General features: G+C 71.9%; 172 protein-coding genes. 102 read left to right on the top strand and 70 right to left on the bottom strand.

Annotated elements, in window-relative coordinates:
- Positions 1–408 precede the first annotated feature (408 nt).
- From ACIBD9_RS23225 to ACIBD9_RS23205, 5 genes are all read right to left on the bottom strand, one after another.
- Positions 409–852: a peptidase inhibitor family I36 protein gene (locus ACIBD9_RS23225; RefSeq protein ID WP_396720760.1), complete on the bottom strand. Its 444-nt coding sequence runs from the start codon at positions 850–852 to the stop codon at positions 409–411.
- A 246-nt stretch (positions 853–1,098) separates the two neighbouring features.
- Positions 1,099–2,502 (bottom strand): Si-specific NAD(P)(+) transhydrogenase, encoded by a 1,404-nt coding sequence (gene sthA / locus ACIBD9_RS23220; RefSeq protein WP_396720758.1) that lies wholly within the window; start codon positions 2,500–2,502, stop codon positions 1,099–1,101.
- A 53-nt stretch (positions 2,503–2,555) separates the two neighbouring features.
- Complete coding sequence (locus ACIBD9_RS23215) at positions 2,556–3,578, bottom strand: fibronectin type III domain-containing protein (protein WP_396720755.1); 1,023 nt, start codon at positions 3,576–3,578, stop codon at positions 2,556–2,558.
- Between the two features lie 88 nt (positions 3,579–3,666).
- Entirely contained in the window at positions 3,667–4,305 is a 639-nt protein-coding gene (locus ACIBD9_RS23210; protein ID WP_396720752.1) for a response regulator, read from the bottom strand.
- The gene (locus ACIBD9_RS23205; RefSeq protein WP_396720749.1) at positions 4,302–5,504 is read right to left on the bottom strand and encodes a sensor histidine kinase; all 1,203 of its coding nucleotides are present in this window, start codon (positions 5,502–5,504) and stop codon (positions 4,302–4,304) included. Before ACIBD9_RS23205 ends, ACIBD9_RS23210 begins: the two co-directional genes overlap by 4 nt.
- 146 nt (positions 5,505–5,650) lie before the next feature.
- Here ACIBD9_RS23205 and ACIBD9_RS23200 point away from each other — a divergent pair, with 146 nt between their 5' ends.
- Both ACIBD9_RS23200 and ACIBD9_RS23195 read left to right on the top strand, forming a co-directional pair.
- Positions 5,651–6,409 (top strand): ABC transporter ATP-binding protein, encoded by a 759-nt coding sequence (locus ACIBD9_RS23200; protein WP_238682516.1) that lies wholly within the window; start codon positions 5,651–5,653, stop codon positions 6,407–6,409.
- Positions 6,406–8,937 (top strand): ABC transporter permease, encoded by a 2,532-nt coding sequence (locus ACIBD9_RS23195; RefSeq protein ID WP_396720746.1) that lies wholly within the window; start codon positions 6,406–6,408, stop codon positions 8,935–8,937. Before ACIBD9_RS23200 ends, ACIBD9_RS23195 begins: the two co-directional genes overlap by 4 nt.
- Before the next feature lie 98 nt (positions 8,938–9,035).
- Here the strand turns inward: ACIBD9_RS23195 and ACIBD9_RS23190 are convergent, their stop codons facing one another.
- From ACIBD9_RS23190 to ACIBD9_RS23180, 3 genes are all read right to left on the bottom strand, one after another.
- The gene (locus ACIBD9_RS23190; protein WP_396720743.1) at positions 9,036–9,161 is read right to left on the bottom strand and encodes a hypothetical protein; all 126 of its coding nucleotides are present in this window, start codon (positions 9,159–9,161) and stop codon (positions 9,036–9,038) included.
- A 124-nt stretch (positions 9,162–9,285) separates the two neighbouring features.
- Positions 9,286–10,653: a ricin-type beta-trefoil lectin domain protein gene (locus ACIBD9_RS23185; protein ID WP_396720741.1), complete on the bottom strand. Its 1,368-nt coding sequence runs from the start codon at positions 10,651–10,653 to the stop codon at positions 9,286–9,288.
- 95 nt (positions 10,654–10,748) lie between these two features.
- Positions 10,749–11,171: a DUF2000 family protein gene (locus ACIBD9_RS23180; RefSeq protein ID WP_396720739.1), complete on the bottom strand. Its 423-nt coding sequence runs from the start codon at positions 11,169–11,171 to the stop codon at positions 10,749–10,751.
- Between the two features lie 50 nt (positions 11,172–11,221).
- On the opposite strand from ACIBD9_RS23180, the gene ACIBD9_RS23175 reads away from it, so the two are divergent.
- Positions 11,222–12,025, top strand: coding sequence for an AraC family transcriptional regulator (locus ACIBD9_RS23175; RefSeq protein ID WP_396720736.1), 804 nt, complete (start codon positions 11,222–11,224; stop codon positions 12,023–12,025).
- 6 nt (positions 12,026–12,031) lie between these two features.
- On the opposite strand, the gene ACIBD9_RS23170 is transcribed toward ACIBD9_RS23175, so the two are convergent.
- From ACIBD9_RS23170 to ACIBD9_RS23140, 7 genes are all read right to left on the bottom strand, one after another.
- A complete protein-coding gene (locus tag ACIBD9_RS23170) occupies positions 12,032–12,865 on the bottom strand; it encodes a helix-turn-helix transcriptional regulator (protein ID WP_396720734.1) in 834 nt (277 codons plus the stop codon).
- Between the two features lie 182 nt (positions 12,866–13,047).
- The gene (locus ACIBD9_RS23165; RefSeq protein WP_396720731.1) at positions 13,048–14,472 is read right to left on the bottom strand and encodes an aldehyde dehydrogenase family protein; all 1,425 of its coding nucleotides are present in this window, start codon (positions 14,470–14,472) and stop codon (positions 13,048–13,050) included.
- A gap of 84 nt (positions 14,473–14,556) precedes the next feature.
- Positions 14,557–15,522, bottom strand: a complete 966-nt coding sequence (locus ACIBD9_RS23160; RefSeq protein ID WP_396720729.1) for a zinc-binding alcohol dehydrogenase family protein — start codon at positions 15,520–15,522, stop codon at positions 14,557–14,559.
- Positions 15,519–15,881, bottom strand: a complete 363-nt coding sequence (locus ACIBD9_RS23155) for a hypothetical protein (RefSeq protein ID WP_112672887.1) — start codon at positions 15,879–15,881, stop codon at positions 15,519–15,521. The genes ACIBD9_RS23160 and ACIBD9_RS23155 overlap by 4 nt, the downstream gene beginning before the upstream one ends.
- On the bottom strand, positions 15,878–16,744 hold the full coding sequence (locus ACIBD9_RS23150) for an extradiol ring-cleavage dioxygenase (RefSeq protein ID WP_396720726.1): 867 nt from the start codon (positions 16,742–16,744) through the stop codon (positions 15,878–15,880). The genes ACIBD9_RS23155 and ACIBD9_RS23150 overlap by 4 nt, the downstream gene beginning before the upstream one ends.
- A gap of 30 nt (positions 16,745–16,774) precedes the next feature.
- Complete coding sequence (locus tag ACIBD9_RS23145; RefSeq protein ID WP_396720723.1) at positions 16,775–17,545, bottom strand: citryl-CoA lyase; 771 nt, start codon at positions 17,543–17,545, stop codon at positions 16,775–16,777.
- Entirely contained in the window at positions 17,530–18,666 is a 1,137-nt protein-coding gene (locus tag ACIBD9_RS23140; protein ID WP_396720720.1) for a CaiB/BaiF CoA transferase family protein, read from the bottom strand. The genes ACIBD9_RS23145 and ACIBD9_RS23140 overlap by 16 nt, the downstream gene beginning before the upstream one ends.
- Before the next feature lie 198 nt (positions 18,667–18,864).
- Between ACIBD9_RS23140 and ACIBD9_RS23135 the strand changes: the two genes are divergently transcribed.
- The 5 genes from ACIBD9_RS23135 to ACIBD9_RS23115 all read left to right on the top strand — a co-directional run bounded on the left by ACIBD9_RS23135 (position 18,865) and on the right by ACIBD9_RS23115 (position 25,169).
- The gene (locus ACIBD9_RS23135) at positions 18,865–20,301 is read left to right on the top strand and encodes an amidohydrolase family protein (protein WP_396720718.1); all 1,437 of its coding nucleotides are present in this window, start codon (positions 18,865–18,867) and stop codon (positions 20,299–20,301) included.
- Positions 20,302–20,305: 4 nt separating this feature from the next.
- Entirely contained in the window at positions 20,306–21,109 is an 804-nt protein-coding gene (locus ACIBD9_RS23130) for an IclR family transcriptional regulator C-terminal domain-containing protein (protein WP_396720715.1), read from the top strand.
- Positions 21,110–21,185: 76 nt separating this feature from the next.
- The gene (locus ACIBD9_RS23125; RefSeq protein ID WP_396720713.1) at positions 21,186–21,761 is read left to right on the top strand and encodes a DinB family protein; all 576 of its coding nucleotides are present in this window, start codon (positions 21,186–21,188) and stop codon (positions 21,759–21,761) included.
- 127 nt (positions 21,762–21,888) lie between these two features.
- Entirely contained in the window at positions 21,889–23,139 is a 1,251-nt protein-coding gene (locus ACIBD9_RS23120; protein ID WP_396720710.1) for a DUF222 domain-containing protein, read from the top strand.
- Between the two features lie 449 nt (positions 23,140–23,588).
- A complete protein-coding gene (locus ACIBD9_RS23115; protein WP_396720707.1) occupies positions 23,589–25,169 on the top strand; it encodes a DHA2 family efflux MFS transporter permease subunit in 1,581 nt (526 codons plus the stop codon).
- A 54-nt stretch (positions 25,170–25,223) separates the two neighbouring features.
- On the opposite strand, the gene ACIBD9_RS23110 is transcribed toward ACIBD9_RS23115, so the two are convergent.
- From ACIBD9_RS23110 to ACIBD9_RS23095, 4 genes are all read right to left on the bottom strand, one after another.
- On the bottom strand, positions 25,224–25,685 hold the full coding sequence (locus ACIBD9_RS23110; protein ID WP_396720704.1) for a DUF5709 domain-containing protein: 462 nt from the start codon (positions 25,683–25,685) through the stop codon (positions 25,224–25,226).
- Positions 25,686–25,806: 121 nt separating this feature from the next.
- Entirely contained in the window at positions 25,807–26,691 is an 885-nt protein-coding gene (locus ACIBD9_RS23105; protein ID WP_396720702.1) for an alpha/beta fold hydrolase, read from the bottom strand.
- 113 nt (positions 26,692–26,804) lie between these two features.
- Complete coding sequence (locus tag ACIBD9_RS23100; protein ID WP_396720699.1) at positions 26,805–27,728, bottom strand: RNA polymerase sigma factor; 924 nt, start codon at positions 27,726–27,728, stop codon at positions 26,805–26,807.
- Positions 27,729–27,821: 93 nt separating this feature from the next.
- A complete protein-coding gene (locus ACIBD9_RS23095) occupies positions 27,822–28,790 on the bottom strand; it encodes a helix-turn-helix transcriptional regulator (protein WP_396720696.1) in 969 nt (322 codons plus the stop codon).
- Positions 28,791–28,852: 62 nt separating this feature from the next.
- On the opposite strand from ACIBD9_RS23095, the gene ACIBD9_RS23090 reads away from it, so the two are divergent.
- Genes ACIBD9_RS23090 through ACIBD9_RS23080 form a run of 3 tightly spaced genes read left to right on the top strand, consistent with a single transcriptional unit; the run spans position 28,853 to position 31,954 of the window.
- The gene (locus ACIBD9_RS23090; RefSeq protein WP_396720693.1) at positions 28,853–29,986 is read left to right on the top strand and encodes an epoxide hydrolase family protein; all 1,134 of its coding nucleotides are present in this window, start codon (positions 28,853–28,855) and stop codon (positions 29,984–29,986) included.
- Positions 29,983–31,152: a winged helix DNA-binding domain-containing protein gene (locus ACIBD9_RS23085; protein ID WP_396720690.1), complete on the top strand. Its 1,170-nt coding sequence runs from the start codon at positions 29,983–29,985 to the stop codon at positions 31,150–31,152. The genes ACIBD9_RS23090 and ACIBD9_RS23085 overlap by 4 nt, the downstream gene beginning before the upstream one ends.
- Positions 31,153–31,189: 37 nt before the next feature.
- Entirely contained in the window at positions 31,190–31,954 is a 765-nt protein-coding gene (locus ACIBD9_RS23080) for a YqjF family protein (RefSeq protein WP_396720688.1), read from the top strand.
- On the opposite strand, the gene ACIBD9_RS23075 is transcribed toward ACIBD9_RS23080, so the two are convergent.
- Positions 31,948–32,925 (bottom strand): aldo/keto reductase, encoded by a 978-nt coding sequence (locus ACIBD9_RS23075; RefSeq protein ID WP_396720685.1) that lies wholly within the window; start codon positions 32,923–32,925, stop codon positions 31,948–31,950. The two genes, ACIBD9_RS23080 and ACIBD9_RS23075, sit on opposite strands and share 7 nt — an antisense overlap.
- A 169-nt stretch (positions 32,926–33,094) precedes the next feature.
- On the opposite strand from ACIBD9_RS23075, the gene ACIBD9_RS23070 reads away from it, so the two are divergent.
- Genes ACIBD9_RS23070 through ACIBD9_RS23060 form a run of 3 tightly spaced genes read left to right on the top strand, consistent with a single transcriptional unit; the run spans position 33,095 to position 34,618 of the window.
- Entirely contained in the window at positions 33,095–33,454 is a 360-nt protein-coding gene (locus ACIBD9_RS23070; RefSeq protein ID WP_396720683.1) for a hypothetical protein, read from the top strand.
- A gap of 32 nt (positions 33,455–33,486) precedes the next feature.
- Positions 33,487–34,047, top strand: coding sequence for a carboxymuconolactone decarboxylase family protein (locus ACIBD9_RS23065; protein WP_396720680.1), 561 nt, complete (start codon positions 33,487–33,489; stop codon positions 34,045–34,047).
- 4 nt (positions 34,048–34,051) lie between these two features.
- Positions 34,052–34,618 (top strand): TetR/AcrR family transcriptional regulator, encoded by a 567-nt coding sequence (locus ACIBD9_RS23060; protein WP_396720677.1) that lies wholly within the window; start codon positions 34,052–34,054, stop codon positions 34,616–34,618.
- 50 nt (positions 34,619–34,668) lie between these two features.
- Here the strand turns inward: ACIBD9_RS23060 and ACIBD9_RS23055 are convergent, their stop codons facing one another.
- A complete protein-coding gene (locus tag ACIBD9_RS23055; protein ID WP_396720674.1) occupies positions 34,669–37,944 on the bottom strand; it encodes a BTAD domain-containing putative transcriptional regulator in 3,276 nt (1,091 codons plus the stop codon).
- Positions 37,945–38,064: 120 nt separating this feature from the next.
- On the opposite strand from ACIBD9_RS23055, the gene ACIBD9_RS23050 reads away from it, so the two are divergent.
- From ACIBD9_RS23050 to ACIBD9_RS23010, 9 genes are all read left to right on the top strand, one after another.
- Positions 38,065–39,336 carry a GDSL-type esterase/lipase family protein gene (locus tag ACIBD9_RS23050; RefSeq protein WP_396720671.1) on the top strand — a complete coding sequence of 424 codons (1,272 nt, stop codon included), beginning with the start codon at positions 38,065–38,067 and terminating at the stop codon, positions 39,334–39,336.
- Between the two features lie 127 nt (positions 39,337–39,463).
- Positions 39,464–40,066, top strand: coding sequence for a dihydrofolate reductase family protein (locus tag ACIBD9_RS23045; protein WP_396720668.1), 603 nt, complete (start codon positions 39,464–39,466; stop codon positions 40,064–40,066).
- 148 nt (positions 40,067–40,214) lie between these two features.
- Positions 40,215–40,688, top strand: a complete 474-nt coding sequence (locus ACIBD9_RS23040; protein WP_396720665.1) for a hypothetical protein — start codon at positions 40,215–40,217, stop codon at positions 40,686–40,688.
- 66 nt (positions 40,689–40,754) lie between these two features.
- A complete protein-coding gene (locus ACIBD9_RS23035) occupies positions 40,755–42,122 on the top strand; it encodes a cellulase family glycosylhydrolase (RefSeq protein WP_396720662.1) in 1,368 nt (455 codons plus the stop codon).
- 272 nt (positions 42,123–42,394) lie between these two features.
- Positions 42,395–45,064 (top strand): glutamate--cysteine ligase, encoded by a 2,670-nt coding sequence (locus ACIBD9_RS23030; RefSeq protein ID WP_396720659.1) that lies wholly within the window; start codon positions 42,395–42,397, stop codon positions 45,062–45,064.
- A gap of 89 nt (positions 45,065–45,153) precedes the next feature.
- Entirely contained in the window at positions 45,154–46,932 is a 1,779-nt protein-coding gene (locus ACIBD9_RS23025) for an N-acetylglutaminylglutamine amidotransferase (protein ID WP_396720657.1), read from the top strand.
- Positions 46,933–48,780, top strand: coding sequence for a prolyl oligopeptidase family serine peptidase (locus tag ACIBD9_RS23020; RefSeq protein WP_396720654.1), 1,848 nt, complete (start codon positions 46,933–46,935; stop codon positions 48,778–48,780).
- Between the two features lie 17 nt (positions 48,781–48,797).
- Positions 48,798–49,364, top strand: coding sequence for a hypothetical protein (locus ACIBD9_RS23015; RefSeq protein ID WP_396720651.1), 567 nt, complete (start codon positions 48,798–48,800; stop codon positions 49,362–49,364).
- Between the two features lie 73 nt (positions 49,365–49,437).
- Positions 49,438–49,992, top strand: a complete 555-nt coding sequence (locus ACIBD9_RS23010) for a dihydrofolate reductase family protein (protein ID WP_396720648.1) — start codon at positions 49,438–49,440, stop codon at positions 49,990–49,992.
- A gap of 7 nt (positions 49,993–49,999) precedes the next feature.
- Here the strand turns inward: ACIBD9_RS23010 and ACIBD9_RS23005 are convergent, their stop codons facing one another.
- A complete protein-coding gene (locus tag ACIBD9_RS23005; RefSeq protein WP_396720646.1) occupies positions 50,000–53,041 on the bottom strand; it encodes a BTAD domain-containing putative transcriptional regulator in 3,042 nt (1,013 codons plus the stop codon).
- Positions 53,042–53,359: 318 nt separating this feature from the next.
- On the opposite strand from ACIBD9_RS23005, the gene ACIBD9_RS23000 reads away from it, so the two are divergent.
- From ACIBD9_RS23000 to ACIBD9_RS22990, 3 genes are all read left to right on the top strand, one after another.
- Positions 53,360–55,234 carry an adenylyl cyclase gene (locus tag ACIBD9_RS23000; protein ID WP_396720643.1) on the top strand — a complete coding sequence of 625 codons (1,875 nt, stop codon included), beginning with the start codon at positions 53,360–53,362 and terminating at the stop codon, positions 55,232–55,234.
- Between the two features lie 362 nt (positions 55,235–55,596).
- Entirely contained in the window at positions 55,597–55,743 is a 147-nt protein-coding gene (locus ACIBD9_RS22995; protein ID WP_396720640.1) for a hypothetical protein, read from the top strand.
- The gene (locus tag ACIBD9_RS22990; protein WP_396720638.1) at positions 55,743–56,966 is read left to right on the top strand and encodes a YeiH family protein; all 1,224 of its coding nucleotides are present in this window, start codon (positions 55,743–55,745) and stop codon (positions 56,964–56,966) included. Before ACIBD9_RS22995 ends, ACIBD9_RS22990 begins: the two co-directional genes overlap by 1 nt.
- 255 nt (positions 56,967–57,221) lie before the next feature.
- Here ACIBD9_RS22990 and ACIBD9_RS22985 read toward each other — a convergent pair whose 3' ends face one another.
- Positions 57,222–58,619: a glycosyltransferase family 2 protein gene (locus ACIBD9_RS22985; RefSeq protein ID WP_396720636.1), complete on the bottom strand. Its 1,398-nt coding sequence runs from the start codon at positions 58,617–58,619 to the stop codon at positions 57,222–57,224.
- 252 nt (positions 58,620–58,871) lie between these two features.
- Here ACIBD9_RS22985 and ACIBD9_RS22980 point away from each other — a divergent pair, with 252 nt between their 5' ends.
- Entirely contained in the window at positions 58,872–59,921 is a 1,050-nt protein-coding gene (locus ACIBD9_RS22980) for an NAD-dependent epimerase/dehydratase family protein (RefSeq protein WP_396720634.1), read from the top strand.
- A 124-nt stretch (positions 59,922–60,045) separates the two neighbouring features.
- Complete coding sequence (locus ACIBD9_RS22975; RefSeq protein ID WP_396720632.1) at positions 60,046–62,433, top strand: discoidin domain-containing protein; 2,388 nt, start codon at positions 60,046–60,048, stop codon at positions 62,431–62,433.
- Positions 62,434–62,544: 111 nt separating this feature from the next.
- On the opposite strand, the gene ACIBD9_RS22970 is transcribed toward ACIBD9_RS22975, so the two are convergent.
- Both ACIBD9_RS22970 and ACIBD9_RS22965 read right to left on the bottom strand, forming a co-directional pair.
- Positions 62,545–63,126 carry a dihydrofolate reductase family protein gene (locus ACIBD9_RS22970; RefSeq protein ID WP_396720630.1) on the bottom strand — a complete coding sequence of 194 codons (582 nt, stop codon included), beginning with the start codon at positions 63,124–63,126 and terminating at the stop codon, positions 62,545–62,547.
- Between the two features lie 64 nt (positions 63,127–63,190).
- On the bottom strand, positions 63,191–64,030 hold the full coding sequence (locus ACIBD9_RS22965) for a helix-turn-helix domain-containing protein (protein ID WP_396720628.1): 840 nt from the start codon (positions 64,028–64,030) through the stop codon (positions 63,191–63,193).
- Positions 64,031–64,343: 313 nt separating this feature from the next.
- Here ACIBD9_RS22965 and ACIBD9_RS22960 point away from each other — a divergent pair, with 313 nt between their 5' ends.
- The gene (locus tag ACIBD9_RS22960; RefSeq protein WP_396720626.1) at positions 64,344–65,093 is read left to right on the top strand and encodes an alpha/beta fold hydrolase; all 750 of its coding nucleotides are present in this window, start codon (positions 64,344–64,346) and stop codon (positions 65,091–65,093) included.
- A gap of 84 nt (positions 65,094–65,177) precedes the next feature.
- Here ACIBD9_RS22960 and ACIBD9_RS22955 read toward each other — a convergent pair whose 3' ends face one another.
- From ACIBD9_RS22955 to ACIBD9_RS22945, 3 genes are read right to left on the bottom strand one after another with little or no spacing between them, the layout of a single operon-like run.
- Entirely contained in the window at positions 65,178–66,044 is an 867-nt protein-coding gene (locus ACIBD9_RS22955) for a metallophosphoesterase family protein (RefSeq protein WP_396720624.1), read from the bottom strand.
- A gap of 59 nt (positions 66,045–66,103) precedes the next feature.
- The gene (locus ACIBD9_RS22950; protein ID WP_396720622.1) at positions 66,104–66,391 is read right to left on the bottom strand and encodes a hypothetical protein; all 288 of its coding nucleotides are present in this window, start codon (positions 66,389–66,391) and stop codon (positions 66,104–66,106) included.
- The gene (locus ACIBD9_RS22945) at positions 66,385–66,705 is read right to left on the bottom strand and encodes a hypothetical protein (RefSeq protein WP_396720620.1); all 321 of its coding nucleotides are present in this window, start codon (positions 66,703–66,705) and stop codon (positions 66,385–66,387) included. The genes ACIBD9_RS22950 and ACIBD9_RS22945 overlap by 7 nt, the downstream gene beginning before the upstream one ends.
- Positions 66,706–66,883: 178 nt before the next feature.
- Between ACIBD9_RS22945 and ACIBD9_RS22940 the strand changes: the two genes are divergently transcribed.
- Positions 66,884–67,735 (top strand): alpha/beta fold hydrolase, encoded by an 852-nt coding sequence (locus ACIBD9_RS22940; protein ID WP_396720618.1) that lies wholly within the window; start codon positions 66,884–66,886, stop codon positions 67,733–67,735.
- Between the two features lie 89 nt (positions 67,736–67,824).
- Here the strand turns inward: ACIBD9_RS22940 and ACIBD9_RS22935 are convergent, their stop codons facing one another.
- Genes ACIBD9_RS22935 through ACIBD9_RS22910 form a run of 6 tightly spaced genes read right to left on the bottom strand, consistent with a single transcriptional unit; the run spans position 67,825 to position 73,442 of the window.
- A complete protein-coding gene (locus ACIBD9_RS22935; RefSeq protein WP_396720616.1) occupies positions 67,825–68,841 on the bottom strand; it encodes a methyltransferase in 1,017 nt (338 codons plus the stop codon).
- A 42-nt stretch (positions 68,842–68,883) separates the two neighbouring features.
- Positions 68,884–69,513, bottom strand: a complete 630-nt coding sequence (locus ACIBD9_RS22930; protein ID WP_396720614.1) for a hypothetical protein — start codon at positions 69,511–69,513, stop codon at positions 68,884–68,886.
- A complete protein-coding gene (locus tag ACIBD9_RS22925) occupies positions 69,510–70,916 on the bottom strand; it encodes a selenium-binding family protein (RefSeq protein ID WP_396720612.1) in 1,407 nt (468 codons plus the stop codon). The genes ACIBD9_RS22930 and ACIBD9_RS22925 overlap by 4 nt, the downstream gene beginning before the upstream one ends.
- 14 nt (positions 70,917–70,930) lie before the next feature.
- A complete protein-coding gene (locus ACIBD9_RS22920) occupies positions 70,931–71,662 on the bottom strand; it encodes an ABC transporter ATP-binding protein (RefSeq protein WP_396720610.1) in 732 nt (243 codons plus the stop codon).
- Positions 71,635–72,468: an ABC transporter permease gene (locus tag ACIBD9_RS22915; RefSeq protein WP_387166027.1), complete on the bottom strand. Its 834-nt coding sequence runs from the start codon at positions 72,466–72,468 to the stop codon at positions 71,635–71,637. Before ACIBD9_RS22915 ends, ACIBD9_RS22920 begins: the two co-directional genes overlap by 28 nt.
- Complete coding sequence (locus ACIBD9_RS22910) at positions 72,465–73,442, bottom strand: aliphatic sulfonate ABC transporter substrate-binding protein (RefSeq protein WP_396720608.1); 978 nt, start codon at positions 73,440–73,442, stop codon at positions 72,465–72,467. Before ACIBD9_RS22910 ends, ACIBD9_RS22915 begins: the two co-directional genes overlap by 4 nt.
- Before the next feature lie 189 nt (positions 73,443–73,631).
- Here ACIBD9_RS22910 and ACIBD9_RS22905 point away from each other — a divergent pair, with 189 nt between their 5' ends.
- Entirely contained in the window at positions 73,632–74,807 is a 1,176-nt protein-coding gene (locus ACIBD9_RS22905; RefSeq protein WP_396720607.1) for an LLM class flavin-dependent oxidoreductase, read from the top strand.
- A 34-nt stretch (positions 74,808–74,841) separates the two neighbouring features.
- Here ACIBD9_RS22905 and ACIBD9_RS22900 read toward each other — a convergent pair whose 3' ends face one another.
- Together ACIBD9_RS22900 and ACIBD9_RS22895 are read right to left on the bottom strand one after the other, a co-directional pair.
- Positions 74,842–75,387, bottom strand: coding sequence for a GNAT family N-acetyltransferase (locus tag ACIBD9_RS22900; RefSeq protein WP_396720605.1), 546 nt, complete (start codon positions 75,385–75,387; stop codon positions 74,842–74,844).
- A gap of 39 nt (positions 75,388–75,426) precedes the next feature.
- On the bottom strand, positions 75,427–75,837 hold the full coding sequence (locus ACIBD9_RS22895) for a hypothetical protein (RefSeq protein ID WP_396720603.1): 411 nt from the start codon (positions 75,835–75,837) through the stop codon (positions 75,427–75,429).
- 311 nt (positions 75,838–76,148) lie between these two features.
- On the opposite strand from ACIBD9_RS22895, the gene ACIBD9_RS22890 reads away from it, so the two are divergent.
- The 6 genes from ACIBD9_RS22890 to ACIBD9_RS22865 are packed head-to-tail and all read left to right on the top strand — an operon-like array spanning position 76,149 to position 80,732.
- Positions 76,149–76,451, top strand: a complete 303-nt coding sequence (locus tag ACIBD9_RS22890; RefSeq protein WP_091398934.1) for an urease subunit gamma — start codon at positions 76,149–76,151, stop codon at positions 76,449–76,451.
- A complete protein-coding gene (locus tag ACIBD9_RS22885) occupies positions 76,448–76,795 on the top strand; it encodes an urease subunit beta (protein WP_396720601.1) in 348 nt (115 codons plus the stop codon). The genes ACIBD9_RS22890 and ACIBD9_RS22885 overlap by 4 nt, the downstream gene beginning before the upstream one ends.
- Positions 76,792–78,495 (top strand): urease subunit alpha, encoded by a 1,704-nt coding sequence (locus ACIBD9_RS22880; protein ID WP_396720600.1) that lies wholly within the window; start codon positions 76,792–76,794, stop codon positions 78,493–78,495. Before ACIBD9_RS22885 ends, ACIBD9_RS22880 begins: the two co-directional genes overlap by 4 nt.
- Positions 78,495–79,241 carry an urease accessory protein UreF gene (locus ACIBD9_RS22875; protein WP_396720598.1) on the top strand — a complete coding sequence of 249 codons (747 nt, stop codon included), beginning with the start codon at positions 78,495–78,497 and terminating at the stop codon, positions 79,239–79,241. The genes ACIBD9_RS22880 and ACIBD9_RS22875 overlap by 1 nt, the downstream gene beginning before the upstream one ends.
- Positions 79,231–80,016, top strand: coding sequence for an urease accessory protein UreG (ureG, locus tag ACIBD9_RS22870; protein WP_396720596.1), 786 nt, complete (start codon positions 79,231–79,233; stop codon positions 80,014–80,016). Before ACIBD9_RS22875 ends, ureG begins: the two co-directional genes overlap by 11 nt.
- The gene (locus ACIBD9_RS22865; RefSeq protein ID WP_396720594.1) at positions 80,016–80,732 is read left to right on the top strand and encodes an urease accessory protein UreD; all 717 of its coding nucleotides are present in this window, start codon (positions 80,016–80,018) and stop codon (positions 80,730–80,732) included. Before ureG ends, ACIBD9_RS22865 begins: the two co-directional genes overlap by 1 nt.
- A gap of 295 nt (positions 80,733–81,027) precedes the next feature.
- Here the strand turns inward: ACIBD9_RS22865 and ACIBD9_RS22860 are convergent, their stop codons facing one another.
- Positions 81,028–81,531, bottom strand: a complete 504-nt coding sequence (locus ACIBD9_RS22860; RefSeq protein WP_396720592.1) for a MarR family winged helix-turn-helix transcriptional regulator — start codon at positions 81,529–81,531, stop codon at positions 81,028–81,030.
- A gap of 96 nt (positions 81,532–81,627) precedes the next feature.
- Here ACIBD9_RS22860 and ACIBD9_RS22855 point away from each other — a divergent pair, with 96 nt between their 5' ends.
- From ACIBD9_RS22855 to urtE, 6 genes are all read left to right on the top strand, one after another.
- Positions 81,628–82,710 (top strand): substrate-binding domain-containing protein, encoded by a 1,083-nt coding sequence (locus ACIBD9_RS22855; RefSeq protein ID WP_396720591.1) that lies wholly within the window; start codon positions 81,628–81,630, stop codon positions 82,708–82,710.
- 421 nt (positions 82,711–83,131) lie between these two features.
- Complete coding sequence (gene urtA, locus ACIBD9_RS22850) at positions 83,132–84,376, top strand: urea ABC transporter substrate-binding protein (protein WP_387166050.1); 1,245 nt, start codon at positions 83,132–83,134, stop codon at positions 84,374–84,376.
- A 75-nt stretch (positions 84,377–84,451) separates the two neighbouring features.
- Entirely contained in the window at positions 84,452–85,339 is an 888-nt protein-coding gene (gene urtB, locus ACIBD9_RS22845) for an urea ABC transporter permease subunit UrtB (protein WP_238661160.1), read from the top strand.
- Positions 85,336–86,523 carry an urea ABC transporter permease subunit UrtC gene (gene urtC / locus ACIBD9_RS22840; protein WP_396720588.1) on the top strand — a complete coding sequence of 396 codons (1,188 nt, stop codon included), beginning with the start codon at positions 85,336–85,338 and terminating at the stop codon, positions 86,521–86,523. The genes urtB and urtC overlap by 4 nt, the downstream gene beginning before the upstream one ends.
- Positions 86,520–87,353 carry an urea ABC transporter ATP-binding protein UrtD gene (gene urtD / locus ACIBD9_RS22835; protein ID WP_396720586.1) on the top strand — a complete coding sequence of 278 codons (834 nt, stop codon included), beginning with the start codon at positions 86,520–86,522 and terminating at the stop codon, positions 87,351–87,353. Before urtC ends, urtD begins: the two co-directional genes overlap by 4 nt.
- Positions 87,353–88,045, top strand: coding sequence for an urea ABC transporter ATP-binding subunit UrtE (gene urtE / locus ACIBD9_RS22830; RefSeq protein ID WP_396720584.1), 693 nt, complete (start codon positions 87,353–87,355; stop codon positions 88,043–88,045). The genes urtD and urtE overlap by 1 nt, the downstream gene beginning before the upstream one ends.
- A 48-nt stretch (positions 88,046–88,093) precedes the next feature.
- On the opposite strand, the gene ACIBD9_RS22825 is transcribed toward urtE, so the two are convergent.
- Positions 88,094–88,969, bottom strand: coding sequence for an alpha/beta fold hydrolase (locus tag ACIBD9_RS22825; RefSeq protein ID WP_396720582.1), 876 nt, complete (start codon positions 88,967–88,969; stop codon positions 88,094–88,096).
- 91 nt (positions 88,970–89,060) lie between these two features.
- Positions 89,061–90,095: a LacI family DNA-binding transcriptional regulator gene (locus ACIBD9_RS22820; RefSeq protein ID WP_396720580.1), complete on the bottom strand. Its 1,035-nt coding sequence runs from the start codon at positions 90,093–90,095 to the stop codon at positions 89,061–89,063.
- 133 nt (positions 90,096–90,228) lie between these two features.
- Here ACIBD9_RS22820 and ACIBD9_RS22815 point away from each other — a divergent pair, with 133 nt between their 5' ends.
- The 4 genes from ACIBD9_RS22815 to ACIBD9_RS22800 all read left to right on the top strand — a co-directional run bounded on the left by ACIBD9_RS22815 (position 90,229) and on the right by ACIBD9_RS22800 (position 94,551).
- On the top strand, positions 90,229–91,176 hold the full coding sequence (locus ACIBD9_RS22815; RefSeq protein ID WP_396720578.1) for a LamG-like jellyroll fold domain-containing protein: 948 nt from the start codon (positions 90,229–90,231) through the stop codon (positions 91,174–91,176).
- Positions 91,177–91,213: 37 nt separating this feature from the next.
- A complete protein-coding gene (locus tag ACIBD9_RS22810; RefSeq protein ID WP_396720576.1) occupies positions 91,214–93,316 on the top strand; it encodes a PQQ-dependent sugar dehydrogenase in 2,103 nt (700 codons plus the stop codon).
- A gap of 100 nt (positions 93,317–93,416) precedes the next feature.
- Complete coding sequence (locus ACIBD9_RS22805) at positions 93,417–93,887, top strand: molybdenum cofactor biosysynthesis protein (RefSeq protein WP_396720574.1); 471 nt, start codon at positions 93,417–93,419, stop codon at positions 93,885–93,887.
- 136 nt (positions 93,888–94,023) lie between these two features.
- Positions 94,024–94,551, top strand: coding sequence for an SUKH-4 family immunity protein (locus tag ACIBD9_RS22800; protein ID WP_238662472.1), 528 nt, complete (start codon positions 94,024–94,026; stop codon positions 94,549–94,551).
- Between the two features lies 1 nt (position 94,552).
- Here ACIBD9_RS22800 and ACIBD9_RS22795 read toward each other — a convergent pair whose 3' ends face one another.
- The 4 genes from ACIBD9_RS22795 to ACIBD9_RS22780 all read right to left on the bottom strand — a co-directional run bounded on the left by ACIBD9_RS22795 (position 94,553) and on the right by ACIBD9_RS22780 (position 96,886).
- Complete coding sequence (locus ACIBD9_RS22795) at positions 94,553–94,930, bottom strand: nuclear transport factor 2 family protein (protein WP_396720572.1); 378 nt, start codon at positions 94,928–94,930, stop codon at positions 94,553–94,555.
- Between the two features lie 105 nt (positions 94,931–95,035).
- Positions 95,036–95,455, bottom strand: coding sequence for an ATP-binding protein (locus ACIBD9_RS22790; protein ID WP_396720570.1), 420 nt, complete (start codon positions 95,453–95,455; stop codon positions 95,036–95,038).
- 227 nt (positions 95,456–95,682) lie between these two features.
- Positions 95,683–96,519, bottom strand: a complete 837-nt coding sequence (locus ACIBD9_RS22785; protein ID WP_396720568.1) for an oxidoreductase — start codon at positions 96,517–96,519, stop codon at positions 95,683–95,685.
- A gap of 34 nt (positions 96,520–96,553) precedes the next feature.
- Complete coding sequence (locus ACIBD9_RS22780; RefSeq protein WP_396720566.1) at positions 96,554–96,886, bottom strand: nuclear transport factor 2 family protein; 333 nt, start codon at positions 96,884–96,886, stop codon at positions 96,554–96,556.
- Positions 96,887–97,066: 180 nt separating this feature from the next.
- Here ACIBD9_RS22780 and ACIBD9_RS22775 point away from each other — a divergent pair, with 180 nt between their 5' ends.
- The gene (locus ACIBD9_RS22775) at positions 97,067–97,453 is read left to right on the top strand and encodes a DUF2267 domain-containing protein (RefSeq protein ID WP_396720564.1); all 387 of its coding nucleotides are present in this window, start codon (positions 97,067–97,069) and stop codon (positions 97,451–97,453) included.
- 172 nt (positions 97,454–97,625) lie between these two features.
- Positions 97,626–98,591 carry a hypothetical protein gene (locus ACIBD9_RS22770; RefSeq protein WP_396720769.1) on the top strand — a complete coding sequence of 322 codons (966 nt, stop codon included), beginning with the start codon at positions 97,626–97,628 and terminating at the stop codon, positions 98,589–98,591.
- Positions 98,592–98,665: 74 nt separating this feature from the next.
- On the opposite strand, the gene ACIBD9_RS22765 is transcribed toward ACIBD9_RS22770, so the two are convergent.
- Positions 98,666–101,071, bottom strand: coding sequence for an RICIN domain-containing protein (locus ACIBD9_RS22765; protein ID WP_396720562.1), 2,406 nt, complete (start codon positions 101,069–101,071; stop codon positions 98,666–98,668).
- Positions 101,072–101,318: 247 nt separating this feature from the next.
- Positions 101,319–102,185 (bottom strand): copper resistance protein CopC, encoded by an 867-nt coding sequence (locus tag ACIBD9_RS22760; protein ID WP_396720560.1) that lies wholly within the window; start codon positions 102,183–102,185, stop codon positions 101,319–101,321.
- A gap of 103 nt (positions 102,186–102,288) precedes the next feature.
- On the opposite strand from ACIBD9_RS22760, the gene ACIBD9_RS22755 reads away from it, so the two are divergent.
- From ACIBD9_RS22755 to ACIBD9_RS22745, 3 genes are read left to right on the top strand one after another with little or no spacing between them, the layout of a single operon-like run.
- Positions 102,289–102,765, top strand: a complete 477-nt coding sequence (locus ACIBD9_RS22755; protein WP_396720558.1) for a hypothetical protein — start codon at positions 102,289–102,291, stop codon at positions 102,763–102,765.
- Between the two features lie 5 nt (positions 102,766–102,770).
- The gene (locus tag ACIBD9_RS22750) at positions 102,771–104,111 is read left to right on the top strand and encodes a hypothetical protein (RefSeq protein WP_396720556.1); all 1,341 of its coding nucleotides are present in this window, start codon (positions 102,771–102,773) and stop codon (positions 104,109–104,111) included.
- Positions 104,112–104,147: 36 nt separating this feature from the next.
- On the top strand, positions 104,148–104,915 hold the full coding sequence (locus ACIBD9_RS22745; protein ID WP_396720554.1) for a nucleotidyltransferase domain-containing protein: 768 nt from the start codon (positions 104,148–104,150) through the stop codon (positions 104,913–104,915).
- Between the two features lie 62 nt (positions 104,916–104,977).
- Here ACIBD9_RS22745 and ACIBD9_RS22740 read toward each other — a convergent pair whose 3' ends face one another.
- The gene (locus ACIBD9_RS22740) at positions 104,978–106,372 is read right to left on the bottom strand and encodes a dihydrolipoyl dehydrogenase family protein (RefSeq protein WP_396720552.1); all 1,395 of its coding nucleotides are present in this window, start codon (positions 106,370–106,372) and stop codon (positions 104,978–104,980) included.
- 262 nt (positions 106,373–106,634) lie between these two features.
- Here ACIBD9_RS22740 and ACIBD9_RS22735 point away from each other — a divergent pair, with 262 nt between their 5' ends.
- On the top strand, positions 106,635–107,108 hold the full coding sequence (locus ACIBD9_RS22735; protein WP_396720550.1) for a hypothetical protein: 474 nt from the start codon (positions 106,635–106,637) through the stop codon (positions 107,106–107,108).
- An 83-nt stretch (positions 107,109–107,191) separates the two neighbouring features.
- Here the strand turns inward: ACIBD9_RS22735 and ACIBD9_RS22730 are convergent, their stop codons facing one another.
- Both ACIBD9_RS22730 and ACIBD9_RS22725 read right to left on the bottom strand, forming a co-directional pair.
- A complete protein-coding gene (locus ACIBD9_RS22730) occupies positions 107,192–108,958 on the bottom strand; it encodes a hypothetical protein (RefSeq protein WP_396720548.1) in 1,767 nt (588 codons plus the stop codon).
- 269 nt (positions 108,959–109,227) lie between these two features.
- Positions 109,228–110,802, bottom strand: a complete 1,575-nt coding sequence (locus ACIBD9_RS22725) for an FAD-dependent oxidoreductase (protein ID WP_396720546.1) — start codon at positions 110,800–110,802, stop codon at positions 109,228–109,230.
- Positions 110,803–110,878: 76 nt separating this feature from the next.
- On the opposite strand from ACIBD9_RS22725, the gene ACIBD9_RS22720 reads away from it, so the two are divergent.
- The 13 genes from ACIBD9_RS22720 (at position 110,879) to ACIBD9_RS22660 (ending at position 122,945) form a co-directional block, all read left to right on the top strand.
- Positions 110,879–111,475 carry a helix-turn-helix domain-containing protein gene (locus ACIBD9_RS22720; RefSeq protein ID WP_396720544.1) on the top strand — a complete coding sequence of 199 codons (597 nt, stop codon included), beginning with the start codon at positions 110,879–110,881 and terminating at the stop codon, positions 111,473–111,475.
- 55 nt (positions 111,476–111,530) lie between these two features.
- Positions 111,531–112,400, top strand: coding sequence for an alpha/beta hydrolase fold domain-containing protein (locus tag ACIBD9_RS22715; protein WP_396720542.1), 870 nt, complete (start codon positions 111,531–111,533; stop codon positions 112,398–112,400).
- Between the two features lie 242 nt (positions 112,401–112,642).
- Complete coding sequence (locus tag ACIBD9_RS22710; protein ID WP_396720540.1) at positions 112,643–113,626, top strand: dehydrogenase; 984 nt, start codon at positions 112,643–112,645, stop codon at positions 113,624–113,626.
- A gap of 2 nt (positions 113,627–113,628) precedes the next feature.
- Positions 113,629–114,027, top strand: coding sequence for a 6-carboxytetrahydropterin synthase (locus tag ACIBD9_RS22705; RefSeq protein ID WP_196926417.1), 399 nt, complete (start codon positions 113,629–113,631; stop codon positions 114,025–114,027).
- On the top strand, positions 114,024–115,070 hold the full coding sequence (locus ACIBD9_RS22700; protein WP_396720537.1) for a glycosyltransferase family 4 protein: 1,047 nt from the start codon (positions 114,024–114,026) through the stop codon (positions 115,068–115,070). Before ACIBD9_RS22705 ends, ACIBD9_RS22700 begins: the two co-directional genes overlap by 4 nt.
- Positions 115,067–115,885 (top strand): class I SAM-dependent methyltransferase, encoded by an 819-nt coding sequence (locus tag ACIBD9_RS22695; protein WP_396720535.1) that lies wholly within the window; start codon positions 115,067–115,069, stop codon positions 115,883–115,885. Before ACIBD9_RS22700 ends, ACIBD9_RS22695 begins: the two co-directional genes overlap by 4 nt.
- A 66-nt stretch (positions 115,886–115,951) precedes the next feature.
- Positions 115,952–116,890, top strand: coding sequence for a YbhN family protein (locus ACIBD9_RS22690; protein WP_387166104.1), 939 nt, complete (start codon positions 115,952–115,954; stop codon positions 116,888–116,890).
- 58 nt (positions 116,891–116,948) lie between these two features.
- Positions 116,949–117,641: a GTP cyclohydrolase II gene (ribA, locus tag ACIBD9_RS22685; RefSeq protein WP_396720533.1), complete on the top strand. Its 693-nt coding sequence runs from the start codon at positions 116,949–116,951 to the stop codon at positions 117,639–117,641.
- Positions 117,638–118,366, top strand: coding sequence for a RibD family protein (locus ACIBD9_RS22680; protein ID WP_396720531.1), 729 nt, complete (start codon positions 117,638–117,640; stop codon positions 118,364–118,366). The genes ribA and ACIBD9_RS22680 overlap by 4 nt, the downstream gene beginning before the upstream one ends.
- A gap of 124 nt (positions 118,367–118,490) precedes the next feature.
- Positions 118,491–119,042, top strand: a complete 552-nt coding sequence (locus ACIBD9_RS22675; protein WP_396720529.1) for a DinB family protein — start codon at positions 118,491–118,493, stop codon at positions 119,040–119,042.
- A 92-nt stretch (positions 119,043–119,134) separates the two neighbouring features.
- Positions 119,135–119,542 carry a GNAT family N-acetyltransferase gene (locus tag ACIBD9_RS22670; protein ID WP_396720527.1) on the top strand — a complete coding sequence of 136 codons (408 nt, stop codon included), beginning with the start codon at positions 119,135–119,137 and terminating at the stop codon, positions 119,540–119,542.
- A gap of 102 nt (positions 119,543–119,644) precedes the next feature.
- Complete coding sequence (locus tag ACIBD9_RS22665; protein ID WP_396720525.1) at positions 119,645–122,335, top strand: Hsp70 family protein; 2,691 nt, start codon at positions 119,645–119,647, stop codon at positions 122,333–122,335.
- A 37-nt stretch (positions 122,336–122,372) separates the two neighbouring features.
- On the top strand, positions 122,373–122,945 hold the full coding sequence (locus ACIBD9_RS22660) for a nucleosidase (RefSeq protein ID WP_396720523.1): 573 nt from the start codon (positions 122,373–122,375) through the stop codon (positions 122,943–122,945).
- 9 nt (positions 122,946–122,954) lie between these two features.
- On the opposite strand, the gene ACIBD9_RS22655 is transcribed toward ACIBD9_RS22660, so the two are convergent.
- The gene (locus ACIBD9_RS22655; RefSeq protein ID WP_396720522.1) at positions 122,955–124,142 is read right to left on the bottom strand and encodes a low temperature requirement protein A; all 1,188 of its coding nucleotides are present in this window, start codon (positions 124,140–124,142) and stop codon (positions 122,955–122,957) included.
- Positions 124,143–124,312: 170 nt separating this feature from the next.
- Between ACIBD9_RS22655 and ACIBD9_RS22650 the strand changes: the two genes are divergently transcribed.
- The 4 genes from ACIBD9_RS22650 (at position 124,313) to ACIBD9_RS22635 (ending at position 130,789) form a co-directional block, all read left to right on the top strand.
- On the top strand, positions 124,313–125,173 hold the full coding sequence (locus tag ACIBD9_RS22650; protein ID WP_396720520.1) for a S1 family peptidase: 861 nt from the start codon (positions 124,313–124,315) through the stop codon (positions 125,171–125,173).
- An 87-nt stretch (positions 125,174–125,260) separates the two neighbouring features.
- Entirely contained in the window at positions 125,261–126,286 is a 1,026-nt protein-coding gene (locus tag ACIBD9_RS22645) for a sugar kinase (protein ID WP_396720518.1), read from the top strand.
- Between the two features lie 55 nt (positions 126,287–126,341).
- Positions 126,342–126,947, top strand: a complete 606-nt coding sequence (locus ACIBD9_RS22640) for a bifunctional 4-hydroxy-2-oxoglutarate aldolase/2-dehydro-3-deoxy-phosphogluconate aldolase (protein ID WP_396720516.1) — start codon at positions 126,342–126,344, stop codon at positions 126,945–126,947.
- Positions 126,948–127,075: 128 nt separating this feature from the next.
- The gene (locus tag ACIBD9_RS22635) at positions 127,076–130,789 is read left to right on the top strand and encodes a S8 family serine peptidase (protein ID WP_396720514.1); all 3,714 of its coding nucleotides are present in this window, start codon (positions 127,076–127,078) and stop codon (positions 130,787–130,789) included.
- Between the two features lie 60 nt (positions 130,790–130,849).
- Here the strand turns inward: ACIBD9_RS22635 and ACIBD9_RS22630 are convergent, their stop codons facing one another.
- The 4 genes from ACIBD9_RS22630 to ACIBD9_RS22615 all read right to left on the bottom strand — a co-directional run bounded on the left by ACIBD9_RS22630 (position 130,850) and on the right by ACIBD9_RS22615 (position 136,050).
- Positions 130,850–132,991, bottom strand: a complete 2,142-nt coding sequence (locus ACIBD9_RS22630; RefSeq protein WP_396720512.1) for a penicillin acylase family protein — start codon at positions 132,989–132,991, stop codon at positions 130,850–130,852.
- Entirely contained in the window at positions 132,988–133,812 is an 825-nt protein-coding gene (locus ACIBD9_RS22625; protein ID WP_396720510.1) for an ABC transporter ATP-binding protein, read from the bottom strand. The genes ACIBD9_RS22630 and ACIBD9_RS22625 overlap by 4 nt, the downstream gene beginning before the upstream one ends.
- A 29-nt stretch (positions 133,813–133,841) precedes the next feature.
- Positions 133,842–134,870, bottom strand: coding sequence for a FecCD family ABC transporter permease (locus tag ACIBD9_RS22620; RefSeq protein ID WP_396720508.1), 1,029 nt, complete (start codon positions 134,868–134,870; stop codon positions 133,842–133,844).
- Between the two features lie 67 nt (positions 134,871–134,937).
- Positions 134,938–136,050, bottom strand: a complete 1,113-nt coding sequence (locus tag ACIBD9_RS22615) for a FecCD family ABC transporter permease (protein WP_396720506.1) — start codon at positions 136,048–136,050, stop codon at positions 134,938–134,940.
- 73 nt (positions 136,051–136,123) lie between these two features.
- Between ACIBD9_RS22615 and ACIBD9_RS22610 the strand changes: the two genes are divergently transcribed.
- From ACIBD9_RS22610 to ACIBD9_RS22580, 7 genes are all read left to right on the top strand, one after another.
- Positions 136,124–137,155, top strand: a complete 1,032-nt coding sequence (locus tag ACIBD9_RS22610) for an ABC transporter substrate-binding protein (RefSeq protein WP_396720504.1) — start codon at positions 136,124–136,126, stop codon at positions 137,153–137,155.
- A gap of 4 nt (positions 137,156–137,159) precedes the next feature.
- Positions 137,160–138,020 carry a siderophore-interacting protein gene (locus ACIBD9_RS22605; protein WP_396720502.1) on the top strand — a complete coding sequence of 287 codons (861 nt, stop codon included), beginning with the start codon at positions 137,160–137,162 and terminating at the stop codon, positions 138,018–138,020.
- A 99-nt stretch (positions 138,021–138,119) separates the two neighbouring features.
- A complete protein-coding gene (locus tag ACIBD9_RS22600) occupies positions 138,120–139,658 on the top strand; it encodes a pyridoxal phosphate-dependent decarboxylase family protein (protein WP_396720500.1) in 1,539 nt (512 codons plus the stop codon).
- 35 nt (positions 139,659–139,693) lie between these two features.
- On the top strand, positions 139,694–140,971 hold the full coding sequence (locus ACIBD9_RS22595; protein WP_396720766.1) for a lysine N(6)-hydroxylase/L-ornithine N(5)-oxygenase family protein: 1,278 nt from the start codon (positions 139,694–139,696) through the stop codon (positions 140,969–140,971).
- Positions 140,968–141,576, top strand: coding sequence for a GNAT family N-acetyltransferase (locus ACIBD9_RS22590; RefSeq protein WP_396720498.1), 609 nt, complete (start codon positions 140,968–140,970; stop codon positions 141,574–141,576). Before ACIBD9_RS22595 ends, ACIBD9_RS22590 begins: the two co-directional genes overlap by 4 nt.
- A complete protein-coding gene (locus ACIBD9_RS22585; RefSeq protein WP_396720496.1) occupies positions 141,573–143,417 on the top strand; it encodes an IucA/IucC family protein in 1,845 nt (614 codons plus the stop codon). Before ACIBD9_RS22590 ends, ACIBD9_RS22585 begins: the two co-directional genes overlap by 4 nt.
- Positions 143,418–143,465: 48 nt before the next feature.
- A complete protein-coding gene (locus ACIBD9_RS22580) occupies positions 143,466–143,966 on the top strand; it encodes a DUF1772 domain-containing protein (RefSeq protein ID WP_396720494.1) in 501 nt (166 codons plus the stop codon).
- Between the two features lie 34 nt (positions 143,967–144,000).
- On the opposite strand, the gene ACIBD9_RS22575 is transcribed toward ACIBD9_RS22580, so the two are convergent.
- The gene (locus tag ACIBD9_RS22575; RefSeq protein ID WP_396720492.1) at positions 144,001–144,474 is read right to left on the bottom strand and encodes a MarR family winged helix-turn-helix transcriptional regulator; all 474 of its coding nucleotides are present in this window, start codon (positions 144,472–144,474) and stop codon (positions 144,001–144,003) included.
- 138 nt (positions 144,475–144,612) lie between these two features.
- Here ACIBD9_RS22575 and ACIBD9_RS22570 point away from each other — a divergent pair, with 138 nt between their 5' ends.
- Positions 144,613–145,173, top strand: a complete 561-nt coding sequence (locus ACIBD9_RS22570; protein WP_396720490.1) for an NADPH-dependent FMN reductase — start codon at positions 144,613–144,615, stop codon at positions 145,171–145,173.
- Positions 145,174–145,266: 93 nt separating this feature from the next.
- Here ACIBD9_RS22570 and ACIBD9_RS22565 read toward each other — a convergent pair whose 3' ends face one another.
- Complete coding sequence (locus ACIBD9_RS22565) at positions 145,267–146,205, bottom strand: SDR family NAD(P)-dependent oxidoreductase (protein ID WP_396720488.1); 939 nt, start codon at positions 146,203–146,205, stop codon at positions 145,267–145,269.
- Positions 146,206–146,356: 151 nt separating this feature from the next.
- Between ACIBD9_RS22565 and ACIBD9_RS22560 the strand changes: the two genes are divergently transcribed.
- Positions 146,357–147,262 carry a LysR family transcriptional regulator gene (locus tag ACIBD9_RS22560; RefSeq protein WP_396720486.1) on the top strand — a complete coding sequence of 302 codons (906 nt, stop codon included), beginning with the start codon at positions 146,357–146,359 and terminating at the stop codon, positions 147,260–147,262.
- 16 nt (positions 147,263–147,278) lie between these two features.
- On the opposite strand, the gene ACIBD9_RS22555 is transcribed toward ACIBD9_RS22560, so the two are convergent.
- Together ACIBD9_RS22555 and ACIBD9_RS22550 are read right to left on the bottom strand one after the other, a co-directional pair.
- A complete protein-coding gene (locus ACIBD9_RS22555) occupies positions 147,279–148,199 on the bottom strand; it encodes an RNA polymerase sigma-70 factor (RefSeq protein ID WP_396720484.1) in 921 nt (306 codons plus the stop codon).
- On the bottom strand, positions 148,196–149,398 hold the full coding sequence (locus ACIBD9_RS22550) for an NAD(P)/FAD-dependent oxidoreductase (RefSeq protein ID WP_396720482.1): 1,203 nt from the start codon (positions 149,396–149,398) through the stop codon (positions 148,196–148,198). The genes ACIBD9_RS22555 and ACIBD9_RS22550 overlap by 4 nt, the downstream gene beginning before the upstream one ends.
- 125 nt (positions 149,399–149,523) lie before the next feature.
- Between ACIBD9_RS22550 and ACIBD9_RS22545 the strand changes: the two genes are divergently transcribed.
- The gene (locus tag ACIBD9_RS22545) at positions 149,524–150,795 is read left to right on the top strand and encodes an MFS transporter (RefSeq protein WP_396720480.1); all 1,272 of its coding nucleotides are present in this window, start codon (positions 149,524–149,526) and stop codon (positions 150,793–150,795) included.
- 146 nt (positions 150,796–150,941) lie between these two features.
- Here the strand turns inward: ACIBD9_RS22545 and ACIBD9_RS22540 are convergent, their stop codons facing one another.
- Entirely contained in the window at positions 150,942–151,427 is a 486-nt protein-coding gene (locus ACIBD9_RS22540) for a GNAT family N-acetyltransferase (protein ID WP_396720478.1), read from the bottom strand.
- A gap of 134 nt (positions 151,428–151,561) precedes the next feature.
- Here ACIBD9_RS22540 and ACIBD9_RS22535 point away from each other — a divergent pair, with 134 nt between their 5' ends.
- Positions 151,562–152,224, top strand: coding sequence for a fasciclin domain-containing protein (locus ACIBD9_RS22535; RefSeq protein ID WP_396720476.1), 663 nt, complete (start codon positions 151,562–151,564; stop codon positions 152,222–152,224).
- 52 nt (positions 152,225–152,276) lie between these two features.
- Here ACIBD9_RS22535 and ACIBD9_RS22530 read toward each other — a convergent pair whose 3' ends face one another.
- Complete coding sequence (locus ACIBD9_RS22530) at positions 152,277–153,296, bottom strand: phosphotransferase family protein (protein ID WP_396720474.1); 1,020 nt, start codon at positions 153,294–153,296, stop codon at positions 152,277–152,279.
- On the bottom strand, positions 153,293–154,366 hold the full coding sequence (locus ACIBD9_RS22525; protein ID WP_396720472.1) for a LacI family DNA-binding transcriptional regulator: 1,074 nt from the start codon (positions 154,364–154,366) through the stop codon (positions 153,293–153,295). The genes ACIBD9_RS22530 and ACIBD9_RS22525 overlap by 4 nt, the downstream gene beginning before the upstream one ends.
- 93 nt (positions 154,367–154,459) lie before the next feature.
- Here ACIBD9_RS22525 and ACIBD9_RS22520 point away from each other — a divergent pair, with 93 nt between their 5' ends.
- The 9 genes from ACIBD9_RS22520 to ACIBD9_RS22480 all read left to right on the top strand — a co-directional run bounded on the left by ACIBD9_RS22520 (position 154,460) and on the right by ACIBD9_RS22480 (position 162,885).
- Positions 154,460–154,804 carry a cupin domain-containing protein gene (locus ACIBD9_RS22520; RefSeq protein ID WP_387166172.1) on the top strand — a complete coding sequence of 115 codons (345 nt, stop codon included), beginning with the start codon at positions 154,460–154,462 and terminating at the stop codon, positions 154,802–154,804.
- Positions 154,797–155,513 (top strand): cupin domain-containing protein, encoded by a 717-nt coding sequence (locus ACIBD9_RS22515; protein ID WP_396720470.1) that lies wholly within the window; start codon positions 154,797–154,799, stop codon positions 155,511–155,513. The genes ACIBD9_RS22520 and ACIBD9_RS22515 overlap by 8 nt, the downstream gene beginning before the upstream one ends.
- Before the next feature lie 157 nt (positions 155,514–155,670).
- Positions 155,671–156,645 carry an ABC transporter permease gene (locus ACIBD9_RS22510; RefSeq protein ID WP_396720468.1) on the top strand — a complete coding sequence of 325 codons (975 nt, stop codon included), beginning with the start codon at positions 155,671–155,673 and terminating at the stop codon, positions 156,643–156,645.
- A 23-nt stretch (positions 156,646–156,668) separates the two neighbouring features.
- Positions 156,669–157,673 (top strand): ABC transporter substrate-binding protein, encoded by a 1,005-nt coding sequence (locus ACIBD9_RS22505; RefSeq protein WP_396720466.1) that lies wholly within the window; start codon positions 156,669–156,671, stop codon positions 157,671–157,673.
- Positions 157,674–157,716: 43 nt separating this feature from the next.
- Positions 157,717–158,472, top strand: a complete 756-nt coding sequence (locus ACIBD9_RS22500) for an ABC transporter ATP-binding protein (RefSeq protein WP_387166822.1) — start codon at positions 157,717–157,719, stop codon at positions 158,470–158,472.
- 38 nt (positions 158,473–158,510) lie between these two features.
- Positions 158,511–159,662 (top strand): Gfo/Idh/MocA family protein, encoded by a 1,152-nt coding sequence (locus ACIBD9_RS22495; RefSeq protein WP_396720464.1) that lies wholly within the window; start codon positions 158,511–158,513, stop codon positions 159,660–159,662.
- A 55-nt stretch (positions 159,663–159,717) separates the two neighbouring features.
- Positions 159,718–160,869, top strand: coding sequence for a dihydrodipicolinate synthase family protein (locus tag ACIBD9_RS22490; protein WP_396720462.1), 1,152 nt, complete (start codon positions 159,718–159,720; stop codon positions 160,867–160,869).
- A gap of 56 nt (positions 160,870–160,925) precedes the next feature.
- Positions 160,926–161,729 (top strand): sugar phosphate isomerase/epimerase family protein, encoded by an 804-nt coding sequence (locus tag ACIBD9_RS22485; RefSeq protein ID WP_396720460.1) that lies wholly within the window; start codon positions 160,926–160,928, stop codon positions 161,727–161,729.
- Positions 161,722–162,885: a hypothetical protein gene (locus tag ACIBD9_RS22480; RefSeq protein WP_396720459.1), complete on the top strand. Its 1,164-nt coding sequence runs from the start codon at positions 161,722–161,724 to the stop codon at positions 162,883–162,885. The genes ACIBD9_RS22485 and ACIBD9_RS22480 overlap by 8 nt, the downstream gene beginning before the upstream one ends.
- A gap of 24 nt (positions 162,886–162,909) precedes the next feature.
- On the opposite strand, the gene ACIBD9_RS22475 is transcribed toward ACIBD9_RS22480, so the two are convergent.
- Positions 162,910–164,469, bottom strand: a complete 1,560-nt coding sequence (locus ACIBD9_RS22475; protein ID WP_396720457.1) for an acetolactate synthase large subunit — start codon at positions 164,467–164,469, stop codon at positions 162,910–162,912.
- A gap of 111 nt (positions 164,470–164,580) precedes the next feature.
- Here ACIBD9_RS22475 and ACIBD9_RS22470 point away from each other — a divergent pair, with 111 nt between their 5' ends.
- Positions 164,581–165,108, top strand: coding sequence for a hypothetical protein (locus tag ACIBD9_RS22470; protein WP_396720455.1), 528 nt, complete (start codon positions 164,581–164,583; stop codon positions 165,106–165,108).
- Positions 165,109–165,354: 246 nt separating this feature from the next.
- A complete protein-coding gene (locus tag ACIBD9_RS22465; protein ID WP_396720453.1) occupies positions 165,355–168,432 on the top strand; it encodes a S8 family serine peptidase in 3,078 nt (1,025 codons plus the stop codon).
- Between the two features lie 75 nt (positions 168,433–168,507).
- Here ACIBD9_RS22465 and ACIBD9_RS22460 read toward each other — a convergent pair whose 3' ends face one another.
- The 3 genes from ACIBD9_RS22460 to ACIBD9_RS22450 form a co-directional block, all read right to left on the bottom strand.
- The gene (locus ACIBD9_RS22460; RefSeq protein WP_396720451.1) at positions 168,508–168,843 is read right to left on the bottom strand and encodes an SDR family oxidoreductase; all 336 of its coding nucleotides are present in this window, start codon (positions 168,841–168,843) and stop codon (positions 168,508–168,510) included.
- A gap of 91 nt (positions 168,844–168,934) precedes the next feature.
- The gene (pyrE, locus tag ACIBD9_RS22455) at positions 168,935–169,456 is read right to left on the bottom strand and encodes an orotate phosphoribosyltransferase (protein ID WP_396720449.1); all 522 of its coding nucleotides are present in this window, start codon (positions 169,454–169,456) and stop codon (positions 168,935–168,937) included.
- An 81-nt stretch (positions 169,457–169,537) separates the two neighbouring features.
- Positions 169,538–170,182, bottom strand: a complete 645-nt coding sequence (locus ACIBD9_RS22450; RefSeq protein WP_396720447.1) for an alpha/beta fold hydrolase — start codon at positions 170,180–170,182, stop codon at positions 169,538–169,540.
- 196 nt (positions 170,183–170,378) lie between these two features.
- Here ACIBD9_RS22450 and ACIBD9_RS22445 point away from each other — a divergent pair, with 196 nt between their 5' ends.
- Positions 170,379–170,846, top strand: coding sequence for a nuclear transport factor 2 family protein (locus ACIBD9_RS22445; RefSeq protein ID WP_396720445.1), 468 nt, complete (start codon positions 170,379–170,381; stop codon positions 170,844–170,846).
- A 254-nt stretch (positions 170,847–171,100) separates the two neighbouring features.
- On the opposite strand, the gene ACIBD9_RS22440 is transcribed toward ACIBD9_RS22445, so the two are convergent.
- Positions 171,101–174,565: a ThuA domain-containing protein gene (locus ACIBD9_RS22440; RefSeq protein WP_396720443.1), complete on the bottom strand. Its 3,465-nt coding sequence runs from the start codon at positions 174,563–174,565 to the stop codon at positions 171,101–171,103.
- A 232-nt stretch (positions 174,566–174,797) separates the two neighbouring features.
- Between ACIBD9_RS22440 and ACIBD9_RS22435 the strand changes: the two genes are divergently transcribed.
- From ACIBD9_RS22435 to ACIBD9_RS22415, 5 genes are all read left to right on the top strand, one after another.
- The gene (locus tag ACIBD9_RS22435; RefSeq protein WP_396720441.1) at positions 174,798–175,643 is read left to right on the top strand and encodes an SAM-dependent methyltransferase; all 846 of its coding nucleotides are present in this window, start codon (positions 174,798–174,800) and stop codon (positions 175,641–175,643) included.
- Between the two features lie 160 nt (positions 175,644–175,803).
- Positions 175,804–176,427, top strand: a complete 624-nt coding sequence (locus ACIBD9_RS22430; RefSeq protein WP_396720439.1) for a hypothetical protein — start codon at positions 175,804–175,806, stop codon at positions 176,425–176,427.
- A 344-nt stretch (positions 176,428–176,771) separates the two neighbouring features.
- Entirely contained in the window at positions 176,772–177,620 is an 849-nt protein-coding gene (locus ACIBD9_RS22425) for a hypothetical protein (protein ID WP_396720438.1), read from the top strand.
- A gap of 163 nt (positions 177,621–177,783) precedes the next feature.
- Entirely contained in the window at positions 177,784–178,095 is a 312-nt protein-coding gene (locus tag ACIBD9_RS22420) for a CU044_2847 family protein (protein WP_396720436.1), read from the top strand.
- A gap of 1 nt (position 178,096) precedes the next feature.
- Entirely contained in the window at positions 178,097–181,864 is a 3,768-nt protein-coding gene (locus ACIBD9_RS22415; RefSeq protein ID WP_396720435.1) for a trypsin-like peptidase domain-containing protein, read from the top strand.
- Here the strand turns inward: ACIBD9_RS22415 and ACIBD9_RS22410 are convergent.
- Positions 181,803–183,356 carry an NAD(P)/FAD-dependent oxidoreductase gene (locus ACIBD9_RS22410; protein WP_396720433.1) on the bottom strand — a complete coding sequence of 518 codons (1,554 nt, stop codon included), beginning with the start codon at positions 183,354–183,356 and terminating at the stop codon, positions 181,803–181,805. The two genes, ACIBD9_RS22415 and ACIBD9_RS22410, sit on opposite strands and share 62 nt — an antisense overlap.
- 175 nt (positions 183,357–183,531) lie before the next feature.
- On the opposite strand from ACIBD9_RS22410, the gene ACIBD9_RS22405 reads away from it, so the two are divergent.
- The 4 genes from ACIBD9_RS22405 to ACIBD9_RS22390 all read left to right on the top strand — a co-directional run bounded on the left by ACIBD9_RS22405 (position 183,532) and on the right by ACIBD9_RS22390 (position 186,330).
- A complete protein-coding gene (locus ACIBD9_RS22405) occupies positions 183,532–184,758 on the top strand; it encodes a hypothetical protein (protein WP_396720431.1) in 1,227 nt (408 codons plus the stop codon).
- Between the two features lie 34 nt (positions 184,759–184,792).
- A complete protein-coding gene (locus ACIBD9_RS22400) occupies positions 184,793–185,233 on the top strand; it encodes a hypothetical protein (RefSeq protein WP_396720429.1) in 441 nt (146 codons plus the stop codon).
- Between the two features lie 80 nt (positions 185,234–185,313).
- Entirely contained in the window at positions 185,314–185,874 is a 561-nt protein-coding gene (locus ACIBD9_RS22395) for a GNAT family N-acetyltransferase (RefSeq protein ID WP_387166212.1), read from the top strand.
- Between the two features lie 42 nt (positions 185,875–185,916).
- A complete protein-coding gene (locus ACIBD9_RS22390; protein WP_396720426.1) occupies positions 185,917–186,330 on the top strand; it encodes a type II toxin-antitoxin system Phd/YefM family antitoxin in 414 nt (137 codons plus the stop codon).
- A 75-nt stretch (positions 186,331–186,405) separates the two neighbouring features.
- Here the strand turns inward: ACIBD9_RS22390 and ACIBD9_RS22385 are convergent, their stop codons facing one another.
- The 4 genes from ACIBD9_RS22385 to ACIBD9_RS22370 are packed head-to-tail and all read right to left on the bottom strand — an operon-like array spanning position 186,406 to position 189,633.
- Positions 186,406–187,473 (bottom strand): ABC transporter ATP-binding protein, encoded by a 1,068-nt coding sequence (locus ACIBD9_RS22385; RefSeq protein ID WP_396720425.1) that lies wholly within the window; start codon positions 187,471–187,473, stop codon positions 186,406–186,408.
- The gene (locus tag ACIBD9_RS22380; protein ID WP_396720763.1) at positions 187,470–188,285 is read right to left on the bottom strand and encodes an ABC transporter permease; all 816 of its coding nucleotides are present in this window, start codon (positions 188,283–188,285) and stop codon (positions 187,470–187,472) included. Before ACIBD9_RS22380 ends, ACIBD9_RS22385 begins: the two co-directional genes overlap by 4 nt.
- Positions 188,286–188,302: 17 nt before the next feature.
- Entirely contained in the window at positions 188,303–189,214 is a 912-nt protein-coding gene (gene modA, locus ACIBD9_RS22375) for a molybdate ABC transporter substrate-binding protein (protein ID WP_396720423.1), read from the bottom strand.
- The gene (locus tag ACIBD9_RS22370; RefSeq protein ID WP_396720421.1) at positions 189,211–189,633 is read right to left on the bottom strand and encodes a molybdopterin-binding protein; all 423 of its coding nucleotides are present in this window, start codon (positions 189,631–189,633) and stop codon (positions 189,211–189,213) included. The genes modA and ACIBD9_RS22370 overlap by 4 nt, the downstream gene beginning before the upstream one ends.
- Positions 189,634–190,148 lie beyond the last annotated feature (515 nt).

Genomic DNA, 190,148 nt, shown 5'->3' with positions numbered 1-190,148 from the left:
CCGGGGGGGGGCGCCACAACCACCTTATAGGGCCTCCACGCCAACGGGCCCCGCCGCCCGCCCCCCCCCCCCGGCCCCCCCCCCATTCCCCCCGGCGGGGGGGGGGGGGGCCCGGGGCCCCCCCCACCGGCCCATCTCAGTGCTCGTTGATCAAGGGGTTTGCGTCATCCTGCCTGGCGTGTCATGACGCAAACCTCTTGATCACCGGGGTCGCGGGGGGTGGGAGGGGGTGGGGGAGTGGAGGGTAGGCGGGGCTAGTCGCCGGAAGAGCCCCAGAAATAGACTTCCTCTGGCTTGCCCTCGGCGTCGCGCAGGACCGCGCAGCGGCCGGAACGCCAACGACGATGGGGTCAGCCCGCCGTACGAACGGCAGCCTGACCCACACCGTGAACGTTCATGGTCAGAGCGCTAGCAGGGCTTGGCGTACCAGTACGGGTCGAATTCCACCCAGCTTGCGCCGGCTCCGTCGACGAAGCCGTGAGCCTCATTGCCGTTCTGGTCCAGCAGATAGGCCCAGTAGCTCGGAGTCTGGTTGTTGTAGACGGACCCCCAGCCGTTCCAGTTGAACAGCGCGTAGTTGCCACAGGCGTAGATCACGAACATGCGGCCGCGAAAATCGCCCTCGGTGTAGAGGCACAGGGCGGTGTAGGGGCAGGAGCCAGCGGCCTGCGAGGAGATCCCGGAAACGCTTGCGTTGTTGTTGTCGTCGGGGCCGGCCTGGAGGGCCTGCGCGGAGATTCCGGCAACGCTCGCGCGGTTGCTGTCGTCCGGGTTGGCGTGGGCGGCCGAGGGCACCGTGAGGGTGGCGGCGACAGCGGCGAGTGCGGCGATGAGGAAAAGCCGTGGTTTCATGCGACTACAGTGATCGACGTATCACACTGCGTCAATGCATTGGATCTGTGGGGAAAATAACGCATGCGTCCCGTTCTCGTGAATCGGGCTCGTGCCCACCTCGCCCGGGTGCTGACGGGCCCGCCGCCACCGCCCCACCCTCTCGGCAACGAACACAACCGCTACCGAGGGTGGGACCAAAGAACACGGTCTGGACGGATGCCACCCGGCGTGTCACCGACCCGGTGAACGTTCATGGACAACGCACTAGCCGTCGATGCGGGTGATGTTGCGGATCTTGTTGGACGCGTCCAGGGCGGCGACCTTGTACGCCTCGGCCAGCGTCGGGTAGTTGAACACCGCGTCGACCAGATAGTCGATCGTGCCGCCGCAGCCCATCACCGCCTGACCGATGTGGACGATCTCGGTGGCGGCGGTGCCGAACACGTGCACCCCGAGCAGTCGACCGTCGTCGGGGGACACGAGCAGCTTCAGCATGCCGTACGAGTCGCCCACGATCTGACCCCGGGCCAGCTCGCGGTACCGGGCGATGCCCACCTCGAACGGCGTCGAGCTCTCGGTCAGCTGCGCCTCGGTCTGCCCGACGAAGCTGATCTCCGGAATCGTGTAGATGCCGATCGGTTGCAGGCCGTGCATCTCCCGGATCGGTTCGCCGCAGGCGTGTTGCGCGGCCAGCCGGCCCTGCTCCATCGAGGTGGACGCGAGCGCGGGAAAGCCGATCACGTCGCCGACGGCGTAGATGTTGTCCACGGTGGTGCGGTAGTTGGCGTCCACCTTGATCCGGCCGCGTCGGTCCGCCTCCAGCCCGGCCGCCTCCAACGCCAGGTCGTCGGTCTGACCCTGCCGCCCGGCCGAGTACATCACCGTGTCCGCGACGATCTTCTTGCCGCTCTTGAGGATGCACAGCGCGGCCGTCTGGTGCTTCTCCACGGCGGCGACCTCCTCGCCGAAGCGGAACGCCACGGACAGGTCGCGCAGGTGGTACTTGAGTGACTCGACGACCTCGTCGTCGCAGAAATCCAACATCCGCTCGCGGCGTTCCACCACGGTCACCTTGGTGCCGAGTGCGGCGAACATGGAGGCGTACTCCATGCCGATCACGCCGGCGCCGACCACGACCATGCTGCGGGGTACGGCCTGAAGGTTGATGACGCCGTCGGAGTCCACGATCGTCCGGTCGTCGAAGTCGACGCTGTCCGGGCGGGCCGGGCGCGTGCCCGCGGCGATGACGATCTTGTCGAAGGTCACCCTGGACTCGCGGCCGGAGCCACCGTCGACCCAGATCGAGTGCGCGTCGGCGAAACGCCCGGTGCCGGTGATCATGACGACCCGGTTGCGGGCCAGTTGATTGCGGATGACGTCGGTCTGCCGGGTGATGACGTGCTGGGTCCGGGCGGCCAGGTCGCTGACCGTGATCTCCTCCTTGACCCGGTAGCTGCTGCCGTAGAGGTCCCGCTGGCTCAGGCCGGTCAGGTAAAGCACGGCCTCGCGCAGGGTCTTGGAGGGGACGGTGCCGGTGTTGATGCACACCCCACCGATCATGTCGCGGCGGTCCACGATGCCGACCCGCCTGCCGAGCTTGGCGGCGGCGATCGCGGCCTTCTGACCGCCGGGTCCGGAGCCCAGCACCAACAGGTCGTAGTCATACACAACCGCTAGCGTCGCAAGATGTCGTGGCTGGCGCCAGACCCCGGAGTCGAGCGTTATTCGTCTGCCACCGTGCAGAGGCCGCCGTTGAGCGTGATCTCCTCGGGCAGTTGCGTGCCGGTGGCGACGAGCCCCAGCGACACGGTGCCGCCGGGCGGTATCACCGCGTTGCGGCTGGTGTTGCCCACCCGCAGGTAGCTGTTGTTGAGACGGTCGACGACCTTCGCGCCCCAGATGCCCTGGACCTGTTGGCTGGCCCAGAATCGCCACGTCATCGTCCACCCGTCGACCGCCGTCGAGCCGGTGTTCTGGACGACGAGGTGGGCCACGAAGCCGTCCGGCCACTGGCGCACGACGGATCGGACCGCGCAGCTCGGCGGTGGCGGCAGGGTGGTCACGGTGACCGGTGCGGACAGGGGGGACAGGTGTCCGACCTCGTCGCGGGCCTGCACCACGAAGGTGTACGTGGTGTTCGGCGTCAGCCCGCTGATCTGGGCACTGTTCACGGGCGGGTACTGGTACACCTCACGGACCCGGGTGAGAGTGCCGCCGGCGTCGACCCGGAACACCTCGTACCGGTCGAGCACGACGTTCTCCACCGAGTGCGCCCACCGCAGCCGGACCGCCGTTGCGGCGACGTCGTACGCCACCGGTTGACCCGGCGCGCTCGGCGGTTGGTCGTCCCCCGGTGGCATGGTCAGCCGCAGGGTTGGGTTGGACACCGAACTGTTGCCGGCCGCGTCCAGAGCCCACACCGAGAAGGTGTACGTGCGCGAGGGCCGCAGGTCGGTGATCCGGATGCTGTTGGTGTCGGTCGAATACTGGGCGCCGGAATCCTCGAATCGCGCGCCGACCGGGTAGCGGACCACCCCCACGTTGTCGGTCGAGGCCGCCCAGGTCAGCTCGACTGAGGTGGTGTCGATGGCGACGACCGTGATCGGGCCGGGGGCGCTCGGGCGCTCGGTGTCGTCGGCTGCGTACGCCGGGGTCGCGCCGGCGGCGACCAGAGTCACTGCCAGCGCGCCGGCCGCCAGCGCGGCGACCGTGGAACGGATTCTGCGGAACGGATGATTGGGCACGGTGATGACCTCACTTCCGGTTGACCGCAGCGGACCAGTAATTGACTGCCATTGATGTTAGGGCAGTGACGGCCGCACCGTTGTCCCGTCAGCCGACGAGGCGGCGTTCCCAGGCCCAGGCGGCGATCTCGACCCGGTTGCGGGCCTTGAGTTTCATCTGCACGCTGGCCAGGTGGGTCTTGACCGTGCCCACGGCGATGAAGAGCTGGGTGGCGATCTCGGCGTTGGTCAGGCCCCGGGCGACGAGCTTCACCACGTCGAGTTCCCGTGGTGACAGGCCACCCTCGTCGCGCGCCGGGGCCGGTGAGCTGAGGTGCTCCAACAGCCGTACGGTGATCGAGGGGCTGATCAGCGCGTCGCCGGACACGGCCGCGCGGACCGCCTCCACCAGCAGGGCCGGGCCGGAGTCCTTGAGCAGGAAGCCGCACGCGCCGTTGGAGAGCGCCGTGTGCACGTACTCGTCGAGGTCGAAGGTCGTCACGACGACCACCCGGACCGGGTCGGCGACGCCCGGCCCCGCGAGCAGCCGCAGTGCCTCGAGACCATCGAGGCGGGGCATCCGGATGTCCAGCAGCACCACGTCCGGGCGCAGTCGTCGGGCCAGTTCGACGGCCTGGACGCCGTCGGCGGCCTCGCCGACCACCTCCATGTCCGACTGGGCGCCAATGATCATGCCGAAGCCGGTCCGGACCATGGCCTGGTCGTCGGCGATCAGCACCCGGATCACCGCGCCACCGCCACCCGGAGCGGGAACGCCGCGTCGAGCACCCAGCCACCGGCAACACCGGGCCCGGCGGTGATCGTGCCGCCGAGGGCGCGTACCCGCTCGGTGAGACCGATCAGGCCGAAGCCGTGCCCACGGGCCGGCGCGGTGCGTGGCGACGCGCCGTCGTCGGCGACCCGGACCAGCAACCAGTCCGGGGTACGCCGCACGGCCACGTCCACCGACCGCGCGTCGGGCGCGTGCTGGCGGGCGTTGGTCAGCCCTTCCATCACCACCCGGTACGCCGACGTCGAGACCTCCACCGGCAGTCCGTTCAGGTCGCCGTCGACGTGTAGTCGTGCCGGCGCGTTCGCCGCGCCGTTGAACCCGGTCAGCAGCGGCTCCAACTCGGTCACCCCGGCCAGCGGAGCCAGCGGCGCGTCCGGCGGGGCGTCCGGGTTGCGCAGGATCCCAACCATCCGCCGCATCGAGGCCATCGTCTCCGCGCCCGCCCGCTCGATCTGCTTTAGGGCGACGATCACCCGGTGCGGGTCCTGCTCGGCGACGAACCGGGCGCCCTGTGCCTGCACCACGATGCCGGTGACGTGGTGGGCGATGAAGTCGTGCAGATCCCGGGCGAACTCGGCACGCTGCTCGGCCCGGACCAGCGCGATGGCCCGCTCCCGGCCGGCGGCCATGATGCGCAGGTAGAGCCCCACCCCGGCGGCGCCGGCCGCGGCGAGCACCTGGAGCAGGCCGAAGATCACCAGCAGGTTCTCGGTGCCGACGCGCAGCGGCATCGCGGCCACGGCGAGCCCGGCGGCCACCGCCGCCCACGGGGCGAGTCGTGGTGCGCCCCAGCGGCTCACCACGAAGACCACGCCGATCAGCCCGGCCGACTCGGCGAGCCCCCAGGTGCGGGCGAGCAGGATGCCGCCGCCTGCGGAGAGGAGCACCACCCCTGCGGTCACGGCCAGTGAGGCGGTGGCGAGTGCCAGCGCGGCCAGTGGCAGCCGGCGGGAACCCAGCCGGTGCACCGGCAGCCACAGCGGCACCGTCGCCACCGCCAACCCCATCGGCACCAGCAGGAGCAGGAGAGTACCGATGCCGGAGTCATCCGCCGTGCTGGCCGCAAAGTCGAAGAGGGCGAGCAGGCCGAAGGCCACCAGGCCGGCCGCTTGGGCCAGGCGTACCCACAGACGTCGAAGATCCGGCGTGCTCATGGTGACCCAGCGTAGCCAGCGGGGTGGAGGTGGCGGATCGGCCGAAAGGCAGACCCCGCACCGGCGATACCCGGCCCCGGGCCGATGTGCGTGCCCGCCGGTGGCGGCGACGCTTTCCGGGTCACCACGCAGCCACTGGAGGAACAATGACAACCCATGCCCCGCCGGAGACCAGCCACGCCGCGGTCGCCGCGGTCGACCTGGTGAAGGTGTACGGCAGCGGCGACACCGCCGTCCGTGCCCTGGACGGGGTCTCGGTCGGCTTCGGCCGGGCCGAGTTCACCGCGATCATGGGCTCGTCCGGGTCCGGCAAGTCGACCCTGATGCACTGCCTCGCCGGCCTCGACACGGCCACCTCCGGTCGCGTCCTGCTCGGCGGCACGGAGCTGACCGGCCAGTCGGACCGGACGCTGACCCGGGTACGCCGGGAGCGGATCGGGTTCGTCTTCCAGTCCTTCAACCTGCTGCCGCAACTCACCGCCGCGCAGAACATCACCCTGCCGCTGGACCTCGCCGGTCGGCAGCCCGACGCGGAACTCCTCGCGCACCTGGTGCGGGTGCTGGGCCTCGGCGACCGCCTGAACCACCGGCCCAGCGAGCTGTCCGGCGGCCAGCAGCAGCGGGTGGCGCTGGCCCGGGCGCTTGTGGCACGACCCGAGGTGGTCTTCGCCGACGAGCCGACCGGCAATCTCGATTCCCGCTCCGGCGCGGAGGTGCTCACCATCCTGCGCGACTCGGTACGCGACCTCGGCCAGACCGTCGTCATGGTCACCCACGACCCGATCGCCGCGGCGTACGCCGACCGGGTGGTGCTGCTCGCCGACGGGCGGCTGGCCGGCGAGATCGACAAGCCGAACCAGGTGTCGGTCACCGACGCCCTACGTGACCTGGCGGCCCGCCGATGAGGGCGACCGTGCTGCGTACCCAGACGACCGCCGCGGCCCGGCGGCCCGGCCGGCTGATCCTGACCGGCCTGGCGATCCTGGTCGCGTCGTTCGTCGTCTTCGGCACCGTGCTGGTGCAGCAGATCACCGAACGGACCGTGCGGGACAACCTCAGCGGCACCCCGGCCGTCACCGACCTGGTGATCGGCAGCGTCGACGTGCCGCCACCGACCGTCGCGCACGTGCGGCAGATCCGGGCTGTGCCCGGTGTGGCCGAGGCGGTGGCCCGGGTCTCGACCGGGGTCTCGGTCGGCGAGGGGTACCTCAACCTCCAGTCCGATCCGGGCACCGGCCCGCTGACCATGGTCCGGGTGATCGAGGGCAGCTACCCGGACCAGCCCGGCGAGATCGCGATCACGCCGCGTACCGCCGAACGGCTCGGGCTCTCGGTCGGCACCACCACCAGCGGTATGGGCGGTGAACTCACCGCGCCCGCCCCGCTCACCGTGACCGGCGTGGTGGACACCGGTGCCGACGCCGGCTACGACGCGTACGCCCCGGACAGCGCGGTGATCGCCTGGGCGCGCCTGACGACGGTGGAGCGCGTCGACGTGCGGGTGGCCCCCGGCACCTCGACGGAGGTCGTCCGGCAACGGGTGACCGCGGTGGTCGCCGGCCAGCCGATCCGCTCCGGCGCCGAGGTACGCGAGGCCGAGGCCAACGCGGCGGCCCAACAGGTCGGGAAACTCTTCATCCTGGTCGGCATGTTCGTCTCCATCGCGGTCGTCGCGGCGGCGCTGGTGGTCACCTCGACCTTCCGCATCGTCTTCGCCCAGCGGATGCGGCAGCTCGCGCTGCTGCGGGCGGTCGGCGCGGGTCGGGGCACCCTGGTGGCGGCCCTGACCGCCGAGGGAGCCCTGACCGGGCTGGTCGCCGGTGTGGTCGGAGTCGCCAGCGCACTCACCCTCGGGTACGCCCTGCCGGCCATCCTGCGCGCCACCGGCCACGCGGTCTCCTCGCCGGGCCTGCCGCTGGCGGCGGCGGTCACGGTAGTGATCGGTGCCGTCGTGATCACCGTGTTGGCCGTGCTGGCACCGGCGCTCTCGGCGGCCCGGGTTTCCCCGCTGGAGGCACTGCGGGCGGCGAGCACCACCGCCGGCCGGCGCGGCATCGGCGTACTGCGTCTGGTCTTCGGGCTGCTCCTCGTCGTCGGCGCGGTCCTGGCGGCGGTCGCGACGGTCAGCCGGTTGCCGAAGCCGGACCAGTCGAACTACGACCCGTCGATGCCCCTGCTCCTGCTGGTCGGGTCCGGCACGCTGGCGTTCTTCGCGCTGGTGGCCCTCGGTCCACTGCTGGTGCGCCCGGTGCTGGCCGTGGTGGGTTGGCCGCTACGCCAGCTCGGGCCGCTCGGGCGGATGTCGGTCGGCGGCATCGGCGGGGCACCGCGCCGGGCCGCCGCGGTCTCCGTCGTGGTCGCGCTGGGCGTGACCCTGATCTCCGGGGTGGTCATCGGCGGTGCGTCGTTGCAGATCCTCGCCGACCGCGAGATGGCGCTCTCGGCCCCGACCGATTTCGAGGTCACCAGCAACGGTGGGACGCTGCCGCCGGCTGTCGTGACCCGGGCCGAGGCGGCGCACGGCGCGCTGGCGAGGGTGGTGCCGTACCGGATGGTCGACGACGCCCGGCTGCTGCGCGACGCCGACAAGCTCGGCGACGTCGAGTCCGGTTACCCGACCAGCGACCTGAACCTGGCGGCGTTGCCGAGCACCGGTGACCTGGACGTCGCCCAGGGCAGCCTGACCGATCGTGGCCCCGGCCGGATCGTGCTCAACAGCTGGGTCGCGCGGGACGCGGGTCTGCGGGCCGGCGACACCGTCACGCTCGCCGTCGCCACCCGCAGGGTCGACGTGCGGGTGGCCGCCGTCCTGCCCGGTGACGGGCCGCTGCACGCGGGCATCCTCGCCGATCCGACCGACCTGGACCGGCTCGGTGTGCCGGCCGCGTACACCGGTCTGCTGGCCGACGCGGCCGGTGCCGGCGAGGACGGTCGCACCGCCGGCGTGCGGGCGCTGCGGCAGGCGATCGGGGGCAGCGACGGGGTGGGCCTCGCGGTGCTCGCCGACGAACGCGACCGCAACGACGCGTTGGTGCGCACCCTGGTCTGGATCGCGGTCGGTCTGGTCGGCCTGACCGTGCTGATCGCGGTCGTCGGCGTGGGCTCCACGACCGCGCTCTCGGTGGTGGAGCGGGTCCGCGAGTCCGGGTTGCTCCGGGCGATCGGGCTGTCCCGGACCGGCCTGCGCACCATGCTCACCGTCGAGTCCGGCCTGTACGGGGTGATCGGCGCGACCATCGGCCTGGTGCTCGGCATCCCGTACGCCTGGTTGGCGGTCCAGACCCTCGGGATCGAGGCGCCGCTGACCGCGCCGCTTCTGCCGCTGGCCGGGCTCTTCGTGGCCCTGGTCGTGCTGACCGCGCTGGCCGGGGTGCTGCCGGCCCGTCGGGCGTCGCGGGTCAGCCCGGTGGTGGCCCTGGGGGCCGACAACTGAACACCGTCGTGGGGGGGGGGGGGGCCGGGGGGGCCCCCCCCCCGCCCCGGGGGGGGGGGGGCCCGCGGGGGGGCCCCCCCCCCCCCACGGCGGCCTGGTCAGTTGGGGTTGTTGGCGTGGGTAAGCGTCTCCCAGGCGACGAAGAGGTTGTTGGTTCCGGCCGGACGTTGTTGCAGCGTGAGGGTCTGGGTGTTGGTCATGACGCTGCCCAACCGGGTGCTCATCGCGTTGAAGCCGACCTCGGTGATCGGTCCAAGGCCCCGGGTGAGGCTGCCACCACAGAGCCAGGAGGGCGGCGCCTCGCCGAGCTGGTAGCGCGAGTGGAAGCCGAGCGCCTGACGCAGCCGCTCACCGACCTGTGGGTACAGGTCCCGACCCCTGGATCCGGGAGGTCTCCGCGACGTGCGAGATGGCGGAGATCCCGTACCCGGTGTGGACGAAGTCGCGGCACGTCTCCTGGGCGAGGCCGGCGACGAAGGTGGACTGGCCCTGCCAGTAGCCGATGATCTCCGCACTGGTGTCCAGGCCGCTGCCGGGCATCGTGTACGGCAACGCGCCGTCGCTGGGCAGGTAGACGAAGGCCCGGGCGCGGTTGAGGAAGCGGGTGGCCGCCGCGTCGTACACGGCCCGGTCCTCCAGGAAGACCGCGATGCCGACGGTGGCCTCCATCATGGTCAGTTCCCAGTTGCCGTTGCTGTTCGAGCCGTTGCGCACCATCGGCAGGTAGACGTTGCGCAGCATGGTGGCGAAGCGGTTGGCGTTGGGCCAACTCGTGTACGTGTACTTGATGATCTCGGCCGCCCGGGGCCAGACCGAGGCGGCCCAGCCGGTCTGCAGCGGGGCGTTGCTGCCGGTGTGCGCGGTGATGGTGGCCGACCACGCGTCCATGATCTGGATCGACTTCTGCGCGTACCGGGCGTCCCCGGTGAAGTACCAGGCGAGCGCGTCGGTGTACGCCGCGATGGCGTCCTCCCGCTCGTCAGTGCAGCCGTTGTTCGGGTTGGAGTAGGAACCGCACTCGACCACCGAGCGGGGCGCCGGGGTGCGCGACAGGGAGGCGTAGCGGCTGCTCATCATCTGGTTGTAGGCCGCCGCCCACGGCTGCGCGCCGGCCTGCACCCGGCCGCGGACGAAGTCGAGCTGGCCTCGGCTGACCAGCACGCCGGGGTGGGTGAAACCGCCCGACGACGGTGGTGGCGTGGTGCCGCCGCCGGTGGGCAGCGTCCACGCCTGGTTGGCGGTGCCGGTGCAGCTCCAGATCTGTAGCGGGGTGCCGTCGGCCGAGCTGGGGCCGGTCGCGTCGAGGCACTTGCCCGAGGTCGGGTTGACGAGTTGCCCGGCGCTGGGCGACCACTGCTGCGCTCCGGTGCCGTTGCAGTCGTAGATCTGCACCCGGGCGCCGTTGGCGGTGCTGGCGGCGGCGATGTCCAGGCACTTGCCCAGCGCCCGGATCGTGCCGTCGTCCGCCACCGTCCACTGTTGCGCGGCGGAGCCGTTGCAGGCGAAGAGCTGGACCGGGGTGTTGTTGGCCGGGCTCGCGGCGGCCACGTCGGCGCACTTGCCGCCGTACCCGGTGATGGCACCGGTCGCGGCCGCCGTCGCGGGCGACGCGCCGACGACCAGGCCGGTCGGTACGGCGAGCAGGGCCGCGGCGAGCGCGATGGTCAGTCTGGTGCGGGGGCGGCGGGGTACGAACCCGGCCAATCGTCGCGCCATGTGGGGGTCCTTCCGGGCGGCGAAACAACTGTAAAGTGTGTTAATCATTACAGTCGTACACATCGATATCAATGTTTTCGTCGCCACGGATGCCGTTACGGGTGCATGGACGCACCCTTGAGCACCTTGTCCACCACGGTGCGCGGCGCATGCAGCGCCAGGCCCACCAGGTCGAGCTTTACCCGACCGACCGCCTCGACGGCGGCGCGGTTGTCCCGGTCGTTGCCGGTGGCGAACAGCTCGGACGTGAAGATCGCCAGCCGCAGGCCACGGGCGAGTGCGCGCGAGTGCGCGCCGACCAACGTCGCCCGATCCCCGGCGAAGACCAGCACCGGCTGGCCGAACATCGGCAGGTAGCTGGTGCCGTCCGCGTCGCGGTACTCCTCGCCGACCAGCTCCGGCAGCGTGCTCGCGATGCCGCTGACCAGGAAAGCCGTGACGTTCAGCCGTTGCCAGCTCGCCAGGTCGTTGCGGAGCAGTACGGCGATCTTGGTGGGAAAGCGGATCGGTTCGGTCATGCCGTCGAGCCTGCCCGCCCCCACGCCTACCGGTCTTGTACGTTCTTAGCGTGGCCACCCGCCCGGCCGGCTCGCACGTCAGCGCCTGGCGACCCGCGGTAGCCGGGGTCGCCGAGGTCTTCCACGCCCATTTCGTCGACCACGCCTACCCCCGGCACATCCACGAGGTGTGGACGCTGTTGATCGTCGACGACGGCGCGGTCCGCTTCGACCTGGACCGGCACCGGCACGGCGCGCTGCGCACGTCGGTCACCCTGCTGCCGCCGTATGTGCCGCACGACGGCAGCTCCGCCACACCGGACGGCTTTCGCAAGCGGGTCCTGTACCTCGACACCTCCGCGCTCGACGCGGAGCTGGTCGGGCGGGCCGTCGACGAGCCGGACCTGGCCGATCCGCAGCTGCGCGACCGGGTCCACCACCTGCACCACGTGCTCGCCACACCCGGCGACGAGTTCGAGGCCGAGAGCCGGCTCGCGTTCATCCTGGACCGGCTACGCCGCCAGCTCCGCCAGCGCTCCCCGGCCGGTGGCCAGCCCCCTGGGCGCGGCCTCGCGGTGCGACTACGGGAGCTGCTGGACGCCCGGACCGTCGAGGGCGTCACGCTGGGGGAGGCCGCGCAGCTGCTGCACGCCCACCCGACCCACCTGGTCCGGACGTTCACCCAGGTGCACGGCGTGCCACCGCACACGTACCTGACCGGCCGTCGAATCGAGCTGGCGCGTCGCCTGCTCCTCGCCGGGCAGCGGCCCGTCGAGACCGCCGTCGCAGCCGGGTTCTTCGACCAGGCGCACCTGACCCGCCACTTTCGGCGCTACCTGGGCGTCAGTCCGGCCCGCTACCCCCGCCCGAGCTGATCGCGGTCAGACGAGCTGGCCGCCGATGACGGCGAGCAGGCGCAGCTTCTCGTCACTCGGCGACCCGGGCACGGCGGTGAAGACCAACAGTGTCTGGGACTGGTCAGGGTCGACAAGCGTCTGGCAGTGCAGCTCCAACGCCCCGACCTCCGGGTGCACGAAGTGCTTCGGCGGGCAGTAGCCGGCCGGCACCGGGTGCTCCCGCCACAGCTGCGCGAATTCCGGGCTCCTGGCCAGCAGGTCGTCGACGAGCGCGGCGGCCCGCGAGCCGCGCCCGTCGCGGGTGTACGCCGCGTGCAGGTGCGCCACGAGCAGGCGGCTCTGCGTCTGGTGGTCCTCGGCGGGGTGCAGCCGCCGCGCTGTCGGGTCGGTGAACCAGCGGTGGTGCGCGCTGCGCGCCAGCCCGGTGTACCGGGTCTCGTCACCGAGCAGGGCGACGGCCGGCGCGGTCTGCGCCAGGGTCTCGCCGAGGTGGTTCACGACCTGGGCCGGGGTGTCGTGCATCCGGTCGAGGATCCGCATCATGCCCGGGTTCACGTGGTCGGCCCGCACCGCGCGGTGCGGAACGGCGTGCCCGGCGAGCTGGAACAGGTGGTCCCGTTCGGCGAGGGAGAGCCGCAGGCCCCGAGCGAGGGCGGCGAGCATCTGCTCCGAGGGGTGCGGCCCGCGCTGCTGCTCCAACCGGCTGTAGTAGTCGGTGGACATCCCGCTCAGTGTGGCGACTTCCTCGCGCCGTAGCCCACCGGTGCGCCGACGCGCGCCCCGGGGCAACCCGACGTCCTCGGGCTGAAGCGCCTCGCGACGGGTGCGCAGGAAGCTGGCGAGTTGGGCGCGGTCCACGGTGTCTCCGATCACTGCGTGCCGGCAGGGTCCGGCCTGTTCACTGCAACAGGCGAGCGCAGGGTTGGTGTTCCGCCTCCCCAAGATCGCACTGGATGCTGGTTGTAGTGGGGTGCCAAGCGTCCGAGGCCACTCCATCCCGGATCCAGCACGATCTTGAGGAAGGCGGGGGGAAGGTTCGGTCAGCGCTGGATGGACTTGGTCTCCAGGAACTCCTCCAGGCCGAAGCGGCCGAACTCGCGGCCGTTGCCGGAGTGCTTGTAGCCGCCGAACGGGGCGAGCGGGTTCCAGTGGCCGGCGTTCACGTCGACCTGGCCGACCCGCAGGCGCTTGGCGACCGCGAGCGCGTGCTCCGGCTCACCGAAGACGCCGCTGGTCAGGCCGTACAGCGTGCCGTTGGCGATGGCCACGGCCTCCTCCTCGTCGGCGTAGGGGATGATCGTCAGCACCGGGCCGAAGATCTCCTCCTGGGCGATCGCGGAGGCCGGGTCGACGTCGGCGAAGATCGTCGGCTGGACGTAGGCCCCGACGGGCAGCCCCTCGGGCCGCTCCGGGCCGCCGAACACCAGCCGGGCGCCGTCGCCGATGCCCCGCTCGATGTAGCCGAGAACCTTCTGCCGGTGGGCCTCGGACGCCATCGGGCCGATCCGGGTGGCCTCGTCGCCCGGGTCGCCGACGGTGTACTGCTTCGCGGCCTCGACGGCCAGGGCCACGACCTCGTCCTGACGGGAGGCAGGCACCAGCATCCGCGGCCACGCGCCGCAGACCTGACCGCCGTTGCTGAACGCCATCATGAGACCCCGCTCGACCGCAGCGGGCAGGTCGGCGTCGTCGAGGATGATGTTCGCGCCCTTGCCACCCAGCTCCAGCGCGACCCGCTTGACGGTCGCGGCGGCCACCGAGGAGATCCGCTGCCCGGCACGGGTGGAGCCGGTGAACGAGATCATGTCGATGTCCGGGTGGGCAGAGATCGCCTCGCCGACGGTCGCGCCGGTGCCGTAGACGACGTTGAAGACACCCGCCGGTACGCCGGCCTCGGCGGCGACCTCGGCGAGGATTCGCGCGGTCAGCGGGGCGTTCTCGGACGGCTTGAAGACCATCGTGTTGCCGGCGAGCAGGGCCGGCGCCAGCTTGGAGACGATCTGCTGAAGTGGGAAGTTCCACGGCGTGATCGCGCCGACCACGCCGATCGGCTCGCGGACGATCAACGAGTTGCCGACCTCCTCGGTCCAGGCGAAGTCGTCGGCCAGGCCGGCGATGGACTCGACCACCGCGGCCGGGAACGCGACCTGGGCGGTCCGGGACATACCGATCGGGGAGCCCATCTCGGCGGTGATCGCCTGGGCGATCTCCTCGATGCGGGCGGCGAGGCCGGCGCCGAGGCGGCGCAGCACGTCCGCCCGGTGCTGCGGGGTGGTCGCCGACCAGGCCGCAAAGGCGGCTCGGGCGGCGGCGACGGCGCGGTCGACGTCGACGGCGGTGCCGGCCGGGGTCTCGGCGACGACCTCGCCGGTGGCCGGGTTCACGACGGGAAGGGTGCCGGCGGAGCCGGTGACGGTCTCGCCACCGATCCAGTGACCAGCGACGGTGTAGGTGGAAGGTGTCATGGACCGACCGTCGCACCGCTGCCGAACCCCAACCAGGTGCGGTTTATCCACGGTTCCGCGATCCCTGGCTGGGGCCGGGCCAGGTCAGAGTGCGAGGACGATCCGGCCGGCGGTGCTGCCGGCGTCCTGCCGGGCCCAGGCGTCCGCGATGGCGTCGAAGGGCACGATCTCGTGGTCGACGGTGAGCCGGCCGGCCGCCGCGTGCCCGGCCACCAGGGTCAGCGCCGCGGTCCGCTCGGCGGTCGACAACCCGTTGTTGGTGTAGCCGATCATCCGCAGGGCGCCGCTGCGCAGCACGGCGGACTCGATGGGCGCGGTCGCGCCGGCCGCGCTGCCCAGGTTGACCAGTCGCCCGGCCGGGCGTAGCACCCGCAGCGCCGCCGCGGCCGGGACACCGAAGACCGGGTCGAGGACGAGGTCGACCGGCCCGTCGGCGGCGTGGCGCAGCCGGTCGGCCATCGACGCGACATCGTCGTCGGGGAACAGCGGAACGGTGACGGCGGCGCCGAGCTTCTCGGCGCGGGCTCGCGCCGAGGCCGAACGGGCCACGGCGATGACGCGGCGGGCGCCGCCGAGCAGGGCGAGCTGGACGGCGGCCTGACCGACCACACCTCCGGCGCCGAGCACGATGACCTGGTCGCCGGCCGCCAGGCCGCCGGCGTGGGTCAGCGCCGCGTGTGCGGCGACCGCGGAGAGACCGAGGGCCGCGAGAAGGGTCAGCGGTACGCCGGCCGGCAGCGCCACCACGTCGGCGGTGGGCACCGTGACCGTGCTCGCCATGCTGCCGTCGACACCGGAGCGCATCCCGGCCGACGTGCCGAACCAGACAGGTGTACCGTCGGCGAGCCGACCAACCCCCTGCACGCCCGGCACGTACGGGGTCGTCGGCGGGCCGAAGTAGCTGGTGCCGCTGGCGCAGAGCAGGTCCAGCGGGGTGATCGGGACGGCCTCGACGGTGACCGCCACCGTACCGTCGGCCGGCGCGGGCACCGGCCGCTCGGCGATCGTCGGCGGCGTGCCGCAGGTGGTGAGCAGGGCCGCGCGGATCACGTCGCGATGTCCGGGTAGGGCATCGAGAAGTGGGCCAGCCGTGCGCCGTAGGACTTCTGGTATTCCAACGGCTCGGTGTTGTCCCGCTCGAAGAGGGCGATGAAGAGGGTCAGGGTGAGGAACGGGTGCGCGCCCAACTCGAAGAGCTTCACGTGGTCGTGGGTGGCCAACGCCTCGCGCTCCACGTCGTCGAAGCGCAGCCAGGTGCTCGCCTCGCCGGTGTGGCAGTTCAGCACCGTGTTGGCGCACTCGGCCTCCCACCAGGCGACCAGCTCGCGCGGCTCGCTGCGGTAGCGCTCGACCAGCTCCGGGTCCCGGTCGACCATGAAGAGGAACTTGTTCAGCAGATATTTGCTCATGCCGTCGGCGCTCCGTTCGGATACCAGGTGAAGTACGCCTCCATGGTGTGGAACAGGTCGAGGGTGTCGACGTAGTCGGCCTTCACGCCGGCACCGGCCACGCCCATCATGAGCATGAAGTCCATGAAGCCGTGAGTGGCGTTGCCCGGTGAGTGGAGGCTGTCCAGGGTGACCTCGCGCAGGCACTCGTCCAGGTCGCCGTTGGCGATCCACTCGACGGCCCGCTGGTCGAACTCCGGGTCCGGGCCGTGCGGGCCGAACTGCCGAGGGCCGCCCAGCTCCAGTGAGAGGTGGCCGGTGCCGATGACGGCCACCCGCAGGTGCGACGGCCACGACTCGACGATCTCCCGGATGCTCTGGCCAAGCTGGACGAAGCGCTTCGGCTGCGGCAGCGGCGGCGCGAAGATGTTGGTGTAGATCGGCACGATCGGCAGGTCGGCCTCGGGCCGCAGCGTGATGATCGGGCAGGTGATGCTGTGGTCGATGCGCAGCTCGTTGCTGAACGCGAGGTCGAACCCGGCGTCGAGCCCGGCCCGCAGGATGTGCCCGGACAGGTCCTCCTGGCCCTTGAGCAGCATCCGGGGCAGCCCGAACTCGCGCTCCTCGTTGTACCAGTTGGCGTCGTAGTGGGGCGCCTTGCCGACGAGGAACTGCGGCATGTTGTCCAGCCAGAGCTGGTGGAAGTGGTCGGAGCCGACCATCACCAGCACGTCGGGTCGGGCCCGGGTCAACGTCTCCCGGAACGCCAGGATCTTGCGGGTCCACTCGTCGGCGAACGGTGGTCGATCCTCGCCGGTGGCCGTGCTCGCCCGGTAGTAGAAGGGGTGGTGGGTGGAGGCGATGACCGCGACGATGGAGGCCATTCCCGCTCCTTTCGGGGGTGGACGAGGGGGTCAGGGTTCGTAGACGGCGTTGCGGTCGACGGTGCGGTAGATGTCCATGCCGAGCGGCCGGCGTCGCTCCTCGGCGAGGTGCCCGAGCAGCCCCGCCGCACGGGCCAGCAGGGCGAAGCCGCGCAGCATCTCGACGGGAAGCCCGAGGTCGGCGAGGGCCGCCCCGCAGACTCCGGCGCCGTTGAGCGGCAGGGTGCGGCCGAGCACCTGCGGGTGTACGCGGCCGATCGCCTCGAACAGCCGCAGGTGCGGGCCGTGCAGGCCCTCCTCGGTGGCGATCCGGATCAGGACGGGGGTGCGCGGGTCCTGCTCCTTGTGTACGGGGTGCCCGAGCCCGGGGACCAGTCGACGCTCCTGCTTGGCCCGGGTGACCGCGTCGAGCGCCACCGTGTCGTAGTCGGTCATCTCGCCGGCCTGGGCGAGCGTGTCGGCGAGGAAGCGTCCACAGTCCTCGGTGACGCCGAGGAAGCGGGAGCCGCCACCGAGCAGGCCGGCGGCGAGCGCGCCCTGCAACGACTCGGGCGCGGACAGGTACGTCAGCCGGGCGGCGATCGCCGTCGGGGTGAAGCCGTGGTCGGCGAGTGCCACCAGCACCGCCTCGAAGACCCGTACCTCACCCGGAGTGGGGCGGTGGCCGGCGACCAGCCAGTACGCCAGCTCGCCGAAGCCCACAGTGCCCATCAGGTCGGCGGCCAGGTCCTGCCCGAGCAGGGAGATGGTGGTCGGGCCGGAGGTGCCGATCCCGGTGGGGAAGCTCAGTTCTTGAGCCACGCGCGGATCTCCTCGCCGTGTTCGTCGAGCCCTGGCGGCGGCAGCTCGTACCGGGCCGGGGTGTCGGAGAAGGTGATGGGGTTGCGGACACCGGGCACGTCCCCGACGGTGACGACCGGGTCGAGCCCCAACTCCTCGGCGAGCGCCACACCACCGTCGATGGTGTTGATCGGCGCGCACGGGACGCCGGCGGCGAGCAGGTCCCGAAACCACTCGTCCTTGGTCCGCTTGGCGAGGCGTTCGACCAGCAGGGGCCGCAACTGTTCGCGGTTGGCCGTGCGGTCCTGGTTGCGGCCGAAACGCGTGTCGTCCGGCAGGTCGGGCAGGTCGAGCACCTGGCAGAGCTTGCGGAACTGCCCGTCGTTGCCGGCGATGACGATCAGTTCCCCGTCGGCGGTGGGCAGTGGCTCGTACGGGAAGAGGCTGGGGTGCGCGTTGCCCATCCGGAACGGGACGGTGCCGCCGGCCACGTAGCCGCTGGAGTGGTTGACCAACCCGGACAGCGCCGAGCTGAGCAGGTTGACCTCGACGTGCTGGCCTCGTCCGGTCTCGCCACGGCGGTGCAGCGCGGCGAGTATGCCGATGCTCGCGTGCAGCCCGGCCATCACGTCGAAGACCGAGATCCCGGCCCGGTACGGCGAGCCGTCCGGGTCGCCGGTGAGGCTCATCAGGCCCGAGATGGCCTGCACCATGAGGTCGTAGCCGGGGAAGTCCCTACCGGCGCCGGTGCCGAAGCCGCTGATGCTCGCGTACACGATCTTGTCGTTGGTCGCGGTGACGGTGTCGTAGTCGAGGCCGAACCGGGCGAGGCCACCGGGCCGGAAGTTCTCGATCAGCACGTCGGCGCGGCGGGCCAGCTCCTGTGCGGCGGCCAGGTCGTCGGGCTTCTTGAGATCCAGGGCGACCGACCGCTTGTTGCGGTTGATGCCGAGGTAGTACGTCGAGACCCCGTCGCGGGTGGGCGGCATCCAGGTGCGGGTGTCGTCGCCACCGGGGCTCTCCACTTTGATCACCTGGGCGCCCAGGTCGGCCAGGAGCATCGTCGCGTACGGCCCGGCGAGGATCCGGGAGAAGTCCGCGACGAGCAGGCCGGCCAGTGGGCCTGTCGAATGCTGCACCATGTTTCCGCCCGTTCTGCGGACACCTGTCCGCCGAGACGGCTTGCGACACCGAAGGGTGCCTGTCAACGGCTCGTTCGTCGGGCGAAACCACGCCCTTGACACCAATCGTGACCGGGGCCACACTCGTGCCACTCGGGCTGGCCGCACAGCGGACAACGGTCCGGATTTCCCTCGTACCCCCGAAAGGAATGGGTGGCGATGAGCGCAACCGACCGGCCGGTGGTCTTCCGTAACGGCCTGGTTCTCACCATGGACGACGCCCGCGCGGTGCTGCCCGGCGCCGACGTGCTGGTCATCGGCGGCCGGATCGCACAGGTCGGCGTCGGCCTCACCGCACCCGACGACGCCCTGGAGATCGACGCCACCGACGGCATCCTCATGCCCGGCATGGTCGACACCCACCGGCACCTGTGGCAGACCGCGATGCGTGGGTACGGCGCCGACTGGACCCTGACGCAGTACTTCGTCTGGTACTACCTGGAGTCGGGCAAGCTGTTCCGACCCGAGGACGTCTACGCCGGCAACCTGCTCGGCGCGATCGAGGCGATCGACGCCGGCGTCACCACCACTGTCGACTGGTCGCACGGCTTGCAGACACCCGAGCACGCCGACGCCGCCGTGGACGCCCTGGAGGCGGTCGACGGACGATTCGTGCTCGCCTACGGCAACATCCAGCAGGGGCCGTGGGAGTGGGCCACCTCGCCGGAGTTCCGCGACTTCCACCGCCGCCGCCTCGACGGTGGCAAGCTGGCCGGCTTCCAGTTGGCGTTCGACGTCACCGGCGACCCCGCCTTCCCGGAACGGGCCGCGTTCGAGGTGGCCCGGGAGTTGGGCGCCGCGGTGACCACCCACGCGGGCGTGTGGGGCGCCACCAACGACGACGGCATCCGGCTGATGCACGAGAACGGGTTCATGAACCCCTCGACCGTGTACGTGCACGCGGCGACGCTCACCCAGGACTCGTACAACCGGATCGCCGCGACCGGCGGCTCGGTCTCCGTCTCCACCGAGAGTGAGCAGAGCGCCGGCCAGGGCTACCCACCCACCTGGCAGTTGCGCCACCACGACATCCCGGTGTCACTGTCGATGGACACCAGCGTGTGGTGGAGCGGCGACCTCTTCTCCGCGATGCGGAGCACGCTCGGCGCGGACCGCTCCCGGGAGCACCTGGAGGCACACGCCAAGCAGGAGACCATCACCCACTGCCACCTGCGCGCCGAGCAGGTCGTCGAGTGGGCCACCCGAGGCGGCGCCCGCGCCCTCGGGATGGACGCCACGATCGGCGCGCTCACCCCCGGCCGCCAGGCCGACGTCGTCCTGATCAAGAACGACGCCTCGCCGGCGATGTTCCCGATCCTGAACCCGCACGGTCACGTCGTCTTCCAGGCCCAGCGTGCCGACGTGCACACCGTGCTGGTGGGTGGCCGGGTCGTGAAGCGGGACGGCCGACTCGTCGGCGTCGACCTCGCCGCCGCGAGGGCCAGGGTGGCCGCGACGATCGACCACCTGCGCGAGACGATGGGGGAGGAGGCGTGGCAGCGGGGCATGAACCCGGACGTCCCCGAGACCGCGATCCTGGAGAACCCGTACCAGTACACCGAGTGGGACGCCGGGTCGGCGCAATGGAAGCATTAAGGACATGAGTGACAACGGAAGGGGCGCCGGGCCCGACTTCATCGAGGCCCTCGCCCGTGGCCTCGACGTCCTGCGCTCCTTCCGTCCCGCCTGCCCCTCGATGACGCTCAGCGAGCTCGCCGCCGCCACCGGTCTGGCGCGCCCCACCGTCCGGCGCATCCTCATCACACTCGAATCGCTGGGCTACGTCCGCGCGGTCGGCCGCGGCCACACCCTCACCCCGCGCGTCCTGGAGCTCGGGATGGCGTACGTGAACGCGCTGAACATGTGGGACGTGGCCCGGCCGCACATGGAGAAGCTCGTCGCGCAGACCAACGAGTCGACCTCGATGGCCCAGCTCGACGGCAGCGACATTGTCTACGTCGCCCGGGTGGCCGTCCCCAAGATCGTCACCCTGGGCGTCACCATCGGCACCCGCTTCCCGGCCCCCGCGACGTCGATGGGCAAGGTGCTGCTCGCGGCCCTCCCACCGGACACGCTGGCGGCCGTCCTCGCCGAACCCAGCCGCTCCGGCATCACGCCGCGCTGGCAGCCGGCACCGGGCGACCTCGACGCCGTGCTGCGTGAGGTCCGGGCCAAGGGCTGGGCGCTCGCCGACCAGGACTTGGCGCCGGGCATCCGGTCCGTCGCCACCGGCGTACGCGACGGCGACGGGCGGGTCGTCGCCGCCATCAACGTGACAGTGCACGCCGCCGAGACCTCGCTGGAGACCCTGCGCGAGGAGCACCTTCCGAGGCTGCTGCGCGCGGCCGCCGACATCGGGCACGACTGGGCGTTGACCGCCGCCGTGCCGGTGGTCACGGTGTAGGGGGTTTCCTGCCGATCCTGAGCTTCGCGGATTGTTCGGGCAGCGCGGACACCCGACCGGATGCCATAGTGCCGCGATGAAAGCGGACCTGCACAGTTACTTGAAGGGCGGCCGCGAGTCGCTGCTGTGGAAGCTCGACGGGCTCGGCGAATACGACATTCGGCGTCCGCTGACCCCGACCGCTACCAACCTGCTCGGGCTGGTGAAGCACTCGGCCGCCATGGAGATCCTCTACTTCGGCGTCGTGTTCGGCCGACCGTTCGAGCAGGAGCTGCCGTACGTCGGCGACGGGGCGGAGGCCAATGCCGACATGTGGGCGAGCGCGGATGAGACCCGCGACGAGATCGTGGCAACGTACCGCCGCGCGATCGCCCACGCCGACAGCACAATCGAAGCCCTTGCCCTGGATGAGGTGGGCAACGTGCCGTGGTGGGGCGATTCGGCGGTCACCCTGCACCACGTCCTGGTCCACGTCATCGCGGACACCCAACGGCACGCCGGCCACGCTGACATCGTGCGCGAACTCATCGACGGCACGGCCGGGCTGTTGCCCAGGAACGACAACCTGCCCCCCGTGGACGAGTCATGGTGGCCGGACTACCGCCAGCGAGTGGAGCAGGCCGCCCTCGACGCCAGCAAGCGCAGCAACTAGTTCCCTGCCGGTCATGGCAGCCAGATCGACGGCTTGCCGCCTGGGCCCGCTTGCCGCCTGGGCTGGCCATGCTGTGGATCGATCATGATGCCTGAAGCTGTCGTACAGCTGTACTAGATTTCGGGTCGTGGTCGAAGAGTTGACGCAGGCAGAGGGTGCCATCGCGGCCTGCGCCGACACGGCCACGTGGGCACAGTCCGAGGACGAGCTGATCGCCGCGCTCGACACCGCGTACCGCATCGAGCAGCGTCTCGCCGCACTGAAGCTGGCCCTGATCCGTGAGCTCGACGGTCGAGGCAACGCCACCGCGCAGGGCGCCTCCTCCACCGCGGTCTGGCTCCGTGAACGGTTACGCCTCACCATCCCGGCCGCCCGCCGCCTCGTCGACCTCGCCGCCGTCCTGGACGTCGGAAACCCTGGCGTACGCCACGCACTGGCCGATGGCCACATCACCGTCGACCAGGCTCGGGTCATCGCCGACACGGTCGACAGCGTGCAGACCGCCGCCGGTCCCGAGGCCGCCGACAAAGCCCTCGGAGTGCTCGTCGATTGGGCCGGGCAATTCGATCCCACCCTCTTACGCAAACTCAGCACCCGCATCCTCGATCACGTCGCACCCGACATCGCCGACGCCGCCGCCAAAGCCGCCCTGGACGCCGAGGCCCGCCGCGCCACCCGCGACCGTCACCTCACCCTCTCCACCCTCACCGACGGCCGCCTGCGACTCACCGGCATCCTCGACGGCGAGACCGCCGGGCTGCTCCGCGCCGCCATCGACCCGCTCAGCGCACCCTCGGGCCCGGACGACCAGCGCTCTCCCGGGCAACGCCGGCACGACGCTCTCGGCGACGTGTGCCGCCTCGCCCTGCGCACCGGCGAGTTGCCCGAGCACGGCGGTGATCCCGCCCAGATCGTCGTCACCACCAGCTACGACGGGTTGACCCGGCAACTGGGCACCGGCACCCTCGACACCGGCCTGCACCTCACCCCCGAGGCCGTGCGCCGTCTCGCCTGCGACGCCGCCATCCTCCCCGCCGTCCTCAGCGGCGCCGGCCAACCACTCGACCTCGGCCGACAACGTCGTCTCATCACCGGCCCCCTCCGGCGAGCTCTGGTGCTGCGGGACGGGGGCTGCGCCTTCCCGGGCTGCGACCGACCACCGCGCTGGTGCGACGCCCACCACATCCACCACTGGGCCGATGGCGGCGACACCAGCCTCACCAACGCCGTCCTGCTCTGCGGCCACCACCACCGTCACCTGCACCACAGCGACTGGGCGGTGCGACTGGCGGGCGACGGCCACCCCGAATTCGTGCCACCGGCCTGGCTTGACCCCGAACAGGTCCCCCGCCGCAACCACTACCACCGACGAACGTGAGCACCACTAGCCCACAACGATCACCCCGGTCAACAGGCCGATCGAGGGGCCAGCCCAGCACGCCCCCCAATCCGCGCGGCCACCGACGGGAAGAGAGGCGCGCGAACAAGGCCCGGCACGTGCCAGTGGTGGACGCGCCAACCGTCACGACGGTGATCGCTTGGCCGTCGCACAGCCGAACCCGGGGCCTCACCGCGCTGATCCGGACCTCGACCCGTCCCTAGCTCGCGGCTCTGCCGGCTGATTGCCACCCCGACGTCCAGCCAAAATCGCACGGCCGTTCGGATACGCGGCCGGCCGGTCACGAAATCCGGCGGCGAATCGTCACAACTGGCGGTTAGTCTGCCTCGGCGCGTCGCTGCCCCGGCACGTCGCGCCCCGCGCCCGGTAGGCGCGGCATCGACGCCACCGCCCACCATCGGCCGGCTCAATCGACTTCGGGAGAGTTAGTGACACAGCAATCCATCGCGACATCGGACAAACTCGACGCTGCGGTGCTCAAGGTGGCGGGCGTCGTCGTCCTTGGCGCGATCATGTCGATCCTCGACGTGACGGTGGTCAGCGTGGCGCTGCCCAAATTCCAGAGCGAGTTCGACGCGTCCTACGCCCGCGTCGCCTGGACCATGACCGCCTACACCCTCGCCCTCGCCACCGTGATCCCGCTCAGCGGGTGGGCGGCGGACCGGTTCGGCACCAAACGGCTCTACATGGTGGCGCTGACCCTGTTCACCATCGGGTCGGGCCTCTGCGCCATGGCCGACACCATCGGTGAGCTGATCGGCTACCGGGTCCTACAGGGCCTCGGTGGCGGCATGCTCATGCCGCTGGGCATGACCATCATGACCCGGGCAGCCGGCCCGCACCGGATCGGCCGGTTGATGGCCGTCCTCGGCATCCCGATGCTGCTGGGGCCGATCGGCGGCCCGATCCTCGGTGGTTGGCTCATCGACACCGCCAGCTGGCACTGGATCTTCCTGATCAACCTGCCGATCGGCGTGATCGCTCTGATCTACGCGCAGTTCGCGCTGCCGAAGGACGCGCCCGAGCCGTCCGAGTCGTTCGACTTCGTCGGCATGCTGATGCTCTCGCCGGGCCTCGCCCTCTTCCTCTACGGCGTGTCGTCCCTGCCGGAGGCGGGCACCTTCGGCGAGGCCAAGGTCTGGGCCCCGATGCTGGTCGGCGGCGCGTTGGTGGTGGCGTTCGTGCTCTACTCGTTCAAGCCCCGGCACCCGCTGCTCGACCTGCGGCTGTTCCGCAACCGCAGCCTGACCATCGCGTCGGTGACGATGTTCGTGTTCATCATCGCGTTCATGGGCGCCGGCCTGTTGTTCCCGAGCTACTTCCTGCAGGTGCGCGGTGAGTCGACGCTGGCCGCCGGTCTGCTGATGGCCCCGCAGGGCATCGGCGCGATGATCACCATGCCGATCGCCGGCACGCTGGCCGACCGGGTGCCGATCGGGCGTACCGTCCCGTTCGCGCTGGGTCTCATCGTCGTCGGGTTCTTCGGCTTCACCCAGGTCGACCCGCAGACCTCGTACTGGCTGCTCGGCGGTTCGCTGTTCGTGATGGGCCTGGGCATGGGCGGCACGATGATGCCGATCATGACGTCGGCCCTGCGGACATTGTCGGCCAACGACGTGGCTCGCGGCTCGACGCTTGTCAACATCCTCCAGCAGATCGGCGGCTCGGTCGGTGCCGCCGTGATGTCGGTGATCCTCACCAACGAGCTGAACGGCTCCCGGCAGATCCCCGGCCTGGTGGACGAGAGCGGCAAGCCGGTCACCGAGGCCGGGCTGGCCATCGCCGCTCAGCAGCGGCCGGAGCTGCTCCAGCAGATGCCGGTTGACCCGTCGATCATCGAGCGCGGGCTCGACTTCGCCGCCAAGTCGTTCGCCAACACGTTCTGGGTCGCGTTCGCGTTGGTCGTGCTCACGATCATCCCGGCGGCGTTCCTGCCGCGCCGACGTCAGCCGGCGCAGCTCGACGACCCGCAGGGCGAGCAGGTCAAGACGCCGGTCGTCATTCACTGACCGGCCCCGCCGCGCCCGGCACCCCGCGAGGTGCCGGGCGCGGCGGGCACGGCGTCAGCGCAACGGGCCGTCGCCGGTTCCGTCCGGGTCCTCGACCACGTGGATCGCCGCTTCCTCCGCGCTGGCGGCACCCGCGTCGATCCCGGCGTCCCACGCCACCGACTCGGCCTCGTCGTCCTCGCGGACTCCCTCGTCGTAGGCGACGAGCCGGCCGGCGCGCGCCTCCGCCTCGTACCCCCGACGGGTCAGCTCGTCCTCGTCGTCGCCACCCTCGGCGTACGGGTCGACATCCGGCACCTCCTGGGCGAGGTACTGCTCCAGGGACTCGCCCGCCCGCTCCTCGGCGGGCGTGGTGCCGAACCGGTTGGCGGCCGTCCAGTGGTCCTCGGCGACGATGCCGGTGTCCAGGGGGTCACCGACCCGGTCGTCGTCAAGGGTGTCGGAGGCGTCCAGCACCCCGTCGTCCTCGGCCACGTTCCACTCGTCGACGGAATCCATCCGTTCGGTCTGGCTCACGGCGGTCTCCTCTTCGTCACGGTGCAGCAAAGCGCTCAGCCTATGACCGTGCAACGCGCCCGCCCCCCGAGGCCTGCCCGGTGTGACGAACGGACCTCGGGGCGCGTGTTGCCACGGTGGGTCAACGCTTCAGCAGCTCCGCCACGGCGTCGGTGAACTCCACCGGCTGCTCGATGTGCGCGAAGTGTCCGCTTCGCTCCAGCGTCACCAGCTGCGAGTCCGGAAGCCCCGCGTGCAGTTGCTCGGCCCAGCGAGGGCCACAGATGAAGTCGTACGCCCCGACGATCACCACGACCGGCACGGTGATCTCACCGAGGTTCTCCCGTACGTCGAAGGGCGTGGGGTCCTGCGCGCCGGCCGGCGTCGACCAGATCCGGACGGCCGCCCGAAACGGGGCGAACTCGTCCTGTCGGCCCCAGAAGTCCGCGAAGTACACCGGCAGGGCGGCGCGCAGGGCGACCCCCAGCGACTCGTCGTCCGTCGCGCCGCCGATCTGCCCGAAGGCGGCCGGCACCGCGGCCGCCTCCGGCCGGTCCGGGTGCCGCTGCGGGTAGGCGGCGAGGCCAGCCATGGCCTCGGCCCAGAACTCGGCGCCGGTGACGGGCGAGGTGTCGTACAGAGCGAGGCCGGCGACCCGGTCGGCGTGGTCGAGGGCGTACCGCTGGACGACGAAACCGCCGTGCGAGTGCCCGAGGAGGTACACCCGGGGTTCGCCGAGGTGCTCGACGACAGCGTGCAGGAACCGGACGTACGTGTCCAGACGGTAGTCGTCGGAGTTGTCGAGCTGCCCCGACGCGCCCGTACCCACCGGCTCGACGTAGACCATGGTGAAGTGCGTCTCAAGGCTGGGCGTGCGCAGGTACGCCCACTCGATGCCCGGGCCGCCGGAGTGCGCCACGCAGACCGGGCCGGTGCCGGCGACGTGGTAGACCTGCCGAACGCCATCCACGGTGAACGTGTGGGCACCGGGTGCGAGGGCGCTGACGTCGTGGCTGGTGGAACCCATGAACTATCTCCCGATCCGAGAGCCGCGCGGCGTCCGCCGATACGGCAACTGGTGCATGACGCGGACCAGATGCGCGGGTCGAGGGAAAAGTTCGCTCGGTCGGGGAAGTTTCTTCAGACCCGCGCCGGGACGGGGTGGAAGAGGGTGAGTTGGCGGACCCGGCCCTCGCGCAGCACCTGCAACCACAGCGCCGCGGGTGGGCAGTGCTCCGGGTCGTCGGGCGGGCTGATCAGGTCGGTCTCCCAGATCAGCATGTCGCCGCTGGCCACCACGTTGCGCAGCCGCTGACGTACCCCGGCAGCCAGGTCGCGGTTCATGCCGTTGATCGCCAGGTCCCGGCCACCGCGCGGGCCGCCCGGCACGACCATCTCGGCGTCCGGCCACCAGCTCTCGCGGACCACCCGCTCGAAGTCGCCGTCCATCGCCGTGGCGATCATGTCGCGGCCCTCGCGCCAGCGTGAGTCGTTCGAGGCGGTGACGTCCGTGTGCGCGGAGTCCGCCGCCGTCCGGAGGCCGCCGGCGAGCGCTCGGCGGGCGTGGCTGAGGCGGCTACGGACGGTGCCGATCGGCACGCCACACACGGCCGCGATCTGCTCGTACGAGGACGCGTCGCTGAAGTACCGCAGCAGGGTGACGAGGCGGTCAGGTTCGGACAGTTGCCCGACGGAATGCCACACCCAGTCGCGCATCGCGGCGCGGTCCAGTGCCTCCTCCGGTGTGGGTGTGTCGGCGGGGCCGGCGAACCATTCGGGTTCGGCGACCGGGACGGCTCTGGGCCCGCGCAACGCCATCCGGCTGTTGTTGCGGACGATGGCCCGCAACCAGGGGCCGACGGCGTTCGGGTCACGGACCTCGCCGATGCGACGCAGGGCGATGACCATGGTGTCCTGCACCGCGTCCTCGGCGTCCGGCCCGTAACCGAGGACGCTCAGCGCGACGGCCCGCATCCCAGCCTCGTGCCGCGCCAGCAGTGCCCCAAGCGCGCCCGCGTCGCCCGCCTGTGCGAGCACGACCAGCTCCGCGTCGCTCTGCGTCACGTCCAGTTCCTCCCAAAACGCCTATTCTGAACGCTTGTGCTCCATCAAGCCTACGGCGGGCCGGCGCGCCGATGCCCGGGCCGGTCGGTCGTCCTACGCTGCGGATGGGCCGGCGGCGCGGGTGGCCCGGCTGCCGAGCTGCCGCAGGTGCGCTATCAGCTCCGGCGGCTCGTGGACCTCCATGTCGCAACCGAGCGTCAGCAGGCGCCACGCCAGCCACTCCAGCGTGTCGGCGTTGCTGCGCAGCCGGCACGAGGTCGCGTCGATCGGCTCCAGATCGACGTCGGCGCCACCGAGCGGGCCCGCCATCCGCTCGACCGGCGCGTGCAGCGTCACCACCGCCCGGTAGACGGGCGTCAGCTCAAGCAGCTTCTCCGTCATGAACGAGGCGGCGTCGGACGCCGGCAGTTGCCGGGCGGCGACCCGGGTCCGCGTGGGTCGCAGGCCGGTGATCCGATCGACTCGGAAGATCCGCCAGTCGTCGCGGTCGTTGTCGTAGCCCACCAGGTACCAGCGCCGGCCGGCCGACACCAGTTTGTACGGTTCGACGAGCCGTTCGGCGTCCACGCCGTCGCGACGGCGGTAGGTGAACCGCAGCTGCTCCCGGTTGTTGACCGCGGCGGCCAGCGCGCTCAGGTGCTCCGGGTCGACGGTCGGTCGCTCCCAGGTGAGCAGCGGTTCGGTGGCCGCCCCCAGGGCGCTGACGCGGTGACGCAGCCGGGACGGCAGCACCTGTTCGAGCTTCGCCAGCGCCCGTACCGAGGCCTCCTCGATGCCGGCCACCGCGTGACCGGCTGCGGTGCGCAGGCCGACCGCGATCGCCACCGCCTCGTCGTCGTCGAGCAACAGTGGCGGCATCGCCTTGCCGGCGACCAGACGGTATCCGCCGATCGCGCCCATCGTCGCCTGCACCGGGTAGCCGAGGTCGCGTAGTCGCTCCACGTCGCGGCGGATGGTGCGCAGGCTGACGCCGAGCCGGGTGGCCAGTTCGCTGCCGGGCCACTCGCGGGGCGTCTGCAGCAGTGACAGGAGGCCCAGCAGGCGGGCGGGGGTGTCGGACATGGTTCCAGAATGCCAGCGATGTGTGCCAGAACCTGTCCTATATGGGCCGTAGCGTTTCCGGCATGACGCCATTTCGCCTCGACATCCTGCAGTCGGACCTCGACGACCTGCGTGACCGCCTCTCCCGCACCCGGTGGCCCCGCTCGTTGCCCGGCACCGGCTGGAGCCGGGGGGTGCCGGTGGACTACCTCCGTGAGCTGGCCGCGTACTGGGCGAGTGGTTACGACTGGCGGGCGCACGAGGCGCGGTTGAACGACCTCCCCCAACTCGTCACCCAGATCGACGGCTTGGACGTGCACCTGCTGCACGTCCGCTCTCCGGAGCCGGACGCGCTGCCGTTGCTGGTGACGCACGGCTGGCCGAACTCCGTGGTCGAGTTCACCGAGCTGATCGGCCCGCTGACCGACCCGCGCGCCCACGGCGCGGATCCCACGCAGGCGTTCCACCTGGTGGTGCCGTCGGTGCCCGGCTACGGTTTCTCACAGGCACCCCCGGCCGGGTTCACGATCGACCGGCTCGCCCGGATGTGGGCGGAGCTGATGGCCCGCCTCGGCTATCACCGCTACGGCACCCAGGGCGGCGACCTCGGCGCGTACGTCGCGCCGCGGGTGGCGGCGGTGGCGCCGGAGCACGTCGTCGGCGTGCACATCGACGGCGGGTTCGGCTTCCCGACCGCCGCCGACGTGCCGGACATGAGCGCGGCGGAACGCGGCGAGTGGGAGCAGATGCAGCGGTGGATGAGCGGCGGCGTCGACCACCACGCCCTGTTGCGCGCAGCGCCGCAGACCTTCGCGTACGCCTGGAACGACTCGCCGGTCGGGTTGCTGGCCTGGATGATGCAGAAGTTCAAGGAGTTCACCATGACGGTGCCGACGCCGGAGCAGGCCATCGACCGCGACCACCTGCTCACCAACGTGAGCCTCTACTGGTTCACCGGCACGTCCGGAACGTCGTCGTGGCCCATGTACGAGCGACTCACCATCACCGACGACGGCGGATTCGCCTGGCCCACGGGCCAGCGGCGGGTGCCGTCCGGTGTGTACGGCGGCGGGTCCGCGCTGATGCGCCGCCTCGCCGAGCGCGACAACACCATCGTCCACTGGCCGCAGGGCAACCCGGGCAGCCACTTCGTGGCGATGGACGAGCCGCTGGCGCACGCGGCGGACATCCGCGCGTTCTTCGCGGGCCTGCGATGACCGAACTGAGCTGGGCTCAGGTGTCCGCCCGACGGCTTGCCCGGCACCGGCTCTCCCCGTCGGCACCGGACGCGGCACCGGACGCGGCACCGGACGCCGCACGGGTCGCCGACGTGGTGTCGACGATGTGCGGCGCGCACGCCCAGATCGCGTCGGCCGCCGAACTGTCCATCGGGCTGCGGGTGCCGGGCGCGACCCGCGACCTGGTGCGCCGGGCACTGTGGAGGGACCGCACGCTGGTCAAGACCCGTGGGCCGCGCGGGACCGTGCACCTGCTCGCCGCGGCGGACCTACCGATGTGGGTCGGCGCGCTGACCGCGTTGCCGACGCCGTCCTGGGAGCGGAGCGTGGTCCTGCTGACGCCCCGGCAGACCGAGCAGGTCCTCGCGGCCATCGCCGACGCGGTCGCCGAGGCCGACCTGACCACCGCCGAGCTGACCGAGGAGATCGTCGCCCGCACCGGCCCGTGGGCGGGCGACCTGGTCATGGAGGCGTTCCAGGACAAGTGGCCCCGGTGGATGGCCGCGATGACCGCCGCCACCCGGGGCGGGATGATCTGCTTCGGCCCGAACCGCGGTCGGGTCAGCACGTACGCCAGCCCGACCCGATGGCTGCCCGACTTCGCGCCGATGCCCGGCCCCGCCGCCCTGGCCGCCCTCGTCCGCGGCTATCTGCACGCGTACGGGCCGGCCACCCCGGCACAGTTCGCCCGGTGGCTGGCCGTTCCGCCGGGGTGGGGGACGTTGCTGTTCGACTCGCTCGACCTGACCGAGGTGACGGTGGAGGGCACCCGGGCCTGGGTGGCCGCCGACGACACCGAGTTCCCCGACGACCGGCCGTCCGGGTTGCGGCTGCTGCCGTACTTCGACGCGTACGCGGTCGGCTGCCACCCCCGCGAGCGGCTCTTTCCCGGTGCCGCCGCCGAGCGGGCGCTCGCCGGTGGCCAGGCCGGCAACTATCCGGTGCTGCTGGTGGATGGGGTGGTCGCCGGCGTGTGGCATCAACGCCGCTCCGGGCGCTCGATCCGCGTCACTGTCGAGCCGCTGCGGACGCTCGGTGCCGCGCAGCAGCGGGCGTTGGCGGAGGAAGTGGACCGGGTTGGCGAGATCCTGGAGGGCAAGGCGTCGCTGACCATCGGCACCGTCAGTGTCGGTCCGCACGCCTGAGACCACACCGGCCCACCGTTTGGGCCACGATGAGACCGTGCACCCCGAACCGGTCGACCACGCACCCCGGCAGGCGTTCCCCTGGGCGCTCCTGCGCCAGCGCTGGGAGGACCTCACCTTCCTGCACTGGGCCGTCGCTCCAGAGGTGGTCGCGCCGTTGCTGCCCGCCGGCACTCGCCCGGACACGGTGCAGGGGGTCAGCTACGTCGGCCTGATCGGCTTCCGGATGGTCGGGCTGGGCTTCGGCCGTGGCCCGGGAGTGCCGTACTTCGGCACCTTCTGGGAGACCAACGTCCGGCTCTACTCGGTCGACGACGCCGGCCGACGAGCGGTCGTGTTCCGGTCGCTCGACGCGTCCCGCCTGCTGCCGGTGCTGGTGGCGCGGGTGACGCTGCGCCTGCCGTACCTCTGGTCGTCGATGCGGATGGACCGCGACGGCGACCGCCGTACCTACCGCTGCCGGCGGCGCTGGCCCGGGCCGGCGGGTACGACGAGCCGGATGGTGGTGCGAGTGGGGGAGCGGATCGCCGACCCGACCCCGCTCGAACACTTCCTCACCGCCCGTTGGGGGCTGCACACCCGGGCGTACGGGCGCACCCTGCACCTGCCGAACTGGCATCCGAGCTGGCCGCTGCACCGGGCCGAGGTGCTGCACCTGGACGACGAGTTGGTGGCCGCCGCCGGGCTGCCGGCGCCGGTCGGACCGCCGGTCAGCGTGCTCTACTCGCCCGGTGTCGGGGTGAGGTTCGGCCCGCCGGTGGCGGCCCGGCCGCGCGGTGCCGGGCCGCCCGAATCTCAGTAGCGGCCACCCTCGGGGGCGGGCAGCGCGTCCAGGTCGGCCAGGTCCTCGGCACTGAGCCGAACGTCGGCGGCAGCGCAGTTGTCCACCAGGTACCTCGGGGTCTTGGTGCCGGGGATCGGGATGACCTGCTCACCCTGGGCCACCACCCACGCGAGGGCGACCTGCGCGGGGCTGAAGCCCGCCCGGTCGGCGATCTCCCGGACCCGGGCGACGATGGCGAGGTTGGCGCGCAGCGCGTCCTGCTGGAAACGCGGCAGGCCGCGCCGGAAGTCGTCGGCGGGCAGGTCGTCGAACGAGGTGAACCGGCCGGCGAGGAAACCGCGACCCAGCGGGGAGAACGGCAGGAAGGCGATGCCCTGCTCGGCGCAGTACGGCAGCACCTCGGCCAACGGGTCGCGGGTCCACAGTGACAGCTCGGACTGCACCGACGCCACCGGGTGCACCGCCTGGGCCCGCGCGATCTGCGCGACAGTCACCTCGGACAGCCCGAGCTGCCGTGCCTTGCCCGCCGCCACGACCTCGGCCATCGCACCCCAGGACTCCTCGATGGGCACCTCCGGGTCGACCCGGTGCAACTGGTACAGGTCGACGTGGTCGGTGCCGAGCCGGCGCAGGCTCTCGTCGATCGCCGCGCGGATGTGCTCCGGGCGGCCGTTGTTACCGATCTTCGGTGAGTTGCCGGGCCCACCGGAGAGGGAGGTGGCCACCAGGCCGACCTTCGTGGCCAGGACGGCCCGCTGCCGGTGACCTCCGGCCAGCGCCCGCCCGACCAGTTCCTCGTTGGTGTACGGCCCGTACACGTCCGACGTGTCGATCAGCGTCGCGCCCAGGTCCAGTGCCTGTCGGATGACCGAGATCGAGGTGTCGTCGTCGCGAGGGCCGGTGATGTCGTAGCCGTGGCTCATGCCCATGCAGCCGAGGCCGATGACGCCGACCTCGGGCCCGGTGCTGCCCAACGTGGTGGTTCGCATGCGCCCCACGCTACGACCGGAACGGCCGACCCGCACCCGCCGTGCCGGGCAAGGTTGCTCCCGGGTACGTGACGACTGTCACCGGAAACGGACTCGGGAGTCCGGTACGGTGGGCGCTAAGCGGACCCATGAGTCCGGATATGCCCCGCAGTGACCCACGAGGAGCCCCATGACCCCGGTACGGATCAGCCACGCCCTGCGCGCGGTCGTCTTCGAGCCGACCCGCGACCTGACCGAGGCGCTCGACGAGTTCTACGCCCCCGACTACACCCACCGCAGCGACGGCGAGACCCTCGATCGGGCCGGATTCGTCGAGATGGTGACCCGGGTACGCGGTCAGATCGTCAGCGGCACCGTGCGGGTCCTCGACGAACTGCGCGACGGTCTCCGCTACGCCGAACGACACGTCTACGAGATCAGCCTGACCGACGGGTCCACCGCCCGCCGGGAGATCGCCATCTTCGGGACGTACGCCGAGGACGGCCGGTTCCGTCACCTCAGCGAGACGGGTTTCGACCTGCCCGCCTGAACCCTTCTCGACGACCACCGCAGGAGAGAACCATGCCCCGCCTTGCCGACCCCGACCCGAACGCGATCCCGGCCGACGTCCGCGACGTCCTGTCCGCCCTGCCACCCGACCCGATGGTCAAGATGCTGACCCACTCGGTCGGCACGGTGACACTCTTCATCCAGCTCGCGAGGGCGCAGTTCACCTCGCTGGAGCTGCCCGCCCGCTCGCGGGAACTGGTCATCCTCACCGTGGCCGAGTACACCGAGTGCGAGTTCGAGGCGGCCCAGCACCGTCCGATGTCCGAGGCGGCCGGCGTCGACCGGGCCATCCGCGAGATCATTACCAGCCGGGACATCGACAACCCGGCCCTCTCCGGTTATGACCGCACCCTCATCCGTTTCGCCGCCGAGGTGGTGCGGTCACCGCGCGTCTCCGACGACCTCTTCGACCAGGTGCGGCACATCCTCAGCGAGCGCGAGATAGTCGAGGTGCTCCAGGTGATCGGCTACTACTGGTCGTTCGGCAGGGTGGCCACGGTGCTCAACGTCGAACTCACCGCCGTGTACGGCGACGAGCCGCTGCTGACCGACGAGACCGAGCGGGCAGACTGAGGCCATGGCCCCACCGACGTCGAGCGACCCGGATGCTACCCATCGGCGTCTGGACGCCCGTCGTAACCAGGAGCGGGTCATCGCCGCCGCCCGGGAGCTCTTCAGCGAGCAGGGTCTCCAGGTGACGGTGCCGCAGGTGGCGGAGCGGGCCGGGGTCGGTCGCGCGACGGTGTACCGCAGCTACCCCAGCAAGGAAGACCTGATCGTCGCGGTCGTCCAACGGCAGTTCGAGGAGTTGGAGCAGCGCACCCGCGCAGCACTCGACGGCGTCGACGCGTACCGGGAGTGGTGTTCCTTCGTGCCCGACCTGTTCGGACGCCTCGCGCGCGACCGGGTCCTCGCCGACGCGTTCTTCGAGGGCCGGCTGGTGCCCGCCGCGCGCATCCTGGACCTGATCGGGCAGTTGGTGGCGGCGGCCGGATCGTCCGGCGAGATCCGCCCGGACGCCGGGGTGCTGGACATCCGGGTGCTCCTCTGCGGGGTGGTCCGGCAGCTCATCGTGCTCGATGAGCGCGATCCGGCGGTGTGGCGCCGGTACGCCGACCTGGTGCTCAACGCGCTGCGCCCGTGACCGAAGGCACCAGGGCCCGCTGTGGCGGGCGCGGCTGGTCGCCCGTGCAGCTAGCGGGGCATGGCGGCCAGGCCCGAACGGCGAACGAGGTCGCGGATCTCCGCGGGCGACAGCCGCTGTCCCCGCTCGTAGGCCACCGCGAAGTCCTCGGCACCCAACCCCGCCACGGCCAGAGCGGTCGCCCGTTCGACGTCGGGTCTATCGGCCGGGGCCAGCGGAAGCCCCGTCGCCTCCCGGCTCGCCGCCGCCGCGCCGAGCAACCGGGCCGCGTCCTGCGGGCGGTCATCGCTGGCGGCGGCCACGCCGACCAGGACCTGCCACGGGTCCTGGTCGGCGCCGAGTTCCACCGCGACCTCGGCGGCCCGCAGGTGCCAACCGAGCGCCGCCGTCGGGTCGCCACGCAGTTCGGCGACGTACCCCAGCTCGCCGAGAACTCCGGTCAGGTAGAGCGGCTGCCCAGGTCCGTCCTGCTGCCGTGCGGCCGCGTCCAGCAGGTTGCGCAGGTGAGCCTCCGCCGCATCGAGGAGGCCCTCACGGCGCGCGGCGGCGGCGAGGCCCAGCTCCGCGAAGACGACGCCGAGCGGCGAGCCCTGCTCGGTGGCCAGCCGCAGCCCACGAGCGCAGAGCTGCCGGGCCCGCGGGTAGTCACCCCGTTGCAGCGCCACCCAGCCCAGCCAACAGAGCTGGCCGGACATCTCGAACCGCAGCCCCAGGTCCTCCGCGACGCGGAGCCCGTCCTGGTACAGCCGGTCGGCCCGCTCGTAGTCACCGGCCATCCCTGCCTGGGCGCCCAGCCATTCGGTGGCCTGCATCAGCCCCCACCGGTCGCCGAGCCGCTGGAACAGCTCCGCGCTCTCGGCCCCGTCGCGAGCCACCGCCGGCCCGTCGCCCCGGGCGTGCGCGTGCTTGGCACGCAGGCCCAGCGTGGCGGCCAGGACCCACTCGTCGCCCAGCAGACGCGCCTCGGTCAGGATCCGGTCGAGCAGGTCACCGGTCGCCGCCACGTCGCCGAGGTCCACCTCCGCGTAGGCGAGGAACCACTGCGCCCGAATGCGGTCGTGCGGGTCGTCGACGTCCGCGTACCGCTCGACGGCCGCGCGGTGACGCGCCGGCCAGTCCGCGACGTCGCCGCAGAGGAGAGCGAACCCGAGCTGCCAGGCGGCGGCCCGGGCGCGGGGGGCGGCGGCGCCGGACGGGCAGTCCAGCGCCGCCCGGAGCGACCGCCGTGCCTCGGCGAACCGGCCCCGCAGGAACCAGTACCAGCTCAGCGCATTGGCCAGGCGCAGCGCGAGGTCCCCGTCGCCCTGACGCACCGCGGCGTCCAGCGCGCCGCGCAGATTGGCGGACTCGGCGTCGAGCCGCCGCAACCAGCGGCCCTGGCCGGGACCGTGCAGATGGTGGTGCGCCTGCTCGGCCAGGTCAGCGTGGTGGCGGTGAGCCCGCCAGCGGATCTGGTCGAGTTCGCCGGCGCCCTGCATCTGGTCCACGCCGAAGGCGGCGACGGATTCCAGCAGCCGATAGTGCGGGGTGCCGTCGCGGGGCGCGACGACGACCAACGACCGGTCGACGAGGCGGGCCAGCAGATCCGCGATGCTCGCGGCGGGGACACCGTCGGGCGCGCACACGGCCCGCACCGCGTCGATGCCACCCCCGTCGGCGTACGCGGCCAGTCGTCGCAACACCACCCGCTCCGGCTCGGTGAGCAGTTGCCAGCTCCAGTCGAGCATTGCCAGCAGTGTCCGTTGCCGAGGCGGTACGCCCCTGTGTCGAGCACCCAGCAACCGGAATCTGTCGTCGAGCCCGGCGACCAGAACGCGTACGCCCAGCCCGCGGACCTGGGTGGCCGCCAGCTCCAGCGCCAGCGGGATCCCGTCGAGGCGGCGACACAGGGTGGCGACGGACCTGGCGTTCTCGGTGGTGAGCACGAAATCACGATCCGCGGCGGTGCACCGGGCGACGAAGAGCCGCACCGCGCTGGAGCGCTCCAGGATGGCCACGTCGGTCGCGCCGGTCGAGTCGGGTACGGGCAGCGGCGCAACGGCCCGCACGACCTCGCCGGCGAGCCCGAGCGGTTCGCGGCTGGTCGCCAGCACACGCAACCCGGGTGCCGCTCGCAGCAGTGTCGCCGTCATCTCCGCGACCGGTTCGACCAGGTGCTCGCAGTTGTCCAGCACGAGCAGGAGCCGCCGGTCGCCCAGCACCCGGGTGAGCCGGTCGACCGGCGTGCTCGCCGTGCCCGCCTCGGCGGCGTCGCGTACGTCGAGCACTGCCAGCACCAGGCCGGCCAACGCGTCCACCAGGTCCGGCGCGTCGGACCGCTCGATGCTCGCCAACTCCACCAGCGCCGCCCCGTCCGGGAACGCGGACGTCCGGGCGACCTCCAGGGCGAGCCGGGTTTTGCCCACCCCGCCGATGCCGGTGAGGGTGACCAGACGGTTGTGCGCCAACTCCTTCATCAGCTCGGCGGCTTCGGTCTCGCGGCCGATCAGCTCGGTCAACGGCGTCGGCAGCTTCGTCAGCGCGGGGCCGGTCAGCTCGACGGCGCGGCTGGCCGGAATCGCGGCTACCGGTGGCGCGGTCAGCGTCGGATCGTGGGCGAGGATGCGCTGGTGCAGCGCGGCCAGTTCCGGCCCGGGATCAAGGCCCAACTCATCGCGGAGCCGGACCCGCAGCTCGTCGTAGCTGCTCAACGCCTCGGACTGTCGGCCCGCCCGGTACAGGGCGAGCATGTGCAGCCCACGCGCACGCTCCCGCAGCGGCTGCCGGACCAACAGACCGCCGAGCGCACCGACGACCTCGGCGTGTTCGCCAAGCGCCAGTCGGTCGTCGAGATGGTCCTCGCTGACGAGGAGCCATTGCTCCTCCAGCCCGGCGGCTGCGGCGGCGGTGAACGGCTCGTCGCGGAAGTCGGCGAAGGCGGGCCCCCGCCACAACGCGAGGGCGGCCGAGAAGAGCGCGACGCGGGAGCGTCTGTCCTGCTCGCCGCGAGCCTCCGACACCAGCCGATGAAAGCGGCCGGCGTCGACATCGTCGCGATCGACCAGGATCCGGTAGCCGGGAGGCGGGGACCGCACCAGTTCCCTGGCGCCCGGCTCGGCGTCGGCCAGCACCCGGCGCAGCTGCGACACCTTGGCGGACAGCGCGCCGGCGGCGTTCGCCGGCGGCGCGTCGCCCCACAGGTAGTCGATGAGCCGATCCGCCGGCACCGGTTGCCCCTCGTGCAGCAGCAGCGCGGCGAGCAGGGCTCGGACCTTCACCCCCGGAACGGCGACCACCGCGCCACGCGTGGTCCACACCGTCAACGGGCCCAGCACCCCGAACCGCATGGCGGCCAGGATACGGCTCGCGCTGCCGCAGGAGAGAACACCGTAAAGAAACGGTAAGGCGGTCGGAGCAGGGTGAAACACATCGCTTGACCCACCAGCCGTTCCCGAAGGGACACTCCCATGTCGATCTCGACAGGTCGCATCCTCCCCGTACTCACCGCGCTGTGCCTGCTGGCACCGGCCGCTCCGGCGAGCGCCACGCCCACCGCGCGCGACGGCGCCGGCAGCTGGTCGACGGCCTGGTCGGCGGCACACCACCACCCGGTCCCGGGCAATGACTGGGACGGCCCGAACTGGTCCGTTCCGGGCTTCGCCAACCAGTCGGTACGCCAGGTGGTCCGGGTCAGCGCCGCAGGCTCCCTGATCCGGATCCGAGTGTCCAACCGGTACGGCAGTCAACCGCTGCGGCTGACCGGCGCCACCATCGGCCGTCCCACCTCCGGGGCGGAGGTGCGGCCCGGCACCCTGCGTCCGGTCACCTTCGACCTGCGGCGGTCGACCACCGTCCCGGTCGGCGCCGAGACCACCTCCGATCCGGTGCTCCTGCCGGTACGGGCACTCGAGGCGCTGACCGTCACGCTGTACTTCGCCGGTCCCACCGGCCCGGCGACCTTCCACCAGGGCGGACTCACCAGCACGTACCGCGCCACGGGTGATCACCGCTTCGATCACCGCGCGGCCGCGTTCACCGGCGAGACCAGCCAGTCCTGGTACCACCTGGCCGGCGTGGACGTTGCCGGGTCACCCCACACCCGGCGCACGGTCGTGACGTTCGGCGACTCGCAGACCGACGGCTACGGTTCCACGCCCGGCGCCGACAACCGCTACCCGGACCAGTTGGCCGAACGCCTCGTCGCCACCGGCCGCCCGCTGGCCGTCGCCAACGCCGGCATCAGCGGCAACAAACTGCTCGCCGACTCACCCTGTTACGGCGAGCGGGGCGTCACCCGGTTCCGGCGCGACGCGCTCGGCCTCCCGGGCGTACGGGTCGCGGTCGTCCTGATCGGCATCAACGACATCGGCGGCGGTGGCTACCCCGACTTTGGCTGCGGCGCCTCACCCGTGGTGACGGCCGCCCAGCTCATCGACGGTCACCGGGCGCTGATCCGGGCCGCCCGCGCCGACCGGGTCACCGTCGTCGGCGTCACGATGCCGCCGATGAAGAACGCGACCGGCTACGACACCCCGCGAAACGAGATGGTCCGTGACGAGGTGAACCGCTGGATCCGCGACGGTGGCGAGTACGACTCCGTCGTCGACCTCGACCGGATTCTCGCTGATCCGACCGACCCGGACGCCCTGCGGCCCGCGTACGACCACGGCGACCACCTGCACCTCAACGACGCCGGGGCGACCGTCGCGGCCGCCGCCGTCGCCGCGCGGATCCGCTGAGAACCCGCTGTCAGAAAAGATCGGCGAACGTGTCGAGGACGGTCGCGCCGGCTTCGACCATGGGTGAGGGCCGGGGATACCCGGTCCCGCCGACGAGCCGACATGGCACGGACCGAGGAGTGGATCGATGACGAAGGTGACGACCGGGGCGACGATGTCGTTGGACGGCTACATCGCGGATGCGTCCCACGGTGGCTTCGAGTACCTCTTCCAGTGGTACGCCAACGGCGACGTCGAGACGCCGACGGCCAACCCCGAGATGACCTTTCGGACGTCCGCCGCGAGCGCCCGGCATCTGCGGGATCTCAACGAGCGGACCGGCGCCCTCGTCGTCGGCCGGCGGCTCTTCGACATGACCAGCGGTTGGGGCGGTCGGCATCCGATGGACGTGCCCGTCGTGGTGGTCACGCACAGCGTGCCGGAGGGCTGGGCACCCGAGAACGACTCCTTCGTCTTCGTCACCGACGGCATCGAGAGCGCCATCGCCCGGGCGAAGGCGATCGCCGGCGACAAGCAGGTCGGTGTCAACGGCGGCACCATCGCCGCCCAGGTCGTCGAGGCCGGCCTGCTCGACGAGGTGCACGTCGACCTCGTCCCGGTCCTGCTCGGTGCCGGCGTCCCGCTCTTCGCCGACCTGAAGATCGCGCCACTCCAGCTGGACGGCCCGTTCAACGTCGTCGAGGGCAACGGTGTCACCCACCTGGCCTACCGGGTACGCCCAGCGGCCTGAACGCCTCGGGGACCGGCCCGGTCGGGTCGGTCCCCGTTGCGGCCGCCGAAGGTTCGGGCCGCACCGTCCGCCGGAAGCCCGACGCCCCCTAGAGTCGATGACGGTCACTGTCTGCGGCGTCGGTCGCGGGTGACCGGCGTGGAGGGCGGTGCGGCACGTGGGACCGGACGAGCGGGGCAGGCTGTTCGAGCAGGCACGAGAGTGGTCGCGGCGGCCGGACAGTTGGGCGAACGCCGACCGCCTGTGGATACGGGTGATCGACACCTACCGGCAGGCGGCGGGCGGTCCGGATTGCGCCGGCCGTCACGACCAGCAGCAGTTGGCGCGGGCACTGCGGCGGCGCGGGATGCTGCTGTCCGCGCGTGGCCGGGCCGCCGAGGGGATGGCGCCCGGCGGTGAGGCGGTCGCGATCTTCGAGCGGGTGTACGACGCGGTGGCGGCCGAGGGTGGGAACGTGGCGGCCCGGCAGGCGATGGGTGCGGCGTACCACCACCAGGCGAGCGCGTTGCTGCACCGGCACCTCACCCGACCGTCGTCGCTCGACGGTCTCCGGGACGCGGTGCTGGCGGCGGCGCTGACCCCCTGCGGTCAGCGCCCCCCGCCTTGCTCGCATAGGCATTGATCGATACTGTGCGCGCAGGCGCCGCCCCGCCTCAGACCACCACCGTCGATCCGAAGCGGGTTCAGCATGCGCACACTGAGACTTGTCACGACTCTGGCCGTCGCCGGCCTGCTCGCCGGTGGGGTGGCCCTGGTCGCCGCCACACCGGCCAGCGCGGCGACCGCCGTGTTCTCCGTGACGAACAACTGGGGCAACGGCTACCAGGGGCAGGTCACCGTCACCAACGACACCTCCGCACCGATCACCAGCTGGCGGGTCGAGTTCGACCTGCCGTCCTCCTCGACGGTCAGCCAGTCGTGGAACGCGCAGCAGACCACCTCGGGCAGCCACTACACCTTCGCCAACGTGTCCTGGAACGGCACCCTGGCCGCCGGCGCCTCCACCTCGTTCGGCTTCCTCGTCAACGGCACCGGCACCCCGCTCAACTGCACCGTGAACGGCGCGTCCTGCGCCGGCGGTCCGCCGCCGACCACCCCGCCGCCGACCACCCCGCCGCCCACGACCCCGCCGCCGACCACCCCACCGCCGACCACCGGCACCCCGGTCGAGCGGCACGGGCAGCTGCGGGTCTGCGGGACGACGATGTGCGACAGGTCCGGCGCCCGGGTGCAGTTGCGGGGCATCAGCAGCATGTGGCTCAACTGGGAGACCGCCCCGTACGCCGAGAACCTCTCTGCGTTGACCTGGATGCGCGACAACTGGAACCTTCAGGTGATCCGCGCGGCCATGGGTGTGGAGCCGGCGGGGGCGTACCTCAGCGACCCGGCCAAGGCACGCGCGCAGGTGGAGACCATCATCAACAACGCGGTCACCGCCGGGGTGTACGTGATCGTCGACTGGCACGCGCACGAGGCGCAGAACAACCAGTCCCAGGCGGTCGCGTTCTTCGGTGACCTGGCCCGCCGGTACGGCAACCTGCCCAACGTCATCTGGGAGCCCTACAACGAGCCGCTCCAGGTCAGCTGGACCAACGTCATCAAGCCGTACCACCAGGCGGTGGTGTCCGCGATCCGCGCCGCCGACCCGGACAACATCATCGTGCTCGGCACCCCGACCTGGTCACAGGACGTGGACGTCGCGGCGGCCAGCCCGGTCACCGGCACCAACCTGATGTACACCCTGCACTTCTACTCCTGTACGCACGGGGCTTCGCTGCGCGCCAAGGGCGACGCGGCGATCCGCGCGGGTCTGGCGCTGTTCGTCACGGAGTGGGGTGCCAGTAACGCCGATGGCGGCCTCGACGGCCGGGCCTGCCTGCCGGAGGCGCAGTCCTGGATCGACTGGATGAAGACCAACGGCATCTCCTGGACGGCCTGGAAGCTCGACGTCGGCACCGACACCACCAACCTGCTCAGCCCGGGCGCGCCGGTGACCGGCGGGTGGACCAACTACCTGCACGGCCACGCGCCGTTCGTGGTGGCGAACATGAGGTGATCCCGGCCGCTCCTTGACCGCGATTGATCGAATCGGAACTGCTGGTGTCGGGGTGTCCAGGCCGGCGGGACACCCCGACATCACCAACTCCGTGTCGATGACGGTTGCTCGGCCTCGGCCTCGGCGGGGCGCGCGCAGCCGCCGATCACCCGTCGCTGAGCAGCCCGGACAGAACGGGCGCGCCACCTTAACGCGCCGGAAACACCCCCGGTACCAACCCTGGGAACGCTCGTCGGACAGTCGAGACCACCGACACGCGAACCGGGGTGACCATGGCCGACAACACCACGAACGCGCCGACGTACGACGAGCCGGTGGGCCGGTCCGGCAACGGCCGGACACTGCCCACCCCCCGCCCGAACCCGGCCCTGTCGCTGGACGACGACGATCCGGCGGACCTGGCCACGATCGGGGTGGAGGAGGAGTTCCACGTCGTCGACCTGCACACCCGGGAGTTGGTGCCCCGCGCCGGGGAGTTGCTCGACCGGTTGCCGGCGGCCTCGTTCACCGCCGAGCTGCACCGCAGTGTGGTGGAGACCAACACCGCGGTCTGCCGCACCCTGGACGAGATCCGCGCCGAGCTGACCCGGCTGCGGCAGGCGGCCGTCCAGGTCGCCGACCGGGCGGGGCTGGGCATCGTGGCGGCCGGTACGGTGCCGCTGCGCGCCGACGGCGACCCCAGCGTCACCCCCACCTCCCGCTACCGGCGGATGCTCGACGAGTACCAGATGCTCGCCCGGGAGCAGCTGATCTGCGGAGCGCAGGTGCACGTCGGCGTCTCCGACCGGGACCTGGCGGTGGCGGTCACCCGTCGGGTCCAGCCGTGGCTGCCGGTGCTGCTCGCCCTCTCCACCAGCTCGCCGTACTGGATGGGCCAGGACAGCGGCTACGCCAGCGTCCGATCGCTGGTCTGGCAGCGCTGGCCCACCGCGGGGGACCCGGGCGAGGTGACCAGCGCGGCGGACCACGAGGCGCTGGTCGCCGAGCTGATCGCCTCCGAGACCATCAGCGACCCCGCCATGATCTACTTCGACGTCCGGCCGTCGGCGCACGTGCCCACAGTGGAACTGCGGATCACCGACGCCAACGCCGACGTGGAGACCATCGTCCTGCTCACCGGCCTGTTCCGGGCGCTCGTCCGGCGGGAGGTCGCCGCCCTGCGCGCCGGGGTGGAGCGCACGGCCGTGCGACCACCGGTGCTGCGCGCCGCCGTGTGGCGGGCGGCCCGCTCCGGGTTGGAAGGCGACCTGCTCGACCTGCCCCGGTCGGCCCGACCGGTGTCGGCAGCCCAGGCGGTCCGCCGCCTGGTGACCGACCTGCGCCCACAGTTGGTGGCGACCGGAGACTGGGAGCAGGTCAGCGAGCTGACCCGGTACGCGCTGGAACGCGGCAGCTCCGCGGCGCGGCAGCGACGGGCGTACGAGCGACGTGGCCGGTTGGCCGACGTGGTCGACCTGCTGCTCGACGAGACCCGGGGCCGGGTCCGCGGGCCGCTGCCGGGTGCGCCCACACCGCCGGCGCTGCCCACGTACGCCGACGCCGGCGACGAGGTCTTCGGACCGGCCGGGCCGCAGCCGGCGTACGCCCCGATGCTCACGGCCCTGCGCCAGCTCGGCGCCGGCGTCCTACGTCAACGCGAGCACGACCGGGACGAGGAGCAGCGGGCCCGTGGGGTGACGTTCAGCGTGGCCGGCGAGGCGAGCACCCGGCTCTTCCCGGTGGACCTGGTGCCCCGGGTGGTGCCCGCCGCCGACTGGCGGACCCTGCGTACCGGCCTGGTGCAGCGCGCTCGCGCCCTCGACGCGTTCCTGCGGGACGTCTACGCCGACCGGGCCGTGGTGGCCGACGGCGTGGTGCCGGCGTGGGTGGTGGAGTCCTCACCCGGCCTGCGCCCGACCGGGGCGCTGATGGGCCGGCGGGGCACCCGTGCCCAGGTGTCCGGCACCGACCTCGTCCGGGACCCGGACGGCGGCTGGTACGTGCTGGAGGACAACCTGCGGGTGCCCTCCGGGATCGGCTACGCGGTGCAGAACCGTCGGCTGACCCGGGCGGTGCTGCCGGAGCTGCCGGTGCCGGCGGACCTGCTACCCGCCGACGAGACGCCGGCGATGCTGTACCGGGCGTTGGTCGCCGCAGCGCCCGCCGCGGCCGACGACCCCGCCGTGGTGGTGCTCAGCAGCGGCCCGGGTGATCCGGCGTGGTTCGAACACCGGCTGCTCGCCGACGAGATGGGTGTTCCGCTGACCGAGACCAGTGACCTGCTGGTCGAGGAGGGCCGGGTCCGGCTGGTCCGCGAGGGCTGCCGCCGTGAGGTCGACGTGATCTACCTGCGGATGGACGAGGAGGCGTTGCTGCACGCGCCGGGCGCGGACGGGGTGCCGCTGGGGTGGCCGCTGCTCGCCGCGGTGCACGCCGGGCGGCTCACGCTGGCCAACGCGCTGGGCAACGGTGTCGGTGACGACAAGGCGCTGTACGCGTACGTGCCCCGGCTGATCGAGTACTACCTGGGCGAGAAGCCGCTGCTGGGGGATGTGCCGACGTACCTGTGTGGGCTGCCCGAGCAGCGGGCCGAGGTGCTGGGCCGGCTCGACGAGCTGGTGCTCAAGCCGGTCGACGGGTACGGCGGTGACCGGGTGGTGATCGGCCCCCGCGCCGAGGCGGAGGAGTTGGACGCCGTCCGGGAGCAGATCCTCGCGGCCCCGCACCGGTGGATCGCCCAGGAGATGATCGCGCTCACCACGCACCCGGTCTTCGACGGCACGGCGCTCGCTCCCCGCCACGTCGACCTGCGGGCGTTCGTGTTCCTCGGTGACACCGCCGAGGTCGCGCCGGTGGCGCTGACCCGGGTGGCGCCGGCCGGCAGCATGATCGTCAACTCGTCGCGAGGTGGCGGGTCGAAGGACACCTGGCTGCTCGGCGGAGCCGACGAACCGTCGGTGTAACCCACGCTTGACCCATCCGTCATCGGGACGCAACCCGGTCCGCCAAGCCTGGACCGGTCAGCGGCCCCAGCCGATGAGAGGTGCGTGCCATGTGCGGTATCGGAGGCGAGTTCCGCCTCGACGGGGCGCCACCGGACGTGGCCGCCGTCGAGCGGATGCTCCCCGAGCTGGCCTCCCGGGGCCCGGACGGCGAGGGCCGGTGGCAGCAGGGGTCGGTGGCCCTGGTGCACCGCCGGCTGCGCATCATCGACCTGTCCGACGGGGGCGCCCAGCCGATGGTCGACCCCGAGCTGGGTCTGGCCCTGGTCTTCAACGGCTGCATCTACAACTACCGGGAGCTGCGCGACGAGCTGACCGCCGCCGGTTACTCCTTCCGGTCCACCTCGGACACCGAGGTGATCCTCAAGGCGTACCACCGGTGGGGGACGGCCTGCGTCGAGCGGTTCTACGGGATGTTCGCGTTCGCCCTGGTCGAGCTGGCCACGCACACCCTGGTGCTGGCCCGGGACCGGCTCGGCATCAAGCCGCTCTACCTGGCCGAGGGGCCGGGCCGGGTGCGCTTCGCCTCGACGCTGCCGGCGTTGCTCGCCGCCGGTGACGTGGACACCGACCTCGACCCGGTGGCGCTGCACCACTACATGAGCTTCCACTCGGTGGTGCCGCCGCCGCGCACGATCCTCGCCGGGGTCCGCAAGCTTCCGCCGGCCACCGTGCGGGTGATCACCGGGGACGGCCGGAGCACCGACACCACCTACTGGCGGCCGGAGTTCAGCCGGGCCGCCGCCCCCGCCATGTCCGCCGGCGAGTGGCAGGAACGACTCATGGCGGCGCTGCGCACCGCCGTACGACGGCGGATGGTCGCCGACGTGCCGGTCGGCGTGCTGCTCTCCGGCGGTCTCGACTCCAGCCTGATCGTCGCCCTGCTGGCCGAGCAGGGCCAGACCGGCCTGGCCACCTTCAGCATCGGCTTCGAGGCGGCGGCGGGGGAGAGCGGCGACGAGTTCCACTACTCCGACCTGATGGCCCGGCACTTCGGCACCGACCACCAGCAGATCCGCATCGGCGCGCAGCGGTTCGTCCCGGCCGTGCACCAGGCCATCGCGGCGATGAGCGAGCCGATGGTCAGCCACGACTGCGTCGCGTTCCACCTGCTCTCCGAGGAGGTCTCGCAGCGGATCACGGTGGTGCAGTCCGGGCAGGGCGCCGACGAGATCCTGGCCGGCTACGACTGGTACCCGCCGATGGCCAACGTGGCCCGCGCGGACGCCGTCGAGGCGTACGCCCGGGTGTTCTTCGACCGTCGCCACGACGCGCTCGGCGGGCACCTGGCACCCGAGTGGATGCTCGACCACGACGCCAGCCTGGAGTTCGTCGCCGCGCGCTTCGGCGCACCCGGCGCGGACACCGCGCTGGACGCGGCGCTGCGCCTGGACAGCCTGGTGATGCTCGTCGACGACCCGGTCAAGCGGGTCGACAACATGACGATGGCCTGGGGGCTGGAGGCCCGTGTGCCGTTCCTCGACCACGAGGTGGTCGAGCTGGCCGCCGCCTGCCCACCCGCCCTGAAGCTGGCGCAGGGCGGCAAGGGCGTGCTGAAGGCGGCGAGCCGGGGCATCGTCCCGGACGAGGTGATCGACCGGCCGAAGGGCTACTTCCCGGTGCCCGCCATCCGGCACCTCTCCGGCCCCCTGCTCGACGACGTGCGGGACGCGCTGACCGCCCGACCGGCGCGGGAGCGGGGTCTGTTCCGCAAGGACTACCTGGAGGAGTTGCTGGACGCGCCGAACGCCCGGCGGACCACGCTGGGCTCCAACGCGCTCTGGCAGCTCGGGCTGCTGGAGCTCTGGTTGCAGCGGATCGGGGTTTAGATGAGCGTACGGACCGAGGCGCCGCGTACCACCCGGCGGGCCCGACCCGCGAGCCACCGGCCGGCGTCGTCGCCGGTGCCCGCCAGCGAGGACTTCGCTCCCGCGCCGTCCCCCGACGGCCGCCGGGTGGCGTTCCTCTCCGACCGGGCTGGCACGCCCTCGGTCTGGGTCTGCCAGGTCGACGGGGGTGTGCCCGTCGCGCTGCCCGTGGGCGACGAGCCGGTCCTCGCGCTGAGCTGGTCGCCGGACGGCCAGTGGCTGGCCTGCGTCGTCGCCCCCGGCGGGGCACCCCGCACCGAGCTGTGGGTGCTGCGCCCGGACGGCACGCGACGCCACCAGGTCGCCGGGTTCGGTCGCCGCAGCGCCGCGCTGGCCGGCTGGTTGCCCGACGGCGCGGTGCTGGCGGTCACCGAGACCGACGAGCACGGGCAGGCCCTCCTGGTCGACGCGGCCACCGGGCACCGGCGGGTGCTCGCCCAGGATGACCTGCTCACCCTCCTGGACGTGACCCCGGACGCCGGTGTGGCGCTGCTGCGTCGCGGCCCGCGCAACGCCCGCTGGCTGGAGCTGCTCGACGTGGCGACCGGCGTTCGGCGTCGGCTGTTCCCGGACACCGGGCGGGGCAGCACCGACCAGGGTTGGTTCGGCCCGGACGGCACGAGCGTGCTGGCTCGCACCGACGCGTACTCCGAACTCGCCGCGCTGGTGCGGGTCGACCTGACCCGACCGCAGCAGCCGCCGACCCGGCTCGCCGGGCGACCGGACGCAGAGCTGGAACACGTCACGCCCAGCGTGGACGGGCGGCGCGGCGCGCTGCTGTGGAACACCTACGGCGGACGCAGCGAGCTGAGCCTGCTCGACGTCACCACCGGTGTGCAGCGAGCGGTCACCGCCCCCGGCGAGGTGCTCGGCGACGCCGTCTTCGCCGCGGACGGCGGCCTGCTCTGCCTCACCGCACAGGGGCCGGTGCAGCCTCGGGAGGTGTGGCTGGTCGACCCGTCGACGGGGGCGCCGCGCCCGCTGCGGCCGGACACCGCCGCCCCGCGTGCGGACGATGCCGGTGTCGCGCCGCAACTTGTCGACCTGCGCGCCCGCGACGGGCTGCCCCTCTCCGGCTGGCTCTACCGCCCGGCCGGGCCGGGCCCCTGGCCCACCGCGATCAGCCTGCACGGTGGCCCGGAGGCGCAGGAGCGTCCCGGTTACAACCCGCTGTTCCAGGCTCTCGTGGCGCAGGGCGTCGCGGTCTTCGCGCCCAACGTCCGGGGGTCGTCCGGGTTCGGCCGCTCGTTCGTCGCCGCCGACAACCTCGCCGGCCGGTACGGTGCGATCGCCGACGTGGCGGCCTGCGCCGACCACCTCGTCGACGCCGGCGTCGCCCGGCCCGGTCAGCTCGGCTGTCTGGGCCGCTCCTACGGCGGTTACCTGGTCCTCGCGGTGCTGGTGAACTTCCCCGGGCTGTTCGCCGCCGGGGTCGCCGAGTGCGGCATCTCCGACTTCCGGACCTTCTTCGCCGGCACCGAGCCGTGGATCGCCGCCGCCGCCGTCAGCAAGTACGGCGACCCGCAGCGGGACGCCGACCTGCTGCGCGACCTCTCCCCGCTGACCCACATCGACCGGCTGGACGTGCCGGTGCTGCTGATCCACGGCGCCAACGACACGAACGTGCCGGCGGGCGAGTCCGCGCAGGTAGCCCAGGCCCTCGCCGCCCGGGGCGTGCCGCACGGGCACCTGGTGCTAGCCGGGGAGGGGCACGACTTCCTGGCCCGGGCCAACGCTGAGGCGGCCCGGACGGCCACCACCGCCTGGCTGACCCGGCACCTCGCCGCCACCGCGACCGTCGTCGGCTGAGGCGTTATCCTGCGCCGGTGGAGGTCACGGCGCAGGGCGAGCGGTTGGCCGCGGACCTGGGTCGCTGGCTGGCCGAGGTGACCTTCGTCGACCTGGACACCGACGAGGTCACCGCGCGGGTGATCGACGCGGTGGTGCGGTGGGCCGAGGCCCAGGGCTGGCGGGTCTACCGGCGCGCGCCCAGCGTGCTGCCGTTGCCACCGCCACTCCAGGAGCGGCACTCGGTGCTCGACGTGGCGTGCGCCCGTCCCGACGGCCCGCCGGTCGTGGTGGAGGTCGACCACACCGACCGGGCCCGTACGGTGCAGAAGCTGCGCGCGGAGGCGGACGCCGGCCGGATCCCGATCTGGGTGCGGTGGGGTGTCGGGCGCTTCACCGTGCCGCCACCGCCGGTGCGGATTTTGACCGTCGAGGTGACCCGGCGGGCCGGGCCGGCCGGGCGCGGGCGTCTACACAGCCGCGTCGGTGACCGCCCCGCCCCGGCCCACTCGACCGGCGCCGGCACGGTGACCCCGCAGGCGCTGCCGATCCCGTTGACCGACCAGGCGCCAGGCCCGGCCGACGACGCGGGTAAGGCCACCTGAAGCGAATCGTAAGCGGCTGCCGGCAGAGTTCTGGGTGTCACCGGAGAGCACGACAGACACCCAGGAGATCCCGATGCGCAAGCTCGTCAACTCGACCTACATCACCCTCGACGGCGTCATCGACAGCCCGATGTGGACCGCGCCGTACTTCGACGAGGAGGCCGCCGGCCTCGCCGGGGCGCAGACCGAGGAGGCCGACGCGATGCTGATGGGCCGGGCCACCTACGACGGCATGTCCGCCGCCTGGCCGAACATGGACGAGAGTGACCCGACCACCGGCGCCGCGTACTTCAACAACGTCAAGAAGTACGTCGCCTCGACCACCCTGACCAATCCCACCTGGAACAACACGGAGGTGCTCCAGGGCGATCTGGTCGAGGCGGTCACCGCGCTCAAGGCCCAGGAGGGCAAGAACATCATCCAGTACGGCTTCGGCTCGGTCACCGCCCAGCTGATCCGGGCGGGCCTGGTGGACGAGGTCCGGTTCTGGATCCACCCGGTGCTGGAGGGCGGCCCCAGCCTCACCGCCCCGCTGACCGACCTCAAGGCGTCGTTCGACCTGGTCGACACCCGGGTGCACAAGAGCGGCGTGATCATCGCCTCGTACCAGCCGAAGGTGACCTCCTGAGCACCGGTCAGAGCTGGGCCCGGGCCTCGCCCGGGCTCAGCTGCGCGCCCTCCGCGAGCAGCGCGTCGAAGCGTTGCGGCCCGAGTTCGGCCCGCAGTCGTGCTGTCACCCGGTCGGTGTCGTCGCGTTCGGCCGGCGCGGCGGGGGACTGGGTGGCGAGTCGGGCGGCGGCCGCGGCGCCCAGCAGCCGGGCGGCGACCTCGGGGGAGCGCACCGCCGCCGCCATCCCCTCCAGTGGGTTGATCGCGTCCCGCATCGTCGCCATCGCCTCGGCGGTCTCGAACGCCTCGATGTGCAGGGCCAACGCGGCGTCCGGGTCGCCGCCCTGCTCGACCGCGTAGCCCAGCTCCACCAGGACCATCGGCAGGTAGAGCGCGGGTTGACTCTCGCCCCGCCCCAGGTCGGCGAGGCGGCTGAGGTGGGTGACGGCCAGGTCGAGCTTGCCGTCGCGGCGGGCGGCCAGTCCGAGGCTCATCTCCGCGAAGATCAGCGCGCCGGGCGAGCCCTGCTCCACCGCCAGGTCGTACGCGCGTTCGGCCAGCTCCCGACCCTGCGTGTAGTCACGGGTCTGCACGGCGAGCCAGGCCAGCCAGGACAGCTCGGCGCAGACCTGCGGCCACAGCGCCAACTCCTCGGCCCAGCGCAAACCCTCCCGGTGCAGCGCGGCGGCGCGCTCGTGCTCGCCGCGCATGTCGGCCAGCCCACCCACCCACTCGGTGGCCCGGAGCCGACCCCACCGGTCGCCGAGGTCGGCGAAGAGCGCGGCGCTGCGGGTCGCGGTGCGCTCCAGGGCGGTCTGGTCACCGTTGGCGTGTGCGATGTGGGCCAGGGAGGCCAGCACCGCGGCCTCGGTCCACGGGTCGTCGACGGCGGTGGGCAGCAGCTCCGACACCAGGGCCAGGTCGCCGTGCTCGATCAGCGCGTTGGCCGCGAACCAGGCGGCGTGGCCGTTCGGGTCGGCCGCCACCGCGGCGCGTACGTCCTCCGGTGCGATCGCCACACCCTGGGAGAGGGCGAAGCCCATCCGCCAGGGGGCCGCGCGAACCTCCTGCTCCGGGTCACCGGGCAGGGCCAGGGCCCGCCGTGCCTCGGTGAGCCGGCCGCGCAGGAACCAGTACCAGCTCAGCGCGATCGCGAGGCGCAGCCCGCCACCGTGCTCCAGCGCCGATCGCAGGTTCGCCATCTCGGCGTCGAGCAGCGCCAGCCACCGCTGCTGGTCGGCCCCGCGCAGCCCCGGGTCGGCGCGCTCGGCCAACTCCGTGTAGTAGGCGGCGTGCCGACCGCGTACCTCGTCGGCGTCGGTGAGGCGTTCCAGGCAGAACGCGGCCACCGATTCGAGGAGCCGGTAGCGGGGGGCCACACCGGAGTCGTCGAGCACCACCAGCGACCGGTCCACCAGCCGGGCGAGGGTGTCCAGGTCGGTTCGGCAGACCTGTTCGGCGGCCTCCGGGGTGCAGCCGTCCGGGAACACCGCAAGCTGGGCGAGCACCGCCCGGTCGGACTCCTCCAGGAGGTCCCAGCTCCAGCCGATCACCGCGGTCAGCGTCCGCTGCCGGGGTGGCACGTCCCGCTGCGCGGTGGTGAGCAACCGGAACCGGTCGTCGAGCCGATCCACCACCCCGCGTACGCCCAGCGCGCGGACCCGGGTCGCGGCCAACTCCAGCGCCAGCGGCAGACCGTCGAGGCGGCGGCAGAGCTGGGCCACGGCGGTCGCGGTCTGCCGGTCGAGACGGAAACCGCGCTGCTGCGCGGCGGCGCGGGCGACGAACAACCGGGCCGCCGCCGAGCGCCGGACCGCGTCCAGGTCACCGTCGTCGGGCACCGGCAGCGGGGGTACCTCCCAGAGCAGCTCACCGGCCAGCCCGAGTGGCTCCCTGCTGGTGGCCAGCACGCTCACCCCGGGCACGTCGCGCAGCAGCCGGGCGACCAGCTCGGCGACCGGTTCGATGACGTGTTCGCAGTTGTCCAGCACGAGCAGCAGCTGCCGGTGCCGCAGGGCCGTGACCACCCGGTCGGCGGGGGACAGGGTCGTTCCGGCGGCCTCGTGGGCGCCCAGGGCGCCGAGCACCTGTTCGGCGACGCGCGCGTCACCGGCCGAAAGCGGGGCCAGCTCGACCAGCTGCACTCCGTCCGGGTAGGACTGTGCGCGGGCCGTCTCGGTGGCCAGCCGGGTCTTGCCGACGCCACCCGGCCCGAGCAGCGTGACCAGCCGCTGCCGGGGCAGCAGCGCCGCCAACTCGGCCAGCGCCTCGGCCCGCCCGATCAACTCGTCGAGCGGGGCCGGAAGATTGTTCCGGATGATCGCCGCCCTCGGCGGGGCGCTCAGGCCGGCGTCCTGTTCGAGGATCCTGCGGTGCAGGGCGACCAGCTCCGGGCCGGGGTCGAGGCCCAGGTCCTCGGTGAGCCGGGCCCGCAGGTCGGCGTAGCTGTCCAGGGCCTCGGACTGGCGGCCGGCCGCGTACAACGCGCGCAGCTGCACCGCCCGCAGACCCTCACGCAGTGGATGCTTGGCGACCAGCTCGGCCAGGTCCGCGGCCACCAGGTCGTGCTCACCCCGGGCCAGCCGGGCCTGCGCCAGCCGCTCCTGCACGACGAGGCGCTGCTCGGCGAGGCGGGCCGCCTCGGCACGCACGAACTCGGCGTCGGCCACGTCGGCGTACGCCTCGCCGCGCCACAACGCGAGAGCCTCGGTCAGCCGCTCGACGTCGGCGCAGCGGGCCAGCTCGTCGAAGCGGCCGGCGTCGACCGCGTCGACCCGCAGCAGGTAGCCGGGTGGCCGGGACTCGACCAACTCGCGGGCCCCGGGCTCGGCGTCGTTGAGCGCCTTGCGCAGCTGCGACACCCGCACCTGGAGGGCGCCGGCCGGGTTGGCGGGCGCGCCGTCACCCCACAGGTCGTCGATGAGGCGGTCCGCCGAGACCACCTGGTTGCGGTTGGCCAACAGGTCGGCCAGCAACGCCCGGACCTTCGTGCCGGGCACCACCACCGGCTCGCCGGCGTCGGTGGTCACGGCGAGCGGCCCGAGCACCCCGAACTGCACGGCGGTCATCCTAACCGCGTGGCGCCGACCCGAAGTGGACCATAAGCGCGTTGGCCAACTCCACGATCTTGCGCTTTGTGCAGTGCCATAAGACACGAAAGCCGCGTAACGGCCGCAGGAAGTGCAAGATCGCGGGGGAGAGGGCTCGCGTCGCGGCCCGGCGCGAAGGTTCGCCACCCCTGGTCGTGGCGTGCGGCCGAATTAACGGGTAGAAACATGTCAACCCCTTCCGGCCCGGCCCAACCTCCGGCGGCAAGGGTCAGAGAGCGCTCTCACCGCCCCCAGCTGCGCCGGAATCACGCCCGGCCAGCGGAGAGGACGAACCACATGACAGCCCCGTCCCGACGGGTTCGCCGGAGCTCCGGTCGTACCCTCCTTCTCGCTGTGCTGGTGACCACCGCCGTCGCGGTGACCAGCACCGCCGCCAGCGCCGGTCGCCCGACGCACGGCGCACCCGACTTCGGCCCGAACGTGACCATCTTCGACCCGTCCATGCCGGTCGCCGAGATCCAGCAGACCCTCGACGCGGCGCACGCCCGGCAGGTCGACAACGAGATGGGCACCGAGCGGCACGCCTACCTGTTCAAGCCGGGCACGTACGGCACGGCCGCGCAGCCGTTGCAGGCCAAGGTCGGCTACTACACCGAGGTGTCCGGCCTGGGCGCCTCGCCCACCGACGTCAGCGTCAACGGCAAGCTGGAGGTCTACAACCGCTGCCTCGCCGACGGTGGCACCGGCAACTGCCTCGCGCTTGTCAACTTCTGGCGCACCCTGTCCAACCTCTCGCTCACCATCAACGCGGCCGGCCAGGACGGCTGCCGGTCGTCGGCGAACTTCTGGGCGGTCTCCCAGGCGGTGTCGATGCGCCGACTGAACATCGGCGGCGGTGGCCTGTCGCTGATGGACTACTGCACCGCCGGCCCGCAGTACGCCAGCGGCGGGTTCATCGCCGACTCGCGGCTGCCGGCCACGACGAACGGCTCACAGCAGCAGTGGCTGACCCGAAACAGTGAGGTCGCTGGCTGGTCCAACGCGGTGTGGAACCAGGTGTTCGCGGGGGTCGAGGGCGCGCCGGACGACGCCACGTTCCCCGACCCGCCGTACACCACCCTGGAGACCACCCCGATCAGCCGGGAGAAGCCCTACCTCTTCGTCGACGGGAAGGGTCGCTACCAGGTGCGGGTGCCCGCCGCGCAGCGCGACAGCCGGGGTGTCTCCTGGGCCGACGGCATGACGCCGGGGCGGACCATCGGGATCGACGACTTCTTCATCGCCAAGCCGTCCGACTCGGTGCGCGTCATCAACAGCCAGTTGGCGCGCGGCAAGCACCTGCTGCTCACCCCCGGCACGTACGACATCGCACGCAGCATCGAGGTCCGGCGTCCGAACACCGTGGTGCTCGGGATCGGTCACGCCACGCTCACCGCCGTGAACGGCGCGATCCCGCTGGACGTGGCCGGTGTTCCCGGCGTGATCGTCGCCGGTGTCACGATCGACGCCGGCCTCGTCGAGTCGCCGGTCCTGCTGCGGGTCGGACGCCAGCACGGCCACGACGCGAGCAGCCCGCACAACCCGACCACGCTCTCCGACGTGTACTTCCGGGTCGGCGGCCCGCACATCGGACGGACGAACACCGCGCTGGAGGTCAACAGCGACAACGTGCTCATCGACCACACCTGGGTGTGGCGCGGCGACCACGGCGTCGAGGGCTTCACCGAGGGCGTCAACGGTGACACCGACCGCTGGCGTACCAACACCGGTCGCTACGGCGCCGTCATCAACGGCGACCACGTCACCGCGACCGGCCTGTTCGTCGAGCACTTCCAGCGCTACAACACGGTCTGGAACGGCGAGCACGGCACCACGATCCTCTACCAGAACGAGCTGCCGTACGACCCGCCGACGCAGGCCGACTGGATGAACGGCGCGGTCGAGGGCTGGGCCGGGTACAAGGTCGGTGACCGGGTGCGTCACCACACGCTCTACGGCGGCGGGGTGTACGTGTTCAACCAGAACAACCCGTCGATCCACACCGAGAACGGCTTCGAGGTCCCGAACCGTCCGGGGGTGCGGCTGCACCACATCATGACCGTCAACCTCAGCGCCGGCACGATCGACCACGTCGTCAACGGCGCCGGCGACGCGGCCGACATGACCAAGGTCGGCGCTCCCGTCTACCTGACCCAGTACCCGACCCCGTAGCGACATCGGACGAACCGACGGTGCCGGAGCCGGCGTTGGCTCCGGCACCGCCGTCGGTGGTGCCACGCGCGGAGAAACCGCGTCGACGGTCTTGAATTCCTATCGAGTCGGTAGGAAAATGCGTGAATGCCGGTTGGTCCGCTCCTCACCTCGCGTCGGGTCGTCGACCTGATGCGGACCGCCAGCGAGCTCTGTCCGGGCGCACCGGGCACCGACTGAGCACCGCACTCCCTCTCCAGCCGCCTGCCGGCTCGCGCGCTGACCCGTGACCCCCCGCGCATCGATCCGGCTCCGCGCGGTCCGCACCGCACTTCCGACCGATCCGGCGCTGCCGGATCGGTTCACAACCATGGAGGTACGCCATGACATCCGACCCTTCACCGTCCACCCCACCGACGGCCGGTGAGTCCCGGCTCGCGTTCAACGAGGACTGGGTGGCGACCATCCTCGGGCTGGCCCTGCTCGCCCTGGTCCTGCTCGGCGCCATCCCCGCCGGGCTGGTGCCCTGATGACCGCCGACGCGACCCGCACGGGCGGTGAGCCCGGCACGACCGACGCCACAGGCGTCGACGACGCCACTCGCGCCGACGACGTGGGCGAGCCCAGCGGTGCGTCGACCACCGCCGGTCCGGCCGAGCCGACCAGGGTCGCGCGTGACGGGGCCTTCTGGGCCTGGACGGCGCTCGGCCTGCTGATCGTGGTCGGTCTCGCCGCGCTCACCCGCTACCTGGAGCAGAACGTTCCGGCCTGGGCCGAGGGCACCGCCGTCGAGGACGTCGGCGCGGCGATCGAGTACCCGGTCTACGCGATCCTGCTCGGCCTGCTCGGCAACGTCGCCGTCACAGTGCTCGGGTGGCGGGACCGCATCGCCGCCGCGTTCCGGACCGAGTTCTTCATCAAGACCGGCCTGGTGCTGCTCGGGGCGTCGATCAACCTCGCCGTCATCGCCAGCGCCACCGGCCCGGCGATCGCCCAGGCGATCCTGCTGATCAGCGGGGTGTTCTTCTTCACCTGGTGGTTGGCCGGCAGGTTCGGCCTCGACGACAAGCTGCGGGCGCTGCTCGCGTCGGCGGTGTCGATCTGCGGGGTCAGCGCGGCGATCGCCGCCGCCGGCGCGGTGCGGGCGCGCCGTGAGCAGTTGGCCTACACGGCGAGTCTGGTCATCATCTTCGCGCTGCCCTCCATCTTCATCCTGCCCTGGTTGGCCGACGTGTTCGGGCTCTCCGACGCGGTGGCCGGCGCCTGGATCGGTGGCAACATCGACACCACCGCCGCGGTCACCGCGGCGGGAGCGCTCGCCGGTGAGGAGGCGCTCCAGATCGCCAGCATCGTCAAGGTCACCCAGAACGCCCTGATGGGTGTGGTCGCGGTCGCGCTCACCGCGTACTTCACGCTGCGGGTGGAACGACGGCCCGGCGCGGCCCGACCGGGCCTCGGTGAGCTGTGGACGCGGTTCCCGAAGTTCGTCCTCGGCTTCATCGCGGCCTCGGTCATCGCCACCTGGTACCTCGACGGGGCTGGTGCGGACGGCAAGGCCACCATCGCCATCGTCAACGACCTGCGCGTGTGGTTCCTGATCCTGGCCTTCGTCAGCATCGGCCTGGAGGTCCGGGTCGCGTCGCTGCGGGAGGCGGGTTGGCGACCGGTGGCGGTGTTCGCCAGTGCCACCGTGTTCAACCTGGCCTTGGCGCTCGGCCTGGCGTCCCTGCTGTTCCGCAACTTCTCGGCCTAAGACGGCCGCTCCACCCGCCCTGCGGACCGTGCTGGGGCTGGAGCCACGCTGGCTCCGGCCCCATCGCGATCAGCGGGTGCTGTCGTCGAGGTGGTCGGTGCCGGTCTCCGGGGCCGGAGCAGGAACACGCCGGCACACAGCACGCCGATGGCGGCGGCCAGGCCGACCGACCCGGGTAGCAGGGTCACCCCGGTCACCACTCCACCCAGCCCGGTGCCGGCGAGCAGCAAAGCCGCCGGTTGCAGGGTGGTGTGCTCAGCCACGGCCCGACCACTCCATCGGCCGTGGCGCTCCGGCGGGCAGCACCGCGTCCTCGCCGAGGCGGCCGAGCACCGGGCGGGCGCGTTCGTCGTCGAGTCGCAGCAGGCGGGCGCCGGCGTGCCGGTCCAGCCAGCCACGCAGCGCACCGGCCGCGATCCGCCGGTTGATCCAGTTGACCAGCGGTACCGCATCACCCAGCGGCAGCGCGGTCGGTGCGACGGCGTGCCAGGCCGCCGAGCCGATCGGCGTCACCTCGCACCGCCAGCGCGGCCGGCCTCCCGGCGGGTCGACGAAGAGCAACCGTTGCCCGGGCGCCAACTGCCCCAGCACCGCCGGATGCCCGTCGACGGACCAGCGGGTTCGGCCGAACAGCACCACCCAGTCGCGGGTGTCACCGTCGGGCAGCGGGCCGACGTCGCCGCGCAGCGCGGCGAGCAGGTCGCCCAGGCCCAGCTGTACGGATCGACCGAAGAGCCGCTTGATCAGGTGGTCGGCGAGCAGCGCGGCCCGGAACACCGGTAACCGGAATCGGGGCTGGGTCATCCGCAGGTACCCGACCAGGCTGCCCAGCAGGTGTCGAAAGCGGATGGTCGGCCCGAGCAGCCGGCAGGACGCGCCACGGCTGTGCGTGACCATCGCGTCGGGGAGCATCCACAGCTCGTGCCCGGCCTGGTCGAGTTGCCGCGCGAGGAGCGTGTCGTTCCAGTAGACGGGGAACGTCTCGTCGAAGATGGTCTGCTGTCCGAGCACCCTGCGGCGCAGCAGGATGCAGCTGCCCGAGGCGAGCTGCCGGGGACGGCTGAAGTCCTCGCCGCGCATCTGGAACCGGTGCAGTGCCTGGCGGAACCCGGGTAGCCGGCGCAGCGCGGTCACCAGCGCGATGGTGGCGGCGAAGCTGGGCTGTTGGACGTAGTGCTGCTGGAAGGTGCCGTCCGGGTTGAGGTACAGCGGGCTGACCCCTGCGACGTCCGGCCGCCTGCGCAGGTGGTCGACCATCCGGGACAGCGCGCCCGGGTGAAACCGGATGTCGCTGTTGAGTAGCAGGATCAGCTGCCCGTTCGCCCGGCGGTACGCCTGGTTCACGGCGGCGGCGAAACCGTTGTTGTGCTTGTTGCGGATCAGTCGGACCCGGGGTTGGTCGGCGAGCAGGTCGGCTGAGCCGTCGGACGAGCCGTTGTCGACGGCCACCACCTCGTAGTCGAGATCGGGGTCGGCGGTCGACGCCAGCGACTCCAGGCACTGTCGGGTCTGCTCGCGGGTGTTCCAGCTGACCAGCAGCACCGACAGCAGCGGAGCGCCCGTCACGACAGCCGCCCGGTCGTCGCGGCGGGCGTAGGTCCCCAGCAGGTCGCCGAGCTGGGTCCGCGGTGGCGGATCCGGAGTCTCTCTCAACGCGCCGTCCTCCCTCTCGGTCAGGTGCTGCCGGGGCTTGCCGGCGAGCACCGTGCGAGAGCAAATTACTATCGATAAGAACGTGAATGGCATCGAACAGGTGAAAACAGGACTGTAGGGACCGGATCTCACATATGCACCTCGGATGTTGGGCTAAGCGTCCGATTAGCGGCTGTTGAGTGGGTTACGGTCGTTTCCGGCCGTCCGGTTGCCGCAGCGGGCCGACCGTTCCGTCGTGCCAAGGAGTTCCACATGGACCTGCCCGTTACCGCCGTCGGTGTCGACCTGCCGACGGATCTGGTGCCCCGGCGCGTTCTGGTGACCGGAGGCGCCGGCTTCATCGGCGGCCATGTGGTCGCCCGGCTGATGCTGATGGGCAACCAGGTCCGGGTGCTCGACAACTTCTGCACCGGCCGGATCGAGAACCTGGCCGACGCCGCCTACGGCGGGCTGACCGAGGCGGACGTCGTAGCGGGTGACATCCGTACGCCAGAGGGTGTCGAGGTGATCCACCAGTGGCAGCCGGACGTGGTGGTGCACCTCGCCGCACAGCCGAGCGTTCCCGCCGCCCGCCGGTCACACCTGTACGACGCCGACGTGAACGTGTTCGGCACCGTCAACGTGCTGGAGGCCTGCGCCCGCAGCGGCGTACGGCTGGTCATCAACGCGGCCAGCAGCGCCATCTTCGGCAGCGTCGCCGCCGATGAGTTGCCGGTCCGGGAGGACCATCCGATAGCCCCGGTGAGCCCATACGGCATCAGCAAGGCCGCCGGTGTGCACTACCTCGACTGGTACGGGCGTCAGCTCGGCCTGTCGTACACCTCGATGGTGTTGGGCAATGTCTACGGGCCCCGGCAGGAGGGCAGCGACTGCGGCGTGGTGTCCCTGATGGTCGACGCGCTGCTCGGCGGCCGGCAGGTGGTGATCTACGACGACGGCACGCAGACCCGGGATTTCATTCACGTCAGCGACGTCGCCGAGGCGATCGCGGTCGCCTGTCACCAACCCGGGGTGGGTATGGTCAACATCGCCTCGGGTGTACAGACGAGCGTGAACGAGGTGTACGACACGGTCCGGGAGGCGTCCGGCGTCGGCAATGCGGCCCGCTACGAGCCGCTGCCCTGGCCGGAGGTGCGCAACATGGCACTGGACACCAAAAAGGCGCGCGAGCTGCTCGGCTGGTACCCCAAGATCGGCTTCACCGAGGGCGTGCGGATGACGGTGCGCGACGCCCGCCGCCGCCAGGCCGGCAGCCAGATCCTGTCGCCGGTGCGGGCGCTGGAGCGGGCCATCAGCCACTGACGGGCTAGCGCGTAATTCCCGTCATCTGATTGGTAATTTCATCGATCAGTCTAACTCTTGCGGGTCGGCATCCACTGCTGCCACGATGGCCGTCAATGCCTTCCGTCCCGAAGGAGTGGTCGTCATGGCGGTCTCCCGCCGCAAGTTCGTCACATCGGTGCTGGCCGGGTCCGCCCTCGCCACCGCCTCCACCACCGAGCTGCTCACCAGCATGTCCAGCCCCGCGCAGGCCGCCAGTCCCCCCGGGGACGTGGTCGGCAAGGTGACGGTCGGCTACCAGGGCTGGTTCAGCGCACCCGGCGACGGGGCGCCGATCGGCGGATGGTGGCACTGGAGCCGCGACCGGTTCCAGCCGCCGTCACCCGCCAACACCACAATCGTGTCCTGGCCGGACATGCGCGAGTACACCCGCACCTATCCCACCGCGTACCCCAACCTGGGCAACGGCCAGCCGGCCACCCTCTTCTCCTCGTACGACCAGCAGACGGTGGACACCCACTTCCGCTGGATGCAGGAGAATGGGTGCGACACCGCCGCGCTGCAACGGTTCAACCCGATGGGCGGCGAGGGCCCGACCCGCGACGCGATGACCCAGAAGGTCCGCTCCGCCGCCGAGCGGTACAACCGCAAGTTCTACATCATGTACGACGTCACCGACTGGCTGACCTTCCAATCGGAGATCAAGACCGACTGGACGACCAAGATGGCGGCGCACACCGCGTCCTCCGCGTACGCCCGGCAGAACGGCAAGCCGGTCGTCTGCATCTGGGGATTCGGCTTCAGCGAGCCCAGCCGACCCTTCACCCCGGGCCCCTGCCTGGAGGTCATCAACTGGTTCAAGGCCCAGGGCTGCTACGTCATCGGCGGCGTGCCCACCTGGTGGCGGCAGGGCATCGAGGACTCCCGCCCCGGCTTCCTCGACGTCTACCACGCGTTCCACGCGATCTCGCCCTGGATGGTCTACCGGGCCAGGACCGTGGAGGAGCTGGACTCGTACTACAACAACGTCAACGTCGGCGACATGGCCGACTGCGCGGCGCGCGGCATCGACTACCTGCCCTGCGTGATGCCCGGCGACCTCGCCGGGGGGCACCGCAAGCACGGCGACTTCTACTGGCGGCACATCTACAACATGGTCCGGCTCGGCTCTCAGGGCCTGTACGTGTCCATGTTCGACGAGTACAACGAGGGCAACCAGATCGCCAAGACGTCCGAGACCCAGGCCACCACCCCGGCCGGGGCGAACATCCGGGCCCTGGACGAGGACGGCGTGGCCTGCTCCTCCGACTACTACCTGCGGATCACCGCCGACGGCGGCCGGATGCTCAAGGGCCAACTCGCGCTCACCTCGGTACGCCCCACACCGCCGATGGTCGGCACCCCGCCACCGGCCACCGGGAACCTGGCCGCCGGCCGATCCACCTCGGCGAGCAGCCAGGGCGGCGGGTTCCCGGCGTCGAACGCGGTGGACTCGAACGCCAGTAGTTACTGGGAGAGCGGCGGCGGCTCCTTCCCGCACTGGTGGCAGGTCGACCTCGGCGCCAGCCACCAGGTCAACAAGCTCGTGGTGCGGCTGCCCGCCGGCTGGGGAGCGCGGACCCAGACCATCACCGTGCAGGGCAGCGTCGACGGCAGCTCCTTCGGCACCATCGCTGGCGCCTCCGCGTTCGCCTTCGACCCGGCCACCGGCAACACCGTCACCCGCACGCTGACGACCACCACTGCCCGCTACGTCCGTCTCAGCATCAGCGGCAACACCGGCTGGGCGGCCGCCCAACTCGCCCAGGTCGAGGTGTACGCCGGGAGCACCGTCCCGGACAACCCGCCGACCACCCCGAGCGGCCTCACCGTGACCGGCAAGACGTCAACGAGCGTGTCCCTGGCGTGGACGGCCTCCACCGACGACACCGGGGTGACCGGCTACCAGGTGCGTCAGGGCGGCACGGTGGTCGCCACCGTCACGGGCACCACGGCGACGGTGAGCGGGCTCAGCCCGTCCACCGCGTACACCTTCACGGTCACCGCCCGCGACGCCGCCGGCAACACCTCGGCCGCGTCCACCGCGGTCACCGTCACCACGGACGCCGCGGCCAACGCAGACCTCGCCCGGGGTCGATCCACCAGTGAGAGCAGCCACGTCCAGAGCTACGGGTCGGGCAACGTGGTCGACGGTGACGCGAACAGCTACTGGGAGAGCGCCAACAACGCGTTCCCGCAGTGGGTGCAGGTCGACCTGGGTTCCTCGCGCACGGTGGGGCGGGTGGTGCTGAAGCTGCCGCCGTCGTCGGCGTGGGCCAGCCGGACCCAGACCCTGTCCGTGCAGGGCAGCACCGACGGGGGCAGCTTCAACACGCTGGTCGGGTCGGCGGGGCGGACCTTCGACCCGGCCAGCGGCAACCAGGTGACGCTCACCTTCACCGCCGCGCAGACCCGCTACGTGCGGATCACGGTCACCGGCAACACCGGCTGGCCGGCCGGACAACTGTCGACGCTGGAGGTCTACGCCAGCTGATCGGACGTGGGCGGCCGCCGGACGCCGACCGGCGGCCGCCCCGCAACCGAACGCCTGCCCGCCGATGCCGACCGTTCGCAGTGGGCTTCTCCGCGCACCCGCTCACGTCGGTCAACGGCTTACCCGATAGCGCAGGTGAAGCACGCGGTTGCCCTGAATCACCACGTCGGGATCCTCCAACAGGTGCTGCGCGTGGACCGACCCGAAGTAGCGCTTGCCGGACCCGAACACGACGGGTACGACGTCCATGCGCACCTCGTCGACCAGGCCGGCGGCAAGCACCTGGCCACCGACGTCGCCAGCGGCGACCTCGACGAGGCGGTCACCCGCGAGCTCCTGCGCCTTGGCCACCGCTGCCTTCACGCCGTCGACGAAGTGAAAAGGCGCCCCGGGGTCCCAGCCCTCGGGCTTCGGCCGGTGCGTCACGACGACCACGTGGTCGACCCCGCCCGGAGGCTTCCCGTCCCAGCCGTCCGTCATGTCGAAGACGTGGCGGCCGGCGATCGTCGCCCCGATCTGGTCCCAGTACGGCCGGGTGTAGTCGTAGGACGTCTGCGACACCTTCAACGCGCCGCTCTCGTCCAACGGCACGTCACCGCTGAGCAGCCAGTCGAACAGCGGTCCAGGCTGGTCGTTCTCGTCCGCGATGAAGCCGTCCACCGACACCGAGCTGTACATGACCACCTTGCCCATGGCGCTCCTCTGCTTGGGAATGCCCTCAGATTAGGGTTTCGTGGACTGTCGCTCTTGTAAGGAATCAATCGGTCGGCAGCGGCCACCCGTCCAGCACGTGGCCGGGATGTTCGCGCAGGAACCGCCGCCTGACGTCGACATATCGTGTCGGTGTGAGCCCGGTGAAGGCCCGGAACTCGTGGCCGAAGTGGGCCTGGTCGAAGTAGCCCGCGCTACTGGCGAGCTCGGCCCAGTCGATCGGTTCCGCGGGGTTGATCGACAACACGGCGGCGGCGAAGCGGTAGGTGCGGGCCAACCGCTTCGGCGTGACGCCGATGAGCTCCTTGAACCGCTGTGCCAGATGAGTGCTGCTGACCCCGGCTGAAACCCTCAGGTCGTCGATAGCCACCGCCCCGCTGGTCGCCGCGATGACGCGGCTCGTATGGCGGACCAGCCCCAGGCCGGCCGCGTCGCCGAGCCGTCGCATCAGCTCGTGCTCGAGCAGCGTCAGCATCTCGTGCGGCCCCTCGGCCATAGCCAGCCGGTCCCGCAGCTCGGCAATGGCAGGCCGGCCCCAAACCTGCTCCACCGTCACCGGCCGGTCACACAGTTCGGCCGCGGGCATCGGCAGGAACGGCGCCAGCCCCCACGGCTTGAAGTGCACGCCGACGGACCGGGTCCGGAGTGGGTAGCCGAAATCGAACGCGCGGGTGGGCGTGGTGACCACGCAGCCATCGGCATACTCGGCCGTCTCGACGTCGGTGCCGCCACGAATGAGAAACGGCGCCCCGAGGTTGATGATGAGCAGCGCCGCCGGACTTGCCGGCAGCGTCAGCCGGGCGTACGGCGGCGCACCCTGCAGGTAGTAAAGGTCGTCGATCAGCCCGTCCAGCGGCGGTCGCGGCACTCTGGACACGTACTCCACGCCCACAGTATCGCCGACACCTCGCCGACAATCGTGTGCCGAAATGGTCCAGCCGCGCTGGTTTGTGCGCGAGTTCGACGACAAACGGCGCAATCAGCGGCACCGAAGACACTTCACATTGTGAAGAGCCCCCGTCTTCTTGGATTCGCTGACAGGCGTCTCATCCGTGCTGAATGCTTGTGGTGTGCCGCACCGGGTCGGGATTTCGGGCCGCCTCGCGGTCGCCATCCAGGCACCCCATCGAACGTTTCCGCCGCTCACCGTCGTGCTTCCACGCCCAGCGGCAGTGTGACAATTCGGAAGGTGATGCTGAATGAACGCAACTCCTGACGCGTCCGGGCAGAAGGCAGGGCTGCCCACTGTCGTGCTCGTGCACGGGGCCTTTGCCGACTCGTCGAGCTGGAATGGCGTGATCGCTCACCTCAAGCGTCGAGGCTATCCGGTCATGGCAGTCGCCAACCCGCTGCGCGGTGTGCAGGAAGACGCCGCTTACGTCCGTTCCGTTCTGGACACCGTGGACGGTCCGGTCGTGATGGCCGCACACTCGTACGGCGGAGCAGTGATGACCGAGGCTGCGGACGGCGCCGCCAACGTGAAGGCTTTGGTGTACGTCGCCAGCATCAGCCCGGATGTCGGCGAAAGTGTGCTCGACCTGACCATGAAGTATCCCGGAAGCCAACTCGGTACTTCCATCAAGATGGTTCCCTGTCGTCTGCCCGACGGTAGTACCGGCATGGAGCAGTACATCGAGCAAGACAAGTTCCCGGCGGTGTTCGCCGCCGACGTCGCCCCCGACGTCGCCGAGGTGATGGCGGTTACGCAGCGGCCGCCCACCGAGAGCGCCCAGACCGGGTCCGTGACCAAGGTCGCCTGGAAGACCATCCCGTCATGGACCCTGATCTCTACCCGGGACCTGGGCATTCCGCCGGACCTGCAGCGCTTCATGGCCCAACGGGCCGGGTCCACCACGGTCGAGGTCGAGGCGTCTCACGCCGTGGCAGTCTCGCAACCCGGCCCGGTAGCTGATTTCATCGACAGCGCCGCCCGCGCCACGAAGGGCTAGTTCGCCAGCCGCCGTCCGGGACATGGCGGGAGCTCAAGGTTGAGGTGCCGGCCGGCGTGGCGCGACTGGCCACGTTGGTTGGCCTCACCCGGTGACGGACGCGCGCCGGCGCCTGTCGTCCGCCGGGTGGATGGTGCGTACCGGGTTGGGCACCGGCCCTCGGGGCTGCCACTCCCGGGGGTAGCCGAGGGAGACCTCCTCGAAACGGACCCCGTCGTGGAACATGGTGCGGGGGATGTGCAGGTGCCCGTAGACGACGGTGGCGGCGTCGAAGCGCAGGTGCCAGTCGCTGGTGCGGACCGTGCCGCACCACTGGGCGAAGACCGGGTACCGCAGGACGTCGGTGGGTTCCCGCACCAGCGGGTAGTGGTTGACCAGCACCGTCGGCAGCGCCGGGTCGCGTTCGGCCAGCCGGCGTTCGGTCTCGGTGACCCGGGCCGCGCACCACGCCTCCCGGCTCGGGTACGGGTCGGGGTGCAGCAGGGCCTCGTCGGTGCACACCACCCCGGCGGCGTACGCCAGGGCCAGCGACTCCTGCTGGGTGCGCGCCTCCGGCACCCGGAACGTGTAGTCGTAGAGCACGAAGAGCGGGGCGATGGTGGCCGGGCCGCCGTCACCGTCCCACACCGGGTACGGGTCCTCCGGGGTGACCACCCCCAGCCGTCGGCACATCCGCACCAGCTCGCGGTAGCGCTCCTCCCCGCGCAACGTGACCGGGTCTCGCGGTGGCGTCCACAGCTCGTGGTTGCCCGGCGCCCAGACGACGCGCGCGAACCGGCTGCTCAGCAGCCCGAGCGCCCACTCGATGTCGGCGAACCGGTCGGCGACGTCACCGGCGACGAGCAGCCAGTCGCCGTCGTTGTCGGGGCGCAGCTCCTGGACGAACGCGCGGTTCTGCGGGTGCCCGACGTGCAGGTCGCTGACGGCCCGCAGTCGGGGCGGAAGGCTCACACCCCGAGGCTAGGCCGTCACGGCCCGATCAGGACACCCCTGTCCCGCCAGTGCGCACGTCAGCAGAACCAACCGTCCTGCACCCAGCCGCGCCGATTGATGTGCCCGTAGGCGAAGCCGTAGACGTAGCCGCCGCTGCGGGGACCCTCGACCAGGAACGTCTGACCCTGGTAGAGGGTGCCCATCCAGGCGCCGACGGGCTGGGTGCGGACGAACAGGTCGCTCGCGCACACCGTCTCCCGCTCCCCGATGGTGCCGTTGGCGGCCTGTGCGGGGGTCGGCATGGCGAGGGTCGCGGCGACGACCCCGGCGAGCAGGCCGGCGAGGGCGCGACGTCGGATCACCATGAGTCGTACCCGCCGATGCACTCGGCGCGGAGGTAACCCCAGTCGTTCGGGCCGAAGTCGAAGGACGCCGCCCACCCGTTGTAGACCGGGTGCGCCCCCGGCGTGTGGCCGATCTTGTTCCCGTACACGAGCGTGCGCTTGAGGCCGGTGGGCCCGCCTGCGGAGTCGTAGTTGGCGTAGAAGCTGGCGCTCTGGCAGACCACGATGGCGTGCCGTGGCACCACCGGGTCGGCCTGAGCCGGCGTGGCGCCCAGCGCGACAGTGGTCGCTCCGAGGGCCAACACAGCGACAGTCGCACGCTTTCGTCGGGGCATGCCCACCTCCCGTACGCCGAAACTTTCCTACCGGCGAGCGTAGTTGCGGCGTCGATAAATGTCGATGGGGTGAGTGGTTTGCGGGCGAGTGGGCCGGCCTTCGGTCGCCCGCATATCCGGCGACCCGACGGGAAAGCGCGGGGCGTCCGACAGCCCGAGACCGGAGCAGGAGACAAACATGCCTTTCATCACCGTGGGGACGGAAAACTCCGCGCCCATCGACCTGTACTACGAGGATCACGGTTCCGGTAAGCCGGTCGTGCTGATCGCGGGTTTCCCGTTCAACGGGGCGACCTTCGAGAAGGCGACCAACGCGCTACTCAACGCCGGATACCGGACGATCACCTACGATCGACGCGGTTACGGCAACTCGGCCCAGCCGACGTTCGGGTACGACTACAACACGTTCGCGGCGGACCTGGACGTGCTGATGACCGAGTTGGACCTGAATGAGGCGACCCTGGTCGGTCACTCGATGGGCACCGGCGAGGTCGTTCGCTACCTGGCCAACTACGGCTCCCGGCGAGTGAGTCGCGGTGTTCTGCTCAGCCCGCTGCAACCCATGCTTGCGAAGGCGAAGGACAACCCGGAGGGCGTCGACCCGAGCCTCTTCAAGGGCTTCCAGGCCGCCATCATCAAGGACCGCTACGCCTACCTGACCCAGTTCTGCGACGCGTTCTTCAACTACAGCGAGAACAAGGGCAAACTGGTCAGCGAGGATGCGTATCGGGCGCACTGGCAGATCGGCGCGATGGCCTCGGCCAGGGCCACCCACGACAGTGTGTCCGCCTGGCAGGAGGACTTCCGCCCCGACCTGCCGAAGATCGACGTACCGATCTTGATCATGCAGGGCGACAAGGACAACGTGCTGCCCTACCCAGTGACCGGTCAGCGGCTCGGGCCGATGATGCCGACCGCGCAGCTGATCACGATGAAGGGCGCGCCGCACGGCATCCCGTGGACCCACGCCGACGAGGTCAACAAGGCGATCATGGACTTCATGAAGCAGCCGGCCAAGGCCAGCGCCTGATCCGTTCCGGTAGCCGATCGGACGCCAGCGCCGTGAGGCGCCGCGACACCCGGCCCAGGGTTCGCACCGGGGCCGGGTGTCGTCGTCGGTCAGGGCCGGCGGGCCACCACCGCGCCGTTGGCGCCGGGCGCGTCGAACGGCACCGTCCGTACGTCGACGAAGCCGGCGTCGGTGAGCCAGGCCGCGTACTCGGCGCCCGAGTAGTTTCGGCCGCCCTCGGTCTCGACAAGCATGTTCATCCCCATCAGGGCGGCCTCCGGCGGCCCGGTGCGCTCGTCGTTGAGCAGCAGTTCGCAGACGACGATCGCGCCGCCGGGCGGCAACGCCGCGTGGCACCGGGCCAGCAGCGCCCGGTTTGTCGGCTCGTCCCAGTCGTGCAGGATCATGCTGAGCAGGATGACGTCGTGTCCGTCCGGCAGCGCGGGGTCGGCGAGGAAGTCACCGGCCACGGCGTCGATCCGCCCGGTCAGGCCGGCCTCCGCGATCCGCTCCCGGGCCCGGACGCAGACATGCGGCAGATCCAGGACTGTCGCTCGCAGCTCCGGCAGGCGGCGGCAGAACTCGATCGGGAACGCTCCTGCGCCGCCGCCCACGTCGAGCAACCGGCGGTGGGCGGAGAAGTCGTACGCGTCGGCCAGCGCGCTGGCGGTGAAGCTGGACGTGGAGAACATCGCGTCCCAGAACTGCGCCAACATCTCCGGGTCGGCGGTGTCGAACATCGACTGCTGGGCCTCCGGATCCCAGGTCAGCGGCCGATCCGTGCGCAGGGCCTCGCCGATGCGGTGCCAGGGCAGGTAGGTGCGCAGGTCCGAGTAGCGGACCTGCGCGCCGAAGTAGTACGGGCGACCCTCGACCAGGAACTGCTCGGCCAACTCGGAGTTGCGGTAGCCGTCGCCGGCCTTCTCCAACAGACCCAGCGAGGCACTGGCGGCCAGCAACAGGTCCGCGGGCCGTTCGGGCAGCCCGAACTCGGCGGCCGCTTCCTCGACGGTCAGTGTCCGCCCGCCGGCCAACCGGGTGAACAGGCCGAGTTCGACGCCGACCGCGAGGGTCTTGAACCCCCACACACCGGCGACCAGGCGCATGAGGGGAGTCGGAGTGATCATCACGACATGAAATCACAGATCCACCCCCTCCACTATGGGCGGTCACGCCCGCAGCAGCGTCACCAACCCCGCGGCCACCAGCACCCCGGCCCAGAGCCGATCGACGTTGAACCAGGCCCGACGTAGCACACCGACCCCGAGCACGTGGTAGACCAGCAGCGCCACGGCCAGGGCAACGCCGAGCATGGCCACGGTGTGCACCCCGGCCGCCGCGAGGCCGGACAGCGCACCCACCGGCGCGGCGGCCAGGTGCCCGGAGTGACCTTCGGGCACCGGCTCGGCCACCAGCACCGGCAGCAACATCAGCCCCGCGCCGTGCGCCGACGACATGAGGAACGACCAACCGGCGAGCTGCGCCGCGGACAGTCGCATACCCGCCCAGCGGAAGTGCCGCTCGGAGAGCAGTCGCCACATCCCGAAGGCGACCAGCAGCACACCGCCGACCACCGCCAGGGCGGTGCTCGCCGTCACCGAGCGGGTCGCGGCGACCAACGCGGCGACGATCGCCACCGAGGCGAGATGCCCCGCCGCGATCGGCGGCAGGGCGCGCAGCAACGCCAGCCGGCTGCGCTCCTGCAGGCCCCGGGCCACCGCGAACAGCCAACCCATCGCCGGGTTCAGACCATGGAACGCGCCGAGCGCGGCCAGCGTCGCCAGGGTGCCGACGGTCACGGAAAGCAGTACGAGTCGGAAGAGGCGTCCCCGCCCTGCAACCGGGTCTGGTGCACCCGCAGCCCCCGGAACTCCTCCCCGTGCGGAAAGAACCGCTCATCGGGGGTGAGCCCACCGGCGTCCACGTCCACGTCGAGCTTGGCCAGCCAGGCACCCACCCCGTCCGGATAGAACTGGTCGTCCCAGGCGCCGTAGAGCGAGTTGCTGACGTAGACCCGCCGGCCGTCCCGGCTGACCTCCACCATCTGCGGGCCACCGGCCAACGCCTCGTCCGGAGCGGACGGGTGCGCGGTTCGGCGGACGATCCCGCCGAGGTGCACCGAGCCCGTCTGCACCGGGTGCAGCGGGTCGCTGACGTCGTACTGGCGCAGTTCCCCGGTGCCCCAGCAGGAGACATAGAGGAACCGGTCGTCGACCGACAGGTCGATGTCGGTCACCAGCGGCGGCACCGCCCCGAACGGCTTGAGCAGGTCGGGCAGGTCCGCCGGGTCGGCCGGCTCGGCCGGGATGTCGATCACCTTGGTGACCGCCCAGGCGTCCCCGTCGCGGTGCCAGAGCCAGATCGAGGCGGACAGGTCCTCGACGCTGATCACCACCCCGACGAACCCGTACGACTTCGTCGGGTCGTGCGCCGGCCGCAGCTCCAGCGGCATCTGGTACTGGTCGCCGAGGTCCACCCGTTGGACGTGCCGACGTTTCGCGAGGTCCCAGAAGTGGATGGCGTGCCCGTAGCGTCGGCCCAGCAGCAACTCCCCGATGATGCCGTCCTCGATCATCGACGGGGTGCCCCACTCGCTGGTCACCAGCACGTCCTGGGTCAGGTGCCACCACACGTCGTACGCCAGGAACTGCGGCCCCCGGTCGGCCTCCCACGCCCCGCGTACCTCGAACGTGGTGTGGTCGAGGATGGCGATGCCACCCGGGCCCTCGGCGCCGTCGGCGCCGCCCAGGGCGGAGAGGTAGATGCCGTCCGGGCCACAGTGCACGGTGTGCGGCCGCGAGTAGCCGGCCCGCTTCGCCAGCTCCTCCGCCCCGATCACCTTGACGATCTGCGGTTGGCGCGGGTCGGGCTGGGTGTCGAGCACGTGGATGCGCGACGACCGCAGGCCGGGCACGATCAGATAGCGCCGCTCGACGTGCGGGTGCGGGGCGGTCGGGCAGAGCGCACTACTGCACGCGTTCCAGCCGAAGTGGTGCAGCTCGTCACCGACGTAGGGCAGGTCGGTCCAGCCGACCACCCGGCCGTAGTCGGGGGAGTCGGGGTCGGTGTCCAGCACCACGATGGCGTCCGGACGGCTGGCCGTCCGATCGAAGGCCGCCACGTAGGCGAGCTTCTCCGCCGGTGCGGTCACCGCCTCTCGGGGCGAGGGGTAGAACGTGGGGTCGGGGGTCCAGCGGGTCATCACAGCTCCGCTCGTCAGGTGGTGGGAACGCCGAGTCGGTCAAGCAGGTGGCGGCGCAGCGCGCCGAAGGCCGGGTCGTCCGGCGTACGGGTGGGGCCGAGGTCGACGGGCAACTCCGCGGCGATGCGGCCGTCGTCGAGGAGCAGGATCCGGTCGGCGAGCAGCAGCGCCTCCTCCACGTCGTGGGTGACCAGCAGGGCCGCGAAGCCGTGCTCGGCGCGCAGCCGGCGCAGCAGGATCTGCATCCGCAGTCGGGTCAGCGCGTCCAGGGCGCCGAACGGCTCGTCGAGCAGCAGCAGGTCCGGTTCGCGGACCAGCGCCCGCGCCACGGCCACCCGCTGCGCCTGCCCACCGGACAACTCGGCCGGCCAGGCGCGATGCCGCTCGGCCAGACCGACCTCGGCCAGTGCCCGCCGGATCCGCTCCGGGCCGTCCGCGCCGGACAGCCCGAGCCCCACGTTCTCCGCCACGCGCTTCCACGGCAGCAACCGGTGCTCCTGGAAGACCACGGCGGCGGTGCCGTGCACGACGCTCGTCCCGCTGGCCTCGCCGTCCAGCCCGGCGAGAATCCGCAGCAGCGTGCTCTTGCCGGAACCGCTGCCGCCCAGCAGGGCCACCACCTCACCGCGGGCGATGGTCAGGTCGACCCCGGCCAGCACGACCGTCGGCCCGAACGCCCGGCGCACCGCGTGGGCGGTCAGCACCGGCTCGGCGGCGGTCAGGTGGCCCGCAGTCCGCGACGCCATGTCAACATCCTCCTCTCCAGGACACGCAACGCAAGGTCGGATATCAGCCCGAGCAGGGCGTAGACGAGCAGGCCGAGCACCACCACGTCGGTCTGGCTGAACTCCCGCGCCTCCATCATCAGAAAGCCGATCCCGGTCTGGGCGTTGACCTGCTCACCGACGACCAGGCTGAGCCAGGCCGCCCCGATCGCCAGCCGCAGGCCGAGGAAGAGGGACGGCAGCGCGCCGGGCAGCACCACGTGCCGCAGCCGGGCCGCCTGACCCAGACCACAGGTACGTGCCGCCTCCACCAGCCGCTCGTCGATGTCCCGGATGCCGGCGTAGGTGTTGAAGTAGATGGGGAAGAACGCGCCCAGAGCCACCAGGCTGATCTTCAGTGACTCGCCGATACCGACCCAGATGATCAGCAACGGGACCAGCCCGAGGTGCGGCAGCATCCGGGCCATCTGCACCGGCGGGTCGACCAGGTCGTCCCCGAGCCGCAGCAGCCCGGCCACGGTGCCCAGGACCAGGGCCAGGAGACCACCGATCAGCAGGCCCGCCCCGGCCCGGGTGAGGGAGTCCAGCAGGTGGATGCCGAGCGTTCCGTCTCGGCTCAACCGGGCGCCGGTGGCCAGGACGTCGCTGGGCGCGGGTAGCTTCTCGGCCGCCAGCAGCCCGGTCCGGGCGGCCAACTCCCAACCCAGGACCAGCACCACCGGGCTCACCACCCGCCGCCAGCGCCGGGCCGGCCGCTGACGACGGGGTACGACCGGGGCCGCCGCCGTGACCTGGTCGGGCGCCTCGACGAGCGTCGTACGACTCACTGGAACACCGCGCTGAACCGGCCGTCGACCCGGGAGCGGAGGTCGACCGGCCCCGGGATGAGTTCCAGGGCGATGAAGCTGTCGGTGATCGCCTGAAGCTCGTCGCCGATGGCCGGGGTGACCGGGGCGAGGGGCTTGGCGCTGCGGGCCAGGGCGCGGCTGGTGACGTCCTGCGGGATCTTCAGCTCCGGCGCGAGGGTGCTGGCTCGCTCCTCGGGGTGGGCGATGCCCCAGTCGGTCACCTCGCGGTAGCGCTGGAGGAACGCCCGGATCTCGTCTGAGCGCTTGTCGACCGCCTGGGGCGCGGCCAGGACGTACTCGCGGTTGCTGGCCAGGCCGGTCGCGTCGGCGAGCACCTGGACCCCCGGTTGCTCGGCCAGGGCGAAGTACGGGTCCCAGATCACCCAGGCGTCGATCTGGCCGCCGTCGAACGCGGGCCGCCCCTCGGCGGGCTTGAGGTACTTGACCTGGATGTCCTTCAGGGTCATGTTGTTCGCCTCGAGCAGCCGGACCAGCAGCCAGTGCACGTTGGACCCCTTGTTGAGGGCCACCGTCTTGCCCCTGAGGTCGGCGAAGCTGCGGTAGCCCCGGTCGGCCTTGACCAGCACCGCCTCACCCTGCGGAATCGGCGCCGAGGTGCCGATGATGGAGAACGGGATCTTCCCGGCGGCGGCGAAGACGGGCGGCGCCTCGCCGACCTGCCCGATGTCGATGGAGCCGGCCTTGAGTGCCTCGGTGAGCGCCGGCCCGCTCTCGAACAGCGACCACTCCACATCCGGTGCGGCGCCGCGCGCCTTGACCAGGCTCAGCCCGCCGAAGCGTTGGTAGCCGATCCGGAGCTTGCCCTTGGTGCCGCCCGCATCGGCGGACCCGCCGCACGCGCTCACCGCGACCGTGGCGAGCAGCGCCACGGTGGTGAGCACAGCCGTCAGGAGGCGGCGATGCGGGGGACGGCTCGTCGACGGGGTGGGCATGGCGGCTCCTCGGATCGGGGGCATGCGGGCAGCGGCGCATCGACAGGTGTCGGCGCCGGCAGTAGCCTACTAACTCGATAGGTTTTATGGGTAGGCTGTCGGCGGGATCGTCCCACCCCTCAGGAGGTGCCCGCTCGCCCCGCGCGCACCCGCACCCCCACCCGCCGCCCCCGCATGGAAAGAGCCGAGATGACCCTCACCTTCCACTGGTTCCTGCCCACCAACGGCGACAGCCGGGACATCGTCGGCGGCGGACACGGCGTACCAACCGGTGCCGCCGGTGGTGCCCGCCCGGCCAGCGTGGCGTACCTCGGGCAGATCGCCCGCAGCGCCGAGCAGCTCGGCTTCGTCGGCGCGCTCACCCCGACCGGCGCCTGGTGCGAGGACGCCTGGCTCAGCACCGCGATGCTCGCCGAGGTGACCGAGCGACTCAAGTTCCTGGTCGCCTTCCGGCCCGGGCTGCTGGCCCCCACTCTCGCTGCCCAGATGGCCTCGACCTTCCAGCGGCTGTCCCGAGGCCGGCTGCTGCTCAACGTGGTCACCGGCGGCGAGTCGCAGGAGCAGCGGGCCTACGGCGACTTCCTGGACAAGGACGCCCGGTACGCGCGGGCCGACGAGTTCCTGCACGTGGTGCGTGCGCTGTGGCGCGGCGAGACCGTCGACCACGACGGCACCCACGTCCGCGTCGAACAGGCGCGGCTGCACCGGCTGCCCGACCCGGTGCCGCCGGTCTACTTCGGTGGATCCTCCGCCGCCGCCCTCCCGGTGGCGGTACGCCACAGCGACGTCTACCTCACCTGGGGTGAGCCGCCAGCCCTGGTCGCCGCCAAACTGGAGCGGGTCCGGGAACTGGCCGCCCGCGCCGGGCGGGAGCCGCGCTTCGGCATCCGGCTGCACGTCATCGTGCGGGACACCGCCGAGCAGGCCTGGGCGCAGGCACAGCGTCTGCTCGACGGGGTCTCCGAGGCCGACATCCGGGCCGTGCAGGAGGGGCTGCGCCGCAGCGAGTCCGAGGGGCAGCGCCGCATGCTCGACCTGCACGGTGGCTCCCGCGACGGCCTGGAGGTCGCCCCCAACCTGTGGGCGGGCGTCGGGCTGGTCCGTGGCGGGGCCGGCACCGCGCTCGTGGGCAGCCACGCCGAGATCGCCGACCGGATCGCCGAGTACCACGCGCTCGGCATCGACGAGTTCATCCTCTCCGGCTATCCGCACCTGGAGGAGGCGTACTGGTTCGGTGAGGGCGTGCTGCCGATCCTGCGCGACCGGGGGCTGTGGCGGCACCCCGACGGCCCGCGGGGCACGGCGGACCACGTCGACGTCCCGTTCGCCGGTTCACCCGCGCCGGAACCCGCCGGGGCCCGCTGACCGGCCGACCCGCGGCAACCGGCGCCACGGCCGCTCACAGGTCCATCGCGTATACCCGGACCAGGCGTCCGGTGCCCGGCTGCACGGTCTCGCGCTCCAGCGACATGCCCAGCTTGACCATCACCCGCGCGGACGCCTCGTTGCCGACGACGTGGATGCTGACCAGCCGCCGCAGGCCGAGCTCGGCACGAGTGTGGGCGACGACGGCCTGGGCCGCCTCGGTGGCCAGGCCCCGACCCCAGTACGCGCGGCCGAGCCGCCAGCCGATCTCCACGGCCGGCATGATCTCGGGCAGGAAGGTCGGCACCGCCAGTCCGGTGAAACCGGCCAGCTCGCCGGTCTCTCTTATCTCCACCGCGTACAGGCCGAACCCGTGCTCGTCCCAGTGCCGCTGATAGGTGGCCAGACGCTCCGCGGTCGCGGCCCGGTCCAGGGTGCGGCCGTCATGGATGTAGCGCATCACCTCGGGCTGCGCGTTGACCGCAGCGAACCCGTCCAGATCATCGCTTCGCCAGCGGCGCAACAGCAGCCGCGGAGTCTTGAGGGACAGGGCAGCAAGGGAGCTTGTCGGGTCAGACACGTCCCCTTCGTAGCATTTCGGTGCGCACGGTGCGATGGGTTATCTCGAGGCGGGTCGGCCGGCCATCCGTCGGCCGATCCGCCGCCCGGCGAGGCTCACCACCGTGCTGCCGGCCGCCATCCCGACCAGCACCAGAATCCCGCCGACCACCCACAGCCCGCTGTCGTCGGTCGACGCGGCCCGCCACGACCACGCCGCCGTGAACGCCACAGTCATCACCGCCGCCACCAGCCACGGGCTGAGCCGCGTCCCGGCGAGCGCGGCCAACAGCACGAGCGTCACCACACAGCCGACCACCTGCCACGGCTCGTACGGGCCGCTGCTCGCGCCGGTCTGCGCGTCGACCGTGTACTCGTCGTCCCAGCCCAGCCAGAGCAGCCACGCCCCGACCGTGGCCGCCGCCAGGAACAGAACACCGAGCAGTGCGCGCGTACCCCTCGTCGCCGTCATCCGGCGATCATGCCCTGCCTGCCGCTCCACGGGAATACGGACCGGCAGCTGACACCATCCTTGATGGACTGTTGCCTCGGTCGGTGGCGATCCTCTACGGTCTGCTCAGCGGTGGGCGGTGCGGTCCGCATCCGACCCGATACCGCCGGTCGCCCGTCGTGCGGGCCGGGATGGTGGAGTCCCGGGTCGCCCCGTCGGCGGTGACCCGGCGGTCGTGTGACTCCCAGCTCGTCCCCGGGTCCTGTTGCCCGGGGTGGTTCCGCGTGGAGCCGACGGCGAGCCGGGACACGCCGACCCACCGGGAGAGCCCCGTGTTCCTCAGCCCGCACGAGCAGGACCGCCTGCTCGTCCACGTCGCGGCCGATGTCGCCCGCGCCCGCCGCGAACGCGGCCTGCGCCTCAACTATCCCGAAGCCGTCGCGGTGATCACCGCGTTCCTTCTCGAAGGGGCCCGCGACGGGCGGTCGGTGGTGGACCTGATGTCGGCCGGCCGGACGGTGCTCGGCCGCGACGACGTTCAGGACGGCATCCCCGAGCTGCTGAGGGAGGTGCAGGTGGAGGCGACGTTCCCGGACGGCACCAAGCTCGTGACGGTGCACCACCCGATCCCGTGATCCCCGGGGAGATCCTGCCGGCGGCCGACCCGGTCGAGATCAACGTGGGTCGTCCGGTGACCACCCTGCTCGTGGTCAACACCGCCGACCGCCCGGTGCAGGTCGGCTCGCACTACCACTTCGCCGAGGTCAACCCGGCTCTGTCGTTCGACCGGGAAGCGGCGTGGGGGCAGCGGCTCGCCGTTCCGGCGGGTACCTCGGTCCGGTTCGAACCCGGCATCAACCGCAGCGTCGACCTCGTTCCGCTGGGCGGGGCACGGATCGTGCCGGGTCTGCGCGGAGAGTGCGCGGGACCGTTGGACCCGTCGCCCCACGCGGTAACGGCCGACGGGTCGCCGCGGTGAGCGCCGTGCGGCGGGACCACTACATCGACCTGTACGGGCCGACGACCGGTGACCGCATCCGGCTGGCCGACACCAACCTGCTGATCGAGGTGGAGACCGACCACTGCGTGGGCGGCGACGAGGCGGTCTTCGGCGGTGGGAAGGTGATCCGTGAGTCGATGGGGCAGGCCCGTACCACCCGCGCCGAGGGGGCACTGGACACCGTCATCACCGGCGCGGTGGTGCTCGACCACTGGGGTGTGGTGAAGGCCGACGTGGGGCTGCGCGACGGGCGCATCGTCGCGCTCGGCCGGGCCGGCAACCCGGACACCATGCCCGGCGTCCACCCCGACCTGGTCATCGGGCCGTCGACCGAGGTGATCGCGGGCAACGGTCGGATCCTCACCGCCGGCGCGGTCGACACCCACGTGCACTTCATCTGCCCGCAGATCGTCACCGAGGCACTGGCCAGTGGCATCACCACGATGGTCGGCGGTGGCACCGGGCCGGCCGAGGGGACCCGCGCGACGACTGTCACCCCGAACGCCTGGCACCTGGCCCGGATGCACGAGGCGCTGGACACCATGCCGGTGAACGTGCTGCTGCTCGGCAAGGGCAACACCGTCTCCGACGAGGCGCTGTGGGAACAGCTGCGGGCCGGTGCGGGCGGGTTCAAGCTGCACGAGGACTGGGGAACCACGCCGGCGGCGATCGACGCCTGCCTGCGGGTGGCCGACGCGTCCGGGGTCCAGGTGTCGATCCACACCGACACGCTCAACGAGGCCGGGTTCGTCGCCGACACCCTGCGGGCCATCGGTGGGCGCGCGATCCACTCGTACCACACCGAGGGAGCCGGTGGCGGGCACGCACCGGACATCATCACCGTGGCCAGCGAACCGAACGTGTTGCCGTCGTCGACCAACCCGACCCGGCCGTACACCGCCAACACGCTGGCCGAGCACCTGGACATGCTGATGGTCTGCCACCATCTCAACCCGTCCGTGCCGGAGGACCTGGCCTTCGCCGAGAGCCGGATCCGACCGTCCACCATGGCCGCCGAGGACCTGCTGCACGACCTCGGCGCGATCTCGATCATCGGTTCCGACGCGCAGGCGATGGGCCGGGTCGGCGAGGTGATCATGCGGACCTGGCAGAGCGCCCACGTGATGAAGGACCGGGTCGGCGCGCTGCCGGGCGACGGGGCCGCCGACAACCACCGGGCCCGACGGTACGTGGCGAAGTACACCATCTGCGCCGCGATGGCCAACGGGCTGGAACGGGAGATCGGCTCGGTCGAGCCGGGCAAGCTCGCCGACCTGGTGCTCTGGGACCCCGCGTTCTTCGGCGTCCGGCCACACCTGGTCCTCAAGGGCGGCATGATCGCGTACGCCCAGATGGGCGACGCCAACGCCTCGATCCCGACACCGCAGCCGATGCTGCCCAGGCCGATGTTCGGGGCGTACGGCGCGGCGGCGGCGGCCACCAGCCTGGCCTTCGTGGCCCCGGCGGCCCTGGACGCCGGTCTCCGCCTGGACGTGCGACGCCGGGTGGTACCGGTGAGCGACGTGCGGTCGCGGGGCAAGGCCGACCTGCCGGAGAACAACGCGATGCCGCGCATCGAGGTGGACCCGGACACCTTCACGGTGCGGATCGACGGGCAGGTGGTGGAGCCGGACCCGGTGACCCGGCTGCCGATGGCCCAGCGGTACTTCCTGTTCTGATGGCGACGCCGAGCCTGCTGTTGCTGTTGGCCGACGGGCGCTTCCCGGCCGGGGCGCACGCGCACTCCGGTGGTCTGGAGGCGGCCGTCGCCGCCGGCCGGGTCACCGACCTGGCCTCGTTGGAGGCGTTCCTGGCCGGACGGTTGGCCACCGCCGGTCTGGTCGGCGCGGCGTTCGCGGCGGCCGCACACCGGGCGGCGGTGCCCGAGACCGTCGGCTCGGCCCATCCGGCCCGGTCCGCGGCACGGTCGGACGTGCCAGCTCGGTCCGCCGCACGGTCGGGGGTGCTGGCTCGGCTCGACGCGGAGCTGGACGCACGCACCGCAGCTCCGGCCCTGCGGGTGGTCTCGCGCCGACAGGGCCGGGCGCTGCTGCGGGCCGGCCGGACCATCTGGCCGGACGCCCCGTTCGCCGACCTGCCCGCGACGCCCGGTGGCGCACACCAACCGCTGGTGCTCGGGCTGCTCTGCGCCGCGGCGGGGCTGTCCCGAGTCGAGACCGCCACGATCTCCGCGTACGGGACGGTGACCGGGGCGGCCAGCGCCGGCGTACGTCTGCTCGGCCTCGACCCGTACCAGGTCCAGGCTTTGCTGGTCGGCCTGGCCGACGCCTGCGACGGCACCGCCGCCGACGCGGCGCGGGCCGCCGACGACCCACCGGAGCGGCTGCCGGCCGCCGCCGCTCCACTCGCCGACATACATGCCGAAATCCATGCCACCTGGGAGGTGCGTCTCTTTGCGTCCTGACACCGTTGTGCCGAGCGCTGTGCCCGCCATCGAACCGACCACGCCGCCGCCGGCCGCCCCACCCCACGACGAGACCGTTCCGCACACCCATCCGGAGCCGGGGGTGGACCCCCATCCGCCGTTGGCGCGCGCCGGCCGTGCCCTGCGGGTCGGCATCGGCGGCCCGGTCGGCTCCGGGAAGACGGCCCTGGTGGCCGCGCTCTGCCGTGCCTTCGCCGACGAGTTGCGGCTCGGCGTGGTGACCAACGACATCTACACGACCGAGGACGCCGACTTCCTCCGGCGGGCCGGGGTGCTGGACCCGGCCCGGATCCGCGCGGTGGAGACCGGTTGCTGCCCGCACACCGCGATCCGCGACGACATCGGCGCCAACCTGGACGCCGTCGACGAACTGGCCGAGGCGGTCGGCCCGTTGGACCTGGTCCTCGTGGAGAGCGGTGGGGACAACCTGACCGCGACCTTCAGTCGGGGGCTGGTCGACCGGCAGATTTTCGTGGTCGACGTGGCGGGTGGGGACAAGGTGCCCCGCAAGGGCGGGCCGGGCGTCACCGCCGCCGACCTTCTCGTGATCAACAAGACCGACCTGGCGCCGATGGTGGGTGCCGACCTCGCCGTCATGGATCGTGACGCGCGGGCGCGGCGCGGCGACCTGCCGACCCTCTTCCTGTCCATCGTGGGAGACCCCACGGCAACATCGGTGGCGGACTGGATCCGGCACGAGTTGGCCCACCACGCCGCCCTGCACCCGCTCGCCGCGCCGGTCGGCCCGGCCTGATGCGAGCGTTCGCCCGGCTGGTCGCCCGGGCCGACGGTCGGGGCGGCACGGCCCTGGTCGAGCTGCACGGCGAAACGCCGCTGCTGTTGCGCCAGACCCCGGCCGACGGTGGTGTCGCCACGGTGCACCTCGTCGGCGGGGCGGCCGGACCGCTCGCCGGGGACGACCTGCGCCTGGAGATCGAGGTCGGGCCGGGCGCGGCGGTCCGGGTGCACAGCGTCGCCGCGTCGATCGCCCTGCCGGGTCGCGCGGGTGCCGTCTCACGGATGGCGGTGCGGGCGGTGGTGCACGCCGGTGCCACGCTGCACTGGCTTCCGGAACAGTTGGTCGCGGCGGCCGGCTGCGCGCACCTCGCCGAGTCCCGGATCGAGCTGGCCGCCGGCGCGAGCCTGCGGTGGCGCGACGAGCTGATCTGTGGCCGGTACGGCGAGGCACCCGGCGGTGCCGTCGTGCACACCCAGGCCGACTACGCGGGTCGACCACTGCTGCGCCAGTCCCTCGCGGTGGGACCGCACGCGCCGGGCTGGGCCGGCCCGGCGGTGCTCGGCGGTGCCCCGGCCACCGGGTCGCTGCTGGTGGTCGACCCGTCGCAACCCGCCGAGCCTCCGACGGCCGAGGGCAGCGTCGCCCGGCTGCCGTTGGCCGGCGGCCCGGCGACCCTGTGGACCGCCATCGCCCCCGACGCGCACACCCTGCGCGCCCACCTAACGGTCTAAGGAGCCGCTACCAGGCCTCGTGCCGGTCCTGCTGGTCTTGCTGGTCCCGGCGGTCTTGCTGGTCCCGGCGGTCTTGGCGCGATGCCGTCTTGGCCCTGCGCGACGCCGCCATGGCCCACTCGCGGCGGCCAGGTGGGGATTGGCCTCGGCCGCCGAGACCGGGCCGCACTCAAGGCCGTGCCGAACGCCCCGCAAGCCCGAACCTCTCGCAAGCCCGAACGTTCGCATGCCGACCGCCCGGAAGCCCGGAGCCGGAGCCGGGAGCCGGAGCCCGGAGCGGGGAGCGGGGAAGGGGTCAGCGGTGTGGGCCAGCCGCGTCGGCGTGCACTCGTTGCCGGGCCGGGTCGAGGCGGCCGATCAGGTCGTCGAGCTGGTGTACGAGGTTGGCGGCCGGGGGCATGCCCGGCTCGCTGGTCTCCGCGACGCCCATCTCCGTGATGCCCAGTTCGGCGATGCTGGCTCGGACCCGTTCGTCCAGGCGGGCGTGCTCGCGGCGGCCCCGAGCGGTCAGGTACGCCCGGATGCGTCGGCGGTCGACCGGATCGATCCGGCGGAAGACGAGATTGCGGTCGACGAGCTGGTCGACCAGCTTGGTGAGGGTGCCCGGCGGCAGCGACGCCTCGGCGGACACCTCGCTCATCGGGTGACCCTGGCCGTCGGCCAGCAGGCAGAGCACCCGCCACGCCTCGATGCTCAGCGCGTCGTCGGCCAGAACGGCGCCGAGCCGGCGGGAGAGCAGCCGTTCGGCGCGGGTGAGCGAGCGCAGCAGGTCGGCTGGCGCCCCGGGCACGTCTGACATGAAACTCCCTGGTCCGGTGGCCCTGTCATGGTAGCGAGTCGTCCCGGTCAGTGGTGAGCGCTGGTCTTCCGTCGTGGGTCGGACAATCATGTGCTCATGTCCGCGCCGGCACCGCCGTGGCTGACCGTCGACCGCGCCGTGGTCAGCATCGCGCTGGTCTACCCGATGCGCGGGCCGGCCGGCATGTTCGGCCCCACGTGCGAGCTCTGCGCTCAACTCGCGGTGGAGGAGATCAATCGGTGCGGTGGCGTGCTGGGCCGAGAGGTGCGGCTGGTGCCGGTCGACGGTGGCGCACCGCCGGCCGAGGTGGCCGCCGAGGTCGAGGCGTTGGTGTCGGTGGGGGCCGTGCAGGGGGTGACGGGGTGGCACATCTCCTCGGTGCGCCAGGCGTTGGCGCCCCGCGTCGCGCACCGGGTGCCGTACGTCTACACCGCACTCTACGAGGGCGGCGAACGCACCGAAGGGGTCTTCCTGACCAGCGAGACGCCGGATGCCCAACTGTGGCCCGCGATGCGGCTGCTCGCCCGGGAGCAGGGCGTGCGTCGCTGGTTCGTGGTGGGCAACGACTACGTGTGGCCGCGCCGGACGTCGCGGGCGGCCCAGCGGTACGCGCTGCGCGGCGGCGGGCAGGTGGTCGGCCGGCACTTCCTGCCGTTGGACGCACACGACTTCACCGAGGTGTTGCGCCGCATCGAGCACAGTGACGCCGACGCGGTGTTGATGCTGCTGGTCGGTGCCGACGCGGTGCGGTTCAACCGCGCGTTCGCCCGATCCGGCCTGGATCAGCGCTGCCTGCGGCTGAGCACCCTGATGGACGAGAACATGCTGCTGGCCAGCGGTGCCGGCGCGACCCGCAGGCTGTACAGCACGGCGGGCTTCTTCGCCGGGCTGGTGACCCAGGAAAATCTCGACTTCCACGGCGAGTTCGCGCGGCGGTTCGGGGTGGAGGCGCCGCCGCTGGGCAGCCTGGGGGAGTCCTGCTACGAGGGCGTCATGTTGCTCGCCGCGCTGATCGGCCAGGCCCGCACCCTCGACGTACGGGCCATCGAGACGGCCGCCGACACGGTCGCCTACCACGGGCCCCGTGGACGGTTGCGGCTGCGACAGCGGCACGTGCGTCAGCGCATCTACCTGGCCGAGGCCGACGGGCTCGACTTCACCGTGCTCGCCCAGCTCTGAACCGGGCACCGGCACCCGGCCGAGCGGACCCTTGACAGCGCCACCCGATCCCGTCCTAAGATGCTTCCTGCGTGAAGTATCTGGCCACGGGGTCAGCTCTCACCAATGCGTGCCCACCGTCGGCGGATTCGTCTGTCGACCATTGTGGTGGCACTTATTCTTGCGTCTTTCCGAACGGCCGACACCGTTTCCTCCCGACGGCGTCGGCCGTTTTTCGTGCGCGCCGCGACGGCCCTGAGGAAACAGTCAATTAAGGACCGGGAAACACCCGCGCAATCATGTCGGTCGACGCTTTCCCTGCCCATATCCGAACCGGTGCCCTGCGCGGCGTCCACCCGCCGACCCCGGCATCGCTCACGTCAGCTCCATCGGACCGCACCGACCGTCCTTTCGCCACTTGAGTGCACCGCAGGGAGAGTAGATGTCATTATTCCGGGGCCGCCGCATCCTGGCGGGTGCCATGACCCTCGTCGCCGCGGCCGCGTTGACCGCGTGCGGCAGCAAGACCTCCGACGAGGGCGGCGCGGCCGGCGTCACCGCTGACGTCTCCGGCGACACCGTCAAGGTGGGCCTGCTCAACTCGCTCTCCGGGACCATGGCGATCAGCGAGGTCACCGTCCGAGACTCCATCATGCTCGCGGTCGAAGAGATCAACGCGGCCGGCGGTGTCCTCGGCAAGAAGATCCAGCCGGTCGGTGAGGACGGCGCCTCGGACTGGCCCACCTTCGCCGAGAAGGCCGAGAAGCTCATCTCCGAGGACCGGGTGGCCGCCGTCTTCGGTTGTTGGACGTCGGCCAGCCGCAAGGCGGTCAAGCCGGTGTTCGAGAAGAACAAGGCGTTGCTGTTCTACCCGGTGCAGTACGAGGGTCTGGAGCAGTCTCCCTACATCTTCTACACCGGAGCGACGACCAACCAGCAGATCGTTCCCGGGCTCGACTACCTCAAGGCGCAGGGCGCGAAGTCGGTCTATCTCGTCGGTAGCGACTACGTCTTTCCCCGTACCGCCAACAAAATCATCAAGGCGTACGCGACCGCGAACGGGATGACCGTGCTGGGTGAGGATTACGCACCCCTCGGCTCCACTGAGTTCGGCACCATCGTCAACAAGGTCAAGTCGTCCGGCGCGGACGCGGTGTTCAACACCCTCAACGGTGACAGCAACGTGGCCTTCTTCAAGGAGTACAAGTCGGCGGGCCTGACCGCCGCCGCGATGCCTGTGGTGTCGGTGTCGATCGCCGAGGAGGAGGTCAAGGGCATCGGCACCCAGTACCTGGAGGGCCAACTGACGGCCTGGAACTACTACCAGACCACCCCGGGCGCGGCGAACTCGAAGTTCGTGGCCGCGTACAAGGCGAAGTACGGCGCGGACAAGCCGACCAGCGATCCGATGGAGGCAGCCTACGTCGGCGTGCACCTGTGGAAGGCGATGGTCGAGAAGGCCGGCGCCTTCGACGTGGAGAAGGTCCGCGCCGCCTCGGACGGGATCACCTTCGACGCGCCGGAGGGTCTGGTCACCGTCGACGGCAAGACGCAGCACATCGCCAAGACCGCCCGGATCGGCAAGATCGGCGCGGACGGTCTGATCACCGAGGTGTGGAACTCCGGCAAGCCGGTCGCGCCGGACCCGTACCTCAAGACCTACCCGTGGGCGAGCGGCCTGAGCTGACGACGCCGGCCCGGGCGGAACGCGTTGCCGCGCGCTCCGCCCGGGCCACCCGACCAGCAGTTCGGAGTACCCACCGTGACAGTCCTCTTCGGTCAACTCTTCACCGGCATCAGCATCGGCGCGGTGCTGCTGCTGATCGCGCTCGGCCTCGCGCTGACCTTCGGCCAGATGAACGTGATCAACATGGCGCACGGTGAGTTCATCATGGCCGGCGCGTACACCACCTACGTTCTGCAACAGAGCATCACCGGCGCCGGCCTGTCGCTGGTGGTCGCGCTGCCGGTGGCGTTCGTCGTCGCCGGCACCATGGGAGTCCTGCTGGAGGTGCTGCTCATCCGCCGGCTCTACGCCCGGCCACTGGACACCCTGCTGGTCACCTGGGGTGTGTCACTGATGTTGCAACAACTGGCCCGGGACGTCTTCGGCAGCCCGAACGTGCAGACCCGCGCGCCCGAGCTGCTCACCGGCAACGTGGCGCTGCCCGGTGGGCTGACCATCGCCAACAACCGGCTGTTCATCCTGGCCCTGGCGCTGGCCGCCGTCGCGGCGCTCACCCTGGCACTGCGACTCACCCCGCTCGGGCGTCGCATCCGCGCGGTGGTGCAGAACCGCGACCTCGCCGCCGTGTCCGGCATCGCCACCTCGCGGGTCGACCGGACGACCTTCTTCCTCGGTTCCGGGCTGGCCGGGCTCGCCGGGGTGGCCCTCACCCTGCTCGGCCCGATCGGCCCCACCATGGGCACCAACCTGATCATCGACGCCTTCCTGGTCGTCGTGGTCGGCGGGATCGGCCAGCTCAAGGGCAGCGTGATCGTCGCCTTCGCCCTCGGCGTGCTCCAGGCCACCGGGGAGTACCTCACCACCCTCAGCGTCGCCAAGGTGATCGTGTTCGTGGCGATCGTCGCGTTCCTTCAGTGGCGGCCACAGGGCCTGTTCACCCTGCGGACCAGGAGCCTCGCATGACCGCCGTCACCCCCGCGCCACCCAGCACCGCCGTCCGCCCGGCGCCCGCCGGCGCCGCACCACCGGGCCGGCCGGCCGGCCGCTCGCGGCTGCGGACCCTGGCCGGCTTCGCCTTCGGCGCGGCGGTGCTGTTCGCCGTCGCCCCGCTGGTGTTGTCGGACTTCCGGCTGGCGCTGCTCGCCAAGTACCTCTGCGTCGCCATGGTCGCGGTCGGCATCGGGATCGCCTGGGGCCGGGGCGGGATGCTCACCCTGGGCCAGGGCGTCTTCTTCGGCCTCGGCGGCTACGCGATGGCCATGCACCTCAAGCTCGCCGACGCGGGCCCGGGTGGGATGCCCGACTTCATGCAGCTGTACGGGCAACTCGACGAGCTGCCGCTGTGGTGGCGGCCGTTCGCCAGTCCGTGGTTCGCGTTGCCCGCCACGGTGCTGCTGCCGATGGTGGTCGCCTTCGGGCTCGGCTCGCTGGTCTTCCGTCGCCGGGTCCGCGGCGCGTACTTCGCCATCCTCAGTCAGGCGCTCGCCGCCGCGATGGTGATCCTGCTGATCGGCCAGCAGGGCACCACGGGCGGCACCAACGGGCTCACCGACATCAAGGGCTTCTTCGGCTACGACCTGGACGACCCGGTCAACCAGCGGATGGTGTACTTCATCATCGCCGGGACACTGCTGGCGTTGCTCGCGCTGACCCGTCAGCTCATTCAAAGCCGCTACGGCGAGTTGCTGGTGGCGGTCCGCGACGGTGAGGAGCGGGTCCGCTTCCTGGGCTACGACCCGGCGTCGGTCAAACTGGTGGCGTACGTGGTCGCGGCGGGCATGGCCGGGCTGGCCGGTGCGCTGTTCGTGCCGGCGGTGGGCATCATCTCGCCCGCGCTGATCGGCATCGTCCCGTCGATCGAGTTCGTCATCGGCGTCGCGGTGGGCGGCCGGGCCACCCTGCTCGGGCCGGTGCTCGGCGCGGTGGCGGTGGCCTGGGCGCGTACCGCCCTCTCCGAGCGTTTCCCGGGCACCTGGACGTACCTGCAGGGGCTGCTCTTCGTGGTCGTGGTGGCGTTCCTTCCCGGCGGCCTGGCGTCGCTCTGGGCGCTGGCCCGCCGCCGTGACGTCGGCGCGCGGCCGGTGCGGCGCGGGTGGTTGTCGGTGGGCCGACGACGGGCCGAACGGACGGAGGTGCCGGCGGCATGAGGGAACGCACCGAGCGCAGCGAGGGCCGTGAGCGCATGCCCAGCCAGCACAGCACGAGCGGCGAGCGGTTGGACGGGTTGTCCGTCCGTGACGTGCGGGTCAGCTTCGACGGGTTCACGGCCGTCGACGGCGTCTCCCTGGAGGTGCCCGCCGGCGACATCCGGTTCCTGATCGGGCCGAACGGCGCCGGCAAGACCACCCTGGTCGACGCGATCACCGGTCTGGTCCGGGCCACCGGCTCGGTCCGGTTCGGCGACGAGGAACTGCTCGGCCGACCGGTGCACCGGATCAGCCGGCTCGGCATCGGGCGGACCTTCCAGACCTCGACGGTCTTCGAGGAGCTGTCGGTGTTGCAGAACCTCGACATCGCGGCGGGCGCCCGGCGCAGCTGGGCGACCCTGGCCCGCCGCCGCCGGGGTGTCCCCGACGAGATCGCCGCCGCGCTGGAGACCATCGGGCTGGCCGAGCGGGCCGCGCACCTCGCCGGGACGCTCGCGCACGGCCAGAAGCAGTGGCTGGAGATCGGCATGCTGCTGGTGCAGGACGCGCGGCTGCTGCTGCTGGACGAGCCGGTCGCCGGGATGAGCCATGAGGAACGCGACGCCACCGGCACGCTGTTGGAGACGGTCAGCCGGGATCGCACGGTCGTCGTGATCGAGCACGACATGGACTTCCTGCGTCGGTTCGCGCGCAGCGTCACCGTGCTGCACGCCGGCCGGGTGCTCAGCGAGGGCACGGTGGCGCAGGTCCAGGCGGACCCGCGTGTGCAGGAGGTCTACCTTGGCCACCCGGTCGACGCCGGGTCGGCCCGCACTGGCCTGGAGGCATGATGCTGACGCTGCGCGGGATGCACGCCGGGTACGGGCGCTCTCGGGTGCTGCACGGGGTCGATCTGGCGGTCCCGCCCGACGGGGTGGCCGCCGTGCTCGGGCACAACGGGGCCGGCAAGAGCACCCTTCTGCGGGTCGCGGCCGGGCTCCTGCGTCCGAGTGCCGGCACGGTCGAGCTGGACGGTGAGGACGTCACCCGCGCCGGGCCGCACGAGCGGGTGGCGCGGGGAATGGCGTACGTCCCGCAGGGTCAGCAGTGTTTCCCGCACCTCACCGCCGCGGAGAACCTGCGACTGGTCGCCGACGGCCGGCGCGACGGGGCGGTGGCCACGGCGGAGGTGCTGGATCTGTTTCCGGCGCTGCGCCCGCTGCTGCGGCGTCGGGCCGGGCTGCTCTCCGGCGGTCAGCGCCAGCAGTTGGCCATCGCCCGGGCCCTGATCACCCGGCCGCGGCTGCTGATGCTCGACGAGCCGACCGAGGGCATCCAGCCGTCGGTGGTCGCGGAGATCCAGGAGCGGATCGTCGAGCTGACCCGGCAGTCCGGGTTTAGTGTGCTGCTCGTCGAGCAGCACCTGGGCTTCGCACTGCGGGTGGCGGACCGCTACCACGTGCTGGAGTCCGGCCGGGTCACCTCGCACGGCGACGGGGGTGTCACGGCGGAACGGGAGGTCCGGGCGGCCCTGGCGGTCTGATCGGCCGTGGGGATTTGAGCGGCGTGGCGGTCTGGGCCGCGCGGCCGTTCAGGGCTGGACGCGGTCGAGGAAGTCACGGACCAGCCGGACGACCTCGTCGAGGTGCGTCTCGAGCAGCCAGTGCCCGCCGTCGAGCAGGTGCAGCTCGGCGTCGGGCAGGTCCCGCAGGTACGCGCGGGCCGCGCCCTCCGGCATGTAGCCGTCGTGCGGCCCCCACACGATCAGGGTGGGCGGCCGGTGGGTACGCAGGTACTCCTGCTGGCGGGGGAACCAGGCGACGGTGCTGCCCTGGTCGGCGAGGAGGCGCAGCCAGGCGTCCCGCCGCCGGGGGTCCGTGACCAGCGCACCCGAGAGCCGCCACAGGTCGGGGCTGACCCGGTCGGTCAGCCGGTCCGGCAGCTCGCCCAGGAACTCACGGCGGAAGCCCTCCTCGCCGATCGCGGCCGCCAACTGGTCCCGACCCTCGTCGGTCGGGTCACGCCAGAACCGCTTCAGCGGCTCGTACTTGGGCCCGTGCTGGTCGGGGTAGATGTCACCGTTCTGGATGACGAGGCCCGCGACCCGCTGCGGCGCGGCCATCGCCAGTCGCAGCCCGAACTGGCTGCCGTAGTCCTGGAGGTAGACCATGTAACGGGTGAGCCCCAGTGTGTCGACGAAACGGTGGAGCAGGTCGGCGTGGGCGTCGAAGGTGTACGGGAACCGGCTGGGGTCGGGCAGGTCGCTGTAGCCGAAGCCGGGGTAGTCGGGGGCGATGGCGCGCCAGCGATCGGCCAGCGCGGGCAGTAGGTGGCGGAACTGGAACGACGACGACGGGTACCCGTGTGGCAGCAGCACGACCGGCGCGTCGGCGGGACCGGCCTCACGGTAGAAGATCGTGATGCCGTCGACCTCGACCGTCCGGTGCCGTACAGCGATGTCGGCCATGACCTCTCCTGACGCGTCAGGCACGGTGTGGGTGGGCACCCTCGACCGTGCCAGAAGTCGAGCCGTCGTGCCGTGGCATCGCCGTTGCCGGTCAGGTCGTCGGCGCGGGCCCGGTCGAGTCGCGGACGACCAGCAGGTGCCCGGTGGGACGGCGGCGGGGTCGGGTCGTGCGTGGCTTGAGCGCGAGGGTGAGCGCCGCGCGGCCCATCTCGGTCATCGGCAGGCGGATGGTGGTGAGGCTGGGTGCGAGGTCGGCGGCCACGGAGACGTCGTCGAAACCGACCACGGACATCCGCGCGGGCACCGGCACGCGGCGGGACCGCAGCGTGGACAGCACGCCCATGGCCATCACGTCGTTGAGCGCGATGATCGCCGTCGTCTCGGGATGGTCGTTGAGGATCTGCTCGGCGGCGGCGCGCCCACCGCCGCGGGTGAAGTCACTGTGCACGACGACGAGGTCGGCGGGGGACCGCCCGCGCTGCCGCAGGGCCGACGACACCCCGGCCAGCCGGTCGGCGACCGTGGTGAGGCCGGCGCTGCCCGCGGCGACCGCGATCCGCCGGTGACCGAGATCCATCAGGTGCTGGGCGAGGGCGTGGCCGCCGGCCTCGTTGTCCGGCAGGACGGCGTCGACGCCGAGCGCGTGTCGTCCGATGGCGGCGGCCCGTCCGCCGTGGTCCTGGAACGCGGCCAGCTCCGCGCGGGCCGCGTTCTCCATCCGTGGGTCGTCGTAACCGGAACCGCTGATCAGGACGATGCCGACCCGCTGGGCGATCAGGTGGCGCAGCTGTTGCAGCTCGTAGCCGGGGTCGCGGCCGGACTGGCAGATCTGCACCAGCAGCCCCTGCTCGGCGGCGAGTTGGATGACCCCGGCGGCGATCTCGGAGAAGTACGGGTCGTCGACCTGATGGACGATCAACCCCACCGTGGAGGTGGCCCCGCTGGCCAGGGTGCGGGCGTACGGGTTCGCCACATAGCCCAGCTCACGGGCGACCTGCCGGATCCGGTCGGCGACCTCGACGCTGACCCCCTCGCGGCCGGCGAGCGCGCGGGAGGCGGTCGCCAGCGAGACGGCAGCGTGTTGGGCGACGTCCACGAGGCGCGGCCGCTGGCTGGCCCTGGGCATCCGAAACCCTCCGGAAACATTCATGTCACCCGATCTGTTGCGAGCGACATCGATCGAAGCCTAGGGTACGTAAGCGCTTACGTAAGCGCTTACGTGACCGGCATCCGGCATGCCGCGAAACGAGGTGACAGCCATGTCCAGGGCCCGACGAGCGGCCGTCTCCCTGCTGGCGATCGGCGCACTGACCGGCGCCAGCGCGCCAGCGGCGCAGGCGGATCGCAGCATCTCGCACGACGTCCACCCGGCGCTGCGCGCGCACCTGGTCGCCGCGTACGACTTCGACCACCCGGTGCCCGGCGACCCCGCCCTGGAACGCGACCAGGGGCGTTCCGGCACCGAGATCGAGCTGATCAACGGCGGTGCCGCCATGCGGGTGCCGGACCGCGCCTACCGGGGCAGCCGGAACGCGGTGCAGACCCGGCAGGTCGCCCCCGCCGTCGCCGGCAACGATGACTGGAAGGCCGGCACCTGGTCGGCCAGCGGGGTGCGGACGCTACGCGCGTTCAGCGCCACCGCGGGCACCACCGTGATGGGCTGGTTCAAGCTGAACATGGACAGCCCGTTGCCCAACTCCACCACCGCCGACCCGGACGACAGGTACAACGCCATCGGGCTGGCCGGAGTGCTCACCGGCGACTCCGACGGCCACGGCGTCCGCGCCCTGCTCGAGCTGATCGACGTCGACGGGGAGTTGCGTCTCGTCGCGCTCGGCCGGCGGCTCGACGGCGGCAACTCGCAGACCTTCGCCGCCGCCCGGGACTGGCGCGAGCTGCTGCCGGTGGGGGAGTGGGTGCACCTGGCCGCCACCTTCGACTTCGGCACCGGCGCGCTCGCCCTCTACCGCAACGGCGAACCGGTGGACGGCTTCTACACCCGCACCGACGACCCGTGGCTGGTGTCCGGGCCCGGCCCGCACGTGACCACCGCGTCCGACCCCCGGGGCATCAAGATCGGCGGCAGCTTCCCGCAGGACACCCTCGAACGCAACCCGTGCGACTGCCGGATGGACGGCCTGATGTTCCTCGACAGTGTGGTCTCCGCGAACGACGTGCGGAGGCAGTACCGCCACCTTGCCCGCTGACCACCCTCGGCACCGTCCCACCGAGAAGGAGACACGCGTGCGCACCCTGCACCGCCGCGCCGGCACAGTCGGCCGGCCCACAGTGAGGGCCGGCCTCACCGCCCTCGTGCTGATCCTGTCCACACTGGTCGCCACCCCCGCGCGGGCCGCCGACGCGGTCGACGACCCGATCCCCGAGATGCCGGTCCAGTCGCGACTCGGACTGGTCCTCAGCGAGTACGCCAGCTTCCCGCAGTCGTACCCGACGCCGGCACCGACCGATGCGCGGCTCATGCGTACCGCGCGGATCAACACCATCATGGAGGTGCCCGACGGCTCCGGCCGGCGGGCGGTGCCCGACCTCAACGGCAACCTCTACCTGGTCGAGGGCGGCGTGCCGCACGTCTACCTGGACGTGGCGGCGACGTTCGCGCCGCGGTTCTTCTCCGGTCGTGGGCTCGGCCAGGGGTTCGGGTACGTCGCGTTCCACCCGGAGTTCGGGGTGAACGGCCGGTTCTACACCATCCACACCGAGTTGGCGTCGACGACGACGGTCACACCGGACTACGCCCAGCCCAACACGCTCTTCCACGGTGTCATCACCGAGTGGACGGCGACCGATCCGGCCGCCGCCACCTTCGCCGGTTCCCACCGCGAGGTGCTGCGCATCGGCTTCGGCGGCCAGGTGCACGGCATCCAGGAGATCAACTTCAACCCCACCGCCAAGCGTCACGACCGCGACTACGGCCTGCTGTACCTCGCCGTGGGCGACGGTGGCCAGGGCGCGCGCAACACCGACCCGCAGAACCTGGCCCTGCCCCACGGCAAGCTGCTGCGGATCGACCCCCGCGGCACCAACGCCCCGAACGGGCGCTACGGCATCCCACCCGCGAACCCGTTCGTCGGCCGGGCCGGCGCGCTCGGCGAGCTCTACGCCGTGGGGTTCCGGGACCCGCACCGGTTCAGCTGGGACCGGGCGACCGGCCGGATGTACCTCGGGCACATCGGTGAGCACGCCGTCGAGGCGATCTACGAGGTCCGCGCCGGGGACAACTTCGGCTGGAGCGAGCGCGAGGGCTCGTTCGTCTTCGACAAGACGGCCACGAACCCCTGCGACCGGCTGCTCCCGCTGCCGGCCGACGATGACAGGTACGGCTACACCTACCCGGTCGCCGCGTACGACCACGATCCCGCCGCCGGCTGGAACTGCACCGACGACGTCGGTGTCGCGGTGGCCGGCGGCTTCGTCTACCGGGGGCGGGCGGTGCCCGCACTGCGTGGCAAGTACGTCTTCGGCGACCTGGTCGACGGCCGGGTGCTCTACACCGAGGCCAACGAGATGCGCCGGGGCCGAGAGCTGGCCACGATCCACCAGCTCGCGCTCTTCGACGCGGCGGGCACCCCGATCCGGATGCGCGACCTGTCGTCACCGGGCGCGCCCGGTGACCCCAACCGGGTGGACCTGCGCTTCGGCACCGACGCCGCCGGCGAGCTCTACATCCTCGCGAAGGCCAACGGAAAGGTCTGGAAGGTGACCGGCACCAGGGAGTTCGCCAGCGGCGACGTCGGGGACGTCACAGTGCGCCGCACCGCCGGGGCCGCGAACTGGGCGCCGGTGACGCCGGCGAAGTGGCAGTTCACCCACGACCAGGTCATCCTGGCCGAGGCCGGGGAGAGCCGGCCGGGTCCGCGCCGGCCCTTCGAGTACGCCGTGCTGACCAACGGCCCGGCGTGGTCGTCGGTGCGGGTCGACGCCCAGGTACGACTCGACACACCGGTGGAGGTCACCAACCGGGACGTGATCATCGTCTTCGGCTGGCGCTCGGACACCGAGTTCTACTACGCCCACCTCTCCACCGACAACACGATCTATCCGCACAACGGCATCTTCAAGGTGAACAACGCCGACCGGGAGCGCATCGACCACCAGTGGAACGGCCGGTCCCGGGGCGCCAACCCGGCCATCACCGATGCCAGGTGGCACCGGGTCCGGGTGGTGCACCTGCCGGCCACCGGCGAGATCGCCGTCTACGTCGACGGGCACCGGGACCCGCTGCTGACCGCCAAGGACACCACGTTCGGCTCGGGACGGGTCGGCTTCGGCTCGTTCGACAACGTGGGCCGACTACGCAACCTGACCGTCACCGGCACCCCGGCCTGAACCGGGTCGCGGTGGGGACGGCGGCGCGAGCGCCGCCGTCCCCACCGATTCATCCGTCGACCTGCCCCGGAGGGGTCTGTCCGGTTCGTAGACTCCTGCCATGCCGGAGATCGTCGAGTTGCTGGCCTCGCCCGTGCACCGCTTCCTGGGCCGGCCCGCCGACGGCCCGGCCCCGGCCCCGCCCGGTGAGCTGGTCGACACCGTCCGGATCCGAGCCGGTCTCGGCATCGTCGGCGACCGGTACTTCGGCCAACAGGCACACCGCGACGCCAGCGTCACCGTCATCGCCCAGGAATCGCTGCCGGCCGGCAGCGGCCTGGCCGAGGTACGGCGCAACATCCTCACCACGGGGATCGCCGTGGACGAGCTGATCGGCACGGTGCTGGTGCTGGACTCCGGCGACGGCCCGGTCAGCCTGCGGGTCAACCGGGCGGCCCGGCCGTGCGCCTGGATGGACGTCACCGTCGGCCCGGGAGCGTGGAAGGCGCTGCGCACCACCGGCGGCATCCGCTGCACGCCCCTCAACGACGGCACCCTGCGCGTCGGCCCGATCGAGGCCGTCGTGAACTGAGGAGAGGGCGTGGATTCGGCGAGGTGACGCCCCGGCGGGCCGGTGCGTGGTAGAACCAAACCGCGCATCGGCTCGCAGGTCTCCGGGCAGTCGGGCGCATTGTCGGACGGGCCCTCATCCGAACAGAGGTGGTGCAGTGAACCTCGAGCTGCGGCAGCTGATCGAGGAGCTGCGGGCTGAGCTGGCCGATCTTCCGGCGAGCCTGGCGTACGCCGAGTTCGGCGAGGGTGCGGCCCTCGACGCCGTGCCGGCGGGGCTCCCGGCCGATTTGCGGGATCTCCTGCTGGTGGCCGACGGGCTGCGGGCGGGTCGTGTCGAGCTGGCGTCCTCGTCGACCCTCGCGGGAATCCAGTACCACCTGGACTACGCGCCGGACTTCTCGTCCATCCCGCAGGACCGGGCGGGCTGGCTGGTGGTCGGCACCCGCAGCGACGAGCCGATCTTCATGGATCGTGGCACGGGGGCGATCTGGTACTTCCCACCGAACGGCACCGAGTGGTTCATGTCCGACGCGTTCGAGGAGCTCGCCCCCGACGTGGAATCCTTCGTGGACTACTACCTGCTCGGGCCGGGCTACGCCGACCTGACCCCGGCCGACGACCAGTGGTTCGCGTTCCTCGACGAGCAGGGACTGCTCGACGAGGACGACGAGGACGAGCGGTGAGTCAGACTGGGCTGATGTGTGCGGCCAGGATCCGCCAGCCGTTCCGGTCGTCGTGGACCCACGTCCGGGTGTAGCGCAGCCGCGCCGCGAACGGCGCCCCCTCGAAGACGCCGGACACCCGGCCCAGGAAGAACGTCACCCCCGTCTTGCCGACGACGAGCAGGTCCAGCTCCTCCTCCACCAACTCCTCGACGACCGAGCGGCGGTCCCGGTGGGCGGCCAGGTCATCCTGCTTGGTGTGCATACGCCCGTCCGGGCCGATGGCGATCAGCTGGTCGACCAGCAGCTGATCGAGGGCGGCGACGTCACCGGCCCGTTGGGCGGCCTGCAGGGTTCGCTCGGCGTCGAGCAGCTCAGCCTCGCGTGCGCTGTCCGGCATCGTGGCGTCCTTCCGTTCGCGTCCGACCCGGTGTCACCGTCGGCCCGGGCTGTCCGCATTGTGGCAGCCAACGTGGCCTGGGCGGGCGGGGATCGCCGCTGACGTTCACAGAGCCAGGCGAATCCGTACGACGGTCTCCCCGGGGCTGGTGAGCACGGCGACCTCGTCACAGATCTGCTCCACGATCGCCAGCCCGCGACCCCGTACCGACTCGGCGGCCGGCATGCTCCGGCCGAACGCCCGTGTCGGCCCGTGGTCGACCACGTCGCAGAACAGCTGGCCCGGCTCGGCCCAGAGCCGGACCCAGCCGCCGCCGGTGGTGTGCTGCAACGTGTTGCTGGCCAACTCGCTGACCGCCAGCGTCAACAGCTCCACCCGCTCGGCCGACAGGCCGCGGGCCAGCGCCCCGGCGCTGACGAACGCGCGCAGCGCTCGTATGTCGGTCGCGACCTGATAGGCCATGGTGTCCGCGGCGTGGGTGGGGACACTCTGCTCGGCCACGGTCTCCCGTCGCTCGCCCGGCATCAACCCGCCCGCTGCGGCTGCCCGGCCACCGGCACCGCGACCAACGCGGGTGTCGTGGGCGTGCGAGCCTCGAAGTGCGCCATCGGGCAGCGGGAACCCTTCTCGTAGCGACAGCTGTTGTCGCCACATCATGTCACCCACTGACCTCTTGACTGTCTCGTCCGTTCGGCGGTTGATCACCTGCGGGCCGACCCGACCAGCCTCGCCGGTCCGGCAGGGGAGTCAGGTCAGGGAGCCGCGTCGAAGGCGATCGACTCGCTCAACTCCCGCCACCTGGCGTCGGACGCGGCGAGGGCCTCGGCGGCCGCTGCGGCAGCCGCCACGGCGTCGGCGCCGAGCAGCAACCGGAGCGGCGGGTCGTCGACCCGGGTGATCCGGATGATCGCCTGTGCGGCGCGGGCCGGATCGCCCGGCTGGGCGCCGCTGCCCTGGCGCAGCCGCTGCACGGCCGGGTCGATGACCGGCCGGTACGGTTCGCTGATCGGCAGGGCGCTCATCGACGAGCCGGCCCAGTCGGTGCGCAGCCCACCCGGCTCGACCGAGGTGATCCGGATCCCGAACGCCTCGACCTCCCTGGCGAGGACCGCGGAGAAGCCGCTGACCGCCCACTTGGCGGCCTGGTACGCACCCAGGCCCGTGCTCGCGACCCGGCTGCCGACACTGGAGATCTGCACGATATGCCCGCGCCCCTGCTCGCGCATCACCGGCAGGGCGGCCCGGGACAGATTGACCACGCCGAAGAAGTTGGCCTCGATCTGCGCCCGGAAGTCGTCCTCCGACATGTCCTCGATCGCGGCGACGTCGGCGTACCCGGCGTTGTTGACCAGGATGTCCAGCCGTCCGAACGTGTCCACCGCGGTGCGTACGGCGGCACGGGCGGCGGCGGGGTCGTTGACGTCGAGGGCCACCGCGCGGACCTGGTCACCGTGCCGGTCGACCAGGTCGTCGAGCTGGGCCGGGTTGCGGGCGGTGGCCACCAACTGGTCGCCGTCGGCCAGGACGGCCTCGGCGAGGGCGCGGCCGAGACCACGCGAACAGCCGGTGATGAGCCAGACTCGCGGCACGGCGTTCCCTTCGTGTCGGTGGGCCAACTCGCCGTCAGGGACGGATGTCCAGGGCGCCGATCAGCCCGTCGCGCAGCGTGAACCGGTACCGCAGCTCGATCGGGCTGCCGGGGAAGTCTCCGGACACCCGGGTGACAGCCAGGTACGAGTCGCCCGCCTGCGGTGTGACCCGGACCGGCTCGGCGGTGTACGCGTAGGCGTCCATCGTCTTCTGTCGCCAGGCGCGGATCGAGGCCCGCCCGTCGTACAGCCGGTCCTCGTCGGCGACGCTCGCGGTGTCCGCGAAGCAGGCGACGAAGGCGTCCAGGTCCCGGTCGTTGACGGCCCGGAAGTACCGGTCGATCACCTCGGGCAGGTCGAGGGCCATCTGCTCCTCCTGCGGCACGGGCCGCCGTCGGGCAGCCGTCGGGTTCCCGGTCCGACCCCACCGTACGAGAAGCGGACGGCACCGCGTGGAGCAACCAGCAGAACCATCCCGCTCCAGCTGCCGGGTTTGCTGCCGGTGGGCCCGGGTAGCCACGCGTTTCCGAAAGCGAAGGGCGGGGGCATGGCCGAGCTGGCGTTCGTCGACAAGGTTGCGGCACGCGCGGGTGTTTCGCCGGAGCAGGCACGCCCGCTGACCGAGGCGGTCCTGCGGACCCTCACCGAGCGGCTCTCCGGCGGGGAGGCGGGCGCGTTGGCCCCCCACCTGGCCGACGAGCTGAGCCCGCTGCTGGTCAAGGCCGCCGAGCCGCCGGAAACGTTCGACTACGACGAGTTCCTGCGCCGGGTGGCAAACCGGGCCGGGATCGACCGCCCGGCCGCCGAGCGCGGCGCCCGTGCGGTCCTCCAGACGATGCACCGGGTGGTCGGGCACCGGGAGTTCGAGGACGTGCTGGCCCAACTCCCGGCGGACCTGCGCGCACTGGCGCAGCCGCTGCCGCAGGGCCCCTGAACGACGCCCCGCCGCTGAACGCCTCGGACGTCGGTGACCGTTCGGGCCCTGGTGCGCCGCCACGACACCGGATCTACTGTGCGTTACTGATCGAACGCGCAGTGGTGGTGGTCCCGCGCCCGTCCGCCGGGTCGTCGCCGCTCCGATCCGAGGAGCGTCCCCCTTGGCGTCCATGGTGTCCCCGCGTCCCCTGCTGACCGGAGCGACGACCGTCGTCGCGCTGATCACCCTCACTCCCGCTCCCGCCCCCGCCGCCCCGTCCGCGCACAGCTATCGGGTCGTCGACCTGGGCACCCTGAGCGGAGGCGACGGCGCTGCGACGGCGATGAACGACCGCGGCGACATCGTCGGCTGGAGCACCGTCGCCAGCGGCGCCCGGCACGCCGTCCTCTGGCGCCACGGTGTCATCACCGACCTGGGCGTGCTGCCGGGCGACACGGATTCCAGCGCCGTGGACGTCAACGAGTTCGGTGACGTGGCGATCACCTCCTTCGGCTCGGACTTCCTGACCCGCGCGGTGCTGTGGCGCGACGGTCAGCTCCACGACCTGGGCACCCTGGGCGGGGAGAACAGCGTGGCGATCGGCGTCAACGACCGGCGGCAGGTGCTCGGCACCAGTGAACCGGCCGGCGACATGCCGCACCGCTTCCTGTGGCGCAACGGGGTCTTCACCGACCTGGGGCGGGAGTACTTCTACGAGTTCACCACCGACTTCAACAACGCCGGCGACGTGGTGGGCGGGTTCAACGTGTCGCCGCAGGCCTACCCGTGCACCTGCGTCGGTGGCCGGTTGCGCGACGGGGTGCTCACCCAGATCGGCAGCGAGGCCCTCGGGGTCAACAACCGGGGCCAGGTGGTGGGCACGGCGAACGGGCGGGCGTTCCGCTGGCAGAACGGGACACTGACCGACCTTGGCACGCTCGGTGGCGACTGGAGCCGCGCCACCGCGATCAACGACCGGGGTGTGGTGCTGGGCCAGAGCACCACCACCGCCGCGTGGCACCCGTTCCTCTGGCGCAACGGGGTGATGACCGACCTGACCACCCGGGGCGTGTGGGAGACCGACTCGATCGAGGACATCAACATCCGGGGCCAACTCGTCGGTGCCCGGGGCAACCGGCCGGTGCTGTTCCGCTGAGCGGCGGTCCTCGCACGACGGACGGGTGGGGCGCGGCCTGACCCTCCGGTCAGGCCACGCCCCTACGTCCGAGGTCAGCCGTTTACCCCGCTACTGACCACCCACTTCTGGTGTGCGCCGCCCGCGTACGTGCCGAGCTGGATCTGGGTGCCGTCGCCGGTGCCACCGCCGGCGGCCTCCATGATCTTGCCGGACTGCGGGTTGCGGATCGACCCGTCGGCCTGCGGTTGCCAGACCTGCGCGCCGGTGCCGTTGCAGGTCCAGAGCTGGATCTTCGTGCCGTTCGCGGTGCCGGCGTTGTCGATGTCCAGGCACTTGCCGAGCACCCGGTACGTGTCACCGACCCGGGTCCACGACTGCGCGGCGGTGCCGTTGCAGGTCCAGAGCTGGATCTTCGTACCGTCGGCGGTGCCCGAGTTGTCGACGTCCAGGCACTTGCCGCCGACGCCGGTGATGGTGCCGCCGGTCGGTGGCGGGGGACTGCCCGGGATGGAGTTGAGCGTGTACCACGCCTCGGTGCTCCACAGTGACTGGCCGCTGGTGGAGGTGAACGGGCGCGGTGAGCGCAGGTGCACCACCCGGCCCGCCTTGCGGCCGGCCACCGCGAGGCTGACCTTCTTGCCGTCCGCCGAGAGGGTGGCTGAGGTGACGGTCAGCGTCTCCTCGTCGACCTTCGGCCCGCCGTAGTTCGACGTCGCCACGTACCGCCATTGCTTGATCTTGTAACGCGCGGCCAGCTCGGCGGCGGTCGCCGCCGAGACGGGCTGGGTGTACTCCACCTCGAAGCCGGTCGTGGTGGCGCGCATCGCGAGCATCTCGAACGTGGTGGCGGTGTTCGGGGTGAGCTTCTGCAGGCCGTACGACAGCTTGCCGGTCTGGCCCCAGTTGCCGCCCGCGCCGAGCCCGCCGACGTAGATCGCGCCGTCCGGGCCGACGTTGACCTCGGAGACGCCCGCCTCCAGGCCCTGGGTGAGCCGGAACAGGGCGCCCTGGTACTCGCCGTTGACCTTCTCCACATTCGCCCGTTGCAGGCCGCCGTACGTCACGTCGCCGATGACGAACTGGCCGGCGTACCGGCCGCTGGTCAGGTACATCGGCGTGCTGGGCGAGTTGGCGATCTCGTTCTGCGGCATCCAGAGCACCGGCGGGGTGACAGCGGCGGTGTCGAACGGGCCGGCCGGGTTGGTGTAGTGGTTGAAGAACCGGCCCTGCTTGATGTGCACCAGCTTCGAGGAGGGCAGCCAGCCGCCCTGGTTGTCGGTGACGAAGATGCCGCCCTCCGGGCCCCAGCCGATGCCGTGCGGCGTCCGCAGGCCGCCGGCGACGTAGCTGACCGCGCCGGTGTCCTTGTTGACCTTGAGGGTGGTGCCCCGATTGGTGGCGGGCTGCGGGTTGGTGGTGGCTCCGCCGGAGTTGATCGACACCGACAGGTTCAGATAGAAGAACCCGTCCTGGTAGAGCAGGCCGAACGCGAACTCGTGGAAGTTGCCGCCGTACGGCCAGGTGGCGACGGTCTCCAGGCGCTCGGCGACCTCGTCACCGCCGGTGTTCACCAGTCGGGTCAACCGCTGTTTCTCGGTCACGTAGACCACCCCGTCGACGACCTTCAGGCCCATGGGTTCCTTCAGGCCGCCGGCGATCTTCTTGGTGGTCACGTTGCCCGGGCTCGTCGCTCCGCCGGTGTTGCCGAGGATCCAGACCTCGCCGTCCTGGGAGGTGCCGGACTGGTCGCTGCCGCCCCAGGTGCTGATGACCAACCGGCCGTCGGCCAGCCAGTCCATGCCGGTGACCTTCGGCTGGAAGCCGCTGGGCCGCAGGTTGGTCAGCGTGTAGCCGGGGTGCACACCGGTCAGCGGCAGGCCGTCGCCGGGGGAGTCGGAGACCCCCTCGCACTCCTTGCGCCCGGGTGCGGTCACCCGGACCACGCCCGCGTCGGTGCTCAGCGCCGAGTTCGGTACGACCACGAAGGTCGAGGAACCGGGCGTCTTCCACTCCAGGGTGATCTGCTGCCCGCCGCCACGCTCGAAGTGGTCGATGCGCAGCGGGTGCAGGCCGGCGGTGAGGGTGACCGTGCCCTCCTTGGGCGGGGTCGCGCCGTGCAGGCCGTCATGGTTGATGACCACGGCGTTGTCGATCGACAGCTTGGATCCGTCGTCGCTGCTGAGCCGGAACGTGTAGCTGCCGGCCTGGGTGGTGGTGATGTTGCCGAGCACCTGCGAGACGAAGTTGTCCTCGAAGCCGAAGTCGGCCGCCGAGGTCCAGTTGATGGTGGACATCAGTTTGTCCACGTTCGGCGTCTGGGCGGGCTTGAGGGTGCACAGCTCGGACAGCGGCACCTGCACGTCGAAGACGCGCAGCGTGACGCCCGGTTCCTGCGCGGGGGCGGCGCTGGCGGGGACGGCCCAGAGGCCGGCGGCGAGGACGAGTGCCAGTGCACCCAGGACGGGATGGTGGAGTCGGCGTAGCAGGTGTGTGGCCATCGTTCCTCCAGGAGGCTATGGAGTGTCCGACGGCCGGCGTGGATCAGCGGTGAGGATGACCGTCGGCCCGGGTCCGTAACGTCCTCGACGCCGACGAGTGACGTTGCGGAAACACCGGGTGGATGGCTCGGAACATTAAGGCGTTTCGATGGGACTGTCCATGGCTTCGCCTCGATACATCAAAAGTTTCGAATGTCCGTGCGAAAGTTCGGGACGGTACGCGGAGAATGCCGGGTCCTGCGGCGGCCTACCGCCGTCCGCGCCGCGCCGGACCGCCGGCCCGGTTGCCGGTCTTCCGAGTCGGGTTGGCGGCCTTGCGGCTGGCGGCGCCGCCCCGACCCGCCGCGCCGACGGCCCGACGGTCCGACGTGGAGGCGACGCGCGCCGCGGGCCGACGGCGGGCCGCCACCAGCACGATCGCCGAGACCACGACGACGATCAGGGCCGGGACCAGCCAGGCCGGGAACCCGCCGCCACTCTGCTCCTGCCTGGCGCCGGCCGGGTCCTCCGCCGGAGCGCCGGTAGGGGCGACAGCGCTGCCGCTGGCCCCGGGGTTGGTCGAGCCCTCGCCCTCGGCCTGCGCGAGCAGCGCCGGATCCGGCCCCGCCGTGGGCGCCGACCAACCGGCCGGCGCCGCCGTGCCCGGGCCCTGGTAATCGAAGGTCACCTCGCCCCGCACCGCCTCACCGTCGGAGGCGACGGAGAGGTAGCTGGCGGTGTAGCGGCCCTTCGCCGGCCAGTGCGCGACGGTCACCATGGCCGGGAAACCTGTGTGGTAAAGCCGGGGCTCGAACACGCCGTTGACCATGAAGTACTCGGTGACCGGCTTGTCCAGTCGCTTCGGCTCACCGTAGGACCAGCCACTGTCCACTCGCGACCCGTCCGGCCCGCTGACGGCGAAGTGCGCGTTCGACGCCGGCTTCTCGGTGAAGTACAACGCCAGCTGGGTCAGCGGCTCGCGTACGACGGTGCCTTTCAGTGGAGTGGACGTCGCCAGCTGGCCGTGCGCGGACGCCGGGGCGGCCGGCAGCAGCAACGACACCACCAGGGTCGCCGCCAGCGCCGCCACGACACGGGTCAGGACCTTACGCACAGTGACCAGCTTCGATCGCATTCCTTCATCATGGTCATTTCCCCGGCACCGAACAAGACGTAGAGTTCTCCTCCCCGACGATCAACCCGACACCCGCCCCCCTCGCGTCGTTCGGAGTCCGCCCGTGTTCGTCCGTACCCCCGCCGCACGCACCGCCGCCACCCTCGCCGCCGCCACCCTCGCCGCCCTGCTCCTCGCCGGTTGTGGGCAGGACGACGACCCCTCCGTGGCCACCCCCTCGACGGCCCCGACGTCCCCCGCCCCGCCGAGCGCCACCCCCACCGCACCGACCCCGACGGCCACCGGCACGCCCAGCGCCTCGGCCAGCACCGCCGCGGTGGACCGACAGATCACCGTGACGATCGCGAAGAAGCGGGTCGACCCGCCGACCGGACGGGTCACTGTCGGTAAGGGCCAGCTGGTCCGGATCACGGTCACCTCCGACGTGGCCGACGAACTGCACGTGCACGGCTACGACCTCGGCGCCCGGCTGCCGGCCGGTACGCCCGGCTCGGTGGAGTTCCGGGCCGACAAGACCGGGCTGTTCGAGGTGGAGACGCACGAGTCCGAGCTGGTGCTGTTCCAGCTCGTCGTCCGCTGAGCGGCATGACGGCCGCTCCCACGCTGCTGGCACACGGCGTCGGTGGCCGCCAGGACCTGCCGATCACGCTGCCGCAGCTCGTCGTCGCCGCCGCGCTGACCCTCGTCGTCACGTTCGTGGCGCTGGGCCTGCTCTGGCGCGAACCCCGGCTCGATCGGGACGCCACCGGCGGTCGCCCGGTGGCGCGCTGGCTCGCCCGACTCGTCGACGCGCCCGCGTTCCGGTGGGCGCTGCGCGGGCTGGGCCTGCTCGCCGCCGCCTGGTTCTGCCTCGGTCTGCTGGGCGGGCCGGACACCGCGGACAACCCGACCGCCGGCGCGCTCTACGTGCTGCTCTGGGTCGGGCTGGCCCCGCTGTCGCTGCTACTCGGCCCGGTCTGGCGGGCGGTCAACCCACTGCGTACGGTGCACCTGCTGGCGGCGCTGGCAACGCGGCGCGACCCGAACCGTGGGCTCCGTGAGCTGCCCGACAGCGTCGGGTGGTGGCCGGCCGCCGCCACCCTGTTCGGCTTCGTCTGGCTGGAACTGGTCGCCCCCGACCGGGCCACCCTGCCGGTCATCACCGCCTGGCTGGCCGGGTACGCGGTGGTCCTGCTGGCCGGCGCGGTGCTGTTCGGCGCCGGCTGGTTCGACCACGCCGACCCGTTCGAGGTGTACAGCACCCTGATCGGTCAGCTCGCTCCGCTCGGCCGGGCCGCCGACGGCATCCTGGTGTGGCGCAACCCGCTCGACGGGATCGCCGGCCTGCGACCCCGCCCCGGGCTGGTCGCCGTGGTGGTCGTGCTCCTCGGCTCGACCATGTACGACAGCCTCTCCAACGCGCCGGGATGGTTGCGCTTCAGCCAGGAGAACGGCCTGCACCCGGCGGTCACCGGCAGCGCCGGTCTGAGCCTCGTCATCGCCGCCGTCGCGGTGGCGTACCTCGCCGCCACCGGCGCGGCGGCGCGCATCGGTCGCGCCGATGCGGCCGACGCCCGTGCGGTGCCGGGCGAGATCGCCCACTCCATCGTGCCGATCGCGGTGGGGTACGTGGTGGCGCACTACTACTCACTGCTGATCCTGGAGGGCCAGCGCACCGTCGCGTTGCTCTCCGACCCGCTGGGCACCGGCGCCAACTGGCTCGGCACCGCCGGCTGGGAGCCGCAGACCGCGCTGGTCACGCCCTCCGGGGTGGCGTCCGTGCAGATCACCGTCATCGTCCTCGGGCACCTGCTCGGCACACTGCTCGCCCACGACCGCGCCCTGTACCTGTTCCCTCGGGCCCGGGCGGTGGCCGGCCAACTACCCCTGCTGGCCCTGATGGTCGCGTACACCGTCGCCGGTCTGCTGCTGCTCTACGCGGGGTAGTCCCGCCGGGTCCCGAGCCGTGCGTCATGATGGCCCGTGGACTCCGATCTTCAGCGCTACCTCGATGACCTCGTCGGCACCGCCCGCGACGTGCTCGGCGCCGACCTGGTCGGCGCGTACGCGGCCGGTTCGGTGGGGCTCGGGGCGTACCAGGCCGGCCGCAGCGACGTGGACGTGGCGCTGCTCAGCGCCGGGCCGCTCACCGAGGCCGCCAAGCGGACGTTGGTGGCCCGGCTGCGGCACGAGGCGCTGCCCTGCCCCGCGCGCGGACTGGAACTGGTCGTCTACGACCGGGCGGTGGCCACCTCCGGCACCCCCGAGCCGGGCTTCGAGGTCGAACTGAACACCGGGGCGGGCATGCCGTTCCGGCGCACCCTCGACCCCGTCGACCGCCCGGTTGCCGACGGCCGATTCTGGTACGGCCTCGACCGCAGCATCCTGCACCAGAGTGGGCTTCCACTGCTCGGACCGCCAGCCGGGGAGGTCTTCGCCGACCTCGCCCCGGCCGACCTGCGCCGGCTGCTCATCGAGGCGCTGTCCTGGTGGCTGGCCCTGCCCACCCCGCCGGACGACCAACCCGCGCCCGGCACCGAGGACGCTGTACTCGGCGCCTGCCGGTCGCTGGTGCGCCACCGCGACGGTGTCTGGCTCGCGAAGGCGGCCGCCGGTCAACGGCTGATCGACGCCGGCGACCGGGCCGAGGTGATCCGTCAGGCGGTCGCCGCGCGACACGGCGGGCCGCCGCCCACCGGGGCGCAGGCCCGCGCCTTCCAACAACGGGTACGCGACGAGATCGCCGGATAGTCGTCGCGCTGGTGCGGGGGTGGGCCCCGCGGCGCTCAGCGGACCGGGCGGCCTCGCGGCGCTCAGCGGACCGGCTGGGACTCCATTGAGGCGAAGAGCAGGTTGAGGCCCTCGGTCATGGTCGGGTGGGTGATGACCGCGTCCCGCAGGGCGGTCCACGGCATCCCGGCGAGCATGGCCAGCTGCACCGAGGTGATCACCTCACCAGCCTCGGCGCCGAGCAGCGCCGCGCCGAGGATCCGGTCCGTGCTGGTGTCGATGACCGCCTTCCACACGCCCTGGGTCTGACGCAGGGTGCGTGCCCGGGGGATGGCGGCGACCGGCAGGTGGGCGACCTGGACGTCGTACCCGGCGCGGCGCGCCTCGGTCTCGGTCAGCCCGATCCGCGCCAGCTCCGGGGTGGTGAAGACGGTGTACGGGATCAGCCGGTCAGCGGTGCTGCGCTGACCTCCGGCGAGGTTGGCCCGGATGATCCGGTAATCGTCCAGCGAGACGTGGGTGAACTGCGGGCTGCCGGCGACGTCCCCGGCCGCCCAGGTGCGCTCGGCGCTGGTGCGCAGGTGCTCGTCAACCTCCACGAAGCCCCGCTCGCTGAGCCGTACGCCGGCCACGTCCAGGCCGAGCCCGTCGGTGACCGGTTCCCGGCCGGCCGCCACCAGCACGTCGTCCCCGATCACCACACCCCCGTCGTCCAACGTCACCCGGAGCGAGCCGTCGGCCTCCCGGTCGACCCGCGCGACAGCCACACCCACCCGGACGTCGATGCCATCATCGAGGAAGACGCGCATCACCGCGTCGCTCACGTCGGGATCCTCCCGGGTGAGCAGCCGTGGACCACCCTCGACCAGGGTCACCGTGCTGCCGAACGACGCGAACATCTGCGCGAACTCCACCCCGACGGTGCCGCCGCCGAGCACCACCAGCCGGGCCGGCAGCCGATCCAGGCGCAGCAGCTCGTCGCTGGTGAGCACCCCGGCCTCGGCCATCCCGGGCACCGACGGCAGATGGGGGCGGGTGCCCGTGTTGATCACCACGTCGCTGCCGCGCAGCAGTCGCTCGCCGCCGTCGGCGAGTGCCACCCGTACGGTCCGTGGGCCGACGAACCGGGCCTCGCCGATCACCAGGTGCAGGCCGGAGTCGAGGAACTGCTGCCGGTTGGCGGCCACCATGCCCTCGACCACGTCCTGCTTGTGCGCGCGCAACAGGTCCACGTCGACCCGGCCGCCGTCCACAGTCAGGCCGAGCGCCGACGCGTCCCGCAGCTGGCGGGCGGCCCGCGCGCTGGTCACCAGCGCCTTCGTCGGGATGCACGCGACATTGATGCAGCTGCCGCCGATCATGCCGCGCTCGACCATGGCGACCCGCTGACCGGACCGGGCGACGTCCATGCTCAACGTCTTTCCGGCCTTGCCGCCACCGACGACGAGCAGGTCGAACTCCTCCGGTTGGTCGGTCACCGGGCGCTCCTCTCGGTCACCGGACAGGGCCGGCGGCCTCCGCTGGTGCGCGGTGGCCAGCCCAGCCTGCCAGCTCCGACGGGTACGGTGATCCGTTCCGCGCAGAATCCGCCCGGGCCGCCACCTCTCCGCGATCTTGCACTTACTGTCCCGACGTAAGGGGGCATTCCGCGCGTCTCGGCGACCGAAACCGCAAGATCGGCGGGGGTGAGGCGGGGCGTCGACTCACCACGCGGCTAGCCCGGTACGGGATCATTGTTGGATGGCTGACATTCCGCTGCGGTTCCGTGCACGGGTCCGCCATGAGGCGGACCGCTCGTACGCGGTGCTGGTCGCAGGACCCGAGGGGGAGGTGCTGGTCGGCGTCACCGGCAGCCTGAGGGAGGTGCGCACTGTGGCACGCGAGGGTGCCGCTCGTTTGTTCGGCGTGCCGACGGAGCGGATCGCCGAGGATCACCTGGACGTGGTGATCCCTCAACCGCCGTACGGGCGCGACGGGCAGTGGGTGCGAATCGTCTCGGCGGGTGAGTCCGCCGCGCCGGACGACGCCATCGACCTCGGAGCGGCCGGACAGGCGCACTGGTTCGGCCACGAGGGAGCCTGGTTCGTCACGGTGGCCGGCTCCGGCACAGGCGTCCATCCCAGCGAGCACCTCGACTTCGCGCCCGTCCTCACCGACGATGAGGTCGCCGAGTTGCGGAGGTACCTCGATCGGTCAACCCAGCCTCCCTCTTGAGAGGTTGGTCGTTGACCGGCGACCGGGCGCTCGGCCCGGGCCGGTGCGGATCCGCACGGGCCCGGGTGCGACCGCGGCTGAGGTCAGTGTCGGCCGGCGCCGTTCTCGCTGACCGGCTGCCCGAAGGCCAGGAACGGCACGGGCGTCGGCGCCTCCGTGCCGATGTGCCGAGGGAAGGTCGGTTCGGCGTCGTCGGCGCTCACCTCCCGGGCTGCCACACGGTCGGACGTCGCCGACTCGTCCGCCACTTCCGGTCCGCCACCGTGCTCGTCGTTCGCCTGCTCGGCCGGGGCCCGGTCGCCATCCTCGACCGGTGTCCGGTCGGCATAGCCGTTCTCGGCCGGCGTCCGGTCGGCGTAGCCGTTCTCGGCTGAGGTCCGGTCGGTAGGGCCACTGTCGACCGGGGCGCGGTCGGCAGGTGCGGAGTCGAGCGGGGCGCGGTCGGGGGTGGCGCGATCGGCGTCCGCTTCGTCCAGGGTGGCTCGTTCCGCGGGGCGCCGGTCGACGCCGAAGCGGTCGACGTTGAGCCGTTCGACGCCCACCCGCTCGGGGGCGGGCCGGTCGGCGCTGGAGCGGGAACCGACCATCGGGTACTCGGCAGTCTCCGTACCACCGGCGGCTGCGGCCATGACCGCGGCGGCCGCGAGGTCGGCCACCCGCTTCGCCTCCCGCTGTACGCGGGCGCGGACCTCCTTGGCGTGCCGCTCGGCGGAGTCGCCGGCCCGACGGGCCTCGTCCAGCCGGGCGCTCTCGGCGGTCAGGTCCCGGCGGACCTCGTTGAGTCGCTGCTGCATCCGGGACAGCTCGTTCTCCAGCGTCTCGCCCTCCTGGCGGATCTCGGCGAGCTGCTGGCGGCCGGTGTCCAGCTCGGCGTGCAGCTCGGCGGCCTCCTGCCGGCGCTCCTCAAGCTCCTTCTGCAGGGCGGCGAGCTGCTGCTGGTGGCTGGCGGCCTGCTCGTCGGCGCGGTTGCGCAGCTCGGTCACGTGCTGCTGCGCCTCGGCCAGCAGCGCGGCGATCTGCTGCTCGGTCGCGCTGCGCTGCTCGGCCAGCTCCTGCTCGGCGGCGGCCTGCTGTTCGGCGATGTCCTGCTCGGCGGCGGTACGCCGCTCGTTGACCTCTCGCTCCACGCTGGCCTGCCACTGGGCCATCTCCTGCTGGTGCTTGGAGCGGGCCGACTGGAGTTCCTGCTGGATCTGGGTACGGGCCGACTTCATCAGCGCGTCGGCGGCGACCCGGGTCTGGTTGAGCTGCTGCGCGCTCTGCTCGGTGATCCGCTTGGCCTCGTGCTGGGCGCGCTCGTGCGCGGCCTCACCGTCGGCGCGCAACTGCTCGGCGTGCTCGCGGATCGCGGTCAGCTCGGCCTCGGCCAGGGTGCGCCGCTCCTCGTGTGCCTGCTCCTGCTCGGCCCGTCGGGCGGCCAACTCCTCGGCCAGGTCCTGACGTGCCTGCGCGGCCCGCTCACGGGTGTCGGCGAGGATCCGCTCGGACTCGCTGCGCAGCTCGTTCGCCCGATCGGTGGCCGACTCGGTGATGATGCCGGCCTGCTTCTCGGCGAGTGCCATGATCTCGCCGACCATCGGGCCCAGATCGTGGAACGAGGCGCGGTCCACCTGCACGGGTTGCTCCTGAAGCTCGGCCAGTTCGGCACGCAGCCGCTGCACCTCGGCGGTCAGTTCACGGACGCGGACGGCGGAGCGCCCATGCTCTCCACTCAGCATCGCGATCTGACCGTCGAGCTGCTCCAGGTGCCGGTCCACCTGGCGTTTGTCGTATCCGCGCAGGGCGAGCTCGAAGCTCGGCCGGGAGGCCGCATCGTCGCGTGCTGCGTGCGGCTCAGCGCCGATGGACATGCACCATCCTCCGTACGATCGGGGCGTCAGGGTCGGCGGTCGCCTGCCCCACGGGCCGTCAGTGTGGCGCAACGCTACCGCCGAGCGGACCTCATGCGAAGTCCTGCCCCACCACCTCTCATGTTGCCGCCCCGCGTTTCCGCGTTCCCGCGCCGATCATGGAAGCGTGGTGCCGGAAAGGTGGTGCTCCACCACCTTTGTCGTCCAGCACAAGTCCATGATCGACGCAGGTCACCGCGGGAGACGCGGGGCGACGTGGTCGCTGGAGGTCAGCGTCGGCGGGCGACCAGGACCGCGTCGTGCAGGGTGATGTCCTCGCCGTCGGAGTTGGTGGCGGCGCGGGAGCGTTCCTCCGCCGTCAGCACCTCCCAGTGGGCCGGTTCCAGATCGGCGGCGACGTCCTGCGCGGTGTACATCATGTCCGGCATGTGCATCCGGTGCGCCGACCCCCACAGATCCGACGGGTGGTGCCCGACGATCAGCAGGACACCGCCCGGTGCCACCGCTGCGGCCAACCGGCCGAACAACTCCCGCCGCTGCGCCGGGGGCAGGTGCATGAACTGCGCGGACACCAGGTCGTACGCCTCCTCGGCGGGCGGCTTGTCCCGCAGGTCGGCGTGGGTGAACTCGATCCGGTCGCCCACGCCGACGGTCTCGGCGTGCGCGGCGGCCCGGCTCAGCGCCGTGCTGGAGATGTCCACCGCCGTCACATGCCAGCCGCGCTCGGCCAACCACACCGCGTCGGCGCCCTCGCCGCTGCCCACGTCCAGGGCGCGCCCCGGGGTCAGGTCGGCGACCTCGGCGACCAACTGCGGGTTCGGCCGGCCACTCCACACCGAGGGGCGGGACTGGTAGCGCTCCTCCCACGCCGGCTCCTCGAACGCGGTGGCCACCAACTGCCGGTACGCGACCACCGCGTCGCGGGTCTCCTCGGCGATGAGATCGGCGTTGATCGCCGCCGCCGCGGTCAGACCGGCCCCGGCGGACGTGATCACCTGGCCGCGGATGTCGGCCACGTTGCCCGCCACCCAGACACCAGGGACGGTCGTCGCGCCGGTCGCGTCGGTCGGGATCTGGGCACCGATGACGTGCTCACCCATCATCACCTCCTCCGGGGCCAGACCCAGCCCCACCAGAACGTCGGCGCGGGGAGTCAGCCGTGTCGCGACCACGATCGCGTCGAGCGCCACCACCCGGCCGTCGGCGAGCCGTACGCCGGTCAGCGCGTCGTCGGTCACCTCGACCGCGGCGACCGGGCCGGGCACCACCGCGATGCTCCGGGCGGCCAGCCGCTCGGCGGTCTCCGCGTCCGGTGCCGGGGCGTCGTGCAGCAGGAGCAGCACGTTGGGGCTCCACTGTCGCCACATCTCGGCCTGGTGCACGCTCAGCGGACTGGTCGCCAGCACGCCGATCCGCCGGTCCCGCACCTCCCAGCCGTGGCAGTACGGACAGTGCAGCACGTCGCGACCCCACCGCTGAGCCAGGCCGGGTACGTCGGGCAGCTCGTCGGTCAGGCCGGTGGTCACCAGCAGTCGCCGGGCCCGCACCGACTCCCCGCCGTCGAGGTTCAGCCGGAACCCGTCGTCGTCCCGGGTCGCGGCCTCCACCCGCCCGGTGCGGAACTGCCCGCCGTACCCGGCCACCTCGGCCCGTCCGATCGCGAGCAGCTCGCCCGGCGGCGTGCCCTCCCGGCCCACGTAGTTGTGTATCCGGTCGGCCGGCGCGTTGCGCGGCTCACCGGAGTCGATCACCAGCACCGACCGTCGGGCCCGGCTCAACGCCAGGGCCCCGCTGAGCCCTGCGGCGCCGCCGCCCACCACCACCACGTCGTATGTCTCGTCCACCGGAATCTCCCTCTTGCTTCGTCGGCTGCGCCCACCATCCGTCGCCGCCGGCAAGGTGGCAACTATCCTTGCCGTTATGGCAAACGAGGACAGCGCCGCGCTGGCGGCCGTCGGCCCCCGGCTGCGTGCCCTGCGTCACCAACGAGGGACCACGCTGACCCAGCTCGCCGAGCTGACCGGCATCTCGGTGAGCACCCTGTCCCGGCTGGAGTCCGGTAGTCGTCGACCCACGCTGGAGTTGCTGCTCCCGCTGGCGAGGGCCTACCAGGTGGCGCTCGACGAACTGGTCGACGCCCCCGCCACCGGCGACCCCCGGGTACGCCCCAAACCGATCGTCATCCACGGCGTGACGTACCTGCCGCTGACCCGCCGACCGGGCGGCGTCCAGGCGTTCAAGCAGATCTTCCCGCCGGACCCGTCCGCCGGGGGCCGAATCCCGCAGGCCCACGAGGGGTACGAGTGGCTCTACGTGCTCTCCGGTCGGCTACGCCTGCTGCTCGGCGACCGTGACCTGACGCTGACCCCGGGGGAGGTGGCCGAGTTCGACACCCGCGTTCCGCACCTTTTCTTCAACCCCGGCCCCGGCACCGCCGAAGCCCTCAGTCTCTTCGGGCCACAGGGGGAGCGGCTGCACGTCCGCGCCCGCCCGGCCACGCCCGACAAGCAGCAGTGATCAACTCGGCTTCCGTGAGCGGGTACGGCCGGACCGTCGGTGCGAAGATGGCCTGATGATCGACGCGACATCCCGAAGCTGGACCGACCGGACCGAGCACCGGGACATCGTCGTCAACGAGGTCCCGGGCTTCCGCCCGGTGACGTTGGACCTTGTCGTGCCGGTGAAGGCACCCCAACCGGTCCCGGTCCTGGTGTGGATCCACGGCGGCGCGTGGCTGTTCGGCTCGCCCAAGCACCCGGCGGACTGGCTCATGGAAGCGGATCCGTTCACCGCCGCCATCCGTGCGGGGTTCGCGGTCGCCTCCGCGCAGTACCGGCTCAGCGGCGAGGCGCACTTCCCCGCTCAACTCGACGACGTCAAGGCGGCGGTGCGCTGGCTGCGCCGACACGGCGACACGCTGGGTGTGGACCGTGAGCGGATCGGGGTGTGGGGCGAGTCGGCCGGTGGGCATCTGGCCTCGATGGTCGCGCTGACGGGGGACGACCAGGACGACAGCGTTGTCCGGGCGGCGGTCTGCTGGTACGCGCCGTCGAACCTGTTGACCATGCAGTCGCAGGCACACCCGTCCGGGACGATCGACCACGACGCGGCGGACTCGCCCGAATCCCTGTTGATCGGCGCCCCGCTGGCCGAGAACCCGGGGCTGGGCCGGGCGGCCAGTCCGATCACCTACGTCAGTGACCAGGCCCCACCCATGTTGTTGATCCACGGCGACCAGGACCTGGTCGTACCGGTGGGGCAGAGCGAGGAGCTTGCCGCAGCGTTGACCGCGGTGGGAGCCGAGGTCGAGTTGTCGGTGGTGCGGGGGGCCGACCACTGTTTCGTCGGAGTGCCGCTGGAGCCCCTGATCCGCGACACCCTGGCATTCTTCACCCGGGTCCTCGCCCCCGAAAACCGGGGTTCTGCCGCGTCAAAAGGGTGACCCGGCGATGCCACCCCCGAATCAGCGAGCTTGGCCATCGCGGTCATCAGGTGATGTGCCGCGAGAGCCGAACCGTTTGGTCAAGGTGGAGCACCTTATGTCAGGTCTGTCCGAATAGAGATCATCCCGGACGAGCTTCGAACTGTGCGCGCCGTACCTCCGTGTTTATGATCGACAACCCCGACCGGGGACCCCGAGGTGGCCGATCGGTCCGGCCCGGAGCAGAGGTGAGGTGCGCGACGGTGATCCGCGAGGCGTACGCCTGCTGGGTGCGTGAACCCGGCGCGGCCGAGATCCGGCCGGTGTCGCTGGCCGACCCGGGCCCCGACGAGGTGCTGGTCCGGGCCAGTTACTCCGGTGTCAGCCGGGGCACCGAGACGCTTGTCTTCGCCGGCCGGGTGCCCACCGACCAGTACGCCACCATGCGCGCGCCGTTTCAGGAGGGCGACTTCCCCGGCCCGGTCAAGTACGGCTACCTCAGCGTCGGCGTGGTCGAGCAGGGCCCACCGGAGCTGCTCGGGCGGACGGTGTTCTGCCTGCACCCGCACCAGAGCGCGTACGTCGTGCCGGTGAGTGCGGTGGTGCCGGTGCCGGAGGGGGTGCCGGCCGCCCGAGCGGTGCTCGCCGGCACGGTGGAGACCGCCGTCAACGCGCTGTGGGACGCGGCGCCGCTGGTCGGTGACCGGGTCACCGTGATCGGCGCGGGCATGGTGGGCTGCTGTGTCGCGGCGCTGCTGGCCCGGTTCCCCGGCGTGCACGTCGAGTTGGTCGACACCGACGCGCGCCGGGCCGGTGTGGCCGGGGCCCTCGGCGTCGACTTCGCCCACCCGGCCGACGCCCGCGGCGACCGGGACCTGGTCGTGCACGCCAGCGCCACCGCCGCCGGCCTGCAACAGTCGCTGGACCTGCTCGCCCCGGAGGGCACGGTCATCGAGCTGAGCTGGTACGGCGACCGCCCGGTGCAGGTGTCGCTGGGCGGCGCGTTCCACTCCGGTCGACTCACCGTGCGCAGCAGTCAGGTCGGCATGGTGGCACCCGCCCGACGGGGACGGCGCAGTTACGCCGACCGACTGGCGCTCGCCCTGGACCTGCTCGACGACCCGGCCTTCGACGCGTTGATCACCGGCGCGTCCCGCTTCGCGGAGCTGCCCGACGTACTCGCCAGACTGACCTCGGGTGACCTGCCCGCCCTCTGCCACCTCATCACCTACGACGACGGAGAGTGACCGTGTTCAGTGTGACCGTGCGGGACCACATGATGATCGCCCACAGTTTCCGAGGAGAGGTGTTCGGGCCCGCCCAACGCCTGCACGGCGCGACGTTCGTGGTGGACGCGACGTTCCGCCGGCCCGACCTGGACGCCGACGGCATCGTGGTGGACATCGGCCTGGCCACCGAGCAGCTGCGGGCCGTGCTGGGCGAGCTGACCTACCGCAACCTCGACGACGAGGCGGCCTTCGCCGGGGTGAACACCACCACGGAGGTGCTGGCCCGCACGGTCGCGGATCGACTGGTCGAGCGGGTGCACGCCGGTGAGCTGGGCGCGGGGGCCCGCGACCTGACCGGTATCACTGTCACCCTGCACGAGTCGCACATCGCCTGGGCGAGCTACGAGCGGTCGTTGTGACCGATGCGGGCCGGGCGGTGCACGTCGTCCTGCCCGGTGACATCGACGACCCGGCCACACCCAGCGGCGGCAACTCCTACGACCGCCGGATCTGCGCGGGGTTGGGGGAGCACGGCTGGTCGGTCCACGAACATCCGGTGCCCGGCACGTGGCCGCACCCCGACCCGGCCGACCGGGCGACGCTGGGCGGGGTGCTCGCCGCCGCGCCCGACGACGCCGTGGTGCTCATCGACGGCCTGATCGCCTCGGCCGTGCCCGACCTGCTCGCCCCGCACGCCCGTCGGCTGCGCCTGGTGGTTCTGGTGCACATGCCGCTGGACGACGAGACGGAGGCCCGCGCGCTGGCCACCGCCCGGGCCGTCGTCACCACCAGCGAGTGGACCCGCAGCGCCCTGCTGGTCCGTCACCCGACGCTCGCCGGCCGGGTCCGGGCCGCGCCGCCCGGGGTGCGGCCCGCGCCGCCCGCGGCCGGCTCGGCGGCCGGCGACCGGTTGCTCTGCGTCGCGGCGGTCACCCACCACAAGGGGTACGACGTGCTGGTCGACGCGTTGGCCACGCTTGTCGGCCGGTCCTGGACGATGGTCTGTGCGGGCACCCTGGCCCGGGAACCGGACCTGGTGCACCGGCTGCGCGACCGGTTGACCGGGGCGGGCCTCACCGAGCGGGTACGGCTGGTCGGCCCGCTGACCGGCGCGGCGTTGGACGAGGCGTACGCCGCCGCCGACCTGTTGGTGCTGCCGTCCAGGGGCGAGACGTACGGCATGGTCGTCACCGAGGCGCTGGCCCGCGGCCTCCCGGTGGTGACCACCGACGTGGGCGGGCTGCCGGAGGCGCTCGGTCACGCGCCCGACGGTGACCGCCCGGGGCTGCTGGTCCCGCCCGGTGACCCGGCGGCGCTGGCCGCCGCGCTGCTCCGCTGGCTGGACGACGACGCGCTACGCGCCCGGCTGCGGCGTGCCGCTCTCGCCCGGCGCGACACCCTGACCGACTGGCCGGTGACCACCGCGCTGCTGGCCGGCGTGCTGAAGGAGGTGGCGGATTGACCGCCGAGGAGACTTTGCCGTTCGCGGACTGGCTGCGGTTGCGTGAGCCGGCCGACGCGGCGGCGCGCTCCGAGGATTTGCTCGACGCCGTCCGGGCCCGGCTGACCGGGCACACCCCGACGGTGATCCACGACCTGGGCAGCGGCACCGGCTCGATGAGTCGTTGGCTGGCCACCCGACTGCCCGGAGCACAGCACTGGGTGCTGCACGACCGGGACGCCGACCTGCTGGCCCGTGCCGCCGAGGGCATGAGCGGGGTGACCGCCGCCGACGGCGCCCCGGTCACCGTCCAGACCCGCTGCGGTGACCTCACCCGGCTGACCGCCGCCGACCTCGCCGACGCTTCCCTGGTCACCGCGTCCGCGCTGCTGGACATGCTCACCGCGGAGGAGATCGAACGGGTGGTGGCCGCCTGCGTCGGCCGGCCCGCCCTGTTCGCGGTCTCGGTGACCGGACGGGTCCGGTTCACCCCGGCCGACCCGCTGGACGAGGCGGTCGAAGCCGCGTTCAACGACCACCAGCGGCGTACCGTCGAGGGCCGGCGGCTGCTCGGCCCGGATGCCGCCGCCGCCACCGCCGCCGCGTTCGCCCGGCGCGGCGTCGACGTGCGGGAACGGCCCAGCCCGTGGCGTCTCGGCCCGGAGCAGGCCGACCTGGCCGCCGAGTGGTTCCGGGGGTGGCTCGGGGCGGCCTGCGAGCAGCGCCCCGACCTGGCCGGCCCCGCCCAGGCGTACGCCCGACGCCGGTTGGCCGACGCGGCGGCCGGCCGACTCACCGTGCTTGTCGAACACAGTGACATCCTCGCCGGTGGATGAACCGTTCACGCCCTGGGTACGTGCACTAGGGCAAGTGGACGATCTTCAAGGGGAGGGCCGGCGCCGATGTTCTGGGCCTGGGCACGAGTGGTCGGCGGGGTGGGTCTGCTCGCCGTCCTGCTGTGGCAGGTGGGCAGCGGCCCGTTCCTCGCCGGAGTACGACTGATCGACGCGCCGGCGTTGGCAGCGGCGCTGGTCATCGGGGTGCTCACCACGGTCTGCGCGGCGTGGCGGTGGAGCCTGGTCGCCGGGGGCCTCGGCGTCCGCCTGCCACTGGCGACCGCCGTGGCGCACTGCTACCGGGCCGTGTTCCTCAACGCCACCCTGCCCGGCGGGGTGCTCGGCGACGTGCACCGGGCGGTACGCCACGGCCGCGACGCCGGTGACGTCAGCCGGGGCATCCGCGCGGTGGTCTGGGAGCGTACCGCCGGGCAGGTGGTCCTACTCGGAGTCGCGCTGGTGGTGCTCGCGGCCTTCCCGTCCCCGGTGCGACCGTACCTGCCGGTCGCCGCCGCGCTGCTCGTCGCCGGCGGGCTGGCCGCCGTGCTGCTGGCCCGGCTCCTTCCCAACGGCGGTGGCTCGCGCTGGGCGACGGCACTGCGTACCGCCGTGGCGGACGTGCGCTCGGGGCTGCTGGCGCGGCGCACCTGGTTCGGTGTGCTTGTCGCCTCGGCGGTGATGGTCGCCGGTCACCTGGCCACCTTCCTGGTGGCGGCGCGTACCGCCGGATCGGACGCCCCGCTGTCCCGACTGCTGCCGTTGACGCTGCTCGCCCTGCTCGCGATGGGCCTGCCGTTGAACGTGGCCGGCTTCGGACCGCGCGAGGGGGTGGCGGCGTGGGTGTTCGGCGCGGCCGGCCTCAGCGCGGCCGAGGGCGTCGCCACCGCCACCGTCTACGGCGCACTGGTGTTGGTGGCCAGCCTGCCCGGGGCCGCCGTGCTGCTGGCCCGTCGACGTCGAATTCCGGTCGCGGCCCGGGAAGCCGCCTCCGGCGGCGACTGTTGAGTCGGTTGTGAGACGGTACGCGTCGCCGGACGACGGTGGCCCCGGACAAAGGAGTCCCATGCCCGAAGCATTGCCGGTTGCCACGATCCGCACGCAGGTCACGGTGCCGCTGGCGTTTCCGGACGGCTACACCACGACTGCCCGGGTGTTCACCTTCAAGGGTCTGGTGGACGGTCGGGAGCACCTGGCCCTCGGCCTCGGCGACTGGGCGGGCGCCCTGGACCGGCTCGCCGCCGGGGGAGAAGCCCCGCTGGTCCGTCCGCACAGCGAGTGCCTGACCGGCGACGTGTTCGGTAGCCAACGCTGCGACTGCGGGCCGCAACTGCGTGAGGCGGTGCAGCGGATCGCCGAGACCGGCGGTTTTCTGCTCTACCTCCGACAGGAGGGCCGTGGCATCGGCCTGTACGCCAAGCTCGACGCGTACGCGTTGCAGGACGCCGGGTTGGACACCTACGAGGCCAACGTGGCGCTGGGCCGGGGCGAGGACGAGCGGGACTACACCGCCGCCGCGCAGATGCTGGCCACGTTGGGCGTGCCGCGGGTCCGACTGCTGAGCAGCAACCCGGACAAGGCCGAGCAGTTGACCCGGCTGGGTGTGGACGTGGCCGAACGGGTGCTCACCAGCGTCTTCCTCTCCCCGGCCAACGCCGAATACCTGGCGGCCAAGGCGGCCAAGGCCGCGGAGGTCGAGGCAGCCGAAGCGGCGGACGCGCTGGCGGGTCGTCCTTATGAGTGGCCCGTCTCCCGATGAGTTCGCGGCCGGAGCCGACGCGGCCGTACGTGCTGCTGAGTTGTGCCACCTCCATCGACGGGTACATCGACGACGCCTCCGAGCAGCGTTTGCTGCTGTCCAACGAGGAGGACCTGGACCGCGTCGACGCGGTCCGGGCCAGCTGTGACGCCATCCTGGTCGGCGCCGGCACCGTCCGACGTGACGACCCTCGGTTGCTGGTGCGCTCCCCGGGTCGCCGGGACGAGCGGGTGGCGGCCGGCCGGCCCGCCTCGCCCACCAAGGTCACCCTGACCGCCCGGGGTGACCTCGACCCCACCGCCCGCTTCTTCACCGCCGGTGATCCAGCCCGGCTCGTCTACTGCGCCACCGGCGCGCGGGAGAAGACCCAGGAACGGGTCGGCCGACTGGCCACCGTCATCGACGCGGGTGAGCCGGTCGACCCGGGCTGGGTGCTGACCGACCTGGCCGCGCGGGGCGTACAGCGGTTGATGGTGGAGGGCGGCGGGACGGTGCACGCCCAGTTCCTCGCCGCCGGTCTCGCCGACGAACTGCACCTGGTGATCGCCCCGTTCTTCGTCGGCGACGGCCGGGCGCCCCGGTTCGTCGGTGAGGGGCGCTTCCCCTGGCACCCGGGTCGCCGCGCCCGCCTGGCCGAGGCCCGCCAGATCGGCGACGTGGTCCTGCTCCGCTACGCCCTCTCCACCCGCTGCCCCACCAACCCGCCCACCCGCCCTGCCGGTTGATCATGAGGTTGGCGGGTGATTCGATCTCCTCAGAGCCCGCCAACCTCGTGATCACCCCGTCTGGCCACCGGGTAGGAGGGTTAATTTGTGGACGGTGGGCGTGGGGGTTCGGGAGGATTCCCGGATGTCTGTAGCGCCCCTGGCCCTTTTGCGCTGGCAGTTCGACCTGACGTGGTCGCTGTTCGAGTACCACCTGGAGCGACTCGATCCCGCGGACTTCCTCTGGGAGCCGGCCACCCACTGCTGGACGGTGCGGCAGAGCGCGGACGGCACCTGGACCCCGGACTGGGCCGACACCGAGCCCGACCCGGTTCCGGCGCCGACGATCGGCTGGCTCACCTGGCACGTCGGCTGGTGGTGGACCGTGACGATGGACCATCTCCGGGGTGGATCGGCGCGCCAGCGCACGGCCGTCGCCTGGCCGGGCGCGGGCGAGCCGAGTGTCGCCTGGCTGTGTGGCCTGCGCACCGAATGGCTGGGTCTCCTCGACCAGCTCAGCGACAGCGACCTCGACCGCATCGCGGCGTTCCCCTGGCCCGACGGGACCGACCACACCGTCACGCACACGATCGGTTGGGTCAACTCCGAGCTGATGAAGAACGTCGCGGAGATCGGTCAGCTCCGGCTGCTCCGCGCGGCGCGGACCGACCGGGACGGCCCGGCTGCTCGACAGTAGGCCGACTCTGTTGCCCAACCCCGCTCGGTAGGGTGGCCGACGTGCCGCGACTGGTGAGGATCACTCAAGACAATGTGGAAGCCGCGTGCCGGGTGAGCGTCCGGCCCGACCAGGAGAGGTTCTCCTCTCCGGTCGCCTGGTCCCTCGCCGAGGCGTACGCCCAGCCCGACGTCGCGTGGCCGCGCCTGATCGTCGAGGGTGACGAGATCGTCGGCTTCCTGATGGGCTTCTTCGACATCGTGTGGGACCCGGCCCAACCGGACGACAGGCGCTCGGGCCTGTGGCGGCTGAACATCGCCGCCGCGCACCAGGGCCGGGGGTACGGCCGCTTCGCGGTACAGGCCGTCCGCGACGAGGCCTGCCGACGTGGGCACGACCGCGTCTACACGACGTGGGACCCGGGGCCGGACGGCCCGGAGCGGTTCTACCTGAAACTCGGGTTCCAACTGACCGGGGAGACCAGCGGCGACGAGGTGGTGGGCGTCCACTCCACCCACTGACCGGGCCCCACCGACCACCCCGGACCGAGTGATCAGCAGTGCGGCGGGGCCTGCGTACGATGCGGGGTCGAGTTCCCCTCGTCGCGGCGGAGGTATCGGGCAATGGCAGGCCAGCACGAGGGTTTCGCGCTCGGCGTCGACCTCGGTACGTCCAACACGGTCGCGGTGCTGCGCTGGCCGGACGGGCGGACCCGTCCGCTGCTGATGGACGGTCAACCGCTCAGTCCGTCCGCCGTCTACGCCGACCCGGACGGCACCCTGCACACCGGCTGGGACGCCCGACGGTTGGCGCAGGCCGACCCGGCCCGCTTCGAGGCGAACCCGAAGCGTCGGGTGGACGAGCCGACCGTCCGGCTCGGCGACCGCGCGTACCCGCCGGCCGACCTGCTCGCCGCGGTGCTGGGGGCGGTCGCGCGATCCGCGGTGGGCGCGGTCGGTTTCCTGCCCCCGGCCGTGGTCACCTGCCCGGCCGCCTGGGACGCGACGCGGCGGCAGGTCCTCGCCGACGCGCTGCTGCGGGCGGGCTGGCCGCAGGCGGCCGAGCACACCCTCGCCGGGCCGACGCCGCCGGGCACCCGGCTGCTGCGGGAACCGGTGGCCGCCGCCCGCTACTACACGCAGGTGCTGCACCGTCCGGTGCCGGTCGGCGGCGCGATCGCGGTGTTCGACTTCGGTGGCGGGACGCTCGACATCGCGGTGCTGCGCAACGAGGGAGCGGACCCCTGGGGTGACTCCGGCTTCAGCGTGGTCGCCGACGGTGGCCTGCCCGACCTGGGCGGCCTGGACCTCGACGCCGCGCTGGTGCGGCGGGTCGGCGAGCTGGTCGGCGAGCGGCACGCCGCGCAGTGGGCCCGGCTCACCCGGCCCGCGGATCCGGCGCAGCGCCGCGACCAGGTCCGGCTCTGGGACGAGGTACGCGGTGCGAAGGAGACCCTGTCCCGGTCCGCGGTCGCCCCGGTCGCGGTGCCGGAAGTGGCCGAGACGGTCCAGCTGACCCGGGCGGACGTCGAACGGGTGGCCACGCCGCTGCTGCGTCGGGCGGTGCAGCGGGCCCGGGAGGTCATCGCCGCCGCCGGCCTCAGCCCCGATCAGCTCACCGGGCTGTTCCTCGTGGGCGGGTCGTCACGGATCCCGCTGGTGGCCCGCATGCTGCACGCCGAGTTGGGGGTCGCGCCGACGGTGCTGGACCAGCCCGAGTTGCCGGTGGCCGAGGGCGCCCTGACCGACCTGCCGCTGCGCAAGCCGCTACCCGCCCCCGCGTACGCGGGAGCGCCGCTCGCACCACCCGCGCCAGCTCCGGTGAGCCCACCCGCCCCGGCCGGAGCCCCCGCGCCGGTCGTACCGTCGCAGCCCTGGCCGGGATCCACCCCGCCGGCGGGTCCGCCCCCCGGGCCGGGCCTGGCCGGCGCCACCCCGACTCCGCCGGGTGGCGCGACCCGCTGGCGGCGGGCGCGCTGGGTCGTGCTCGGCGCGGTGCTGGCCCTGGCCGGGTTGGCCACCGCGGCGACGCTCTACCTGGCCCGGGACCGCTACCCGGATCTGGAGTTCTCCTCGCTGCGCGAGCTGTCCCGCCTGTCGGCCGGCGCCGAACGGCCGGCCGACATGTGGACGGCGGTGCTCGACGACCGGGCCTATCTGGCGTTTCCGCTGCCGGACGACCGGCTGGAGGTGGTGGCCGTCGACGCGGGCGACGGCCGCGAGGTGTGGCGCAAACAGACCGACGTGCGGGCCGACGACTGGGAGGCGGTCATCGCCGTCCCCGGGGGCGTCGCGGTCCTCGCCGACGCGCCGGGCGACAGCACCCCCCGACCGCTGGCCGTCCTCGACGGTCGTACCGGTGAGCAGCGTTGGCAGCGCGTGCTCCGCGCTGACGACGAGGTGTACTTCGCCGACGACACGGCGGTGCTGGTGGATCGGGCCGCCGACGAGCTGGTCGGCTTGCGCCTGACCGACGGCTCGTCGAGGTGGACGCAGCCCAACCCCCGCGACCGGTTCGCCGGTGGCCGTACCGTGGTCCGGCCGGTCGGCACCGACGGGGCGGCGGGCGGACCGGCCTTCCTCGACGGCAAGCCCCGCGACCCGTGGACGGGCAAGGGGCGGCGACTCGTCCAGGTAGGCGCGGACAGGTCGGTGCGACTGCTCGACATGACATCCGGCGCGGTCCTGCGCCAGTGGGGCAGCGTCGCCGACCTCGACGACCTGGTGGTCGCCCACGAGGACCGCCTGTACGTGGCCGCCAACGAGGGTGGCTACCAGCTGCTCGCGTACGACCTGGGTTCCGACGCCGAGCCGGTGGTGCTGCACCGGTCTGGGAACGACGAGTACCGCCCGCGGGAGCTGGTGGCCTGCGGTGCGCGACGGGCGTGCCTGCTGCAGGTGCCGGACAATGACGTCGCGCGCACCGAGGTGGTGGCGGCCACCGAGGGTGAGCGCGTGATCAGCTGGTCGGCGCCGGGGGTGACCGGCCTGGTCCCGTTGGGTGAGCAGGTGCTCGCCCAACGGGAGTCCCCGGAGCCGACCGTCACCGTCTTCGACGCCGCCGGCAAGCCGGTGCTGCGGGACCGGGGCGGGGTGGCGGTCCGCCTGGACGCGGGCAACCTGCTGGTCTTCGCGAAGGCCCCCAGCATGGTCGCGGACAACCGGGTGCTGGCCGGAGTGTGGGTCGAGTCCGGGGAGGTCGACGAGTTGGGTGAGCTGAAGGATGTGCGCAGCTCGTCCTGCTCGTGGAACACCCGCGTGATCGCCTGTGGCGCGGACAAGGACTTCGTGCTGTACCGCTTCACCGACGACTGAGGTGAACGGCCCACGGGCCGGCTCGTACGATGCTCCGGTGAATCTTCGAGGTACGGTCCGCGCCGATCGTCCGTTGGTGGTGCTCGCCGTCGGGGAGGAGGCCCGCTACCTGCCGCCCGAGCTGCCGGTCCTGCTCACCGGCATGGGCAAGGTGAACGCCGCCGCCGCGGTGGCCGCGGTGCTGGCCGCCGGGCCGCGCCCCGCCCTGCTGCTCAACCTGGGTACGGCCGGGGCGTTGCGCCCCGGGTTGGTCGGCATCCACGAGGTGGCCACCGTGCTCCAGCACGACCTGGACACCGACCTGTTGCGCACGCTCACCGGCGAGACCTACGGGGCGCCGCTGTCGCTGGCCGCCGAGGGCGCGGTGCTGGCCACCGGTGACACCTTCGTGGCCGACGACGCGGAGCGGGACCGGTTGGCGCAGCGTGCCGACCTGGTCGACATGGAGGGGTACGCGGTGGCCTGGGCCGCCGCGCAGGCCGGCGTGCCGTGCCGGCTGGTCAAGCAGGTCAGCGACGAGGCGGGCGACGGCGCTGCCCGGACCTGGCAGGAGTCGGTGGACGCGTGCGCCCGGGACCTCGCCGAGTGGGCTGGTCGACACCTCGCCTGACCGTCGAGGTCATCCGGCGCGCGGTCGGGGTCCGAGCCCTCGTCTCGTTTCCCGGCTGCCGCTCCTGGGGAGCAGGACGTGCACGGCCAGCCCGAGGGCCACGATCGCGGTGACCAGCACCGGTGGCCAGCCGCCGGCCCAGGGCAGCAGCAGCAGGGGCAGCAGTTGCGACGCCAGTCGCCCCCACGGCACGCGGGCGGAGAGCAGGTAGGCGAACAGTGCCCGGCCGAGCACGAACACCAGCGGTCCGCCGATGATCAGCATCAGCCATCGCACCGGTGTCGTTCCGGTCGGCCGGTCGACGACCAGATCGAAGGAGGCCGCCGTGACGAGCACGCCGACCAGGAGCACCAGATGGGTGTACGGAGCGATCCGGGTGGACCGGCCGGGCACCGACTTGGCCGAGGTTTCGAGCAACTCGCCGGCCCGATAGACGTAGATCTGCCACAGCAGCAACATGATGGCGAACGCGCAGAGCAGGGCGGCGATTCTGAGGCGGTCGAAATCGCTGCGGCTGACCTCCAGGGTGGGCACCAGGATGATGTCGCCGAGGGCCAGGATGACGAACTGCTGGTACCGCTCGCCCAGGTGCCCGGTGGTCCGGTCGTACTGGTCGAGAGGCACCCGGCCGAGCCGCGGTGTGGGGTAGCGCGCCGCCGCGGAGATCAGGTCGATGGCGATCGCGGCGGTCCAGAGCCACCAGCGCGCGGTGAAGGCCATCGCTCCGACGATCCAGAGGACGCCGGACACCAGGAACCAGAACAGGAACCGGCTGGCTCGCGCCATGGCCGCGCGGTGCTGCTGCCGGTACAACGTGGTGACCAGGACGATGCCGCGCACCACATGGGTGCCGACGTAGGCGAGCGCGAAGGCCAACGACTGCCCTGCGGTGACCATCGGCAGCGATGCCGCCATTCCCACCGACCCGACCATGGCGACCATCAGGATGGCCTGGATGGGACGCTGCTGCGGGTCGTAGAACTCGGTCGTGGTGGTGGTGACCGACCAGGTCCACCAGATCGCGACCAGCATCAGCGCCACCGCCGCGCTGCGGGCCCAGGACTCCTGGTCGGCGAGGAGCTTCGAGGTCTGCGCGAGCGCGGCCACGAAGACCACGTCGAAGAGCAGCTCCAGTAGCGTCGCCCGGGTCGACCCGTCCAGACGGCGTACCAGTGCCGCGCCGCCTCCGGTGGTCATGCCCGGCCTCCCGCCGTGTCTCCGAGGATTATCGGCGGTGCCGGTGCGGCCCGTCCCCGGATCGGCGATTCCCGCCCGTCGGGCAAGAGGGCGGTCGGAGGTTGCCACGGCGTCGGACACCGGGCGATGCTTGACCGCATCCATCAATCTCGATTTCGTCGGAGGTTCGGATGCGCCGTTCCCCGCTGACCGCCCTCGCCCTGACCATCCTGCTGCTCGTCGCGCCCGGCGCGGCGCAGGCGGCCGTCCCCGAACGGGCCGCCGCGACCGCCGTCGACGCGGCGGCCACGCTGGCCGGGGTACGCACCGCGGGCACCGCCTGGGGTCTCGACCCCGCCACCGGCCGGATGACCCTCACCGTCGACGACACCGTGACTCCCAGCGAACTGACCGCACTGCGGGCGGTGGCGGACCGCGCCGGCGTGTTGCTGCGCCGCGAACCCGGAACGCTGCGTCCCCTGATCGCCGGCGGGCAGGGCATCTACGGCGGCGGCGCGCGCTGCTCGCTCGGTGCGAACGCGCGCAGCGGCAGCACCTACTACGTGATCACGGCCGGGCACTGCACCACCGCCGCCGCCACCTGGTACGCCGACAGCGCCCAGACCACCGTGCTCGGCACCCGCACCGCCACCAGCTACCCCACCAACGACTACGGGCTGATCCGCTACACCGGTCGGATCGCCCACCCGAGCGCGGTCTACACCTACCCCGGCCTGCTGACCATCAACGGCCCCGGCAACGCGTACATCGGTCAGGCCGTGTGCCGCAGCGGCAGCACCACCGGGGTGCGCTGCGGCACGGTCACCGGTCTCAACCAGACCGTCAACTACTCCACCGGCGTGATCTACGGCCTGATCCGCACCAACATCTGCGCCGAGCCGGGGGACAGCGGCGGACCGCTCTACGTGGCCTCCACCGGCACCGTCCTCGGCATCCTCTCCGGCGGCACCGGCAACTGCACCGCCGGCGGCACCACCTACTACCAGCCGATCGCGGAGGTGCTGGCCGCGTACGGGCTGACGTTGCCCTGAGCGTCGATACGCGACGGGTTGCCCGTCCCGCGCGGGAGACCTAGGCTCGGCGACGCCCAGCACCCCAGCCGCGAGGACGTGTGCCCGATGCCGACCGACCCCCGACCTGACCAGGCGAGCGTCCCGGCCGGTCTTCCGTCGGTCGAGGTGGCCGCGGTGGGGGAGACGATGGTGGTGCTCTGCCCCGCGCCCGGTGAGCCGTTGGAACACGCCGAGCGGGTCGCGGTGTCGGTCGGCGGCGCCGAGTCCAACGTGGCCGGTTACCTGGCCCGCCTGGGACACCGGACGAGCTGGGTGAGCCGGGTCGGCGACGACCCCTTCGGTCGGGCCGTCGTCCGGCACGTCGCCGCCGCCGGCGTCCGCGTCGACCAGGTGTGCGTGGACCCGGCCGCCCCCACCGGCCTGTACGTCAAGGATCCGGGCCCGGAGGGGACCGCCGTGCACTACTACCGGGCCGGGTCGGCGGCCGCCCGGATGGACCCCGCCACGCTGGCCGACCCGGCGCTGGCCGGTGCCCGGGTGCTGCACCTGTCCGGGATCACCCCGGCGCTCTCCGCCTCCTGCCGAGCGCTTGTCGAGCACGCGGTGACCGACCGACCGCTGGCCGGGTCGCTGATCAGCTTCGACGTCAACCACCGGGCCCGGCTGTGGTCCGCCGAGCAGGCCGCGCCGGTGCTGCGCGACCTCGCCAACCGCTGCGACCTCGTCTTCGTCGGGCAGGACGAGGCGGAAACCCTCTGGGGCGTCACCGACCCGGCGGCCGTACGCGAGCTGCTGCCCGCTCCGGAGACGGTGGTGGTCAAGGACGGCGCGGTGGGCGCCACCGCACTGGTCCGCGATGCCGAGCCGGTCTTCGTGCCCGCCCCCCGGGTGACGGTGGTGGAGCCGGTCGGCGCTGGAGACGCCTTCGCCGCCGGCTACCTGGCCGGGCTGCTCCGCGGCCTCGACCCCGTGCGGCGCTTGCGCCTCGGTCACCTCGTCGCGGCGCAGGCCCTGACCAGCAGCGGCGACAACGCCCCGGTGCCGCCGTGGGCCTGGTTCGAGAAGCTCATCGACGCCCCCGCCGACGCCTGGTCGCCGCTCGACCTGACCGGCCCGGGAGCGACGACCTGAGCCGGGCCGCCGGCCAGCAGCAACAGTTTCACCGCGACCCTGGATGGAGTGCACCATGACCACACCGGACTTCGACCACATCTTCGGCGGCGCCCGGGTGATGGCGATCCTGCGCGGCCTGCCGGTCGCCGAGACCGTTCGGCTCGCCGAGCGTGCCTGGGACCTCGGCATCGACGTGGTGGAGGTTCCGGTGGCCACCGCCGACGCGGTGCCGGCGCTGCGGGCCGCCGTCGAGGCGGGGGCCGAGCGTGACCGGATCGTCGGCGCCGGCACCGTGCTCGATGTCGACCAGGTCGCCGCGGCGGCCGACGCGGGTGCCCGGTTCACCGTCGCGCCCGGCCTGGACCTCGCGGTCGCCGACGCCGCCGCCGCGCGTGGCCTGCCGCACCTGCCCGGCGTGGCCACCCCCACCGAGGCCCAGCAGGCACTGCGGCACGGTCTCACCTGGCTCAAGGCGTTCCCCGCCATCTCCCTCGGGCCGGCCTGGTTCAAGGCCGTGGCCGGCCCGCTGCCGCAGTTGCGCTTCGTCGCCACCGGTGGCCTCGACGCCAGCAACGCCGGCGCGTTCCTGCACGCAGGCGTACGTGTGGTGGCGGTCGGCTCCGCCCTCTCCGACCCCACCCAACTAGACGCCCTCGCCAAGCTGACCCGTTCCTCCTGATCCATTCCCCTCCCGCCGGGTGGCGGGGTTGCGCCATGGCGTAAGTGCGTCGGGGTGCGGTGCGCGGTTGGGGTGGGCTCTGCGTCGATGCTGTGGTGCGTACCACTTCTCGACACAAAGAGGTCATCGTGACTCTGTCTCACCGGCGCCGCCGATCCGGGCTGATCGCCCTCGGCGCCGCCCTCACCCTGGCGGCCGGGTTCACCCCACCCGGCGCGGGAGCGGCCGCCGCCCCGCCGAGCAACCCTGACCGCCCAGCGGGCCAGCCCCCGGCCGCCGCCGGACGCGCGTCCACCGTCACCCTGATCACCGGTGACACGGTCACCGTCACCACCGCGGCGGACGGCAGCACGGTGTCGACCGTGCGCCGGCCGGACGGCAGCACCCCGAGCTTCCACCGCACCGTGCGCGACGGCGACACCTACGTCTACCCGGACGCGGCGCTGTCCTATGTGACCAGCGGGGTGCTGGACCGGCAACTGTTCAACGTCACCGACCTCATCGCCGACGGCTACGACGACGCGCACACCGACGCGCTTCCGCTGATCGTCACGATGACCGACGCGGCGGCCCGCAACCGCACCCGCCCCGTCGTGGACGGCGCCGAGCTGGTCCGACCGTTGGACAGCGTGCAGGGCGCGGCGCTGACCCGTCAGCGCGCCACCGCCGAGCGGTTCTGGACCGCGCTCACCGCCGGCTCCAGCCGGCGTACCGGCGACGCCCCGACCCTGGCCAACGGCATCGCCAAGGTCTGGTTGGACGGCCGCGTGCACGCCGACCTGGCCGAGTCCACCGCGCAGATCGGCGCGCCGAAGCTGTGGGCCGAGGGCAACACCGCCACCGGTGTCGACGTCGCGGTCCTCGACTCTGGGGCGGACGCCGAACACCCGGACCTCGTCGGCCAGATCGCCGAGTCCAGCAGCTTCGTGCCCGCAGAGCCCGACATCCTCGACTACAAGGGCCACGGCACGCACGTGGCCTCGACGATCGCCGGCACCGGCGCCGCGTCCGGTGGCACCGAGCGGGGCGTCGCCCCCGGCGCGCGGCTGCACATCGGCAAGGTGCTCAACAGCGAGGGCAGCGGACAGGACTCGTGGATCATCGCCGGCATGGAGTGGGCGGCCCGCGAGCAGAAGGCCCGGGTGGTCAGCATGAGCCTGGGCGGTGAGGCCACCGACGGCAGCGACCCGATGAGCCAGGCGGTCGACCGACTCAGCGCCGAGACCGGCGCTCTCTTCGTGATCGCTGCCGGCAACAGCGGCCCGGCCACCATCGGCAGCCCGGGCGCCGCCAACTCCGCGCTCACCGTGGGTGCCGTCGACAACACCGACCACCTCGCCGACTTCTCCAGCCAGGGCCCGCGCGCTGGCGACGGCGGGCTCAAGCCCGAGATCACCGCCCCCGGCGTGGACATCCTGGCGGCCCGCTCGCACCTCGTGCGGGGCGGCTCCGGGGACTACACGCTGATGAGCGGCACCTCGATGGCCACCCCGCACGTGGCCGGCACGGCCGCCCTGGTCGCCGCCGCACACCCGGAATGGACCGGTCAGCGGATCAAGGAAGCGTTGGTCAGCACGGTCAAGGCCACCCCCGAGTACACCCCGTACCAGGCGGGTGCCGGCCGGGTCGACGCGGTCGCCGCCGCGCACGCCACCGTCTTCGCCACCCCGAGCGCCTACTCCGGCTTCCAGGCGTGGCCGCAGCAGCCGGGCATGACCGTCGACCGTACGGTCACCTACACCAACGTCGGCAGCGCGCCGGTCGCCCTGAAGCTGGCCCTCGACGCGGCCACCGCGCCGGCCGGCCTGTTCGCGCTCTCCGCCGACCGGGTCACCGTGCCGGCGGGCGGCACCGCCACCGTGACGGTGACCGCCGCGTACGACAAGCTGCCGGTGGAGAAGCAGGTCAGCGGCATGGTCGTCGCCACCGACGACGCCGGTGCGGTGCGCGGTCGCACCCTGATCGGCGCCGGCAAGGAGGGCCAGCGGCAGAACCTGACGCTTGTCGCCAAGGACCGGGACGGCAAGCCGCTCGTCGGCAAGGTCATCCTCACCACCGACACGCTGTTCACCGCCGTGGACCTGCCCGAGGGCGGCACCGCCACGCTGCGGCTGCCGGTGGCGAGCTGGAACGGTTGGATCTCCGCCGACGTGCGTGGCGCGCACGGGCCGCACTCCAAGGGCATGGCGATGCTCAGCTTCACCGACGTCAACCTTGACCGGGACCGCACCGTCACCCTGGACGCGCGGGCCGCCCGACAGGTGCAGGCCCGGGTGCCGCAGGAGGCCACCGCCAGCGCGCTGCGGATGGACATCCACCGGTCCACGAAGAACGGTCTCACCGAGAGCCAGGTGCTGCCCGACGACTCGTACGACAGCATGTGGGCGTTGCCGACGAGCCGTCCGGTCACCGACGGCGAGTTCGAGTTCGGTGCCCGGTGGCGGCTGGAGCAGCCGGCCCTGACCGTCTCGACGGGCGGTCGCTCGTACGACGATCTGCTGGTGAAGCGGGCGAACCCGGCGCTGCCGGCCGGTCGTCACCAACTGGACGCGGTCTACGTCGCTGACGCGTCGGCGGCGGGGCTGGCCAAGCGGCCGGTCCGGGACCGGGCCGTGGTGGTGCGCCGCAGTGACAGCGTGGACATCGCCACCCAGGCGCAGGCCGCCGCGGCGGCCGGGGCCAAGCTGCTGCTCGTGGTCAACGACGGCGTCGGTCGGCTCCAGCCCTGGGACGAGGCGCCGTGGAGCCCGGAGAGCCCGGCCCCGGTGACCGTGGCCACGCTCGGCGCCGACGAGGGTGGGCAGCTCATCACCGCGCTGGAGCGCGGCGCGGTGCGGCTCACCGTCGAGTCGCACCCGGAGACCACCTACCTGTACGACGTGGCGCACCACTGGACCGGCACGGTGCCGGCCGACCCCACCTACCGGCCCACGGAGCGGCAGTTGGCCCGGGTCGACGTGGAGTTCCGCAACTACCGGCAGGGCAAGGCGCTGGAGTTCCGCACCGACGTCTGGCGCGGCTGGGCGTCGAGCAACCAGGAACCGGCCCCGGCGCAGGGCCGGCGAACCGACTGGGTGAGCGCCGACCAGCGGTGGATCGACGACGCGTTCATCGCCGGCGAGACCGGTCAGCACCTGCAGGCGGTGACCACGTACCCGGCCGGCAAGCCGAGCGCCGTCACCTGGTTCGGGCCGATCCAGCGACCCCGGATGGGTGGAAGCTACGTGCCGGTCCGCTACCTCGACACCGTCTACCTGCCCGCGCCCGGGTGGGGCGACGGGGGCGGCCACATCGGTGAGGCGTACGCCAACTTCGACATGGTCAACCGGACCACCCTCTACCAGGGTGACAAGGAGCTGAACTGGGGTAACGCCGAGTACCTCCAGGTCTCCGGGCTGGCTCAGCAGCGACTGCCGTACCGGCTGGTGGTGGAGAACGACCGGGCCGCCTGGACCAACCCGTACTCCCGGCAGACCCGCACCGAGTGGGGCTTCCACTCGGCGGTCACCGGGGAGGAGTCGGCCGAGGTGCTGCCGATGATCCAGCTGGACTACCAGGTGGCCATCGACTCCGCCGGCAGGGCGTCGCGGCGAGCACCGCTGACCGTGGTCGCCTCCCACCTGCCCGATGTCACGGGCAGGATCGGCGCGGTGACCGTCGAGGTGTCCTACGACGACGGGGCGACCTGGCAGAAGCAGCGGTTGACCCGGCACGGCGACGGCTGGCGTACCTCGTTGGCCGCACCGGCGAAGGCCGGCTTCGTGAGCCTGCGCACCACCGCGCGGGACACCGCCGGCAACACCGTGAGCCAGAGCATCACCCGGGCGTTCGGCCTGCGCTGACGCCACGGTGGCCGGCCGCCGCTCGGGGTGCCTCGCGCACCCCGGCGGCGGCCGGTGCCGTCAGTGGAGTTCCTCGACGAGGCGGTCCCAGTCCGTCACGACCGGGAGCAACTCACCGGCCAGCCAGGCGGGGCTCTGGTCGTCGTGGTGCGGGTCGCCGGGCACCCCGCAGGCGCCCAGCGGGACCACCCACCGGCTGTCCGAGCGGCGGGCCAGGTTCCAGACGAAGCGCGCCGCCGGCCCCCGGAAGCACCAGTGGGTGACCCCGGGCACGCTGGAGGTGGCCAACACGCAGTCGTGGTCACCGTCGAGCCGGGGGCCGGGCCCGGCGTCCGGGCCGGGCAGGGCCCGCCACGGCGCCAGCCGGTGCAGGTCCCCCCAGGGCACCTGGCCGGCCGCCGCGTCGCCGACCTCCTCGGCCGCCGCGCGTACCAGCGCGGTGATGTCCACACCGGGCAGCGGGGTCGCGCCGAGCAGGTGCTCCAGCGCGTGACCGACGCGCGGCGTCAGCGCCAACCAGGGCGCGAACACCTCGGGGTACGCGGGCAGCTCGGCGAGCGCGGCCAGCGTCGGGTGGGCGGCGATCCGCCGTACGACAGCCGCCCGCAGGATGGCGTAGGCCGCCGCGTCCGTGCTGTCGGCGGCCATCCGGCGATCCCAGCGCAGCAGCCGTTCGCGCAGCGCGGCAGCGGCCGGGCCGAGCCCCGTCGACTCGGCGAGGACGGCCAGCAGCGGCCCGGCCGCACCCAGGTAGGTGTCGGTGTGCACAGTGGCCATCCCGTCGGCCGTCCAGGCCGAACCGGCGTCGAGCAGCTCGGCGATGCGGTGCGCCCGGTGCGGTGGGGCGAACTCCACCCCGAGCGGCGCCGCCAGCCCGCGCTCGTTGGCCATCACCGCCCGACCGACCACCTCGGCGCGGGGCATCGGCGCGTACCAGCCCTTCCAGGCGTGCGCGGCGTCCCACCCGGGGACCACCCGCCGGCCGTTGTCCGGGTGCCGCACCGGCACCGCCCCGGCGACCCGGTGCAGCAGCCCTCCGGCGGTGTCCGCCGCCTGCACCACGTTGACCGGCTCCACCCAGTGCCGCAGCGCGTGGTCCACCTCGGCCACGGTACGGGCGCGCAGCAGCTCCGGCAGCGTCGCGAGACCGAGGTCACCCCGGACTCGGGGCGGGTAGCGCAGGCTGACGGCCGTCTCGTCGTCCGGCCCACCGGCGATCACCGGACCACGGTCGGTCTCCACCACCTCGACCTCGACCGGGTCGGCCCCGGCCACCTCGATCGTCTCGACGTGGCGGTGCACCGGACGCCAGCCGTCCGGGCCGAGCGCCTGCACCCGGGTGCCGTCGCGGCGCAGCCGCTCCGCGTACACGTCCTGGTAGTCGGCCATCGCGTTGGTGATCGCCCAGGCCACCCCGCCGGTGTGCCCGAAGTGCGCGATGCCCGGCACGCCCGGCACCGCCAGCCCGACCACGTCGTACTCCGGGCAGGCCAGCCGGATCTGTTGGTAGACACCGGGATCCTCGATGAACCGGTGCGGATCGCCGGCGAGCAGCGCGGCCCCGGTGCCGGTGCGCTCGGCGGCGAGCAGCCACCCGTTGCTGCCGGCCACGGCCGGCCCGTCGGTGGCGAACAGGTCGACCGCGTCCGGCCCGAGCCGCTGCGCCACGTGCTCGCGCCAGAGCTTGCCGGGGAACCCCGCGAACAGGATGTGGTGGCCCAGCCAGACCGCGAGCGGTGTCCACGGCTCCCACCGGCCCGGCCGCAGCCCGGTGGCGGCGAACTCCGGCGACCGGGCCGCCCCGGCGGCGAGACCGGCGTTGAGGCCGTCCACGTAGGCGCCCACCCACTCGGCGGTCGCCGGGTCCAGCGCCGCGTGGCAGCGGCGTGCGGTGTCGTCGAGCCGGACCTGCCGGACGAACCGGTCCCAGCCGAGCGCGTCGGGGCCGAGGAACGCCGCGCTGGTGCCCCGGGCCCGGTGCCGTTCCACCTCGATCTGCCAGGCCCGGTCGTACGCGGTCACCCGGCCCTGCGCCGCCGCCAGCGCGAGCGGGTCGTCGGCTCGCAGGTGCGGCACCCCCCACGGGTCACGGAAACGCCGGGCGGGGTTCCGCCCACCGGTGCGCTCGCTCGCGCCACCGCTTCGCGGCGGCGCGAGCGCCTCGCTGCTGTGCTTGCTGGTTCGCTCGCTGCGCTCGCTCACGCCGGCTCCGGGGCCAGGGTGGTGGCGCGGCGGCGGGCCGCCGGGACGACCAGCGGGGTGCCCGACTCCGGGTCGTCGATCACCCGGCAGGGCAGCCCGAACACCTCCGCCACCAGGTCGGCGGTGACCACCGACGCCGGATCGCCGGCGGCCACCACGCGTCCGTCGCGCATGGCGATCAGGTGGGTGGCGTAGCGGGCCGCGTGGTTCAGGTCGTGCAGCACCGCGACAAGCGTGCGGCCCTGCTCCTCGTGCAGCCGGGCGCAGAGGTCAAGGATCTCGATCTGGTGGGCGATGTCGAGGTACGTGGTCGGCTCGTCGAGCAGCAGCAGGGGCGTCTGCTGGGCCAGCGCCATGGCGATCCAGACGCGCTGCCGCTGCCCGCCGGACAGCTCGTCCACCGCCCGGTCGGCGAGGTCGTCGACCCCGGTCGCGACCATCGACTCCTCGACCACCCGTTCGTCCTCACGCGACCACTGCCGCAGCAACCCCTGGTGGGGGTAGCGGCCCCGGGCGACCAGTTCGGCGACGCTGATGCCGTCCGGCGCGATCGACGACTGCGGCAGCAGGCCGAGCGTACGGGCCACCTTGCGGGCCGGCAGGTCGTGAATGTCCCGTCCGTCCAGCAGCACCGCACCGGCGCTGGGGCGCAGCATCCGGGACAGTGCCCGCAGCAGCGTCGACTTGCCGCACGCGTTCGGGCCGATGATCACGGTGAAGGACCGGTCGGGCACCGCCACGGTCAGGTTCTCGGCGATGGTGCGCTGGTCGTAGGCGAGGGTCAGCGCGGTGCCGCCGAGCCGGGAGTCGCCGGGTCGCATGGGTGCTCCTTCGAGGGCATCAGGGGTGTTCACAGCCGGCCCGCCCGACGTTCCATCGCCAGCAGCCAGACCAGGTAACCGCCACCGATCACGCCGGTCACCACGCCGACCGGGAGTTGGTGCCCGGCGAACGCGCGCTGCGCCAGCAGGTCGGCCCCGACCAGCAGCGCCGCGCCGACGGCCATCGACGGCAGCAGGTTCGGGCCCGGTGCCCGGGTCAGTCGTTTCGCCACGTGCGGGGCGACGAGCGCCACGAAGGACACCGGCCCGGCGGCGGCCGCCGCGAACGAGACCAGCAGCACGGCGGCGGCGAGCAGCACCAGGCGCAACCGGCGTACCGGCACGCCCAGCGCACTGGCCGCGTCGTCGCCCAACTCCATCATCCGCAGCGCCGGGGCGCAGCCGACGAGCACCAGCGGCGCCAACACGACAAGGACCGCGAGCAGCGGCCCGGCGTTGGCCCAGCCCCGCCCGTCCAGGCTGCCGGTGAGCCAGAGCACCGCGCGGGCGGCGTCCATCAGGGGCGCCCGGGTCAGCAGGTAGCCGTTGACGCCGGTCAGGATCGCGGCCACCCCGATGCCGACCAGGATGAGCCGGTAACCGTGCACCCCGCGCCGCCAGGCGAGCGCGTAGATCACCAGGCCGGTGCCGAGCCCACCGACGACCGCCGCGCCGGCCAACGCCAGACTGCCGCCGCCGAGGACGACCACCACCAGCGCCCCGGTCGACGCGCCCTGGGTGAAGCCCAGGATGTCCGGGCTGCCCAGCGGGTTGCGAACCAGCGACTGGAACACCGTGCCGGCGAGAGCCAGCGCCGCACCGACCAACAGGGCCGTGACCAGCCGGGGCAGACGCAGGTCGAACACGATGAACTGCTCCGCCAGGGTGCCGCCGCCGGTCAGCGTGCGCAGCACGTCCGCTGGCCCCATCGGGTAGTCACCACTGCCCAGGGCCACCAGACCGAACCCGGCCGCGAGCAACGCCGCGCCGGCCCCGACGCCCAACGCCCGGGGCCGGAACCGCAGCGACAACCCCCCAGGTGTACGAATGACAGTCACGCCATCGCTCCGCTTCGCTCCGCGCCGGCGCGACGCCCCACAACACTGAGCCTGCTGGTTCGCTCGCTCACGGTTGCGCCACCGGCCGGCGGGTGACCAGCCACAGGAAGAGCGGGCCGCCCAGCACGGCGGTCACCATGCCGACCTGGAGTTCCCCGGGCCGGCCCAGCACCCGGCCGAGCACGTCGGAGCCGAGCAGCAACGCGGGCGCGAGCACCGCGCAGTACGGCAGCAGCCAGCGCAGGTCCGGGCCGGTCAGGGCGCGGACCAGGTGCGGCACCAGCAGTCCGACGAAGACGATCGGACCGCACGCGGCGGTCGCCGCTCCGCAGAGCAGGGTGACCGCGACGATCACCGCGGCGCGGATCAGCGCGGGCCGAGCGCCGAGGGCTCGCGCCGCGTCATCGCCGAGCGCGAGCGCGTTCAGCGGACGGGCGGCGCCGAGCGCGACCACCAGCCCGACGAGGATGAACGGCAGCACCCGGGTGACGGTCGCGGTATCCGCGCTGGCCAGTGAGCCGACCGTCCAGAAACGCAGCCGCTCCAGTGAGGCGGTGTCCAGCAGCATCACCGCGCTGACGTACGAGTAGAGGGTGGCGTTGAGCGCCGCCCCAGCCAGCGCGAGTCGGGCCGGGGTGGCGCCGCGCCCGCCGCCGACGGCGTAGACGAGCGCGGTCACCGCCGCCGCGCCGAGCAGGGCGAACCAGACGTACCCGCCGACGGCGGTGACGCCCAGGGACGCGGCGGCGGTGGCGACGGCCGCGGACGCGCCGGCGTTGATGCCGAGCAGCCCGGGGTCGGCGAGCGGGTTGCGGGTGAGGGCCTGCATGACCGCGCCCGCCACCCCGAGGGCGGTGCCGACGAGCAGCCCGAGCAGGGTGCGGGGCAGGCGCATCCGGTGCACCACGGCGTACTCGGTTGCGTCGCGGTGCAGCAACCCGGACCAGACGTCGGCGAGCGGCATGGCCTTCGCGCCGACCGCGATGCTGAGCACCACGATCACCGCGAGCAGTGCCACGGCGATGACCAGGCCGGCGGCGCGGGCCGTCCGACGGCCCCGCCTGCTCGGGGGTGCGGCCGTACCCGTGGTCGGCACGGACGGTGCCGGTCGGGTGACGGTGGGTGTGGCGTCCAGTGTGGGCTCCGGGGTGGTGGCGACACGGCGAACCGCTGTTGACAATGACCGAGGTTAGGCTAACCTAACCCCGCTGCCCTGGTCGACCCCGGCCAACCCTTGATCGAAAGACAACACCATGCCCGATGCCCTGTCCGCCCGCCGCCTCTCCCGCCGTGGCCTGCTGGCCGCCGGTGGCGCTGCCACGCTGGCCACCCTGCTCGCCGCCTGCGGCAAGGACGACGCCGCGAAACCCGCTGCCGGCAACGGAAGTGGCCCCTGGTCGTTCACCGACGACCGCGGCACGAAGGTCGAAGCCGCAGCCCGTCCGACCCGCGTGGTGGCCTTCACCGGCGTGGCGGCGGCTCTGATCGATTTCGGTCTCGACAAGCAGCTCGTGGGCGTGTTCGGTGAGACCAAACGCGCCGACGGCACGGCCGACCCACAGGCCGGTGACCTGAACGTCGAGGGCGTCGAGATCCTCGGCAACGTCTGGGGCGAGTTCAGCCTGGAGAAGTACGCGGCGCTGCGCCCCGAACTGCTGGTCACCCACATGTACGACCCGGACGCGCTCTGGTACGTGCCGGACGAGAGCAAGGCCAAGATCCTCCCGCTGGCGCCCAGTGTGGCGATCACCACCGCCCGGGTGCCGATGACCAAGCCCATCGAGCGGTACGCGGCGCTGGCCGAGTCGCTCGGCGCGGACCTGTCCGCGAAGAAGGTCACCGACGGGAAGGCCCGCTTCGACGCCGCCGCCGAGGCGGTCCGCCAGGCGGTCAAGGCCAACCCCGGGATCAAGGTGATGGCCTGCTCCGGCAGCCCCGACCTCTTCTACGTCTCCAACCCGAAGGTCAGCACCGACCTGATGTACTTCGCCGAGTTGGGCGTCGACATCGTGGTCCCCACCAAGCTCGAAGCCGGCGACTACTTCGAGGCGCTGAGCTGGGAGAGCGCTGGCAAGTTCCCGGCCGACCTGATCCTGCTGGACAACCGCAGCACCGCCCTGCAGGCCAAGGACCTCACCGCCAAACCGACCTGGCAGCAACTGCCGGCGGTCAAGGCCAACCAGGTGAGCCCGTGGGACGCGGTACCCCGCTTCTCGTACGCCGGCTCCGCGCCGCTGCTGGAGAACCTCGCCACCGCCATCCGGAACGCGAAGAAGGTCAGCTGACGCCATGAGTACGAGCGCCACCGCACCGATCGCCTCGCAGTACCGCTTCTACGCCGCGCACGTCGTCCGGGCCCGCCGGGTCGGCGCCTCGCTGATCCGGGTCACCTTCGGTGGCGCGGAGCTGGCCGACTTCGCCGGGGGCGGCCGGGACCAGAGCGTCTCGCTGTTCCTGCCGCACCCCGGGCAGGACGCTCCGGTGGTCCCGGTCGAGCAGGGTGAGGACTGGTTCGGCGGCTGGCGGGCGCTGCCGGCGGACGTCCGCGCGGTGCTGCGCTCGTACACCATCCGGGAGCACCGCCCGGCCGACACCGAGGTCGACATCGACTTCGTCAGCCACGGCGACACCGGCCCCGCCTCCCGCTGGGCGGCCCTCGCCGGTCCCGGCGACCGGGTGCTGCTGCTCGGCCCGGCGGTGCCTGACAACCGCAGCGTCTGCTTCCGCCCGCCGGACGGCACGGACCTCGTGCTGCTCGCCGCCGACGAGACCGCGCTACCGGCCATCGAGGGCATCCTGGCCTGGCTGCCCGCCGGCACCCGGGTCCGCGCCTGGATCGAGGTGCCCGACGCCGCCGACATCACGGACCTGCCCACCGAGGCCGACGCCGAGATCAGGTGGATCGTGCGGGGCAGCACCCCGCCCGGTAGCGACCTGCTGGTCAGTTCCGTCCGCGCCGCACGGCTCCCCACCGGCGGCACCCCGTACGCCTGGATCGCCGGTGAGTCCGGCGTGGTGCGGGCGCTGCGCCGGCACCTCGTCGACGAGCGCGGCCTCGACCGTCGGAGGGTGACCTTCGCCGGCTACTGGCGACGCGGACTGTCCGAAGAGGACCTGCGTGCCGAGGCGCTGGCCGGCGCCACCGCCTGACTGACGACCCCCAATCGATCGGCAGCACTGCCCCGAGGCGCACCGCCGCGCCGGGGACGGTTCCGGCTGCCCCTCGTCGAGAACGTGGAAGGACATTCCGTGACCGTGCCGACGTACCCCGTCGAGACCACCACGCCGCCAGCGTCGTCAACCGCCGCGCGGGCCCAACTGCTGCATGGCGGCTCGGTCGAGCAGTACCGCCGCACGATCGCCGATGGCGTCGACCGGGTCGCCCGGCGGGTGGCCACGGTGGACCGTCCGGGCACCGGAGTCACGCCGGCCGAGCTGGCCCCCCTGGTCGACCGGGTCGACCTGGACCGTCCGCTGGGCGACGCCGGCGCCGCTCTGGACGAGCTGGAGAACGTCTACCTGCGCGACGCCGTCTGGTTCCACCACCCCCGCTACCTCGCCCACCTCAACTGCCCGGTGGCCATCCCGGCGCTGCTCGGTGAGGCGGTGCTCACCGCCGTGAACTCCTCACTGGACACCTGGGACCAGAGCGCCGGCGCCACCCTCATCGAGCGGCGGCTGATCGACTGGACGGCTGAGCGGATCGGCCTCGGCCCGCACGCGGACGGCATCTTCACCAGCGGCGGCAGCCAGTCCAACCTCCAGGCGCTGCTGCTGGCCCGGGAGGAGGCGTGCGCCGACGCCATCGGACCGGCGGCGCGCGCGGAGCTGCTGCCCCGGCTGCGGGTGATCACCTCCGCCGCCGGTCACTTCAGCGTGCAGAAGTCGGCCAAGCTGCTCGGCCTCGCCCCGGACGCGGTGATCGCGGTGGCCACCGACACCCGCCGACGGATCAGCGCGGCCGCCGTCCGCGAGGAGATCGTGCGGTGCCGCCAGGCCGGACTCGTGGTGATGGCCGTCGTCGGCACCGCCGGCACCACCGACTTCGGCTCGATCGACCCGCTCACCGAACTGGCCGGGATCTGCGCGGCAGCCGGCGTCTGGCTGCACGTGGACGCCGCGTACGGCTGTGGTCTGCTCGTCTCGCCGACGCGCCGGCACCTGCTCGACGGCATCGAGCGGGCCGACTCGGTCACCGTCGACTTCCACAAGTCGTTCTTCCAGCCGGTCAGCTCCAGCGCGCTGCTGGTCCGCGACCGGCGGACGCTGCGGCACGTCACCTACCACGCCGACTACCTCAACCCGGCCCGGATGGTGGAGCAACGCATCCCCAACCAGGTCGACAAGAGTTTGCAGACCACCCGCCGCTTCGACGCGTTGAAGCTCTGGCTCACCCTGCGGGTGATGGGCCCGGACGCGCTCGGCGGGCTCTTCGACGAGGTCGTCGACCGGGCCGCCGACGCCTGGCAGCTGGTCAGCGCGGACCCGCGCTTCGAGGTGGTGACCCGCTCGGAGCTGAGCACTGTGGTGTTCCGCTACCTGCCCACCGGCCCCGGCCGGGAGCTGGCCGACGCCGCCAACCTGCACGCCCGGGAGGCCCTCGCGGCGTCCGGTCTCGCCGTGGTCGCCGGAACCCGGGTGGACGGCCGGCACTTCCTGAAGTTCACCCTGCTCAACCCGGAAACCACAGTCGACGACGTCGGGTACGTACTCGACCTGATCGCCACCCACGCCGGCCGGTACGTGCACGACCACGTCGACGCCGACCTGACCTGCCCCGTCGGCTGACGCCGGTGACCACGAACCCGCGCCTGGAGACCCCGATGTCCACCCACGACTTCATCGCCATCGGGTTGGGCCCGTACAACCTGGGCCTGGCCTGCCTCACCGCGCCGATCGACGACCTCGACGGGGTGTTCCTGGAGGCCCGGCCGAGTCTCGCCTGGCACCCCGGCATGCTGCTGGAGTCGGCCCGGTTGCAGACCCCGTTCATCGCCGACCTGGTCAGCCTCGCCGACCCCACATCACCCTTCTCCTTCCTCAACTACCTCAAGGAGATCGGCCGGCTCTACCCGTTCTACATCCGGGAGAGCTTCTACCCGCTACGCAGCGAGTACGACGCGTACTGCCGGTGGGCGGCGGCGAAACTGTCGAACCTGCGCTTCGGCCAAACCGTGACCACTGTGGAGTACGACTCCGCCGACGAGCGGTACGTGGTGCGGGCCAGCACCGGCACGGGGGAGACCGTGGAATACCGGGCCCGGCACCTGGTGCTCGGCACCGGCACCCCGCCGCACCTGCCCCCGGCCGTCGCCGATCTGCCCGGCGACGCCGTGCACAACTCGCGCTACCTGGAGCACCGAACGGCGCTGCGCACCAAGCGCAGCATCACCGTGGTGGGCAGCGGGCAGAGCGCCGCCGAGATCTACCACGACCTGCTCGGCGACATCGACCGGTACGGCTACCAGCTCAACTGGGTGACCCGGTCGCCACGGTTCTTCCCGCTCGAATACACCAAGCTGACGCTGGAGATGACCTCACCGGACTACGTGGACTACTTCCACGCGCTGCCCGAGGCGACCCGCTACCGGCTGGAGTCCGAGCAGAAGGGCCTGTTCAAGGGGATCAACGCCGACCTGATCAACGACATCTTCGACCTGCTCTACGCGCACAGCGTGGACGGGCCGGTGAACACCCGCCTGCTCACCAACACCGAGCTGGTCAGCGCCGACCACCAGGACGGGCAGTACACGCTGGGGTTGCGTCAGGTGGAGCAGGAGCGCGACTTCGCCCTGCGTACCGAGGGGTTGGTGCTGGCCACCGGCTACCACTACCGGGTGCCGGAGTTCCTGGCGCCGGTGTCGGACCGGATCCGCTGGGACGCGCACGGCCGCTTCGACGTGGCCCGCAACTACAGCATCGACCACAGCGGGCGGGGCATCTTCCTGCAGAACGCGGGCACCCACACGCACAGCATCACCTCACCCGACCTCGGCATGGGCGCCTACCGCAACTCCTGGATCATCCGTGAGCTGCTCGGTCGGGAGCACTACCCGATCGAGAAGAGCATCACCTTCCAGGAGTTCGGGGTGTCGTCGTGACCGCCGTCTTCACCCACGTCGACGAGGGTCTCGGCGGGTTCGCGCTGCGGCCGCTCGACCCGGACGCCGACGCGGCGCTGCTGCACACCTGGGTGACCCACCCGAAGGCGGCGTTCTGGATGATGCAGGACGCCGACCTGGCCCAGGTCACCGAGGAGTACCGGCGGATCGCCGAGCACCCGCACCACGACGCGTACCTCGGGCTGTGGCGGGGAAGTCCCGCCTTCCTCGCGGAGCGCTACGACCCGGCCCACGTCGAGCTGGTCGGCCTGTACGACCACCAGCCCGGTGACGTGGGCATGCACTTCCTCTGCGCGCCGGTCGACGCGCCCGTGCACGGCTTCACCCGGGCGGTCATCGGCACCGTCATGGCGTGGCTCTTCGACGACCCCACGACCCGACGGGTGGTTGTCGAACCGGACGTGCGCAACACCGCCGTGCACGCGCTGAACGCCGCCGTCGGCTTCACCGTCGTCGGCCCGATCGCCAAGCCCGAGAAGGACGCACTGCTCAGCGTCTGCACCCGAGCCCAGTTCCAGGCCGCCGCCGACCGCGCTGCCGCCGACCGCGCCGCCGCCACTCGAATCGAAGGAGCCCCGGCGTGACCACCGCCGTCACCACCCACCCGCCCGTCGCCACCGCGCACAACGCTTCCGGCGACCCGGCCGGGCACCTCACCCCGCAGCGCTGGGCCCGGGCCAACCGGCTGCTGGTCCGCAAGGCGCTCGCCGAGTTCACCCACGAGCGGCTGCTCAGCCCGGAGGCCGTGGCCGGCCCCGACGACCGGCAGTGGTACGAGGTCCGCAGCGACGACGGCACGGTCACCTACCGGTTCGTGGCGCGGGTGTTCGCCCTGGCGCACTGGCAGATCGACGCGGACAGCATCACCCGACACCGCGGCGGCGCGTCCCTGGCACCGGACGCGGTGGACCTCATCGTCGAACTGCGCGACACCCTCGGGCTCTCCGCACGGGTGCTCCCGGTCTACCTGGAGGAGATCACCTCGACGCTGGCGGGTACGGCGTACAAGCTGGCCCAGGCCGCGCCGAGCGCCGCCGAGCTGGCCGAGGCGGACTTCCAGACCATCGAGACCTCGATGACCGAGGGCCACCCCTGCTTCGTGGCGAACAACGGCCGGCTCGGCTTCGGTGTCGACGAGTACCACCGGTACGCCCCGGAGGCCGCCGCACCGGTGCGGCTGGAGTGGCTGGCCGCGCACCGGGACCACTCGACGTTCAGCAGCGCCGCCGACCTCGACTACGACAGGCTCATCGAGAGCGAGCTGGACGCCGAGACCCGGGCCCGGTTCGCGGCCACGATGGCCGGTCTCGGGCTGGACCTCGCCGACTACCACCTGATCCCGGCGCACCCGTGGCAGTGGTGGAACAAGCTGGCGGTCACCTTCGCCGGGGAGCTGGCCGAGCGCCGGCTGGTACACCTCGGCCCCGGGCCGGACGTGTACCTCGCCCAGCAGTCCATCCGCACCTTCTTCAACGTCAGCGAGCCGGGTCGGCACTACGTCAAGACCGCGCTGTCGGTGCTGAACATGGGCTTCATGCGGGGGCTGTCGGCCGCGTACATGGCGGCCACCCCGGCGATCAACGACTGGCTGGCCGACCTGATCGCCGCCGACGAGGTGTTGGCCGGCACCGGCCTGACCGTCATCCGGGAACGGGCCGCGGTGGGTTACCGGCACCGGCAGTACGAGGCGGCGACCGAGCGCACCTCCCCGTACCGGAAGATGTTGGCCGCCCTGTGGCGGGAGAGCCCGGTGCCCAGCCTGGCCCCGGGAGAGCGACTGTCCACCATGGCCGCGCTGTTGCACGTCGACGACGAGGGCGGCTCGCTGGCGGCGGCGCTTATCGCCCGGTCCGGCCTGGCGCCCGAGGTGTGGCTGCGCCGCTACCTGGACGCCTACCTGACCCCGCTGCTGCACAGCTTCTACGCCCACGACCTGGCCTTCATGCCGCACGGCGAGAACGTCATCCTGGTCCTCGACGAGCAGGACACGGTCCAGCGGGTGATCTTCAAGGACATCGCCGAGGAGATCGCGGTGATGAGCGACAAGGTCGAGCTGCCGGCGGCGGTGGAGCGGATCCGCGTCGAGGTGCCCGACGACACCAAGCTGCTGAGCATCTTCACCGACGTGGTGGACTGCTTCCTGCGGCACCTCAACGCGGTCCTGGTCGAGGTCGGTGTGCTCGCCGAGGACGATTTCTGGCGTACGGTCGCGGCCTGCGCCACCGACTACTTCGACCGGGTGCCGCACCTGGCCGAGCGGGTCCGTCACTACGACCTCTTCGCCCCGGAGTTCACGCTGTCCTGCCTCAACCGGCTGCAGTTGCGCGACAACCAGCAGATGATCGACCTGGCTGACCCGTCGGCGGCTCTCCAGTTCGTCGGCACCCTCACGAACCCGCTCGCCGCCCACGCTCCGGCCCGGTGACCGCTATCGCCTTTGATCAGCGCGCACGCCAACGGGTGCAATAGGCGGATGGAAGTTCTGAGGACCGCCAGCCTGTTCGCCGCCACCCTGACCACCGGCCTGACCGCCGGGCTGTTCGCCGCCTTCGCGTACGCGGTCATGCCGGGCCTGGCCCGCACCGACGACCGGACGTTGGTGCTCGCCATGCGGCGGATCAACGAGTCGATCCTCAACGGGTGGTTCGCGGTGTGCTTCGGGGGCGCGCTGCTGTTCACGCTGCTGGCGGGGGCGCTGCACCTGGGGGCCGGGCGTCGGGCGGTGCTGCCGTGGATCGTCGCCGGGCTGCTGCTGTACCTGGTGGTGCTCGGTGTCACCGCCGTGGTCAACGTGCCGCTCAACAATGTGCTGGCCCGCGCCGGCGACGTGGACGGTGCCACCGACCTCGCGGCCCTGCGGTCGCGCTTCGAGGTCACCTGGGTACGCGGCAATGTGGTCCGTGCCGTCGCGTCGACCGGCGCCTTCGGGCTGCTGGCGTGGGCACTGGTGGCCGAGGGCCGGCTGTCCGGCTGAGCCGGGCGGGGCGACCGACCGGGCCGGCGCCGGCTCAGTCGGTCGTCTCCGCCGTTCCGGCCCGCTGGAACGCTTGGGCCAGTTGGGCGAGGTCGAAGCCCTCGAAGTGCTGGAGGAACCGGCGGCGTACGGCAGCCAAATGACTGGGCCAGGACTCCTGCAGGCGGGCGAAGCCCGCGTCGGTGAGGACGGCGTTCCAGCCGCGCGCGTCCTCATCGCACCGTTCCCGCCGGACCAGGCCCTGCGTCTCCAGCCGGATGACGGTGCGGGTCATGCCGCTGAGGGAGAGGTAGCAGAGCGCTGCGAGCTCGTTCATGCGCATCCGCCGCTCCGGTGCCTCGGAGAGGTTCATCAGCGCGGTGTACTCGGTGAGCGGTAGCTGACGGTCACCGACCATGTCGGCGTCTATCGCGCGGGGCAGGACGTGCATGACCTGGCCCAGGGCGCGGACCAGGGATTCCTCATCACGGGTGAGCGGTTGCGGAGTTGCTGAGGACGGGTTGGACATCCTCATATCATACTTGTTTGACTGAGCAAATGCTTGCCCCCCGTGTGACCACGCCCACGGAGCAGATATTTGCTTGACCAATCAAGCAGCGGTTAGCGTTCCGGTCGTCAGGCAAGGACCCTCTGAAAGGCGCCACACATGACCAGGATCGGGATCATCCTCGGCAGCACCCGCCCGGGGCGTAACGGCGAGGCCGTCGCCCGCTGGGTGCTCGAGATCGCCAAGCAGCGCTCCGACGCGGAGTACGAGCTGATCGACCTGCTCGACTACCAGCTGCCGCACCTCGACGAGGCGTACCCGCCCTCGATGGGCCAGTACACCCAGCCGCACACCAAGCGGTGGGCCGAGACGATCGCGTCGTTCGACGGGTTCATCATGGTTACCCCCGAGTACAACCACTCGACCTCGGGCGCCCTGAAGAACGCGATCGACTTCCTCTACGCCGAGTGGAACAACAAGGCCGTCGGCTTCGTCAGCTACGGCTCGGTCGGCGGGACGCGCGCCGTGGAGCACCTGCGTCTGATCTCCGGTGAGCTGCAGATGGCCGACGTGCGCTCGCAGGTCGCGCTCTCGCTCTTCACCGACTTCGAGAACTTCAGCGTCTTCAAGCCCAACCAGTTCCACCAGGACTCGCTGACCGCCACGCTCGACCAGGTGGTCTCCTGGAGCACCGCGCTCGCTCCGCTGCGTAAGGGCTGAGCGTTTCGCGCCTTCCGGAAACGGCCGCGGGGGATCCCGCGGCCGTTTCCGGGCGTTCGGGTCCATTCCCGTCCGGCGGGGGAGACCCTGCGGTCAGGCGGCCCGGGTACCGGCGAGCAGGTCCAGCGAGAGCTGCCACAGTCGCGCCGCCGCCGAGGGGTCGATCGCGTGGTCGGCGACGCCGCGCAGCGGGTCCGCCGGGTCGTGGCGCACCGCTTGCTCGCAGTCCTCGAAGTACCGGCCGCCGATGCCCTCCAGCTGCGGCCACGCGGCGAGCAGCACCGAGGTCGCGGCCCCCTGCTGCGGGGCCTTGAAGTCGAACGCCGGAAGCTGCGCGTAGTCCTCCTCGGTGAGGTGCCGTCCCAGGTTGGTGGCGACCGCACCCGGGTTGGCCACGTTGACGGTGATGCCGTCGCCCGCCCAGCGCCGGTTCGCCTCGACCGCGAACAGCGCGGTGGCGGTCTTCGACTCCCCGTAGGCGAGGAGACGGTCATAGGGGCGTTCCCGGAAGTTGACGTCCTCGAAGACCATCGGGGCCGAAACGTGGGCGATGGAACTCAGCGACACCACGCGGGCCCGACCGGCCGCCGCGAGTGCCCGGTGCAGCCCGTTGGCGAGTGCGAAGTGGCCGAGGTGGTTGGTGGCCAACTGCAACTCCCACCCCTCCGCGGTGCGCATCTCCGGGGTTGCCGACACACCCGCGTTGTTGACCAGGATGTGCAGGGGACCGTCCCAGTCGGCCACGAACGCGGCGACCGACCGCTGGTCGGACAGGTCCAACGGCCTGACCCGGAGCAGCCGGTTCGCGGCCCCGGCACCGATCTCCCGCGCGGTCCGTTCTCCGGCCCGCACGTCCCGTACCGCCAGGGTCACCTCGGCACCCGCCATGGCGAGCGCCCGGGCGGTTTCCACACCGATGCCCGAGGAGGCGCCGGTGACGATGGCGTGCCGCCCGGTCAGGTCGACACCGGCCACGACGTCGGCGGCGGTGGACCGGGCGTTGAACGGCGTGGTGACGCGTGTTTCCGACATGATCGACTTCCTTCGGTGGTGTCCGCACGTGGCCGTGCCAGCTCGCCGTACCGGCGTACGGTGTGCCGGCACCGCCCTTCGCACCGATCGTGCGCGGAGGTCTGCGCGGACGGCCAACACACGCTTCCTGGCGTGGCTACAGTCTGTTCCTGTGGCCACGCCTGAGCTGCGACAACTGCGTTACTTCCTGGTCCTCGCGGAGGAGCTGAGCTTCACCCGGGCCGCCGCCCGCCTGACGATCGCCCAGCAGTCGCTGTCGCAGCAGATCACCGCCCTGGAACGCGTCCTCGGGGTGAAGCTGTTCGAGCGCGACAGCCGCGGCACCACCCTCACCGACATCGGCGCCCTGTTCGTGCCCGAGGCACGCGCCGTGACCGACCGCGCCGACCAGGCCGTCGCCGTCGTGGGACGGGCCCTGCGCGGCGAGGTCGGCACCCTCCGGCTCGCCTTCCTGACCACCGTCGCCAACCATCTCCTGCCCCCGGTGGTCCGGGCGGTCCGCCACCACCTCCCCGACCTGCACCTGACCACCGAGACCACAAGCATCGCCCCCCTGGTGCAGGGCGTCCTCGGCGGGCAGTTCGACGTCGGTTTCACCCGGACCCCGCTCGTTGCCGGCCTGGAGTCCAGGCGACTGACCACCGAACCGGTCTGCGCGGTGCTCCCCGAGGGCCACCCGCTCGCCGAGCGCGCCCAGCTGACGCTCGCCGACCTGGCGGACGAACCGTGGGTCATGACGCCGCGCAGCTCCTGGGAACCCTGGCACCGCGCCTACGAGGACCAGTTCCGGGAAGCGGGCTTCGTCCCGACCGTCGTTCAGGAGGAGGCCGGCGTGCAGAGCCTCCTCGGCCTGGTCGCCGCCGGACTCGGCGTCACCCGGCTCGCCTGCTCGGCGGCCAGCCTTCGCCGCACCGGCGTGGTGTTCGTCCCGCTGGCCGGCGCCTACGCGTACACCGAGATGGTGTGGTTGGCGGGCAACACCGCACCCGCGCTGCACCGCTTCCTGGACGTGGTCACGGAGCTCGCGGCGACGACCGACCTCACCAGCACCGGCTGACGGTGAGCCGGACGGCTCAGCGCGTCGCGAGGCGGTGGACGGTGCCGTCGGCGACGACGCGGAGCTTGTCGGGGTTGGCGACGGTGTGGATGGTGGTGATGCGACCGTCGGCGTCGATGTCGAAGGAGACGGTGGCGACCACCCGACCCGCACCGCTGAACACGAGACCCGGCCCCCCGTTGATCTCGACCAGGGCGGCGTGCATGTCGTGCGGCTCGACGCCCTGGTAGGTGACGGTGCCGATGGCCGCGAACCACGCGGCGACCGTGCCCGCGCCCCGGATGGGACGCAGGGCCTGGCGGACCTTTCCGCCACCGTCGGTCCACAGTGTGACGTCCGGGGACAGCAGCTCCAGCAGGGTGTTGATGTCGCCACCGGTCGAGGCGGCGAGGAATCGCTCGGTGACCCCGCGCTGCTGCGACCGGTCCGCGGTGAAGCGTGGTCGCTGACCGCGAACGTGCTCGCGAGCACGGTGGGCGGTCTGGCGGACCGCGGCCTCGGAGCGTTCCACCGCCGCCGCGATCTCCGCATGGCTGAAGTCGAAGACCTCCCGCAGGACGAACACGGCCCGCTCGAGCGGGCTGAGCGTCTCCAGCACCACAAGCATCGCCATCGACACCGACTCGGCGTCGGTGGCGGCGGCGTCGGCGGCGTCCCCGCCGGTCAGGATGGGCTCGGGCAACCACGGCCCCACGTAGGTCTCGCGGTGGTGCCGGGCCGAGCGCAGCCGCTGCAACGCGAGGTTCGACACGATGCGGGCGAGGTACGCCTTGGGGTCGGCGACCTGGGAGCGGTCCGCCGCGGACCAACTGATCCAGGCGTCCTGCACCGCGTCCTCGGCATCGGCCGCGCTGCCGAGGATCCGGTAGGCCACCGAGAACAGCAGGTTGCGATGCCTGTGGAACACCTGCTCGTCGGCGTCCGGCGGGTGCGTCACCGCGCGTCCCGCAGGCGGGTGAAGCGGCCGCCGCGCGGCCAGAACGCGCCGGAGGAGGGCAGCCGCGACATACGGCGGTAGGTCGACCAGGGTGAGGCACTCACGGTTTCCTTGTACCAGACCGCCATCCGCCCGGTCAGACACCCACGGCGAGGGGTGTCGTCGGGGCGGGTGAACTGCACGACCGCATCGTTTCGACCCAGGCTCACCGGCGTGTGGTAGTAACCGAACCGGAATGGTCTGGGCTGCCTGCCCCGCAGCGTGCGGGCGATCGACACCGCGGCGTGCACGCCGGTCGGCATGCCGGACTGGCAGGTGCCGTGCAGCATCCCGTAGCCCTGCCGGATCGCGGCCGCGTCGCCGATCGCGTACACCTCGGGGTGCGACACCGACCGCAACGCGAGATCGGTGACGACCCGACCGCGTTCGTCGACGGTCAGCCCGGCGGCGGCCGCCAGCGGCGCCACCCGCGTACCACCGGTCCAGAGGACGACGTCAGCCGCCAGGGTCTCCGCACCGGCCAATTCGACCCCGTCGGGCCGGACCCGCGTGACCGCCGCTCCGGTGACCACCTGGACGCCGAGGCGGGTCAGCGCGGCCCGCAGGTACGCCCGGGCCTTCGGGTTCATGCTCGCCCCCGGGTCCTGCTGGCCCACCAGCGTGACGCCGACCTCCGGGTGTCGTTCCGCGATCTCCGCAGCCGCCTCGACCCCGGTCAACCCGCTGCCGACGATGACGACCCTGCCGGTGCCGAGCCGGGCCAGCCGGTCCGCCAGGGTTGTCGCGCCGCTCGGCCTGTCCAGGGCGTACGCGTGCTCCTCGACGCCCGGGACCGCCGCCGTGTCGGTCACGCTGCCCAACGCGTAGACCAGGGTGTCGTAGCGCAGCACCCGGCTGTCGTCGACGCGGACGGTCTTCGCCTGGGCGTCCACCGCCGTCACCCAGCCGCGCACGAACTGTGCACCGGTCCCCGCCAGCAGGTGGGGGATGTTCAGCTCGGCGAGCCGCTGCCCGGTGGCCGTCATGTGCAGCCGGAGGCGCTCGGTGAACCGTTCCTGCGCGTTGACCACTGTCACCTGGACGTCGGCCCGCCTGGTGCGTGCCGCGAGCTGGGTCGCCGCGGCCATACCCGCGTAGCCCGCGCCGAGGATCAGGACGCGGTGCGTGCCCGCCGGGACCTGTCGATGCGATGTGCTCATTGTTTCGCCTCTCTGATCGAACTGACGACCACGAGATGCCTGCCGCTCGTCGGTTCGTGACATCGCAGCGGTGTGACGCCCGCCACGGCCAGCGTCCGACGGGCGCGTTCACTACCCTTGGCGCGATGAGTCGATCTGCCACCGCTGGTAGGGCTCCGCTCTGGCGGGACCGCACCTTCGGGACGTACTGGGTCGCGCAGTCGCTCTCGGCGGCCGGCGACTCGTTCGCCTACCTGGCGGTGCCGCTGCTGGTGCTCCAGGCGACCGGGTCGGTGGCGCAGATGGGCCTGCTCACCGCCGTCGCGGGCGCGGCGTCCGTCGTCGCCGGGATCTTCGGCGGGGTGCTGGTCGACAGGTACGACCGCCGCACCCTGATGATCGTGGCGGATCTGAGCCGACTGGTGCTCTACGCCCTGGTGCCATTGGCGTGGTTCGCCGGCCCGCAGGTCTGGCTGCTCTTCGTCGTGCTGCCGATCTGCGAGGCGGCCGGCATGTTGTTCCAGGTCGCCGCGGTGACCGCGGTCCGCAACCTCGTCGACTCCGACCGGATAACCGAGGCCAACGGTCGGTTGCAGGCCACGTACGCGGCTGCGGCCGTCCTCGGGCCGCTGCTCGCCGGCGTGGTGGCGGCCCGCTTCGGCCCGGCGACCGCCGTCGCCGTCAACGCGGCGAGCTTCGCGCTCTCGGCGGCCGGCCTGTGGCTGATCCGACTGCGCCCGGTGCAGGTGGACGAGGGGGTGGCCCGGCAGCGCCCGCTGGCCGAGTTCCTGGCCGGGGCGCGGTTCCTGTGGCGACAGCCCGTGCTGCGCGCGCTGACCGTCCTGTTGTCGGTCTTCATCTTCCTCACCTACGGCTTCGTCGACGTGCTGATCTACCACGTCACGCACGACCTCGACGGCTCCGAGGGCACCGTCGGCACGGTGCTCGGCCTGGCGGCGCTGGGCACGGTCGCCGGCGCGCTGCTGGTGGCTCCGCTGCGTCGCCGTCGCGGCTTCGGTGCCACCTGGATCGGCGCGCACGCGATCTGCGGCTTCGCGGTGGCGGGGGTGGGCATCGCCACCACCGTGCCGGCGGTCACCGCGCTGACCGCGGTGTACCTGTGTTGTCTCAGCGTCGGCGGGATCTGTTCGATGTCCCTGCGCCAGGAGATCACCCCCGATCACCTGCTGGGCCGGGTCACGTCGGCGTTCTGGAGCACGCACTACGCCCTCGGCCCGGCCGGCGCTGTCGTGCTGACCTGGGCCGCCGGCCGGTACGGCGCTCCGGCCGTCACGCTGGCGGCGGGCGCGGGGTGCCTGCTGGTCGCGGTCGGAGCCCTCTTCACCCCGATCCGCCGTGCCGGCACGGAGCCGGCCGCCGGGCAGCCCGGCCTGCGCCCGGCCCCGGCCGGCGGCTGAGCCCTCCTGGTCGATCATGGACTTGTGGTGGGCACGTTGGGAAGCCTTGTCCCTTTTGCGCAGCACCACAAGTCCATGATCGACGCGGACGGGCGGACGGGCGGGCGGGCGCGGGCGTCGGCGCGGGCGGGGGCGGAGCGGCGCGGTCAGAACTCCTGGTACATCACGTGCAGGCCGACCCGGCCGAGGGTGGGGTGGCGGAACGCGCCCGGCACGGTGCCGACCACCTCGAAGCCCTCCCGCCGGTACAACCGCACCGCCGAGCTGTTGCTCTCCACCACGGCGTTGAACTGCATGCCGGCGTACCCCTGTTGGCGGCCCCAGGTCAGGGCGTCGCGGCACAGCGCGGTGCCCACGCCCCGGCCCCGCGCGTCGATGGCGACCATGAAACTCGCGGTGGACACGTGCGCGCCCGGCCCGGGCCGGTTGGTGCCCATCTTCGCGGTGCCGAGCACCCGCTCGCCATCGACCGCCACGACGGTCCGCCCCGGCGCCGCCTCGACCCACATGCCGTACGACCGTTCGGCGGTCATCGCCGGGTCATAGGGGAACGTCTCCTGTGCCCGGATCACCTCCTCGACGATCGGCCACACCTGCGACCAGTCCCGGTCGACGAACTCCCGAATCAGCACCGGGGGAGGTTAGGCCCCGGCAGGAGCCCCGGACAATCCGTTATCCGCGGGTGCATCCGAGCGGTGTACCCGGTGCGAAGTATGGGTCGTGACGAGACGTCACGGATCCGGTCGCTTCGACGAAAGGCTCGCTGATGAACTTCGCACGAATCGCCGCCCGGATGGCGGTGGGCGCCGTGGCCACCGCGCTGGCCACCACCGCGGTCGCCGTACCGGCCGCTCAGGCCACCAGCAAGCCCACGCCGCTCGGCACGACGTCCCTCGCCCAGGTGCTCACCCGGGACAGCAGCGGCTTAGACCGCAACTCGCGCGACTTCGACGTGCTGACGGCGGCCGTGCTGGCCGTGCTGGAAGCCAAGCCGAACTCTCCGGTCAAGGTGCTGACCGACGGCACCGTGGCGCTGACCGCGTTCATCCCCACCGACGCCGCCTTCCAGCAGTTGGTCCGCGAGATCACGCAGGCCCGGAAGCTGCCGAGTGAGAGCGCCGCCTTCACCGCCGTGGCCGGGCTGGGCATCGACACCGTCGAGTCGGTGCTGCTCTACCACGTGGTCCCGGGCGCCACCATCGATCGCAGGACGGCGGTCCGGGCCGACGGCACGGACCTGACCACCGCGCTCGGCTCGTCCGTCGAGGTCGACGTGCGCACCTACCTGTACTTCTTCCGGCAGGTGCGACTGGTCGACGCCGACACCGACGACCGTGACGCGCGGGTCGTCTCCTACGACGTCAACAAGGGCAACCGGCAGATCGCGCACGCCGTGGATCGGGTGCTGCGCCCGATCGACCTGCCCTGACCGGGTGCGGGTGGCGTTCGACCACACGGCGGACGCCACCCGCGCCAGGCCGTCAAGCCGAGGTGAGCGCCGCCAGTTCCTCGTCGAGCAGGGCCGCCAGCCGGGCGTGCCGCCCGGGATGGCTGCGCGCGGTCATCCCGCGACTGGGCATCTCCACAGTCATCAGCAGGTACAGGTGCAACCGGTAGAGACCGAGCCGGCGGCGCGCCGAAGCGTCCAGCACCAGCGGTTGGGGTGCGGCGGCCCGGTAGCCGCGCAGCAGGGGGTGCTCCGGCTCGTCCTCGACGCGTCGGAAGAGCAGCGGCGAGACCAGGTCCAGCAGCGGGTCGCCGTAGAGGAACCGCTCGCCGTCCACCAGGCCGTGCAGCCGCAGCCGGCCGTCCCGGTCGGGCGCGGCCAGCACGTTGCCGTCCCAGCAGTCGAAGTGCAACAGCGACGGGCGGCGTACCTCATCGAGCACGTCGGCGTGCCGGTCCACCAGTGCGTGCAGGCGGGCCGGGGTCACCGGTAGTCGGACGTCCCAGTCGGCCGCGTCAGCCAGGAGCGCGTCGAGCATCGCCGTGAACGCCGCCCGCCAGGTCGGCCCGCAGGCCCGGTCGCCGTCGTACCCGAACCGTTCGCCGGTGACCCGGTGCAACGCGGCGAGGGCCACCCCCAGGTCGTGGCGCGCCGGGCCGTCGTCGACCACGACATCGGTCTTGGCCAGGTCGGACAGCGACCGTCCGGGCAGCATCGCGGTGACCAACCACTCGCCGTACGCCGGGTCGGCGCCCCGGAAGAGCACCGGGGGGACGGGCACCTGCGGCGCCCGCTGCGCGACGAGCCGGAAGTACCGCTCCTCGGCGGCGCAGAGCCCGTGCTCGTAGCGCAGCAGGGGCGTTCCGGCCGGCGGGGCCAGCTTCAGCACCACCCGACGGTCGTCGTCGAGCAGCGCCCACCAGACCGTCGCGTACCCGCCGCCGGCCAACGGACCGGCGTCCCGGACCCGGGCCTGTGGCCCGAACGACGCACCGATCAGATACGCCATGTCGGCGGGCGTGAGGGTCCGCTGGGTCGGGCTGGCACCGGTCACGACGTGGTGTCACCTCGCCGTGCCCGTGGCGCGGAACCCGCGGTGGCGGGGATCGACGGTGGGACGGGCCCGGCGGTGTCGCGGCGGACCAGCTCGGCGGGGAGCACCTCGACCCGGGGCGCCGGGGCCCCGACGCCGAGCACCAGGGACATCGCCCGCACTCCCATGTCGACCAGAGGCAGTCGCACCGTGGTCAACGCCGGGGTCACGTCCCGGGCGATCGGCATGTCGTCGAAACCCAGCACCGAGATCTGCTGTGGCACCGCCAGCCCACGCGTGCGTAGGGTGGCCAGCGCGCCGATGGCCATCGAGTCGTTGAGCGCCACGATGGCGGTCAGCTCGGGGTCGGCGTCGAGCAGTCGGGCGGTGGCCTCGGCGCCACCGTCGCGGTCGAACTCCGCGTACCGGATGCGCCGATCGGGCAGCTCGCGGCCCTGCTCGGTGAGGGCCTGCCGGAGGCCGGCCAACCGGTCGGTCGTGGTGGTGAGGATGCGCGGGCCGGCGACCACACCGATCGCCCGGTGCCCCAGACCGCACAGCTCCCGCCCGGCGAGGTAGCCGCCGGCCCGGTTGTCCGGCATCACCGCGTCGCCGGAGTGCTCGTGCCGGCCGATCACCGCCACCCGCCCACCGGTGGCCTCGTACGCGGCGAGCTTCTCGTTGAGCTGCCGGGTGAACGCCTCGTCGTGGTAGCCCGAGCCGGCCAGGATCAGCGCCGCCACCTGGTGACCGCGCAGCAGCTCCACGTACTCCAACTCGCGGTCCGGGTCCCGGTAGCTGTTGCAGATCATCAGCAGCCGGCCCTGGTCGGTGGCGACCCGTTGCAGCCCCCGGGTGATCTCGGCGAAGTACGGGTCGGAGACGTCGTGCACGATCACCCCGACCGCGCTGCGGTGCGAGCGGGCCAACAGTTGGGCGTGCGCGTTGGGCACGTACTGCAACTCGGCGACGGCGGCGAGCACCCGCTCGCGCAGCTCGTCGGTGACCGGTTTGCTGCTGCCGTTGATGACGCGGGAGGCGGTGGCGGGTGAGACGCCCGCCCGGCGGGCCACATCGGACAGGGTCGCCATGGCCCGCCCCCTCGATCTGTTGACGGCGTTTCGTCGTGCCGGCTAGCGTCACCGTACCGCAGAGAAAGCCCTTTCCCGCAGGGAGGCCCGGCCATGTCCGATCGCTTCGCGGTACTTCAACTCGACGACCTTCCCGCCCGAAGCTGCTCGTGCGGGACCACCCGCCGGGGTTTCATCGCCGAGAGCGAGGGCCAGGCCAGCGTGCATCTGCTCCAGGTGCAGGACGCGGTGACCCACCACCACCGGATCGCCACCGAGTACTACGTCGTGCTCGCCGGTGAGGGCGAGATCGAGCTGGACGGCGTACGTCACCCCGCCCGGCCGATGTCCGCGTTCCTGATCAAGCCGGGCTGCCGGCACCGGGCCATCGGCGACCTCACCGTGCTGCTGGTGTCCCTGCCGGCCGCGGACGACACCGACGAGTACTTCGATGCCTGATCGGCCCGCGCCGCTGCCCGGCGGGATCGGGGTGTCCCGGCTGCGCGTCTACGACACCGTGGCCTCGGACGGCCTGGTCGGCGGCACCCCGCACGTGCACCTGTGCTGCACCGAGGGGTACGTGGTGACCGACGGCGAGGGCGCGGTGCAGACCCTGACCACGGCCGGTTTCCGGGAGACGCCGCTGCGGCCGGGGGTGGTGGTCTGGTTCGAGCCGGGCACCGTGCACCGCCTGGTCAACGGAGGTGGGCTGACCATTGTGGTGCTCATGCAGAACAGCGGCCTGCCCGAGGCCGGCGACGCCGTGCTGACCTTCCCACCCGAGGTGCTGGCCGACCCGGCCGCGTACGCCGCGGCGGCGGCGTTGCCCGACGGGGGAGCGCCGGGCGCGGACGTGCGCGCCGCGTACCGTCGGCGGGAGCTGGCGGTGACCGGCTTCCAGGCGCTGCGAGCCGGCGGACCGGCGGCGTTGGCCGCGTTCCACGCCGCCGCGATCGCGCTGCGCCAGCCGCTGCTGGCGCGGTGGCGGCAGCGGTGGGAGGCCGGCGCGGGCCGCGCCGCCGCCGACACCGCCGGGCAGCTCGACGCCCTCAAGCGGGGGGACCCCGGGCACCTGGCCGACGCCGGGGTGTACGCGGTGAACGAGCCGGTCGATCGGGGCCGGTTGGGCATGTGCGGCCTCCTCGACACCTACCCGACGGGCGGCTGACCGTCCCTTCGGGACAGCTGTCAGGCATCGGCGGAAACAGATCGAGGAAAGGCCTTGCCCGGCATGAGGGTGCCGCCTACGCTCCAGGAAAGCGTTTGCCTGATCCGCCGACCGGCCCGGTCCACGTGTGCCGTTCCGGGCCCTGAGGAGGTTCCGCGTGACCGAGAACTCTTTGGACACGGCGGGCCGGCAGGCCGCCGCCGACCAGGCGGGCGGTGAGCGGGCAGCCGCTTCCCCGCCCGGCGGCGCCGGTGCGCCGGACGGCCTCGACGGTCCGGCTCCGTCCAGGGTGGTGGCACCGCCACCCGACCGTGCCGGCCGTCCACCACGTCCGACGCTCGGTCGCCGGGCGACGGCCTTCGCCGATTCGCTCTGGCGCCCGGCGCTGGTGCTGGCGGTCTTCTTCGCCGCCTGGTGGTTCGTGGCGGCCCGGGAGTACGTCCCGAACTACCTGGTGCCCACCCCCGGCCAGGTCTGGGAGACGATGACCACCCAGTGGTCCGAGCTGGCCCGGCACACAGTGGTCACCCTCTACGAGACGGTGCTCGGCTTCGTGCTGGCCGCCGCGTTGGGTCTGGTCACCGCGGTCGCCATCGCCTACTCCCGCACCCTGGACAAGGCGCTCTACCCGATCGTCCTGTTCGCGCAGGTCATCCCGAAGATCGCCATCGCGCCGCTGCTGGTGGTCTGGTTCGGCCTCGGCCTCACCCCGAAGATCATCCTGGCGGTGCTCATCGCGTTCTTCCCGGTGGTCATCTCCGGGGTGGCCGGGCTGCGCTCCACCGACCCGGAGCTGCTCGACCTCGCCGCCACGATGGGCGCCGGACCATGGCGCACCTTCCGCAAGATTCGCTTCCCGAACGCGTTGCCGCACCTGATGGCCGGCCTGAAGGTGGCCGTCACCCTCGCCGTGGTCGGTGCCGTGGTCGGCGAGTTCGTCGGCGCCAGCGAAGGGCTCGGCTACGTCCTGTTGCTGGCCAACGGCAACCTCGACGCCCCGCTGCTGTTCGCCGACCTGATCCTGATGTCCGCCATCGGCATCGTCCTGTTCGTCCTGGTCGAGATCGCCGAGGCACTGCTCATTCCGTGGCACGCCAGCCGCCGGGCCGGCGTGTCCCTCACCACCTCCTGACCGACCCCATCACGGAGGCACCGATGAAACGCACCGCCACCACCATCCTGGCCACCGCCGCCCTGCTCCTCGCCGCGAGCGGCTGCGGTGGGGACGACAACGCCGGCAGCACCAACGCCGACGGCAGCAAGCAGGTCACCCTCACCCTCAACTGGGTGCCCTACGGCGAGCACGCGCCCTTCTACTACGGCCTGCAGAAGGGCTACTACTCCGCCGAGGGCATCGACCTGAAGATCCTGCCCGGCAACGGCTCGGGCAACACGGTCAAGCAGGTCGCCCAGAAGCAGACCGACTTCGGCTGGGCGGACAGCCCGGTGCTGCTGAAGTCGGTGGCCAGCGGGATGCCGGTGCGCAGCCTCGGCGCGTACCTGGAGAAGGGACCCTCCTCGGTGGAGTTCTTCACCGAGGAGAACATCAAGACCCCGGCCGACCTCAAGGGCAAGACCGTCGGCGGCACTCCCGGCGACGCCCTCTACGCGACCTTCCCGGCCTGGCTGGAGAAGAACGGCCTCAAGAAGGACGACGTCAAGGTGGTCAACGTCGACGCCGCCGGCAAGATCGCCGCCCTGGCCGAGGGCAAGGTCGACGCCATCATGGGCTTCTTCCACGACCAGGCGCCCACCATCGAGAGCAAGACCGGCAAGAAGGTCGACGTGCTGCTCTTCGCCGACTACGGGATGAACCTGCTCGGCACCGGCCTGATCGCCAACACCCAAACCCTGCAGAAGGACCCGGAGTTGGTCCGCAAGTTCGTGAAGGCCACCCAGAAGTCCTGGGCCGACGCCGCCCGGGACCCGGCCGGCGCGGTGAGCGCGATGACAGCTCTGGCCGAGAACGAGCCGGCGCCCGAGGTGCTCACCAAGCAGCTCACGCTCAACATGCCGCTGATCGGCGCGGACGGCCCGCCCGGGGTGAACACCGAGGCCCAGTGGGCCGAGACCATCGACCTGATGTCCCGCTACGCCGAACTGAAGGACCCGGGCGCGCCCAACGCGTACTGGGACTCCTCGTACGCGGCGCAGGGGTGACCCGGTGACCGCCGCGCCGGCAGCCACCGGCACCGCCATCGGGATGTCCGGGCTGACCGTCCGGTTCACCACCCGACGGGCGCAGACCACCGCGTTGGACGACGTGTCGCTGGACATCGAGCCGGGCGAGTTCGTCACGATCGTCGGCCCGTCCGGCTGTGGCAAGTCCACCCTGCTGAAGATCGTCGCGGGGTTGGTCAAGCCGACCAGCGGAGAGGTGTCGCTGCTGGAACGCCCGGTGCGCGGCCCACAGAAGGAAATCGGCTTCGTCTTCCAGAAGGCCGCGTTGCTGGAGTGGCGCGGCGCCCGGGCCAACATCCTGCTCCAGGCCGAGATGCGCGGCATGGACCGGGCGCAGGCGGCCCGCCGCGCCGACGAGCTGATCGAGATGACCGGCCTGACCGGCTTCGAGAAGGCGTTGCCACACGAGCTGTCCGGCGGCATGCAGCAGCGGGTGGCGCTCTGCCGCGCGCTGCTGCACTCCCCGCCGGTGCTGCTCATGGACGAACCGTTCGGCGCGCTGGACGCGCTGACCCGCGAGCAGATGAACGCCGAACTGCACCGGATCTGGCGGGAAACCGGGACCACTGTGGTGCTGGTCACCCACTCCATCGCCGAGGCGGTCTTCCTCGGCACCCGGGTCGTGGTGATGAGCCCCCGGCCCGGCCGGATCATCCGCACCTTCCCGGTCGAGCTTCCGGCGCACCGCGACTACGCGCAGGTGATGTCGGACTCCCGCTTCGACCGGCTCGCCACCGACCTGCGTGGGTTGCTCGGCAGCGCGGCCGCCAACCACTGAGCGCGGATCGGCACGACCAGCACGACGGAAGGAACACCATGACCCGCAGGTCGATCGGCATCATCGTCAACGGCGTGACCGGACGGATGGGCTACCGGCAGCACCTCGTCCGGTCGCTGCTGGCCATCCGCGAATCCGGCGGTGTGGCGTTGGCCGACGGCACCACCATCTGGCCGGAACCGGTCCTGGTCGGGCGCAACGAGACAAAGCTCCGTGAGCTCGCCGAACGGCACGGGCTCACCGACTGGACCACCGACCTGACCTCGGCGTTGGCCCGCGACGACGTCGAGATCTACTTCGACGCGCAGGTCACCCAGCAGCGGGAGAAGGCGATCCGGCAGGCCATCGAGGCCGGCAAGCACATCTACACGGAAAAACCCCTGGCCGAGGACACCGCGGCCGCGCTCGACCTGGCCCGGGCGGCGGACGCGGCCGGCGTACGCACCGGCGTCGTACAGGACAAGCTCTTCCTGCCCGGCCTGCGCAAGCTCAAGCGCCTCATCGACGGCGGCTTCTTCGGCCGGATCCTCTCGGTGCGCGGCGAGTTCGGGTACTGGGTCTTCGAGGGCGACTGGCAGCCCGCTCAGCGGCCGTCGTGGAACTACCGCGCCGAGGACGGCGGCGGCATCGTGGTCGACATGTTCCCGCACTGGCACTACGTGCTGGAGGAGCTGTTCGGCCGCGTCACGGCGGTCTCCTGCGTGACCGCCACCCACGTGCCCGATCGGGTCGACGAGGCCGGTCACCCGTACGCGGCCACCGCCGACGACGCCGCGTACGCCACCTTCGAACTCGACGGCGGGGTGATCGCGCAGATCAACTCGTCCTGGGCCGTGCGGGTGTACCGCGATGAGCTGGTGGAGTTCCAGGTCGACGGCACCGAGGGCAGCGCGATCGCCGGCCTGCGTAACTGCCGGGTGCAGCACCGGGCGGTCACCCCCAAGCCGGTGTGGAACCCGGACCTGCCGGCCACCGAGGACTTCCGCGCCCAGTGGGCCGAGGTTCCCGACAACGAGGAGTTCGACAACGGCTTCAAGGTGCAGTGGGAGGCGTACCTGCGGCACGTGGTGGCCGGCGAGCCGTTCCGGTGGGACTTCCTGGCCGGCGCGCGCGGGGTGCAGCTCGCCGAGCTGGGGCTGCGCTCGGCCCGCGAGGGCGGTCGCGTCGAGGTGCCGGAGCTTCAGCCGTGAGCGCGAGGAGTGAGCCGGGTTTGCGAGCCCGCAGTCGCGAACGACAGGTGGCACAGTGAGCGCCGAGGTGGTGCTGCCCGGTGGACGGCGCTACCGGCTCTCCGGAGGCGGCGGCTTCGCCCGACCGGGCGCGCCGGCGACCACCCGGATCGCGTACGCCGCCGCGCACGTGGTCGCCGACCCGGGCGCGGAGAACGTGCCGGGTGCCCCGGCTGCGGTGGACTGGGACACCACCCTCGCCTTCCGGCGGCACCTGTGGTCGTACGGGCTGGGGGTCGCCGAGGCGATGGACACCGCCCAGCGGGGGATGGGGCTGGACTATCCGGCCACCCGGGAGCTGATCCGACGGAGCGCCGCCGAGGCCCGCGCGGTCGGCGGGCGAATCGTCGCCGGGGTGGGCACCGACCAGCTGCCGGTCGGCCCGGCCACCCTGACGGCGGTCACCGCCGCGTACACCGAGCAGCTCGCCGACGTCCGCGCCGCCGGGGCCCGGCCGGTGCTGATGTGCAGCCGGCACCTGGCCGCCGCCGCCCGCGGCCCGGAGGACTACCTGCGGGTGTACGACGAGCTGCTGGGCGCCGCCGACGAACCGGTGGTGCTGCACTGGTTGGGCCCGATGTTCGACCCGGCGTTGACCGGCTACTGGGGTGCTGTCGACCTGGACCTGGCCGCCGACACGGTCATCGAGCTGATCAAGGCACACCAGTCCAGGGTGGACGGCATCAAGGTGTCGCTGCTGGACGCCGACCGGGAGATCGCGCTGCGTCGCCGTCTGCCGGCCGGGGTTCGCCTCTACACCGGTGACGACTTCCACTACCCGGAGCTGATCCGGGGTGACGAGGTGGGTCACTCCGACGCGCTGCTCGGCGTGTTCGCGGCCATCGCGCCCGCCGCCGCCGCCGCGCTGGCCGCCCTCGACCGGGGGGACCTGACGGCGTACGACGAGGTCTTCGCGCCCACCGTGCCGCTGGCCCGGCACCTGTTCGCGGCGCCGACCTGGCACTACAAGACGGGGATCGTGTTCCTGGCCTGGTTGGCCGGGCACCAGGACCACTTCACGATGGTCGGTGGCGCGCAGTCCGGCCGCTCTCCGGCGCACCTGGCCACCCTGCTCACCCTGGCCGACGCGGCCGGTTTGCTGCCCGACGCCGACCTGGCCGCCGCCCGCGCCCGAGCGCTGTTCACCGTGGCGGGAGTGGAGCAATGAGCGCGAGGAGCGAGCCGGTTTTGCGAGCCCCGCAGTCGCGAGCGAAGACCAGCCCAGTGAGCCTCGCGCGCTTCTCGTTCAACCAGGCGACCGCCCAGCGCTGGCCGCTGCCCGAGGTGGTGGCCGGGTGCGTGGCGGCCGGCGTGCCGGGCATCGGCCTGTGGCGGGAGCCGGTGGCCGAGTACGGGTTGGCCCGCTCGGCGAAACTGGTCCGCGACGCCGGCCTCGCCGTCACGTCGCTGTGCCGGGGCGGGTTCTTCTCCGCCGAGGACTGGCGCGCGGAGAACCTGCGGGCCATCGAGGAGGCCGCCGCCCTCGGTGCCCCGGAGCTGGTACTGGTCTCCGGTGGGCTGCCGGCCGGCAGCCGGGACGTCGACGGCGCGCGGCGTCGGGTCGCCGACGCGATCGGCGAGCTGGCCCCGCACGCCCAGGCCGCCGGGGTACGGCTGGCCATCGAGCCGCTGCACCCGATGTTCGCCGCCGACCGGTGCGTGATCGCCACCCTCGGCCAGGCGCTGGACATCGCCGAGCGGTTCGACCCGGCGGTGGTCGGCGTGGTCGTGGACGCATACCACGTCTGGTGGGACGACACGGTGTACGCGCAGATCGCGCGGGCCGCCGACCGGATCGCCGCGTTCCAGGTCTGCGACTGGGTGACTCCGCTGCCAGAGGGGGTGCTGCTCGGCCGGGCGCTGCCCGGCGACGGCTGCATCGAGCTGCGTCGGCTGCGCGAGGCGGTGGACGCGGCGGGCTACGTCGGCCCGATCGAGGTGGAGGTCTTCTCCGCCGAGGTCTGGGCGCGTCCGGGCGCGGAGGTGCTCGACGCGGCGATCGCCGGCTACCTGCGCCACGTTGTCTGACGTTCCCGAACGGCGGTGGCCGGCGGCGGTCGGCGCCTGGCTGGGCATCGGCACCGCACCCGCCACCCTGGTGCTCGGCGCGGCGATGGCCGCCCGGCACGGCGGCGCGGTGCCGGTGGCCGGGCTGCTGGTCGGCGGCACGCTGATGGCGGGCCTGCTCTGGGGGCAGGGCCGGATCGGGCTGCGCCGGCCGCTCGGCGACGGCGGGACCTTGACCGCGGTGCTGCCCGCGTACCTGGGGGACACCTCGCGGCTGCTGCTGGCGGCGGTGCTGGCCGTGTCGATGGTCGGTTGGAACGGGTTCAACGTCGGGCTCGGCGGGGCCTCGCTGGCCGCGCTCACCCACCTGCCCGGCTGGGCCGGGCCGGCGCTGCTGGAGGTGGCGGTCCTCGCCGTCTCCTGGGCGCCGGCCCGGCTCCGCAACCGGGTCGCGGTGGTCACCACGCTCAGCGCGGTGGTGCTGGTCGGCTGGTGCCTGACGGTCCTGCCACCACCCGGTGCGCCGGTCCGCCTCGCCGGCGGCGGGCTCGCCGACGCCGCCGCCCTGATCGGGTACGCGGCCGTGTTCGCGCTGCGCGCACCGGACTTCAGCGTGGGCCTCGCCCGGCGGCGGGACCTGGCCTGGTGCGTGGGGCTGCTGATCGGGCCGGCGCTGCTCGGGGTGCTCGCCGGCGCCGGCCTGTGGCTGCGGACCGGTTCGGCCGACGTGGTCGCGCTGCTCGCCACCGGATCGGGTCTGGCCGCGTACGCGAATCTGTTCGTCGCGGTGGCGGTCTTCGCGGCGGCGCTGACCACCACGTACTCCGGCTCCCTGGCCTTGCGTGGCCTGGCTCCCCGCCTGCCGGCGCGGGCGGCGATGCTGCTCGTCGCGGTGCTCGGCGGTCTGCTGGCAGTGGCGCGGTTCGACCGTCTGGTGCTGCCCTGGCTGACCCTGCTGGCCGCCGCGTTGCCGGTGCTGGTGGTGCCGATGGCCGTGGAAGCGGCGGCCCGTCGGCGCGGTCGCGCCCCGCGTACGGTGCCCGCCTGGTGCTGGGTGCCGCCGGCGCTGCTCGCGGTGGCCTGCACGCTCGCCGGGGTGGGCGTCGCCCCGCTGCTCGGGCTGGCCCTGGTCGCAGGCTGCACGGTGCTCTGGCGCCGCCGAGGAGACGCCGCCTAGGGCACGCGGCCGGGGCGAGGCCGGTTAGGCCGCAGCGGGAATGGTGGCGTCGATGAGGTGCGGGCCGGTCCGGGTCAGCGCCTCGGAGAACTGTTCCGCGAGTTGCTCGGCGGTGGTCGCGCGGGTGGCGGGCATCCCGAACGCGTTCGCCAGCCCGACGAAGTCGATCTGAGGGTTGGTCAGGTCGAACATCGGGTTGGTGTCGGGATCGGCGAGGCCGGGGCGGTTGCTGAAGTATCCCCACTCCTGGCGCAGGATCGCGTACGCCTGGTTGTTGAGGATCACGTTGGTGATGTTCAACTGCTCGCGTACCTGGGTCCAGAGCGCCGTGGCGGTGTACATGACGCAGCCGTCGGCCACCAGCGCCACCACCGGCCGGTCGGGTGCGGCGACGGCGGCGCCGACGGCCAGAGGCAGGCCGTCGCCCATGGCGCCACCGGTCTGCATGAGCACGTCATGCCGGGGAGCGCCGGCGGTCGCGGCGGCGAGGGCGGTGCCGGAGCTCACGGACTCGTCGATGATGATGGCCCGTTCGGGTAGCAGCGTCGCGATGACGTCGGCCCAGTTCCGCAGGGTGAGGGTGCCCGTGGGTAGGGCCGGTCGGTGCGGGTCGGTGACCTGGGCGGCCGTGTCCGGTGCCACCAGGTCGGCAAGTCGGATCAGCGCGGCGCCGGCGTCCTGGCCGACCTCGGCCAGCACGTGCGTCTGGGCGCCCTCGGGGACGAGGAGGCTCGGCTGGTCGGGGTAGGCGAAGAACGAGACCGGCGCCTTGGTGCCCGCGACGATGACGTGCCGTGCGCCGTGCAGTTGGTCGAGCACCTGGTCGGGATAGAAGCCGAGCCGGGGGAACGCGGGCAGACCCGCCCCTCGTTCGACCCGGTTGGAGTAGAGCTCCTGGAAGACCCGGGCACCGGTCGCCGCGGCGATGCGGCCCGCGGCCAGCAGGCCCGCCTCCCGCAGGGCCGATCCGCCGATCACCAGTGCGGTCGTGTCGCCGCTCCGAAGAGCCTCCGCGACCTGCGTGATGACCTGCTGGTCGACGGTCGGTGCCGGCCGGGGCCGCACGGGCGCACCGGCCGCGCCTCCGTCGGACCAGGACACGTCCGCGGGCATGATCACGGTGGCGATCTGCCCGGGTGGCTCCAGGGCGGCGGCGAGGGTGGCCGCGGCGTCCGGGCCTGCGCCGGCCGCGTCCTCGGGGCGGCGGACGGGACCGCGCAACCATCCGGCAAGGGCGGCGATGTCGGAGTTCAACGGTGGGTCGAACGCGGTGTGGAACGTCGCGTGGTCCCCGACGATGTTCACCACCGGTGAGTTGGCGCGGCGGCTGTTGTGCAGGTTCGTCAGGCCGTACGCGAGCCCGGGCCCGAGGTGCAGCAGGGTCGCGGCGGGCTTGCCCGCGATCCGGGCGTAACCGTCGGCCGCACCGGTGACGACGCCCTCGAAGAGAGCGAGGACGCCGTGCAGCTCGGGAACCGCCTGCAGCGCTCCGACCAGGTGTAGCTCCGTGGTGCCGGGGTTGGTGAAGAGCACCTCGACCCCGCCGTCGACAAGTGTCCGCAGCAGTGCTTCCGCGCCGTTCACACACGTCACCCCATCGGCGATCTGATCAGCAGTGATTTGATACTAAGCTCGCATTTCGGACCACTGCTGCTAGGTTCCGGTAAATAGCCCGGTAGGTGAGGAGGGGATCCGATGGGACGCGGATGGGCCGAGCGGGGCTACCACGCCCGGTGTCTGGACATCAGCATCGATCGCTCCTTCGACGACTTCCGGCGGCACTACGAGCAGGCCGTCCCGGCCTACGACGCGACGGCGTTCAACGCGCTGGTGGCCCGCAACGCACCCTGGGACGATGTCCTCGCCCTCATGCGCGACCGGGCGCCGCACGACTTCCTCATCTACTGGAGCAGCGGCGACCTGCGACCGATGATGAACCTCGCGGGCGACCCCACGCACTGCGTCGAATACCTGATGGGTAACCACACCACGGCTGAGCGGATGTTCCGCCACGACCCGGCGGCCATGCTGTACGCGCCGCTGCGCACGTTGATCTGCGACGGGCCCGACGGTGGAGCACGGTTCATCATCGAGCAACCCAGTCGCGCGTTCGGCTCGCTGGGAGTGGACGCGATCCACGAGGTGGGCCTGGAACTCGACCGTGAGGTCGCCGCCCTCCTGACGCACCTCGGGGTGCCCGTGCCGGCGGGTCTGTCCGACTAGGTCAGCGGTTCGCGCCAAAGTACCCGCTGCTCGGGCTGGCCCTGGCTGGGGTGTCCGCCCTGCTCTGGTGGCCTCTGGAAAAAGTGATCTAGGCGCGGCCGGCAGAACGTGATCTTATACGCACCGGCGATCCGTAACACCGTGCAAACCATCGAGCAACCATCGGCGGCTTAGGTGGGGGAGCGCTCCCATGAGCGGATCGCGATCGAAGAAAAGCTCCACAAGGGAGCAACCGAAAGGAGCCTCGTGGCTACAGGCACGAGCGGAAACAGGCTGCGAAGACTAGCGATACCTACGCTGGTCGTCGCCCTGATCACCGGTACCACCGGTGTCGCGGGAACGGCGTCGGCGGCACCCGCGGGTTCGCCGGGTAACGGCAGTGGCGCCGGTTACTTCACCGTCGGGTCCGACCGTAAGGTCACCCTGACCGACGGGGCCGACCGCCGACCCGGCGGCAACCATGCGGCCACGCCGAAGGCAGCCGTCGACGAGACCGGCTCCGGCATGTACGTCGTCGAGTTGGCCGAGGACCCGCTGACCACGTACACCGGTGGGGTGTCCGGTCTGGCCCGGACCCGCCCGGCGGCGGGCAACCGGCTGGACGTGACGTCGGCGCCGTCGCAGGCGTACCGCCGGCACCTCGACACGCAGCGGGCCGCCGTCGCCGTCGCTGCCGGGGTCACGGTCAACGCGGTCTACACCACCGCCTTCAACGGGTTCTCGGCGAAGCTGACCTCCCAGCAGGTGAGCACGTTGCGGGCGGACAAGCGCGTCCGCGCCGTCACCGCCTCGCGGGCCCTCGGCACCCCCTCGGCGCCGCCCACCGCGACCACGGCGACCGCCCCCACTCCGACGCCTGCCAGCCCGGGCGGAGCGGACGAGTCGGCGCCGACGGACCGCTCCGGCCGGCCGGCCAAGCCCGGCCCCGGCACGGGCGCGGGCGCGGGCATGGTGATTGGCATCCTGGACACCGGCATCTGGCCAGAGAGCGCGTCGTTCGCCAAGAAGATGCCCGCTCCGGCGAACTGGCACGGCACCTGCCAGACCGGTGTGGCCTTCGTTGCCGAGCACTGCAACGGCAAGATCGTCGGGGCCCGCTACTTCGCCGACTCGTGGCTCGCCGGTGGTGGCTCGGTGCCCGAGGGTGAGTTCCTGTCCCCCCGCGACGCTGCCGGGCACGGCACCCACACCGCCTCCACGGCGGCCGGCCTGCCGATCTCGAACGTCACGATCGACGGTCGCCGCTTCGGTCCCGTCTCCGGGGTGGCGCCGGATGCTCAGATCGCCGTCTACAAGGTGCTCTGGGGTGGCATGGGCTACGACGCCGACATCATCGCCGGCATCGACGCGGCAGTCGCCGACGGCGTGCAGGTGCTGAACTTCTCGATCGGCTCGCAGCTCGGCGACTGGGAGGCCAACACCCCCATCGGCATCGCCTTCCTCAACGCCACCCTGTCCGGGGTGTTCGTGGCGGCGTCGGCGGGAAACACCGGCATCGTGAGCGGGGCCATCAGCAACGCGGCGCCCTGGGTGACCACGGTCGGCGCGGCGGTGACGAACCTCGACGAGGCGACCATCAAGCTCGGCGACGGCACCAAGCTGGTCGGCGGCTCACTGGACGCGTTGCCCGGCGGCGACGCACGGCCGATGGTCTTCGGCGACCAGGCCGGATCGCCGGACCTGGGCGCGGTGTACTGCGAGCCGGGCAGCCTCGACCCCGCCAAGATCAAGGACAAGGTGGTTGCCTGCGCGCTGTCCGACACCTTCGCTTCTGCCGCCGAGGTGAAGGAGAAGGGCGGGGCGGCCATGGTGCTGTTCGACCCGGTCGGCAACTACCGGGTCAACTCCATCTACAACTTCCCCGTGGTCTACCTGCCGACGGAGAAGCAGGCCGGCACGCTGTTCAACTACCTGATGCGCCACCCCACCGACGCGAAGGCGTCCGTGCGCACCGGCGGTGACGGTTCCAGCGTCCCCGGCGTACCCAGCGTCGCCGACTTCTCCTCCACCGGCCCGGACAAGGTGACCTACGGCGTCTTCAAGCCGGACCTGGTCGCCCCGGGGTCGGACATCATCGCCGCGGTCTCACCGGCGGGCAACTTCGGGCGACAGTACGACGCGTACTCCGGCACCTCGATGGCCTCGCCGTACGTGGCTGGCGCGGCAGCGATCCTGCACGCCACGCACCCGGACTGGTCGCCGGGCAGGATCGCCTCGGCGCTGCGGACCACCGCCACGGACACCGTTGGCACCAGCAACCCACTGGACCAGGGCAGCGGCTTCATCAACCTGACCGGGGCCACCGACCCGGGGCTGGTCATCGAGCCGACGCCGGCGGAACTGATCAAGTTCAGCGAGACGGCCACGCCCGACGGCAAGGAACTCAACCTGCCGGCCATCTCGTTGCGCGAGTACGACGGGACCCACCCGGTGACCCTCACCCGCACCCTGACCAATGTGGGCAAGGCCCGGGAAACCTACCGGTCGTCGGTGTCCGGCCTGACCGGCATGAAGGTCAGCGTCACACCGGCGTCGGTGACGCTGGCACCCGGCAAGTCCGCGACGGTGACCATCACCGTGCGTCGGGGCAGCGCTCCCTGGGACCGGTACGTGACCGGGTCCATCACCTGGCACGGCAGGGCCCACACCGCCCGCATCCCGGTCGCTGCCCGTCCGTGGGGGATCACGGCCCGGCCGTACGGTGACGACGGGGAGGAGTTCGGCCGGATGGCCAACGGCGCCTCCGGTCTGGTCCAGCCGGGCTTCACCGGGCCGCTCGCCGGTCGCAGCACCGGTTACACGCCGATGCAGCGGGAGTCGTACTCGATTCCGGCCGGCGTCTACGGCGGGGTGTTCGACCCGAAGGCGTCCGGCGTGAAGAAGGTTGACTTCACCGTGCCAGCGAACACTGCCGGGATCGTCGTCGAAGCCAACACTGACGACCCGAACACGAACCTCGATCTCTACCTGTACAAGGGCGACACCCTGATCTACAGCAGTGACAGGTTCTGGACGAGCGCGGAGCAGGCGTACAAGTTCCTGCCCGAGCCAGGGCGCTACACCGCCTACGTGTTCGCACAGTACCCCGGTGGGCCCGTCGTCGACTTCGAGCTGGGCCACGCCATCATCGGCCGTAACGCCACGTATGCGGGTGCCGCGCTGACGTTGCCCTCCACGGCGGAGCGCGGTCAGGGCTTCAACTTCACGCTGAAGCCGAAGAAGCCGCTGGCCGAGGGTGACTTCTGGGCGTACACCGAGTACAGCACCAACGGCACGGTGGTCCCCGGGAACCTCGTCTACACCCAACAGAGTTCCTGGCAGTAATCGTTCAACCGGGCGTGGGGCGGTGCCGACGTGCACCGCCCCACCGTCGCTTCGCCACCGACGGCATCTCGGCGACTATCGGTCGTACCTCCCACCGTCCATCCGGAGGGTGGCGCCGGTCAGGTAGCCGGAGATCGGGCTGGCGAGATAGGCGACGAGGTTGGCGTACTCGCGGGGCTTCCCGATGCGGCCGACGTCGGTGCCAGCGCGAATCGGGGCAGCGTTGCGCTCGACCTCCTCCCACGTCTCACCCCACCCGTTCTCGCGGCCGAGTTCCGTGAGGCACTTGCGGGTAGTGGGGACCAGGATGGTGCCGGCCGCGATAGCGTTCGAGGTCACTCCCGTGTGCTTGAGGTCACGGGACAACGACCGGGCGAGGTTGAGCCGGGCGGCGTTGCTGGCTGCGTCCACGGGTGATGGCGACGTACCGATCGCTCACCCGGAGCCCTCAGTCGTACGGGCGATGGGCATGCCAGGTGTCCCCGGACCTTTCCCGACGGGGTCAGCGAGAGGACGCTTCCAGGTCGCGGCGGGTGAGGGCGGCGCGGAGATCTAACGCCTCGGCGGCCAGATTCTCACGACCGCCCTGCTCGCGGTCGATGGCGCAGACCACTGTCTCCACCTGCGCGCCGATGGACCGTAGCTGCGCGCACGATGCCAGCAGTGCTCCTCCCGTGGTGACGACGTCCTCGATCAGCACGACACGCCGCCCGTTCACCGGACCGCCCTCAGCGGCCTTGTTGGTGCCGTACTCCTTGGCGTGCTTCCGCACGAAGACTGTGGGCAGCCCCGTCAGCTGTGACATCACCGTGGCGAGAGGGATACCGCCCATCTCCATCCCCGCCAGCACATCGCACTCCGGCAGCATGGCCACCATCGCTTCGGCGACCTCGCGCAACAGATCCGGCTGCCCCTCGAAGAGGTACTTGTCGAAGTACTCCTCGCTGACCTGGCCGGATCGCAGCCGGAATCGTCCGGTGAGGTGGCAGGTGTCGTAGACGCGGCGCGCGAGTGGGTAGGTCACCTGCTCAGCCTCGCATCTCGCCTGGATCACGCAATCGTGCCCGTAGCCGGAGGTTCGGATCGTGACGGCCGAGTCCCGCCCTTAGGGCAGCGGGTACGCGCTGAGGTGGTCGGCGAGTTGCTTCGGGTGGCTGAGCGGCACCGAGTGACCGCCGTCAATCTCGTCCGGGACGACGCCGAGCCGGTCGGCGGCAACCCGGCGCTGGAAGTCCGCAGGGAAGAACCGGTCCTCGCGGGCGAGGAGCACCGTCGTCGGTACGTCTGGCCAGGAGTCCAGGGGCCACGGCTCGTCGCCCTCCGCGCTGACCTGGTCCCGACTGTGTGATGCTGCCTCGGCGACGACCTCGGCCGGGACACCGTTGTAGAACTGCTGCTCCTCACTGAGCCCTTCGGCGCCGCGGTAACCGGTGTTGGCCCACCAGTCACCGGGTCGCTCACCAGGCTTGGGGACCATGGGTGTGAGCAGGACGAGCAGCCGCACCGGCAGCTTGTCGGCAATGAGCGGCGCGGTGAACGCACCGTACGAGTGCCCGACAACCACGAGGTCGCTCCGGTCGCCGATCGCGTTGACAACCGTCTGGCAGAACTCGGCGAACCCGGCGGAGCTGTCCTCGATCGGCAGCTCCGGTACGACCACGTCGTGGCCGCGGCTGGTCAGCTCGGGGACGAGGAGATGCCAGTCCCAGGCGCTGCCCCCGCCGCCGTGGATCAGAACGAAGGTCGCCATGCCCCGAAGCCTCACACACGGGTACGACAAGCGCCTCCGTCGATGACGATGCACTGGATACGGACGACGAAGGCGCTTCGGGTCAGTCACATCGAGGCTGAGGTCAGTAGGGTGCCGTCGATGGGGTACGGGCCACCCCGGAGATAGTCCTCGGCGTGGCTCAGGCGGCATCTACCGATTGCGAAGGAAGCCCGGCATGAGCAGCCCACGAGAAACTTTCCTCCGACTGGTGAACGGTGTTTGCGACGGTCCGTACGAGGACTTGGCCGACCTGTACGCCGAACAAACCCATGTCACGCATCCGTTCCACCCGCTCAACCCGCCGCCGCTGCGTAGCCGCAACGAACTGCACGAGCACTTCACCGCGCCGCCTCCGGTCGCCCGGACGCTGGTCCGTAAGCCAGTCGACGTGACGATTCATGAGACTGCGGACCCGGAGGTGATTGTCGCCGAGTTCGCCTATCAGGGGCGGGTAGCCGAGACAGGTGAGGCATTCACGGTGCCCTGCGTCTTCGTGATGCGTATCCGCAATGGGCTCATCGTCGAGTCCCGAGACTACATTGACCCCATCGCCAGCGCGCGGGCTTGGGGTCAACTCGACAGCCTCTTGACCGCACTCCGTCCGCAAGAGAGCACCACCACCGAGGGCACCGCCCGGCTCTGATTCGTGCCCGACGCCCTGCTCACGCATCTGCTGCGGCCGCACACCGCCCCGTCGGCTGCCGGCATGTCGGTGGGCACAGGATCGGCACCCAGACCAGCGCGAGCCTGGCACAGGCAACCCAGATGACGGCGCGTGGACGCGGCGAGGTGACGCGCTCCTCGGCGACTGATGACTGCGCCGAGGAACTCTGGGATCTGGGCGATCCGCTCGGTAGTGCCGACGGGCGGGACGCTCCCGCCCGCCGGCGACCGGGGTCAGCTGACCGTGATGGTCAGGTTGAGCGAGCGGGTCTCCCCGCTGGTGTAGGTGACCGTCACCCGGGCGGTGAAGGTCCCCTTGCGGCTGTAGGTGTGGGCGGTCGACCGCAATGTCGCCCCGTGCGTGATGGCGCTGTTGTCACCGAAGTCCCACGCGTAGTCGGTGATGCTCTGCCCGGACGGCGCCGTCGCCGTCGCGGTGAGCGTGGTGGTCAGGGGCGCGGTGCCACCGGTCGGGTTGGCGGCCAGGGACAGCGTCCCGCCCGGTTCCTGCTTGACCCCGGCACCGTTGAACCGCAGCCAGTCCAGGGCGAGCAGGTCCGGGGTGCCATTGACCTGGGCGGCGTTGACGAACTTCGCGTACAGGGTGGTCGTGCCGGCGGGCTTGTTGGTAAGCGTGACGGTGGGGGAGACGAGGTTGTCCCAGCCGCCGGTCGAGGCGATGGTGGCCGTACCGATGAGCGTGCCGGTGGGCGAGCCGGTGCGCAGCTCGATGGTGCCGCCGAGACCGCCGTTGGTCACCCCGAGCGTCACCGAGCCGACGTTGCGCAGGTCCGCCGGCCCGAACGCCACCCAGTCGTTGTGGTCGACCTCGCCGAGCCGCTTGCCGGCGCGGGCGGTGGCCCGGTCGTTGACCGTGACGCCGGACTGGGCGCTGAAGTGCTCGGCCTCCTTGCTCTTGGGCTGCAACTGGACGCGGGTCGAGCCGGTCAGCGCCGGTACGCCACCGGCCGCGCCGCCGTCGGTGTACTGCGCGGTGATCAGGGTGTAGAGGTTCTGCCCCGGCCCGTGGCCGTCACCGGCGTCCGCCTCGGTGGCGAGCATCCCGGAGCAGCCGGTGTAGACGTCCAGCGGGTGGGCGTGCGAGTCGTGGCCGAGCTGCGTCTGCACGGTCACCTTGGCGCAGTCGATGGTGGTCTCCTCCGGGTCGGTGACCGTCACCGTGTACGGGATCTTGTCGCCGAAGTCGAAGAACCCACCGTCGGGCACGCTGATGGTCACGGTCGGTCGGGTGTTGCCGACCACCACGTCGGTGACCGCGGTGGCGGTCAACCCGTTGCCGCTGTTGCGCACGGTCAGTCGGGCGGTGTGCTTGCCGGCCGTCGAGTAGGTGTAGCTCGGGTTGGCGGCGGTGGAGTCGGTGCTGCCGTCGTTGGTGAAGTCCCAGGCGTAGCTGAGCGCTGACCCGTCACCGGCGGACGACCCGGCGGAGGAGAACGTCACCGCGAGTGGCGTACGTCCGGTGTCCGGAGTGGCGGCGATCTTCGCGGTCGGTGGCCGGCCGTTGGCGACGTAGTCGATCCGGTAGATGCCCGCGCCGGCGTTGCTGCCGCCGCGACCGCTGCCGGTGCCCTCACCGAAGTCGATGACGTAGAGCGAACCGTCCGGGCCGAACTCCGCCTCGAAGGGCTGGATCCAGCTCATGTTGTCGAAGATCCCGTTGATCGACTGCAGGTCACCCACCGCGGTCGGGCCGAAGCGCGCGTTGTTGAAGGTCTGCGCCGTCTTGTGGATGGAGAGCGTCTTGAACCACCTGCGGGTCAGCTCATAGGTGATCCACTTGCCCTCGAAGTACTCGGGGAACTTCGTGGTGCGGGTGTTGGCCGGGTCGTAGTCGTAGACCGGGCCGCTCATCGGCCCGCCACCGCCGGTGCCCAGCTCGGGGAACTGGGTGGATGCGGAGTACGCGTACCAGACGAGCGCCGACTTCGCCGCCGGCAGGGTGGTGAGGCCGGTGTTGTTGGGTGAGTTGTTGACCGGTGCGGCGCAGTTGAACTTCGCCCCCGAGGTGTTGGTGGCGAAGTTGTAGTCGTTGAAGGGGATGTTGTTGCCCACGCAGTACGGCCAGCCGAAGTTGCCGGCGCTGGTGATCCGGTTGAACTCGACAGTCCCCTCCGGGCCACGGTTGGGGTCGGCGGCGCGGGCGTCCGGGCCGTAGTCCGCCACCAGCACCGCGTTGGTCTGCGGCTCGACGGTGATCCGGAACGGGTTGCGCATGCCCATCGCGTAGATCTCCGGCCGGGTCTTCGCGGTGCCGGCGGGGAAGAGGTTGCCGCTCGGCACGGTGTACGTACCGTCGGCCTGTGGGGTGATCCGCAGGATCTTGCCGCGCAGGTCGTTGGTGTTGCCGGCGGTGCCCTGGGCGTCCCAGGCCGCCCGGCCGGCGCGTTCGTCGACAGGCGTGTAGCCGCTGGAGGCGAACGGGTCGGTGTTGTCACCGATCGCCGCGTAGAGCCGTCCGGCCGCGTCCATGGCCAGGGACCCGCCCATGTGCGAGTTGGCCCGGCCCTCGCCCCGGTAGGTGGGGACGGTCAGCAGGCGTTTCTCCGAGGAGAGCGCGACGCTGTTGTTGGCGACCGTGAACCGGGACAGGTTGAGCTGTTTGAGGGTCTTGTCCGACCAGAGCAGGTAGATCCAGCCGTTGCTGACGAAGTTGCGGTCCAGGGTCATGCCGAGCAGCCCGTCGGACTGGTCGGTCATCGCCGAGGTGTACGCGAAGTCCAGCAGGGTGGTGACCTGGAGGGTGTCGGAGTTGACCACCTTCAGCGCGCCGGTGCGCTGGATGTAGTAGACCTTCCGGTCCGGGCCAACGGCCAGCTCGAAGGGGTCGGCCAGGTTCTCGGTGACCAGTCCCACGCGTTCGAAGTTGCTGGTCTTGGTGGCTGAGCAGTCACCGGCGACCGCGCCGGCCGCCCACTCGATGCCGTAGCGCAGGTGCTCCAGGAACGTCGGGGTGCTGAACTGGGAGCTGGCGTGCCCACCGGCGGTGAACCAGGACCGGCCGCCGTCGTAGCGCTGACACCAGGAGTACGCGTGGTCGACGCCCTCGTCCAGGCCGTTGATCCCGTCGCGCACCTTGATCTGGGCGAGGGTGTGCACGTTGCCGGTCGGGTTGGTCCGCCAGTTGTACCACTCCTCGCTCTGCTCCCAGAGTTCTGGCAGGTTGCGCGTCGAGGGGTGCGCCCGGTCGAGCACCTTGACCCGGCCGGGGAAGGTGCCGCCGGTGGCCGAGAAGTCGGGGTGGTAGTCGAAGATCGTGCCGACCAGGCCCTCGTACCAAGGCCAGTCGCGTTCGCTGGCCGACGCGGCGTGCAGGCCGGCCCAACCACCGCCGTTGCGGATGAACGTCTGCAACGCGGCCCGCTGGCTGGCGTTGAGCAGGTCACCCGAGGTCGGGAGGCTGTTGGTGTTGTTGAACACGAGAACGTCGAAGGTGGCGAGGTTGGCGTCGGTGAAGGCCGCCGCGTCGGTGGTGGCGACGACCTCGAAGTTGTGGGCGGCGCCGAGCTGCTGGATCGCGGCGATGCCGGCCGGGATCGAGTCGTGGTAGAAGTTGGTGATCTTGGAGAACACCAGCACTCGAAAGCGCGGGGCGGCCTCGGCGGGCAGGGCGGTGGTGGTGCTCACCACGGTGGCGATGGCGAGCAGGATCAGGCAGAACGCACGGAGGTGTCGGGGCATGGGGGCGCTCCCTGTCGGACGGTGAGGGTGCGGAAAGCGCTTTCTCGCTGCCCGCATCACGGTACTGACAGCCAGTGACGACCGTCAATAGCGCTCTGGTAAGCGGTTTCCCGCCCGGCGGCGTCCGCGCGTCGGTGGCCCCCATGAGCCCCGGGGTACGGCTTACGATGTCCTCTGGATACGCGCCGTGACTTTGCGGATGCGACGTGTTCCATCGACCGGGGGAGGTCTCGTGACGGTGCCGTCCACGTCGAAATTGCCCGAGGGCCGGGGTGCCGACCGGATCGACACCACAACGGTGCATCCGGCTCGCCGCTACAACTACTGGCTCGGCGGCAAGGACAACTTCGCCGTCGACCGGGAGTCCGGCGACCAGATCGCGGCCGTCTACCCAGGGGTGCGCACGCTCGCCCGGGAAAACCGGGCCTTCCTCGGCCGGGCGGTCCGGTTCCTCGCCGAGGAGGTCGGCGTCCGACAGTTCCTCGACATCGGCACCGGCATCCCGAGCGCCGACAACACCCACGAGGTGGCCCAGTCCGTCGCCCCCGACTCCCGGGTGGTCTACGTCGACAACGACCCGATGGTGCTGGTCCACGCCCGAGCGCTGCTGACCAGCCACCCGGCCGGTGCCACCGCCTACCTGGACGCCGACCTACGCGACCCGGAGAAGATCCTCGCCGACCCGCAGCTGCACGCCACCCTGGACCTGTCCCAACCGGTGGCTCTGGTGCTGATCGCCGTGACGCACTTCCTCACCGACGACGACCGCCCCCATGAGCAGGTCGCACGCCTGCTCGACGCGTTGCCGTCGGGCAGTTGGCTGGCGCTGACCCACTTCACCACCGACCACATCCCCGCCGAGATCGTCAGGCGGATGGAGGCCGAGTTCGCCGCCGGCCGGATGAAGCAGGATGCCGTACCCCGCGACCACGCCGAATTCGCCCGCTTCTTCACCGGTCTGGAGCTGGCCGAACCGGGCATCGCCCCGGTCGCCGAGTGGCGGCCGCAGGCGCCGCCGGAGCAGCGTCCGCCCCTGGCCGACGCCTCCATCTACGGCGCGGTGGCCCGCAAGCCCTGACCGGTCGTCCGGGCCGGGGCGAGCCTGCGTCTCATGCCGCTCAGAGGACGCCGAGGGATGGAAGGTTGCGTTCCGAACGGGGCCGGTGACCGTCCGTTTGGCAACTGTGTGGGACCGTTCTGACGATCGATTCCTCGGATGCGCCGCGCGTACGGTCTCCGTGTTCAGTGAGCAGCTTTGTGGAGGATCGTTGGCGGACGGAGATGAGCGCAGTTGGGTGGCCCCGGCCACGATCGTCGGTGTCCTCGCCCTCATCGTCGCGCTGTTGGCCTTTGGACGGGACGTCCTGGACATCACAGCACCCTTGGATGCGGGTGGCCGATCCGCTCCGCCGACCACCGCGACAAGCAGTGACTTCCCGGCCCAACTGCCTACCCCTGTTGCCACCACCAAGGCTCAGGAAACGACGCCCGCTCCTGACCCGCCGGTGCCAACCACTGAACGGTCGACGAAGAAGGTGACGGTCGCTCCAGCCGTACCGAGGCCCGCTTATCTCGCCGACCAGCCGAGACTGGACCCGGACACCGCGACCGTTCAGGAGGGCAAGGCAACCATTCGCGGGGCTGAATATTTTAACTCGGTGTACATGTGCTCTGAGTTGTCAAATATTCCTAATATCTACTGCAACAGCGACGAATCCGATCCCTGGTATGCGGAGTACACGATGCCGCCCCGCTACAAACGATTCCTGACGCTTGTCGGACTTTCCGACAAGTCACCGAGCGACTGCGTGTCGGAGCGCAATACCCCATCGATGCCGGCATGCCGCCTGGTTCACGAGTGACCCTGTGGGTTCGTCCTGTCGCCAGCCACGGACGCTGCATAACAGCCTTCGCCGACGCGCGGTTCAGTGCTTGATCGGCTGGGTGTGCGGCGAATTCGGCCCTCCCCACCGGGTCCCGCAGCCACGCTGCGGAGGGAGCATGTGTGGCGTCGAGCGGTATACCTCTGAGTCATAAATATTCCTCTGAGGTATACCGCTCTCCACCACACCTCGCCGCTGGACCCACGAGCGGTCAGCACAAACCTCCGTCGCGGTCGCCGGGCTGGCCGCAGCGCCGGGCGCCAAGCGCCAGGCGATGCTGGCCGTACCGACACCCGCGGCGCGAGTCCGGACAGGAGCCACGAGTGCACGTCAGCCTGGCGACGAGCGCCGGCAGGGCCGGCCGGCCGAACGAGGACTTCGTGGGCGCGGTTCCCGGCGCTGTCGTGCTGCTCGACGGTGCCGGTATTCCGGGAGCCGAGTCGCTCTGCTTCCACGGCGTCGCCTGGTACACGCACCGCCTCGGGGGCGCGCTGCTCGGCCTCCTGTCGCGTGGCGACGGGCTGGAGCTCGCCGCGATCCTCGCCGCAGCCATCGGTGAGATTGCCGCCGAGCACGGCGGCACCTGCGACATCGCGGACCCCAGCAGCCCGCAGGCCACCGTCGCGATGGTCCGCGTCCACCAGGGCCGCCTGGACTGGCTCCTGCTCGCGGACTCCTTCCTCGTCCTCGACCAAGCCGACGCCGGCCCGCTGGTGGTCACCGATGAGCGCGAGACGACGGCCCGACGCGACTGCGCGGCGCCGCTGGCCGGCATCGCCCAGGGAACACCCGAGTACGACCGGGTGCGGGCCTCCTGCGTCACCGCTCTGCGCGCCCGCCGCAACCAGCCGGGCGGCTACTGGATCGCCAAGGATGACCCGCGCGCGGCGCGAGAAGCGGTGACCGGCAGCCGGTCCCTCGCCGGCCTGAACGGTGTCGCGCTGCTCAGCAACGGCGCCAGCCGCATCGTCAGCCCGTACGGCCGGACCGACTGGTCGGGCGTGCTGGACGTGCTTCGCGCCCGTGGGCCGGCCAGCCTCATCGACCGCGTCCGTCAGGCCGAGGAGCAGGCCGATGCGCGGACCGCCGATGCGCAGACCCCGGACGACGCCACAGTGGCTCACTGCACGCACCTGCGAACGCCGGCCCACAGAGTGTCGATTATCCGATAGACGCCTCGATCGACGGGCATTTCCCTGGCAGGAGAGCACTAGGGTTCGGAACGCCCAGGAGGGCGAGGCCGAAGGGGCTGTCCGGCCCACGGTGTCCACACTGTACCAATGCAACAATCGCTCCAAATGAACTGATCAGCGTCTCACCGAGGAGAGCGGGCCAATGCAGGGCGACCTGATATCGCTTGAGTTGAAGGACGAGACGACGTTTGCCGCGCTGGCGATCGAAATCGATTCGGAGGAGGAGGTCTCCTTTCAATCGCTCAAGATCAAGCTCAGCGACGTGGCGCAACAGGTGGCGAAGGTGGCCGAGGAGCTGGTGGAGCACGCCCGCAAGGCCGCCCCGACGGACATCGAGGTCACCATGCGCGTCGGCTTCTCGATCACCAACGGTAAGGCGGTGGCGCTCCTCGTCGACGGGAAGGCCGAGGGAGCGGTGGAGTTGAAGTTGGCCTGGAAGGACCTCGCCGGCTGAGATGAGTGACGTCGAGGCCGGCCGGCATCTGTGGGCGGGGCTTGTCGGCGTTCACCAGGGGTCCGTGAAGCAGACCGGCTTCATGATCGGACCGCGGGCGATCGCCACGGCCACGCACGGGCTGGACCGGACCGCGCCGGTGAAGATCCGTCGCATCGGCCGGTCTGCCGACGCGGTCGACGAGCCGGCGACCGTCCTCGTCTGGGACAAGCGACGCGACCTCTGCCTCCTGACCGTCGCGGACCCGGACGAGTTCTGGTTCATCCCGGACGCCCGTCCCCCCGCTCTCGCTGCCGAGTACGTGGTCGTCAGCTGCGTCGACCGGCGCGCCGAGACGACGTTGGTCGTCAACGAAGGGCTCGTCGAGGACGACGGGATCGCCTGGCTCAAGCTCCGGTCGGGGCAGATCCAGCGGGGATACAGCGGCGCACCGGTGCTCGACCGCGAGGACGGCCGTCTCGTCGGCATGGTCCGCGTCACGCGGGGGCGGCAGACGGACCTGGGCGGACACGCCCTGCTGGGTACGGAGATCGTTCAGGTCCGCACCTCACTGGGCCTGGACACCGACGACCGCCGGATGCAGATCAGGCACGCCGCCAGCGGGCTCACCTGGCCTCCGCGCAGTCTGATCCGCGGCGACGCACCCTCGGAACTGGTGGAACTCATCGGCCGGGAGGAGGAGATCGCCGCGCTGGATTCGCGCGACGGTCCCCGCCACCGGCTCGTCGTCGGTGACGCGCTCGCCGGTAAGTCCGCGCTGGCCGGCGTCTGGGTGCGACTCGCGCACATCCCCGCCGGCGACACGGCGTACGTCGACGCGGCGTTGGCCCCGCCGGTCCCCGCGCAGCATCCCGTGGTGGGGATTGTCCTCCCGGTGCTCGGTGTGAACATCCCGCAGGACCCGTTCGGGAGCCGCTCCGACGAGGAGACGCTGGCGCTGGCCTGCTGGACGATCATGCGCGACCTGCGCGGAGGCCGACTCGTCATCGACCTTCAGCACCAGGTCGTCGACGCCGCAGCCGACGCGGACCTCGCGGCGCTGATGAAGGCCGCCGAACGGATGAACGCTGCGGTCGTCCTCGTCGGACGAGACCTTGGCGACGAGTTGTCCTGCGTCGGACTCTCCACAGCGGTCGAGGTGGGGCCGGTCGGTCGTCGGGACGCGGCCACGCTGATCACACGCGCCACCCTCGGTCGAGTGTCGCGGGAAGAGGCGGAGAACGCGCTGGAACTCGTCGACCCGCGCTGCCTTCTTCCCGGTGAGATCCTGGCGGCCTGCGGACGGGACGAGAACGACGACGCGATCGACCTCGCCATCGCCCTGTCCGAACGATTCGATCTGCCCATCTTCGACCCCAGCACAGCGCTCCTGAACGACCCGGTCGCGGCCCTCGGCGACCCCGGGCTGACGGTCGCCGGTGTCGGAGCCGGCCCAGACGGAGAGGGCTCCCACGACGTGCCGCCGCTCACCGGGGAGGACCTCGAACAGCTGGTACTGACCTCCGCCCACGACCCACTCGGCATCCGCGCGCCCGCGGCGACCCGCCGGGAACTGGCACCTGGCGCGTTCAGCGCCGACGCCATCGGGCTCGACGAATGGCCGGGCACCGCCCCGTTCGTCTTCGAGGTGAACGCGTTGACCTCCGAACAGGGGTTCGCGATGCAGGACATCGCGCATCGGGTGTCCAGTCGATCGATGAGACCCGAGTGGGTGGAGTCGCTCTACCAGCAGATCGTCGAGCTGGAAGGCCGGGGAAACGAGCGCGGCCCGTCGATGCGGGTCCGCCTGCGGCTCTGGCGCAGCCAGATCCACGCGGGCGACGTGGCCGCCGCCAGCCGCACGTTCACCGAGATCGGCGGGGAGCGCACGGTCAACCGCATCCTCGAGACGGGGAGCCACTTCGAGCAGGTGCAGGACGCCCAGGTGCTCGTGCTGGCGTGGTGGCTGGGGGTCGGCACGGACGGCACCGTCGGCGCCGCGCTCGGAGCATGGATGCGCGCCGTCGTCGACGACGAGCACCTGTCCGGCCGTGCCGACGTGCGGATCGTGCTGCACGACGTGCTGCGCGCGGTCACCGTCCGGCCGCTGCCCACCCCGGACGGCCTCCGCGCCGTCGGTGAGTGGTGCCTGTCCCAGTTGGAGGACGACCGCTCCTTCCTGGCCGACCCGGGCACCTGGACGATGTACGTCTCGCTGATCGGTCGCGCCGGCGACTTCAGCGGCGACCAGTCGCTCACGGAGGTCTTCCTCACCCGGGCGTTGCGGGCGCTCACGCTGCACGTGGAGCTGCTCAAGTCGCTCGCTCTGGCCGGGGACAGTCGGCCCCTTCTGACCATCGCGCGGCAGCAGAGGCGGCTGCATCGACTGGAGCGGAGCCGGCGCACCGGCGAACCCGGGCGACTACAGCTCGCGCGGGAGTTGCTGACGTGGACCGTGGAGAACGCTCCGACCGCCGACGCGTTCCTCAGTCTGCTCGTCGCCGACTCCACGCTGAAGGTGACCCGGGAGGGTGACAACGCGGTCGACTCCGACCTGCCCGCGCACCGCTCCGCGGAGAGTCAACTCGCACCGATCAAGCGGGCCTACCGTCGCTGGCGGAGGAGCAACACGCAGGTCACTCCGCTCATCGTGGAGATCGAGTACCAGTTGGTACGCACCGAGTGGGCGATCGCGGGTTCCCTCCTGAGGCAGGCGCGGGTGTCCGACGAGCGCTGGCTGAACCGCCCGATCCCGCACAAGCTGGCCGTGCTCGAACAGCTCGGCGAGGTACGCCGGAGGAGACTCGCCTCGCTGGCGAAACGATGCGGCGACTCCGTCGAAGCGGTCGAGCGGGAAGCGCACAACGAGCTACAGCTCCAGACGGCGCTCGCCATCGTGGCGCACACTCCGCTCGACCTGCGCGTGGTCGACGAGATCCTGGCCCGCGGGCGGCGGGCCTTCCCGTCCAACCCTCGCATGGCACACCTGCTCGCGGCCCACCACCGGCACCGGCGGCAGTTCACCACGGCGGCGGCCGCCTACCTCGACGCCTACCGCCTGGCGCTCGGCGATCCGCTGTTGCGCCTGCGTGCCGCCGTGGGCGCGTGTGAATCGCTGTCGCAGGCCTACGCGGCGGGGGAGTGCGCCCGAGATGAGCTCGTGGCGGCGGCGGCACGAGCCGAACTCCACGAGTCCACGGACTTCTCCGCGTCGATCGTCTGCGCCCTGGCACGGCTCGAACTGCACGGCACCCTGTCGGAGGGTTACGGCAAGCTCGCCCACACCATCGCGCGGGTGGGCAGCTTCTCCCGGCTCGCCACCGACATGCACTCCATCCGGGACGAGATCGCGACCGCCGTAGGGTCGGAGACCGCGCCGTTGGTCGACAGGTTCCTGCACGACTTCACGGATGTCGGCCTGCTCGTCGCGCTCGGGGCGATGTTCGTCCGTTCCCACACGCTGTCGCCGAGTGAGGGACTTGAACGCCTCACGGCCGCGCTCGTCCTGCTGGACGGGGTGCGGATCATGGCCGGGACCGTCTGGAACGTGCCGTCGGTGAACTTCCAGCAGGGCCGAGCGCTGCTGGTGGCCTGCAAGCAGTTCCAGACGCCGAATCCGATCGGTTGGGACAAGGACCGCGAGCGATCCGACATCGACCTGGCCTACGCGAAGTTCCAGTCCGCAGTCGACCTCTCCGTCGACTCGTTCCGCGAGATCGTGCTCGGCTTCATGCGTGAGACGGGGGAGCTGCGACAGAAGCTCGGTCGTCCGACCCCTCCGGCGCGGTGATCGGGGCCGCGATGATCCGGCTGGGCACCACCGGCGCGTCCCGTCCGGTGCCCCGCCGGCTGCCACCGCCGGAGGATTCCTCGTGGTAGTCCCGCTCCACGTTGACCGACCAGACGTCGTGCGTACTCCCGGTGGCGATGTTCTCGGCGGTGAGCATCGCGGTGAGCATCGAGTGGTCCTGGTTGTTGTAGCGGTGCATGCCGTTGCGGCCCACCGGGTGCACGTTCGGCACCGCCTCGGTCAGCCAGGCCCGGATCACGTCCACGTTGTGCTGGTAGCGCTCGTCGTACACCGGGTAGGCCTTGGGCATGCGCACGACGTAGCCGGCCTCCACCACGCCGGGCCGAACCAACCCCAACCGCTCCAGCTCCGCGGTGGCGAGGGCCACGAGGTCGGCATCCGGGGTACGCCACATCTCGTCGTCCTCGAACACGAAGTACTCCAGGCCCAGGCAGGTGCGGCCATCCTTGACGAGGTACGGCGACCAGGAGCCGAAGTTCTGGATCCGACCCACCCGCACTCCCGGGTCGTGCACGTAGATCCAGTTGTCCGGGAACGAGAACTCCGCCGGCACGACCAGGGCGACCGTCAGGAAGTCGCGGTAGCGCAGGTCGGCCGCGCAAGCCAGCACCTCCGGCGGCGCCGGCGGGTTGAGTGCGGCCACCAGCTCCGAGATCGGCATGGACGAGATCACATGGTCGGCCGCTTCGGTACGCTGCCCGCCCACGCCGTTGACCGTCACGCTGGTCGCCCGCCGGCGGGCCGGGTCCCGGTGCACGGCGGTGACCCAGCTGCCGGTGGACACCTGCCCACCCCGCTCGCGGACCTGCTCGGCGCAGCGCTCCCACATCATCCCGGGCCCGTACTTCGGGTACTGGAACTCCTCGATGAGGCTGGTCACGTCGGTGCGTCGACGCCGGGGCAGCACCGCGTTGCGGATTGCCGTGGCCAGCGACAGGTTCTTGATCCGCTGCGCCGCCCAGTCGGCCTGCAAGCGGTCCGCCGGCATCCCCCAGACCTTCTCGGTGTACGTCTTGAAGAAGATCGAGTACAGCCGCCAGCCAAACCGGGCCGATACCCAGCCCTCGAAGTGTGACTGGTCCCGTGGTGGCCGCAGCCGGGCGCGCGCGTACGAGCCGAGGCATCGGGCGGCCTCCGGCAGACCCAGGTTACGCAGCGCGTTCATGGCGCTGAGCGGGTAGTTGAACAGGGCGCCCCGGTAGAAGATGCGGCTCATCCGGGGCCGGGTCAGGAAGTCCTCGTCCGGCAGGATCTCGTGCCAGAACGCCTCCACCCGGGGCACCTTTGTGAAGAACCGGTGCCCGCCGATGTCGAACCGCCACCCGTCGCGCTCGACGGTCCGGCTGATCCCGCCGACCACCTCGTCGGCCTCGAATACCTGGACCGACCGGCCGTGCCGGAGCAACTCGTACGCCGCGGTGAGCCCGGCCGGCCCCGCACCGATGATCACCGTCCCGTTCTGCTCGCTCATGCTGACGCGCTCCCTGTTCACCGCCATGGTTGAGGCGCGGCGTCTACCCGTTCTGCGCAGAATGTCACACTTAGTGGTAGATGGTCCTCGCTTCGGCGGGGCGCACCGCGGCGTACCACGAGAACAGCGAATCCCCGCGCGGCCGGCGGACCGGGGGAGCGGGGAGGCGAGACGGATGGACCGGTGGCGCAGCGGCGCGGCGGCGCTGGCCGCCCGGGCCGCTGCGGCAGGCCGCGGCGGAGCGCGCCTGGCCCGCCGGGTGCCGGCGCCCTGGCCGTACGTCATCGGCCTGTTCCTCGGCGCCAAGCTGCTGCTCACCCTGCTCGGGCTTCTGGTCCTGCACGCCTGGGACGGCGTCCCCGGGGCCCCGCCTCCGGACGAGACGTTGATGTGGGCGCAACAGCGAGACGTCTCCGGGCACCGGTGGATCTCCTTCTGGTTCGCCTGGGACTCACTGCTCTACCTGCGGCTGAGCGAGCTGCCCCTGAGCGGGCCGTGGCGGGACTTCGGCTTCCCGCTGCTGTACCCGTTCCTGGCCCGGCCCCTCGGCGCGTTGCTCGGCGGTGACAACGCCCTCGCCCTGCTCGTGATCAGCAACGTGGCGTTCCTGCTGGCGCTCTGGTACGGCTACCGGCTGGCGGAGCTGCTGCTCGGCGACGCGCACGCGGCCCGCCGGTTCACCCGGTACCTGGTGCTGCTGCCGACCGCGTTCCTGTTCCAGGCCGCGCTGACCGAGTCGCTCTTCGTCTGCCTCGCGTTGGCCGCCTTCTACTACGCCGAGCGACACCGGTGGCTGCTGGTCGGCGTGCTCGGCTACTTCCTGGCCATGAGTCGCTCCGTCGGCCTGCTCGTGGCGCTGCCGCTGGCGCTGGTGCTGCTCCGGCAGCACGACTGGCGGCTCGGGCCACGCACCCTGCTCGGCTACCTCCGGATCGGCTGGCCGTTGTTGCTGCTGCCCGCCGGGTGGTTCACCTTCATGGCGTACTGCCGGTGGCGGGGTGGGGACTGGTTCGCCTACCAGCACGCCCAGCAGACCGGCTGGGGAATCGAGGTGCAGAACCCCGTTCCGGTACTGCTGAACGGGCTGGCCGGGGAGCCGCGCGACTCCGCGCGGGTGTGGTTCGCCGTGGCCGTCCTGGCCGTGCTGGTCGCCGGGTTCCGCCGCCGGGAGCTGGCCTACATGGTGTACGGCGTCCTCATGGTGCTGGTGCCGCTGTCGATGGGCCCGCCGGTGTACAAGAGTCTGCTGCGCTATCTGCTCGCCGCGTTCCCGGTCGCGCTGGTGCTGGCCCGCTGGGCACGGCACGCCAGCGTCGACGTGTGGCTGACCGCGACGCTCGCCGTCGTGCAGGGCGCGCTGTTCGTGCTCTGGCTCAGCTACTGGACTCACATGATCATCTGATTGGGCCTGTCGTCGGCCGGGCAACAGGTACGCCATGACCGAGCCACGCGTACGCCTCGACGACCTGGGCGCCTGGCTGATCAAGGGCAACGCTGACCTGGTCGACCTCGCGGCCCGGTTCGCCCGGGAGCCACTGGTGACGAGCTGGTGCGTACGTCCCGGCTACCGGGCGCGGTTGATGTGCGCCGGGCAGCCGGCGGTCTTCTGGGCCAGCGGCAGCCGGGGCCGACTGACCTACGGGGTGTGGGGCGTCGGACGGGTCACCGGGGCGGCCGAGCCAGGCGCACCGGGGCAGCCGTGGTCGGTGCCGCTGGACCTGCCCATCCTCGCCGAACGGGACCGGGTTTCCCGGCTGCTGTTGCGCGCCGATGACCGGCTCGCCGCCCTGGAGGTGTTCCGTCAGCCGCAGGCCGCCAACCCCTCCTACCTGACCGTGGCCCAGTTCGCCGCGCTTCAGACCCACCTACCGGCGTGAGCGCGAGGGCGGCCGTGCCTCGACCGAGGCGCGTGTGCGAGCCTGCTACCGACGTTCGGAGCGCATTGAGTGGAGGCCCGGTGTTCGCCCTGCCGCTGACCGAGGAGGTCGAGCTGCGTCCGCTGGACCCGTGGCGGGCCGAGGAGTTCCTCGCCCACCTCGATCGGGCCCGCGAGCACATCCAGCCCTGGGTGTCGCCGTCCTTCGTCGCCACCGACCTGCCGTCGGCCCACGCGGTGTTGCGGCGGTACGCCGACCTCTGGGCCCGCGACAGCGGCGGCATCTGGGGGCTGTGGTGGCGGGGCACGCTTGTCGGTGGGGTCATGTTCGTGTCGTTCGACGTGGCCCGGGGCGTCTGCGAGGTCGGTTGCTGGGTGGAGCCGGCGGCCCAGGGCAAGGGCATGGTCGCCCCGGCGGTGCGCCAGATCGTCGACTGGGCGGTGCGCGAGCGTGGCATCCAGCGGGTGGAGTGGCGTACCAACGCCGACAACACCCGCAGCAAGGCCCTCGCCAGCCGGCTCGGCCTGCGCCTCGACGGCACGCTACGCCAGGTCAGCCCCGGTCCACACGGTCGGATCGACCTTGAGGTCTGGTCGGTGCTGGCCGACGAGTGGACCGCGGCGCCACGCACCGTCCACTGACGACCGCGAATAGTTGTCATACCCGCGCGGCACCATGCATCCATGGCCGTCCCCGCGCTCACCCCTCATTCCGACCCGCCGCGTTCCGTGCCGCTGCGTGAGGCGCGCACCCGGTTCAGCCAGCTCGTCGCGCTGGCCGAGCTGACCGACGCGGTCACCGTCGTCACCCGCGACGGCGATCCCCGCCCGGTCGCCGCGATCGTCCCCGCCGCAGCCGCCCGCAGCGGCGCCCAGGCCCGCGCCGACGCCGACCGGCTCGCCACGGTCACCGCCGGCTGGGCCCGCCGCCTCGAGGAGCAGCACCGACGCAGCAGCCAGCGGCACGCCGCCGAGCTGGGCGCGGTCCGTGCGGCGCTGGCCGAGGCGTGGGCCGAGCTGGATCGCCGGGTCGTCCCGGGCAGCGACCCGGCGCTGGCCCGGCTACGCGCCGCACACACCGACCTGCTCGCCGGCTGACCCTGCTCCGCACCCGCCGCGTGCGGGTCGGCGTCCGTGTGTGGCGGCGTCCGTGCGGGTCGGCGGTCGCGCGGGTCAGCCGGTGGCCGGGTACGCGTGGGTCTCGGTCGCCTTGACCGCCACCCAGACCCGTTGGCCAGGAATCAGCCGCAGCTGGGCGGCGGCGGCCGGCGTGACGTCAGCGGCCACCCCGATCGGCCCGTCCAGTTGCACTCGCACGTTGTCACCGTGGCGCTGGACACCGGCCACGGTGCCCGCCCAGGTGTTGCGCGGGCTGCCCTCCGGACGGGCCGGGTGCAGAGCCACCGCGGCCGGGCGGAACGCCACGAACGCTTCGCCGTCCAACCGGTCGGCGACCGTGAGGGTCAGCTCCGGCGAAACCCGCACCCCGTGCCCGTCGGCGCGACCCCGGTACAGGTTGAGCCCGACCAGCCGGGCGACGTAGTCGGTGCGCGGGCGGGCGGTGACGCTCGGCCCGTCGCCCTCCTGCACCACCCGGCCACCCTCGACGATGACCAGTCGGTCGGCCAACGCCAGCGCGTCCAGCGGGTCGTGGGTGACCAGCACCGTCGCGCCCGTGTGCGCGGACAGGTGCCGGTGCAGCTCCGCGCGGGTGTCCAGCCGGGTGCGGGCGTCCAGCGCGGCGAGCGGCTCGTCCAACAGCAGCAGCGACGGCGCCACGGCCAGCGCGCGGGCCAGTGCCACCCGCTGCGCCTGGCCGCCGGAGAGCTGCCGGGGCCGGCGCTGCGCCTGCGCGTCAAGCCCCACCCGACCCAGCCACTCCCGGGCCGTGGCGCGGGCGGCTCGCCGGTCGACGCCGTGCCGGCGCGGCCCGAACGCCACGTTGTCCACCGCGCTGAGGTGCGGAAAAAGCAGGTAGTCCTGGAAGACCACACCGATCGACCGGCGTTCGGTGGGCACCCAGGCCCCCGACTCCGGACGATCCAGGTCGACGCCGTCGAGGGTGACGTGCCCGTCGGTGACGGGATGCAGACCGGCCAGCGCCCGCAGTGCGGTGGTCTTGCCGGCGCCGTTCGGGCCGAGCAGCGCCACCACCTCGCCCGGCGCGACCCGCAGCGGCACGTCGAGCCGGAAGGCGCCCCGAACGACGACGAGCCGCGCGTCGAGGAGTCGGTCGCTCATGCGGTGGTCATCCAGCGGTCCCGCAAAGCGACCAGGATGCCCACCGACACCACGAGCAGCACCAGGCTGAGCACGATCGCGGACTCCACATCGGTCTCCAACGCCAGGTAGACGGCGAGCGGCATGGTCTGCGTCCGACCGGGGTAGTTGCCGGCGAAGGTGATGGTGGCACCGAACTCGCCGAGTGCCCGCGCCCAGCAGAGCACCGCCCCGGCGGCCAGACCGGGCGCCACCAGCGGCAGCGTGACGTGGGTGAAGGTGGTCCACCGGCTCGCACCCAACGTCGCTGCGGCCTCCTCGTAGCGGTGGTCGGCGGCACGTAGCGCTCCCTCCACGGCGATCACCAGGAACGGCATGGCGACGAACGACTCGGCCAGCACGACACCCATGGTGGTGAACGGCAGGGTGATGCCGAACGTGGTGTCGAGCCAGCCGCCGAGCAGGCCGCGCCGGCCGAAGACCAGCAACAGCGCCACCCCACCGACCACCGGCGGCAGCACCAGGGGCATGGTGACCAGCGCGCGTACCAGCCGACGGCCGGGAAACTCGACCCGGGCCAGCACCCAGGCGAGCGGCACCCCGAGCAGCAGGCAGAGCGCGGTGGCCAGGGTGGCGGTCTGCACCGACAGCCGCAGGGCGGTCAGCGCGCCCGGCTCGGTGAGCCGCTCCGGCAGGGTCGTCCACGGTGCCCGGATCAGCAGTCCCGCCAACGGCAGGACGAGGAACAGCAACCCCAGCCCGGCGGGGATCAGCAGCGCCGCCGGCACCCGCCCCCGCCGCCGGGGGGTGGCCGGGCGCCCGTTGGGTGCCAGGTGGTCGTGGGTCTGCGTCACGGAGCCTGGAACCCCGCCTCGGCGAGGACCGCCTGCGCCGGCGCCGAGCGGACGTACGCGACGAAGGCCCGCGCGCCGTTGGGATTCGGCGCGTCCTTCAACGCGACGACGGGGTAGTCGTTGACCGCCCGCGCCGACTCGGGAAACTCCACACCGGTCACGTCGGCGCTCGCCGCCCGCGTGTCCGTGCGGTAGACCAGTGCCGCGTCGACCTCGCCGAGCTTCACCTTGGCGAGCGCGCCCTTGACGTCCTGCTCCAGGGTGACCGGCGTCAGCGCGACGCCGGCGGCGTCCAGGGCGGTGCGGGCCGCCGCGCCGCAGGGCACCTGACTGGCGCAGAGCGCCACCTTCACACCCGGGCCGGTCAGGTCGGCCAGGCCCGCCACTGCCTTCGGGTTACCCCGGGGCACCGCGATCACCAACTGGTTGCGGGCGAAGATGCTCGGCGTGCCGTCGGCGTCGCCGGCCTCGGTGACCGTGGTCATGTTCGCCGGAGCGGCCGAGGCGAACACGTCCGCCGGCGCGCCCTGGATGATCTGGTTGGCCAGAGCGGAACTGCCAGCGACGTTGAGGGTCACGCGGCTGCCCGGGTTGGCGGCCTCGAAGTCCTTCCCGATGCGGGTGAACGACTCGGTCAGCGAGGCGGCCGCGAACACGGTCACCGTGCCGGTCACCCGGCCGTCCGCGCTGCCGCCGGTTGCCCGGTCACCCCCCGCGCCGCAGCCGGCCACGGCCAGGCCGGCCGCCACCAGCACGGCTACCGCCGTACGCCTGCTCCGCGCGTTCGTCCGCCCGACCGTCCCCGGGTTCGTCCGCCCGACCGTGTCCGCGTTCGTTCGGCCGACCGTCCCCGGGTTCGTCCGCCCGACCGTGTCCGCGTTCGTCCGCCCGACCGTGTCCGCGTTCATCCGGCCGACCGTCCCCGCGTCGGGGCGGGTGCGGCCCGCTCCACCACGACTGTGGTCGACTTGATCACCGCGACGGCCACCGACCCGACCCGCAGGTCGAGCTCGTCGACGGCCTCCCGGCTCATCAGCGACACGACCCGGAACGGGCCCGCCTGGATGTCGACCTGGGCCATCACCGTGTCCTTACGGACGTCGACGACGATGCCGCGCAACCGGTTGCGGGCCGAGGAGAATTCGGCGCCCGCATCCGGGTGGGCGGCCTGAGCGCGAGCGAACGCCGCCAGGTCGAGGCCGTCGACGACCCGGTGGCCGTGCTCATCGCGCCCGGCCGTCAGGCGCCCGGCGTCCACCCAGCGGCGAATGGTGTCGGCGCTGACGCCGAGCAGGTCGGCGGCCTCCCCGATCCGGTACGTCGTCACCCGCTCACCATAACGCCCGCATTTGCCATGGCGAAAGGCTGGCCCGGGCAGCAGTCGCCTGGGTAAATGGGCGTCAAGGCCGGCAGGTGCGTCTTCCTGCTCTGTCTCAGGACGCCCTGCGACCTCCTTGGGCGGTCCGCAAGATCGTGCTCGAACAATGAAGTAGTGGTGTCGTCGTATCGGTGAGGCCACTACATCCTGGTTCGAGCACGATCTTGGGCGTTGGGCGTTGGGCGTTGGGCGTTGGGCGTTGGGCGTGGCACCCGCACCTCGGCTGCCGGCCAACGGCATGTCCGTGCGTAAAGCCTGGAGATCTTGGACAGTTACCGTTCAGACGAAACGGAAACTGTCCAGGATCTCGCGGGGCGCGGGGCAAGCCGGGTGTGGGGTGTGCGGCGGGGGGGGGCGCGGGGGCCCCCCCCCCCCCGGGCCCCCGGTGGGGGGGTGGGGGGGCCGGTTTTGGACTTGGCCCCCGGGGGGCACCAAACCGCGGGTGCCCGCACCCACCCCCCCAG

The sequence above is a fragment of the Micromonospora sp. NPDC050784 genome (genome assembly GCF_044456765.1).
Lineage (GTDB): Bacteria > Actinomycetota > Actinomycetes > Mycobacteriales > Micromonosporaceae > Micromonospora > Micromonospora foliorum.
This window is presented reverse-complemented; position numbering and strand designations above follow the sequence as displayed.

Bases quoted from the DNA above. Each gene is read 5' to 3' on its own strand.
- ACIBD9_RS23225 (WP_396720760.1), bottom strand. From the start codon at position 852: ATGAAACCACGGCTTTTCCTCATCGCCGCACTCGCCGCTGTCGCCGCC.
- ACIBD9_RS23205 (WP_396720749.1), bottom strand. From the start codon at position 5,504: ATGAGCACGCCGGATCTTCGACGTCTGTGGGTACGCCTGGCCCAAGCG.
- ACIBD9_RS23200 (WP_238682516.1), top strand. From the start codon at position 5,651: ATGACAACCCATGCCCCGCCGGAGACCAGCCACGCCGCGGTCGCCGCG.
- ACIBD9_RS23195 (WP_396720746.1), top strand. From the start codon at position 6,406: ATGAGGGCGACCGTGCTGCGTACCCAGACGACCGCCGCGGCCCGGCGG.
- ACIBD9_RS23190 (WP_396720743.1), bottom strand. From the start codon at position 9,161: ATGAGCACCCGGTTGGGCAGCGTCATGACCAACACCCAGACCCTCACG.
- ACIBD9_RS23185 (WP_396720741.1), bottom strand. From the start codon at position 10,653: ATGGCGCGACGATTGGCCGGGTTCGTACCCCGCCGCCCCCGCACCAGA.
- ACIBD9_RS23180 (WP_396720739.1), bottom strand. From the start codon at position 11,171: ATGACCGAACCGATCCGCTTTCCCACCAAGATCGCCGTACTGCTCCGC.
- ACIBD9_RS23165 (WP_396720731.1), bottom strand. From the start codon at position 14,472: ATGACACCTTCCACCTACACCGTCGCTGGTCACTGGATCGGTGGCGAG.
- ACIBD9_RS23155 (WP_112672887.1), bottom strand. From the start codon at position 15,881: ATGAGCAAATATCTGCTGAACAAGTTCCTCTTCATGGTCGACCGGGAC.
- ACIBD9_RS23150 (WP_396720726.1), bottom strand. From the start codon at position 16,744: ATGGCCTCCATCGTCGCGGTCATCGCCTCCACCCACCACCCCTTCTAC.
- ACIBD9_RS23140 (WP_396720720.1), bottom strand. From the start codon at position 18,666: ATGGTGCAGCATTCGACAGGCCCACTGGCCGGCCTGCTCGTCGCGGAC.
- ACIBD9_RS23135 (WP_396720718.1), top strand. From the start codon at position 18,865: ATGAGCGCAACCGACCGGCCGGTGGTCTTCCGTAACGGCCTGGTTCTC.
- ACIBD9_RS23130 (WP_396720715.1), top strand. From the start codon at position 20,306: ATGAGTGACAACGGAAGGGGCGCCGGGCCCGACTTCATCGAGGCCCTC.
- ACIBD9_RS23125 (WP_396720713.1), top strand. From the start codon at position 21,186: ATGAAAGCGGACCTGCACAGTTACTTGAAGGGCGGCCGCGAGTCGCTG.
- ACIBD9_RS23105 (WP_396720702.1), bottom strand. From the start codon at position 26,691: ATGGGTTCCACCAGCCACGACGTCAGCGCCCTCGCACCCGGTGCCCAC.
- ACIBD9_RS23095 (WP_396720696.1), bottom strand. From the start codon at position 28,790: ATGTCCGACACCCCCGCCCGCCTGCTGGGCCTCCTGTCACTGCTGCAG.
- ACIBD9_RS23090 (WP_396720693.1), top strand. From the start codon at position 28,853: ATGACGCCATTTCGCCTCGACATCCTGCAGTCGGACCTCGACGACCTG.
- ACIBD9_RS23085 (WP_396720690.1), top strand. From the start codon at position 29,983: ATGACCGAACTGAGCTGGGCTCAGGTGTCCGCCCGACGGCTTGCCCGG.
- ACIBD9_RS23075 (WP_396720685.1), bottom strand. From the start codon at position 32,925: ATGCGAACCACCACGTTGGGCAGCACCGGGCCCGAGGTCGGCGTCATC.
- ACIBD9_RS23070 (WP_396720683.1), top strand. From the start codon at position 33,095: ATGACCCCGGTACGGATCAGCCACGCCCTGCGCGCGGTCGTCTTCGAG.
- ACIBD9_RS23065 (WP_396720680.1), top strand. From the start codon at position 33,487: ATGCCCCGCCTTGCCGACCCCGACCCGAACGCGATCCCGGCCGACGTC.
- ACIBD9_RS23060 (WP_396720677.1), top strand. From the start codon at position 34,052: ATGGCCCCACCGACGTCGAGCGACCCGGATGCTACCCATCGGCGTCTG.
- ACIBD9_RS23055 (WP_396720674.1), bottom strand. From the start codon at position 37,944: ATGCGGTTCGGGGTGCTGGGCCCGTTGACGGTGTGGACCACGCGTGGC.
- ACIBD9_RS23050 (WP_396720671.1), top strand. From the start codon at position 38,065: ATGTCGATCTCGACAGGTCGCATCCTCCCCGTACTCACCGCGCTGTGC.
- ACIBD9_RS23045 (WP_396720668.1), top strand. From the start codon at position 39,464: ATGACGAAGGTGACGACCGGGGCGACGATGTCGTTGGACGGCTACATC.
- ACIBD9_RS23035 (WP_396720662.1), top strand. From the start codon at position 40,755: ATGCGCACACTGAGACTTGTCACGACTCTGGCCGTCGCCGGCCTGCTC.
- ACIBD9_RS23030 (WP_396720659.1), top strand. From the start codon at position 42,395: ATGGCCGACAACACCACGAACGCGCCGACGTACGACGAGCCGGTGGGC.
- ACIBD9_RS23025 (WP_396720657.1), top strand. From the start codon at position 45,154: ATGTGCGGTATCGGAGGCGAGTTCCGCCTCGACGGGGCGCCACCGGAC.
- ACIBD9_RS23020 (WP_396720654.1), top strand. From the start codon at position 46,933: ATGAGCGTACGGACCGAGGCGCCGCGTACCACCCGGCGGGCCCGACCC.
- ACIBD9_RS23010 (WP_396720648.1), top strand. From the start codon at position 49,438: ATGCGCAAGCTCGTCAACTCGACCTACATCACCCTCGACGGCGTCATC.
- ACIBD9_RS23005 (WP_396720646.1), bottom strand. From the start codon at position 53,041: ATGACCGCCGTGCAGTTCGGGGTGCTCGGGCCGCTCGCCGTGACCACC.
- ACIBD9_RS23000 (WP_396720643.1), top strand. From the start codon at position 53,360: ATGACAGCCCCGTCCCGACGGGTTCGCCGGAGCTCCGGTCGTACCCTC.
- ACIBD9_RS22995 (WP_396720640.1), top strand. From the start codon at position 55,597: ATGACATCCGACCCTTCACCGTCCACCCCACCGACGGCCGGTGAGTCC.
- ACIBD9_RS22990 (WP_396720638.1), top strand. From the start codon at position 55,743: ATGACCGCCGACGCGACCCGCACGGGCGGTGAGCCCGGCACGACCGAC.
- ACIBD9_RS22980 (WP_396720634.1), top strand. From the start codon at position 58,872: ATGGACCTGCCCGTTACCGCCGTCGGTGTCGACCTGCCGACGGATCTG.
- ACIBD9_RS22975 (WP_396720632.1), top strand. From the start codon at position 60,046: ATGGCGGTCTCCCGCCGCAAGTTCGTCACATCGGTGCTGGCCGGGTCC.
- ACIBD9_RS22970 (WP_396720630.1), bottom strand. From the start codon at position 63,126: ATGGGCAAGGTGGTCATGTACAGCTCGGTGTCGGTGGACGGCTTCATC.
- ACIBD9_RS22960 (WP_396720626.1), top strand. From the start codon at position 64,344: ATGAACGCAACTCCTGACGCGTCCGGGCAGAAGGCAGGGCTGCCCACT.
- ACIBD9_RS22950 (WP_396720622.1), bottom strand. From the start codon at position 66,391: ATGGTGATCCGACGTCGCGCCCTCGCCGGCCTGCTCGCCGGGGTCGTC.
- ACIBD9_RS22945 (WP_396720620.1), bottom strand. From the start codon at position 66,705: ATGCCCCGACGAAAGCGTGCGACTGTCGCTGTGTTGGCCCTCGGAGCG.
- ACIBD9_RS22940 (WP_396720618.1), top strand. From the start codon at position 66,884: ATGCCTTTCATCACCGTGGGGACGGAAAACTCCGCGCCCATCGACCTG.
- ACIBD9_RS22935 (WP_396720616.1), bottom strand. From the start codon at position 68,841: ATGATCACTCCGACTCCCCTCATGCGCCTGGTCGCCGGTGTGTGGGGG.
- ACIBD9_RS22925 (WP_396720612.1), bottom strand. From the start codon at position 70,916: ATGACCCGCTGGACCCCCGACCCCACGTTCTACCCCTCGCCCCGAGAG.
- ACIBD9_RS22920 (WP_396720610.1), bottom strand. From the start codon at position 71,662: ATGGCGTCGCGGACTGCGGGCCACCTGACCGCCGCCGAGCCGGTGCTG.
- ACIBD9_RS22910 (WP_396720608.1), bottom strand. From the start codon at position 73,442: ATGCCCACCCCGTCGACGAGCCGTCCCCCGCATCGCCGCCTCCTGACG.
- ACIBD9_RS22905 (WP_396720607.1), top strand. From the start codon at position 73,632: ATGACCCTCACCTTCCACTGGTTCCTGCCCACCAACGGCGACAGCCGG.
- ACIBD9_RS22895 (WP_396720603.1), bottom strand. From the start codon at position 75,837: ATGACGGCGACGAGGGGTACGCGCGCACTGCTCGGTGTTCTGTTCCTG.
- ACIBD9_RS22875 (WP_396720598.1), top strand. From the start codon at position 78,495: ATGGCGACGCCGAGCCTGCTGTTGCTGTTGGCCGACGGGCGCTTCCCG.
- ACIBD9_RS22865 (WP_396720594.1), top strand. From the start codon at position 80,016: ATGCGAGCGTTCGCCCGGCTGGTCGCCCGGGCCGACGGTCGGGGCGGC.
- ACIBD9_RS22860 (WP_396720592.1), bottom strand. From the start codon at position 81,531: ATGTCAGACGTGCCCGGGGCGCCAGCCGACCTGCTGCGCTCGCTCACC.
- ACIBD9_RS22855 (WP_396720591.1), top strand. From the start codon at position 81,628: ATGTCCGCGCCGGCACCGCCGTGGCTGACCGTCGACCGCGCCGTGGTC.
- urtA (WP_387166050.1), top strand. From the start codon at position 83,132: ATGTCATTATTCCGGGGCCGCCGCATCCTGGCGGGTGCCATGACCCTC.
- urtC (WP_396720588.1), top strand. From the start codon at position 85,336: ATGACCGCCGTCACCCCCGCGCCACCCAGCACCGCCGTCCGCCCGGCG.
- urtD (WP_396720586.1), top strand. From the start codon at position 86,520: ATGAGGGAACGCACCGAGCGCAGCGAGGGCCGTGAGCGCATGCCCAGC.
- urtE (WP_396720584.1), top strand. From the start codon at position 87,353: ATGCTGACGCTGCGCGGGATGCACGCCGGGTACGGGCGCTCTCGGGTG.
- ACIBD9_RS22825 (WP_396720582.1), bottom strand. From the start codon at position 88,969: ATGGCCGACATCGCTGTACGGCACCGGACGGTCGAGGTCGACGGCATC.
- ACIBD9_RS22820 (WP_396720580.1), bottom strand. From the start codon at position 90,095: ATGCCCAGGGCCAGCCAGCGGCCGCGCCTCGTGGACGTCGCCCAACAC.
- ACIBD9_RS22815 (WP_396720578.1), top strand. From the start codon at position 90,229: ATGTCCAGGGCCCGACGAGCGGCCGTCTCCCTGCTGGCGATCGGCGCA.
- ACIBD9_RS22805 (WP_396720574.1), top strand. From the start codon at position 93,417: ATGCCGGAGATCGTCGAGTTGCTGGCCTCGCCCGTGCACCGCTTCCTG.
- ACIBD9_RS22795 (WP_396720572.1), bottom strand. From the start codon at position 94,930: ATGCCGGACAGCGCACGCGAGGCTGAGCTGCTCGACGCCGAGCGAACC.
- ACIBD9_RS22790 (WP_396720570.1), bottom strand. From the start codon at position 95,455: ATGCCGGGCGAGCGACGGGAGACCGTGGCCGAGCAGAGTGTCCCCACC.
- ACIBD9_RS22780 (WP_396720566.1), bottom strand. From the start codon at position 96,886: ATGGCCCTCGACCTGCCCGAGGTGATCGACCGGTACTTCCGGGCCGTC.
- ACIBD9_RS22775 (WP_396720564.1), top strand. From the start codon at position 97,067: ATGGCCGAGCTGGCGTTCGTCGACAAGGTTGCGGCACGCGCGGGTGTT.
- ACIBD9_RS22770 (WP_396720769.1), top strand. From the start codon at position 97,626: ATGGTGTCCCCGCGTCCCCTGCTGACCGGAGCGACGACCGTCGTCGCG.
- ACIBD9_RS22765 (WP_396720562.1), bottom strand. From the start codon at position 101,071: ATGGCCACACACCTGCTACGCCGACTCCACCATCCCGTCCTGGGTGCA.
- ACIBD9_RS22760 (WP_396720560.1), bottom strand. From the start codon at position 102,185: ATGCGATCGAAGCTGGTCACTGTGCGTAAGGTCCTGACCCGTGTCGTG.
- ACIBD9_RS22750 (WP_396720556.1), top strand. From the start codon at position 102,771: ATGACGGCCGCTCCCACGCTGCTGGCACACGGCGTCGGTGGCCGCCAG.
- ACIBD9_RS22735 (WP_396720550.1), top strand. From the start codon at position 106,635: ATGGCTGACATTCCGCTGCGGTTCCGTGCACGGGTCCGCCATGAGGCG.
- ACIBD9_RS22730 (WP_396720548.1), bottom strand. From the start codon at position 108,958: ATGTCCATCGGCGCTGAGCCGCACGCAGCACGCGACGATGCGGCCTCC.
- ACIBD9_RS22720 (WP_396720544.1), top strand. From the start codon at position 110,879: ATGGCAAACGAGGACAGCGCCGCGCTGGCGGCCGTCGGCCCCCGGCTG.
- ACIBD9_RS22715 (WP_396720542.1), top strand. From the start codon at position 111,531: ATGATCGACGCGACATCCCGAAGCTGGACCGACCGGACCGAGCACCGG.
- ACIBD9_RS22690 (WP_387166104.1), top strand. From the start codon at position 115,952: ATGTTCTGGGCCTGGGCACGAGTGGTCGGCGGGGTGGGTCTGCTCGCC.
- ribA (WP_396720533.1), top strand. From the start codon at position 116,949: ATGCCCGAAGCATTGCCGGTTGCCACGATCCGCACGCAGGTCACGGTG.
- ACIBD9_RS22680 (WP_396720531.1), top strand. From the start codon at position 117,638: ATGAGTTCGCGGCCGGAGCCGACGCGGCCGTACGTGCTGCTGAGTTGT.
- ACIBD9_RS22675 (WP_396720529.1), top strand. From the start codon at position 118,491: ATGTCTGTAGCGCCCCTGGCCCTTTTGCGCTGGCAGTTCGACCTGACG.
- ACIBD9_RS22665 (WP_396720525.1), top strand. From the start codon at position 119,645: ATGGCAGGCCAGCACGAGGGTTTCGCGCTCGGCGTCGACCTCGGTACG.
- ACIBD9_RS22655 (WP_396720522.1), bottom strand. From the start codon at position 124,142: ATGACCACCGGAGGCGGCGCGGCACTGGTACGCCGTCTGGACGGGTCG.
- ACIBD9_RS22650 (WP_396720520.1), top strand. From the start codon at position 124,313: ATGCGCCGTTCCCCGCTGACCGCCCTCGCCCTGACCATCCTGCTGCTC.
- ACIBD9_RS22645 (WP_396720518.1), top strand. From the start codon at position 125,261: ATGCCGACCGACCCCCGACCTGACCAGGCGAGCGTCCCGGCCGGTCTT.
- ACIBD9_RS22640 (WP_396720516.1), top strand. From the start codon at position 126,342: ATGACCACACCGGACTTCGACCACATCTTCGGCGGCGCCCGGGTGATG.
- ACIBD9_RS22625 (WP_396720510.1), bottom strand. From the start codon at position 133,812: ATGCGACCCGGCGACTCCCGGCTCGGCGGCACCGCGCTGACCCTCGCC.
- ACIBD9_RS22610 (WP_396720504.1), top strand. From the start codon at position 136,124: ATGCCCGATGCCCTGTCCGCCCGCCGCCTCTCCCGCCGTGGCCTGCTG.
- ACIBD9_RS22605 (WP_396720502.1), top strand. From the start codon at position 137,160: ATGAGTACGAGCGCCACCGCACCGATCGCCTCGCAGTACCGCTTCTAC.
- ACIBD9_RS22595 (WP_396720766.1), top strand. From the start codon at position 139,694: ATGTCCACCCACGACTTCATCGCCATCGGGTTGGGCCCGTACAACCTG.
- ACIBD9_RS22580 (WP_396720494.1), top strand. From the start codon at position 143,466: ATGGAAGTTCTGAGGACCGCCAGCCTGTTCGCCGCCACCCTGACCACC.
- ACIBD9_RS22575 (WP_396720492.1), bottom strand. From the start codon at position 144,474: ATGTCCAACCCGTCCTCAGCAACTCCGCAACCGCTCACCCGTGATGAG.
- ACIBD9_RS22570 (WP_396720490.1), top strand. From the start codon at position 144,613: ATGACCAGGATCGGGATCATCCTCGGCAGCACCCGCCCGGGGCGTAAC.
- ACIBD9_RS22565 (WP_396720488.1), bottom strand. From the start codon at position 146,205: ATGTCGGAAACACGCGTCACCACGCCGTTCAACGCCCGGTCCACCGCC.
- ACIBD9_RS22550 (WP_396720482.1), bottom strand. From the start codon at position 149,398: ATGAGCACATCGCATCGACAGGTCCCGGCGGGCACGCACCGCGTCCTG.
- ACIBD9_RS22545 (WP_396720480.1), top strand. From the start codon at position 149,524: ATGAGTCGATCTGCCACCGCTGGTAGGGCTCCGCTCTGGCGGGACCGC.
- ACIBD9_RS22535 (WP_396720476.1), top strand. From the start codon at position 151,562: ATGAACTTCGCACGAATCGCCGCCCGGATGGCGGTGGGCGCCGTGGCC.
- ACIBD9_RS22525 (WP_396720472.1), bottom strand. From the start codon at position 154,366: ATGGCGACCCTGTCCGATGTGGCCCGCCGGGCGGGCGTCTCACCCGCC.
- ACIBD9_RS22520 (WP_387166172.1), top strand. From the start codon at position 154,460: ATGTCCGATCGCTTCGCGGTACTTCAACTCGACGACCTTCCCGCCCGA.
- ACIBD9_RS22515 (WP_396720470.1), top strand. From the start codon at position 154,797: ATGCCTGATCGGCCCGCGCCGCTGCCCGGCGGGATCGGGGTGTCCCGG.
- ACIBD9_RS22505 (WP_396720466.1), top strand. From the start codon at position 156,669: ATGAAACGCACCGCCACCACCATCCTGGCCACCGCCGCCCTGCTCCTC.
- ACIBD9_RS22500 (WP_387166822.1), top strand. From the start codon at position 157,717: ATGTCCGGGCTGACCGTCCGGTTCACCACCCGACGGGCGCAGACCACC.
- ACIBD9_RS22495 (WP_396720464.1), top strand. From the start codon at position 158,511: ATGACCCGCAGGTCGATCGGCATCATCGTCAACGGCGTGACCGGACGG.
- ACIBD9_RS22470 (WP_396720455.1), top strand. From the start codon at position 164,581: ATGGGACGCGGATGGGCCGAGCGGGGCTACCACGCCCGGTGTCTGGAC.
- ACIBD9_RS22450 (WP_396720447.1), bottom strand. From the start codon at position 170,182: ATGGCGACCTTCGTTCTGATCCACGGCGGCGGGGGCAGCGCCTGGGAC.
- ACIBD9_RS22445 (WP_396720445.1), top strand. From the start codon at position 170,379: ATGAGCAGCCCACGAGAAACTTTCCTCCGACTGGTGAACGGTGTTTGC.
- ACIBD9_RS22440 (WP_396720443.1), bottom strand. From the start codon at position 174,565: ATGCCCCGACACCTCCGTGCGTTCTGCCTGATCCTGCTCGCCATCGCC.
- ACIBD9_RS22420 (WP_396720436.1), top strand. From the start codon at position 177,784: ATGCAGGGCGACCTGATATCGCTTGAGTTGAAGGACGAGACGACGTTT.
- ACIBD9_RS22415 (WP_396720435.1), top strand. From the start codon at position 178,097: ATGAGTGACGTCGAGGCCGGCCGGCATCTGTGGGCGGGGCTTGTCGGC.
- ACIBD9_RS22410 (WP_396720433.1), bottom strand. From the start codon at position 183,356: ATGAGCGAGCAGAACGGGACGGTGATCATCGGTGCGGGGCCGGCCGGG.
- ACIBD9_RS22405 (WP_396720431.1), top strand. From the start codon at position 183,532: ATGGACCGGTGGCGCAGCGGCGCGGCGGCGCTGGCCGCCCGGGCCGCT.
- ACIBD9_RS22400 (WP_396720429.1), top strand. From the start codon at position 184,793: ATGACCGAGCCACGCGTACGCCTCGACGACCTGGGCGCCTGGCTGATC.
- ACIBD9_RS22390 (WP_396720426.1), top strand. From the start codon at position 185,917: ATGGCCGTCCCCGCGCTCACCCCTCATTCCGACCCGCCGCGTTCCGTG.
- ACIBD9_RS22385 (WP_396720425.1), bottom strand. From the start codon at position 187,473: ATGAGCGACCGACTCCTCGACGCGCGGCTCGTCGTCGTTCGGGGCGCC.
- modA (WP_396720423.1), bottom strand. From the start codon at position 189,214: ATGAACGCGGACACGGTCGGGCGGACGAACGCGGACACGGTCGGGCGG.